Source organism: Vibrio sp. nBUS_14 (assembly GCF_051201655.1).
In the GTDB taxonomy this organism is placed as follows: Bacteria; Pseudomonadota; Gammaproteobacteria; order Enterobacterales; family Vibrionaceae; genus Vibrio.
On sequence record NZ_CP179206.1, the window covers coordinates 2,708,344 to 2,939,029 of the forward strand.

213 protein-coding genes, 1 tRNA gene and 8 pseudogenes (2 of these 222 running past the window's edge) are annotated in these 230,686 nt (G+C 44.1%); 86 read left to right on the forward strand and 136 right to left on the reverse strand.

The window, feature by feature from the left end; translation table 11 throughout:
- The 4 genes from ACMAZD_RS12710 to fabB all read right to left on the reverse strand — a co-directional run.
- On the reverse strand, positions 1–636 hold the 5' portion of the coding sequence (locus tag ACMAZD_RS12710; protein ID WP_435247502.1) for a FimV/HubP family polar landmark protein. The gene continues 4,221 nt to the left of window position 1, outside the view; only the first 636 of its 4,857 coding nucleotides appear in the window; the start codon lies at positions 634–636; the stop codon falls past the left edge of the window.
- Positions 637–843: 207 nt separating this feature from the next.
- Positions 844–1,857, reverse strand: coding sequence for an aspartate-semialdehyde dehydrogenase (locus tag ACMAZD_RS12715; protein WP_435247503.1), 1,014 nt, complete (start codon positions 1,855–1,857; stop codon positions 844–846).
- A 12-nt stretch (positions 1,858–1,869) separates the two neighbouring features.
- Positions 1,870–3,003 carry a 4-phosphoerythronate dehydrogenase gene (locus ACMAZD_RS12720; RefSeq protein WP_435247504.1) on the reverse strand — a complete coding sequence of 378 codons (1,134 nt, stop codon included), beginning with the start codon at positions 3,001–3,003 and terminating at the stop codon, positions 1,870–1,872.
- A 503-nt stretch (positions 3,004–3,506) separates the two neighbouring features.
- Positions 3,507–4,718, reverse strand: coding sequence for a beta-ketoacyl-ACP synthase I (gene fabB / locus ACMAZD_RS12725; RefSeq protein WP_010436883.1), 1,212 nt, complete (start codon positions 4,716–4,718; stop codon positions 3,507–3,509).
- Between the two features lie 56 nt (positions 4,719–4,774).
- Between fabB and mnmC the strand changes: the two genes are divergently transcribed.
- Positions 4,775–6,922, forward strand: coding sequence for a bifunctional tRNA (5-methylaminomethyl-2-thiouridine)(34)-methyltransferase MnmD/FAD-dependent 5-carboxymethylaminomethyl-2-thiouridine(34) oxidoreductase MnmC (gene mnmC / locus ACMAZD_RS12730; RefSeq protein WP_435247505.1), 2,148 nt, complete (start codon positions 4,775–4,777; stop codon positions 6,920–6,922).
- A 163-nt stretch (positions 6,923–7,085) separates the two neighbouring features.
- Here the strand turns inward: mnmC and ACMAZD_RS12735 are convergent, their stop codons facing one another.
- From ACMAZD_RS12735 to ACMAZD_RS12745, 3 genes are all read right to left on the reverse strand, one after another.
- The gene (locus ACMAZD_RS12735) at positions 7,086–7,607 is read right to left on the reverse strand and encodes an NADPH-dependent FMN reductase (protein ID WP_435247506.1); all 522 of its coding nucleotides are present in this window, start codon (positions 7,605–7,607) and stop codon (positions 7,086–7,088) included.
- Positions 7,608–7,944: 337 nt separating this feature from the next.
- Positions 7,945–8,208, reverse strand: coding sequence for a YfcL family protein (locus ACMAZD_RS12740; protein ID WP_004734185.1), 264 nt, complete (start codon positions 8,206–8,208; stop codon positions 7,945–7,947).
- 9 nt (positions 8,209–8,217) lie between these two features.
- Entirely contained in the window at positions 8,218–8,748 is a 531-nt protein-coding gene (locus ACMAZD_RS12745; protein ID WP_435249373.1) for an elongation factor P hydroxylase, read from the reverse strand.
- Between the two features lie 301 nt (positions 8,749–9,049).
- Here ACMAZD_RS12745 and ACMAZD_RS12750 point away from each other — a divergent pair, with 301 nt between their 5' ends.
- Positions 9,050–9,673, forward strand: coding sequence for a trimeric intracellular cation channel family protein (locus ACMAZD_RS12750; protein WP_435247507.1), 624 nt, complete (start codon positions 9,050–9,052; stop codon positions 9,671–9,673).
- A gap of 108 nt (positions 9,674–9,781) precedes the next feature.
- Here the strand turns inward: ACMAZD_RS12750 and aroC are convergent, their stop codons facing one another.
- A complete protein-coding gene (gene aroC, locus ACMAZD_RS12755) occupies positions 9,782–10,867 on the reverse strand; it encodes a chorismate synthase (RefSeq protein ID WP_004734182.1) in 1,086 nt (361 codons plus the stop codon).
- Positions 10,868–11,136: 269 nt separating this feature from the next.
- Positions 11,137–11,213, reverse strand: a tRNA-Arg gene (locus ACMAZD_RS12760).
- 211 nt (positions 11,214–11,424) lie between these two features.
- Here ACMAZD_RS12760 and folD point away from each other — a divergent pair.
- Positions 11,425–12,282, forward strand: coding sequence for a bifunctional methylenetetrahydrofolate dehydrogenase/methenyltetrahydrofolate cyclohydrolase FolD (gene folD, locus ACMAZD_RS12765; RefSeq protein ID WP_102267229.1), 858 nt, complete (start codon positions 11,425–11,427; stop codon positions 12,280–12,282).
- A gap of 156 nt (positions 12,283–12,438) precedes the next feature.
- Here folD and ACMAZD_RS12770 read toward each other — a convergent pair.
- The 5 genes and pseudogenes from ACMAZD_RS12770 to ACMAZD_RS12790 form a co-directional block, all read right to left on the reverse strand.
- Positions 12,439–14,253 (reverse strand): annotated as a pseudogene (locus ACMAZD_RS12770) (cation:proton antiporter).
- Positions 14,254–14,437: 184 nt separating this feature from the next.
- Entirely contained in the window at positions 14,438–15,637 is a 1,200-nt protein-coding gene (locus ACMAZD_RS12775) for a NupC/NupG family nucleoside CNT transporter (protein WP_017110312.1), read from the reverse strand.
- A gap of 205 nt (positions 15,638–15,842) precedes the next feature.
- On the reverse strand, positions 15,843–16,766 hold the full coding sequence (locus ACMAZD_RS12780; RefSeq protein WP_080585210.1) for a LysR family transcriptional regulator: 924 nt from the start codon (positions 16,764–16,766) through the stop codon (positions 15,843–15,845).
- A gap of 150 nt (positions 16,767–16,916) precedes the next feature.
- On the reverse strand, positions 16,917–17,915 hold the full coding sequence (locus ACMAZD_RS12785; RefSeq protein WP_017106145.1) for a lytic murein transglycosylase: 999 nt from the start codon (positions 17,913–17,915) through the stop codon (positions 16,917–16,919).
- A gap of 29 nt (positions 17,916–17,944) precedes the next feature.
- Entirely contained in the window at positions 17,945–18,235 is a 291-nt protein-coding gene (locus ACMAZD_RS12790; protein WP_017110315.1) for a YcgL domain-containing protein, read from the reverse strand.
- Between the two features lie 221 nt (positions 18,236–18,456).
- Between ACMAZD_RS12790 and minC the strand changes: the two genes are divergently transcribed.
- From minC to minE, 3 genes are read left to right on the forward strand one after another with little or no spacing between them, the layout of a single operon-like run.
- On the forward strand, positions 18,457–19,119 hold the full coding sequence (gene minC, locus ACMAZD_RS12795; RefSeq protein ID WP_004734174.1) for a septum site-determining protein MinC: 663 nt from the start codon (positions 18,457–18,459) through the stop codon (positions 19,117–19,119).
- Positions 19,120–19,140: 21 nt separating this feature from the next.
- Positions 19,141–19,953, forward strand: coding sequence for a septum site-determining protein MinD (gene minD / locus ACMAZD_RS12800; protein ID WP_009848498.1), 813 nt, complete (start codon positions 19,141–19,143; stop codon positions 19,951–19,953).
- 6 nt (positions 19,954–19,959) lie between these two features.
- Positions 19,960–20,223, forward strand: a complete 264-nt coding sequence (gene minE / locus ACMAZD_RS12805) for a cell division topological specificity factor MinE (RefSeq protein ID WP_010436847.1) — start codon at positions 19,960–19,962, stop codon at positions 20,221–20,223.
- A 113-nt stretch (positions 20,224–20,336) separates the two neighbouring features.
- Here minE and rnd read toward each other — a convergent pair whose 3' ends face one another.
- From rnd to ACMAZD_RS12845, 8 genes are all read right to left on the reverse strand, one after another.
- Entirely contained in the window at positions 20,337–21,455 is a 1,119-nt protein-coding gene (gene rnd, locus ACMAZD_RS12810; RefSeq protein ID WP_435247508.1) for a ribonuclease D, read from the reverse strand.
- A gap of 142 nt (positions 21,456–21,597) precedes the next feature.
- Positions 21,598–23,292 carry a long-chain-fatty-acid--CoA ligase FadD gene (fadD, locus tag ACMAZD_RS12815; RefSeq protein ID WP_435247509.1) on the reverse strand — a complete coding sequence of 565 codons (1,695 nt, stop codon included), beginning with the start codon at positions 23,290–23,292 and terminating at the stop codon, positions 21,598–21,600.
- A gap of 106 nt (positions 23,293–23,398) precedes the next feature.
- Positions 23,399–24,325, reverse strand: coding sequence for an alpha/beta fold hydrolase (locus ACMAZD_RS12820; protein ID WP_435247510.1), 927 nt, complete (start codon positions 24,323–24,325; stop codon positions 23,399–23,401).
- Positions 24,326–24,377: 52 nt separating this feature from the next.
- A complete protein-coding gene (locus ACMAZD_RS12825) occupies positions 24,378–24,938 on the reverse strand; it encodes a Slp family lipoprotein (protein ID WP_435247511.1) in 561 nt (186 codons plus the stop codon).
- Positions 24,939–24,977: 39 nt separating this feature from the next.
- Positions 24,978–25,283 (reverse strand): chromosome partitioning protein ParA, encoded by a 306-nt coding sequence (locus tag ACMAZD_RS12830; RefSeq protein WP_435247512.1) that lies wholly within the window; start codon positions 25,281–25,283, stop codon positions 24,978–24,980.
- 91 nt (positions 25,284–25,374) lie between these two features.
- The gene (gene tsaB, locus ACMAZD_RS12835) at positions 25,375–26,076 is read right to left on the reverse strand and encodes a tRNA (adenosine(37)-N6)-threonylcarbamoyltransferase complex dimerization subunit type 1 TsaB (protein ID WP_017074519.1); all 702 of its coding nucleotides are present in this window, start codon (positions 26,074–26,076) and stop codon (positions 25,375–25,377) included.
- Positions 26,077–26,135: 59 nt separating this feature from the next.
- A complete protein-coding gene (locus ACMAZD_RS12840; RefSeq protein ID WP_435247513.1) occupies positions 26,136–28,064 on the reverse strand; it encodes an ATP-dependent DNA helicase in 1,929 nt (642 codons plus the stop codon).
- Between the two features lie 160 nt (positions 28,065–28,224).
- A complete protein-coding gene (locus ACMAZD_RS12845) occupies positions 28,225–28,425 on the reverse strand; it encodes a hypothetical protein (protein WP_017079481.1) in 201 nt (66 codons plus the stop codon).
- A gap of 282 nt (positions 28,426–28,707) precedes the next feature.
- On the opposite strand from ACMAZD_RS12845, the gene purU reads away from it, so the two are divergent.
- Entirely contained in the window at positions 28,708–29,541 is an 834-nt protein-coding gene (purU, locus tag ACMAZD_RS12850) for a formyltetrahydrofolate deformylase (protein ID WP_026012229.1), read from the forward strand.
- A 363-nt stretch (positions 29,542–29,904) separates the two neighbouring features.
- On the opposite strand, the gene ACMAZD_RS12855 is transcribed toward purU, so the two are convergent.
- On the reverse strand, positions 29,905–30,501 hold the full coding sequence (locus ACMAZD_RS12855) for a VOC family protein (RefSeq protein ID WP_435247514.1): 597 nt from the start codon (positions 30,499–30,501) through the stop codon (positions 29,905–29,907).
- A 349-nt stretch (positions 30,502–30,850) separates the two neighbouring features.
- Here ACMAZD_RS12855 and argS point away from each other — a divergent pair, with 349 nt between their 5' ends.
- The 3 genes from argS (at position 30,851) to ACMAZD_RS12870 (ending at position 33,966) form a co-directional block, all read left to right on the forward strand.
- Complete coding sequence (argS, locus tag ACMAZD_RS12860; protein ID WP_435247515.1) at positions 30,851–32,584, forward strand: arginine--tRNA ligase; 1,734 nt, start codon at positions 30,851–30,853, stop codon at positions 32,582–32,584.
- Positions 32,585–32,870: 286 nt separating this feature from the next.
- Positions 32,871–33,299, forward strand: a complete 429-nt coding sequence (locus ACMAZD_RS12865; RefSeq protein ID WP_435247516.1) for an HIT family protein — start codon at positions 32,871–32,873, stop codon at positions 33,297–33,299.
- 139 nt (positions 33,300–33,438) lie between these two features.
- Complete coding sequence (locus ACMAZD_RS12870) at positions 33,439–33,966, forward strand: YqhA family protein (protein WP_435247517.1); 528 nt, start codon at positions 33,439–33,441, stop codon at positions 33,964–33,966.
- A 67-nt stretch (positions 33,967–34,033) separates the two neighbouring features.
- Here ACMAZD_RS12870 and ACMAZD_RS12875 read toward each other — a convergent pair whose 3' ends face one another.
- The 5 genes from ACMAZD_RS12875 to znuA all read right to left on the reverse strand — a co-directional run bounded on the left by ACMAZD_RS12875 (position 34,034) and on the right by znuA (position 41,891).
- Positions 34,034–34,264, reverse strand: a complete 231-nt coding sequence (locus ACMAZD_RS12875; RefSeq protein WP_435247518.1) for a FeoC-like transcriptional regulator — start codon at positions 34,262–34,264, stop codon at positions 34,034–34,036.
- The gene (feoB, locus tag ACMAZD_RS12880) at positions 34,261–36,534 is read right to left on the reverse strand and encodes a Fe(2+) transporter permease subunit FeoB (RefSeq protein ID WP_435247519.1); all 2,274 of its coding nucleotides are present in this window, start codon (positions 36,532–36,534) and stop codon (positions 34,261–34,263) included. Before feoB ends, ACMAZD_RS12875 begins: the two co-directional genes overlap by 4 nt.
- Complete coding sequence (locus tag ACMAZD_RS12885; RefSeq protein WP_008221191.1) at positions 36,535–36,756, reverse strand: FeoA family protein; 222 nt, start codon at positions 36,754–36,756, stop codon at positions 36,535–36,537. It abuts the gene before it with no gap.
- Positions 36,757–37,368: 612 nt separating this feature from the next.
- The gene (locus ACMAZD_RS12890; protein WP_435247520.1) at positions 37,369–40,719 is read right to left on the reverse strand and encodes a helix-turn-helix domain-containing protein; all 3,351 of its coding nucleotides are present in this window, start codon (positions 40,717–40,719) and stop codon (positions 37,369–37,371) included.
- Between the two features lie 281 nt (positions 40,720–41,000).
- A complete protein-coding gene (gene znuA, locus ACMAZD_RS12895; protein WP_435247521.1) occupies positions 41,001–41,891 on the reverse strand; it encodes a zinc ABC transporter substrate-binding protein ZnuA in 891 nt (296 codons plus the stop codon).
- 83 nt (positions 41,892–41,974) lie between these two features.
- On the opposite strand from znuA, the gene znuC reads away from it, so the two are divergent.
- Entirely contained in the window at positions 41,975–42,757 is a 783-nt protein-coding gene (gene znuC, locus ACMAZD_RS12900) for a zinc ABC transporter ATP-binding protein ZnuC (RefSeq protein WP_435247522.1), read from the forward strand.
- Positions 42,757–43,542, forward strand: coding sequence for a zinc ABC transporter permease subunit ZnuB (znuB, locus tag ACMAZD_RS12905; protein WP_435247523.1), 786 nt, complete (start codon positions 42,757–42,759; stop codon positions 43,540–43,542). Before znuC ends, znuB begins: the two co-directional genes overlap by 1 nt.
- A 159-nt stretch (positions 43,543–43,701) precedes the next feature.
- On the opposite strand, the gene sucD is transcribed toward znuB, so the two are convergent.
- The 8 genes from sucD to sdhC form a co-directional block, all read right to left on the reverse strand.
- A complete protein-coding gene (gene sucD / locus ACMAZD_RS12910; RefSeq protein ID WP_435247524.1) occupies positions 43,702–44,574 on the reverse strand; it encodes a succinate--CoA ligase subunit alpha in 873 nt (290 codons plus the stop codon).
- The gene (gene sucC / locus ACMAZD_RS12915; protein WP_004734210.1) at positions 44,574–45,740 is read right to left on the reverse strand and encodes an ADP-forming succinate--CoA ligase subunit beta; all 1,167 of its coding nucleotides are present in this window, start codon (positions 45,738–45,740) and stop codon (positions 44,574–44,576) included. The genes sucD and sucC overlap by 1 nt, the downstream gene beginning before the upstream one ends.
- A 206-nt stretch (positions 45,741–45,946) precedes the next feature.
- Positions 45,947–47,155 (reverse strand): 2-oxoglutarate dehydrogenase complex dihydrolipoyllysine-residue succinyltransferase, encoded by a 1,209-nt coding sequence (gene odhB / locus ACMAZD_RS12920; protein WP_435247525.1) that lies wholly within the window; start codon positions 47,153–47,155, stop codon positions 45,947–45,949.
- Between the two features lie 21 nt (positions 47,156–47,176).
- Positions 47,177–49,993, reverse strand: a complete 2,817-nt coding sequence (gene sucA / locus ACMAZD_RS12925) for a 2-oxoglutarate dehydrogenase E1 component (protein WP_435247526.1) — start codon at positions 49,991–49,993, stop codon at positions 47,177–47,179.
- 97 nt (positions 49,994–50,090) lie between these two features.
- Positions 50,091–50,804, reverse strand: coding sequence for a succinate dehydrogenase iron-sulfur subunit (locus ACMAZD_RS12930; protein WP_435247527.1), 714 nt, complete (start codon positions 50,802–50,804; stop codon positions 50,091–50,093).
- 12 nt (positions 50,805–50,816) lie between these two features.
- Positions 50,817–52,583, reverse strand: a complete 1,767-nt coding sequence (gene sdhA / locus ACMAZD_RS12935; protein ID WP_435247528.1) for a succinate dehydrogenase flavoprotein subunit — start codon at positions 52,581–52,583, stop codon at positions 50,817–50,819.
- On the reverse strand, positions 52,584–52,931 hold the full coding sequence (sdhD, locus tag ACMAZD_RS12940; protein ID WP_004734215.1) for a succinate dehydrogenase, hydrophobic membrane anchor protein: 348 nt from the start codon (positions 52,929–52,931) through the stop codon (positions 52,584–52,586). It lies immediately after the preceding gene.
- Positions 52,925–53,317: a succinate dehydrogenase cytochrome b556 subunit gene (sdhC, locus tag ACMAZD_RS12945; protein ID WP_012604532.1), complete on the reverse strand. Its 393-nt coding sequence runs from the start codon at positions 53,315–53,317 to the stop codon at positions 52,925–52,927. Before sdhC ends, sdhD begins: the two co-directional genes overlap by 7 nt.
- 414 nt (positions 53,318–53,731) lie before the next feature.
- Here sdhC and ACMAZD_RS12950 point away from each other — a divergent pair, with 414 nt between their 5' ends.
- Complete coding sequence (locus tag ACMAZD_RS12950) at positions 53,732–55,021, forward strand: citrate synthase (RefSeq protein ID WP_004734217.1); 1,290 nt, start codon at positions 53,732–53,734, stop codon at positions 55,019–55,021.
- A 334-nt stretch (positions 55,022–55,355) separates the two neighbouring features.
- Here the strand turns inward: ACMAZD_RS12950 and ACMAZD_RS12955 are convergent, their stop codons facing one another.
- Positions 55,356–56,114 carry a Nif3-like dinuclear metal center hexameric protein gene (locus tag ACMAZD_RS12955; protein ID WP_435247529.1) on the reverse strand — a complete coding sequence of 253 codons (759 nt, stop codon included), beginning with the start codon at positions 56,112–56,114 and terminating at the stop codon, positions 55,356–55,358.
- A 150-nt stretch (positions 56,115–56,264) separates the two neighbouring features.
- Here ACMAZD_RS12955 and ACMAZD_RS12960 point away from each other — a divergent pair, with 150 nt between their 5' ends.
- Positions 56,265–57,023: a DUF1853 family protein gene (locus ACMAZD_RS12960; protein WP_435249374.1), complete on the forward strand. Its 759-nt coding sequence runs from the start codon at positions 56,265–56,267 to the stop codon at positions 57,021–57,023.
- A 129-nt stretch (positions 57,024–57,152) separates the two neighbouring features.
- On the opposite strand, the gene pgm is transcribed toward ACMAZD_RS12960, so the two are convergent.
- Both pgm and seqA read right to left on the reverse strand, forming a co-directional pair.
- Complete coding sequence (gene pgm / locus ACMAZD_RS12965) at positions 57,153–58,799, reverse strand: phosphoglucomutase (alpha-D-glucose-1,6-bisphosphate-dependent) (RefSeq protein WP_435247530.1); 1,647 nt, start codon at positions 58,797–58,799, stop codon at positions 57,153–57,155.
- A gap of 90 nt (positions 58,800–58,889) precedes the next feature.
- Complete coding sequence (gene seqA / locus ACMAZD_RS12970; RefSeq protein WP_102340823.1) at positions 58,890–59,429, reverse strand: replication initiation negative regulator SeqA; 540 nt, start codon at positions 59,427–59,429, stop codon at positions 58,890–58,892.
- A 93-nt stretch (positions 59,430–59,522) separates the two neighbouring features.
- On the opposite strand from seqA, the gene ACMAZD_RS12975 reads away from it, so the two are divergent.
- The 3 genes from ACMAZD_RS12975 to fldA all read left to right on the forward strand — a co-directional run bounded on the left by ACMAZD_RS12975 (position 59,523) and on the right by fldA (position 61,202).
- On the forward strand, positions 59,523–60,284 hold the full coding sequence (locus tag ACMAZD_RS12975) for an alpha/beta fold hydrolase (protein WP_435249375.1): 762 nt from the start codon (positions 59,523–59,525) through the stop codon (positions 60,282–60,284).
- A 108-nt stretch (positions 60,285–60,392) separates the two neighbouring features.
- On the forward strand, positions 60,393–60,611 hold the full coding sequence (locus ACMAZD_RS12980; protein ID WP_435247531.1) for a DUF2788 domain-containing protein: 219 nt from the start codon (positions 60,393–60,395) through the stop codon (positions 60,609–60,611).
- A gap of 57 nt (positions 60,612–60,668) precedes the next feature.
- Positions 60,669–61,202, forward strand: coding sequence for a flavodoxin FldA (fldA, locus tag ACMAZD_RS12985; protein ID WP_017106122.1), 534 nt, complete (start codon positions 60,669–60,671; stop codon positions 61,200–61,202).
- A gap of 95 nt (positions 61,203–61,297) precedes the next feature.
- Here fldA and ACMAZD_RS12990 read toward each other — a convergent pair whose 3' ends face one another.
- Positions 61,298–61,807, reverse strand: a complete 510-nt coding sequence (locus tag ACMAZD_RS12990) for a DUF4442 domain-containing protein (protein ID WP_435247532.1) — start codon at positions 61,805–61,807, stop codon at positions 61,298–61,300.
- A 207-nt stretch (positions 61,808–62,014) separates the two neighbouring features.
- On the opposite strand from ACMAZD_RS12990, the gene fcrX reads away from it, so the two are divergent.
- Positions 62,015–62,464: a ferric iron uptake transcriptional regulator FcrX gene (gene fcrX / locus ACMAZD_RS12995; protein WP_372261077.1), complete on the forward strand. Its 450-nt coding sequence runs from the start codon at positions 62,015–62,017 to the stop codon at positions 62,462–62,464.
- 213 nt (positions 62,465–62,677) lie between these two features.
- Here fcrX and glnS read toward each other — a convergent pair whose 3' ends face one another.
- Both glnS and nagE read right to left on the reverse strand, forming a co-directional pair.
- A complete protein-coding gene (gene glnS / locus ACMAZD_RS13000; protein ID WP_435247533.1) occupies positions 62,678–64,345 on the reverse strand; it encodes a glutamine--tRNA ligase in 1,668 nt (555 codons plus the stop codon).
- Between the two features lie 302 nt (positions 64,346–64,647).
- A complete protein-coding gene (nagE, locus tag ACMAZD_RS13005) occupies positions 64,648–66,165 on the reverse strand; it encodes an N-acetylglucosamine-specific PTS transporter subunit IIBC (protein WP_435249376.1) in 1,518 nt (505 codons plus the stop codon).
- A gap of 516 nt (positions 66,166–66,681) precedes the next feature.
- On the opposite strand from nagE, the gene nagA reads away from it, so the two are divergent.
- The 4 genes from nagA (at position 66,682) to asnB (ending at position 72,604) form a co-directional block, all read left to right on the forward strand.
- The gene (gene nagA / locus ACMAZD_RS13010) at positions 66,682–67,818 is read left to right on the forward strand and encodes an N-acetylglucosamine-6-phosphate deacetylase (protein ID WP_435247534.1); all 1,137 of its coding nucleotides are present in this window, start codon (positions 66,682–66,684) and stop codon (positions 67,816–67,818) included.
- Positions 67,819–67,820: 2 nt separating this feature from the next.
- Positions 67,821–69,035: a DNA-binding transcriptional regulator NagC gene (nagC, locus tag ACMAZD_RS13015; RefSeq protein WP_017106117.1), complete on the forward strand. Its 1,215-nt coding sequence runs from the start codon at positions 67,821–67,823 to the stop codon at positions 69,033–69,035.
- A gap of 83 nt (positions 69,036–69,118) precedes the next feature.
- On the forward strand, positions 69,119–70,705 hold the full coding sequence (locus tag ACMAZD_RS13020) for a cation:proton antiporter domain-containing protein (protein ID WP_435247535.1): 1,587 nt from the start codon (positions 69,119–69,121) through the stop codon (positions 70,703–70,705).
- Between the two features lie 234 nt (positions 70,706–70,939).
- Positions 70,940–72,604, forward strand: a complete 1,665-nt coding sequence (gene asnB, locus ACMAZD_RS13025) for an asparagine synthase B (RefSeq protein ID WP_435247536.1) — start codon at positions 70,940–70,942, stop codon at positions 72,602–72,604.
- A gap of 66 nt (positions 72,605–72,670) precedes the next feature.
- Here asnB and rfaH read toward each other — a convergent pair whose 3' ends face one another.
- Complete coding sequence (rfaH, locus tag ACMAZD_RS13030; RefSeq protein WP_102267249.1) at positions 72,671–73,183, reverse strand: transcription/translation regulatory transformer protein RfaH; 513 nt, start codon at positions 73,181–73,183, stop codon at positions 72,671–72,673.
- Positions 73,184–73,686: 503 nt separating this feature from the next.
- Between rfaH and ACMAZD_RS13035 the strand changes: the two genes are divergently transcribed.
- A complete protein-coding gene (locus ACMAZD_RS13035; RefSeq protein WP_435247537.1) occupies positions 73,687–75,072 on the forward strand; it encodes a peptide MFS transporter in 1,386 nt (461 codons plus the stop codon).
- Positions 75,073–75,163: 91 nt separating this feature from the next.
- Here the strand turns inward: ACMAZD_RS13035 and hemH are convergent, their stop codons facing one another.
- The 3 genes from hemH to htpG all read right to left on the reverse strand — a co-directional run bounded on the left by hemH (position 75,164) and on the right by htpG (position 79,341).
- A complete protein-coding gene (gene hemH / locus ACMAZD_RS13040; protein WP_102281167.1) occupies positions 75,164–76,126 on the reverse strand; it encodes a ferrochelatase in 963 nt (320 codons plus the stop codon).
- Positions 76,127–76,403: 277 nt separating this feature from the next.
- Entirely contained in the window at positions 76,404–77,048 is a 645-nt protein-coding gene (gene adk, locus ACMAZD_RS13045; RefSeq protein WP_435247538.1) for an adenylate kinase, read from the reverse strand.
- Positions 77,049–77,436: 388 nt separating this feature from the next.
- The gene (gene htpG, locus ACMAZD_RS13050; RefSeq protein ID WP_435247539.1) at positions 77,437–79,341 is read right to left on the reverse strand and encodes a molecular chaperone HtpG; all 1,905 of its coding nucleotides are present in this window, start codon (positions 79,339–79,341) and stop codon (positions 77,437–77,439) included.
- A gap of 269 nt (positions 79,342–79,610) precedes the next feature.
- Here htpG and ACMAZD_RS13055 point away from each other — a divergent pair, with 269 nt between their 5' ends.
- From ACMAZD_RS13055 to ACMAZD_RS13065, 3 genes are all read left to right on the forward strand, one after another.
- Positions 79,611–80,516 (forward strand): winged helix-turn-helix domain-containing protein, encoded by a 906-nt coding sequence (locus ACMAZD_RS13055; RefSeq protein WP_435247540.1) that lies wholly within the window; start codon positions 79,611–79,613, stop codon positions 80,514–80,516.
- Between the two features lies 1 nt (position 80,517).
- Positions 80,518–81,033 (forward strand): regulatory protein ToxS, encoded by a 516-nt coding sequence (locus ACMAZD_RS13060; RefSeq protein ID WP_435247541.1) that lies wholly within the window; start codon positions 80,518–80,520, stop codon positions 81,031–81,033.
- A gap of 203 nt (positions 81,034–81,236) precedes the next feature.
- Positions 81,237–81,548: a SelT/SelW/SelH family protein gene (locus ACMAZD_RS13065; RefSeq protein ID WP_435247542.1), complete on the forward strand. Its 312-nt coding sequence runs from the start codon at positions 81,237–81,239 to the stop codon at positions 81,546–81,548.
- Positions 81,549–81,606: 58 nt separating this feature from the next.
- Here ACMAZD_RS13065 and yfcE read toward each other — a convergent pair whose 3' ends face one another.
- Together yfcE and ACMAZD_RS13075 are read right to left on the reverse strand one after the other, a co-directional pair.
- Entirely contained in the window at positions 81,607–82,152 is a 546-nt protein-coding gene (yfcE, locus tag ACMAZD_RS13070) for a phosphodiesterase (protein ID WP_435247543.1), read from the reverse strand.
- Positions 82,153–82,199: 47 nt separating this feature from the next.
- Positions 82,200–82,371 (reverse strand): annotated as a pseudogene (locus ACMAZD_RS13075) (CBS domain-containing protein); the annotation flags it as partial.
- A gap of 251 nt (positions 82,372–82,622) precedes the next feature.
- Between ACMAZD_RS13075 and ACMAZD_RS13080 the strand changes: the two are divergent.
- Both ACMAZD_RS13080 and ACMAZD_RS13085 read left to right on the forward strand, forming a co-directional pair.
- Entirely contained in the window at positions 82,623–83,531 is a 909-nt protein-coding gene (locus ACMAZD_RS13080) for a TIGR01777 family oxidoreductase (protein WP_435247544.1), read from the forward strand.
- Between the two features lie 49 nt (positions 83,532–83,580).
- A pseudogene (locus ACMAZD_RS13085) lies at positions 83,581–83,817 on the forward strand (SDR family NAD(P)-dependent oxidoreductase); the annotation flags it as partial.
- A 37-nt stretch (positions 83,818–83,854) separates the two neighbouring features.
- Here the strand turns inward: ACMAZD_RS13085 and tnpA (ACMAZD_RS13090) are convergent.
- Complete coding sequence (tnpA, locus tag ACMAZD_RS13090; protein WP_140150538.1) at positions 83,855–84,283, reverse strand: IS200/IS605 family transposase; 429 nt, start codon at positions 84,281–84,283, stop codon at positions 83,855–83,857.
- A gap of 66 nt (positions 84,284–84,349) precedes the next feature.
- Between tnpA (ACMAZD_RS13090) and ACMAZD_RS13095 the strand changes: the two are divergent.
- The 4 genes and pseudogenes from ACMAZD_RS13095 to ACMAZD_RS13110 form a co-directional block, all read left to right on the forward strand.
- Positions 84,350–84,940: pseudogene (locus tag ACMAZD_RS13095) on the forward strand (SDR family NAD(P)-dependent oxidoreductase); the annotation flags it as partial.
- A gap of 395 nt (positions 84,941–85,335) precedes the next feature.
- Positions 85,336–86,190 carry a co-chaperone YbbN gene (locus ACMAZD_RS13100; RefSeq protein WP_435247545.1) on the forward strand — a complete coding sequence of 285 codons (855 nt, stop codon included), beginning with the start codon at positions 85,336–85,338 and terminating at the stop codon, positions 86,188–86,190.
- Between the two features lie 211 nt (positions 86,191–86,401).
- Positions 86,402–87,331 (forward strand): SPFH domain-containing protein, encoded by a 930-nt coding sequence (locus ACMAZD_RS13105; RefSeq protein WP_435247546.1) that lies wholly within the window; start codon positions 86,402–86,404, stop codon positions 87,329–87,331.
- A 3-nt stretch (positions 87,332–87,334) separates the two neighbouring features.
- Positions 87,335–87,784: an NfeD family protein gene (locus ACMAZD_RS13110; RefSeq protein ID WP_435247547.1), complete on the forward strand. Its 450-nt coding sequence runs from the start codon at positions 87,335–87,337 to the stop codon at positions 87,782–87,784.
- A gap of 581 nt (positions 87,785–88,365) precedes the next feature.
- Here ACMAZD_RS13110 and cueR read toward each other — a convergent pair.
- The 7 genes and pseudogenes from cueR to zipA form a co-directional block, all read right to left on the reverse strand.
- The gene (gene cueR, locus ACMAZD_RS13115) at positions 88,366–88,758 is read right to left on the reverse strand and encodes a Cu(I)-responsive transcriptional regulator (RefSeq protein ID WP_435247548.1); all 393 of its coding nucleotides are present in this window, start codon (positions 88,756–88,758) and stop codon (positions 88,366–88,368) included.
- 122 nt (positions 88,759–88,880) lie between these two features.
- Positions 88,881–89,684, reverse strand: coding sequence for a DUF2057 domain-containing protein (locus ACMAZD_RS13120; RefSeq protein ID WP_435247549.1), 804 nt, complete (start codon positions 89,682–89,684; stop codon positions 88,881–88,883).
- 99 nt (positions 89,685–89,783) lie between these two features.
- Positions 89,784–90,883: pseudogene (locus tag ACMAZD_RS13125) on the reverse strand (porin).
- Positions 90,864–91,019 (reverse strand): DNA ligase, encoded by a 156-nt coding sequence (locus tag ACMAZD_RS13130; RefSeq protein WP_435247550.1) that lies wholly within the window; start codon positions 91,017–91,019, stop codon positions 90,864–90,866. The pseudogene ACMAZD_RS13125 and the gene ACMAZD_RS13130 overlap by 20 nt, the downstream one beginning before the upstream one ends.
- A 211-nt stretch (positions 91,020–91,230) precedes the next feature.
- Positions 91,231–91,659, reverse strand: a complete 429-nt coding sequence (gene tnpA / locus ACMAZD_RS13135; RefSeq protein ID WP_140150538.1) for an IS200/IS605 family transposase — start codon at positions 91,657–91,659, stop codon at positions 91,231–91,233.
- A gap of 279 nt (positions 91,660–91,938) precedes the next feature.
- Positions 91,939–93,951 (reverse strand): NAD-dependent DNA ligase LigA, encoded by a 2,013-nt coding sequence (ligA, locus tag ACMAZD_RS13140; protein WP_435247551.1) that lies wholly within the window; start codon positions 93,949–93,951, stop codon positions 91,939–91,941.
- 92 nt (positions 93,952–94,043) lie between these two features.
- On the reverse strand, positions 94,044–95,102 hold the full coding sequence (gene zipA / locus ACMAZD_RS13145) for a cell division protein ZipA (protein ID WP_435247552.1): 1,059 nt from the start codon (positions 95,100–95,102) through the stop codon (positions 94,044–94,046).
- A gap of 229 nt (positions 95,103–95,331) precedes the next feature.
- Here zipA and cysZ point away from each other — a divergent pair, with 229 nt between their 5' ends.
- The 5 genes from cysZ (at position 95,332) to crr (ending at position 100,337) form a co-directional block, all read left to right on the forward strand.
- Positions 95,332–96,090 (forward strand): sulfate transporter CysZ, encoded by a 759-nt coding sequence (gene cysZ, locus ACMAZD_RS13150; protein WP_435247553.1) that lies wholly within the window; start codon positions 95,332–95,334, stop codon positions 96,088–96,090.
- A gap of 223 nt (positions 96,091–96,313) precedes the next feature.
- A complete protein-coding gene (cysK, locus tag ACMAZD_RS13155) occupies positions 96,314–97,282 on the forward strand; it encodes a cysteine synthase A (protein WP_435247554.1) in 969 nt (322 codons plus the stop codon).
- Positions 97,283–97,584: 302 nt separating this feature from the next.
- On the forward strand, positions 97,585–97,842 hold the full coding sequence (locus tag ACMAZD_RS13160; RefSeq protein ID WP_004734263.1) for an HPr family phosphocarrier protein: 258 nt from the start codon (positions 97,585–97,587) through the stop codon (positions 97,840–97,842).
- Positions 97,843–97,996: 154 nt separating this feature from the next.
- Positions 97,997–99,721 (forward strand): phosphoenolpyruvate-protein phosphotransferase PtsI, encoded by a 1,725-nt coding sequence (gene ptsI / locus ACMAZD_RS13165; protein ID WP_435247555.1) that lies wholly within the window; start codon positions 97,997–97,999, stop codon positions 99,719–99,721.
- A gap of 106 nt (positions 99,722–99,827) precedes the next feature.
- Positions 99,828–100,337 (forward strand): PTS glucose transporter subunit IIA, encoded by a 510-nt coding sequence (gene crr, locus ACMAZD_RS13170; RefSeq protein WP_435247556.1) that lies wholly within the window; start codon positions 99,828–99,830, stop codon positions 100,335–100,337.
- 575 nt (positions 100,338–100,912) lie between these two features.
- On the opposite strand, the gene ACMAZD_RS13175 is transcribed toward crr, so the two are convergent.
- From ACMAZD_RS13175 to ACMAZD_RS13190, 4 genes are all read right to left on the reverse strand, one after another.
- Positions 100,913–102,046 carry a flagellin gene (locus ACMAZD_RS13175; RefSeq protein ID WP_435247557.1) on the reverse strand — a complete coding sequence of 378 codons (1,134 nt, stop codon included), beginning with the start codon at positions 102,044–102,046 and terminating at the stop codon, positions 100,913–100,915.
- Between the two features lie 297 nt (positions 102,047–102,343).
- Positions 102,344–103,477 (reverse strand): flagellin, encoded by a 1,134-nt coding sequence (locus tag ACMAZD_RS13180; protein WP_435247558.1) that lies wholly within the window; start codon positions 103,475–103,477, stop codon positions 102,344–102,346.
- 121 nt (positions 103,478–103,598) lie between these two features.
- On the reverse strand, positions 103,599–104,522 hold the full coding sequence (locus tag ACMAZD_RS13185) for a Dyp-type peroxidase (RefSeq protein ID WP_435247559.1): 924 nt from the start codon (positions 104,520–104,522) through the stop codon (positions 103,599–103,601).
- Positions 104,523–104,587: 65 nt separating this feature from the next.
- A complete protein-coding gene (locus tag ACMAZD_RS13190; RefSeq protein ID WP_435247560.1) occupies positions 104,588–105,049 on the reverse strand; it encodes a DUF2919 domain-containing protein in 462 nt (153 codons plus the stop codon).
- Between the two features lie 109 nt (positions 105,050–105,158).
- Here ACMAZD_RS13190 and ACMAZD_RS13195 point away from each other — a divergent pair, with 109 nt between their 5' ends.
- Positions 105,159–105,503 carry a DUF2956 domain-containing protein gene (locus ACMAZD_RS13195; RefSeq protein WP_435247561.1) on the forward strand — a complete coding sequence of 115 codons (345 nt, stop codon included), beginning with the start codon at positions 105,159–105,161 and terminating at the stop codon, positions 105,501–105,503.
- A gap of 39 nt (positions 105,504–105,542) precedes the next feature.
- A complete protein-coding gene (locus tag ACMAZD_RS13200; protein WP_435247562.1) occupies positions 105,543–105,857 on the forward strand; it encodes a DUF4156 domain-containing protein in 315 nt (104 codons plus the stop codon).
- A 67-nt stretch (positions 105,858–105,924) separates the two neighbouring features.
- Here ACMAZD_RS13200 and ACMAZD_RS13205 read toward each other — a convergent pair whose 3' ends face one another.
- Positions 105,925–106,212: a winged helix-turn-helix domain-containing protein gene (locus ACMAZD_RS13205; RefSeq protein WP_435247563.1), complete on the reverse strand. Its 288-nt coding sequence runs from the start codon at positions 106,210–106,212 to the stop codon at positions 105,925–105,927.
- A 205-nt stretch (positions 106,213–106,417) separates the two neighbouring features.
- On the opposite strand from ACMAZD_RS13205, the gene ACMAZD_RS13210 reads away from it, so the two are divergent.
- The 5 genes from ACMAZD_RS13210 to ACMAZD_RS13230 all read left to right on the forward strand — a co-directional run bounded on the left by ACMAZD_RS13210 (position 106,418) and on the right by ACMAZD_RS13230 (position 110,469).
- Entirely contained in the window at positions 106,418–106,765 is a 348-nt protein-coding gene (locus ACMAZD_RS13210; RefSeq protein ID WP_435247564.1) for an ArsC family reductase, read from the forward strand.
- A gap of 98 nt (positions 106,766–106,863) precedes the next feature.
- Entirely contained in the window at positions 106,864–108,000 is a 1,137-nt protein-coding gene (gene dapE / locus ACMAZD_RS13215; protein ID WP_017107224.1) for a succinyl-diaminopimelate desuccinylase, read from the forward strand.
- 46 nt (positions 108,001–108,046) lie between these two features.
- Positions 108,047–108,721, forward strand: coding sequence for a M15 family metallopeptidase (locus tag ACMAZD_RS13220; RefSeq protein WP_435247565.1), 675 nt, complete (start codon positions 108,047–108,049; stop codon positions 108,719–108,721).
- Positions 108,722–108,729: 8 nt separating this feature from the next.
- Positions 108,730–108,939 carry a DUF2897 family protein gene (locus tag ACMAZD_RS13225; protein WP_435247566.1) on the forward strand — a complete coding sequence of 70 codons (210 nt, stop codon included), beginning with the start codon at positions 108,730–108,732 and terminating at the stop codon, positions 108,937–108,939.
- Positions 108,940–109,161: 222 nt separating this feature from the next.
- Positions 109,162–110,469 (forward strand): IS4 family transposase, encoded by a 1,308-nt coding sequence (locus tag ACMAZD_RS13230; RefSeq protein WP_435247567.1) that lies wholly within the window; start codon positions 109,162–109,164, stop codon positions 110,467–110,469.
- A gap of 57 nt (positions 110,470–110,526) precedes the next feature.
- Here the strand turns inward: ACMAZD_RS13230 and bamC are convergent, their stop codons facing one another.
- Together bamC and dapA are read right to left on the reverse strand one after the other, a co-directional pair.
- Complete coding sequence (gene bamC / locus ACMAZD_RS13235) at positions 110,527–111,573, reverse strand: outer membrane protein assembly factor BamC (protein WP_435247568.1); 1,047 nt, start codon at positions 111,571–111,573, stop codon at positions 110,527–110,529.
- Between the two features lie 48 nt (positions 111,574–111,621).
- A complete protein-coding gene (dapA, locus tag ACMAZD_RS13240) occupies positions 111,622–112,500 on the reverse strand; it encodes a 4-hydroxy-tetrahydrodipicolinate synthase (protein ID WP_435247569.1) in 879 nt (292 codons plus the stop codon).
- 374 nt (positions 112,501–112,874) lie between these two features.
- On the opposite strand from dapA, the gene ACMAZD_RS13245 reads away from it, so the two are divergent.
- On the forward strand, positions 112,875–113,417 hold the full coding sequence (locus tag ACMAZD_RS13245; protein WP_435247570.1) for a glycine cleavage system protein R: 543 nt from the start codon (positions 112,875–112,877) through the stop codon (positions 113,415–113,417).
- 12 nt (positions 113,418–113,429) lie between these two features.
- Positions 113,430–113,900 carry a thioredoxin-dependent thiol peroxidase gene (gene bcp / locus ACMAZD_RS13250; RefSeq protein ID WP_435247571.1) on the forward strand — a complete coding sequence of 157 codons (471 nt, stop codon included), beginning with the start codon at positions 113,430–113,432 and terminating at the stop codon, positions 113,898–113,900.
- A gap of 194 nt (positions 113,901–114,094) precedes the next feature.
- Here bcp and ACMAZD_RS13255 read toward each other — a convergent pair whose 3' ends face one another.
- The 7 genes from ACMAZD_RS13255 to tnpA (ACMAZD_RS13285) all read right to left on the reverse strand — a co-directional run bounded on the left by ACMAZD_RS13255 (position 114,095) and on the right by tnpA (ACMAZD_RS13285) (position 120,990).
- On the reverse strand, positions 114,095–116,233 hold the full coding sequence (locus ACMAZD_RS13255; RefSeq protein WP_435247572.1) for a hypothetical protein: 2,139 nt from the start codon (positions 116,231–116,233) through the stop codon (positions 114,095–114,097).
- Positions 116,233–116,805 carry a hypothetical protein gene (locus tag ACMAZD_RS13260; protein WP_435247573.1) on the reverse strand — a complete coding sequence of 191 codons (573 nt, stop codon included), beginning with the start codon at positions 116,803–116,805 and terminating at the stop codon, positions 116,233–116,235. The genes ACMAZD_RS13255 and ACMAZD_RS13260 overlap by 1 nt, the downstream gene beginning before the upstream one ends.
- Before the next feature lie 54 nt (positions 116,806–116,859).
- Positions 116,860–117,621 carry an IS5 family transposase gene (locus ACMAZD_RS13265; RefSeq protein ID WP_435247574.1) on the reverse strand — a complete coding sequence of 254 codons (762 nt, stop codon included), beginning with the start codon at positions 117,619–117,621 and terminating at the stop codon, positions 116,860–116,862.
- Between the two features lie 78 nt (positions 117,622–117,699).
- A complete protein-coding gene (locus tag ACMAZD_RS13270) occupies positions 117,700–118,677 on the reverse strand; it encodes a hypothetical protein (protein ID WP_435247575.1) in 978 nt (325 codons plus the stop codon).
- Positions 118,678–118,742: 65 nt separating this feature from the next.
- Positions 118,743–120,269 (reverse strand): IS66 family transposase, encoded by a 1,527-nt coding sequence (gene tnpC / locus ACMAZD_RS13275; RefSeq protein ID WP_435247105.1) that lies wholly within the window; start codon positions 120,267–120,269, stop codon positions 118,743–118,745.
- A gap of 59 nt (positions 120,270–120,328) precedes the next feature.
- Positions 120,329–120,682, reverse strand: a complete 354-nt coding sequence (gene tnpB / locus ACMAZD_RS13280; protein WP_435247104.1) for an IS66 family insertion sequence element accessory protein TnpB — start codon at positions 120,680–120,682, stop codon at positions 120,329–120,331.
- On the reverse strand, positions 120,679–120,990 hold the full coding sequence (tnpA, locus tag ACMAZD_RS13285) for an IS66 family insertion sequence element accessory protein TnpA (protein ID WP_016767112.1): 312 nt from the start codon (positions 120,988–120,990) through the stop codon (positions 120,679–120,681). The genes tnpB and tnpA (ACMAZD_RS13285) overlap by 4 nt, the downstream gene beginning before the upstream one ends.
- Before the next feature lie 187 nt (positions 120,991–121,177).
- Here tnpA (ACMAZD_RS13285) and ACMAZD_RS13290 point away from each other — a divergent pair, with 187 nt between their 5' ends.
- Entirely contained in the window at positions 121,178–122,797 is a 1,620-nt protein-coding gene (locus ACMAZD_RS13290) for an IS1634 family transposase (protein ID WP_435247103.1), read from the forward strand.
- A gap of 433 nt (positions 122,798–123,230) precedes the next feature.
- A complete protein-coding gene (locus ACMAZD_RS13295) occupies positions 123,231–123,410 on the forward strand; it encodes a DDE-type integrase/transposase/recombinase (RefSeq protein ID WP_435247576.1) in 180 nt (59 codons plus the stop codon).
- A 278-nt stretch (positions 123,411–123,688) separates the two neighbouring features.
- Here ACMAZD_RS13295 and ACMAZD_RS13300 read toward each other — a convergent pair whose 3' ends face one another.
- Together ACMAZD_RS13300 and ACMAZD_RS13305 are read right to left on the reverse strand one after the other, a co-directional pair.
- Positions 123,689–124,375 carry a hypothetical protein gene (locus ACMAZD_RS13300; RefSeq protein WP_435247577.1) on the reverse strand — a complete coding sequence of 229 codons (687 nt, stop codon included), beginning with the start codon at positions 124,373–124,375 and terminating at the stop codon, positions 123,689–123,691.
- 108 nt (positions 124,376–124,483) lie between these two features.
- On the reverse strand, positions 124,484–124,747 hold the full coding sequence (locus ACMAZD_RS13305) for a hypothetical protein (RefSeq protein WP_435247578.1): 264 nt from the start codon (positions 124,745–124,747) through the stop codon (positions 124,484–124,486).
- 117 nt (positions 124,748–124,864) lie between these two features.
- Between ACMAZD_RS13305 and ACMAZD_RS13310 the strand changes: the two genes are divergently transcribed.
- On the forward strand, positions 124,865–125,968 hold the full coding sequence (locus ACMAZD_RS13310) for an ISAs1 family transposase (RefSeq protein ID WP_435247579.1): 1,104 nt from the start codon (positions 124,865–124,867) through the stop codon (positions 125,966–125,968).
- On the opposite strand, the gene ACMAZD_RS13315 is transcribed toward ACMAZD_RS13310, so the two are convergent.
- From ACMAZD_RS13315 to ACMAZD_RS13340, 6 genes are all read right to left on the reverse strand, one after another.
- Positions 125,960–126,469: a hypothetical protein gene (locus ACMAZD_RS13315; RefSeq protein WP_435247580.1), complete on the reverse strand. Its 510-nt coding sequence runs from the start codon at positions 126,467–126,469 to the stop codon at positions 125,960–125,962. The two genes, ACMAZD_RS13310 and ACMAZD_RS13315, sit on opposite strands and share 9 nt — an antisense overlap.
- Before the next feature lie 100 nt (positions 126,470–126,569).
- Positions 126,570–126,974 carry a hypothetical protein gene (locus tag ACMAZD_RS13320; RefSeq protein ID WP_435247581.1) on the reverse strand — a complete coding sequence of 135 codons (405 nt, stop codon included), beginning with the start codon at positions 126,972–126,974 and terminating at the stop codon, positions 126,570–126,572.
- A gap of 122 nt (positions 126,975–127,096) precedes the next feature.
- Complete coding sequence (locus ACMAZD_RS13325) at positions 127,097–127,762, reverse strand: hypothetical protein (protein ID WP_435247582.1); 666 nt, start codon at positions 127,760–127,762, stop codon at positions 127,097–127,099.
- 201 nt (positions 127,763–127,963) lie between these two features.
- Positions 127,964–129,256 carry a group II intron reverse transcriptase/maturase gene (gene ltrA / locus ACMAZD_RS13330; protein WP_435249317.1) on the reverse strand — a complete coding sequence of 431 codons (1,293 nt, stop codon included), beginning with the start codon at positions 129,254–129,256 and terminating at the stop codon, positions 127,964–127,966.
- A 612-nt stretch (positions 129,257–129,868) separates the two neighbouring features.
- Positions 129,869–130,945 carry an AI-2E family transporter gene (locus tag ACMAZD_RS13335; protein WP_435247583.1) on the reverse strand — a complete coding sequence of 359 codons (1,077 nt, stop codon included), beginning with the start codon at positions 130,943–130,945 and terminating at the stop codon, positions 129,869–129,871.
- Positions 130,938–131,177 (reverse strand): sulfurtransferase TusA family protein, encoded by a 240-nt coding sequence (locus ACMAZD_RS13340; RefSeq protein WP_004738640.1) that lies wholly within the window; start codon positions 131,175–131,177, stop codon positions 130,938–130,940. The genes ACMAZD_RS13335 and ACMAZD_RS13340 overlap by 8 nt, the downstream gene beginning before the upstream one ends.
- A gap of 178 nt (positions 131,178–131,355) precedes the next feature.
- Here ACMAZD_RS13340 and ACMAZD_RS13345 point away from each other — a divergent pair, with 178 nt between their 5' ends.
- The 4 genes from ACMAZD_RS13345 to ACMAZD_RS13360 all read left to right on the forward strand — a co-directional run bounded on the left by ACMAZD_RS13345 (position 131,356) and on the right by ACMAZD_RS13360 (position 134,303).
- Positions 131,356–132,810: a beta-barrel assembly-enhancing protease gene (locus ACMAZD_RS13345; protein ID WP_435247584.1), complete on the forward strand. Its 1,455-nt coding sequence runs from the start codon at positions 131,356–131,358 to the stop codon at positions 132,808–132,810.
- A gap of 108 nt (positions 132,811–132,918) precedes the next feature.
- On the forward strand, positions 132,919–133,269 hold the full coding sequence (arsC, locus tag ACMAZD_RS13350; RefSeq protein WP_435247585.1) for an arsenate reductase (glutaredoxin): 351 nt from the start codon (positions 132,919–132,921) through the stop codon (positions 133,267–133,269).
- Positions 133,270–133,275: 6 nt separating this feature from the next.
- Entirely contained in the window at positions 133,276–133,869 is a 594-nt protein-coding gene (gene wrbA, locus ACMAZD_RS13355) for an NAD(P)H:quinone oxidoreductase (RefSeq protein WP_435247586.1), read from the forward strand.
- Positions 133,866–134,303 (forward strand): DUF2069 domain-containing protein, encoded by a 438-nt coding sequence (locus ACMAZD_RS13360; protein ID WP_435247587.1) that lies wholly within the window; start codon positions 133,866–133,868, stop codon positions 134,301–134,303. The genes wrbA and ACMAZD_RS13360 overlap by 4 nt, the downstream gene beginning before the upstream one ends.
- 147 nt (positions 134,304–134,450) lie before the next feature.
- Here the strand turns inward: ACMAZD_RS13360 and ACMAZD_RS13365 are convergent, their stop codons facing one another.
- Positions 134,451–135,698 (reverse strand): DUF2066 domain-containing protein, encoded by a 1,248-nt coding sequence (locus tag ACMAZD_RS13365; protein WP_435247588.1) that lies wholly within the window; start codon positions 135,696–135,698, stop codon positions 134,451–134,453.
- Positions 135,699–135,976: 278 nt separating this feature from the next.
- Here ACMAZD_RS13365 and ACMAZD_RS13370 point away from each other — a divergent pair, with 278 nt between their 5' ends.
- Positions 135,977–137,215 (forward strand): uracil-xanthine permease family protein, encoded by a 1,239-nt coding sequence (locus tag ACMAZD_RS13370; protein WP_435247589.1) that lies wholly within the window; start codon positions 135,977–135,979, stop codon positions 137,213–137,215.
- Between the two features lie 158 nt (positions 137,216–137,373).
- Here the strand turns inward: ACMAZD_RS13370 and upp are convergent, their stop codons facing one another.
- A complete protein-coding gene (upp, locus tag ACMAZD_RS13375; protein ID WP_017060716.1) occupies positions 137,374–138,000 on the reverse strand; it encodes a uracil phosphoribosyltransferase in 627 nt (208 codons plus the stop codon).
- Positions 138,001–138,169: 169 nt separating this feature from the next.
- On the opposite strand from upp, the gene purM reads away from it, so the two are divergent.
- Both purM and purN read left to right on the forward strand, forming a co-directional pair.
- Positions 138,170–139,210, forward strand: a complete 1,041-nt coding sequence (gene purM / locus ACMAZD_RS13380) for a phosphoribosylformylglycinamidine cyclo-ligase (protein WP_435247590.1) — start codon at positions 138,170–138,172, stop codon at positions 139,208–139,210.
- 146 nt (positions 139,211–139,356) lie between these two features.
- A complete protein-coding gene (purN, locus tag ACMAZD_RS13385) occupies positions 139,357–140,013 on the forward strand; it encodes a phosphoribosylglycinamide formyltransferase (protein WP_435247591.1) in 657 nt (218 codons plus the stop codon).
- 109 nt (positions 140,014–140,122) lie between these two features.
- Here the strand turns inward: purN and ACMAZD_RS13390 are convergent, their stop codons facing one another.
- Together ACMAZD_RS13390 and lpcA are read right to left on the reverse strand one after the other, a co-directional pair.
- Positions 140,123–140,968, reverse strand: a complete 846-nt coding sequence (locus ACMAZD_RS13390) for a class II glutamine amidotransferase (protein WP_435247592.1) — start codon at positions 140,966–140,968, stop codon at positions 140,123–140,125.
- Between the two features lie 65 nt (positions 140,969–141,033).
- Positions 141,034–141,609, reverse strand: a complete 576-nt coding sequence (lpcA, locus tag ACMAZD_RS13395) for a D-sedoheptulose 7-phosphate isomerase (RefSeq protein ID WP_435247593.1) — start codon at positions 141,607–141,609, stop codon at positions 141,034–141,036.
- Between the two features lie 327 nt (positions 141,610–141,936).
- Between lpcA and fadE the strand changes: the two genes are divergently transcribed.
- On the forward strand, positions 141,937–144,402 hold the full coding sequence (gene fadE, locus ACMAZD_RS13400; RefSeq protein WP_435247594.1) for an acyl-CoA dehydrogenase FadE: 2,466 nt from the start codon (positions 141,937–141,939) through the stop codon (positions 144,400–144,402).
- A gap of 212 nt (positions 144,403–144,614) precedes the next feature.
- On the opposite strand, the gene ACMAZD_RS13405 is transcribed toward fadE, so the two are convergent.
- Positions 144,615–145,862 carry a TIGR03503 family protein gene (locus ACMAZD_RS13405; protein ID WP_435247595.1) on the reverse strand — a complete coding sequence of 416 codons (1,248 nt, stop codon included), beginning with the start codon at positions 145,860–145,862 and terminating at the stop codon, positions 144,615–144,617.
- 9 nt (positions 145,863–145,871) lie between these two features.
- Positions 145,872–146,660 carry a DNA polymerase III subunit epsilon gene (gene dnaQ, locus ACMAZD_RS13410; protein ID WP_435247596.1) on the reverse strand — a complete coding sequence of 263 codons (789 nt, stop codon included), beginning with the start codon at positions 146,658–146,660 and terminating at the stop codon, positions 145,872–145,874.
- A 56-nt stretch (positions 146,661–146,716) separates the two neighbouring features.
- Here dnaQ and rnhA point away from each other — a divergent pair, with 56 nt between their 5' ends.
- Positions 146,717–147,181 (forward strand): ribonuclease HI, encoded by a 465-nt coding sequence (gene rnhA / locus ACMAZD_RS13415; RefSeq protein ID WP_435247597.1) that lies wholly within the window; start codon positions 146,717–146,719, stop codon positions 147,179–147,181.
- A 42-nt stretch (positions 147,182–147,223) separates the two neighbouring features.
- On the opposite strand, the gene ACMAZD_RS13420 is transcribed toward rnhA, so the two are convergent.
- Positions 147,224–148,006: a class I SAM-dependent methyltransferase gene (locus tag ACMAZD_RS13420; RefSeq protein WP_435249377.1), complete on the reverse strand. Its 783-nt coding sequence runs from the start codon at positions 148,004–148,006 to the stop codon at positions 147,224–147,226.
- Positions 148,007–148,059: 53 nt separating this feature from the next.
- On the opposite strand from ACMAZD_RS13420, the gene gloB reads away from it, so the two are divergent.
- The 3 genes from gloB (at position 148,060) to ACMAZD_RS13435 (ending at position 151,143) form a co-directional block, all read left to right on the forward strand.
- On the forward strand, positions 148,060–148,818 hold the full coding sequence (gene gloB / locus ACMAZD_RS13425; protein ID WP_435247598.1) for a hydroxyacylglutathione hydrolase: 759 nt from the start codon (positions 148,060–148,062) through the stop codon (positions 148,816–148,818).
- A gap of 70 nt (positions 148,819–148,888) precedes the next feature.
- Positions 148,889–150,460 (forward strand): LysM peptidoglycan-binding domain-containing protein, encoded by a 1,572-nt coding sequence (locus tag ACMAZD_RS13430; RefSeq protein ID WP_435247599.1) that lies wholly within the window; start codon positions 148,889–148,891, stop codon positions 150,458–150,460.
- Positions 150,457–151,143 (forward strand): YIP1 family protein, encoded by a 687-nt coding sequence (locus ACMAZD_RS13435; RefSeq protein WP_435247600.1) that lies wholly within the window; start codon positions 150,457–150,459, stop codon positions 151,141–151,143. Before ACMAZD_RS13430 ends, ACMAZD_RS13435 begins: the two co-directional genes overlap by 4 nt.
- A gap of 121 nt (positions 151,144–151,264) precedes the next feature.
- Here the strand turns inward: ACMAZD_RS13435 and ACMAZD_RS13440 are convergent, their stop codons facing one another.
- From ACMAZD_RS13440 to rpsB, 21 genes are all read right to left on the reverse strand, one after another.
- Complete coding sequence (locus ACMAZD_RS13440) at positions 151,265–152,107, reverse strand: endonuclease/exonuclease/phosphatase family protein (RefSeq protein ID WP_435247601.1); 843 nt, start codon at positions 152,105–152,107, stop codon at positions 151,265–151,267.
- Positions 152,108–152,167: 60 nt separating this feature from the next.
- Positions 152,168–152,506 (reverse strand): nitrogen regulatory protein P-II, encoded by a 339-nt coding sequence (gene glnB, locus ACMAZD_RS13445; RefSeq protein WP_004738609.1) that lies wholly within the window; start codon positions 152,504–152,506, stop codon positions 152,168–152,170.
- 130 nt (positions 152,507–152,636) lie between these two features.
- The gene (locus ACMAZD_RS13450) at positions 152,637–152,960 is read right to left on the reverse strand and encodes a c-type cytochrome (protein ID WP_435247602.1); all 324 of its coding nucleotides are present in this window, start codon (positions 152,958–152,960) and stop codon (positions 152,637–152,639) included.
- 46 nt (positions 152,961–153,006) lie between these two features.
- On the reverse strand, positions 153,007–154,359 hold the full coding sequence (tilS, locus tag ACMAZD_RS13455) for a tRNA lysidine(34) synthetase TilS (protein ID WP_435247603.1): 1,353 nt from the start codon (positions 154,357–154,359) through the stop codon (positions 153,007–153,009).
- 123 nt (positions 154,360–154,482) lie between these two features.
- Positions 154,483–155,442 carry an acetyl-CoA carboxylase carboxyl transferase subunit alpha gene (accA, locus tag ACMAZD_RS13460; protein WP_435247604.1) on the reverse strand — a complete coding sequence of 320 codons (960 nt, stop codon included), beginning with the start codon at positions 155,440–155,442 and terminating at the stop codon, positions 154,483–154,485.
- A 45-nt stretch (positions 155,443–155,487) separates the two neighbouring features.
- Complete coding sequence (gene dnaE, locus ACMAZD_RS13465) at positions 155,488–158,967, reverse strand: DNA polymerase III subunit alpha (protein ID WP_435247605.1); 3,480 nt, start codon at positions 158,965–158,967, stop codon at positions 155,488–155,490.
- A gap of 158 nt (positions 158,968–159,125) precedes the next feature.
- Complete coding sequence (gene rnhB / locus ACMAZD_RS13470) at positions 159,126–159,746, reverse strand: ribonuclease HII (RefSeq protein WP_435249378.1); 621 nt, start codon at positions 159,744–159,746, stop codon at positions 159,126–159,128.
- A 33-nt stretch (positions 159,747–159,779) separates the two neighbouring features.
- Positions 159,780–160,976: a lipid-A-disaccharide synthase gene (gene lpxB / locus ACMAZD_RS13475; protein WP_435247606.1), complete on the reverse strand. Its 1,197-nt coding sequence runs from the start codon at positions 160,974–160,976 to the stop codon at positions 159,780–159,782.
- Positions 160,977–161,100: 124 nt separating this feature from the next.
- Positions 161,101–161,889 (reverse strand): acyl-ACP--UDP-N-acetylglucosamine O-acyltransferase, encoded by a 789-nt coding sequence (lpxA, locus tag ACMAZD_RS13480; protein WP_435247607.1) that lies wholly within the window; start codon positions 161,887–161,889, stop codon positions 161,101–161,103.
- 1 nt (position 161,890) lies between these two features.
- Entirely contained in the window at positions 161,891–162,343 is a 453-nt protein-coding gene (gene fabZ, locus ACMAZD_RS13485; protein ID WP_435247608.1) for a 3-hydroxyacyl-ACP dehydratase FabZ, read from the reverse strand.
- A gap of 93 nt (positions 162,344–162,436) precedes the next feature.
- Positions 162,437–163,468 (reverse strand): UDP-3-O-(3-hydroxymyristoyl)glucosamine N-acyltransferase, encoded by a 1,032-nt coding sequence (gene lpxD, locus ACMAZD_RS13490; protein WP_435247609.1) that lies wholly within the window; start codon positions 163,466–163,468, stop codon positions 162,437–162,439.
- A 5-nt stretch (positions 163,469–163,473) separates the two neighbouring features.
- Positions 163,474–163,974 carry an OmpH family outer membrane protein gene (locus ACMAZD_RS13495; RefSeq protein WP_435249379.1) on the reverse strand — a complete coding sequence of 167 codons (501 nt, stop codon included), beginning with the start codon at positions 163,972–163,974 and terminating at the stop codon, positions 163,474–163,476.
- Between the two features lie 27 nt (positions 163,975–164,001).
- Positions 164,002–166,407, reverse strand: a complete 2,406-nt coding sequence (gene bamA, locus ACMAZD_RS13500) for an outer membrane protein assembly factor BamA (RefSeq protein WP_435247610.1) — start codon at positions 166,405–166,407, stop codon at positions 164,002–164,004.
- A 48-nt stretch (positions 166,408–166,455) separates the two neighbouring features.
- A complete protein-coding gene (rseP, locus tag ACMAZD_RS13505) occupies positions 166,456–167,814 on the reverse strand; it encodes a sigma E protease regulator RseP (protein WP_435247611.1) in 1,359 nt (452 codons plus the stop codon).
- Entirely contained in the window at positions 167,811–169,019 is a 1,209-nt protein-coding gene (gene ispC, locus ACMAZD_RS13510; protein ID WP_435247612.1) for a 1-deoxy-D-xylulose-5-phosphate reductoisomerase, read from the reverse strand. Before ispC ends, rseP begins: the two co-directional genes overlap by 4 nt.
- A gap of 50 nt (positions 169,020–169,069) precedes the next feature.
- Entirely contained in the window at positions 169,070–169,912 is an 843-nt protein-coding gene (locus ACMAZD_RS13515; RefSeq protein WP_435247613.1) for a phosphatidate cytidylyltransferase, read from the reverse strand.
- A gap of 15 nt (positions 169,913–169,927) precedes the next feature.
- Entirely contained in the window at positions 169,928–170,680 is a 753-nt protein-coding gene (locus tag ACMAZD_RS13520; protein WP_435247614.1) for an isoprenyl transferase, read from the reverse strand.
- Between the two features lie 98 nt (positions 170,681–170,778).
- Positions 170,779–171,336, reverse strand: a complete 558-nt coding sequence (gene frr, locus ACMAZD_RS13525; RefSeq protein ID WP_029225913.1) for a ribosome recycling factor — start codon at positions 171,334–171,336, stop codon at positions 170,779–170,781.
- Positions 171,337–171,433: 97 nt separating this feature from the next.
- The gene (gene pyrH, locus ACMAZD_RS13530; protein ID WP_009847418.1) at positions 171,434–172,165 is read right to left on the reverse strand and encodes a UMP kinase; all 732 of its coding nucleotides are present in this window, start codon (positions 172,163–172,165) and stop codon (positions 171,434–171,436) included.
- Between the two features lie 156 nt (positions 172,166–172,321).
- Positions 172,322–173,167 carry a translation elongation factor Ts gene (gene tsf / locus ACMAZD_RS13535; protein WP_017107181.1) on the reverse strand — a complete coding sequence of 282 codons (846 nt, stop codon included), beginning with the start codon at positions 173,165–173,167 and terminating at the stop codon, positions 172,322–172,324.
- 138 nt (positions 173,168–173,305) lie between these two features.
- The gene (gene rpsB, locus ACMAZD_RS13540) at positions 173,306–174,037 is read right to left on the reverse strand and encodes a 30S ribosomal protein S2 (RefSeq protein ID WP_032500394.1); all 732 of its coding nucleotides are present in this window, start codon (positions 174,035–174,037) and stop codon (positions 173,306–173,308) included.
- A 458-nt stretch (positions 174,038–174,495) separates the two neighbouring features.
- Between rpsB and map the strand changes: the two genes are divergently transcribed.
- The 3 genes from map (at position 174,496) to ACMAZD_RS13555 (ending at position 178,683) form a co-directional block, all read left to right on the forward strand.
- A complete protein-coding gene (gene map / locus ACMAZD_RS13545; protein ID WP_435247615.1) occupies positions 174,496–175,374 on the forward strand; it encodes a type I methionyl aminopeptidase in 879 nt (292 codons plus the stop codon).
- 139 nt (positions 175,375–175,513) lie between these two features.
- Entirely contained in the window at positions 175,514–178,135 is a 2,622-nt protein-coding gene (glnD, locus tag ACMAZD_RS13550) for a bifunctional uridylyltransferase/uridylyl-removing protein GlnD (protein WP_435247616.1), read from the forward strand.
- Between the two features lie 164 nt (positions 178,136–178,299).
- Entirely contained in the window at positions 178,300–178,683 is a 384-nt protein-coding gene (locus ACMAZD_RS13555) for a DUF3461 family protein (protein ID WP_435247617.1), read from the forward strand.
- A gap of 90 nt (positions 178,684–178,773) precedes the next feature.
- Here ACMAZD_RS13555 and ltrA (ACMAZD_RS13560) read toward each other — a convergent pair whose 3' ends face one another.
- The 3 genes from ltrA (ACMAZD_RS13560) to ACMAZD_RS13570 form a co-directional block, all read right to left on the reverse strand.
- Complete coding sequence (ltrA, locus tag ACMAZD_RS13560; RefSeq protein ID WP_435249317.1) at positions 178,774–180,066, reverse strand: group II intron reverse transcriptase/maturase; 1,293 nt, start codon at positions 180,064–180,066, stop codon at positions 178,774–178,776.
- A 631-nt stretch (positions 180,067–180,697) separates the two neighbouring features.
- On the reverse strand, positions 180,698–181,447 hold the full coding sequence (truC, locus tag ACMAZD_RS13565; protein ID WP_435249380.1) for a tRNA pseudouridine(65) synthase TruC: 750 nt from the start codon (positions 181,445–181,447) through the stop codon (positions 180,698–180,700).
- Positions 181,447–181,761 (reverse strand): YqcC family protein, encoded by a 315-nt coding sequence (locus ACMAZD_RS13570; RefSeq protein WP_435247618.1) that lies wholly within the window; start codon positions 181,759–181,761, stop codon positions 181,447–181,449. Before ACMAZD_RS13570 ends, truC begins: the two co-directional genes overlap by 1 nt.
- Before the next feature lie 87 nt (positions 181,762–181,848).
- Here ACMAZD_RS13570 and ACMAZD_RS13575 point away from each other — a divergent pair, with 87 nt between their 5' ends.
- Both ACMAZD_RS13575 and ACMAZD_RS13580 read left to right on the forward strand, forming a co-directional pair.
- Positions 181,849–182,889, forward strand: a complete 1,041-nt coding sequence (locus tag ACMAZD_RS13575) for a DUF3549 family protein (protein WP_435247619.1) — start codon at positions 181,849–181,851, stop codon at positions 182,887–182,889.
- A gap of 98 nt (positions 182,890–182,987) precedes the next feature.
- Positions 182,988–183,296: a DUF3301 domain-containing protein gene (locus tag ACMAZD_RS13580; RefSeq protein WP_019821602.1), complete on the forward strand. Its 309-nt coding sequence runs from the start codon at positions 182,988–182,990 to the stop codon at positions 183,294–183,296.
- On the opposite strand, the gene ACMAZD_RS13585 is transcribed toward ACMAZD_RS13580, so the two are convergent.
- On the reverse strand, positions 183,262–183,780 hold the full coding sequence (locus ACMAZD_RS13585; protein ID WP_435247620.1) for a GNAT family N-acetyltransferase: 519 nt from the start codon (positions 183,778–183,780) through the stop codon (positions 183,262–183,264). The genes ACMAZD_RS13580 and ACMAZD_RS13585 overlap by 35 nt on opposite strands.
- A 769-nt stretch (positions 183,781–184,549) precedes the next feature.
- Between ACMAZD_RS13585 and ACMAZD_RS13590 the strand changes: the two genes are divergently transcribed.
- The 3 genes from ACMAZD_RS13590 (at position 184,550) to ACMAZD_RS13600 (ending at position 186,240) form a co-directional block, all read left to right on the forward strand.
- Positions 184,550–184,837, forward strand: coding sequence for a hypothetical protein (locus tag ACMAZD_RS13590; protein WP_435247621.1), 288 nt, complete (start codon positions 184,550–184,552; stop codon positions 184,835–184,837).
- A gap of 86 nt (positions 184,838–184,923) precedes the next feature.
- A complete protein-coding gene (locus ACMAZD_RS13595; protein WP_004734361.1) occupies positions 184,924–185,367 on the forward strand; it encodes a YaiI/YqxD family protein in 444 nt (147 codons plus the stop codon).
- Positions 185,368–185,484: 117 nt separating this feature from the next.
- Entirely contained in the window at positions 185,485–186,240 is a 756-nt protein-coding gene (locus tag ACMAZD_RS13600; RefSeq protein WP_435247622.1) for a MipA/OmpV family protein, read from the forward strand.
- A 153-nt stretch (positions 186,241–186,393) separates the two neighbouring features.
- Here the strand turns inward: ACMAZD_RS13600 and ACMAZD_RS13605 are convergent.
- The 5 genes and pseudogenes from ACMAZD_RS13605 to ACMAZD_RS13625 all read right to left on the reverse strand — a co-directional run.
- Positions 186,394–187,533, reverse strand: a pseudogene (locus ACMAZD_RS13605) (AbgT family transporter); the annotation flags it as partial.
- A 5-nt stretch (positions 187,534–187,538) separates the two neighbouring features.
- Positions 187,539–188,567 (reverse strand): IS630 family transposase, encoded by a 1,029-nt coding sequence (locus tag ACMAZD_RS13610; protein ID WP_435247188.1) that lies wholly within the window; start codon positions 188,565–188,567, stop codon positions 187,539–187,541.
- Positions 188,568–188,626: 59 nt separating this feature from the next.
- A pseudogene (locus tag ACMAZD_RS13615) lies at positions 188,627–189,076 on the reverse strand (AbgT family transporter); the annotation flags it as partial.
- Between the two features lie 388 nt (positions 189,077–189,464).
- Entirely contained in the window at positions 189,465–189,590 is a 126-nt protein-coding gene (gene ykgO, locus ACMAZD_RS13620) for a type B 50S ribosomal protein L36 (RefSeq protein WP_081008126.1), read from the reverse strand.
- A complete protein-coding gene (locus ACMAZD_RS13625; protein ID WP_004734366.1) occupies positions 189,590–189,850 on the reverse strand; it encodes a type B 50S ribosomal protein L31 in 261 nt (86 codons plus the stop codon). The genes ykgO and ACMAZD_RS13625 overlap by 1 nt, the downstream gene beginning before the upstream one ends.
- A 124-nt stretch (positions 189,851–189,974) precedes the next feature.
- Between ACMAZD_RS13625 and tsaA the strand changes: the two genes are divergently transcribed.
- From tsaA to ACMAZD_RS13650, 5 genes are all read left to right on the forward strand, one after another.
- Entirely contained in the window at positions 189,975–190,670 is a 696-nt protein-coding gene (tsaA, locus tag ACMAZD_RS13630; RefSeq protein ID WP_435247623.1) for a tRNA (N6-threonylcarbamoyladenosine(37)-N6)-methyltransferase TrmO, read from the forward strand.
- 101 nt (positions 190,671–190,771) lie between these two features.
- A complete protein-coding gene (locus ACMAZD_RS13635; protein WP_435247624.1) occupies positions 190,772–192,490 on the forward strand; it encodes a proline--tRNA ligase in 1,719 nt (572 codons plus the stop codon).
- Positions 192,491–192,675: 185 nt separating this feature from the next.
- Positions 192,676–193,371 (forward strand): tellurite resistance TerB family protein, encoded by a 696-nt coding sequence (locus ACMAZD_RS13640; RefSeq protein WP_435247625.1) that lies wholly within the window; start codon positions 192,676–192,678, stop codon positions 193,369–193,371.
- Positions 193,372–193,575: 204 nt separating this feature from the next.
- Entirely contained in the window at positions 193,576–193,779 is a 204-nt protein-coding gene (locus ACMAZD_RS13645; protein ID WP_435247626.1) for a YaeP family protein, read from the forward strand.
- 1 nt (position 193,780) lies between these two features.
- Positions 193,781–193,972: a DUF4250 domain-containing protein gene (locus ACMAZD_RS13650; protein ID WP_004738555.1), complete on the forward strand. Its 192-nt coding sequence runs from the start codon at positions 193,781–193,783 to the stop codon at positions 193,970–193,972.
- Positions 193,973–194,308: 336 nt separating this feature from the next.
- Here the strand turns inward: ACMAZD_RS13650 and glyA are convergent, their stop codons facing one another.
- Entirely contained in the window at positions 194,309–195,559 is a 1,251-nt protein-coding gene (gene glyA / locus ACMAZD_RS13655) for a serine hydroxymethyltransferase (RefSeq protein WP_435247627.1), read from the reverse strand.
- A 347-nt stretch (positions 195,560–195,906) separates the two neighbouring features.
- Between glyA and ACMAZD_RS13660 the strand changes: the two genes are divergently transcribed.
- Positions 195,907–196,509, forward strand: coding sequence for a YitT family protein (locus tag ACMAZD_RS13660; protein ID WP_435247628.1), 603 nt, complete (start codon positions 195,907–195,909; stop codon positions 196,507–196,509).
- 121 nt (positions 196,510–196,630) lie between these two features.
- Here the strand turns inward: ACMAZD_RS13660 and ltrA (ACMAZD_RS13665) are convergent, their stop codons facing one another.
- The 6 genes from ltrA (ACMAZD_RS13665) to gmhB all read right to left on the reverse strand — a co-directional run bounded on the left by ltrA (ACMAZD_RS13665) (position 196,631) and on the right by gmhB (position 204,015).
- The gene (gene ltrA, locus ACMAZD_RS13665; RefSeq protein ID WP_435249317.1) at positions 196,631–197,923 is read right to left on the reverse strand and encodes a group II intron reverse transcriptase/maturase; all 1,293 of its coding nucleotides are present in this window, start codon (positions 197,921–197,923) and stop codon (positions 196,631–196,633) included.
- A 654-nt stretch (positions 197,924–198,577) separates the two neighbouring features.
- Entirely contained in the window at positions 198,578–200,263 is a 1,686-nt protein-coding gene (gene treC / locus ACMAZD_RS13670; protein WP_435247629.1) for an alpha,alpha-phosphotrehalase, read from the reverse strand.
- Between the two features lie 119 nt (positions 200,264–200,382).
- A complete protein-coding gene (treB, locus tag ACMAZD_RS13675; protein WP_435247630.1) occupies positions 200,383–201,807 on the reverse strand; it encodes a PTS trehalose transporter subunit IIBC in 1,425 nt (474 codons plus the stop codon).
- 204 nt (positions 201,808–202,011) lie between these two features.
- Positions 202,012–202,956, reverse strand: coding sequence for a trehalose operon repressor TreR (gene treR, locus ACMAZD_RS13680; RefSeq protein WP_435247631.1), 945 nt, complete (start codon positions 202,954–202,956; stop codon positions 202,012–202,014).
- Positions 202,957–203,044: 88 nt separating this feature from the next.
- The gene (locus ACMAZD_RS13685) at positions 203,045–203,386 is read right to left on the reverse strand and encodes an MliC family protein (RefSeq protein WP_435247632.1); all 342 of its coding nucleotides are present in this window, start codon (positions 203,384–203,386) and stop codon (positions 203,045–203,047) included.
- A 77-nt stretch (positions 203,387–203,463) separates the two neighbouring features.
- Positions 203,464–204,015, reverse strand: a complete 552-nt coding sequence (gene gmhB, locus ACMAZD_RS13690; RefSeq protein WP_435247633.1) for a D-glycero-beta-D-manno-heptose 1,7-bisphosphate 7-phosphatase — start codon at positions 204,013–204,015, stop codon at positions 203,464–203,466.
- A 240-nt stretch (positions 204,016–204,255) separates the two neighbouring features.
- Here gmhB and metN point away from each other — a divergent pair, with 240 nt between their 5' ends.
- The 3 genes from metN (at position 204,256) to ACMAZD_RS13705 (ending at position 206,840) form a co-directional block, all read left to right on the forward strand.
- Positions 204,256–205,290 carry a methionine ABC transporter ATP-binding protein MetN gene (gene metN / locus ACMAZD_RS13695; protein WP_102435093.1) on the forward strand — a complete coding sequence of 345 codons (1,035 nt, stop codon included), beginning with the start codon at positions 204,256–204,258 and terminating at the stop codon, positions 205,288–205,290.
- A complete protein-coding gene (locus tag ACMAZD_RS13700) occupies positions 205,280–205,963 on the forward strand; it encodes a methionine ABC transporter permease (RefSeq protein ID WP_172379922.1) in 684 nt (227 codons plus the stop codon). The genes metN and ACMAZD_RS13700 overlap by 11 nt, the downstream gene beginning before the upstream one ends.
- A gap of 67 nt (positions 205,964–206,030) precedes the next feature.
- Positions 206,031–206,840 carry a MetQ/NlpA family lipoprotein gene (locus ACMAZD_RS13705; protein ID WP_435247634.1) on the forward strand — a complete coding sequence of 270 codons (810 nt, stop codon included), beginning with the start codon at positions 206,031–206,033 and terminating at the stop codon, positions 206,838–206,840.
- Between the two features lie 95 nt (positions 206,841–206,935).
- Here ACMAZD_RS13705 and ACMAZD_RS13710 read toward each other — a convergent pair.
- From ACMAZD_RS13710 to syd, 3 genes and pseudogenes are all read right to left on the reverse strand, one after another.
- A pseudogene (locus tag ACMAZD_RS13710) lies at positions 206,936–207,202 on the reverse strand (carbohydrate porin); the annotation flags it as partial.
- A 69-nt stretch (positions 207,203–207,271) separates the two neighbouring features.
- Positions 207,272–208,048 (reverse strand): Zn-ribbon-containing protein, encoded by a 777-nt coding sequence (locus tag ACMAZD_RS13715; protein WP_435247635.1) that lies wholly within the window; start codon positions 208,046–208,048, stop codon positions 207,272–207,274.
- A 4-nt stretch (positions 208,049–208,052) separates the two neighbouring features.
- On the reverse strand, positions 208,053–208,598 hold the full coding sequence (gene syd / locus ACMAZD_RS13720; protein ID WP_435247636.1) for a SecY-interacting protein: 546 nt from the start codon (positions 208,596–208,598) through the stop codon (positions 208,053–208,055).
- Positions 208,599–208,729: 131 nt separating this feature from the next.
- Here syd and queF point away from each other — a divergent pair, with 131 nt between their 5' ends.
- The 5 genes from queF to xni all read left to right on the forward strand — a co-directional run bounded on the left by queF (position 208,730) and on the right by xni (position 216,153).
- Positions 208,730–209,575: an NADPH-dependent 7-cyano-7-deazaguanine reductase QueF gene (gene queF / locus ACMAZD_RS13725; protein ID WP_435247637.1), complete on the forward strand. Its 846-nt coding sequence runs from the start codon at positions 208,730–208,732 to the stop codon at positions 209,573–209,575.
- Between the two features lie 58 nt (positions 209,576–209,633).
- Positions 209,634–211,892, forward strand: a complete 2,259-nt coding sequence (locus ACMAZD_RS13730; protein ID WP_435247638.1) for a tetratricopeptide repeat protein — start codon at positions 209,634–209,636, stop codon at positions 211,890–211,892.
- A gap of 118 nt (positions 211,893–212,010) precedes the next feature.
- Positions 212,011–213,576, forward strand: a complete 1,566-nt coding sequence (locus ACMAZD_RS13735; RefSeq protein WP_435247639.1) for a diguanylate cyclase domain-containing protein — start codon at positions 212,011–212,013, stop codon at positions 213,574–213,576.
- A 350-nt stretch (positions 213,577–213,926) separates the two neighbouring features.
- Positions 213,927–215,291 (forward strand): nucleotide 5'-monophosphate nucleosidase PpnN, encoded by a 1,365-nt coding sequence (ppnN, locus tag ACMAZD_RS13740; RefSeq protein WP_435247640.1) that lies wholly within the window; start codon positions 213,927–213,929, stop codon positions 215,289–215,291.
- An 88-nt stretch (positions 215,292–215,379) separates the two neighbouring features.
- Entirely contained in the window at positions 215,380–216,153 is a 774-nt protein-coding gene (gene xni, locus ACMAZD_RS13745) for a flap endonuclease Xni (protein WP_435247641.1), read from the forward strand.
- A gap of 199 nt (positions 216,154–216,352) precedes the next feature.
- On the opposite strand, the gene ACMAZD_RS13750 is transcribed toward xni, so the two are convergent.
- From ACMAZD_RS13750 to pomA, 8 genes are all read right to left on the reverse strand, one after another.
- Positions 216,353–218,383: a TonB-dependent receptor plug domain-containing protein gene (locus tag ACMAZD_RS13750; RefSeq protein ID WP_435247642.1), complete on the reverse strand. Its 2,031-nt coding sequence runs from the start codon at positions 218,381–218,383 to the stop codon at positions 216,353–216,355.
- Between the two features lie 384 nt (positions 218,384–218,767).
- Positions 218,768–219,859, reverse strand: a complete 1,092-nt coding sequence (gene rlmM / locus ACMAZD_RS13755) for a 23S rRNA (cytidine(2498)-2'-O)-methyltransferase RlmM (protein WP_435247643.1) — start codon at positions 219,857–219,859, stop codon at positions 218,768–218,770.
- Entirely contained in the window at positions 219,856–220,254 is a 399-nt protein-coding gene (locus tag ACMAZD_RS13760; RefSeq protein ID WP_065103071.1) for a DUF423 domain-containing protein, read from the reverse strand. Before ACMAZD_RS13760 ends, rlmM begins: the two co-directional genes overlap by 4 nt.
- A complete protein-coding gene (locus ACMAZD_RS13765) occupies positions 220,244–220,867 on the reverse strand; it encodes an alpha/beta family hydrolase (protein WP_435247644.1) in 624 nt (207 codons plus the stop codon). Before ACMAZD_RS13765 ends, ACMAZD_RS13760 begins: the two co-directional genes overlap by 11 nt.
- Positions 220,860–221,768, reverse strand: coding sequence for a transcriptional regulator GcvA (locus ACMAZD_RS13770; RefSeq protein WP_435247645.1), 909 nt, complete (start codon positions 221,766–221,768; stop codon positions 220,860–220,862). Before ACMAZD_RS13770 ends, ACMAZD_RS13765 begins: the two co-directional genes overlap by 8 nt.
- A gap of 671 nt (positions 221,769–222,439) precedes the next feature.
- The gene (gene thiI / locus ACMAZD_RS13775) at positions 222,440–223,888 is read right to left on the reverse strand and encodes a tRNA uracil 4-sulfurtransferase ThiI (RefSeq protein ID WP_435247646.1); all 1,449 of its coding nucleotides are present in this window, start codon (positions 223,886–223,888) and stop codon (positions 222,440–222,442) included.
- Positions 223,889–224,215: 327 nt separating this feature from the next.
- On the reverse strand, positions 224,216–225,163 hold the full coding sequence (locus tag ACMAZD_RS13780; protein WP_435249381.1) for a flagellar motor protein MotB: 948 nt from the start codon (positions 225,161–225,163) through the stop codon (positions 224,216–224,218).
- A gap of 15 nt (positions 225,164–225,178) precedes the next feature.
- The gene (gene pomA / locus ACMAZD_RS13785; protein ID WP_102437315.1) at positions 225,179–225,943 is read right to left on the reverse strand and encodes a flagellar motor protein PomA; all 765 of its coding nucleotides are present in this window, start codon (positions 225,941–225,943) and stop codon (positions 225,179–225,181) included.
- A gap of 297 nt (positions 225,944–226,240) precedes the next feature.
- On the opposite strand from pomA, the gene xseB reads away from it, so the two are divergent.
- The 3 genes from xseB to dxs are packed head-to-tail and all read left to right on the forward strand — an operon-like array spanning position 226,241 to position 229,293.
- Positions 226,241–226,483 carry an exodeoxyribonuclease VII small subunit gene (xseB, locus tag ACMAZD_RS13790; RefSeq protein WP_435247647.1) on the forward strand — a complete coding sequence of 81 codons (243 nt, stop codon included), beginning with the start codon at positions 226,241–226,243 and terminating at the stop codon, positions 226,481–226,483.
- Positions 226,484–226,503: 20 nt separating this feature from the next.
- Positions 226,504–227,388 (forward strand): (2E,6E)-farnesyl diphosphate synthase, encoded by an 885-nt coding sequence (gene ispA / locus ACMAZD_RS13795; protein ID WP_435247648.1) that lies wholly within the window; start codon positions 226,504–226,506, stop codon positions 227,386–227,388.
- 21 nt (positions 227,389–227,409) lie between these two features.
- Positions 227,410–229,293 carry a 1-deoxy-D-xylulose-5-phosphate synthase gene (dxs, locus tag ACMAZD_RS13800; RefSeq protein WP_435247649.1) on the forward strand — a complete coding sequence of 628 codons (1,884 nt, stop codon included), beginning with the start codon at positions 227,410–227,412 and terminating at the stop codon, positions 229,291–229,293.
- 136 nt (positions 229,294–229,429) lie between these two features.
- Here dxs and ACMAZD_RS13805 read toward each other — a convergent pair whose 3' ends face one another.
- The 3 genes in view from ACMAZD_RS13805 to thiL are tightly spaced (at most 50 nt apart) and all read right to left on the reverse strand, a layout consistent with a single transcriptional unit that may run on beyond the window.
- Positions 229,430–229,789, reverse strand: coding sequence for a putative quinol monooxygenase (locus tag ACMAZD_RS13805; protein ID WP_102437309.1), 360 nt, complete (start codon positions 229,787–229,789; stop codon positions 229,430–229,432).
- Positions 229,790–229,839: 50 nt separating this feature from the next.
- Positions 229,840–230,346 carry a phosphatidylglycerophosphatase A gene (gene pgpA / locus ACMAZD_RS13810; protein ID WP_435247650.1) on the reverse strand — a complete coding sequence of 169 codons (507 nt, stop codon included), beginning with the start codon at positions 230,344–230,346 and terminating at the stop codon, positions 229,840–229,842.
- Positions 230,346–230,686 carry the end of a thiamine-phosphate kinase gene (gene thiL, locus ACMAZD_RS13815; protein WP_435247651.1) on the reverse strand. It continues 634 nt past the right edge of the window, so the window shows 341 of its 975 coding nt (coding positions 635–975); the start codon falls outside the window, past its right edge; it ends in the stop codon at positions 230,346–230,348. The genes pgpA and thiL overlap by 1 nt, the downstream gene beginning before the upstream one ends.

Below are 230,686 nucleotides of genomic sequence, written 5' to 3' on the forward strand. Positions count from 1 at the left end.
AAGCTCTAGCTGCTTCTCAAGGTGGTTCATTTCCTTGGCACCCGTTAGCGGCTTATTACTAACGATCTCTTTATTACCAATTATCGACTTATCGACAACCTTAGGCTCGCTAACCTTGGCAGTGGATTGTGCATTCTTAAGCGTTACATCCGTTCGACTTGGTGCTTGAGTGCTTTTTGGTTTGGCGGCAACCGTTTTTGTTGTTGGCTTATCAAGCTTCGCGAGATGCGAGTTCATAATATTGATGGCTTGCTGCGTTGAACTTGCGCGAGTTTGTTCTAAAGAAGGCACACGTAAGTTGCTGGCAGGCAGCAGGCTATGGATATTCTGGTTTTCAAACGCTTGTGGATTTAAGCGATAAATTGCCAACAGGGTTTGTTGGACTGAAACGGAACTATCTGGGCGTAAATTTGAAGCAATAGACCATAGCGTTTCTGAGCTACGAGTTGGACCATAGAAACGAGAAGGCTCAGCGCTATTTGATTGCGCTCTTTGAAGAGGTTCTGAAAACGTAGGCGCTGATTGTATCCGGCCATTAGGCCCTACAACTCGAATGGAATCTGCACGAACAACGGAAATCTGAGTCGCAATGATAAAGGCAAAAGGCATTAACCACGGCTTGAAAATTTGAAACATAAAAGGCTCAGCTAGGTGCTTAAATTCGGAAAAGTGATCATCTATTAAATATATCGGATAAATGACGTAAAACTATAGAGATGAAAACAAAAAATGTGTTGCAGCAACAATATTCGCAGCAATTTCACACAATTTGACTAACAATAATTTCAATCGATTAAAAAAGCCCCACTAAAGAGTGAGGCTTGATAATCAAAGTAATGAAGCTTAGAAGTAATCGCGAATCAGAACTTCAGCGATTTGCACTGCGTTGGTTGCTGCGCCTTTACGTACGTTATCAGCGACTACCCACATGTTCACACCGCTGTGATGGCTGATGTCGTTACGAATACGACCAACCATTACGTGGTCTTTACCACCCGCATCACGAACCTGAGTTGGGAAGTCTAAAGCTTGGAAAACTTCAACGCCTTCCGTATTCTCTAGAATCTGAATAACTTGCTCTGCAGCGATTGGCGCGCGAGTTTCAACATGTAGAGATTCAGCGTGACCGTAGAACACAGGAACACGAACACAAGTTGGGTTCACCGTGATCGAAGAGTCAGCAAAGATCTTTTGAGTTTCCCAAACCATCTTCATTTCTTCACGTGTGTAGCCGTTCTCTGTAAATTCATCGATTTGAGGAATACAGTTGAACGCGATCTGCTGTGAGAATGCTGACTTGTCCGCTGGCATGCCGTTAAGAAGCTTAGCCGTTTGACCTGCTAGCTCATCGATACCCGGCTTACCTGCACCAGACACAGATTGGTAAGTTGAAACGTTAATACGCTCAAGACCCACTTCATCGTGAATTGGCTTAAGTGCTACTACCATCTGAATAGTAGAACAGTTAGGGTTCGCGATGATGTTGCGGTTGCGGAACTCAGCAATCGCTTCAGGGTTCACTTCTGGCACAACCAGAGGAACATCGTATTCATAGCGGAAACGTGATGTGTTATCGATAACAACCACACCTTCGTCAGCCGCGATTGGAGCCCAACGTTCTGAAAGCTCGCTACCGGCAGAGAAAAACGCAATATGTACTTGAGACCAATCGAAGTCTTCTACATTTTGTACTTGTATTGTTTTGCCGTTAAAACGGGAAGTTTTGCCTTCACTACGTTCACTTGCTAGTAAGTGCATTTCACCGACAGGGAATTTACGCTCTTTAAGTACTTCAAGAATGGTTTCACCAACCGCACCAGTCGCACCTAAAATAGCAATATTAAATTCTTGGCTCATTGTTTCTCTCTTTTATAAAGTTGGCTTTACCATAAAACCGAGTTTAGATAACGGCGTTAAATTACAAGATTCGTCGCCCGTTAACTCGACTGCACTGTACTCTCTGCGGTCCCAATATTCTTTACGCATCTTGTCAAAAGAACCCGGCGTAGAGATATTGCGACGGAATAAGGCGTCGTCTTTGCGCACATCATAGATCAACTGAGTCAAATTGTGCAGTGTTGCTTCATCCCAAGCTCTATCTAATTTCATTTGAGGAACAGGCGCAATAGGAAGTAAGTCACTCGCATAAGCACGTAACTCGTTGCCTAAAAACTCACAATAGCTGTTAAAGATCATGGTAGTACCACGCGCTTTACCTTCTAAACCGTAGCCAGCAACGTGTGGAGTTGCAAAGGCCAACAGTGGAAGCAATTCCATATCAACTTCTGGTTCAAATTCGAATACGTCTAACGCTGCAGTGAAACCATCGGCTTTTTGCAGACGAGCTTTCAACGCTTGGTTGTCGACAATCGGGCCACGCGCCGCATTAATTAGGATTTGATCTGCACGGAAGTTATTGAGCACTTTTTCGTTGATCATGTGGTGCGTTGGAAATTCGCCCGTCTTGGTGATAGGTGTATGCAAAGTAACTACGTCAGATTGTTCTAACAACGTTTCAAGGTCGGTGAACTCACGAGCATCACCCTCTTGTTGTTTTAGAGGATCGTTTAGCAGTACTTTGATACCAATACCTTCAAGGCATTTTGCTAAGTAACTACCCACTTGACCAGCACCAACAATACCTACGGTTTTGTCAAAAACAGAAAAGCCTTGTTGCTGAGCCAGCACCATCATCGCACTAAACGCATACTCAGCCACACCCACCTTGTTACAGCCAGGCGCTGCGGTGAAGAAAATGCCACGCTCTTTCATCAATTCTTGGTCAACGTGATCCATACCCGCCGTTGCGGTTCCAACAAACTTAAGCTTGTTCGCTTTGCTGATCAGCGCTTCATTGACCTTAGTCACCGAGCGAATCATCAGAGCATCTACGTCAACAAGATCGTCAGCGGTTAGCGTTCGACCGGACTTCATTGTCACTTCACCTAGCTGGCTAAAAAGCGCTTCAGCATAAGGCATATTTTCATCGATTAAGATTTTCATTGGGAAGGTACTTTCGTTGGGGTCTGTCGACCTTAAATGTGAATTGAAATGATTGTGCAAAATTCCACACACGGTGTCGAGTAGCAATTGGAATACATTATGAATAAAGGGCTAAATCACCTAACGTGCACAAGCAAGAACAGAATAAGAGTAGAGACCCAAAATCAAAAGGCTAAATCAGAAAGCCAAAACGAAAAATGCCCGATTGAATAAACAATCGGGCAAACATCCAGAACAAAAGGATCCTATCTCGCTCTCCAGGAGACAGAGTCTTGCGTCTGTTCAACCAGTACTAACCAAAGTTACTACTAGTCAAGCTCTGGAAACCTTTCAACTTTTAAAACTAAGCTTAAAAGCTATTTTTCTAAAGCGAAGCTTAAAAAAACTATGTTTAAAAAGCTGTGTTCTGATGGTCATGATTACTGGGTGATCTGTGCGTGTTGAATCTGCACTCACATCACCCATTAACGATTAACCTTTTATTAATTTAACCTTGGCTTCAATTAGCCTTGGTATTTTTTGATTACTAGCGTTGCGTTCGTACCACCGAAACCAAAGCTGTTAGACATAACCGTTGTTAGCTCTTGTTCACGAGCTTCCGTTACGATGTCTAGGCCTGCGCCTGCTTCGTCTAGGTTTGCAACGTTAATGCTTGGTGCGATAAAGCCGTTATCAAGCATTAGTGTTGAGTAAATTGCTTCGTGTACACCAGCTGCACCTAGAGCGTGACCTGTCATCGCTTTAGTTGCTGAGATTGCTGGGCTGTTGCCGCCAAAGACTTCTTGGATTGCGCCAAGTTCTTTAACGTCACCAACAGGAGTTGAAGTACCGTGAGTGTTCACGTAGTCAACACCGTCAACGTTTTGCATTGCCATCTTCATACAACGAACCGCGCCTTCACCAGAAGGAGCAACCATGTCGTAGCCATCTGAAGTTGCGCCGTAACCCACGATCTCGCCGTAGATTTTTGCGCCACGAGCAACAGCGTGCTCAAGTTCTTCGATAACTAGCATGCCGCCGCCACCAGAGATAACGAAACCGTCACGGTCTGCATCGTAAGTACGAGAAGCCAATTCTGGAGTGTCGTTGTACTTAGTAGAAAGTGCGCCCATTGCGTCGAACATCATAGTCAGAGACCAATCCAGTTCTTCACCGCCACCAGCGAAGACAACGTCTTGTTTACCCAGTTGGATAAGCTCCATTGCGTGACCAATACAGTGTGCAGATGTCGCACATGCAGAACTCATAGAGTAGTTCACGCCACGGATTTTGAATGGTGTAGCAAGACAAGCAGAAACCGTAGAAGCCATTGTACGTGGAACCATGTATGGACCAACGCGCTTAACGCCTTTTTCACGGATGATGTCTACAGCGTTAACTTGGTTTAGAGATGAAGCACCACCTGAACCCGCAACGATACCTGTGCGGTCATTAGATACTTGATCTTCAGTTAAGCCAGAGTCAGCAATTGCTTGCTCCATTGAAAGATATGCGAATGCCGCTGCATCACCCATAAAGCGCATTTTTTTGCGATCGATATGGTCAGCAGGGTTCATTTTCAGGTTACCCCAAACTTGAGAGCGCAAGCCATTTTCCTTGAACTGCTCTGAAGCGGTAATACCTGATTTACCCTCTTTCAGTGATGCTAAAACTTCTTCGACGTTGTTACCGATACTTGAAACAATACCCATACCGGTGATTACGACTCGTTTCATGTGACATTCCTATAATTCTAAATTCAGCTAGATGATAACTAAGAAGCCTAACAAAAGTGGTCAGCTTTCCTAGAAATTCGTACAATCCCTACCAACATATCGCTTCAAATCACAAAATGATAGATTTTATGACTTCAATTACTAATGCAGAACTGGAATGGAATGAGTCTGGCACGCCAGTTTCAGACCAATTTGACGACGTTTACTTCTCTAATGTTAACGGTTTAGAAGAAACTCGCTACGTCTTTTTAAAACAAAACCACCTTCCAGAGCGTTGGGTTGAACATCAACAACGCCGTTTTGTGATTGCTGAAACCGGTTTTGGTACCGGTTTAAACTTTCTCGCAGTCTGGCAATGGTTCGATGCTTTTCTTAAAGATAACCCACAAGCGATGACCAAAGAGTTACATTTCATCAGTTTTGAAAAATATCCTTTAGATAAAGATGATCTGATAAAAGCGCATCAATCTTGGCCAGAATTAGCCCAGTATGCGACGCAACTCCAAGAACACTATCCGATTGCCCTACCTGAATGTCACCGCATTGTGTTGGGCGATGGCGCGATCACACTCGATTTATGGTTTGGTGATATTAAAGATTGTATGCCAAACGTGCCTACCCCGCAGGAGGGTTTGGTTGACGCTTGGTTCTTAGATGGCTTTGCGCCAAGTAAGAACCCTGAAATGTGGAATCAGAACCTATTCAACGGCATGGCCAAACTGGCAAAACAAGATTGCAGCTGTGCAACGTTTACTGCTGCCGGTTTTGTTCGCCGCGGTTTAATCGAAGCTGGCTTTGCAATGAAAAAAGTTAAAGGCTTTGGTACTAAGCGGGAAATGATTGCTGGCCGACTCGATAAGAAGCACGCTCATACCAACATCAAACCTTGGTATGACTTGGCTCAACACAGCGATTCACAAGATATCGCCATTATCGGTGGTGGTGTTGCCAGTGCTGCGCTTGCCAAAACATTAAGCCGACGCGGTAAAGACATCACGCTTTATTGCGAACACCTACAAGCCGCTGGAAATGCCTCTGGTAACAACCAAGGTGCCATTTATCCGCTACTCAGCGAAGCGACATCTAATGTATCAAGAGTATTTGGCCCTGGCTTATTGTTTGCCCGCCAATTTATTAATCAAGCAGCACAATCGGTGAACTTTGATCACCGCTGGTGTGGCGTGAATATTTTGATGTGGGATGAAAGTTCAACCAAAAAGCTCAACCGTATGTTGGAAGGCAATTTCCACACAGATTTGATTCAGCGTTTAACGCCAGAGCAAGCGAACGAAAAGATTGGCTTACCGGTTGATAAAGAGAGTGTTTACTTCCCATTGGGTGGTTGGTTAAGCCCTCTTCAACTTACTCAAGGTTTGATTGGTGAGTTAGAAGAAACCAACCAAGTAAGCGCACATTATCAACACCAAGTGACGCAACTTGAGTGGTTAGAAGCAGAGCAACAATGGCTACTAATCATTGAGACACCTCAAGGTGAGATTCAAACTAAGCATGACCAAGTAGTTGTCGCGAATGGACACAAGTTCACTCAATTTGAACAAACTCGTCCCGTACCTCTGACGCCCGTTAAAGGGCAAGTGAGTCATATCCCGACCACAGAAAATCTCAGCCAGCTAAAAACGGTGTTGTGCTTTGATGGCTACCTAACGCAACAAAACCCAAATAACGGCCACCACTGTATTGGCGCTAATTACGATAAAACCAATATCGACCAAGAATTTGATATTGAGGTTCAGCAACATAATGGCGAGCGCTTACACGGGTCGCTACCAGAACAAGCGTGGACCAAAGATGTCGATACCAGTGGCAACTTAGCGCGCCAAGGTATCCGCAGCGTGAGTCGAGATCACCTACCTTTCGTCGGTAATGTGGGCGATTTTGAATCCATCAAAGAACAATATCAGAATCTGCACAACTTTAATCCGCAGCGTGATGCTATCGACAGTATCGAACCTGTTACCAGCTATCCGAACTTGTTCTGCTTTATCGGTTTAGGTTCGCGTGGTTTGAGCTCGACCCCTCTTTTAGCTGAAGTCTTAGCTTCACAAATTTGTGGCGATCCTCTACCTCTTCCAGTTGATGTGCTCGAAGCCATTCATCCAAGTCGAATGTGGATTAGAAGATTACGTAAAGGCAAAGCGTTAACAGAAGGTTGGGTTTCAACGAAACAAGTCAGTGCGGAATAGTCGATTCTAGACTGGTTCTAAATATTCATATAAGTGTTAGTACAACCCAAACAAAAAAGCCCGAGCATCTCTCAATGCTCGGGCTTTGTTTTTCTAATCTTGTTTACGTCGCTACTTCTTACTCTAAAGCATATTTTGCAGCTATACGCTTTACTTTCCGCTTTTACAGCTTAGCAATCGCGTCTTTAATTTGTGCGGCAATCTCTTCATTGCTGATTGAACCCGACTCAAAATCAAAATTATCGTAGAAGCTAGGTACTGACAACGATGCTTTAACATTACCACCAAAGTATGGCGCTGAACCTGTCGCTGCGCCAAGTACTGTTTGTGCGCCGCCTGGGCCTGGAGATGTCGCTAGGTAAACCGCAGGTTTCTCACCAAACACTGAACGTTCTATACGTGTCGCCCAGTCAAATAGGTTTTTGTACGCTGCTGGATAATGACCGTTGTGCTCAGAAAAAGAGATAACAAATGCGTCCGCTTCTGCTAAGTCACGCAAGAATGCTTGAGCGCCTTCCGCTTGGCCAATCTCTTTTTCAGTGTCTTCACTGAACATAGGAACGTTGTAATCGTTGATGTTTAAAACTTTGACTTCAGCACCTTCAATCAAGTTAGCTGCGTAAGTTGCTAGAGTTTTGTTGATAGAGGTAGAGCTGGTGCTTGCGCCGAATGCGATAACTTTCATGATGTGACCTTTTCTGTGATTCCGTTAAGTAGGATTAGAATAACGTAGTCAGAAAATGGAACCATCACGAGGATTGAACGGACTCATTCAAAAATTTCGAACGAGTCTTAAATAATACCAATCACAGTAAGTAAATGTTCAAAAATAGCGCAGGGAAAAGGCTTGAGAGCAAGGCGGAATTTTCGATAAGTAGTTATTCTACAATCAAAAATTCTAACGCCGTTATCGAGACTTTTAACCAGCTAGGTTGACCGGTTATTTACTGCGATTGGTATAAATATTCGCTCAGCAAAATGGAAAGGAAGAGACTGAGCGGCTAACGATAAATGACGAGCAGTTACGCTTGGTTTTGCAGCTCAACCCAAAGGTCATTAACGATCGTGCGATCGGCTGGCGTTAATTCAGAACGCGCATCTTCTAGGCTCTTCTCAATACGCAATTTCACTTCTGCAACGTCTTCAATGCCGTCTTCTTCACATGAAGCTACTGAAAGAGAAATATGACCACGTAAGTAACCACCAGCAAACAGTTCATCATCTGATGCGTTTTCAATGCGAGCATCAATTACTTCAAGTAGTTTTTCTTCAAATTCGATAATCATAATATTCTCTTATTTCACAATAAATTGGCTAGCACATAAAGGTTCTACATCGTAGAAGCTGCGCAATGCTTCAGAGAGCATTTTTACGCGAGGCGGAAGGCCAGCTTCAAAGATACCCATGACTTCGCTGTGTACTTTATTCATAAAGGCCAAACGATCTGGCTCAAAATCGCCGTGTAGATTGTCACAGCTGACATTAAAAGGAAAGCCTCCGCTCGTCGCAATGATCCATTCATACGCTTGCGGGCGAATTTCTACTTTTTCAAACTCAGCTTGAACCGACTCAGTGCGACCATCAGGCTCATACCAATAGCCAAAATCTTCCAGTAAACGACGCTCAGGGCCAGCAACACACCAGTGCGCTATTTCGTGCAGCGCAGAAGCGTAAAAGCCGCGTGCGAAGACAATTCTGTGGTGTGGGATATCATCATCGGCAGGTAAGTAAATAGGCTCGTCAGCGCCTAGCTCCAATTTAGTATTAAAGCTGCTATAAAAAGTCTGATTAAAAATATCGATAATGTCGGAATATTGGTGCGTCATAAAGCTTGCTTGAAATGAAATAAACACGCGTATTTTGCTTTGTTTTGTCGGCTTGGTAAAGCCCCTATCAGGCGTAATGTTAACGGTACCAGAGCTCTCCACCAGCACAAAGCCACCTACCTCTGCGATAGATAACCCCAAGTTACTCCAATTAATTACTTCAGCTAATCTGAAACCTCGATTCACGGTACAAATATTCATTCGTCAAAGCCCGTTTTTACTACTACACTCGCGCTTCATTTTTATATCCCCAAGGCCTATAACTCTCAAATTTATAGACCTAAATAATAGAGCTACAGCAATGCTACTAAGTGTTTTGTATATCATTGGCATCACGGCAGAAGCCATGACCGGCGCTCTCAGCGCTGGCAAACAAAAAATGGATTGGTTTGGTGTAATGCTGGTTGCGAGTGCAACAGCAATCGGCGGCGGTACAGTACGAGATATCCTACTTGGCCATTACCCTCTAGGTTGGGTTGAAAACCCAGAGTACCTTGCGATCACCTGTGTGGCAGGTGTCATCACGACCGGACTCGCTAAATGGGTAATCAAGCTAAAAGGGTTATTCATTCGTTTGGATGCGCTGGGGCTTATCGTATTCAGTATTATTGGTACTAAAGTAGCTATGAACATGGGTCTGCACCCTATGATTTGTATGGTGTCTGCATTGGTCACTGGCGTGTTTGGTGGCCTGCTGCGCGATCTTATCTGTCGTCAAACGCCATTGGTTCTGCATGAAGAGTTGTACGCATCTGTCGCCCTTGTCGCTTCAGGTTTATATCTCGGCTTGCTTGAGATTGGCATTAACGACGTAACAGCAACGATTGTTACGCTTGTGGCTGGCTACTTGCTACGTATGGCTGCCGTGAGATTCAAATGGCGCTTGCCTTCGTTCCAGCTTGATCCGGAAAGCTCTGTGCATTAGATATTCTCACTGACGCAGAATATAAAAAGGGTTGCTTCATTACGAAGCAACCCTTTTTTGTTTCTATTAAATCAGTTTCAATTCTGTTCTGAATAAAACGAAGCTGAACTAGATTTTTGGCGTTTCCGTTGTCACACCAAAGTTTTGACCACGGTGACGTAGCAAGTGATCAAGCAAAACAATCGCCAGCATCGCTTCTGCGATAGGCACTGCACGAATACCAACACATGGATCGTGACGACCTTTAGTGATTAGCTGCGTTGCCTCACCATCTTTAGTGATGGTGTCACCAGGAACAGTAATGCTTGATGTTGGCTTAAGTGCAATACTTGCCACAATATCTTGGCCAGTAGAAATACCGCCTAAGATACCGCCAGCGTGATTGCTGCTGAAGCCTTCTGGAGTTAATGGATCACGGTGTTCACTACCGCGCTGATTAACTACGTCGAAGCCATCACCAATCTCAACACCTTTCACCGCATTGATGCTCATTAGAGCGTGCGCGATGTCTGCATCTAGGCGATCAAAGATTGGCTCGCCAAGGCCTACAGGCACTTTAGTCGCAACCACTTGAATCTTCGCACCGATCGAGTTGCCTTCTTTTAGCAAGTCACGAATCAGTTGGTCAAATTCCGGTACTTTGTCGGCATCAGGACAGAAGAAAGCGTTGTTTTCGATCTCATTCCAGTCCACTTTATCAATTGAGATATCACCCATTTGAGAAAGATAAGCTTGGATTTCAACACCAAATTCTTGTTTCAGGTATTTCTTCGCAATCGCACCTGCCGCAACACGCATTGCAGTTTCACGAGCCGAAGAGCGACCACCACCTCGGTAATCACGCACACCGTACTTTTGATGGTAGGTATAATCAGCGTGGCCTGGGCGGAACTTGTCTTTAATTTCGGAATAGTCTTTAGAGCGTTGGTCTGTGTTTTCAATCAATAGACCAATAGAAGTACCCGTAGTTTGGCCTTCAAATACACCTGATAAGATTTTCACTTCATCCGCTTCACGGCGAGCCGTTGTATAACGAGAAGTACCTGGGCGACGACGATCCAAATCTCTTTGAAGGTCTGCTTCGGTAATTTCTAATCCTGGTGGGCACCCATCTACGATACATCCTAGTGCGATACCGTGACTTTCTCCGAACGTGGTCACGCGGAAATGTTGTCCGATACTGTTTCCTGCCATTACTTCCTCTAAATCAGCCATCAGCAGAAGGTTTGATTCCTAAACCCGCCGGTGAACAGCTTTACTTGTCTATTCTTCGTAATTTCATAGTGGCTTTATTACCAAATGATGTAAACCCCAAAAAAGGAACAATTTTAACTTTCTATTACATAAGCCGAATGAAATGAATAACGAAGGAAAATGAGTAGCGCTTTAAGAGAAGTACTTTTAGTATCATAGAAAAGCAAAAAACCCGACAACTCAGAGAGTTATCGGGTTTCTTTAAATAGTGGTACGCCCTGAAGGATTCGAACCTTCGACCACCTCCTTAGAAGGGAGGTGCTCTATCCAGCTGAGCTAAGGGCGCGCTACAGGAAAAGATTATACGAATTCGAATCAGTAAAGCAACGGCTTTATGTAACATTCTGATCCAAGTGAGTAAAAAAAGGGCAATGAGATTATAAGTGTTGGAAAATAGACCAAAGCAAACGTTTGCTTGATGGTAATCAAAAAGATTTTCTGGAATAATGCTCCCAAAACATCAGCCACTAACTTGAATATCAATACTAAGGAAATTCATGACTGCTCAAAATATTGATGGAAAGCTAATTTCTCAAACCGTTCGCTCTGAAGTTGCGGCACGTGTAAAAGCTCGAACTCAAGCTGGATTACGCGCTCCGGGCCTAGCGGTAGTTTTAGTGGGTGAAGACCCTGCCTCTCAGGTTTATGTTGGAAGTAAGCGTAAAGCGTGTCAAGAAGTAGGCTTTGTTTCAAAGTCTTTTGATTTACCAGCGACGGCGACAGAAAATGATCTGCTAACGCTCGTCGACCAATTAAATGAAGACCCTGAGATTGATGGCATCTTAGTTCAACTACCTTTGCCTGCTGGTATTGATACCACTCACGTTCTTGAGCGCATCACGCCAGAGAAAGACGTTGATGGCTTCCACCCATACAACGTAGGCCGTTTGGCTCAACGTATGCCTAAGCTACGATCTTGTACGCCTAAAGGCATCATCACACTGCTTGACCGTTACAACATCGACTTACGTGGTAAGCACGCAGTTGTTGTTGGCGCATCAAACATCGTAGGTCGCCCAATGACCCTAGAGCTTCTTCTAGCAGGTTGCACGACAACGACATGTCACCGCTTCACCAAAGACCTTGAAGGTCATGTACGTCAAGCCGATGTTGTGGTGGTAGCCGTTGGTAAGCCTAACTTCATTCCTGGCGCTTGGATTAAGAAAGGTGCTGTTGTGGTCGATGTAGGCATCAACCGTTTGGAATCTGGCAAACTCGTTGGCGACGTTGAATACGATGTCGCGAAAGAGAGCGCAAGCTTCATCACACCGGTTCCAGGTGGTGTTGGTCCAATGACAGTAGCGAGCCTAATCGAGAACACCATGATCGCTTGTGAGCAATTTCACTCGAAGTAATTTGCGAACGACAGTCTCGGTAACAATACCGTTGGCATGGATTGCCTAAACCAAAAGTAGAATTAGAAAGACGCAGCGTTAAAACGTTGCGGCTTTTTTGATACTGCACTATTCGTTTTTGATACAAAGTGGCTCGCTTTTGATAGAGAGCACCCGCTATTTATCTGGAGTACAAACTCTTTCCGTTGGATCCGAAGGCGGCAATAAACTAATGATCGCGCACTCAGTTGATATAAGTTTTTCCAAATCAGAACCTTGTGTCACTAAACGGAAGTCACCGCCAATAATCACACCCAGTAGAATCGCTTTAGGATACAGCGCATTAAACTCATTAAGGTTAAATGCTTCAGTCAAGCCCGTGCTCTTAATTTGGCTACCTTGAGCCATAAAGGAGTTAAGCTAGGAATAGGTAATTCCTTCCGAAAACAGACTTCTGTTGCCATCTCGGCTCACTGAATGCCTTTCGTGTTTAGTTTCTGTCGATTCAAGCTCAAACACCTTATTTTCACCGAACTCATCTTGATAATGCATGCTGACTAATGGGTTGATTTGACGATAAGGCGAGACTATCATGGCGCGCCCTATTCCATCCAGCTCCAGATTATTTTCCGCGTGACTTGAGGCTGGGTTACCAAAATAGACATTCAAGTTATCCATACGCGCCAAACGAATGCTTTCCCAGTTGGTATCAGCAAGCACACTGTTGATGTTGTGTGTCGCCAGCACCTTGGCAAACTGTCTTGCAAAATGAGTCGCGCCAAAGAAGAGCACCCCTTGCGCTTTATCTTGCGTCACACCCAACCTTCTTGCCCACCAACTTGCGGTAAGGCTCTGAATAACAACCGTACCGATGATGACCAAGAACACCATTGGCACCAGTAGATCAGCCCCTTCAATCAATTGCTTCTCTTGAAGCTTGATAGCAAATAGAGAAGAAACCGCAGCCGCGACGATCCCGCGAGGTGCCATCCAACTCAAAAACCATTTATCTGCTGGGGTAAGATCCGTGCCGATCCCGCTGATCCACACACTCAGAGGACGAGCCACCAGCATAACGACCGCTAATAAGCCAATACCGCCCCAACCTATCGAGAGGAAAGTCCCAGAATCGAGTCGACTCGCCAATAAGATAAACAAAGCGGAAATGAGTAACACGGTTAAGGTCTCTTTGAACTCAATAATATCTTCAAGATCCAAGCATTTCACGTTGGCGAGCCAGATACCCATGATGGTCACGGTTAATAGGCCAGACTCTTCACTCAGATCATTAGAAAAAGAGAACGCCGCCAACATCAACGTTAGGACTGCCACATTACGCAAATAGTGCGGAACCCAATGTCCTTGAAGCATCTTGGCAATCAAATAGCCACCGATGATCCCTAAGCCTAAACCGATGGCTAGAGTCAGCCCCAAGGCCGACAGTACATGGCTGGTAGGATCGGCTGAAGAGACAATGTATTCGTAAACGAGAACGGCAAACAGAGCGCCAATCGGGTCAATCACTATCCCTTCCCAGCGCAAGATACTGCCTAACGAAGATTTGGGTTGAATGCTGCGCAGCATGGGAACAATAACGGTTGGCCCCGTGACCACCACTAAGGCGGCAAACAACGCGGCTAATGGCCAGCTGAAATCCACAAAATAATAAGCACCAACGACAATGCACGCCCAAGTAATCAGCATGCCAAAACTCACGAGGTGCGTCACCATGCGACCATGACCTCTTATTTCCTTGAAATTCAGGGTCAATGCACCTTCAAACAGAATAATAGCGACACCTAATGAAATCAGCGGAAATAGCACATCCCCAAAAATGGCGTCGGGATTAAGGATGTTGAGACCGGGACCTAAAAGTAAGCCGACAATAAGAAGAGGAAGAATAGCAGGAAGACGCAAGCGCCAACCTAACAATTGACACGTTAAAGACAGCAGTCCAATTAACGCCAAGGATGAAGTAATCGACAAATCCATTTGTGCCCCTAAAAAATTCGTACCACACCTTGAGATACAAACCTATTTGCTGAAACAAGAAAGCCTATGTAATTAAACTATAGGCTCTCTTTTTCATGCTAACCGAATATTAGTATGATTAATCAGTAACTTTACTATGGGGAAATAAAGTGACTGATTCATCCACTCTGTACTTATCATCTAGTTACAGAGAAAGCACCACGCCAGCAATCGCTGCGCTCATTAAGTTAGCAAGCACACCCGCACAAATCGCTTTAAAGCCGTATTGTGAGATGAAAGAGCGACGCTCTGGAACTAAGCTACCCAAACCACCAATCAGAATGGCCATCGTTGAGATGTTGGCAAAACCACATAGTGCAAAAGTAACGATCGCTTTTGAGTGCTCACTCAGTGCATCTTTCACGTCCATTAACTGGATGAAAGCCACAAATTCATTCACAACGATTTTATTACCGATCAGCGAGCCTGCAACCACAGCCTCAGACCACGGCACACCGATCAGCCATGCAACGGGTGCGAACACATAACCTAGGATAAGTTCGAAGCTTAGGTTTACGCCAAACCAACCACCAACAATACCTAATAAGCCATTCAGCATCGCAATCACACTGATAAAGGCCAGAAGTGTCGCACCCACTGCAACGGCAATACGAAGTCCAGACATAGCCCCATCAGCCATTGCCTCGACGACGTTTGTTGCTCGTGGAATTTCAACGTCAGACTCAATATTTTCTTGAGCCTCATCTGCATTACCTGGTACCAAAATCTTGGCCATCAATAGACCTGCAGGCGCAGACATGAATGCCGCTGCAATCAGGTAGTTCAAATCAACACCAAGCGATGCATAACCCACTAACGTACCACCAGCTACAGAAGCCAAACCACACACCATTACGGCAAACAGTTGTGAATCCGTCATATGCTTCAAGTAAGGCTTAACCACCAATGGCGCTTCGATCATGCCAACAAAGATGTTTGCCGTTGCAGACAGTGACTCCGCACGACCTGTACCTAAGAACTTTTGCAAAGCACCGCCGATAAGGTTGATCACCTTTGGCATAAAGCCGATGTGGTACAAGCCTGAAATCAGTGCAGAGAAAAAGATAATGATGCCGAGAACGTTAATAGCGAAAACAAATCCGTTATTCGTGAGGCCACCAAATAGGAAGTTAATCCCCTCTTGACCGTAGTTGATCAAGCTAGACACCGCACCAGTAGCTGCATTCAGCGCTTCTTTACCCATCGGCACATAAAGAACCAATAGCGCGAATGAGATTTGCAGTAAGAAAGCCAAAGAGACGGTTCTTAGCGGAATATTTTTTCTGTCCGTAGATAGTAACCAAGCAGCTACTAAAATAGTGATAATTCCAAGTAGGGAAGCCATATGCGTCAACCTAAAAGTTGTAGGTAGGAAAGGCGACGCATTGTATAGAGGAAATCGTTTGCGGCAAGGTGCGGTTGTTAATGTGATGTTGGGATTATCACTGCCTCACCTATGATTATATTAAAGCATTGAATTTTAATGACTTAACTTGCTTAAAAAGCATACTTTTTCCATATGGAAATTATATTTATAGATTAGGAAACAGTTAACGGTGCAGCTCAACGCAGGTTTTAAGGTTTTCATCCCAATAAGTAGTTGGCGACCCGATATGATCTTTGATGAACTCAATCACTGCTGAAAGCTTCTTCGGCATGTTCTTTCTACTCGGATACACAGCGTAAAATGGCATCAGCTGACTCGCTCGCCATTCTGGTAATACTTGGATGAGCTTGCCCATTCTAAACTCTTCTTTGACTAAGTAAGTCGCCAGATAAGCAACGCCCCAACCCGATACTGCCGCATCTCGTACCGCCTCAGCCAAATCCACCGAATAGTCTCCCGCCACTTTCACACTGAGGTTTTCTTGGCCGTTATCAAATGCCCACGATGTGTAGTCCCGTTCACGGCTACGATAGATAAGGCAGTTATGGTCAATCAGATCAGATGGCACATGAGGAGTCCCTGCCTTAATCAGATAATCCGGTGAAGCCGCCACTACAAACTGACTGTCGGCTAAGCGCTGCGCAATATAACCTTCCGGTAAATCTTCATTGTTGGTGATCCAGAGATCCAGTCGCTCTTCAATCATATCCACTTTGTAGTCGAACAAATGCACTTCGATTCTCAGCTGAGGATAAAGCTGTCTGAGCTGATCAATTGCAGGAATGATATGCAGTGTGCCAAATGACTGAGACAAGCCTATGCGGAATATCCCAGAGATATCATCACGCTGGCTGTCCATATCCATTTGAGCCGCTTTCACCGTATTGAAGAGCTGCTCACAATGCTGATAAAACACTTCCCCTGCTTCAGTTAGTGTCAGGCTGCGTGTGGTTCTTTGCACTAGCTTGATACCTATCGAGTCTTCGAGAAAAGCAACTTGCTTACTGATGTGAGACACCGACACATTCAAACTTTTTGCTGCACTGGTAAAGCCTTCATGCTTGATTAACGCATGGAATATCACCATCTGTGCGGCTCTATCTGTTAGCACAAGACCACCTTAAAAATCTCTGAAATATAAAAGACAAAGGACTCCGAAGAGTCCTTTAGTTCGTTCTGCCTATAGTAGGCCAAATGCTATCAAAGCGACCTAGGGCTATTAACCAAATTAAGTCTGTTAATCAAACTTAATTCTGTCTGCTAGGTGGCTGACCGCCAAAGCAAAGTAGTAAGAACGATTCCACTTCATTAACACATTGTAGTTGTTGTAAATGAGGTACGAACGACCGGTTTCATCGTCTGGCATAATTAGCCAAGCTTTAATATCTTCATCAAGCGTTGGTAGTGGGCGATCGTCAAAGCGTTTAATACCGAGTTCAGACCACTCTTTTAAGTATTTCGCTTTGTCTTCACCTCGGCCTTGCATCTCGATAAACACGGTTGCCGGAACGTGAACCTGACGGCCCCACGTATATTTGTCATCCCAACCTGATTGGCTGAGATAATTAGCCGCCGAAGCAAATACATCTTCTTCAGTGCCCCAAATATCTTTCTTACCGTCGCCGTTACCGTCAGCGGCATAAGCTAAGAATGAGCTTGGCATAAACTGAGGCTGCCCCATCGCGCCAGCCCAAGAGCCTTTCATCTCTTTGGGTGCGATATGGCCTTGGTCAAGAATCGTTAACGCAGCCATCGCTTCGCTACGGAACAACGCTTCTCTGCGTCCTTCGTAAGCCATGGTGGTTAAAGCATCGATAACACTGTAATTACCCGTGAACTTGCCAAAATTACTTTCTACGCCCCATAGAGCGACAATGAACCTTGGTTGAACACCGTACTCGTCACCAATACGCTTTAACGCTGTGTAGTGTTTTTTGTAGAGCGATCTTGCCTGTTTCACTTTCCAATCTGGAACCGCACGTGGAATGTATTCATCCAGAGTCAGTTTCTTCTCAGGTTGGTTTTTATCGGCTTTGACTGCTCTCGGCTTAAACGTCACACCATCAAAGGCTTCTTCAATGATCGCTTCAGAAATGCCTTGTTCACGGCCTTGCTGCTTTAGTTTTTCTACATATTGTTCAAAGCTAAGCTCTTCAGCCTGTACTGAACCGATAGTCAGGCTATTACCCAATAGCAATGCTGACACGGCTAATAGGGTTTTAGAAAATTTACTCAACGATCATTCCTCCTTGAATTAGGTGGCTATCACTCTTCGTCTTGAACATTCTGCTGAGCTTTACGCTCTTTATGCAGTTCAAGTTCGTTAACCGGCGGAGGCGGAACCTGCAAAAAGAAACCATCGTTTTTTAGTGACTCTTTCACTTTTTCGATGCTGACTTGGGCAAGCGTGCGGCCTTCCATTTTAATTACCATTACAAAGCTAGGTTTACCAAACATTTGCATCAGTGCGTCAGGGACTTGTGAGAAATCATCCTTTTTCGGGATATAAAGGTATGTTCCTTCTTTTTTTGAGCTTTTATATATAGAACACAGCATGACAAACCTTTTTTAAATGTTTATGGCTACAAAACTCTCACTTGTGAGTTCAATAGTTTATGTTGATGAAATATTGGGGACAAAACGTTTATTTGACAACAAGATTACTTGCTGTGCTTGATTTGGGAATATAACATGATAAACCTAGTTTCAGGCAATGCCCTTTATCTTTAAGATGAAAGAAATTGTACCTATCCGCAATTGAGGTCCTGTAGTTTTCGATGTCTAGTAACCCAGATCTAAAAGGTAGCAGTTTCACGCTATCTGTTTTGCACTTATCCGATGATCAAGTCGAAAATGCAGTGTCTTTTCTTCAAGAGAAGGTAGACCAAGCACCCACTTTTTTTGCGGCTGCACCTGTTGTTATCAATATCAGCAAAGTCGCTGGCGATATTGATTTCGTACAGCTCAAAAATGGTATATCTCAAGCGGGCATGATCCCGGTTGGTGTAGCTGGTTGCTCAGATAAGCGCATGCAAAACTTAGCCAGGGACGCAGGTTTTGCCGTTATGACAGCGAGCAAGTCTCCCTCTCAAGCGCCGGCAAAAATGGCTCCGATTAAGGTGGTGAGAACCCCGATTCGTTCTGGTCAGCAAGTGTATGCCAAAGACGGTGACTTGCTGATTCTTAGCCACGTAAGTGCAGGCGCAGAAGTGATTGCCGATGGCAGCATCCATATTCATGGCACGCTACGCGGTCGTGCAATTGCAGGTGCAAGTGGTCAAACTGAAGCAAAAATAATTTGTAATGATTTACAAGCCGAGCTGGTTTCCATTGCAGGAAATTACTGGCTCAGCGATCAAATTGATAGCGAGTACTGGCAAAAGAAAACCATGTTCAGTATGGCAAACGATGTATTACACGTTGATGTCCTCGCAATATAAGAGAAATAAAAGGAAAAAAGAATGGCACGCATTATCGTTGTAACGTCAGGTAAAGGCGGGGTGGGCAAAACGACCTCCAGTGCAGCTATTGCCTCTGGCTTAGCTCTGAAAGGGAAGAAAACAGCGGTTATCGATTTTGATATCGGTCTGCGTAACCTAGATTTAATCATGGGTTGTGAGCGTCGTGTTGTGTACGACTTCGTTAACGTGATCAATGGTGAAGCGACGCTGAACCAAGCCATGATCAAAGACAAGCGCACAGAGAACCTATTCATTCTTCCTGCTTCTCAAACTCGTGATAAAGACGCATTGACGAAAGATGGCGTTCGTCGTGTATTTGATGAACTGGATGAAATGGGCTTTGATTTCATCATCTGTGATTCTCCTGCGGGTATCGAGCAAGGCGCTCTAATGGCGCTTTACTTTGCTGATGAAGCGATTGTAACCACCAACCCTGAAGTCTCTTCTGTACGAGATTCCGACCGTATTCTAGGTATTCTTGATTCTAAGTCTCGTCGTTCAGAAGACGGATTAGAGCCAGTGAAAACACACCTTCTATTGACTCGCTACAACCCAGCACGTGTAACTCAAGGTGAGATGCTCAGTGTTGAAGACGTTGAAGAAATCCTGCACATCTCTCTACTGGGTGTGATTCCAGAGAGCCAAGCAGTACTGAACGCGTCAAACAAGGGTGTGCCAGTTATCTTTGACGAAGCAACCGACGCAGGTATGGCTTACAATGATACTGTAGAGCGACTACTGGGTAGCCAAGTGGACTTCCGTTTCTTAACGGAACAGAAGAAAGGCATCTTCAAAAGACTGTTCGGGGGCTAATACGCAATGTCATTACTAGAGTTTTTCAGACCACAAAAAAAGACAACCGCAAACCTAGCCAAAGAACGTTTGCAGATCATTGTTGCAGAGCGACGCAGCCATGACGACCCAGCGCCGTCTTACCTGCCGCAACTAAAAGAAGACATCTTGAAGTGTATTGCGAAGTATGTTGAAGTCGATCCATCAATGGTTGATCTGACTTTCGAACACAAAGATGACGACATCTCAGTATTAGAGTTGAACGTTAAGCTTCCAGAAGAAGACCGATAAGTAAAGCCTAAGCTGTGCTTATCAATATTCAATAAAAAAGAGAGCCTAGGCTCTCTTTTTTATGTCTGAAACTTTTATCTCTGCAGCATTCGTTGCTAACTGAAGATATAAGGTTATTTAATTGCTTTATTTAGCTTCTCGCCAACGACATCTAGACGCCAACCTTGCATTACATCAGGTAGCTTCTCTGGGTTACGATCGTACTTCCAAATCCAGCTTAACACTTGGTTAAGTTGCTTCTTCGATGCCAAAAACTCAGTCGCTAAACCACTGTGCTGTGATGCTGTTTTCACTTCATCTTTCAACACTTTGAAGAGTTGCTTGTAACCTGGGTAGTCCATTAGACGTTCTACTGGCGCTGGGTACTCGTCTTCTGGTGTATGCTCAGCCAATTTCACGATTGAGCTGATCTTCGCACCATGGCGACGTACAGAGCGGTAATCAAAACCTTCCTGCTCCATATGCTTAGGGTCTTTCATTGCGAATCGAGCTACTGCCCATAGGTCTTGTTCTTTAAAGACAAAGTTCAACGCTAAATCACGCTTAATCGCTTCTTTTAAACGCCAAGTTGCTAGTGGTCTTAAAATGGCTAGCTGTTGAGGTTTTAGCTGCCACGCGCCTTTAATATCAAGGTAAGCGTTGTCTGGGTTTACTTTACGGATGCGCTTAGCCACTTGTAAATCAGACTCTTGTTGCGCCGCTTCCCACCAGCCCGCTTCCATCACTTTTTCGAGAAGCTTGTTGTACATTGGCATCAAGTAGTGAACGTCTGCCGCAGCATAGTCGAGTTGCTTTTGAGAAAGCGGACGCGCTAGCCAGTCGGTGCGAGATTCACTCTTATCTAGGTCAACGCCTACAAACTCAGAAACTAGCGCAGCAAAGCCAGTTGAAAGACCATGACCTAAGAAGGCTGCCATGATCTGCGTATCCACCATTGGTGTTGGCGTACAACCAAATGCGTTCTGGAAAACTTCCAGATCTTCGCCACACGCATGTAACACTTTCAGTACTGAAGTGTCTTTCAACAGCCCAACAAACGGGGTCATTTCATCAAGAGCAATAGGATCAATCAGTGACAGCGTTTCACCATCAAATAACTGAATTAAGCCTAATTGAGGATAATAGGTTCTTGTACGAACGAACTCTGTATCAAGCATAACAACATCGGCTTCACGTGCTTGTTGGCAAACTCGCTCAAGGTCTTTCACTTGGGTAATGATTTGATAATCCACAAAAACTCTCACTGATTTTACTTTGATCGCCGGATACAAAAATGCCGACATTAACTGTCGGCATTCTAACACCATTTTTCAGCGCTCGCTTAGATTAAGCGCCTGAATGGTTCCGGGTGCTAATTTCTCGCGAACCCGAGCATTACTCGCTTGCGCGTTTGGCAAGCTCTGCGTCGTTTTCTTCACGAAGCACTCGGCGCAAGATTTTGCCTACATTGGTTTTTGGTAGTTCTTCACGGAACTCAATCAATTTAGGGATCTTGTAGCCAGTTAAGTGTTCACGACAGTGCGTGATAATGTCTTCTTTGGTTAGGCTAGGGTCACGTTTCACAACGTAAATCTTAACCAGCTCACCAGACACCTCATGAGGTTGGCCGATAGCCGCAACTTCTAACACTTTCCCATGTAGAGCCACAACATCTTCAATCTCGTTCGGGTAAACGTTGAAGCCCGACACTAGAATCATGTCTTTCTTACGGTCTACGATGTACAACAAGCCTTCGTCATCAAACTTAACGATATCACCCGTCGATAACCAACCGTCTTGGTCGATCACTTCTTTGGTCGCTTCTGGACGCTGCCAGTAGCCTTGCATCACTTGAGGACCACGAACCTGCAATTCACCGACTTGGTCATTGCCAACCACTTTACCTTCATCATCAACAATACGAACTTCTGTCGATGGTACTGGTAGGCCGATTGCACCTGTGTAGTCTTTCAGATCGTATGGGTTACCTGTTACCAAAGGAGCACATTCGGTTAAACCATAGCCTTCAAGTAGGTGGACACCTGTCGCTTTCTTCCATTGCTCAGCAACAGCGCGTTGAACCGCCATACCGCCGCCAACAGATAAACGCATGTTACTGAAATCCAACTCGTAGAAATCTTCGTTATTCACGAGCGCATTGAACAAGGTGTTTACGCCAGTAATCGCGGTAAACGGAACCTTTTGTAGCTCTTTAATAAAGCCTGGAATGTCACGAGGGTTAGTAATCAGAAGGTTACGACCACCCATCTCAACAAACAGTAAGCAGTTCACAGTCAGTGCGAACACGTGGTAAAGCGGCAATGCGGTTACCACCAATTCTCGGCCTTCTTGCAGAACAGGGCTGTATGCCCCTTTCGCTTGAAGTACGTTCGCAATCATATTGCGGTGCGTTAGGATTGCGCCCTTCGCTACGCCCGTTGTACCACCGGTGTACTGTAGGAATGCGATGTCATCGCCAGCCATAAATGGCTTCACGTACTGTAGGCGACGGCCTTTATGCAATGCTTTCCTGAATGAGATAGCACCCGGCAGATCGTACTTAGGCACCATGCCTTTTACGTATTTCACTACGAAGTCGACAATCGTACCTTTTGCTCGTGGCAGCATTTGCCCCAAGCTGGTTAGCACAACGTGTTTAACCGGAGTTTTATCAACGACTTTTTCTAGCGTGCTCGCAAAGTTAGAAACGATAACAATCGCCTTTGCGCCAGAGTCATTCAGTTGGTGTTCAAGTTCACGAGGCGTGTACAGTGGATTGACGTTCACTGCAATCATACCGGCACGCAGTACACCAAAGAGTGCAATTGGGTATTGCAGCAGGTTTGGCATCATCAGCGCGACACGATCGCCTTTCTTCAGTTTTAGATCATTCTGTAAGTAAGCTGCAAAAGCACGACTGCGCTCTTCAAGCTTACGGAATGTCATGATAGACCCCATGTTCTCGAATGCTGGTTGGTCTGCGTACTTTTGTACCGACTGTTCGAACATTTCAATAAGAGATGGGTACTGATCTGGGTTGATCGTCTCTGGTACGTCACTTGGATAACGTGAAAGCCAAGGTTTGTCCACTATGTTACTCCTCGTTTATCAGCTGACGACTGCTTCGCCGCTTTTTATCATTGCGGTATTACAGCACAGCTTTAGTGCATGAGCACTAAAAGGCTCAAACACTTGTTTAAATTTTGTTAACTACACCAAGAATTAGCTCTGAGACTAGCTCTGGGCTCTCTAAATGGCAATGATGTCCGCCAGGAACAGTCTCTATATTCAGAGAACTATGAGCTGATTTGTAGCGATTATGCTGCAAATGTCGGAATCCATCATTTCCTAAAACTATTAATTGAGGGCATTCAATAGCCGCCATGATCGCTTCAGCATGCGCTTGTGACATTCGATATAACGAGTCACATTTTAGGTTAGGGTCGCATCGCCATCGCCAAAAGTTATCGAACTCGGCAATACCTTGATCATCAGTCGCTTGACTAAGAGCAACTTGAGCAGCAACAGCTCGATCAACAGTACTTAGCTTAACGATTCCTCGTTCAACAATAGGGGCAATAAGTTCTGCTTTGATTTGGTTGGCGTGAGCTCTCAGCTTAATAGCATCCTCAAGACTTGCTAGAGGACGTGAAGGCTTTCTTCGCTGTCGAAGACGACTGAGTACCCCATCCCTCAAGCGAGAGACTGTTTCGTGGGGAGCTTCTGAAAGAGGTCCATGACCTTCAATTTGAATTAATCCTGACACCTTTTCAGGAAAGGCAGCACTATAGCAACTTGCGATCAATGCACCAAGTGAATGTCCTACTAGTACCAGTCTTTTTGGTGATAATTTAGCCACAAACTGATGCAAATCATCAATATAGTCGTGAAACGGATAGTAACTGCCCGACTTATGCGATGAGAAGCCATGACCAAAGAGATCTATCGCAACTAGATGAGAGTTTGGTGAAAGTACTTCTAGATTCGAGATAACAGAAGAGAAACTCGCGGAGTTATCTAACCACCCATGAATAAAAACGACCGTCGTAGCGGTCGTTTCTGGGTTACCAATCTGTTGTGTTGCAAGCGTCCCGCTCGCAAGGGAATATGACTTTTCAATCATCGAGAGTTTGTCGCCCTTAAATTGTTCTATTCATCGAGTTCACATAACTCGACTATTCCACGTCTTGAATCACACGTCCGTGCTTAGGCATTGTCTGAAAACTACGACAGTGCAAGCTTCGGCAAGAGTAATACGTTGGAGCGAAGTCGTTGATGACGACTCTTTCCGTGATTTGCCATAAGCGTTGATTGTAAACGTTCATCACTGGGAAGGTGTAAGGATAATCACCAATGGTACCATCTTCAGTGCCATTCGATTTACCCACTAAGGTCACTAAACGGCCTTCAGAAAAACTTAATGGTTCAACATACCCGTTAATGTAAGCGACAAAGCGCCCTTTTGGCTCGGCATCAATATCTGGCTTACCGTTACTTGAGATAGGCAAGTTAACCACTTCAACACGAGTCTTATCTTGCATGTTCGTAACTTTAGCAATCACACCACCTAAGCGAACATCGCCAGCGTCTGGCACTGTGTTTACCCACTCTTGGTAGTCAGTCACGACTTGTTCAGAGTTTGCATTAAGTTCTTTAGGCAAAGAGGAGCAGCCCATTACCATCGAAGAGAAAGCGACAAGGAAAAGTAAGCGAGATTTAGAAATGAGAGAAAACATAATGCTGGTCCTTAGAACAGGATAAATAAAAGCACAAAGCTAGATATAAATATCGACCCCAATAAGCTTAGCAAGTTCCTCTTTTTTAGCTTGATTCATCACATCCATATACTCTTCCATCGCACGGCGTCCACGTCCTTCTGGAAGATCATATTGAACCTGAGCTTTGTGAATCTCAAATTCTTTGACTTGGCGAATGGAATGCGAGACAGCATTCGCGACCTTAGTTGGCTGACCAACTGAGGTTTTTGCATCGCCTTTTTTTACCTCGTTCTTTTTATTGGTTCGATTGGTTTTGGATGTGTTGCCTATCGAAGAAGGAGGTAAGCCGTTTATTGAAACCATGCTTAAGGAATTTTGTACCTAATTTTAATGATTTTGTATCTGTTGTAATTTTGGATCTGCAAAGTGAATACAGAGCCAAAATAATACGTATTTACTCGCGACCTGGCAGTTTCTTCCACGTCACTTTATCACGTAGGTAAACTGGCTCAGATTCTTCAGCTGCAACCGCTTTACCTTCTGCATAAGCAAATTGAGCAAGGAACGCCATATCTTGAGCTTCTGGGAACAGAACCTCACACGCTTTAGTGTTGATCGCTAGTGTATCCATGTGCTCGGCGTATGCTTCCCAACCAGTGCCTACTTTTGCCCATGTCTCAGAATCCACTTCAAGCTGCGCAGCCAATTCGCTTGGAGGTGTGACACATTCAGCATCAACTGCAGTCCAACGACCATCTTGTTCACGGCTGTAACGAGCCCAGTACACTTCACTCATACGCGCATCAATCGCTGTTGCTACATGAGTTTCACCAAATTTACGGTAGCTACCCTGCGCCATCGCTGCCAGTGTTGACACACCGATCATCGGTAAATCAGCACCAAAAGCTAAGCCTTGAGCAATACCAATACCAATGCGTACACCCGTGAAGCTGCCTGGGCCTTGGCCAAACGCGATTGCGTCGATATCGGTTAAAGCGATGTTCGCTTCTTTCAGGACTTCATCAACCATAGGTAGAATTTTTTTCGTATGGTCTCGAGGAGCCTCTTCGCTACGTGCGAACACCTGGTCACCCATTACTAGTGCAACTGAACAGTTTTCAGTTGCGGTATCTACTGCAAGAATTTTCGCGCTCATTCGTGTCTCAAATATTCGTTATCTAATCTAAAAATAATGGCTAAACTCAACAATGCCAATTACTCAGCAGCGGTTGAATGGAATTTAGCTAAGAATTCTTTAATGATCCCTAAGTCACGGGTACGTGGGATAGGCGGTAAACTCGCCAAAAACACACCACCGTAATCACGGGTCACCAAACGGTTATCGCAAATAATCAAAGCGCCATTATCACGCTTATCACGTATTAATCGGCCAACACCTTGTTTCAAGGTAATCACTGCGTCTGGCAACTGCACTTGTGCAAAAGGATCACCCCCTTTTAGCTTACAGTCCTCGATTCGAGCCTTAAGTAACGGGTCGTCTGGGGCGGTAAAGGGCAATTTATCGATGATAACACAGCTTAATGCGTCGCCCCTAACATCGATCCCCTCCCAGAATGCCCCCGTGGCCACCAGCAATGCGTTACCTAATTCCATGAATTCCGCTAAGGTTTTTTGCTTACTGGTCTCACCTTGCAATAGAACGGGTACACTAAGCGTTTCACGGAAGCGCTCGCCTAACTCTTTCATCATGCTGTGTGAGGTACACAAGAAGAAACAACGACCTTGGTTTTGCTCAATCACAGGAGCCAGCATTCTGACTAATTTATCAGCCAAGCCCGGGCTATTTGGCTCTGGAAGGTAGCGAGGCACACACAAGCGTGCCTGATTCGGATAATCAAATGGGCTCGGCAGTGAAAACTGTGCTGACGGCTTTAATCCAAGTCGAGAGGTGAAGTGATCGAAATCATCCGACACCGCTAGCGTTGCTGAAGTAAACACCCAAGCACCCGGTTTAAGCTCGATTTGTTCGTGGAATTTATCGGCAACCGAAAGAGGCGTGATGTGCAAAGCAAATTGTCGTGGCGTTGTGTCATACCAATAGGAATAACCGGTAATCGACACATCACACACACGTTCGATACGCGACTTAATCATAGTTGCACGCTCGAAAGCCGTGTCTAACAACTGGCTTCGACCCAATGCTAATTTCAATACATCCACAGCCAGTTGCAACGCATCTTGTAAACGTACTAGCTCTCTCGCAATCGACTCTGACTTCAACGCCTCACGCCAGTTACCACGAAATCCTGTGTCGCCGAGCACAATACGTAGGTCAGCAGCTGATTGAATGAGCCTCTCGCCAACCTTTTGCAACTGACGCATGTCTTTGGCTTCAGTTCGATAAGCAATTTCAATGTCTTTAGCTAGTTCTTGGATTTGTCGACTGGATACTGATTGTCCGAAATACTGACTGGCAATATCAGGAAGTTGATGTGCTTCATCGAAGATAAACACATCGGCTTCAGGTATCAGCTCACCAAACCCAGTTTCTTTAATCGCTAAATCCGCGAGGAACAAGTGGTGGTTTACCACGACAACATCCGAATCCATCGCTTTTTTACGCGCTTTCAGCACAAAGCAATCGGTGTAGCTTGGGCATTCTTTACCTAAGCAGTTGTCGTTAGTTGAAGTGATAGTTGGGATAACTGGGCTATCTTCAGCAATGTCATCACAATCGCCTAAGTCACCCGTTTGTGTCGCCGACGACCAGCTGCGCACTTTCACCAACTGCGCTAACAATGTTGGATCGGTATGAGTGCCATGACTTTCGATCATCTGGCGGCTCAAACGGTCTAAACACAAATAGTTTGAACGGCCTTTCAGCAGAGCAACCTGACCATAAAAGCCAAGCGCATCGACCATCAATGGCAAATCGCGATGGAACAACTGCTCTTGAAGATTTTTAGACCCCGTACTGATAATAGTTTTCTTGCCACTTAGCAGCGCTGGCACGAGGTAAGCAAACGTCTTACCGGTACCTGTCCCCGCCTCAACAACCAATTGGCTTTGTTGCTCAATGGCTTGTGAGACCGCTTCAGCCATATCCAACTGAGCTTGTCGTGGTTGAAATCCAGGGATCGCTTTACCCAGGGCACCATCAGCAGAAAACGTTTTAGATATCATAGAGTACGTGGTTTAGAAAAATAGAAGGAGAATTATGGCAGGTTTAGTGACCCGGTGCGAATCAGAAATGACTGCGCACCGGAGGTGTCTATCGAATAGAACATGGCAGGCTAAGTGCTTCTTATCAACCTAGCCCAAAACAAATGAAAGGGTTGTTTAACTACTTACGATTCAAATAACGAGACAACCAAGGCGCACCAGTAAAGTCGGTATCACTTGATTGCATGGCTTTAGCAGCATCAGTCGGAGAGGCCTTGCTTTCCCACATTTCATCAAGAACGTTGCCGTCCACCTGAACATCACCAACTAATGAATTTACACGCTTACAATATAACTTTTTCGCTAGTAACTCTTTATCCATAAATGATCACCTATGCATGGCTGAAAATGTTGGCTCGCTCTAGTGGGACTTGACCGAGAATGTCGGTTAAAACCGTCAGAAATCTAACCTCACCTGAATTTATTAAGCCTCTCAATTTATTAATCCCCTAATGAACGGTAGATTTTGTTGAAACCAAATTGATAATAGATTAATTATAACGGTGATATTGCGGCTCAGTTCACCGTTCGACGGCCTGCATTAAATTTTGAAAAATCCCGATTTCATATAATAAGTGCAACATTTCATGGAAGTAAGATGCAAATGGAAAGAAAAACTTTATTAACACATTGTACTGACGCCCCGGGCCTCATCTCAAAGATCACCAACATTTGTTACAAGCACCAACTCAACATTATTCACAACAATGAGTTCGTTGATAATACTAGTGGCCACTTCTTTATGCGTACCGAGTTAGAGGGTTACTTCAATGACGAAACCTTACTTGCCGATTTAGATCAAGCGCTACCAGAAAAGACAAAACGTAAACTTGTTGATTCATCTCGTAAGCGTGTCGTGATACTCGTGACTAAAGAAGCGCATTGCCTTGGCGATATTCTGATGAAGAACTTCGATGGCAGTTTGGATGTAGAAATTGCCGCTGTAGTTGGCAACTACGATACTCTGCAAAGCTTAACCGAGCGTTTTGATATTCCTTATCATCATGTTTCTCACGAGGGGTTAAACCGTGAAGAACATGAGAAGAAGATGCTTGAAGTGATTGACCAGTATGAGGCGGACTATCTGGTTCTTGCTAAATACATGCGAGTGCTGACTCCGGGCTTTGTTGAGAAGTACAACCACAAGATCATCAACATTCACCACAGTTTCTTGCCAGCATTCATTGGTGCTAAACCATACCAGCAAGCTTATGAGCGCGGCGTAAAAATTATTGGCGCTACAGCACACTTCGTGACAAACGATCTCGATGAAGGTCCAATCATCAAGCAAGACGTGATCCCAGTGGATCACAACTTTAGCGCGAAAGACATGGCTCAAGCGGGTCGTGACGTCGAGAAAAACGTATTGAGTAAGGCTCTAAACAAAGTGATCAATGATCATGTGTTTGTTTACGGCAACAAGACTGTAATTCTGTAATTCTGTAATTCTGTAATTCTGTAATTCTGTAATTCTGTAATTCTGTAATTCTGAGCTTAAAAGCGATTTACAGTAAGACTTCCAGTTAGAACCCAATAAAAAACGCGCAACAGGGTTAACCCATTGCGCGTTTTTTGTATCTGGTTATTAGCCTAGCTTTTAGAGATTCCCGATTACGCTCCTTCGTCGCTATCGGGAATGACGAATTCAGCCATGAATCTTCTAACTGTAGACTCTGACATACGCCCTCGAACGCTCAGTCAGCACCTAAAGATAGACTTTGGCAAAGACTATCAAGCACCCCGTCATTTCGACGAGCCTAGGCAAAATCAGGAATCTATTACCAACAACTCTATACTTAAATTAAGCTTGTTCAGATTCAACAATCTTCTTCAAAGAGTGTGGATGCAGTTTGATGCAAATTCCTTGATGCTTGAATGCAACCGTTGGGTTATTCAAACGTTCACCCTCTCCTTTCGGACTAGAGAGTTTTGTCTTAACGCCTTGGTCAGCCAAAGTTTCAAACTTAGCGGCAAACTGTGGGTAGGTTTCTTTAAGATCCGCTAGATACTCATCGGTCGTTTGCGCGTGAGAAGGTATCACGAACTCAACATGCTCCCAGTCCTGAGATGGGTAAACTTTACCTTTTGCAGGGTACGGAAGCTCTAAGCACTCAATCTTCCAGCCAAGGCTTTGCAATGGTTCATCGAAAGCCAACACCACAATTGGACGACCGTTAATCATCGCTTCTGAAATCGTAGAGCCGTATTCAGACCATGCTTGATGTGCTGATTTCGCAAGCTCAGGTTCATTGATTCTTAATGCAATATGATCCGCTTGAGCAAAGCTTAAATCCAAACCCAATGTATTCCCTAGGTTCTCAATTTTCGCCATAAACGTATCAAGGCGCGCAATCATTTGTTGTGGTTCTAGTTCGGCTTGCTTCAGGCTCATCGTCATTGTCTTTGTTCTCCAAATAATGGCTGCATGGTATCAGTTTTACTTTCAGCAACAAGCGTTGCTTTTGCAAAAAACACTCAATTAACGCCCTATCTCAACAACCTAAATAGACAAACTCAGCTTCTCAAAAGTTGTTTGTCAAAAACCCCTCAGGAAATGTGAATTTTCTATCAATCCGGCCTATAAGAAAGCTCTCAAAATTGGTATGATTACCGCCATTTTTGTGAACTTAAACAGAGTCTGTTGTTCATTTCAGCATTAAATCGTTAACTAGACGCATAATTAGCCAAATTTAATGCCCACGAAATAACGGCCACTCTTATTCATCCTTGAATTGAAGGAAACGCGTGTGAATATCCAAGCACTGATTAATGACAAAGTATCTCAGGCTCTAGAAGCCGCTGGCGCACCTGCAGGCTTTCCTGCGGCTGTTCGCCAATCTGCAAAAACACAATTTGGTGACTACCAAGCAAACGGCGTTATGGGTGTTGCTAAACGACTAGGCACTAACCCTCGAGAATTTGCTCAAAAAGTATTGGACGTTCTAAACCTAGACGGTATCGCTTCTAAAGTTGAAATCGCAGGTCCAGGTTTCCTAAACATATTCCTAGATGAAGCATTCCTAGCACAACAAGCAGACGCTGCACTGGCTGACTCTCGCCTTGGTGTTGCAGCAGCTAAAGCACAAACGATTGTTGCTGACTACTCTGCACCAAACGTTGCAAAAGAAATGCACGTTGGTCACCTACGTTCAACGATCATCGGTGATGCTGTTGTTCGTACACTTGAGTTCTTAGGTCATCAAGTTATCCGTGCTAACCACATTGGTGACTGGGGCACTCAATTCGGTATGCTTATCGCAAACCTTGAGCGTATCCAAGCTGAAACTGGCGAAGTTTCAATGGAACTTTCAGATCTTGAGCAGTTCTACCGTGAATCTAAAAAGCTTTACGACGAAGACGAAGAATTCGCAGTGAAAGCACGTGGCTACGTAGTAAAACTGCAAAGCGGCGACGCATACTGCGCTGAAATGTGGAAAAAGCTGGTTGACGTAACCATGGTTCAAAACCAACGTAACTACGATCGCCTAAACGTATCACTGACACGTGATGATGTAATGGGTGAAAGTATGTACAACCACATGCTTTCAAACATCGTTTCTGATCTACAAGCACAAGGCCTAGCAAAAGAGTCTAACGGCGCACAAGTTGTATTCCTAGACGAATACAAAAACAAAGACGGCGACCCGATGGGCGTTATCGTGCAAAAACGTGACGGTGGCTTCCTATACACCACCACCGATATTGCATGTGCTAAATACCGTTTTGAAGAACTGGGCGCAGACCGCGTACTTTACTTCATTGACTCTCGTCAGCACCAACACCTAATGCAAGCTTGGACTATCGTTCGTAAAGCGGGTTATGTTCCTGAGTCTGTATCTCTTGAGCACCACGCATTTGGCATGATGCTAGGTAAAGATGGTAAGCCATTTAAAACTCGTGCAGGCGGTACAGTGCGTCTTGCTGATCTTCTGGACGAAGCCGAAGTACGTGCAACTCAGCTGATTGAATCTAAAAACCCTGAGCTAGCAGAAGACGAGAAGAAAACCATCGCGAATACAGTAGCAATGGCGGCTGTTAAATACGCAGACCTTTCTAAGCACCGTACCACTGATTACGTGTTCGACTGGGAAAACATGCTGGCATTTGAAGGCAACACAGCACCGTACATGCAGTACGCATATACTCGTGTCGCTTCGATCTTTGCTAAAGCAGGCATTTCTATGGACTCTCTTGAAGGTGAAATCAAAATCACGGAAGAGAAAGAGAAAGCACTTATCGCGAAACTTCTACAATTTGAAGAAGCGGTACAGTCTGTTGCTCGTGAAGGTCAACCACACATCATGTGTAGCTACCTCTTCGAACTTGCTGGTCAATTCTCTAGCTTCTACGAAGCGTGTCCAATCCTTGTGGCTAAAGACGAAACCGTTAAACAGAGCCGCCTGAAGCTTGCTGCACTGACAGCTAAGACTATCAAGCAAGGCCTGTCGCTTCTAGGTATTGAAACTCTAGAGCGCATGTAGCTTGACCGTATGTAATCCTCTTCTCGGATTGCAATGAATACATACAAAGGTTGATGTGAGAGCATCAACCTTTTGTTTTATCTAACGTATACTGATACCAATCGTAGTAAATAACTAATCATCCTAGCTGGTTAAAACACTCGATAACTGCGTTAAAGTTTTTGATTACGGAATAACTACTTATCAAAAAAATCTGCCTGGTTCTCAAACCTTTTTCCTGCGCTATTTCTGATCATTGACTTACTGTGATTGATATGTCTTCAATAAATCGAAATGGATAATAATAATGAGCTTTGAACTTCACCCACAGTTAGCAAAAGACACCACGCTTATCGGCGAATTCCCACTAAGCTTGGCTCTGCTAAGCAAAGACAGCGCCGTGCCTTGGGTTATCTTGGTACCAAAACGTGCCAACCTAAAAGAACTGCACCATCTACCAATGAAAGAACAACAGCAGTTCTTACTTGAATCTCAAGCGGTAAGCCAAGCATTAGAAGCGACATTCCAACCAGACAAGCTAAACCTAGGTGCACTGGGTAACATGGTACCTCAACTGCACATCCACCATATTGCACGCTTCAAAGATGACATCGCATGGCCAGGACCAGTATGGGGTAACACCAAAGGCGAGCAGCGCAGTGAAGAAGAACAAGCAGTGATCCATGCTCGCATCCAGAATGTTCTGTCATTGAGCTCTATCTTCAAGAAAGCTTAAGCACCCTTGAAGTCGGTAATGCCTAGTCATTAGGCATTACCATTATTACCAGTGCGTAATAATAATTCACAAGAACACACCATTATCACAATAAGTGTTACAACGTATACTCTCTCGCACACAACATAGAGAGAGCATCATGAAACAAACCTTCAACCTATTTCGTCACATCAGCTGGATCGCCATCGTATGCTCTATGCTTGCTGCGCTACTTTTGTTTTTCATGGGGGCGACTAAGACCTACTCTGCTTTTGCGATCTTCATGCTCAATCAGGTGCCACCAGAATCACTGGCGCATTTAGACACAACAGATATCGCTATCTCATACTTAATTAAGTCTTTGGATACATTCCTAATTGCTTTTGTACTCTTCATTTTTTCTCACGGTGTGTTCACTTTATTCATCTCAGACAAAAGTCACACAATGAATAGCAACCAACAGGTCAACAAGAACAAAGTACTTAGCTGGATAAAAACACCCAACATTGGACATCTAAAAAACATTTTGGCTGAAGTGATTATCATCATTCTATTCGTGAAGTTTTTGGAGCTTGTACTCCTCAATTTCGACAGTATCGAATGGGACATACTCGTTTTGCCAGTATCCATACTCTTACTGAGCATCGGACTTAAAGTTCTCGGGTTAGGTGAAACCAAAGAGTCCTAATTACACAAGCACAAACAAAAAACCGCAGCTCATAGGCTGCGGTTTTTTATTATATATTCCCCCCAAACTACATCATCACATTAAGTGACAGACCATCTTGTTTGCTGATGGTGTAACGAATACGTGTTGTATGCCCATGTTTGTTGGTATCGACCAAGCGGGAAACTTTCCCTTTCTTGACCCAAACACTCAGCATCGCATCGACACCGTCTTCGCTCATACCAAACTTAGACGCAAGTTCATTGCGAGCTGCAACGCCCTCGTTATCAATGTACTGATGAAGTTCAGTTAAGATCATGCTACTTGCACCTCTAGTGCTTTCTGCTTACTGCCGACTTTCTTAAAGACTCTATAGGTCAGTACAAAACCACTAGCAATCGCAACCATCCATACCGCACTGCTAATTGGGTGAGCAGCGAAGTTTGCCGCTTGGTAATAGAAAGTCGCACCAAAGTAGCCAAGTGCCATTGTCCAAACTGCGATGAAACGCGCAAACATCTGACCAAATTCACGAACATAAGCCCCCATCGCTGCTACACAAGGTGTGTAAAGCAAGATTAGGATTAAGTAAGCAAATGCCGCATGCCCTGATACAAACTTGTCTTTCAGGTTACCAAAGATAGACGAATCAACTTCTTGGTCTGCAGCAACAGAGCCAGAATCCGATAAGTCACCCACTTCAATACCTAACGGATCTGAATAGCTCAAACCAGATAGATTTTCAGGGATAGTCATGACTGCTTCTTGCAAGCTTGCAGCTAGATCAAATTCAGCAGCTCCCTCGTCTGAAGGAGTGGTGTACAAGCTGTTTAATGTACCGACAACCGCTTCTTTCGCAAAGATACCTGTGATGATACCAACCGTTGCAGGCCAGTTCTCTTCAGTAATACCAATAGGTTGGAACACCGGCGTTACAACTTGCGCGGCTTTAGACAACACTGAATTTTCGCTGTCTTCGTTACCAAAGCTTCCGTCCATACCTAGAGAATTCAAGAAGCTCAGGATTGCCACAACCATTACGATGGTTTTACCTGCACCAAACACGAAACGTTTCAATTTCTGCCACATTTTGAGCATCACGTTCTGCACGGTTGGCAATTCGTAATCTGGCATTTCCATGACCAAGCTATCGCTGCTGCCAGGATAGATTGTACTTTTAAGGAATAGACCTGTGAACACAGAAGCAACAATGCCCATGATGTACAAAGCGAAGACTACGTTTTGCCCAGCACCCGGGAAGAAAGCTGCTGCAAACAGTGCGTACACAGGTAGACGAGCACCACATGACATAAACGGTGCCATTGATGCAGCCAGTTTACGTTCACGCTCTTGGTCAAGAGTACGTGTTGCCATGATAGAAGGAACGTTACAGCCAAAACCGAGAACCAGAGGGACAAAAGCCTTACCCGGCAAGCCGATTTTCTGCATCACTTTATCAAGTACAAAGGCAGCACGCGCCATGTAGCCTGAACTTTCTAGTACCGCTAAGAATAGGTAAAGAGCAGCGATTACCGGAATAAAGGTTGCAACCGTTTGAATACCACCACCGATACCATCGGCAAGGATAGTCACGAACCAAACAGGTAAATGTCCGTCTAATAAGTAATGGCCACCATCAACCAATAACGCACCTACGCCAATATCAAAGAAATCGATAAACGCACTGCCGATATTGATAGAGAACATGAACATCAGGTACATAATGACGAAGAAGAAAGGAATACCAACCCACTTGTTCAAAATGAATTGATCTGCTTTTTCTGTGAAGTTTCGGCTTAGCTTACCTTCACTGCGGCGGACACGCTTACAAAGGTCATGTAGAAAAGTGTATTTTGCATCGGCAACCGCTAGGTCAATATCAAAGTCAGCACTCAGGCGCACGCTATCAATTTGAGTGCGTGGCTGAGGAGCAAGGCCATTTAGAACCAAGTAATCATTTTCTAAAGCACGAATCGCTAGTGCTCTATGCGATACATCAGTATCATCAAATTGTGATTCAACAGAAGGAATTAGTGCTTCTAATGCTGCGTCGTAATCGATAGAGATCGGGTCAAGGCTCACACCTTGAACAAGTAACTTATGAAGTCGTTCTTTAAAGCGAACCACTTGGCCTTTGTCGTTTGCAGACAAGCTCAGAACCGGACAGCCTAACTCTTTTTCTAGAGCCTTAAGGTTAATAACCTGACGTTCACGCTTTAATACATCCATTTTGTTCAATACAACGATCATTGGACGACCCAATTCTCGCAATTGTAATGTCATGTATAAGCTTCTTTCCAAACAGCTCGCATCAACAACATTGATGATCACATCTGCTGGGTGAGTAAGCACAGCGCGAGATGCAATAGACTCATCGATGCTGTTCGCGTCATTACCACTGTCTAGCGCGTAGATACCAGGTAAATCGGTAAGCTGAAATTTATCACCAGCGTGAGAATAGACACCCGTCTTCTTTTCTACAGTTACACCGACCCAGTTACCAACATGTTGCTTGGCGCCGGTCAATGCATTAAATAATGTTGTCTTACCACTATTCGGGTTACCAACGGTTAGAACTTGATAATCCATTTAGATAACCTCGATTTGTTCTGCGATGCTTTCACGAATGGCGATTGAAACCCCTCTCACTTCAACTTGAAGCGGATCACCCATAGGTGCACGGCGAATCAACGTCACCTCGGTTTTTGGCAACATGCCCATGACCATAAGTTTTTTTCTAACTTCTGGTGTTAAACCTGTTAATGCAACAATAGAAGCCGCTTTGCCTTGCTCTAGTTGTGAGAGTTTCATAAATATCCAATTCGTGACTGATAATGAGAAAGATTGTTATTACCAGAATAATACACATATATGACCACAATTATACTGTGTGAAATCAATGTTTTCGAAAATACATACTCGTAAATTTCGTTAAAAACGCTTACGTTAAAAACGTTAATTTCAACAAGAAACGAGAACTACCTCACTAGTACAAACCAATAAAAAAAACCATAAATCACTACTTATCAGTGGCTTAAAATAATGTCGGTTTTATCATGGTCATCTGTCGTTAATTTTATAAGTAAAATAAGTGGGCAGACGTATAGTTACTACGTCGAAGAGGAACTACTTCTCTTTAATTTTATTCCAGAGGTGATGTGGCTTGCCATATCACTCCAGCAGCAAGCGAAGGTGTCCTTGACACCCGTGGTATAGTCCCCCCGGCTATGCCACGATATTTTTTTCTTCCTCGTTATATCCCTAGCAAATTTACTGTAACCCTAACCCTAACTCTCTATCTCTATCTCTATCTCTATCTCTATCTCTATCTCTATCTCGTATGAGCATAAAAAAAGCCCCAACACGAATGTCGAGGCTTAGAGTATCTTTATCTATGTGGAAACAGAGTGAATCCGCAGATCACTACTCTTCGTTGTTTTCCGCAAACTTAGAGGGAGACATACCAAAGTGATACTTAAACCTTTGGCTAAAGTAAGATGGATCATTGAATCCAGAATCAAAGGCTACGTCTGACACTTTTTCTCCCGCGAGTAAGCGCTCACAAGCATGCTCAAGGCGAACTTCATTCAAGTGTTCCTTGAATGTCTTGTGATAGGCTAATTTAAATCGTCGTTGTAAGCTTCTCTCAGACATAAACAAATACTTCGCAGCCATTGCTGTACCAAACTCAGCATCAGCGTAGTGCTCACTCACAAGCTGTGAAACTTTGTTTTTCCACTCTTGTTCCGCACTCACTTTCTGTTGTTCTGAGCTTGATATAGCGTACTTAATCGTCTCGATTTGCTCTATGGTGCTCGTCTCAAGGTTCTTCAATACTTGATATTCAATTGGCCAAGACAGTTGAACTTTATTTTGAGAATCCGAGATGAAGGCATTAAGTACTCCGCCACTCTGATTCATCAACAAAGGCAGCTTTTCAATATTAAGATCGGTTGATTTCCCGCTACTGTCATTAATCGCTGAAGCCAATTTAGGGAAAGGCATGCCATGATCTCTTATCGTAACGACGAGATGGTCTTTAACCTCTTCAACCAATATCACCATACTCTGCGATTTAAAATTTCGCTTGATGATACTGGCGACCAAGCTATTAAAGATAATATCGAGATTAAAATACAACAGCGACACATGTCGATGCTTGGTTTCAACGCAGATATCCAGCTCTATCCCCGCTTTGGTTAAATCACCTTTCCAAGCTTTGAGTACCGACTCCAAGATCAAAATCACGTCGTAGCAAACCGTCCCCTCTCCCTCTTGGCTATTACTCAACTGAGCTAAGCCATTTTTTAACGCTAGGATCGGAGATTTTTCTTGGTCATCATTCCAGTTGGGTAACATGACACCAATTTGGTTTACTTCAGCGGACAATTCTTCCGCCGTATGAGAAACAAGTGCATTCTTAACAGACAGTTGCTTTTTGAGCTGTTGATTGGTCGTTAATAGTATACGACTTTGATGCCTTAGCTGATCGGTCTTTAAAGCGACTTGCGCTTTTAAATGCCTATTGGCAAAAGTCACATAGCGTGAACGCCAGAACACCAGCATAGTGACCACACAAATAAGGAGTATCAGGAAACTCGCGGCTGCCCAATTACTGAGATACCAGGGCTCAGCTATCGAGAAGCTTTGATTGGTGGAAACAAAACGATAATGCGAGTCCTTCACCGGCTTCACTTCAAGCGTGTAGTCACCTGGAAGCAAATGGTCTAGCGTTAGCAAGCCCCCCTCAAATTCTCTCCAGGGTTCATTGTCATTGAGCCTATACTCCATCGCAGGAGCAAACATCGCGGGTAAAATACCAAGCTTGAAACCAATGGAAGATCCATAAGGTATCTCTTTTAAATCAACCGTTCTTCCGCCAAGTGATACCGTTTCTTGATTAACACTGATCTTACTTAGCAAGGCTCGGCTATGAGGCGTCGTCGATACCAATAACTCATTGGACAATGCGCTGACTACACCATACTTAGAACCTAAAACGAGCCTCGAGGATTGACTTTCTTCAGTGTAAAACAGTGCACAAGCGCCGGCCGTTAATTCATTGGTGATCAAACCAAATGGTGAGCCAATGTGTTTATGCAACTGACCATCGAGACCGTAATAACTGATACCTTTCGATGAACCCAACCACACACCATTGTTATCGCTGATTAAACAATTGGGACTAATATTATCTTCGACAAGAGCGATCTCTTCGATTATATAGCTATCGTAGGGGATTCGATAAACGCCATAACTGCCAGCAAACCACTGAGAACCATCTTTTGCTTGCTCAATATCGACAACTTTGCCAAATCTCTCACTAGAACGGCTGAAACTGATTCTCTTATCTATAAAGGAGTAGAAGCCGTGGTCCGTGCCGATATAAACACTGCCTTGCAAGCCGATATTTAGATCTGTGATTTTGGCGGGGAGAAACTTATCAACCAGCCAATCAGTGCCGTAAGACGCTAACTGCATGGTCTGGATCGATAAAGAATATAGGTCTTGCCCAGACGTCATCCACAAAACTTGGTTAGCTTGAAGAGCGAAGTTCTCAACATGAATGCCCTGAATCGCTCTCGGCAGCTCAAGTGGTTCAGGATCCAACGTCTGGCTATTAAAACTGAGAATGCCTTCTTCGGTGGCTATCCAGATTGAAGAACCTAAGACCTCAAAATCTTGAACGGATTTTGTATAGACACGAATAGGAAGAGCTTCACTTTGCGAATCGACCAGATATAGGCCCATTGATGACGCGACCCAAGACAAATGTGCATCAACGGGCAGCACTTTGTTGATTACAACGCTACTCGAGTGCATCCCCATTCCGTTAAGTGGCGTTCGAGAGAAAGTCTTACTAAACAATGAGAAATAGCGAATACCATTGTTGGTCGCGACCCACATACCACCAGCATGATCATTAATAAGCGAGTATATTTTCTCACCCGGTAACGAAAAATCTTGATTGGTCGCACGCTTGAAGTGGGTCGTTTGTCCCGTGATAAAATTGTAACTCACTAACCCATGCTCTGTACCAATCCAATATTGGTCTGAGGTTTCAGCGAGAGATAGCACATGTGATCCACGAACATACGTCACTTGATCTGGGTTCGAGAAGTCGATAATGACCGCGCCATTTAAGGTGCCGATGACTAACTCACGCCTAGAGTTCGAAAAATAGATAGTCTCTATGTGATTCTTTTCTGATGCTGAGACATGAGTAAACTCTTGATTTTCTGAAATATAAACACCCGCACTGGTCGCCAAAACCCACTTTGACAACATCCACTCAGCATCATTAATCGCAATATCGCTGCTGTTATTATATCGATACAGCTTTAGTAACGAATAGGTATTAAACTCTAGAGTTTGGGTGTTATACGTATAGAAATTAGCCCCATCCGTTACCCATATAAAATCACCAGATGCACCGATATTCGCGATTTCAGCCCCTGGCCTTAAACTGAAAGCGAGCTCATTGCCAATGCCTGGATTGTGTCGGTAGACCTCGTTGTCGAAAAACGTCCAAAACTCATCGTTAAGAAAAGCAACGCTTTCCGATGCAAACTGAAGAAGACTTCCCTTACGCGGAAGTAAGGTTCGACCATCGTAAAATAACACTTTTCCATGTACATCATGGATCCACAATCCGCCTCCAGCCCCTAGATAGAGATTTTTGGCCGCTAGGAAATTCCCTTGCGCCTGAACAGGCAAAGGGTAAAACACAGAGAGTGAGGTATTTACCGCTAAAACGCTAAATGAAATGCTCATTAACATGAACATTCTTAAGATAATTTGAGACAACTTTTAATCCTGAACAGCAACAACACATGAAATTTCATTAGCCGCAACGTCTTATCATTGCTTCAACAGAAACTAAGTTTTTTTGTGCTTATTATTATCTTTCTATTTTAGCGGAAATTATCGAAGGAAGAAGAGGGTTTCTTTTTTTGTTGGAAGGTTTTATCTTAGCGGTCACGAAAATGCCGCAAAAAGCGGCATGATTCATAAATTATCGAGAGTAAAGTAGAATAAAAAATACTCGCTATTGATTACTTTGCACTTAAGCAGCTTGTGTAGCTGTCTGTAAGTTGTTGAAGAAAATCGAAGTAACTTCCATTCTTCACCTCAACACTTGAGCCGATCGGGTCAAGTTGACCTTGTTTAGCGTTACTGCCACGCGTCACTGATTCGATTACAGCAGGTGTAAATTGGGGCTCAGAGAACACGCACTGAACATTTTCACGTACCAGCGTTTTCTTAATAGCAATTAGGCTTTTTGCACCCGGTTTACGTTCAGGGCTTACCGTGAAGTGACCTAGGTTATTCAGCTCAAACTCTTGCTCGAAATAGCCATACGCATCATGGAACACGTAGTAACCTTCGTCTTTGACTGGTGCAAGTTGCTCACGAATAGACTCTTGCTTCTCTTTCAATGCAATCAAGAATGAGTCTAGGTTCTCTTGATACACCATTGCGTTGTCAGGGTCAGTTTCAATCAACTTAGCTGAGATGTATTTTGATGCTACTGCAACTTGGTCGATACCTAACCAAAAATGAGGGTCGTGGCTGCCGTGATGGTGCCCTTCATGAGCATCGTGATCATGCTCTTCATGTCCGAACTCTCTCAAGTTAATACCAGGAATCTCACTGATCTGGATAACGTTCTCTTTGGAGCCAATCACCTTCGTCAAGAAAGCTTCTAGGTCAGGACCGAACCAAACGACCATATCCGCACTATGAACTTTTTTCACATCAGATGGTTTAAGCGCATAATCGTGCGGCGAAGCGTTGCTGTTCATCAACACACCCGGTTCACTAACGCCTTGCGTTAATTCCGTCACAATCATTTGAATTGGTTTAAAACTTGTTAAAATAGTATTGGCACTTGCAACACTTGGCGCTAAAAGCAAAGTAGCAAGAATAAAAGATGAACGTGACATAATTCCTCGATAATAGAAAAGTAGCTTAGGCTTGAGGTAAATGTTACATTATAACATTAGCGAATTGCAAATGAGTTCTATTCATGGATAACTTAATCCAACTAGATTCTGTGAACGTCGAATTTGACGGTCGAAAAGTTTTAGACAACATCTCTCTAAATTTAGAGCGTGGCAGAATCACTACCCTAATTGGGCCAAATGGCGCAGGAAAATCAACCTTAGTTAAGGTACTACTAGGGCTCCAGCACAAATATTCAGGAAAGATCACCAAATCAAAAAAATTAAAAATTGGTTACGTTCCTCAAAAGCTAAAGCTGAACGACTCTCTGCCTCTCAATGTAGAGCGTTTCCTTAAGCTCACCGGAAAGTTCAGCAAACAAGAAATTCTAGAATCTTTGATGCTAGTAGGTGCTGAGCACCTAATGAAAAGTAACATGCACCAACTGTCTGGTGGCGAAAACCAACGCGTGCTGATCGCTCGCTCTCTTTTGAAAAGACCCGACCTACTCGTTCTTGATGAACCCGCACAAGGTGTTGATGTTCAGGGACAAATTGATCTCTACGACCTGATAGATTCCATTCGTCACCGTTTTGGTTGCGCTGTCTTTATGGTTTCACACGACTTGCATTTAGTGATGGCAAAAACAGACGATGTGATCTGTTTGCATCACCACATCTGTTGCTCGGGTGCACCGGCTGATATCAAACACCACCCTTCTTATATCGCCTTGTTCGGTACTGCGGTTCAAGAAAGTTTGGCTTTCTATCACCACCAACATGATCACCATCACCATGATTTGGCAGGCCAGCCAGTTTCTGGGGATGTGCACGACTGCTCCAACTATGAACACGGACACCACCACTAATGCTTGAGTTTCTTTTACCTTCTATTCTTGCAGGCTTAGGCATTGCTCTTATTGCTGGTCCACTGGGTTCGTTCGTGGTATGGCGCAAAATGGCTTACTTTGGTGACACGCTTGCTCACGCTTCTTTGATGGGCTTAGCACTTGGCTTTCTGTTCAACATTAACTTATATTTCGCGCTACTGATTTGTTGTTTGATACTAGCAGTGTTGCTGGTTACCTTACAAAAGCAAAAGCTGGTCGCGACCGATACCCTACTCGGTATTTTGGCGCACAGCGCTCTGTCTTTGGGTCTTGTCGCCGTGAGTTTCTTAGATAACGTTCGTGTTGACCTAATGAGCTACCTATTTGGTGACTTGCTGGCAGTATCTCCTACTGATTTAGTGTTCATCTATGCGGGTGCTGCTGTGATCGGATTGGTGCTTGCTATCTTTTGGCAACCACTATTATCAACAACGGTAAATGAAGATCTCGCGGCGGTTGATGGCATCAACATTGACTTAATGCGCCTAATCCTGATGTTACTGGTTGGTATTGTAATTGCGGTCGGTATGAAGTTTGTTGGCGCGTTAATCATGACATCGCTGCTGATCATACCTGCAGCTACAGCAAGAAAATTCGCGAATACACCCGAGCAAATGGCCTTCCTCGCGTCTGTAATAGGTTCTATCGCTGTGTTCGGAGGGTTGAGCTTGTCTTGGTTCTATGACACGCCAGCCGGCCCTTCTGTTGTTATCAGTGCTGCGGCAATGTTTATGCTATCTCAAATGTACAGAACCCGCACCTAAAGTGAAAAATCGGATTCATTCTGGCTTTTAACAACACAACTGTTGATGCGGCAGTCGTTTATAAAAAAATCGGTCCAAAAAGAAAAAGGCTTGGTCAATGACCAAGCCTTTCTTATATCGTTCAGTTAGCTTCTATCTCATTCGATAAAAGACAGCTGATTACCAACCTGTGATTTCACGTAGACCTTTACCGATGTCAGCAAGAGACTTAACAGTCTTAACGCCTGCTGCTTCTAGTGCCGCGAATTTATCTTCAGCAGTACCTTTACCGCCAGAGATGATTGCGCCAGCGTGGCCCATACGTTTACCCGGAGGAGCAGTAACACCAGCGATGTAAGATACAACTGGCTTAGTTACGTTTGCTTTGATGAACTCAGCAGCTTCTTCTTCCGCAGTGCCACCGATCTCACCAATCATTACGATTGCTTCAGTCTCTGGGTCTTCTTGGAAAAGTTGTAGGATATCAATGAAGTTTGAACCTGGGATAGGGTCACCACCGATACCAACACATGTAGACTGACCAAAGCCTTCATCTGTTGTTTGCTTAACAGCTTCGTACGTCAGAGTACCTGAACGAGATACGATACCTACTTTACCCTTCTTATGGATATGACCAGGCATGATACCAATCTTACACTCGTCTGGAGTGATAAGACCTGGACAGTTAGGACCGATCATGCGAACGCCAGTTTCTTCTAGCTTCACTTTAACGTCAATCATATCTGTTGTAGGGATACCTTCAGTGATCGTTACGATCAGTTCGATACCTGCATCAATAGCTTCTAGGATTGCATCTTTACAGAAAGGAGCTGGTACGTAGATAACTGTTGCAGTTGCGCCAGTTACTTCTACTGCTTCACGTACTGTGTTAAATACTGGAAGGCCTAGGTGAGTTTGACCACCTTTACCAGGTGAAACACCACCAACCATTTGCGTACCGTATGCGATAGCTTGGTCTGAGTGGAATGTACCTTGACCGCCAGTGAAACCCTGACAGATTACTTTAGTGTCTTTGTTAATTAATACAGACATTATTTAGCCTCCGCAGCAGCAACAACTTTCTGAGCTGCATCTGTTAGAGATACAGCAGCAATGATATCAACATCAGAATTAGCAAGTACTTCACGACCTAGGTCTGCGTTTGTACCTTCTAGACGAACAACGACAGGAACTGTTACGCCAACTTCTTTAACTGCACCAATAATACCTTCAGCGATCATGTCACAACGAACGATGCCACCGAAGATGTTTACGAGTACTGCTTTAACATTGTCATCAGAAAGGATGATCTTGAATGCTTCAGCTACACGCTCTTTTGTTGCGCCGCCGCCTACATCAAGGAAGTTTGCTGGCTTGCCGCCGTGTAGGTTTACGATATCCATCGTACCCATAGCAAGGCCTGCACCGTTAACCATACAGCCAACGTTGCCATCAAGTGCTACGTAGTTCAGTTCCCACTGAGCTGCGTGCGCTTCGCGCTCGTCTTCTTGTGAAGGATCGTGCATTTCACGAAGCTTTGGCTGACGGTACATTGCATTTGAGTCAATGTTGATCTTGCCGTCTAGACAAAGAAGATTACCTTCATTTGTAATAACAAGCGGGTTAATCTCTAGTAGAGCTAGGTCGTACTGAGCGAACATTTCACCAAGACCCATGAAGATCTTAACGAACTGTTTAATTTGATCGCCAGCTAGGCCAAGTTTGAATGCCAGTTCACGGCCTTGGTAAGCTTGAGGACCAACTAGAGGATCGATCGCAGATTGGTGAATCAACTCTGGAGTTTCTTCAGCGATTTTCTCAATGTCCACACCGCCTTCAGTTGACGCCATGAATACAATTTTGCGAGTTGCACGGTCAACAACAGCACCTAGGTAAAGCTCGTTCGCAATGTTTGATGCTTCTTCAACTAGGATCTTTGTTACAGGTTGACCATTAGCGTCTGTTTGGTAAGTCACTAGGTTTTTACCTAGCCACTTTTGTGCAAACTCTTTAACGCCTTCTTTGGTGTCATGCAGCTCTACGCCGCCCGCTTTACCGCGACCACCAGCGTGTACTTGACACTTAACGACTTTCTTGGCTGTACTGATACGGCCTGCAGCTTCGAAAGCTTCTTGTGCTGTATCACATGCGAAACCTTCTGGTACAGGCAAACCGAATTCTGCAAACAGCTGTTTGGCTTGGTATTCATGCAAATTCATTTTGATATTCCGTTTATTTTCCCTTGAGGGATTATTATTTCCATAACGACACAGTTTCCTGTGGTACGTCTGTAGGGTCTTCTCAAATCAACTGCTTTCCATTTTCTAATGGCTTTACAGTTCAAGTGAAGGCCAGACGTTGAGCAGCCTAGCCTTTGAAAATTTTTACGTCTAGCTCACTGAGTTAACTAGACGTTTTAGAGATACTAAACATCTAATAGCAGACGTGCAGGATCTTCTAGAAGCTCTTTGATTGTCACTAGGAAGCCAACTGATTCACGGCCATCGATTAGACGGTGATCGTAAGAAAGCGCTAGGTACATCATTGGTAAGATCTCAACCTTGCCATCAACAGCCATTGGACGATCTTGGATTTTGTGCATACCCAAAATTGCCGCTTGAGGTGGGTTGATGATTGGCGTTGACATTAGAGAGCCAAAAACACCACCGTTCGTGATAGTGAAGTTACCGCCCATAAGCTCATCAACAGTTAGCTTGCCGTCACGGCCTTTGATTGCTAGTTCTTTGATGCCTTTTTCGATGTCAGCAAAACCTAGTGTGTCACAGTCTTTCAGTACTGGAGTCACTAGACCACGTGGCGTTGATACTGCCATGCTGATGTCGAAGTAGTTGTGGTAAACGATATCTGTACCATCAATAGAAGCGTTAACTTCTGGGAAACGTTTCAGTGCTTCTGTTACTGCTTTCACGTAGAAAGACATGAAACCAAGACGCGTATCGTGACGCTTCTCGAATTGGTCTTTGTACTGCTTACGAAGGTCCATGATTGGCTTCATATTCACTTCATTGAAAGTAGTCAGCATCGCTGTGCTGTTCTTCGCTTCTAGAAGACGGTTTGCAACTGTCTTACGTAGGCGAGTCATTGGTACGCGTTTTTGGCTGCGAGCTGCTGCTGGCGCTTCAACTGCTGGTGCAGATGCTGCTACCGGAGCCACTTTCGCTGCTGCTAGGTGTGCGTCGATGTCTTCACGAGTAATACGACCACCAACACCAGTACCTTTAACGTCAGCTGGTTGTAGGTTGTGTTCAGCAAGAAGACGACGAACAGCAGGGCTTAGTGCGTCGTTGCTTTCTTCTGTAAGTGCCGCTTTGTGGCGCTTATCAGGAGAAGCTTCTGTATCTTCAGTCGTGTCTTTCGTTGGTTCACCAGCGACAGCACCAGGTTTGATTTTCGCAAGAAGCTGCTTAGAAAGTACCGTAGCACCCTCTTCTTCAATGATAGCTTCTAGAACACCCGCTTCAGGAGCCGGTACTTCTAGAACTACTTTATCTGTTTCGATGTCTACAATGACTTCATCACGAGCAACGGCTTCGCCTGGTTTTTTGTGCCAAGTCGCTACTGTTGCATCAGCCACAGATTCAGGTAAATCTGGAACCAGAATTTCAATTGTCATGTCTGTATTTTCCTTTTACTTCTAGTTCTTAAGCAGGGTCAAAGCGTCGTCTACTAACGCTTTTTGTTGTTTCAAGTGTACCGACATATAGCCAACAGCTGGTGACGCTGATGCAGGACGACCTGCGTATTGAATATCAGCACCCACTGGGATAGCAGCTCGGAAATTATGTTGGCTACTGTACCAAGCACCTTGGTTTTGTGGCTCTTCTTGACACCAAACGTAATCGACTACATTTGTGTATTGAGCGATTGCAGCTCTCACGTCCTCGTAAGGGAACGGGTAAAGTTGCTCAATACGTACAATAGCGACATCGTCTTGCTCGTTCTTGCGTCTTTGGTCAAGCAGGTCAAAGTAAACCTTACCTGAACAGAACACGACGCGTTTTACGTTCTCAGGAGCCAGATCATCAATTTCTGCGATAGCTGGTTGGAACGTACCGTCTGCAAGATCTTCAAGAGAAGACGTACACAGAGGATGACGAAGCAATGACTTCGGTGACATTACAATCAGTGGACGACGCATTGGTCTAACGACCTGACGACGAATCATGTGGTAAACCTGAGCTGGCGTTGAAGGAACAACAACCTGCATGTTTTGTTCAGCACATAACTGAAGGTAACGTTCAAGACGAGCAGAAGAGTGCTCAGGGCCTTGACCTTCATAACCGTGAGGAAGCAGCATTGTTAGGCCACATAGACGCGCCCACTTTTGCTCACCTGACGAGATAAATTGGTCAATAACAACTTGTGCACCGTTTGCGAAGTCACCAAATTGTGCTTCCCAAAGAGTTAGGCCGCTTGGCTCTGCGGTTGCATAGCCGTACTCAAATGCCAACACAGCTTCTTCTGACAATACCGAGTCAAACACTTGGAATGGCCCTTGCTTGTCATGAATGTTCGCAAGAGGAACATACGTGCTTGCGTCAGTTTGGTTATGAAGTACAGAGTGGCGGTGGAAGAACGTGCCACGACCGGAATCTTGGCCAGATATACGAATACGCTTTCCGTCATCAACAAGCGTTGCATACGCTAATGTCTCCGCCATACCCCAATCGACTTGTTTCTCGCCATTAATCATGGCGGTACGATCGTTGTACAGTTTATTTACACGGCTTTGAAGCTTGTGACTATCAGGGTACTGACAAATTTTTGAACCCAGCTCTTTCAGACGCTCGATATCAATTTTGTTGTCCCACTCGATGTTCCAGTCATGACCTAGGTATGGAGACCAGTCAACAGAGTGCATGGCCATTGGGCGCCACTCTTTAACTACAACTTCACCGTGATCAAGAGCATCGCGGTATTCGTTGACGAGTTGAGTTGCCGTATCAATACCAAATTCTCCGCGCTCCATCAGCACATCAGCGTATAGCTTACGTGGTGTTGGGTGCTTCTTAATTTTTTGGTACATCAAAGGCTGAGTTGCATTCGGCTCATCGGCTTCGTTGTGACCGTGGCGACGGTAACAAACCAAGTCAATAACAACATCACGTTTAAATGTATTACGGTAATCCAGCGCTAGACGAGCAACAAAAGCAACCGCTTCTGGATCATCTGCATTTACGTGGAAAATCGGTGCCTGAACCATCTTAGCGATGTCAGTACAGTACATTGTAGAACGAGTATCGCGAGGGTTAGAGGTTGTGAAGCCAACTTGGTTATTCACAACGATACGAACCGTACCACCAACACAGAAACCACGAGCAAGTGACATGTTAAATGTCTCTTGTACAACCCCTTGGCCTGCAATTGCAGAATCGCCATGGATAGTAATCGGTAGTACTCGGCTGCCATCATTATCGTCTAAGCGATCTTGACGAGCACGAACCGAACCAATAACTACAGGGTTTACGATTTCTAGGTGTGAAGGGTTAAATGCCAATACTAAGTGAACATTCCCACGTGGCGTTGCGAAGTCAGCAGAAAAACCTTGGTGGTATTTCACATCACCGGTTCCCCATGTGTCATCGTGCTTACCCGCAAATTCGTCAAATAGGTCTTGTGGCTTTTTACCAAGCACGTTAACCAACATATTTAGACGACCACGGTGAGCCATACCAACAACAACTTCACGCATGCCTTGACCACCAGCATGACGAATAATTTCCTTCGTCATTGGGATCAACGCATCACCACCTTCCAATGAGAAGCGTTTTGCGCCAGGGAATTTAGCACCAAGATAGCGCTCAAGACCTTCAGCAGCAGTTAACTCTTCTAGGAAAGCTTGCTTTTCTTCTTTATCGAAAGAGGGTTGACCAGAAACAGACTCTAAACGTTGTTGAATCCAACGCTTTTGCTCTGTGTTAGTCATGTGCATGTATTCAGCACCAATCGAACCACAATAAGTTTGCTTTAAAGATTTGTACAAATCTCGAAGCACCATCGTCTCTTGGCCAATAGCGTAAGAGCCGACGTTAAATGTCTCATTGAGGTCATCTTCGGTAAGAGTGTGGAAAGAAGGGTCCAATTCAGCGACTGTATCTCTTTCCCATAAACCTAGGGGGTCTAGGTTTGCTGCTTGATGCCCTCGGAATCGATAGGCATTAATCAGTTGCAGAACCTTTACTTGTTTCGCATCGACATCAGGATCACTAACTTGGACACTGTAATGCTTTGTTTCTTGAGCGAGTCGACGGAAGTATTCACGAACGCGAGAGTGTGGTTGTTCCACCGTTTCTGAAGCTTGCACAGGCAATTCTTCAAATACGCTTCTCCATTCGTCACTTACCGAGTCGGGGTCGCTTAGATACAGTTCGTAGAGTTCTTCTACGTACGTTGCATTGGCGCCAGCCAAGTGTGAAGACTCGAGCCATGCCTTCATCACGCCGTTGTGCATATTTTCCCTTAACCAGTAGTTTTCACGTTTGCTGCGGTCTATGCCGAGCTATTAAAAGGCCGCCCCAAAACTTCTGTGGCGGCAATTTTTATATAACTTAAACCGAACGATTCACTAGCATGGTCTTGATATGACCAATCGCTTTCGTCGGATTTAATCCCTTAGGGCAAACACTTACACAATTCATAATGCCATGGCAACGAAAAACGCTAAATGCATCATCAAGATCGGACAGTCGTTCGTCTGTCGCCGTATCTCGGCTATCAATTAGCCAGCGATACGCTGCAAGCAAGCCTGCTGGTCCGATGAATTTATCAGGGTTCCACCAAAACGATGGGCATGACGTTGTACAACATGCACACATGATGCATTCGTACAACCCATCTAAATGAGCTCGCTCATCAGGGCTTTGCAAGTTTTCACGAGCCGGTGGTGTATTGCCATCTGACACTAGGAATGGTTTCACTTTTTCGTAGTTATCGTAAAACTGAGTCATATCAACAATCAGGTCGCGTACAACCGGTAAGCCCGGTAGAGGACGGACTACAATTTTTTTGTGGATTCCAAGCGTGGACAATGGCGTTATACATGCAAGACCATTTTTACCATTCATGTTCATACCGTCCGAGCCACATACACCCTCACGGCATGAACGACGGAATGAAATGGTTGGATCTTGCTCTTTCAAAAGAATAAGCGCGTCTAACAGCATCATGTCAGAGCCTTCTTCCACCTCTAGGGTGTACTCTTTCATGTAAGGCTTCTGGTCCACGTCTGGGTTGTAACGGTATAAAGAGAAATTCAGTTTCATAGTCCTATCTCCTTAGTACGTACGAGCTTTAGGTGGAAAGGCTTCACGATGAATAGGTTCCATGTTCACACCGCGCTTAGACATACTCTCTGAATCAGGGTTATAAAGAGAATGGCATAGCCATTGCTCATCATCACGGTCAGGGAAATCGAAACGAGCATGGGCGCCGCGGCTCTCTGTCCGATAATTGGCGGCAAATGCTGTTGCGTATGCCGTTTCCATCAAGTTATCAAGCTCTAGACACTCGATACGTTGAGTATTGAACTCTGTAGACTTATCAGACAAGTGTGCATTATTCAGACGCTCACGAATCGATTTAAGCTCTTCTAGGCCTTCAGCCATTGCTTTGCCTTCACGGAATACTGAGAAATTATTCTGCATACATTGCTGAAGATCTTTACGAATTTGCGCTGGATCTTCCCCATTCGTGCTGTTTTCCCAACGGTTGTAACGCTCTAATGAACGCTCAATGTCAGCTTCTGTAGCAGGCTTAGCTTCATCTTGCTTTTTCAGTGTCTCACCTAGGTGTAGACCTGTCGCACGACCAAATACCACCAAATCAAGCAGTGAGTTACCACCTAAACGGTTGGCACCATGTACTGACACTGATGCAATTTCGCCACAAGCAAATAGACCTTGGATATCAACATCAATGCCGTCTTCTGTTTGCTTGATAGCTTGACCAGAAACTTGTGTTGGAACCCCCCCCATCATGTAATGACATGTAGGAATTACTGGGATTGGCTCTTTCACTGGATCGACGTGAGCGAAGGTACGAGAAAGTTCACATACACCAGGCAGCCGAGACTCAAGCGTCTCTTTACCTAGGTGGTCAAGTTTCAGCTTGATGTGTGGACCCCATGGGCCATCGCAACCACGACCTTCACGAATCTCAACCATCATCGAACGAGCTACAACATCACGGCCTGCTAAATCTTTAGCATTCGGAGCATAACGTTCCATGAAGCGCTCGCCGTCTTTATTGAGAAGGTAACCGCCTTCACCACGACAACCCTCAGTTACAAGTGTACCCGCACCTGCAATTCCTGTTGGGTGGAACTGCCACATTTCTATATCTTGCATTGGAACGCCAGCACGAATTGCCATGCCAACACCATCACCAGTATTGATATGCGCGTTGGTTGTAGAAGCGTAAATACGACCAGCACCACCAGTAGCAAGGATCGTAGCCTTAGCTTTGAAGTAGCATACTTCGCCTGTTTCCATGCAAAGTGCCGTGGTACCTAAGATGGCACCATCTTCGTTTTTAACAAGATCCAGTGCATACCACTCAGAGAACACCGTCGTTTTATGCTTGATGTTTTGCTGGTACAGCGTGTGTAGCAGTGCGTGACCAGTACGGTCAGCTGCCGCCGCAGTACGAGCAGCTTGCTCACCACCAAAATTCTTAGATTGCCCACCAAACGGACGTTGGTAAATACTGCCGTTATCAAAACGAGAAAATGGAAGACCCATTTTTTCTAATTCGATAACCGACTCTGGACCATTTTTACACATATATTCGATAGCATCTTGGTCGCCGATGTAATCGGAACCTTTAACCGTATCGTACATGTGTTGTTCCCAGTGATCTTCGTGCGCATTACCAAGAGCAACGGTGATACCACCTTGCGCAGATACAGTATGAGAACGAGTTGGGAAAACTTTAGAAAGCAACGCACAAGATAGGCCTTGCTCAGAAATTTGTAGCGCGGCGCGCATACCAGCACCACCAGCACCAATTACTACAGCATCAAACTCACGAACAGGAATAGTCACTTACGCACCCCACAAAATAAACAGACCAGAGAAAAAATATCCTAGAAGAACCGCAACAACACCGACTTGAAGACCAACGCGCAATTTTGCACATTTGATGTAGTCAGTTAGTACTTGCCACAATCCGATCCACGCGTGAACCAAAATTGAAGTAAGTGCTAACATGGTGAAGACTTTAGTGAAGGTACCACCAAAGAATTGCGTCCAAGATGCGTAAGAAATATCACCTGAGAAAGCACAGAAGCTCACTAAGTAGATAGTATAAAGCGTCATAATGATGGCTGTTGCACGAATCAATAGATAATCATGCACACCATTACGACCAAAAGTAGAAACGTTGTTTACCATACTAAGATCCCCGCTAGTAGAGACAATACCGCTGTTGCTGCGAATGCAACCTTGGCGCTCTTAGCGCCAGATTCCAGCTCTTCAAAGTGACCAAGGTCCATAAGAAGGTGACGAATACCACCAGCAATGTGGTAAGCCAAAGCGGTTAAAATTCCCCACAGAATAAACTTCACGAAGAAACCGTCGACAATGTCGCTAGCTTCCATAAAGCCTACAGGGGAAGAGAGGGAAATGGATAGTAACCAAAGCAGAATTCCGATCGCAACAAAAGTAATCACCCCAGACACACGGTGTAGGATGGAAGCAATTGCTGTGATAGGAAAGTGGATGGTCTGTAAATCTAAATTAACAGGTCTTGTCTTTCTTTCTTTCACGGGCTCGCTCACTCAGCTCCATTGAGCATGATGGTCATTAAATAACCTTATGTATTGTTATGGACAAAATTTGGTTGCAAACCTTTAAAATTTAACATTAACTTAACAAATAACGTAGGTTGGGCTTTAGATAATTGTAAAATAGTTGTTAATCGCAAGGTTTCTGAAGACACCTCACATTTCTTCTTAGCCTTGCATTTATAAGGTTTTAACCAAACTTTTCAGCGCCACTATACGGCTGGCAACATTCTAATACAATTGATGCAACAAATAATGCTACACAGACCAGATTTTTTACGAATTTAATGTAAAAAACACTAACAAGTGCACACAAAGCTGCAGAAAAATTGACTTTCCCACGTAAGACCAGTAAAAAAACGGCACATAAACATCCTGGACGGATTAATAATAACAAAGGAGATTGTTATGGCAGATAAGAAAGCTACCCTTCATATTGAAGGTCAAGCACCGATCGAATTGCCGATTACAGAAGGTGTACTTGGTACACCAGTGATTGACGTTCGTACACTAGGTTCCAATGGTTTTTTCACTTTTGATCCTGGTTTTCTTGCCACTGCATCTTGTGAATCGCAAATAACTTATATTGACGGTGGAAAAGGTATTCTTCTACACCGTGGTTATCCAATTGATCAATTGGCCAATAACGCTGATTATTTAGAAGTTTGTTACATTCTTTTATACGGCGAAGCTCCTTCTCGAGCTCAATACGAAGAGTTCAAGACGACGGTCACGCGTCACACCATGGTTCATGAGCAAATTGCTAGCTTCTTCCACGGCTTCCGCCGTGACGCTCATCCAATGGCTGTTATGTGTGGTGTGGTAGGTGCGCTTGCTGCGTTCTACCATGATTCATTAGATGTTAACAACGACACACACCGTGAAATTGCGGCATACCGCCTAATTTCAAAAATGCCAACACTGGCTGCAATGTGTTACAAATATTCAATCGGTCAACCGTTTATCTACCCGCGCAATGACCTAGGCTACGCAGAAAACTTCCTACACATGATGTATGCAAACCCATGTGAAGAATATGAAGTAAACCCTGTTGTTGCTCGCGCAATGGACAAAATCTTTACACTACATGCTGATCACGAACAAAACGCTTCAACGTCAACGGTTCGTTTAGCAGGTTCTTCGGGTGCAAACCCATTTGCTTGTATTGCTGCTGGTATCGCTTCTTTGTGGGGCCCTGCTCACGGTGGTGCTAACGAAGCTTGTCTAATGATGCTTGAAGAGATCGGCAGCGTAGACAACATTGAAGAATACGTAGCAAAAGCAAAAGACAAAGATGACCCATTCCGCCTAATGGGCTTTGGTCACCGTGTCTACAAGAACTACGATCCGCGTGCAACGGTAATGCGTGAAGCGTGTCACGAAGTACTTAAAGAGCTGAACATTCAAGATCCATTACTTGACGTAGCAATGGAACTCGAACGCATCGCTCTTTCTGATGAGTACTTTGTATCGAAGAAACTATACCCGAACGTAGATTTCTACTCAGGTATCATTCTGAAAGCGATCGGCATTCCTGTATCAATGTTTACAGTAATCTTCGCGATGTCTCGTACTATCGGTTGGATTGCACACTGGAACGAAATGCACAGCGATCCGACAAACCGTATCGGTCGTCCTCGTCAGTTGTACACTGGTGAAGAACAGCGTGATTTCCAAGCTCTACACGAGCGCGAATAGTAAAGCTTCGACTTTTCTAACCGATTGAAATCAATAAGGGTTGATGTATTAACATCAACCCTTTTCTTTTTTATGCTCTCAACTCCGTCCTCACTCAAGAGTAAGGGACTAGAGAATTGGGGAACTCATTAATTGTATCGACAAGCTTTTAGAGATTCCCTACTCCTTCGTCAGTCTAGGGAATGATGCATTACTTATAAATTATCTAAGTAGAGTCCATTAGAGTTCTAATTAGTCCGCTTCATCAAAGGATACAAATTTATAGTTACTCGTCCCCCTCCAGGGCCGGAAGCGAGTGAATTAGAGAACTCTTATCCCTCATCTCATCACTGGTTTACACAGGATTATCAATATCGATAAATTCTACGTCTAAACCATGCTCTTTCGCTAGCCACTCACCTAATGCCTTCACGCCATAACGTTCTGTTGCATGGTGGCCTGCCGCAAAGTAATGAATATCTTGCTCACGTGCTGAGTAAGTTGTGCGCTCTGAGATCTCACCGGAGATAAACGCATCAATGCCTTGAGAAGCCGCTAAGTCAATGTAATCTTGACCACCACCGGTGCACCAACCGACAGTAGTAATCATTTTGTCTTGGATTTCTGGAGCGATATGCAGTGGTTTACGATTTAGAACTTGGTCAATTTTTGCGGCCAACTCTGCACCCGTCATTGGCGCACTCAACTTGCCAAACATCGCAACAGATTGTGGGTGCCCTTCTAAACCGCCTTCGACTTCGATATCAAGCAACTCTGCAAGCTTGGCGTTGTTACCAAGCTCAGGGTGGATATCAAGTGGTAAATGGTACCCCAAAAGGTTGATGTCGTTTTTAATCAGAGTTCGAATGCGCTTACCCTTCATGCCACGAATCGCTTCTGATTCACCTTTCCAGAAAAAGCCATGATGCACGAGTAAAGCGTCTGCATTCAATTCTACCGCTTTATCTATCAGCGCTTGGGAGGCCGTAACACCAGTAACGATACGATTTACTTCTGACGCACCTTCAACCTGTAAACCGTTAGGACAGTAATCCTTAACCTGCTGTGGCTGCAGTTTTTCGTTAAGTAGCTTTTCTAATTGTAAGTTATTCATTTTTCTTTCCAGCTTACCTTTATAATAACGTCGTTATATCAATTTACGGGTAGAATGTCGAAAGCCCCAGGGCTATGTTTATATAGAGCTACGTTTATGAAAAACGGATCTGTTGATGAAGAACAGATGATTAAAGTTTATGAGGAACAGATGACAGCACTGCAACGTTTTTACCAATGGATTATCGACTCGCCACCGTTACTGGAAATCAGACCACCCGTTTCTGATCTCAGAGCCTTCTCAAGCCCTCATAGCATCGATGCATCACATACATACAATGGTAATCCTAGGTTAGGCTTCCTCTACCAGCACCTATGTGAACAAGTCATCGGTGCTTCGGATAATTATTCAATCAAATATGATGAGATTCAGATTAATGTTGAAGGTAAAACACTCGGTGCTATCGACTTTATGCTTGAAGAAGAGAGCAGCCACAAACTGCAACATTGGGAAGTGGCGATTAAGTTTTACCTACTCCATGAACAGACATGGTTTGGTCCTAACTCTCACGACCAATTAGATAAGAAGCTCGATCGTATGTTGAGCCACCAGCTGGGTATGTCGTCTTCAACGGCCTTTGTTCAGCAATATCCAGAGATTGATGTAGACTCAAAACATCTCCTCATGCAGGGTCGTCTATATACCAACCCCTTCTTAGATCAAAAAGTACCTACTGAATGTTTGGGCTACGACATCAATTCAAGTCAAGTAAACGGCTTTTGGTGCTATCAAAACCAAGCTCATCTAATCACTGAAGCGCTCTACCCTCTCACCAAAGAACAATGGGCAGCTGGCACTGATAACTTCACCTGTGAACCTATCACCGATTTCGGTGACCGCTTCGTTCATGGACAAACCAAATCAGGACAGTTTTGGTTTTTGATGCCACAAAGTTGGCCACACGGATAATTAACTAAATTTCCTGGTAATTCAAACACTAGCATTAGTATTTTTAGCCACAGACTGACAAAAAAGGGCTGATGCTTTCACATCAACCCTTTCACTATTTACTTGGTGACTCTACTGATCTGTATTCTATTATAGGCCAGCGGCTGCAAATACTTGATTAACCATCTCTTGAGCTTCTGTTTCGATTGCTTTTAGGTGCTCTTCACCTTTAAAGCTTTCACAGTAGATCTTGTAGATGTCTTCAGTGCCTGATGGACGAGCAGCGAACCAACCGTTCTCTGTCGTCACTTTTAGGCCGCCAATCGCCGCGCCATTACCTGGAGCATGCGTTAGGCGTGCAGTAATTGCATCACCAGCAAGCGTCTCAGCTGAAACCATCTCTGGAGATAGCTTCTTAAGCACGTCTTTTTGTGCACCATTAGCGACGGCTTGAATACGGTTGTACTTAGATTCACCGTGTTTAGCAGCGAGTTCTTCGTAGTATTCTTGTGGGTTCTTACCAGTAACAGCTGTGATTTCAGCCGCAAGTAAGCAAAGAATCAGGCCATCTTTATCTGTTGACCAAGGCGTACCGTCTTTACGTAAGAAAGATGCACCTGCACTCTCTTCACCACCGAAACCAAACTGACCGTTATAGAGGCCATCAACGAACCATTTGAAACCAACTGGCACTTCGCAAAGCTCGCGACCTAAGTCAGCAACAACGCGGTCAATCAGAGCACTTGATACCAGTGTCTTACCAACAGCAACATCTTTGCCCCAACCTTCGCGGTTGCGGTATAAATAGTCAATACACACTGCTAGGAAGTGGTTTGGATTCATTAGCCCTTTTGGCGTAACAATACCGTGGCGATCATAATCTGGGTCGTTACCAAACGCTAGTTGATAGTCGTCTTTAAGAGCCAGTAAACCTGCCATCGCGTATGGAGAAGAGCAGTCCATACGAACCACACCGTCTTTGTCTAGAGACATAAACTGGAACGAAGGGTCAACCGCTTCACTTACAAGAGTAAGGTCTAGGTTGTACGCTTTACCAATTTGACGCCAGTAATCAATACCGCTGCCACCCAGTGGATCAACACCAATTTTGAGGTTTGCTTTCTGGATCGCTTCCATATCAACCACATTAACCAAGTCAGCAACGTATGGTGCAACCAGATCCACTTCTTTTACTAACTCAGACTGTTTAGCCTTTGCAATAGCAGTGCGCTTAACGCCTTGCATTTGCTTAGCAATTATCACGTTTGCACGGTCTTCAATTGCTTGAGTCAATCTAGCTTCAGCTGGACCACCGTGAGTCGGGTTGTATTTAATGCCGCCATCTTGTGGTGGGTTATGCGACGGTGTGATAACAATACCGTCCGCTTTTTTATCATTCACTAGGTTGTGCGTAAGAATCGCGTGCGAGATACCTGGTGTTGGAGTAAAGCCATTTTTTTCTTGAATAATAACTTCAACGCCGTTGGCTACAAGCACTTCGATAACAGTAGAAAACGCAGGCTCAGAGAGAGCGTGAGTATCTTTACCTAAGAAGAGTGGGCCTGTTGTACCCTGCTCAGCACGAACCTCAGCAACCGCTTGTGCGATCGCGAGAATGTGGTTTTCGTTAAATGTTGATTTGTCTGCTGTACCGCGATGACCTGAAGTACCGAACAATACTTTGTGATCAGGGTTAGTAGCATCCGGCTGCTGTAAGAAATAGTTAGCCACTAAAGCCGGAATATTATGAAGATCTTCCTGCTGAGCTTTCTGCCCGGCACGAGGGTGCATAGCCATTTTTCGACATCCTTATATAAAATTTAAAAACAAAAAAACCTCATAATATCTTCTTATCCATGGATATTATGAGGTTTAAATCAGATTTCGTTAAATTGAACCTGTTACTTTTTCTATCAATTCTGCTTGGAAACTCATGCGGCTCATAAGCTGCTCAACCATCTGTCTTTTACGGCTTGTATTGTTATTAGTAATAACCCAAAAAGGACTTTGTGGAATGGCTTTAGGCTTAGTGGTATTGCCGTTTGCAAGTAATGTCTCTTCATTATCTGCAAAATAAACACGCTTACGGCCTTTTACTTGAGTTGCTTCAGAAAAGCTTTCAGCGTCAATTTTATGAAGTGTCGATAACACTAGCATGAAACGATCAATGGCTTTCTTTAATGATGCAAACTCATCTGATATTAGTAATGAGCGCATTTCTTTAACGCCATCGAACTTCTCTGGAGTAAAGCCTACCTCTTTGCTAACAACGATACCTTTTGGCTCAACGCTCTCTTTGAACGGAACCATGCCTGGGCGATCTACTTGTAACAAGCGGCGCAGAATATCTGAAGCGCTTTCGCCAATACGTTCTGTCTGACCCGCGATATAACGGTATAGGTCTTCATCAACCTCAATTGTTTTCATTCGCTTTTCACAATCTCAATGTTTAAACTCAGGGGGATTATAGCGAGATCCGCGCGGATACTCTACGTCAAACCCACCATGAATAAGATAAAAATGTCAGTACAGCTCAACTATAAAATAGAAGGTGCGGGTCACACCATTGTTTTGATCCATGGATTATTTGGTAATCTGGACAACCTTGGCTTGCTGGCTAGGGATCTAAAAGCCGATCATAAAGTGCTCAGCATTGATCTTCGTAACCACGGTCAGTCCTTTCATAGCGATACTCACGACTATAAAGCAATGGCGCAAGACGTTGCTCAGCTGTTGAATGATCTCGAACTAAAAGATGTCACGGTGATTGGTCACTCTATGGGCGGAAAAGTCGCAATGGCGCTTACCCAGCATTTTGAATTAACTAAGTTGGTTGTGTTGGATATGGCCCCGGTCGCCTACACTCAAAGTCGTCACGACAACGTATTCGCAGGTCTACAAGACGTGATCGAAGAAAAACCGACATCACGGTCAGACGCGCTTAAGATCCTCGCAAAACATATCGAAATTGATGGGGTTCGCCAGTTCTTGACCAAATCTTTGTTCAAAACGGAACAAGGCATCATGGAATGGCGCTTCAACGTTGCTTCGTTATTGAGCAACTATCCACAAATTATTGGTTGGGAACCGATCGACAAAACTTCGGTCAAAACCTTGTTAATAAAAGGTGGGGATTCTGATTACCTCACAGCTGAGCATCAAACCGCCGTTCAACAGCAGTTTTTCAACGCAAAGGCCCATGTTATCGCTAACACGGGACACTGGTTACACGCGGAAAAGCCAGCTGAAGTACTCCGTGCAATAAGAAAATTCATCGCTTAGATAGGTTGATTAGTCGATATAAATGAGAGCTGTGTAATCACAGCAGATTAACTTTATCTCACAACAGTGATATAGTGCGCCCAAGCAAATTTGGTATATAAGGTTCCCATGCTTTACGACTACATGAACATCATTGAATCTGTTGGTTTAGATCTTCTGTTTGCCGCAATTTTCTTTCTAATCGGAATGGCAATTAAAGACGTTCTAAAGGAAGGAAATGTTCCTGCATTTGGTCGTCGCATCGTATGGTTAGTACTTTTCCTTGGCTGCGCTGGTTTTATCGCAAAAGGGATAATCCAATTAAGCTGGGAAGGAGCTGGAATCTAACGATTTCCTCTGAACTTTATTACACCGACAACAGACAAAATTAAAGGTAATGATTCTATGGCAAGTGTAGGTCTCTTCTTTGGTAGCGATACAGGTAACACTGAAGCTGTTGCTAAGATGATTCAAAAGCAATTGGGCAAGCAGCTCGTTCAAGTTCAAGACATTGCAAAAAGCAGCAAAGAAGATATCGATAACTTCGATCTACTGCTGCTTGGTATCCCTACGTGGTACTACGGCGAAGCACAATGTGATTGGGATGACTTTTTCCCTGAGCTAGAAGCTATTGATTTCTCAACGAAGCTTGTTGCTATCTTTGGTTGTGGCGACCAAGAAGATTACGCAGAATACTTCTGTGATGCTATGGGTACTATCCGTGACATCGTTGAAGCAAAAGGCGGTACTATCCTAGGTTACACATCAACTGAAAGCTACGAATTCGAAGCATCGAAAGGTTTAGTTGAAGGCGATGACAGCCAATTTGTTGGTCTATGTATTGACGAAGATCGTCAACCAGAACTGACTGACGAGCGCGTAACTAACTGGGTTAAACAAATCCATGAAGAGATGTGCCTAGCAGAGCTAGAAGACTAATTCTCTCGTCGTTGTTAATTGTTACAATTAATAACAACATTATAGATAAGAAAAAACCTCCATCTTGGAGGTTTTTTGCTATTTAGGCTTACAGATTAACATTCCGCTTCGATTGCTTCGTCGTCATCTTCTCTGAATTGAGGCTTCTTTCTCACATAGAGGGTTCGTTGTATTTCTGATACCACATTCCCCTTGTTATCTTTTACGTAGATAATAAACTCAGGAAAGCACTTCTCCCCTAACTGAGTTTGACGATAAATATCATCAAGTTGACCTTGGCTTATCTCGAAATCTGCATACAAGTCGGATTGACCCGGCTTGATAAAGTTAATACTCGCCTCTTTATCCCAAACATAATATCGCTCACCTAAAATTCCCATTAACATCAGAGAGTAAACTGGATCGGTAAGAGAAAAGATACTGCCGCCATATTGAGTACGATTGGCGTTCTTATTCCACCAGCGCAGCTTCAGTATCGTCTTAACAACCCTAAAGTTAGGGCTAATGTGAGCGATTCGAATTCCCGCCCCCCAAAAAGGAGGCCAAATATTGAGAGCAAATTTTACAATGTTGGGTTTATATATTTTTGCGAGCTGCTTATCCATAACAACATTCCATGTTCATATTAGAAACACCGTCAGCTTGACTGGTCGTACCTCCACTATAAGTGAGATACTTCGAATTTACAAAACAGATTGTGATGTCAGTAAGTAACCCTTTGAAGTTCGTGGTTTATTGTTATGCCTGACTAAACTATAATGGTATTAATATTGAATTCTGTTAATTGCTGCAGATCATCAACAGGAAAGTATATGTCAGACAATAATCAAGCGCTAAAAGATGCTGGTCTTAAAGTGACCCTCCCACGGCTCAAAATTTTAGAAGTATTACAACAACCAGACTGCCAACATATTAGTGCTGAAGATTTATATAAAAAGCTGATCGACTTAGGTGAAGAGATCGGTCTTGCGACCGTTTATCGCGTACTGAACCAATTCGATGATGCTGGCATTGTAACTCGCCACCACTTCGAAGGCGGCAAGTCTGTATTTGAACTTTCAACACAGCATCACCACGATCACCTAGTATGTTTAGACTGCGGTGAAGTTATCGAATTCTCTGATGATCTTATCGAAGAAAGACAAAAAGAAATCGCTCAACGCTACAACGTACAGTTAACTAACCATAGTTTATATCTGTATGGTAAAAGTATCACTGGGGATTGCAAAGGCAAACCAGACGCACACAAAGCGAAGAAATAACTCAGAACGCTGGCTTAGGCCGGCGTTTTTTATCTGGGCCGATACCGTATTAAGAATCACAGTAACTTGGCCCACAATTTGGTTATTTCCCAGACACAAAAAAACCGGCTCTAAGCCGGTTTTTTATTAAGTATATCTTGAGAAACTAAGCTTTAGGACACTGAGCTTTAGGGCTCTATGCTTTAGAAAACTGAGCTATAGAAAACTAAGCCATTAAGCTTCCGTTTTACCCCAAGTGTCACGCAGGCCAACCGTACGGTTGAATACTAACGCGTCTGCTTTAGAGTCTTTCGAATCTACACAGAAGTAGCCTGTACGTTCAAACTGGTACGCTTGCTCCGCCACGCCTTCTGCTAGGTTAGGTTCAACAAAACCGTTTAGCATAACAAGTGATTCAGGGTTAAGCGTCGCGGCAAAATCATCAGCAGCGGCTGGGTTTGCCACTGTGAATAGACGATCGTACAAACGAATCTCAGCAGGTAGCGCTTTATCAGCTGATACCCAGTGGATAACGCCTTTTACTTTGCGGCCATCTGCTGGGTTCTTACCGAGTGTTTCGTTATCGTAAGAACAGAAGATAGTCATAATGTTGCCTTCTGCATCTTTTTCGATACGTTCAGCTTTGATCACGTAAGCACCACGTAGACGAACTTCTTTGCCAAGAACCAAACGCTTGTATTTCTTGTTTGCTTCTTCACGGAAGTCGTCACGCTCAATCCAAACTTCGCGTGTAAATGGAACTTCACGAGTACCCATTTCTGGCTTGTTCGGGTGATTTGCCAATGTCAGTGTTTCTACTGTATCAGCGTCGTAGTTTTCAATCACGACCTTGATAGGGTCAAGAACGGCCATTGCACGAGGTGCATTTTCGTTCAGATCATCACGGATACAAGATTCAAGTGAACCGAACTCAATCATGTTCTCTTGCTTAGTCACACCAATACGTTTACAGAATTCGCGAATCGAGCTTGAAGTGAAGCCACGACGACGCAAACCAGAGATTGTTGGCATACGTGGATCGTCCCAACCTTCAACTAGGTTTTCAACCACAAGTTGGTTCAGCTTACGCTTCGACATTACCGTGTATTCAAGATTCAGACGGCTAAACTCGTACTGACGAGGTTGGCAATCAATCGTGATGTTGTCTAGAACCCAATCATACAAACGACGGTTGTCTTGGAATTCAAGCGTACAGATAGAGTGCGTAATGCCCTCTAGCGCATCAGAGACACAGTGAGTGAAGTCGTACATTGGGTAAATGCACCACTTGTCAGCAGTCTGATGGTGGTAAGCAAAACGAACACGGTAGATAACTGGATCGCGCATAACCATGAATGAAGAGCTCATGTCGATCTTAGCACGTAGACATGCTTTGCCTTCTTCGAAGCCACCGTCACGCATTTTTTCAAACAACGCTAGGTTTTCTTCAGGGCTACGATCGCGGTATGGGCTCGCTTTACCTGGCTCTTTTAACGTGCCACGGTATTCACGGATCTGCTCAGGACTTAGCTCGTCAACATACGCTAAGCCTTTATTAATTAATTCCACAGCATAAGCGTAAAGCGTATCGAAGTAGTTTGATGAGTAACAAATATCACCAGACCATTCAAAACCTAACCAACTTACATCATTCTTAATCGACTCAACGTATTCAACGTCTTCTTTTTCAGGGTTTGTATCATCGAAACGAAGATTACATTGTCCCTGGTAGTCCTGAGCAATACCAAAGTTCAAGCAAATAGATTTAGCGTGACCAATGTGCAGGTAGCCATTTGGCTCCGGCGGGAAACGAGTATGCACGCTACTGTGTGTACCATCCGCTAAATCTTTATCGATAATTTGGCGAATGAAATTCGATGGACGAGCCTCAGCTTCACTCATCTATAGCACCTCTATGTATTTAGTATTGTCAGGGAAAGTTATCTTCCATACCCAAAAAAAGGCGGCTCTTGCTGCCTATCAAAGATAGAAAGATCATTGTTGCTAATCATCCACAATTCTTCGCCTTTACACAATAAGAACCGTCCGTTAATTGTGATAATTTCTGCTATTCGATGAAGAATAGAACGAACCTCGTTCACTGGCCTTAAATGACAGGCACAAAAAAGCCTCCCGTTTGGGAGGCTTTCAATTTGTAAACTTAATTAAGAGCTGTTGTTACGTCTTAATAAGTACTTCCTTTACTATGGAAGTTTTACATCAGATAGGTCTTCACCTGCACCGATAGCTTTCATTTCGCCAGCGACGATTTCAGCTAGTGGGCCTAGGATAACCTGTAGGTTGTTCTCACCTAGCTTAACCACACCTTTGGCACCAAGTTTCTTAAGAACAACTTCATCAGCGATAGAGCGGTCTTTAAGAGTTAGACGTAGACGAGTGATACAAGCATCGATTGAAGTCAGGTTTTCGTGACCACCTAGAGCTTTCAGGTATTGACGAGCAACGTCACCTTTTGGTGCTTCACCAGCAGGAGCTGCTGCAGCTTCGTCGTCATCTTCACGACCTGGCGATTTCAAGTTGAAAGCGCGGATTGCAAAAGAGAAAGTGAAGAAGTATAGAGCACCGAATGCTAAGCCAATCAATAGTAGAGTGAATGGTTTAGTTGCTAGACCCCAGTTCAATACGAAGTCGATTAGACCAGCAGAGAAACCGAAACCGTGCAGAGTACCAAACATGTTTGCCACTACTAGCGACAGACCTGTAAATACAGCGTGCATTGCGTATAGAGCAGGAGCTAGGAATACGAACATGAATTCTAGCGGCTCTGTGATACCTGTTAGGAATGAACAGAATGCAACTGAGAACAGTGCGCCACCGACTTGGCTACGTTTTTCAGCAGGAGCAGCCAGGTACATTGCAAGTGCAGCACCAGGTAGACCGAACATCATTACAGGGAAGAAACCGTTCATGAATACGCCAGCGCCTTTATCGCCACCGAAGAAACGGTGTAGGTCGCCAGATTTAACTATATCAGTCACTTCTTTAACAACAGTCGTAATCTCTGGAGTCACTGAGTTAGCGAATGTGAATGTATGCTCTTGGCCAACAACTAGAGTTTTCGCTAGTGAAGGGTCAACGCAAAGTTGAGTGATGTTAGCGAATGCGCCTTGACCAGCAACAACGATTTCTTGACATGTACCCATACCGAACCAGAAGTACGAGTTCAATACGTGGTGTAGACCTACAGGGATTAGTGCACGGTTAAGAGTACCGTAAATGAATTGGCCAACAGCACCAGATGTCGATACCGCATGAGCTAGTGCATCTAGACCAGATTGAATACCAGGCCAAACCACACCAGACACAGCACCAGCAACAAGTGCAAATAGACCAGCCATTATAGGCACTAAACGTTTACCCGAGAAGAAAGCCAGCCACTCAGGAAGGCGTGTTGCATGGAAAGCATTGTAAGAGTGACCCGCGATGATACCTGCGAAGATACCGCCGAAGAATGACATGTTAACGTCAGCATTGATTGTCTTTGCTGTCGCTGTTAGTACGAAGTAAGCAACTGCCCCGGCAAGACCCGCTGCACCGTTACCGTCTTTAGAAAGACCAATCGCGATACCTAGACCAAATAGCAGTGGTAGGTTACTGAAGATAGCACCACCAGCTTGCGCCATGAATGGAATATCAAGTAGATCGCCTTGACCTAAACGTAATAGAAGCGCCGCAATCGGAAGCGTTGCGATAGGTAGCATTAACGCCTTACCCAGCTTCTGTGCATATCCTAGAATATTCACCAGTTGTTTCCCCCTATAGGATTTTTTAGAATTCGTTTGAGAAACTTATTTTAGCCGCTCAATTTAGTCCTTTTTAGTGTATTCAATTAATTTTGCTCCGCAAATTAAAACCTTACCATTTGTGATCCTAATCACTAGTTTTTACCAAATAAAGAGGTTTTTGCTAGCGAGATCATAAAACTTATTTTATCATTCAAAAAAATGGACATTCATAGACAACATCTAAGCCTAATCATTAGGTAAAAAGATGGTATATCTCAGCTTACACTGCCGTATGAATAATCATTAACAATAAACCTGAATGTATAAAAACGATCAATTTTTCATATATTTTCAACAACTTAAATAATCTCACATTTTGAAGCTGTTTGCCCATAAAAGATAAATCGTTACGTAAATGATGCTCGCAAACTAAGTCCACATTTAGGTAACGAACAAATTTAAAAGATCTCAAGAAATAAGGATTAGCTGACTATGTACGCGCTAAGTAACTGTAAAATTTACACTGGTAGTGATGTTCTGACCGATCATGCTGTTGTAATCGAAGACGAACTGATCAAAAAAGTCTGTCCTATCTCTGAATTACCAGAAGGCATTGATATTCGCGACCTAAATGGTGCCAACCTAAGCCCGGGTTTCATTGACCTTCAATTGAACGGTTGTGGCGGTGTAATGCTGAACGATGAGATCACTGCTGACACAATGCAGATCATGCACAAAGCAAACCTGCAATCCGGTTGTACTAGCTTCCTTCCAACACTGATCACTTCATCAGATGAAGATATGCGTGCGGTTATCACTGCAGCTCGCGAGTACCACAATCAATACCAGAACCAATCTTTAGGCCTACACCTTGAAGGTCCATACCTAAACGTTGCGAAAAAAGGCATCCACAGCGTCGATCACATCCGCAAATCTGATAGCGAAATGATTAAGCTGATTTGTGAGAACAGTGACCTTGTTGCGAAAGTAACACTGGCTCCTGAGCTTAACGACCCAGAGCACATCGAGCGTCTGCGTAAAGCTGGCGTCGTTGTTTCTATTGGGCACACCAACGCAACGTACGCAGAAGCGCGTCAAGGCTTTGAGTCAGGCATTACATTTGCAACTCACCTATTCAACGCGATGACCCCTATGGTTGGCCGTGAACCAGGCGTTGTTGGTGCGATTTACGATACTCCTGAAGTTTATGCGGGCATCATCGCTGACGGCTTCCACGTTGATTACGCAAACATTCGAATTGCGCACAAAATCAAGGGAGAAAAGCTTGTATTAGTGACGGACGCCACAGCTCCTGCAGGTGCTGACATGGAATACTTTATTTTTGTCGGTAAGAAAGTATATTACCGTGATGGTAAGTGTGTTGATGAAAACGGCACACTAGGCGGCTCGGCTCTGACTATGATTGAAGCAGTTCAGAATACAGTTGAGCACGCTGGTATCGCTTTAGACGAAGCTCTTCGCATGGCTACGCTATACCCAGCTACGGCTATCGGTGTAGAAAGCAAGCTAGGTCGAATTAAAAAAGGCATGGTTGCAAACCTTGCTGTATTTGACCGAGATTTTAACGTTAAAGCGACTGTTGTTAACGGACAATACGAGCACAATTAAGTATGAATGGCGGACAAATAGGTAACGTAGATTTAGTTAAACAACTAAACAGTGCGGCGGTATACAGACTGATAGACCAACAAGGGCCTATCAGTCGTATACAAGTGGCTGATGTAAGCCAACTCGCACCGGCAAGTGTTACAAAAATTACCCGCCAACTTTTAGAGCGCGGCCTAATTAAAGAGGTTGCGCAGCAAGCGTCTACTGGCGGTAGACGCGCTATCTCCCTAACCACAGAAGTTGAACCTTTTCATTCTGTTGCTGTGCGATTAGGTCGAGACTACATTCAAATAAGCCTTCATGACCTTGGTGGCCGTGAGTTGGCTTTCTTACAGCAAGACCTTAATTATTCAGATCAGTCAGACCTTACCCAAGGCTTGGTGAATAACTTGAAGGCTTTCATTGCTGAACACCAACCAAAGATCGATCAGTTGATCGCGATTGGCGTGACTCTCCCTGGCTTGGTAAACCCGACAACTGGTGTTGTTGAGTACATGCCAAACACAGATATCGACAACTTGGCTTTGAGCGACATTATTCGTGACACATTCCATGTCGCTTGTTTTGTTGGAAACGACGTTCGAGGAATGGCGTTAGCTGAGCATTACTTCGGTGCAAGTAAAGACAGCCAAGACTCTATTCTTGTCAGTGTTCACCGTGGTACAGGCGCAGGCATCATTGTTAATGGTCAGGTTTTCTTAGGCCATAACCGTAACGTGGGTGAAATTGGTCACATCCAAATCGACCCACTCGGTGAGCAATGCCAATGTGGTAACTTCGGTTGCCTTGAAACCGTAGCGGCCAACCCTGCCATTGTTGAACGAGTTCAAAAACTCATTAAACAAGGTTACGAGTCTTCGCTAACAGAGCTTGAACACATCACTATCCAAGACGTTTGTGACCATGCTATCAATGGTGATGAACTTGCTAAGCAAAGCTTGGTTCGAGTGGGCAATCAGTTAGGGAAAGCCATCGCAATGACGATTAACCTGTTTAATCCTCAGAAAGTCATCATTGCGGGTGATATTACCAAGGCACAAGAGATTGTTTTCCCTGCAATTAAGCGCAATGTAGAGAATCAGTCGTTAACGACTTTCCATAGCGGCCTGCCTATTGTAGCATCACAGATCGATAAGCATCCTACGATGGGAGCTTTTGCAATGATTAAGCGTGCCATGCTCAACGGCGTGCTACTTCAAAAGCTACTCGAAGACTAAAGAAAACCATTCTGATTTTCCACGGGCCGTGTTTGTATAAACACGGCCCGTTTTTTTAAGCTAGGGAACTACAACAACAAGTTATGGAACTTATATTAATATCCACTGCGTTTATTGCAGGATTTATTGCTTTAAAGTGTCATCTTCCCCCATTGGTCGGCTTTTTGGTCGCAGGCTTTGGGCTTTTTGCTCTGGGCTTTGAAACCAATGACACCATCATTACTTTGGCTGATCTAGGTGTTACCCTACTCCTCTTTACTATTGGCTTGAAACTCGATATTAAAACCCTGCTCTCTAAAGAGATCTGGGCTGGCGCGACAATCCACAACCTTTTATCCACTCTGTTTTTTGTGGTCGCCCTGTTTGGTTTTAAGTTACTCGGTATTTCCTCGCTGGCAGCCATGTCAATGGAACAGATCGTCCTTCTCGGTTTTGCCCTTTCATTCTCTAGTACTGTATTCGCGGTTAAGTCTCTGCAAGAGAAAGGAGAAATGAATGCGACCTATGGCACACTAGCGATCGGCATTTTGGTTATGCAGGATATCTTTGCCGTGCTCTTCTTAACGGCCTCGACAGGCAAGATTCCAGAATGGTATGCCATCGCACTGTTCGCTTTGCCGTTCTGTCGTCCATTATTCTACAAAGTCCTCGATTGGGTTGGTCACGGCGAAATGCTGGTGCTGTTCGGTATCTTCTTCGCATTAGTGGTCGGTGCAGGCTTGTTCCAATTTGTAGGCGTAAAACCAGATCTAGGCGCCCTTATCTTAGGTATGTTGCTAGCTGGTCATCCAAAAGCTTCAGAGCTTTCGAAATCGCTGTTTAATCTAAAAGAACTTTTCCTAGTCTGCTTCTTCTTGAATATTGGCTTATCTGAGCAGCCTACTATTCAGGGCTTTATGCTCGCTGTCTTGTTCTTATTGTTACTGCCAATTAAAGGCATTCTGTATTTCTTGGTACTTAACCGTTTCAAGTTCCGTGTTCGAACTTCTCTACTCGCCTCTCTGTCACTGTTTAACTACAGTGAGTTTGGCCTCATTGTTGGTGGCCTTGCCTTTAAGATGGGTTGGATGTCTGGTGATATCTTGGTTGCCGTGGCGATTGCAGTATCACTCTCGTTCCTAATCGCAGCGCCTTTAAACAAAGCGGGCCACAAACTTTATCAACAATCGGGAAAGTGGCTAAAAGAACACGCTGCTGAGAAGCTTCACCAACGTGATAAACGCATTGACCCAGGTCGTGCTCAGGTGCTTATTCTTGGTATGGGACGCATTGGTACTGGTGCCTACGACGAGCTACGTTCACGCTACGGTAAAGTGAGCTTAGGGGTCGAGGTTCGTGAAGAAGCGGCACATAACCACAGAAGCCATGGAAGAAACGTAATTTCTGGTGATGCGACTGACCCTGATTTCTGGGAACGCATCCTAGATACAGCAAACGTAAAGCTGGTGATCTTAGCAATGCCTCATCACCAAGGCAATCAAACCGCTTTAGAGCAATTGAAGTCGCGTAACTTTAAAGGCCAAATTGCCGCGATTGCTGAATACCCAGATCAACTCGAAACATTAAAAGAAAACGGTGTCGATGCAGCGTTCAACATTTATAGAGAAGCAGGTAGCGGTTTTGCTCGCCACGTTTGTGAGCAGTTAAACCCTAACATAAGTAAAATCTAGTCCTAAACATTGTCTCGTTAACCTCTCAAAATTGCTGTTCTTTTGCATTTTTGAGAGGTTTTTGTTTAAAAAACCAACCGCAATTAGACACCAGTCACTAAAACCACCTTAAAATTAGATAAATTCTAACATAAACCCCTTTATATTATTTTTTTGCTCACATTCGGTTGCTTTTTTTAACCAGAATGGCAAATTGAATACAGTTGATTTAGAAATTATTTAAAAGGAAGTTCTATGTGTTCAGTATTTGGCATTCTCGACATTAAAAGTGATGCCGCAGCACTTCGCCCTATTGCTTTAGAAATGTCTAAAAAGCTTCGCCACCGCGGGCCAGACTGGTCTGGTATCTATGCCGGTGAAAAAGCTATTCTTGCTCACGAGCGTTTAGCTATCGTCGGCCTAAACAGTGGTGCTCAACCACTATATAGCCAAGACAAGAAACACATTCTTGCAGTTAATGGTGAAATCTATAACCACAAAGAACTTCGCGCACGCTATGAAGATAAGTACCAGTTCCAGACTGACTCTGATTGTGAAGTCATTCTTGCACTTTACCAAGAAATGGGTGCCGACCTTTTAGAAGAACTTAACGGTATTTTTGCTTTCGTTTTATACGACGAAGAAAAAGATGAATACCTAGTTGGCCGTGACCACATCGGTATCATCCCGCTTTACCAAGGCTACGATGAGCACGGTAACTATTACGTAGCTTCAGAAATGAAAGCACTCGTTCCTGTATGTAAGACGATCAGTGAGTTCCCTCCTGGTAGCTTCTACTCTTCAAAAGATGCAGAGCCTCAACGCTACTACATCCGCGATTGGAACGAATACGCTGCCGCTCAAGGTAACAGCACAAGTAAAGAAGAACTGACTGAAGCACTAGAAGCTGCGGTTAAGCGTCAACTAATGACTGACGTGCCTTACGGTGTACTTCTTTCTGGTGGTCTTGATTCATCAATCACATCTGCTGTCGCTAAACGTTTTGCGGCAATGCGTATTGAAGATGATGAGCAATCTGAAGCTTGGTGGCCGCAACTGCACTCATTTGCTGTTGGTCTAGAAAACGCGCCTGATCTGATCGCGGCTCGTGAAGTTGCAGATAAGATTGGTACCGTACACCACGAGATGACTTACACCATTCAGGAAGGCTTGGATGCAATCCGTGATGTTATCTACCACATTGAAACTTATGATGTAACGACTATCCGTGCTTCAACGCCGATGTACTTACTTGCTCGTAAGATTAAAGCAATGGGTATCAAGATGGTACTTTCAGGTGAGGGGGCTGATGAAATCTTCGGTGGTTACCTGTACTTCCACAAAGCACCAAACGCGAAAGAGTTCCACGAAGAGACTGTGCGTAAACTTCTTGCTTTAAGCATGTTTGATTGTGCTCGTGCGAACAAATCGTTGGCAGCATGGGGTGTAGAAGGCCGAGTACCATTCTTAGACAAAGAGTTTATCGACGTTGCTATGCGTCTGAACCCTGAAGACAAGATGTGTGGTAACGGTAAGATGGAGAAACACATCCTACGTGAGTGTTTTGAAGACTACCTACCAGATTCAATCGCATGGCGTCAAAAAGAGCAGTTCTCTGACGGCGTAGGCTACGATTGGATTGATACGTTGAAAGCAACCGCTGAAGACAAAGTAACGGACAAACAGATGGAAACGGCTCAATTCCGCTTCCCTTACAACACGCCAACGACCAAAGAAGGCTACGCTTACCGTGAAATCTTTGAGGAGTTATTCCCTCTAGAATCAGCGGCAGAGTGTGTTCCTGGTGGTCCTTCTGTTGCATGTTCATCAGCAAAAGCCATTGAATGGGATGAGTCATTCAAAAACTGTGTTGACCCATCTGGTCGTGCGGTACAAGCTGTTCACAACGACTCTTACTAGGTCTAGACCTAGGTACCAGTCAAAAACAAAAAAGGCGCATGATGCGCCTTTTTTAAAGCCTGTTTTTTATTGCTGTGCTTGAGCTTGTAGTGCTTCGTTCTCTATGCTGATCGGCACAACTTGGCTGATCATCTTAACGAGCATAATAGAGCGTGCTTCGCCATCTTTTTGATGGAAAATAGCCTCTACCCCAGCAAACTGACCACTATTGATTTTGACCACTTGCCCTGATTCAAACTCAACACAGCACTCTTCAGGTTCATCTTCGCAACACTTCTCAAACTCTTTCAGTTCATACACTAAGTCACCTTGGACTTCGTGTGGCCTTGCGCCAAACTTAATAAAGTCGACGACACCACGCGTTGAACGAACAGTGGTAAAACTTGGACCTTGTTCGTAATCAAAGCGTACAAAGATGTAAGATGGGAATAGCGGTTCTTTGACCTGCTTCTCTTTCCCTCTAACGACCTTCTTAACATCTATTTGAGGATAAAAGCACTCTACCCCTTGATTCTCTAAGTGTTGTTGAGCACGCTTCTGATCACCGCGCTTACAATAAAGTAAATACCAACGTTTCATTTTACTAGCCATTTTCTATTTTGGGACATATTACCACAAGCCTAAAACGGTTAATCAGCGTTAATAAAATGAATCCTGATAAGCAATTAATAATGCGTAACAGACCAACTTATCAACAAAAAGCCATAGGGACAAAATGTGGTTAAGTATTGTACAGGGAACATTTACAGATAAAAAGTCGCATTATTATAAGGCTATGTATGCTACACACACAAAGAGTGTCACTCCATTTATTTTCAAGAAACATCCAACAAACCAATAAATTCAACCATTATCATTCGATAATTCTTTTAAAAAAAAACATTATGCGCTCAATTCAAAACTGGAAAATTAGTTTGCAGTACGCATTATCTAGGTAACATTATCAATAAAACTCATTATTTTCATGATCTTATGAAAAATTAGTTATCGTAACCATAAAAGATGCCTATTGCAGATGGTTATTCCACTCTGTATACATAAGGAACTATAAAATCTTTTAATACCTAAAATTAGTAAAACTTATGCCAAGCAATCACAACATATTTGGCCACCCTAGAGGCCTATTTCTACTCTTTAGCACCGAGCTATGGGAACGTTTCTCCTACTATGCAATGCGTGCAATTCTTGTTTTATTTCTTACAGACACCACGATCAATGGTGGCCTTGGTTGGTCAACAAAAGATGCCCTCGATCTTTATGGTATCTACACCGGTTTAGTCTATATCACACCATTAATCGGCGGCTGGCTTGCCGATAACTACTTAGGACAACGTAAATCGATCCTAGTGGGTGGTGTATTAATGGCACTCGGCCAATTTACACTCGCTCTTCCTAACGGCGCCATTGGCTTAGACCAAGTAAATGCTCTTTATCTAGGTTTAGCACTGCTTATCAGTGGTAACGGTATGTTTAAACCAAACATCTCGACCATGGTTGGTGACCTATACCAAGAAAGCGATAACCGACGTGACGGCGCTTTCACCATTTTCTACATGGGCATCAACTTAGGCGCGCTACTGGGTGGCTTAATTTCAGGTGTTGCAGTTGACTCGTTCGGCTGGAAAGCTGGCTTCCTAGCCGCTGGTATCGGTATGGTTATCAGCTTAGTTATGCAGTTGACGATGGCTCAATCATGGTTAGGCAACATTGGTTCAGTACCTGCAGCTGCGCGAGCGAAAGCGCTGAACAAATCAAAAGAGAAAACACCACTTACCAAAGAAGAGTTCGACAGACTAAAAGTTATTCTGATTATGGGTCTGTTCGTAATTGTTTTCTGGGCTGGCTTTGAACAAGCTGGCGGCCTGATGAACATCTATACACAGCAATATACTGACCGTATGATTGGTGGTTTTGAAGTTCCAGCTGCATGGTTCCAATCTCTAAACCCATTCTTCATCATCACCCTCGCACCTATCATTGCGGCGTTTTGGGTCAAGCTTGGTAAGCGTGAACCAAACTCTCCAGTGAAATTTGCGATGGCTTTGTTCTTCCTAGCTCTAGGCTTTGTGTGCATGATGGGCGCAGTAATGGAGCAAGGCGGCGACCTAACAGTGAAAACATCAATGCTGTGGCTAGTCGGTGCTTTCTTCTTCCATACCCTTGGTGAGCTTTGTCTATCTCCTATTGGCCTGTCGTTGGTCACTAAGTTAGCTCCGCTTCGTCTAGCATCGTTAATGATGGGGGCATGGTTTGGTTTCAATGCTGTCGCAAACTACGTAGCTGGCCTTGTGGGTTCTCACGTTGGTGAGCTTGGCGCAATGTCTATCTTCGGTGGTATCGCAATTACAGCGACAATAAGTGGCGTCTTACTGCTTCTTTGTGCTGGTAAACTTGTATCATGGATGCATGGTGTAGAAACCAACATGACGCTTGAAGCAGAACCAAAAGTAGAAACTTCGGTTGCTTAATAGCTAGATCTATTTCAAAAAGAAAAATCAAGATCAAAAAGGGCTGCTCAATGAGCAGCCCTTTTTATTATCTATTCAATCGACATATCAGTTAGCGATGAAGCGCCACTAGTTCAGCCATCATATCGATGTGTGAGTCTCTGTCGTTGAGACACATAATGTAGCTAAAGTCAGAACCACCAGCATCAATAAACGTCTCTTTACACTGGTCTGAAATCTCTTCTAACGTTTCTAAACAATCCACAGAGAACGCAGGCGCCATAATATCGATCTTCTTGATACCTTTACTTGGAAGCGTTTCAAGCGTTTCGTCGGTATAAGGCTTCAACCACTCCTCGCGGCCAAATCGAGACTGGTATGTCATGGTGATGTCTTCCGTGGATAACCCTAACTCTGCAGCAAGTAATTTGGTCGTCGCTTCACAATGTTGAGGGTAAATATCGCCTTCGTCGGCTAACCTTTTAGGGATGCCGTGGAATGAACACACCAAGTGATCACCTCTGCCATTTTCTTCCCAATGGCTACGAACACTTTCAGCCAATGCTTTCGCATAACTAGGGTGAGAGTAATAATCTCGAATAAAACGATAGCTCGGGATAACAGGCATTTGTTTGAAGGCTTTGGTTAAACCATCAGAAACGGCCGCTGTCGTTGTACCTGAATACTGAGGGTATAAAGGCAATACGATGATGTCTTCAACGCCCTGCTCCATTAATTGCTCAACGCCCGTCTTAAGGCTTGGATTACCATAGGTCATCCCCAAAGCAACAGGCATCTGCAGTTTGGTTTGTAGCTTTTCAGCTTGTCTCTGCGAATAAACAAGCAGGGGTGAGCCTTCATCCATCCAAACAGACTGATAAAGCTTAGCCACTTTAGGTGCTCGGATCGGTAGAATCACCCCATGTAAAATCGGACACCAAAGCCAGCGTGTTAAGTTTACCACTCGTTTATCGTGTAAGAATTCACTTAAAAATCGGCGAACGCCAGCCGGAGTCGCAGTATCTGGTGTTCCTAGGTTAACCAGTAAAACGCCCTGCTTTTTATTATTTTCCATAGCTACCTGAGACCAATGTGTGATTTTCTGGAACGTAATATACTAATCTGCATAAGTTTAAGATCATTGTTACGCAACTAAATTTTAAAATAGTCGTTCTTAAACTGAGTTATCGCAACATCACCTTGATCGTTAGCCGTGCGAATCTAAGCCGTAACGTAGAAATTATGCACAATCGATTTTATCTAGATTAGTATACGACTAAAAATTGAAACAAAAAAAGCGACCTTAGGGGTCGCTTCCAATATATCAAATTCTAAAACTGTCTGTTAGCCAATTATGCTAGTGCTTTCTCAAGTTCTGCACTAACTTCAGCAACTTGCTTAGTACCATCGAACTTAAGGTACTTAGTGTTGCCTGATTCAGCTTCTTTACCGTAGTAAGAGATAAGCGGAGCTGTTTGATCGTGGTATACGCCTAGACGTGCACGAACTGTTTCTTCTTTGTCGTCATCACGAACCACCAGCTCTTCGCCAGTGATGTCATCTTTACCTTCTTCTTTAGGCGGATTGTACACATTGTGGTATGTACGGCCAGAAGGAAGATGAGCACGACGACCAGCCATACGCTCAACGATCACATCGTCAGCTACGTCGAATTCAATAACATAATCTACTGCGATACCCATTTCTTTTAGGCCATCAGCTTGAGGGATTGTGCGTGGGAAACCGTCTAGAAGGAAACCTTTCTCACAGTCATCTTGAGCAATACGCTCTTTGATAAGACCAAGGATAATTTCATCAGAAACTAGCTGACCCGCGTCGATTACTGATTTAGCTTGCTTACCAAGCTCAGTACCCGCTTTAATAGCAGCACGTAGCATGTCACCAGTTGAAATTTGAGGGATACCAAATTTGTTCATGATGAAGTTAGCTTGAGTACCTTTACCCGCGCCAGGAGCACCTAGAAGAATGATGCGCATGTTTAATCCTCTTATAAAAATTATGATTTATACCGAAGCTCACTATCACGCCTTTCTGGTTTAATTTAGGTCAAACAAGAGAGGTTAGGTAACAACTGAGGCTAAGCACAACTGTGAACAGAAGCAAAACGGTAAGTTTCGGTATAACGTTTAAAAATCATACAACTGGAGATGATAGGCTCATAGTCCCAGCTGATTAGGTCGAGCATTCTATCACATTAATATTCAATTTGGCTGAAATTAAGACTAAAGAATGTATCGACAGCGTTTGCTTTCGTCTTGTTAGCGAATTTAGCTACATTTCGATGAATTTAAGCGACGTTCATAAAAAAAGCCCGCATTAGCGAGCTTTTAATTATAATTATAAGCTTAGCCCAAAGTCGAAAGACTAACGTTTTGTCAGTAGTTCGTTGATTGCACCTAAGAATTGTGACGGATCTTCCATTGAGCCCTTTTCAGCGAGCATAGCCTGACCAAGTAGCAGCTCAACCCAGCGACCAAACGCCTGTTCGTCCGCTTCATTAGCCATCTGCTTAACGAGCGCATGCTCAGGGTTAATCTCAAAGATGTACTTAACTTCAGGAGCAGCTTGACCAGCAGCTTCTAGAAGTTTAGCCATTTGAGTTCCCATCTCGAAATCATCGGTAACAACAACTGCAGGCGTAGTTGCTAGCTTGAATGTCGTGCGAACCTCTTTAACACGATCCCCAAGGTAGGCTTGAGTGCGATCAACAACAGACTTGAATTCTTCTTCCGTCTCTTTTTGCTTCTCTTTCTCTTCTTCACCTTCAAACTTGCTTAGATCTAAGCCCGCTTTTGTGATCGATTGGAACTGCTTACCGTCGAAGTCAGTAAGGTAATTCATCACATACTCATCAATACGATCGTACATGAGGACGACTTCGATGCCTTTCGCTTTGAACTGCTCTAAGTGAGGGCTGTTCTTAGCTGCAGCATAGCTGTCTGCCGTTAGGTAATAGATCTTGTCTTGACCTTCTTTCATGCGTTCAACGTAAGAAGCTAGGCTGATGGTTTGCTCAACAGAATCACGTTCCGTTGACGAGAAGCGAAGGAGACCAGCGATTTTTTCTTTGTTCGCCATGTCTTCTGCTGGGCCTTCTTTCAATACTAGGCCGAACTCTTTCCAAAACTCCAAGTACTTGTCGTTGTCATTCTTCGCCATGCGCTCAAGCATCGTCAGCACACGCTTGGTACATGCACCACGAAGAGACTGAGTCACTTTATTGTCTTGAAGGATTTCACGCGATACGTTGAGCGGCAGATCATTTGAGTCAATTAAACCGCGAACGAAGCGCATGTAAGATGGCATAAACTGCTCTGCGTCATCCATGATGAATACACGCTGTACATAAAGCTTTAAGCCGCTCTTGTGGTCACGGTTCATCATATCCCAAGGTGCTTTAGCTGGGATGTAAAGCAAGCTAGTGTAATCGTTCTTACCTTCAACTTTGTTATGGCTCCACGTTAGTGGATCTGCGAAGTCATGAGAAACGTGCTTGTAAAACTCTTGGTACTCTTCTTTCTCGATATCAGATTTGTTACGAGTCCAAAGCGCTTGAGCTTTGTTGATCTGTTCCCAGTGCTTCTCTTCGGTGTCTTTACCTTCGTCATCTTTAACCGCAGTTAAGATAGAAACCGGAATGCCGATGTGATCAGAGTATTTACCAATCACTTCACGTAAACGCCACTCGTTCAAGAACTCTTTGCCGTCTTCACGCATATGAAGAATGATGTCAGTACCACGAGATTCTTTAGTGATGTCTTCAATGGTGTAGTCGCCTTCACCCGCTGAATGCCACTGCACAGCTTCATCGCTTGCCAGGCCCGCAGCGCGAGTTCGAACCGTTACTGCGTCTGCAACGATAAATGCAGAATAGAAACCAACACCAAATTGACCAATAAGTTGAGAGTCTTTACTTTGATCATCAGACAGCTTTGAGAAAAAGTCCGCCGTACCTGATTTAGCAATCGTGCCCAAATGCACAATAACATTGTCGCGGCTCATGCCAATACCATTATCAGAAATGGTCAGAGTGTTGGATTCTGCATTGAATGACAACTTCACACCTAGATCTGCGTCGCCTTGGTAAAGGTCGCCATTAGAAAGTGCTTGAAAACGAAGTTTGTCAGCTGCATCAGATGCGTTAGAGATCAATTCACGTAGGAAAATTTCTTTGTTTGAATACAGTGAGTGGATCATTAGATGAAGTAGTTGTTTTACTTCAGATTGAAAGCCACGAGTCTCTTTATTTTGCGTTGCTGTTTCGCTCATTTTTACTCCAAAACATCTATACTTTATGTTGAATACTGAAAGAGGCGTTACACAGGATACTACTCTTGTTTCATTAACATGAGGATGACAAATGTAAATTCAAGGTCAAAAATCATAAAAACACTGTTTTTTTGATCTGTTTTTATTATCCTTGAGGGTGATAAATATAAAAGAACATAAAAGAAGCCATGATTTGGTGAAGAATGAACGGAACTTCACCTGAGATTTGTCTATTTCGCACCCAAAATCATCCAAAATAGAAGAATTCAATGAGCAATATCGGCACAAAGTTTATTCTCGCACAGCGGTTCGTATTCGACCCAAACAGCAATTCACTTGTTGATCAGGCCAGCGACGGTGAAGTCGTACGCCTTGGTAGCAATGAAAGCCGCATTCTCCTGATGCTGTCAGAAAGGCCCAATGAAGTTATCACTCGTAACGAATTACACGAATATGTTTGGCGGGACCAAGGCTTTGAGGTGGACGACTCCAGCTTAACGCAAGCGGTATCGACACTCAGAAAAATGCTCAAAGACTCAACCAAGTCTCCAGAATTCGTAAAGACTGTGCCAAAGCGCGGCTACCAGTTTATCGCTTCTGTTGAACGTTCTGCGCCACTTTCTTCAAGCGAACAGCCTGTCATGGCTGAAATCGTAGAAAGTGAGATGGAACCAACGTTAGCGTTTACTACAACAGCAGAAGAAGTGGTCACAGAGATGACCGAGTCAGAACCTGTGGCTAAGGTTCAAGAGGCTAACGCTGAAGTAGAACCAAAAACTACGACCAACGTTGCCGCGAACAAAAGCAGCAATAAGTGGACAAGCTTTAGCGCTCTGCTTGCTGCGCTCATCATGCCAATTCTGGTATTAACGTTTACTAATCCAGCTGAATCAGAATTCCTGACTCTGGCTGAAGTGGACGGTGTGAAGGTTCAAACTCCGATTAACCACCCAGATTTAAGCAGTTGGCTACCTGCAATAAAGAAGTGTGTTGTGCATTACAATAATAACCACACTGGTATGTTGAAGCCGACAGAGGTCATCGCGACAGGCGGACATACCAATAATCTTGCTCTTAACTATATACACCCACAAGAATATTCGAGTGAGAATATTACCCTTAGAATTTACGCCAACCAGTCAGATTTGAATGACATTTGTAAAGGTGATCAGTAACATGAAATTAAAAGTCTCTATTATTTTACTGGTTCTTTCTGCATTCCTAAGTGGTTGGTTGTATTGGGGTAGCGATGCCAAAGTAGAACGCTTACTGACCTCGCGTGAGTGGCAATCAAAAATGGTGACCCTAATTACCGACAGCAAGCAATCTGATTCAATTGGCCCGCTTCGTAAAGTAGAATTGTCATCGAACGCTAAATATCTACCCAACGGCACTTACCTGAGAATGTCAGTAGTTAAACTATACGGCACCCAAACTGCACCCGCGAATGTGATCAACATTTCAGAGACAGGCCAATGGGATATTAATGACAACTACCTACTGGTTTCACCGACGGAGTTTAAAGACGTGACTTCAGCTCAGCGCCAAGATTTTTCAGAAGAGCAGCTCGAACTGATCACTCAGGTTATCAAAATGGATGCCGAACAGAGCCGGCGCATTGATATCGTTAACCCGAAAGCACTATTACTGACTAGCTTGAACCACGGTTCTACTGTGTTGTTTTCAAACTAACTCTCGAGTAATAAATAAAGGGGCATTACACCCCTTTTTTGTATCTAATTTCTAACATAAGATCTATCAATTGGATTAATTCACTTCCCCTACTGTCGGGCTCCTAGCCAACTTTTCAAGTAACTAGCTCGTCAAATGGCATTTGAAATATTACCATTTTCCGCTGGCATCAAACTATTGTTTTAGAATTTTCAGGGATATCTATGAGTACAGAATCAAACTCAGCAATTAGCTCAATCACCAAGGCCACAATCGCAATACACTATTGCCGTCAATGTAACTGGATGCTTCGATCTAGCTGGTTATGCCAAGAGCTGCTGCATACCTTCAGTGAAGAAATTGAACAGGTGAGCTTGCAGCCAGATACAGGAGGTCGATTTGAGATCTTTTGTAATGGAGTGCAGATCTGGGAAAGAAAAGCGGATGGCGGTTTTCCTGAGGCGAAAGTGCTGAAGCAAAGAGTGCGAAACATCATAGCTCCAGACAGAGATCTTGGCCACGTAGACTCGAAGTAAGCCTTAACCGAGGCTTTACTTGTTTAGCTTCAGTCTGCCGACGTGGTGTTGAATGGGCTTACAGCTGACCACTCACAAGCAACTCGCCTTCAAGGCTAACTACTTTAAACGTACCGCTTTCGTATAACCCATAGCTTGCAGCATGATCATTTCTTGGGAATGTCGCCGAGCTTGGGTTGAATATGAAGATACCATCCTGATATTCAGCGACAGGAATATGAGTATGCCCATGGGCAATCACATCACCCGCTTGTAACGCTGGGCGCTTACTTGAGTTATAAAGGTGACCATGGGTTAAGAAGATACGCTGGCCGGACTCTAATAACACCCATGAGTAATCAACCATCATAGGGAAAGACAGCAGCATTTGATCCACTTCACTATCGCAATTACCACGAACCGCGATGATCTCTTGAGAAAACTCATTCAGTTTTTCAGCAACCGCTGGCGGGTTATACCCTTCAGGAATCGGATTTCTCGGACCATGATTCAGGATATCACCAAGCAAAACTAAATATTGAGCACCAGACGCTTGGTATAACGCTAATACCTTTTCTGTTGCTGGCAGTGAACCATGTAAATCTGAAGCAAAAAATAATTTCACACGTATTTCTCCATAAAAAATATGAGGCTATTGTACGTATCGAAAAGCTAAACGTCACCTATCGCCATACCGTTGATCACGATATTATTGTAACAACCATCACGACTATCTTATTGTCACAGACCACGGAGCGCGACTCATACCAAAACGTTCAAACAAGCACGCACAATATTTCACATTCATATCAGCGGACACAGTCAAAACAGGCTTGGTCATAATGATGGAAAGTCCTTATCAAAGCTTATGTGACAAAGATTACGCAGTTGGCAACATATCCGAGTAAAATCTATAAGTGTGATGGCGGTATACATCCTAACTTGATGAATTTAATTTCATTCTTTCGTAAATTGATACGGCGTAATTTAGGTATCACACGATTGAAACCAACTGATCGTTATAGTGATTTTTTCGTATTGATTGGCGTTCAAAAACAAGCCATGTCTATAATTATGTTTAATAGGGAGATTAGTATGAAGATATTGTTAACTGGTGGTACGGGATTTATTGGTTCTGAATTGGTCAAAAGTTGGAACACTGACGACGTGACATTGTTGACGCGGAGCCCCGAAAAAGCGAAGCAAAACCTAAATCACCTGAACCAGAATAACCTTCATTACATTCAATCTCTTGATGAACTCAGCGATCTCAATAACTTCGATGTCGTGGTCAATCTTGCTGGCGAACCGATCGCTGACAAGCGTTGGAGTGCGGAGCAAAAAGAGAGGATCTGCAATAGCCGCTGGCACATTACCGAAAAACTGGTCGAGTTAATTCATGCCAGTAGCAACCCACCGGAGGCTTTCATTAGCGGTTCCGCTGTAGGTTACTATGGCGATCAACAGCAACACCCATTTGATGAATCACTTCAAGTAGAAGACGAAAGTTTTCCTCACAAAGTCTGTGCGCACTGGGAAGAGATAGCCAAGAGAGCCCAATCCGATAACACGCGTGTGATACTACTAAGAACAGGGATTGTGTTGGGCGAAAATGGCGGCGCACTAAAGAAGATGCTCATGCCCTACAAACTCGGTGTAGGTGGGCCTCTAGGTTCAGGCAAGCAGTACATGCCATGGATTCACATGCTAGATATGGTGAGAGCCATCAACCACTTGTTGTCTGCCCCTCACGCTCAAGGAGAGTTTAATATGTGTGCTCCGCACCCTGTCACAAACAAACTGTTCAGCAGCACGTTAGCCAAACAATTGGGCCGACCTCATTTCTTGTTCACACCGAAATGGGCAATGTCGCTTCTAATGGGTGAATCATCATGCTTGTTATTCGACAGCATTCGCTCTAAACCAAAGAAACTCACCGAAATGGGATTCATCTTTAGTTACTCAAGAATCGAACCGGCACTAAAAAACTTGTTACAACATTAAGACTAATTCTTTACCCTAGAGTTATAGAAACTCTAATAAAGGATTAAGCGTGAACAAGTCGATTCTGATCACCGGTTGCTCAACGGGTATTGGCTATACATGTGCGCATGCACTACAGAAGCGTGGCTTTCACGTCATTGCATCGTGCCGTCACCCGCAAGATGTACAGCGTCTGCAAGATGAGGGACTGACCTGCATACAGCTCAACCTTTCTAACCAAGAAAGCATTGAACAAGCTGCACAACTTGCTATTGAGCTAGCCCCCAACGGATTATATGGCTTATTCAAGTAGATACCCCCGTGCATGCACGGGGTACTTACTGTTACAACTCCATGCGGAGTTGACCAGAATCCTTTTCGCCCTGGTGTCTAACGTAATTCGCTATAACTTGTTCATTCACGCCTACGCTACTGACAAAGTAACCTGGCGACCACACAATGTTCTCTTTCCAGTAAACCTTACTTAGCCAACTGAACGTTTTTCGCATGTGGTGCGACGATTGGCTTTTTAGTTTACCCATGACGTCTGAAATACTGTATTTCGGTGGGATAAGCATCATCATATGCAGATGATCTTCATCAAAGCCTATCGTCTCAATCTCAACGCCAGGTAAACTTCGCAGTAACTTTGGCATAACCTTCCGTAGGTAGCTGCACATACCAGGATTCAGGATTTTCCGACGGTACTTAGTTACCCAAACTACGTGATACTTCGTGTAGTAGACACTATGGGATGAGGTGTAATATTGCATTTATCCATCGTACCGTCTCCAAAGGCATTCATCCACGGGTAAACCCGTGGTTTTCTGTATCCACAGAATAACGGCGCTTATGGTCAAGCTGGCGCGCTAGAAGACTTACCGACCCAAGGTCTCAGAGAGCAATTCGAAACCAACTTCTTTGGTTGGCATCATCTTGTTTGTCAGATCCTTCCACACATGCGCGAACGCGGTGAAGGCCGAATCGTACAAAACAGTTCCGTATTAGGCTTTGCGGCCATGAAATATCGTGGCGCTTACAACGCTTCAAAATTCGCACTAGAAGGCTGGACAGATACCTTACGTTTAGAACTGCATAATAGTGGTATTCATATCTCGTTATTGCAGCCAGGTCCAATAGAAACCCAATTTAGAAATAATGCCCTGAAAGCCTTCAATAAATGGATCACCATTACTGGCAGCGTTCATCAAAAAGCTTATCAACAACAAAAAGACCGACTCGAAAAGGAGTCATCGAATAACGCTTTTGTTCTTCCGCCTGAAAGTTGTGTTGAGCCAGTTTATCACGCACTCACCGCAGAGAAACCAAAGCTAAGATATCGAGTGACCACACCTACTAAGGTGTTCGCGGCACTGAAAAGAATTCTACCGAGTCGCTTGCTAGACCCTATTTTGAGAAAAGCAGCATAAACTGCTAACTTTGAATGTAGAGTCGCAAACTTTAATGTAACGATGTAATTTTTCCGTAACAATAAGATGTCATGATTTACCCTATCTCATCGATTATCCCCAATTGATGAATCGACTTCTGGATATTTCATGACTTTAAACCGCCTGAATTGGGTTGGTGTGAGTCTGGCTATTACGTTGTTTATTCTGTTTTGAATATCTCACGCAACGCCTCACTAACCACCTCAAAGATCACGCTATGCCTTTCGTGTTGATACGACAACTCTATCAACACTGAAGCATAGCGTTTTTTAATTTGTCTCTTTTATCCGAGATAATTAAGTTAGATCTTGAAGTTACCAGGATCTCCCCCCATATTTGCAGCGTACCCACAAAACACATCTCAAGGAACGTAAATGCAATCTCCGCACATTGTTGAACTTAATGAGCAGAACTTTCGTCAAGTATTAGAAACCTCAATGCAGACGCCTGTACTCATCCACTTTTGGGCACCAATGAGCCAAGAAAGTGCTCAGGTGATCCCTGAACTGCAAACATTAACTCAGCAATACAACGGTGCTTTTACTTTAGCTCTGTTGAATTGTGAACAAGAACAGGCAATTGCCAGCCAATTTGGCGTGCAAGCTCTACCTACTATTGCATTGTTTGTTAATGGTCAGCCCGTTGATGGTTTGGGTGGTCCACAAAGCATCGAAGCAATTGTTGAGATGTTAAGTAAACACCTTCCTAATCAAGATGAACTCGCACTGCGTCAGGCTCTCGAGCAAATGCAAGCAGGCGAGCACACACTGGCATTAGCAGCAATGCAGCAACTTCCAGCAGAGCTAACGAATAAAGGCGAGGTAAAACTGGCGATCGCAGAATGTTTACTAGAAACGCAACAGTTTGATCTAGCTGAAACTCAACTGTCGACTATCCCTCTAGAATATCAAGACAACTACTACAAAGGCTTAGTCGCTAAACTCGAACTGCACAAACAAGCCGCAGACAGCCCTGAAATTCAAGCGCTAGAAACAACGCTACAGCAAGATCCAAGTGATGCTAAAACGGCCTCTGACCTAGCACTTCAATACCACCAAGTGAATCGCAGCGAAGAAGCAATGGATCTTCTATGGTCATTCTTGGCAAAAGACCTCAATACCCTCGATGGTGATATGAAAAAAGAATTCATGGATATCTTAAGCGCACTTGGACAAGGTAATGCAGTTGCGGGCAAATACCGCCGCCAATTGTACTCCCTGCTTTACTAACTCGAACGCTAACAAGTTGATAAGTACTGAGGAAAAAACACCCCGATAAATAATAGAAATCTCAGCAATCTTATCGCATAACACAAAGTAAAATGGGTCATAAAATCAAGGTTTTATGGCCCATTTCTCGTTTATAAATTTGCTCGAATTTTAAATATGAGCCAGTATGAGTAAAGAACTATCAAAAACTCACACTTGCAAAGGATTCCGTATGCCTATTGATACATTGATTACTATTAGCATCTTTACTGCCGTCGCACTGCTCTTTATTTTCGCTAGTGTCAAAACCGTTCCACAGGGTAATAACTGGACTGTCGAACGTTTCGGTCGCTACACACACACCCTCCAACCAGGCTTGAACCTGATCATTCCATTCATTGACAAAGTTGGTCAGAAAATCAGCATGATGGAACGTGTGCTGGATATTCCAGCTCAGGAAGTCATTTCAAAGGACAACGCTAATGTCATGATTGATGCTGTCTGTTTTGTTCAGGTTATTGATGCGCCCAAAGCAACTTACGAGGTCAACGACCTTGAACACGCGATTCGTAATTTAACCCTCACTAACATCCGTACCGTATTAGGTTCTATGGAATTGGATGAAATGCTCAGCCAACGTGACATGATCAATACTAAGCTGCTCAATATCGTCGATGAAGCAACAAACCCTTGGGGTGTCAAAGTTACGCGCATCGAGATCAAAGACGTGCAGCCACCAGCGGATCTAACCGCGGCGATGAACGCTCAAATGAAAGCCGAACGTAACAAGCGTGCTGATATTTTAGAGGCTGAGGGTGTAAGACAAGCTGAGATCCTAAAAGCCGAAGGTCATAAACAATCAGAAATCTTAAAAGCGGAAGGCCAAAAGCAAGCAGCAATCCTGCAAGCCGAAGCCCGTGAACGTGCAGCAGAAGCAGAAGCTAAAGCGACAGAGATGGTATCAAACGCGATTGCTCAAGGCGACATGCAAGCCGTCAACTACTTCATCGCACAAGGCTATACTGATGCTCTGAAATCGATTGGACAAGCAGAAAACGGCAAGATCATTATGTTACCGTTAGAGGCTACAGGGCTAATGGGCTCAGTCGCAGGCATCGCCGAGATGTTTGCACAAAGCAATGACAAAGGTAGTAAGGACTAACTTATGGTCGAATTACTAGAACAAGTAAACCACTGGCATTGGTTGGCGTTTGGTCTAGCACTATTGGCTCTTGAGCTTATCGGAACAGCTGGCTACTTTCTTTGGATTGGTATATCAGCCATGCTCGTCGGGGCTCTTTTGGGTACATTACCGCTGGGTTGGCAGATGCAATGGCTATCATTCGCCAGCTTCTCATTAATCACTACTTGGTTATGGTGGAGAAGACAGCTATCCAATGACAAGCACTCTGATGCTGGTCGGGAACTGAATCAGAGAGAAAAGCAGTTGCTGGGACAAACCGTACTATTAACTGAAGATATTAAAAGAGGTAACTGCCGAATTAAGGTAGGAGATTCTTCTTGGTCAGCAAGAGCTAGTCAAGATATCCCATCAGGCACAGAAATTAAGATTGTGGCGTTAGACGGAATAATTCTAATAATTCAGCCTTTATAGCCAATTGACATATAAAGCCTATATTATCGATAAATGTAGGCTTTAATCACTTTGGAGAGCAAAGAACATTCGAATTATCATTATGATAGATTGAATAGCAAAAAAAATAAGTTCTTATTTCATAAAGCTAAAAATTTTGATTGAGCTAAAAGATATAAGAAAGTCTGATTTATTAACCAATATATATATAAATAGTGAGCCACGCTCTCGCTTAATTATAATTATTAAAAATGTTAAGTCCGTCCAATTTTTGAAATTTTCCTTTCCTTGTCCATACTTTCACTTATCTCAACAAGAGATAAAAATAACGGAGTCAGTATGAGACATTTTCTAATAATTTTAACAGCGATATTCAGCCTGTCATTCGGCAACGCTCTGGCGAGCAGTCAGTCTCCAGGTAACGGAAATATGGGACCTATTGTGAAGTGTTCAAATGGAAATGCAGTCACTCATGTGCCATTGCTGATCTGTAAACACTATGGCGGAAAGGTGCTTTGATAGGCAACGAACGTCAGGCTAGTAATGTTCTTTGCTGCCTGACACACTGTTCGATTGCCAGATAAGTTTTAAAGAAAGATAAGTTATTTTCGGCCTGACAAATTATTCAAAATTGGACATTCGTTTGAGGTATCTCCAGGGCAATCATGTACCCAAGATTGTAACTGAGCCTTCATCTTATTGAGTTCAGCAAGCTTAAACTCTATTTCATCTAATTTCTGCGTTGCTTTCTTTTTTACTTCGTAGCTTTCTCTGTTGGGATTCATCGCCAGCTCAACAAGCGCCTTGCACTCATCAAGCGTAAATCCAACCATTTTAGCTCTCAGTACAAACTCTAACTGTTCGATGTGAATCTCGCCATATTGCCTATAACCATTATCGGAACGATGCAGAGGGCTCATCATGCCTTTACTTTCGTAAAAACGAATGGATTTCGCTGTTGTGCCAACACGTTTAGCTACTTCACCAATATTCACTCTATTACCTATAATTCAAACGTTACCTAAAACAAAGAGCGCGGTCTAAAACGAAAAGCCGCAGTACTGCTGTTATACAATACTGCGGTTGAAAATCATAGCTAGAGACTTACGTTAGAGGCTTACTCTTGCTCTAACAGCCAAATCATAGTTTGAGATTTTTCTTCACTGTCTAGCTTATTGAACCAATATGAAACCATCTCGATTTCTTTTGAACCTTCAATTGATGCTGGGGAAGCGTTCTTACGATTTTTGAACGCCCAATCTGTCACTGCAGACTGCTCTTCTTTTGTTGCTTGTCCATACCAGTAGTTAACCATCTCTTGAGCTTGAGAAGCTTTCGGTTCTTCAGCAACAACCGCCGCTACAGGTACCGCGACTGGGGCAACTGCGATCGCAGTATGATTATTTACGCCGCTGTAGATCGTGTCGATATACGCTTTCGGCACAATGAAAGTTGTACTCATTACTGAGTTTTGTCCATCAAGTGTAAACTCTAAGTTCTTTTCTCTTGCTTGCTGAATATCAGCTTCGCTTAATGGAAATTTAATATATTGAGTCTTAGTGCAGTGTTCGCTACAACTTTCTCTTGGAAGTTGTCTATCTTCGAGTTCAAAAGTCTTACCAAAAAAGCTAACGGTTTCGTATTCTTTATAGCTCTGGAAATAGCTTACATCCATAGTTATTGAAGATTCTGGCGCTGAATTCTGTGTTACTTCTTTATAGTACGTAAAATAGAGTGACGATTTCAGAATGTCTGCTCCTACATTCGCTTTACTCTCCGCAACGTAAGATTGTCCAGTCACTTGAATGTAACCACCTTTCGGCTGTACATCTGCTACTGAATCTGCAAAATTACTTTTTGAATCAAGTGAACTACAAGCTCCCAAAAATAATGATAATACAACTACACTAACTTTATTCATTATGACTAATTCCTTATGTTCACTATGGAAAAACGCTGGCAAAATAATTTACCAGCGTTCTGATTTTTATCTAACTATTTTTAAGCTGATAACTTTAGCTTAGAAACCGTACTCAAGACCAACGCGAGTTACGATATCTGTATCAGCGTCACCAACAGTACGACCCGCTACACGTAGGTAAGGTACGAAGCCGTTATGAACAGCCATTAACTGACCAGAGATAGTGTTGCTGTCAGAGTTTGCATCTTTAGAGCCGTCTGTCTCAGATTCAAGGTTAGCTGCGTAACCTAGTTTGAAACCGATTGGACCATTCCAGTATTGACCAATGATTGAGTAAGAATCTTGAGTAACTTTACGATATTGACTGTCTAACTCTTCTCCTTTATATGCTGCAGCGATACCGAAACCAGCAGGTAGGCTAGCTTCAAAACCAACGATGTATGCGAAAGTATCGTCATCATAACCAGGTTCTACTGGAGCTTTTACTGGTTGACCATTTTCATCAAGAGACCAGTCGCCGCCTTTTGCATCAACTACACGTGTACCAGATTCAACTGCACCCATAAATGTGATTTTTCGAAGCTGTACTTCGCACTTGCACCAACGAAGTTAGCATCACGAGTCGCTGCACCACCACCGTTGTCGTTATCATCACGACCAACAGAAGCTGCAAAAGAGAAACCACCAAATTTAGCTGAATCGTAACGTACTTGGTTAGATTGACGATCGTAGTGACCGTTGATACCACCCCAATCGAATACAGAACCTAGACCAGGGTTAGAGAATGGCCAGTCGACGATTTCGTATAGTGGCGTAAGAACACGCCCCACACGAAGGTTACCCCAAGAGCCAGAAGCACCAACGAACGTATCACGAAAACCTAGAACACCGCCGGAAACACCACCGTGACCCCAATCTGTGCTATCTACGTAGCCAGATTCGATCTGCATAGTGATTAATACGTCATCAAACATCTCTTTATGAGCACGGAAACCGATGCGAGATTCATTCTCTACAGCATAACCTGAGCTAGAGTCATTGTTGTCAGTTGTGTTGTAGTTTACTAGAGAGATAGCCGCAACACCGTATACGTCAACGTTGAAGTCAGAGTTGATACCAACTTCTTTCGCCATTACGCCTGTCGATAAAAGTGCAACCGTTGCACCTAGTAGAGTACGTTTAAAAAATTTGTTTTCCATGGAATAAAACTCCTAAAAATGGATATAGCTGTTTGAATATTTCCCACCTAAAGTTGGCCGCCGTAGAGAGAAATACCTTTTCTTTTTTGAGAACCCTAAGCTCTGAGTTCTCTATTTCCTTTCTGGTTATGCACATCGTGTGCATCCATGGCACTAAGACTAACTTCGCCCTCAAAAAGATCAATGAGAACTTAATTTTCATCTAAAAAAATATGAGTTGGTGCAAATTTACCATGTACTTAGTGATCCAGATCGATAAATTTGAAAGGTCACGCGAAAAACACCTAAAAACCATATAAAACAATAATTTAAGTAGATACCCCCGTGCATGCACGGGGTACTTACTGTTACAACTCCATGCGGAGTTGACCAGAATCCTTTTCGCCCTGGTGTCTAACGTAATTCGCTATAACTTGTTCATTCACGCCTACGCTACTGACAAAGTAACCTGGCGACCACACAATGTTCTCTTTCCAGTAAACCTTACTTAGCCAACTGAACGTTTTTCGCATGTGGTGCGACGATTGGCTTTTTAGTTTACCCATGACGTCTGAAATACTGTATTTCGGTGGGATAAGCATCATCATATGCAGATGATCTTCATCAAAGCCTATCGTCTCAATCTCAACGCCAGGTAAACTTCGCAGTAACTTTGGCATAACCTTCCGTAGGTAGCTGCACATACCAGGATTCAGGATTTTCCGACGGTACTTAGTTACCCAAACTACGTGATACTTCGTGTAGTAGACACTATGGGATGAGGTGTAATATTGCATTTATCCATCGTACCGTCTCCAAAGGCATTCATCCACGGGTAAACCCGTGGTTTTCTGTATCCACAGAATAAAAACATCTTATCTAAAAATAGATATGACTCGCATTTTTGATACAACTAGAACGCTATTTCATTAATGTTGAGCACCGTCACTGTCCTGATTTTATAGTTCGTATAGGAACAAAATTCTCAACAATTAAAAAGCCACCATTGTTATAGCAGATACAAAAAAGGCACTTCCTGAAAAGGAGTGCCTTTGAGCTTTTTTGCCTTGGTTTACTTAAGAAAGAAGAGCAATTAGATCTTCTTCGGTTCTTATTTCGACACCTAAATCTTGTGCTTTGGTTAATTTAGAACCTGCGGCTTCTCCGGCAAATAGGATATCGGTTTTCTTAGATACACTACCAGTCACTTTTGCACCTAAAGCCTGCAAAGCGGCTTTCGCTTCACTGCGTCCTAATTTAGACAATGAGCCCGTCAACACAACTACTTTACCGTCTAACGGTAGCTCTTGGTCATCCGCAACAGCTTCGATTGCAGGCCAGTTAACACCAAGGTCGAGTAATTGCTCGACTACGGCTCTATTTTTCTCCTGCGAGAAGAAGCACGTGAGGTGACTTGCGACGATGTCACCAATATCTGACACTTCAATCAACTGTTCATGGGTTGCTGCTTGAACGAGCTCTAATGTCTTGAAATGCTGTGCTAAGTTCATAGCAGTCGCTTCACCGACTTCACGAATACCGAGTGAATAAAGGAAACGCGCTAACGTCGTATCTTTCGCTTTATTCAACGCGCTCACCACGTTCTGAGCCGATTTAGGCCCCATACGGTCAAGCACCGTAATCACACCTGCACTGAGTTTAAATAGATCCGCTGGTGTTTCGACCATTTCACGGTCGACAAGCTGCTCTATCACTTTTACACCAAGGCCATCAACATCCAACGCCTTTCTCGACACAAAGTGCTTAAGCGCTTCTTTACGCTGTGCCTGACACACTAAACCGCCAGTACAACGCGCTACCGCCTCGCCTTCGACACGCTCAACGGCAGAATTACAGACTGGGCAAGCATCAGGGAATACAATATCTTTTGCCGACTCAGGACGACGGTCGAGCACCACAGCCACAATTTGAGGGATAACTTCACCGGCACGACGGATAATCACGCTATCGCCTACCTTCACACCTAAACGAGCGATCTCATCGGCATTGTGCAGCGTGGCATTACTCACCGTAACACCACCGACAAAGATAGGCTCAAGTTTAGCAACGGGCGTAATAGCGCCTGTACGGCCAACTTGAAACTCAACATCGTTAAGCAGAGTGATCTCTTCTTGAGCTGGGAACTTGTAAGCAATTGCCCAGCGAGGTGCTCGTGCAACAAAACCAAGAGTTTCTTGTGCGGCAATGTCGTCAACCTTAATCACCACCCCATCAATTTCATAAGCAAGAGCATCACGACGAGTCATGATATCTTGGTAGTACGCCTTTACATCCTCAAGCGAGCTTAGCTGCTTAGTTTCAGGACACATAGGCAAACCCCAACCTTTCAACTGCAGAAAGCGTTGGTAGTGGCTGTTTGAAAGCTCAGCGCCCTCTACAACACCTACACTGTATGCGTAGAAAGCCAAGGGACGTTTAGCTGTAATACGAGAATCTAGCTGACGTAGGCTACCTGCGGCAGCATTACGTGGGTTCACAAAGACCTTCTCGCCTTTCTTCAATGCCAGCTCATTCAATTTGTCGAAGCCCGCTTTTGGCATAAACACTTCGCCACGTACTTCGATACGTTCTGGCCAACCTTCACCTTGTAACTTAAGCGGAATAGAGCTGATCGTACGCACGTTTTCAGTAATATTTTCGCCCGTCGCACCATCACCACGCGTCGCTGCCTGTACTAAGGTGCCATTTACATAGAGTAGGCTCACAGCTAAACCATCAAGCTTAGGCTCACAACAGAAGGTCTTTAGGTTTGCAGTTGGCGCTCGATCAGACATACGCTTATTAAACGCATCCAAATCTTCATCAGAGAATGCATTGTCCAGAGAAAGCATCGGGATCTCATGAGTCACTTGAGTGAAGCCATCGAGAGGCTGACCACCGACACGTTGGCTCGGAGAATCCACCGTCACAAGCTCTGGATTCTCTTCTTCGATCTTTAGCAACTGTTGCATTAATCGATCGTACTCAACATCAGGAACCTCGGGGCTATCTTCTACGTAATAACGAACGGCATGATAGTGCAGAGTTTCTCTTAACTGCTCTAAGGTAACTTGAATCGATTCTTTCATATCATTCTCTGTCGTGATTGAAATATCAAAAAGGGCTCCCTTAGGAGCCCTTTTCTATAAATATAGATTATTTATAAGGCTAAACAAGACGTCTAGGCATTGGCTGCCGTCATAAAGTCTCTGATTTGTTTACGATAGTCAGACAAACGATTAGGTGTCATTAAGTTACGTGACTCGTCCAAAACGTTTCCGCCCATATCATCAGCAATTTTCTGAGCTGCACTCAGCATTACATTGAAGTTCTGATCAGCTTGACCGTAGCAAGGCAGCGTCATGAAGAACGAAATACCTTTCGTTGTAAAATCAGCAGGATCATCATGTTCTAACGTTCCCGGCTGCATCATGTTCGCAATACTAAAAATAACTTTCGGCTCATCACTAGATTGTGCAAAGCAGTGATAGATAGACATCTCACCATAAGTTAAGCCGTTATTCTCCATGCTACGGAAAAGTTCAGTACCTACGAATGGGATTTCTCCAGCGCAGTGAACATTGAGAACAATAACTTCTAGGCCAAGCTCTTCATCTGGCTTAGCTTCTTCTATAGGCGCTGCGTTTTGTGGAGCAACGACTTCTTTAGCAACGTCTATTTTAGCAACAAGCGATTCACTTGGCGTCAGTGCTTTGTTGGGAGCTAGCGGCTCAGTAACGGTATCCGTAGTTTCTTCAAACGAACCGTATTGCTCTTTAAAGCCGGCATGGTTTTCTTTTTGTTCGTCAGTCAATTCAAAGTTTGGAACCTCAGGCTCGACAACTTCTTCGATCTCTTCTGGCTCACTTTCGATCTGAACTGGCTCTTCTTTAATACTGAAAGAAGGAAGATCATTCAATTCGATATCGTCTTCGATAACTTCTTTCGTTTGTGGTGCTGTTAGTGGGTCAGAGTCAATCAGCGGATCCGTAGCAGCCGGTGAAACCGCAAAGTCCGGCTCTTTACGCTCTTTTCTGATTATCTCAAAATCATCTTCTGGGGCGAATGAACGGTTTGGGATCGTTTCAGACTCATCTAAGCTATCGTTATCAAGCTTACCAAGTGGCTTATCTCCAAACTTTGCTTTCCCTTCTTTTTTACTCGTCCATAGACCATGGAACAATAATGCGGCGATAGCTAACGCGCCAACAATAATGAGTACAAATCGCAATTCCTGCATTTTTCGCTCTCAGCTTTCTTAGTCAACTAGCTATAAAGATGCTGTCACTAAGTTGGGTTAATTTGACCAATCTCACTACTCTATCAAAAGTAGCCACTGTTTTAGAACAACTTAATACAATTAGTTCCTTACATGGTGTGATTTTCGCCACGCTTTTTTTCTTAATTTCGGTCGAGTACACTAGGGATGTTTGCTATTTAACCAAATTCACATGTGACCTAATTTAAATATGACTATTGAATCTAATCCACGCTCAGGCTTTGGCTATTTTATTTTCGGAATAAAAATCGCTTTGTCACCGAGTATTCGTAAGTTTGTTTTACTTCCACTCATCGCTAACGTGTTACTCGTTGGTGGTGCTTTGTTTTATATCTTCTCCAACCTCAACACTTGGATTGAAGGATGGATTGGTGCATTGCCAAGCTTCTTGTCGTGGTTATCATACATTTTATGGCCGCTACTTGTCATAACCGTCTTGGCCACGTTTTCGTATTTCTTTAGCACTCTCGCTAACTTCATTGCTGCGCCGTTCAATGGATTACTCGCAGAAAAAGTGGAAGAGCTGCTGAGTGGCAAAAAAGTAAATGACGATGGTTTACTTGATGTCCTCAAAGATACGCCACGTATATTAGCGAGAGAATGGCGCAAGCTTGTCTACGTTCTGCCAAAAGCGATCGGTTTATTCCTACTTTTGTTAATTCCAGCACTAGGACAAACCGCTGCACCATTTTTATGGTTCATCTTCACCGCATGGATGCTCGCTATCCAGTACGCTGATTACCCATTTGATAACCATAAAATTAAATTCGATGATATGAGAAACATTCTGAAACAAAAACAAGGTAAGACATACAGCTTCGGCGCGCTTGTTTCTGTATTTACGACAATCCCAATTTTAAACCTGATCGTGGTGCCGGTTGCGGTTTGTGGTGCCACAGCCATGTGGGTTGTTGAATTCAAAGAACAAGCATTACACTCTCGTCGATAAACGAGCCAACTTACCTTTCCGCGCCTATCTTTTGAGAATTCACTTACCAATAAAGATAGGCGTGAACTCTGCTACATATCTATATGATATAACTTTTTAATCCTTTTACCTTTTTTTCAAGTTGTTTAATCTAAATTCAAGCTGAACAAACACCAAAAGACACTAGACGGTAAAGTGATTGATATACTACGTTTAGCTCTGTCATTAAATAAAGGAATATCGCATGAGCAAGATCTACGAAGACAACACCCTAACGATTGGTAACACACCGCTAGTTCGCCTTAACAAAGTAAGCAAAGGTAACGTCCTAGCTAAGATCGAAGCTCGTAACCCAAGCTTCAGTGTTAAGTGTCGTATCGGTTCAAACATGATCTGGGAAGCAGAAAAAGCAGGTACTCTTAAACCAGGTATCGAGCTTGTTGAACCTACCAGTGGTAACACCGGTGTTGCTCTTGCATTCGTTGCTGCGGCGCGCGGTTACAAGCTAACGCTGACTATGCCTGAATCAATGAGCCTAGAACGTCGTAAGCTGCTTAAAGCGCTTGGCGCAAACCTAGTACTTACAGAAGCACCAAAAGGCATGAACGGTGCGATTGCGAAAGCAGAAGAGATTGTTGCATCAGACCCAGACAAGTACCTACTACTACAACAGTTCAACAACCCAGCGAACCCACAAATTCACGAGCAGACAACTGGTCCTGAAATTTGGGAAGCAACAGACGGCGAGATCGACGTGTTTGTAGCGGGTGTTGGTACGGGCGGTACTATCACTGGTACAAGTCGTTACATTAAAGGTGAAAAAGGCAAAGCCATCACTTCAGTAGCGGTTGAACCAGCAGAGTCTCCAGTTATCGCACAAGCGCTTGCAGGCGAAGAAATCAAACCCGCTCCGCACAAAATCCAAGGTATTGGCGCAGGTTTCATCCCTGGAAACCTAGATTTAGAGATTATTGACCGAGTTGAATCGGTAAGTTCTGAAGAAGCGATAGAGATGGCTCAACGCCTAATGAAAGAAGAAGGTATCCTTGCTGGCATCTCATCTGGCGCAGCTGTTGTTGCAGCAAACAGAATTGCAGAACTACCTGAATTTGCAGGAAAAACTATCGTTACCGTACTACCAAGCTCTGGTGAACGTTACCTAAGTACAGCCTTGTTTGCAGGCATCTTTACGGAAAAAGAGAACCAACAGTAATATGTGGTCAAATCAATTTTTCGTCCAAAAAAGCCCCGTTTAGGGGCTTTTTTGTTGATCCCTGCCCCACCTTTGGTAATATCAGCTCTGTTTTATTTTTCGCTTCAAAATAAAAGAAGCAATAAACAGATTCTGAAAGTCATGAGTACTCAACAAAAGACGACCATGGCTGGATAAAAATTTATAATCAGTCTAAGTTCTAACACGAACATAGCGTACTAGCCTCTAGCGGATTTACGTTAAAGCAGTTAAGCTGAATTGGTTACAAACTTACAAAAAATAAATTAATTGGGGTATATCAAATGTACGAGAAACAAGTAGAAATCACAGCAGAAAACGGCCTTCACACACGTCCAGCTGCACAGTTCGTTAAAGAAGCAAAATCTTTCGACGCTGACATCACAGTGACTTCTAACGGCAAAAGCGCTAGCGCGAAAAGCCTGTTCAAGCTACAAACTTTAGGCCTAGTGAAAGGTACTAACGTTACTATTTCAGCTGAAGGCCCTCAAGCTCAGCAAGCAGTAGACCACCTAGTTGCTCTTATGGATCAACTACACTAATACGGTCTCCTTCTTTTAAAGCCATTTTGCACAGCAAAGTGGCTTTGTTCGAAATAGATAGCAATTCGAAATAGATAGCGATAAGCGCGACATTTAGTCGACGACTTAAAGTCACACATTCTCCCGTTTACAGTTGAACAACTAAGGTAAGGCTATGATTTCAGGCATCCTAGCATCTCCTGGTATTGCTTTCGGTAAAGCACTACTACTTCAAGAAGATGAAATTGTCCTAAACACTCAATCTATCTCAGACGATCAAGTTGAAGCAGAAGTTCAGCGTTTTTTTGACGCTCGTAACAAATCTTCTCAACAACTTGAAGTTGTAAAGCAAAAAGCACTTGAAACTTTTGGCGAAGAAAAAGAAGCAATCTTTGAAGGCCATATCATGCTGCTTGAAGATGAAGAGCTAGAAGAAGAGATTTTAGCACTCATCAAGAAAGACAAAATGCACGCAGACAACGCGATCTACACAGTGATCGAAGAGCAAGCTGTTGCACTTGAGTCGCTTGATGATGAGTACCTAAAAGAACGTGCAACTGATATCCGTGATATCGGTACTCGCTTCGTTAAAAATGCACTAGGCATCAACATTGTATCTCTAGCAGATATCAATGAACAAGTTATCCTAGTTGCTTACGACCTAACGCCATCTGAAACTGCACAAATCAACCTAGACTACGTTCTTGGTTTCGCTTGTGACATCGGCGGTCGTACATCTCATACTTCAATCATGGCACGTTCACTTGAGCTTCCAGCTATCGTTGGTACTAACGAGATCACTAAGCAAGTTAAGAACGGCGACATGCTTGTGCTAGACGCGATGAACAACAAGATCATCATCAACCCTTCTGACGCTGAATTAGCAGAAGCTAAGAAAATCAAAACTGATTTTGAAGCAGAAGCGGCTGAACTAGCAAAACTTAAAGACCTACCAGCTATCACGCTTGATAACCATCAAGTAGAAGTTTGCGGCAACATCGGTACAGTTAAAGACTGTGACGGTATCCTGCGCAACGGTGGCGAAGGTGTTGGTCTGTACCGTACTGAATTCCTATTCATGGACCGTACTGCACTTCCAACTGAAGAAGAGCAATACGTTGCTTACAAAGAAGTAGCGGAAGCAATGCACGGTGAGTCAGTGATTATCCGTACAATGGATATCGGTGGCGATAAAGATCTTCCATACATGGATCTTCCACAAGAAATGAACCCGTTCCTAGGCTGGCGTGCAGTACGTATCAGCTTGGATCGTCGTGAAATCTTACGTGACCAACTACGCGGCATTCTTCGTGCATCTGCACACGGTAAGCTACGTATCATGTTCCCAATGATCATTTCTATTGAAGAGATCCGTGAACTGAAAAAAGCAATCGAAGAGTACAAAGTTGAACTTCGTACTGAAGGTCACGCATTCGATGAAGACATCGAAATTGGCGTAATGGTTGAGACTCCAGCAGCAGCTGCAATCGCACACCACCTTGCTAAAGAAGTGGCTTTCTTCTCTATCGGAACTAACGATCTAACGCAATATACTCTTGCAGTTGACCGTGGTAACGAGATGATTTCTCATCTTTACAACCCACTATCTCCAGCGGTTCTTCTTGTAATCAAGCAAGTAATCGATGCTTCTCATAAAGAAGGCAAATGGACAGGTATGTGTGGCGAGCTAGCAGGCGATGAGCGTGCAACTCTACTTCTTCTTGGTATGGGGCTAGATGAGTTCTCTATGAGCGGTATCTCTATCCCTAAAGTTAAGAAAGTAATCCGTAACTCTAACTTCGCAGAAGTTAAAGCTATGGCTGACGAAGCACTATCTCTACCTACAGCTGCAGAAATTGAAGCTTGTGTAGAAAAGTTCATCGCTGAGAAAACTCAGTAATCACCAATAGCTTAATAAAGTTAGACGGCTAAAAATAGTCGTCTAACTTGTTAGATTGGTATAGTATATTCTACAGAATAAAACTAAACGTTAGGAGCATGACACAATGGGTCTGTTTGACAAACTGAAAAAGCTAGTATCTGACGACAGCGCTGACGCTGGTGCAATCGAAATCATCGCACCTCTATCTGGCGAAATCGTAAATATTGAAGATGTGCCAGATGTTGTTTTCGCTGAAAAAATCGTTGGTGACGGCATCGCGATCAAACCAGCTGGCGACAAAATGGTTGCTCCAGTTAACGGTACTATCGGTAAGATTTTCGAAACTAACCACGCATTCTCTATCGAGTCTGACGACGGTGTTGAGCTTTTCGTTCACTTCGGTATCGATACTGTCGAACTAAAAGGCGAAGGCTTCACTCGTGTAGCTGAAGAAGGTCAATCTGTTAAAGCTGGTGACACTATCATCACTTTCGACCTAGCACTTCTAGAAGAGAAAGCGAAATCTACGCTTACTCCAGTTGTTATCTCTAACATGGACGAAATCAAGGAGCTGAACAAGCTTGCTGGTTCTGTAACTGTTGGCGAAACTCCAGTTCTTAAAGTAACTAAGTAATTTCGATTACTTAACTGCTTTAATTAAAACGCTACCAATGGGTGGCGTTTTTTGTGCCTGCTATATTTATCGAGTTCCTTAAACAACAGTACTGACTACTCCTCACCTCGTTGTAAACATCCCCTCAAAGAGCCACAGCAATACCAATCCTTAAATGACAACTAACCGCCCTACTTTGTTATTAAACCGCGTTAAACGCCATTCTAGGCGCAGATCCCACACGTTAAATCACACGGTATGAATTCAGTCAGACAACAGACCTCTGATATCTCGCTCTACTCGATTCTGAGATGACGACCAACGACTTCGGTTCAGGTAGGCAATGAGTCAAAGACCTCTCTATCCCCGTCATTCCCAGCAGTGAGGAACGAGCGTGATAGGGAATCTCGCTTTTGCTCCTTTCGGTACTTCGGTATTTTCTCCAACGCCCACCTTAGCCAAACAACAGGTAATAAAAAACCCAGCCGAAGCTGGGTCTATTTAACGCTCATCTCTCACCACGAGCTAATTTGTGGAAGCCTAACGTTAACGCTTATGATCAACAAAGCTTATAGTCAACGTGGCCTTTCAATCGATTAACCTAGTAGGCTAAGTGCCGAATTCGGTGCTTGCTTCGCTTGAGCAAGAATCGAGCTTGAAGCTTGAGAAAGGATCTGAGACTTAGTCATCTGAGTCGTTTCTTTCGCGAAATCAGTATCTTTAATACGGCTCTTAGATGCGTTAACGTTCTCGTTAATGTTGTCTAAGTTGCTGATAGCGTGGTCGAAACGGTTTTGGAAAGCACCCAGTTCAGCACGGTGGCTATCTACGTACTTAAGTGCCGCATCGATGATTGCTACAGACTCTTGTGCGCCACCAACAGACGTTACGTCGATAGTATCAACCGTTACATCTTTGCCAGGTTGCATGCCTAGTTCACCAGCAAGGCTGCCAGAGAATGCCACTTCGCCTTCAACTTTGTTGTTACCAGTAAACATTTGTAGCTTACCGTCTTCAGTTACAGACGCTTTAACAGAATCTTGTTGACCGTTTATGTACGTTGCTAGCTCTTCGATGTCGTCGCCCGCTTTCGCAGACACATCAATTTCTTGCGCTTGACCGAAGTTATCAGTGAACGACATTTTTAGGTCGTTGGCGCCAGCTTGAACGTTCCAGTCTTTGTCTTTTGCGTTCTCAGTTTGGTAGCTCTTACCACCCATCTGAGCGTTATCAGAGCGCATATCTTTCAGTTGAAGCATTACCGCTTCACCGTTATCCGCACCGATTTGGAATGATTTAGTACCGTGAGTACCGTTAAGCAGTTTGTTACCACCAAAAGACGTGGTTTCCGCGATACGGTTCAACTCGTCGTTCAATGCTGTTACTTCTTCTTGAATCGCTACACGCTCAGATTTTGAGTTTGAGCCGTTTGAAGATTGTAGAGACAAATCACGCATACGTTGCAGGATGTTGGTTGTCTCGTTCATTGCACCTTCAGCAGTTTGTGCAATTGAGATACCGTCGTTCGCGTTACGAACAGCAACATCAAGACCACGACTCTGAACGTTCAAACGGTTCGAGATTTGTAGGCCCGCAGCGTCATCTTTCGCGCTGTTGATTTTAGAGCCAGAAGATAGACGCTCCATTGATGTTTGTTGTGCGCTGTTTGCGTTGTTTAGGTAACGTTGTGCTGTCATCGCTGAAACGTTGGTATTTACATTCACTGCCATGGTGACTTCTCCAATTGATTTTCCGGTATAGCGGTTTCCGACGTCTCGGAAAACCAAGTAGTTATCTTTAAGTTACTATTAATAACGGCGTGGATACTGAAACCTTTAGGAAAAAAACAATAAAATTAAAGAAATAGCGCGAAAGGGGAAGAAAGCGTGACTAGCCGTGAAATTATCAAAAAAAGATGAGAAAAACGCTAAAGTTGTCGAGATATCAGTCGGGCGGAAAGTTGTATTTTTATTAACCAAAGGGCTCTAGTTAAGCTGAATTACCTTTATAAGATTCGAGGTGATTTATTAACCAAGCAAAGTTAAAGCAAGATTCGGCGCTTGCTTTGCTTGAGCCAATATTGTGGTACTCACTTGCTGCAGTATTTGCTGCTTGAGCATTTGAGTGGTTTCTTTGGCATAGTCGGTATCTTTGATTCGGCTGTTGGATGTAGCCAAGTTCTCATGGACGTTTTCGAGATTGTTTATTGCATGGTCAAAGCGGTTTTGCATCGCGCCGAGTTCAGAGCGGTGACTATCCACGTACTTCATCGCGGTATCTAAAATAGAAACAGCACGCTGCGCACCACCCATATCCGTCACATTGATGTCATTCACCGACTCATAGTAACCCGCTGAAATCGACAGTTCACTCGCGAGTGAACCAGAGAAAGAGATAGTGCCAGAGGTATCTTCACCAGACATGTAGATTTGAAGCTGCCCATCATCATTAACCGAAGCTGAGACCAGATCCGTTTGACCATTGATGTAGGTCGCCAACTCTTTAATGTCATCGCCGACTTTCGCATTAATGGTGATCTCTTGAGGCTGGCCAAAACGATCGGTAAACGACATCGTCATATCATTCTGATTTGATTTCACTGCCCACGAGTCATTGGCCATGCCATTAGCGACATAACTAAAACCACCCATGTTGATGTCATCGGTACGCATACTTTTGAGGCCGATTTGTACCGCCTCGCCAGAGCTACCACCAATCTGAAATGACGTACTACCAAAATTACCATTGAGAAGTTTTTTGCCACCAAACGAAGTAGTTTCAGCAATTCGATTCAACTCATCATTCAAGGCAGTCACTTCTTCTTGAATCGCAGTCCTTTCAGACTGGCTATTCGAACCATTACTCGCTTGTAGTGACAAATCTCGCATGCGTTGCATGATATTAGTGGTTTCATTCATCGCTCCCTCTGCAGTCTGCATAATGGAGATCCCGTCGTTAGCGTTTCGAACCGCGACATCAATACCGCTCATCTGCGCTTCTAATCGATTCGAAATTTGTAAGCCAGCCGCATCGTCTTTTGCACTATTAATACGACTCCCTGAAGCTAAGCGCTCCAAAGATTGGTTCAGCATGTTGTTGGCATTCGACAGATTCCTCTGAGCCACCAGCGCTGAGACATTTGTATTAACAGTTATAGCCATAGACCTTCACTTACAAAAAGATGTATAAAACTCACGATTGCTCTTATATCGCCCCGTTCATCTAAAGCTTTAATAAAAAGGAGCCCTGAGGCTCCATTTGTTTATTCTATTTTGAGACGATTTACTTAACCGTTAATGCACTCAACACGTCAGTTGAAGGAGCAAAGTAGTAAGCGCCTGTCACCGCTTTAGTAAAACGAAGCAGTTGGTCTGTTTTACCATCTGTCACGCCGTACATGCTCTCTAGCATTGCATCAAAGTTATGACGGACATTACAGTAAGCAATAAACAATAGGCCGTGATCGCCCGTTGCTGTACCGTAAGGCAAGCTGTGACGAACAATTTTAAGGCCCTTGCCTTCTTCTTTGATATCCACACGACCAACGTGAGACGCCGCAGGAACATCTTCTAGCTCGATTGAATCGGGCTTAGTACGACCAACGACTTTCTCTTGTGCCGATACATTTAATCGGTTCCAAGCAGGTAGGTTATGCACAAAACGTTGTACCATCACATAGCTACCACCAGCAAATTCACCTTCAGGCACAATCGCTACTTCAGCGCGCTGAGCGTCTTTGGGGTTTTCAGTGCCATCAACGAAGTCGGTCATATCACGTGAATCTAGGAAGCGGTAACCGTAGGTTTCATCAACTACTTCAACGTCTACAGCAACTTCAGATAGCAATTTACGTAGGATGAAGAAGTGCAGGTCGTGTCGATTTGAATGACAGTGAATCAGAACATCAGACAATGTGCTCGGTGCAGTGACATCACCTTCACCAAGCGCAGGAAAATCAATAAGGTCAGACGGAGCAGCTTGCTCAAACTTATCCCAAAAAGCCTTTGAAAACGCAACTGACGCCGTTAAGTTCGCATCTGGTTGAGTTTGGTTGAGCTCTTCGATTAGCGCAGGAATCTTTTGAATTTCCGCTAATACGTTAGCAGCGTTAGCATTCACTTTTAGTTGAACGTAAAGAGCGAAAGGCCCAGCTTCTGGCAAGATAGCACTTTGAACGTTAGGGTGCTCATTTGAGACATTAAGCATAGATTATTCCTTCCAGTTTTAGCTTCTAAGTATAAATGTGAATGGGACAAATGTTTTGATGAGAATCAGTCTTCGAGCTCAACCACTTTAAAGCAATCCCTCGCGGCATGACTATTGGTTAGAAAAAGCGCTAACCATAGGAGCAACAACAGGGTGATGCCATTTGACCAACGGAACCATCCATTATCCAAATAGATTAAATAAATGGTATGAGACCCCTGAGCCAAGATAGCCATGATGGTGACCCAACGCCCCCAAGATACGACTTTATTGAGACGCTTTCTCTCTGGTGTTCTGAGCCCAAATAACCACATCAGTAGCAAGCTAGGGACACTCAAAGCAATTCCGACATAAAACATCTGGTGGTCAGGATAGATGATCTCGAGGATATCCGTTCCTGACTCTCGGCTTGCGCCCGCAACAATGAAAACGACCAAAGCTTTCGCAAGAAACAGCCAACCTAACCATAATAAGATTGGGGCTTTCAAAAAGCCGTGTTTGTCGTATTGTTCTATGGAGTACCGCACAAATCTCACTTTCACTTATTTTCAAACCAACACTTTAACGCAAATCATTCATACTTAACTAGGTTTGCGTTATCTTATTGGTTAATCCGTTTTAATTATTGAACTCAGTATGAAAAAGAAAACTAATACACCGTCTGTTGAATCTCAACAAGAAGCACTGAAGATAGCCAAAGCGACGCAAAAACCAGCTCAAACCAAAGAACAAACGAAGTTGATTGCTCAAGGTATCGAGAAAGGCATCGCACTTTACAAGAAACAGCAAAAAGAACGCAGTCGCCAAGCTGATAAAGCAAAAAAACGCGTACAGAAAGAGAAGCAGACTCAACAAGCTAGTCTAGACGAAGAGAACAATGTAGACGCGAGTGTTGAAACAACATCAAATCACGCCAGTAGATTGCCGTGGTTACTATTGATCGCAAGTTGGGTAGGTTTCGCGATGTATTTGATGAAATAGCAGGGTAAACGTATGAAAAAGGAATGAGTCGCTTTAGCTATGACTGGCATGTTATTAGGGTGCACGATACCGACGACAGTCCCAGATAGCGAAGCTGACCAAGTACAAATGGATTATCACGGACTGCTTGATATCAACAAGTGCAAGTACGAAGGGGAAGTCACAGGCAGCGAAGGCCACTGGTACAACTATCTATTCTTCCCAAATGACACTCTGATTCAAAACGCAATGAACGAATTAAAATCCAACGTCATTGAATTAGGCTCAGACATCATCATATTTACCCTTCCCCAAGACTTTAGTGCTTCCGTCACTATGCTTGGTACAGCCTATCTGTGTAAGAAAGAAAGTTAATCAGTAAATCGGCTGCTCTTTATGCTTTGATTTTACTGCGCCCAAAAGAAAGCCAGCTTTCGCTGGCTTATGCACTAAACCCAAGGCTTGTTGCTATATCGCTTTTACGTTCGATAACCCATTGACTATCAAATGGCCCCCAGTCGGATAACTGGTAATAACCATCATTATGTCGTCGCCCATCTTGAACAAACATAAGTTCGATACCGATCCCCGGTAACGCCTTGAGTACATCTTGAATAGTACGTCGAGGCCAACCCGTTTTTTCGATGAGTTTAGGCACATTTGGCCTATCAAGGCTTTCCACTAACAATGCTAAATATAGCCGCCTTGCAAAAACAGGACTCAACTCCATTGACACCTCCTATATATGTGCAACTCAATTATTTCTTTTTTCGCTGACAACATGTTGAGGCTGATCAATAAGTCTCCAATAGTGACATGTCCTTACTGCTTTTTTTCACTCTATGAAATATTCCTCACTCTATTTTGTCTGAATTGCAGCTTCCTGATAGGATTCAACTCATAACAACGAAATAAAATCACCCAAAGGAAGAATAATGACTATCACTATGTTTGGCATTCCGAACTGCGACACCATCAAAAAAGCAAAAAAATGGCTAGAAGCTGAAGGTATCGAGTTCGAATTTCACGATTATCGTAAACAAGGCATCACTGAAGGGTTAGTAACAAGCTTCTGTTCAGAGCTTGGTTGGGAGTTGGTGCTAAACAAACGTGGGACGACTTATCGCCAACTGACTCAAGAACAAAAAGACACGCTAACGGAAGAAAAAGCCGTGGCTCTGCTTGTTGAACAACCAGCAATGATTAAGCGCCCAATATTGAAAGTTGATGGCAAGCTTCACATCGGCTTCAAAGCTGATCAATATGCCGCTATTTTTGCTTAGTAGCCGCATAAAATTAAACAAAAAAAAGCGTTGAACCTCCCCTATTCAGCGCTCCACAATTAATGACTAGACGCTTTATTTAAATAAGGAATTCAAGGATGACAGATAGCCCAACTTTGGCTCTGGCAAAAGATCTCATTAGCCGTCAATCGGTAACCCCTGAAGATGCAGGTTGCCAAGACCTGATGATCGAACGCTTAAAAGCATTAGGCTTTGAAATCGAAGTGATGGTATTTGAAGATACGACAAACTTTTGGGCTCGCCGTGGTACAGAGGCTCCTCTCTTTGCCTTTGCTGGCCACACTGATGTTGTACCTGCTGGCCCAATTGAGCAGTGGAACACTAAGCCATTCGAACCGACTATCGTAGATGGTTTCCTACACGGTCGCGGCGCGGCAGATATGAAAGGTTCTCTGGCTTCAATGATCGTTGCGGTAGAACAGTTCATTGCTAAACATCCTGACCACACCGGCTCAATCGGTTTCCTTATCACATCAGATGAAGAAGGTCCTTTCATCAACGGTACGGTACGTGTTGTTGAAGCGCTAATGGCTCGTGGCGAGAACATCGACATGTGTATTGTGGGTGAACCATCAAGTACTGAATACGTCGGTGATGTCGTGAAGAATGGCCGTCGTGGTTCTATCACTGGCGATCTAACGGTTAAAGGCACACAAGGTCATGTAGCCTACCCTCACCTAGCGAATAACCCTGTACACAGCTCTCTGCTTGCGATCAATGAACTGGCTACGACCGAGTGGGACAAAGGTAATGATTACTTCCCACCAACCAGCTTCCAGATCCCAAATGTAAGTGCGGGCACTGGCGCGTCAAACGTTATTCCTGGTGAATTTAATGTTCAGTTTAACCTTCGCTTTAGCACAGAGTTAAACAACGACATCATCGTTGAAAGAATCACAAATACACTCGACAAGTACGATTTCGAATACGATTTGAAATGGACATTCAATGGCGACCCGTTCTTAACCGACGCAGGCTCACTGCTTGATGCTATTGTTGATGCCGTTGGCCACGTTAATGACGTAAAACCGGCACTGCTTACCACAGGTGGTACATCTGACGGCCGCTTTATTGCGCGCATGAAAGGGCAAGTGGTGGAACTAGGCCCGGTGAATGCAACCATTCACAAGGTTAACGAATGCGTGAAAGTGGCTGACTTGGAGAAGCTAACCGACATGTACGAAAGAACACTAGTGAACCTGTTCGCTAAATAGTTCTTTGATCAGCGATTGATAGCATCTAATTATTGAGAGACGCGTTATGACACCAGAGCAGCTTACCGGACAATCAGATTCTCATCTGGAACCTAGCCTGATTGGCACCAAGACCTTCTTGGTCCACAGTGATGTCAAAGATGATCTGAACAATTTGATTGAAGCTACTCAACTCGCTGGCTTTAAAATGGAGATTGCCAGTGGCTTTCGCGACTATGAAAGGCAATCTCTGATTTGGAATCGTAAGTTTTCTGGTCAAGCACCGATATTAGACTCCGAAAGCCAACCACTTGATGCTTCAACACTCAGTGAACATCAAAAGTTGTCGGCGATCCTGAGGTGGTCTGCGCTTCCCGGAGCGAGTCGTCACCATTGGGGTTGTGACTTTGATGTCTTCGCTCGTAATCACTTACCTGAAGGCACACAGCTCCAACTGGAACCATGGGAATACCTTACTGGCCACCAGCAAGCGTTTTACCAATGGCTTATTGCCAATGCATCTCAATATGGGTTCTTCTTTCCGTACAGCCAAGATCTCGGCGGTGTGGCGATAGAACCTTGGCACATTAGCCACCGTAAAGTTTCACAGTTGTGTTTATCACAGTTATCTCCCACTTTACTTGGCAAGCGACTCCAATCTAAGCCAATATTAGGGTATGAGATAATTATGGAGCAGCTAGACGAGATCTATGCGCGCTTCGTGGCGAATATCAGTCATTAGGAGCGCTTATGTTGGAGTGGCTTACAAACCCTTGGGTTATCATCATCATCGTGGTTAGCGTTGTGGTGGGTAATATTGCTGCGCTCAAACAGACCGCCAATATGGATCTGACAGGTCGTAACAAAACAGAGAAAGACTTAGACAAGCTCAATCAATTGGATAAACAGAACAAAGAGAAAGCTCAAGAAGATAAGTCCACAGAGAACAAAGACACTTAACTTAATGCCTTTGATACGTTAGCTCCAACAAGTCAGTAGCGTTGTTATATCTGGTTTAAAATTGATAACACAGATAGATAACAGGTACATAAAGCGCTGACAAGCAGACATAAAAAGAGGACACAGTCTGTTAATGCCGATCAGTTAAAGCCAAAGTGATCGGTTGAACGATCCTCCAGAACTGTCAAAATCCAAGTGTATTTAATGCACTTGGATTTTTTTATGGATGTTTCCCAAGCTCTAAACATAATTAATGATTGGAAACCTAGCAACGTTGAAACTTTGTCTGACTTGCTTCCAATTGACCTCATCGATGAAGCTTATTCTCTTACTGATACTGTCACTATGAGAAAGAGGAAATTAACTCTAGAATCCATGGTTTGGTTACTTGTTGGAATGGCTATCTACAACAATAAATCCATGAAAAACTTAGTTAACCAGCTCGATATTGTCGACCGTACAGGTAAAGCTTTTGTCGCACCGAGCGCGTTGACTCAACGACGAAAGACGTTGGGTGAAGACGCAATTAAAGCGGTCTTTGAGCGAATGACAACCTCATGGTTAAAAAGTGCAAAGTTACCCCAGTGGAATGGATTAACGCTGCTTGGCGTCGATGGAGTTGTTTGGCGAACGCCCGATAATCCACAAAATGAAAATGCATTTTCTCGACAAAAAGGGACACAATATCCGCAAGTGAGAATGGTCTGCCAAATGGAACTAAGCAGTCACATAATCACGGCCAGTGCCTTTGATAATTACAATACAAACGAAATGGTATTAGCTGAAAAACTGATAGAAAAAACACCGAATCATAGTGTGACAATGTTCGATAAGGGTTTCTATTCTTTAGGTTTATTACATAAATGGCAAGACTCTGGCTCAGAGCGCCATTGGCTTATCCCCCTCAAGAAAAATACACAATATGATATTGTTCAATCTTTAGGGCGAAATGACAAACTGGTTCAACTACATAGTAATCCAAGAGCGAGAAAGCTATGGCCTGATTTACCAAAGTCGATAACCGCTCGACTTGTCACTCGTAAAATTAAAGGAAAAGACTACCAAGTATTAACTTCCATGACGGACTCTCTGCGTTACCCATCAAAAGATATTGTAGGCCTCTATGAGCATCGTTGGGAAATAGAGTTAGGTTACCGAGAACAAAAACAATACATGCTTGGAAACCGTCTTACGCTGCGAAGTCGTTTACCGGAGCTGGTAAAGCAGGAGTTATGGGGCATCTTGCTTACTTACAATTTAATCCGATATCAGATGGTCGAGCTTTGCTTCAATTTAAAGGGAAATTATCTTCCCTATCAACTGAGTTTTAACGGCACATTGGCTCATGTATCAGCGTTACTTGTAGGCTTACCTTACTCAACACCAGGCGCAATACCTCGGCAGTTAAAGGGGTTCCACAACATGGCTGAAAGCTTAATACTTGAAGGGCGAAGGGAAAGAACATTCCCTAGAAAAGTTAAACCTAGACCACAACGATATGCTAAGAACAAAAATGCCGTTCACTCTTAAGTGAACGGCATTAGACACAGTCTGTCCTCTTTTTATTTATCAAAATCAGCTCAGGGCTTATTCAGCTTTTGCTTCTTTCTTATCTTTGGTTTGATCAGCAACGTGTGCCAATATCGGAACCATTGACTTCAGTAGCTCTTCTTCTACTGGCTTACCTGATGCATCCGTTACGTTGATCGACGTACGGTTACCAAGATCACCAAACAAGAAGGTGTAAGTACCTGACGCTAGATCAATAGGTTGTAGGCCAATTGTTTCCCAGAACTCATCATCAGGCGCTGCGTATTTCGCTTTTATGGTACCTTGAGACTGATTACGCTCTTCAAGCTCGAAGCCCATTTGAGGTAGCAGTTCAGGCAAGCGTTGCCACAATACGTTGTAAGGCGTACGCGCGATAATCACAGGGAAACCACTGCGGTCAGCACCCATTGAAATAGGGATACGCTTCACTAACTCTTGCGCTTTCAGTGCAGCTTCAGCACGAAGGTTTTCATCGTACTTAGCCATCACAAGGTTCGTTAGGAACGCGTTGTAACGCTCTTTATTAGTTGCCGATACAGGTTTCTCTTCAGAACCTTCACGCCAATCAATCAGGTTAATCTTGAATCCATGACGATTGTTCGCTTGGGAACGAGAGATAGAATAGCGGCTGCCAATCTCTACTTCTTCGTCTTCAGAAACCCAAGTTACCCAATCGGTCTCAATGTCGTTCTCTGATTGCTCACGAATGCCAATGCCACGCTGAGCTAGCATGTCTACCGCCGTTTGCCACACTCGGCCTGCTTCTTCAGCACGAAGAAGCCATAGTGTCACTTCACCGTTTTGACGCTCAGCACGAGCACCTGGGATCAGTTCAAGAACCTGTTGAGGCGGACGAATATCCACTTGACGACCTGTACCACCACTGAATTCACCGCTTGGGATATCAAAATTTGGGTAGAACTGAGGTTGAGCATCTTCAGGCAGTTGCCATTGTGAAAACTCAGGTGTTTCTAAGTATTCGAAATCATCTTTGGCTTGGCGACGTTGAGTCGGGCTACCAGAACATGCTGTAAGAACGAAAACAGCCAGTGACCCAATCACTAGCTGGTGAGAATACTTCATTTATACTCCTAAATGCCGAAGTTTTGCTTCGGCATCATTTCATACGTTTTAGTAAATGCACGCTTCAGTCATTGCTTGAGCAACAACAGGTTGAGCTGGCTTTGACAATTCAGTCAGCGGTAGACGTAAGCCACCTTCAGCAATCAGACCCAATTTGTGAACCGCCCATTTTACGGGAATAGGGTTAGATTCAACGAACAAGTTTTTGTGAAGAGGCATCAAACGCTCATTGATCGCTTCTGCTTCTTCAAACTTACCTTCTTCCGCTAGTTTGAACATGGTTGCCATATCAGCAGCTGCAACATTATTGGTTACAGAGATAACACCATCACCACCACGCTTAACAAATTCTAGGCCTGTTAAGTCATCACCACTTAGTAAGATAAAGTCTTCGCCACAAAGTTCACGGTGAATTGCAATTCTGTCGAGATCACCCGTCGCATCTTTAAGTGCAACGATGTTTTCGATCTCAGCAAGGCGAGCAACCGTTTCTGGTAGCAAGTCAACGGCAGTACGACCCGGAACATTATATAGGATTTGTGGAACGTCACTCACTTCAGCAATCGCTTTGTAGTGTTGGTACAAACCTTCTTGAGTCGGTTTGTTGTAATAAGGCGTTACGCTCAGGCAACCAGCAATTCCAGAACCGTTCAACAAACGGCTAAATAACACTGACTCGTGAGTGGCATTTGCGCCTGTACCTGCAATAACAGGGATACGACCATCGGCAAATTCAACGATCTTATTGACGACTTTGACATGCTCTTCAATAGTGAGCGTAGAAGACTCACCTGTTGTGCCAACCGCAACCAGACCATCACTACCTGCAGCAACATGGTACTCAACCAACTTTTTAAGGCTGTCGAAATCCACTTCACCATCTGTATTAAATGGCGTCACTAGCGCAACGATACTTCCTGAAAACATGTCTATCTCCCTTAATTTATTCTTTTTGCATGTTACTGTAAGCCGATCAATAAACACAAGACATTAAAGTGGCTTACTGGCAACAACTGCATTAAATATTGTCGTATGTTTGAGGTAAAACGACTTCTAACGCCGTTCTATCTGAAATTTAGGTCATCTACGCTCAATCTAACGGATAGGGCTAAACTAGATGTCAGTAACAGGTAAGCTGTAGCAGCGCAGCGTTATCTTGTTTTTTTAGCCTCCTCGATATTCCTGACATTTGTTGCGCACCGGAAGGCAAACGCCTGATAAAAGCTCCGCTCACACACTTATTCCTCTTGTTAACTGTGCTAACATGCATGCATCAATGGAATATATAGAGACGTGATTTTATGACTCAACATCTAGTAATCACAGCTGTGGGCACTGATCGCCCAGGTGTATGTAACCAAGTGGTTCATTTGGTCACCCAATCAGGCTGTAACATTATTGATAGCCGTATCGCCCTATTCGGCGAAGAATTTACGCTTATCATGCTACTGTCTGGAAAGGCAAATAACATCACTCGTGTTGAAACCACTCTGCCTTTGCTTGGTCAAGAGCACGACTTGATTACGATAATGAAGCGCACCTCAACTCATGATGTGATTGAGAACTCTTATACCGTAGAGGTCTTCGTTGAGTCAGAAGATAAAATCGGCTTGACCGAGCAGTTCACTCAGTTCTTTGCTGACCGTAACATCGGACTCAACTCGCTGAGCGCCCGAACCATCAATAAGTCGAAGGTTCAGCTCGACAACGACCAATTCCATATCTCTATTACCGCTTCTGTGCAATCAGAATGTAATTTGATGCAGCTACAAGAAGAATTCGACGCGCTGTGTCTGAGCCTATCCGTACAAGGCTCGCTCAACTTTATTAAAAACAGTCTTTAAAAAGGAAATATCATGAATACGCTAACGGCTGGTGTTCCAGCACCTGCTTTTTCTCTTCCGGATCAAGATGGCAATATCGTATCTCTTGGTGACTTCAAAGGTAAAAAGATCCTTTTCTACTTCTACCCAAAAGCAATGACTCCAGGTTGTATCGTGCAAGCAGAAGGCCTGCGTGACATCAAAGCACAGCTGGATGACCTAAACGTGGTTGTTCTGGGTGTCAGCATCGACCCAGTGAAACGCCTACCTAACTTCATTGACAAGAAATCTCTCAACTTCACACTCCTATCTGACGAAGACCACAACGTTGCTGAGCAATTCGGTGTGTGGGGTGAGAAGAAGTTTATGGGCAAGGTTTACGATGGCCTGCACCGTATTAGCTTCCTAATTGACGAAGAAGGTCAGATTGAGCATGTCTTCAATAAATTCAAGACAAAGACTCACCACGAAGTGGTGCTAGAGTATTTCAACCAAGAAGCTTAATACATGCCAGTTTGCGAGCCCTCGTTATAACGACAACGGGCCAACCTCAGCGAATGCAACCGTTAAAAAGGCCGAATCTCGATGATTCGGCCTTTTGATAACGCATAATTATGGTTGGCGATGCTCTAGGGAGTTCGGCTTAAAGCTGCTTCCCTAAAGCTGTGGACTGAAAAGACCTTGTGTTTTAAGTCAGCCTAGTCTTGATCTGCTAGTGCAAGTATCTCCGCTATCTGACGCACATAATCAGACAGAATAATACGGATCACGGGCCGCCACCTCACTTCAGGAGTTTCCGCTATCTGAGCCAGCCTATGGTTAAAGCGCGACCAAAATAGTCCTTCGGTTTCTGACGAGATAATCGCAGTCATCTCCATACCATCTTCCATGTGCAAAACTTCATCAAACAAAAATGGCGTCTGGTGGTATTGATAAAAGGGTAGGCGCATTGACCAAGGATTAACGGTAAAATACATGTGCGGCTTATTTAGATAAGCATTAAACAATACACCCTCCTCGATCGGTTGAGAAGCGAATACATCCCTTTGCCACATAGTTGGCAACATATTGTCGGTATGCTGCTGACGAAGTCTATAGAGCGCAGAGAAGATAAAGTCACCAAATTTATCCCAACTTTTTTCGAAAGCGCCTTGGCTCAGTTCGTAGTCCAATTGTTGAGATAAGTACTCCACGGCTTGAGCTGGTGTGCTCTCAGGGTTGATCCTACTCAATACTTCTATCAAAGCAGGATATTTTGCACTGATGACATCCAGCGAGGGGTTACCTTTATAAAAGTAGTGTCTTTGCTCTGTGAGACGTGCTTGCCATTGATGCCACAGTTGCTCAAGTGGATACTTCAACTCCTGCTCAGTCCAGCCATGTTGAATTCTTCGTTGGACATATTGCTGAATATCAAGATCAAATAAGGGAGTGTCTTGCATATAACGTAAAACAGGGTCGCGGCGCTCATCAAATTGAATTAACTTCCCAGGGTAATCTTGGCAGTACGTTCCACCGCAAATATAACCCGCGTCAACACGAAATGAGCCACTTTCTATTTCTTCTTCGGTCAACGGATATGGGTGCTGATAAACAACCGAAGCAAATCGCTCCAATGCCACTAACCGAGCTTTTTCATATAAGGCATCCGCATAGTCCTTATAGCTCTGCTGCGCTCGCATAAAACGCGCATTTGTCGTGGATGTTTCAATACTCTTATTTATATAAATGGTTCGCCAATCAAGAATAAGATTGGAAATTTCTTGTCCAGCTGCACGTTCACTGCGCAGAAGTAAGCTTCTCAAACCATTGGTCATCGCATCATCATTAAACGCTACCAGAGTGCCAAGATGGCCGGGCAAATTGCTCGCTAGACACTGATATAAGGACTGATTGATCGTGGCTTTATCCCCTTCCCCTGTTGCAAAATAGGCCTGAGCATTTTGCCGTTCAATACCGCATAGAGATTGTCCAATCACAGAAAGCTGTGCTGGTCTAATGCCGTTCAAACGTGTGAGCTGGGTAGCGAAAAACTCATAGTCCATATGCGAAAGAATCACATCGAGCTTATTCTGCTTCTCCAAAACTTGCTCGATATAAAGTGCATCGAAATGAAGAATATTATTATCGATAATACGTTTAAGATTTTCTGTTGCATGAGAGCGCAACGTTTCAAAATCATGCTTTAACGTATTCTGACTATTACTCAACGAGGCTTTATCGGGTGTTGATACCGAATAACGATAGTAATCTTGTTGGTTCATTTGCCGAATTATTGTATCAGTAGTCGCTCGGTGAGATTGATAATCTACCCAGCTTACGGCTTCATTAATGGCTGGCACGATACTAAAAAAATTCTGCGCTCGATCGAGATCGGTTTGATGATCGTCATACACAGAGCGGGTTACACTCTCCCACCAAGGCCCAAGAATACCAATATCAGCGATAAACATGGCTGTTTTGAAAGATTCTTTAAATACCTGCTTTACGACTTTGGTTTTAATATTGGTCATTCCAAGACGACTAACAGCCTCAGCTTCTTCTATCTCCATCATGTCTTGGGCATCAATACCAATCGACAGTATCTGATCCGTGTTTGACATCCATGAAGAGGAAGTCCCGCCAATCGCTGCGTTACTAAAATCTATTCCAGGGATGGCCTCTAACGCCATCGCCTCATCACTAAAGCTAGCGATATCGTCAGAAAACTCACTATCGAGACTTTCCATCCACTCAAATTCACTTTTTACCTTTATATCAGCGAGGTTACATATCGTCGCATGGGCAACACCACTCATCATTAGCCATACAATAAACAGCCTAATCAAAATCATCATTACATTGCCTCCGGAAGACAAATACTTGAAGCAGAGCTTAACTGTGAAGACATAAATTCTGTTTGGCCATAACGTTTCATCAAGGCTTGCCATTCTTGTGCGCGCTCAAAGCTCAACTTAGGGTTAAGCGTTAGCTCATTAGAGGCTCGACTGATCATAAGTTTGGGGTTAAACGATGCTTTCAATGATTGAGCGATAGGAAATAAGTGCTCCGATTGCCCCATCCCAAATAAAACGACATGACTGCGATTGCTAAGCTGCACCAAATCCTGAGCGATGATGCCCTCTGATGAGAAGGTCAACGTGTTGATGGGCTGTACTTCAAAGCTCGCGTAAGCCTCAAGTAAATTTTGTCTTGCCGAGATAGCCATTTGCAGGTTATCACTCTCCAACGGTGAGAGATTTTCAGGGACCGCCACATAAATGGGGTATTGGTATTTTGCAGCCATACGAAACACCTCTGCATCGAGCATAGAGATGCTTTTTAGATCCGCATGAGTAAGGTAATCATGGTTTAAAACCAGCGCAGGTTTTGCCCCCGAGGTCATAAAACGTTTAACTCTCTTAAACATCTTATAGTTGTTTCCTTGACTAGGGCGTGTTGATCTTTGCTGTACATTCCGTGTTCAACAATACATCGGTAGCCACATTAACATGAATGCCAGTGATAACATGCTGGCATAATTCCTTTCTAGCTTGTCATATCTACTTGAAATAGCTCGATAATGCTTAATTCTCCCAAAGGCATTTTCGACCAAGTGACGATACTTGTATAGACACCAATCCATACTGTCTTTGTCTATATCTTGTCCGTAATTGCGTTTAGCAATTACTGTTTCTCCGCCACGTTCCTTAACAAAAGTACCGAAAAGTTCGCTGTCATATCCTTTATCACAAACGATGGTATTAACTTCATCGAGTTGCTCAACTAAGCTTTCGGCATGCACTATATCGTGGCGTTGTCCCTCTGATAAATCAAAGCAAATCGGCTGGCCACCACTATCTACAGCTAAGTGAATTTTGGTTGAGTTGCCCCCGCGACTTTTTCCTATTTGCTCTGAACTTTCAGTAGCTGCACCTGTACTATGCTGATGCGCTCTAACTATAGAGCCATCAAGAAATACCCATTCAAAGTCAGCCATGCTAGATAAGCTTTTGAAAAGATTATCTAAAATCCCTTTCTTTGACCAAAGATTAAATCGTCTGTAAACGGTACTCCACTCTCCGAACTCAGAGGGTAGATCTCGCCAAGGAATACCTGTTCTCATTCGATAAAGTATTCCTTCAAATGTCATTCGATGTTCAGTTTTATCGTAAATACGACCTGTACTTTTCATAACTTGGAGTAGCAGTTCCCAGCGAATATCAGTTAGCATTGTTCTTGGCATGGTATTGGTTATGGTTTTACTTTTGGCGAAGCAAATTATAACTCTTTACCATGCTGTTCAAAAAACACTCACGAAAGATCAACACGCCCTAGAGACTGTGCTCTTTAATTCACTACCTAATATTGGTACATGCGCATCAAGCGCAACCATCTGATAGTCAAACATCTCTTTAGGCCAAACCATGTCTCTTACCGGGGCTCCGCGCTCTATTGCCAAGTGAAACTCACTCACCGCCAATTCACGATTCATTGCATTGAGAGACTCCATCGTATCGACAAACTGTTGGCTATCAACACTCGAATGAGAAAGACGCGACGCCTCTACCCACTGCTGTCGATAAGCCATGCGTTGATTCACACCGCTTAATCGCTCTTGGGTAATAATGTGCTTTTCGATCGGATTTAGCGGATCGCTATAGGCAAGACCAGCCGCTGATATCTCGGAGCCACTCAGTTCAACCCTTCTTTCCTGTCCCTCCAAAGAGCGAATAAGAGTCGTTGCTGCCTCAATGAATGACCCCGTCAAGTAGTCCCGGCCATGCAGCATTTGGTGACCGGTATCAACAACGGTATCTGCGATATCAAAACTATCGGGTATGTAATAGGAGCTTCTTGGAGCCAGATAAATCACAGCCGGTACTCCCAAACCATTGGAAGCATTCGCGAGAAAGCCAGGATCGAACAAAAGTGGACGAGTCCTTGACCAGCCAGACAAAGATAACCGAAACACCAAATGAATCTGCTTAGCAACTTCACTAGGCGCGTCTATCGCATAAGCAGGTTGCTCTCCTGGTCGTGCTATCGGTGCATAATCATTAATCTGACGGATAATTTCTCGTCCAGAAGGGGTACTGTTAAGGGCGTTTAGGTGGGCTTGAACGGTTTGAATAAATGAGTTGTCGGTAGTCTGCACATAAATATGCCGATCCACTTGATATAAGTGCCCCTCTTCAGATGACGTCGCGATGACTCGCCTCCCATCAGGGGGAGTATGAATAGAAATGGACGCATGTGCGTTGAAGCAGGCGAGTGCAAAAAGGATGAATTTGATTTTCATCCGTCATTCCGCAGCCAATTCTAGATTTTAATGTAAACGCCCCATGAACCCACGAGGCGATGTTGTTAATGTTTGAAGTTCCAAGGTAGGAGCGCATCGATATCAGGCTCAGCTTTCGCTAGCTCTTTCATGCACTTGACCATGTAGTCGTAGAGGATAAGGCCGTTGGCTTTCGCCGTCTCGACGATGCTGTAAAGCATCGCGCTCGCATCAGCACCATTTGGTGTGTTCGAGAAGAGCCAATTTTTTCTGCCAATGACCAGCGGTTTAATGGCGCGTTCAGCACGATTATTATCGATAGATAAATGACCGTCATCGATATAGCGGATAAGTTTCGGCCATTGGCCGAGCGTGTATTTTATCGCCTTGCCCAGCGAGCTAGACGCTAGCACTTGTTGAGTCGTCATCCACTCGTACAGCTCATCCAGTATCGGCTTGGCATGCAGTTGACGTTCTGCTTTTCGTGTTTCGACAGTCGCACCTCTTAAGCGCGATTCTATCCCATAGAGCTTCTGGATTTTGGCTAGCGCTTTATCTGCTTTGCCTGACTTACCTTTACCTTGAAGCTTCTTAGCATCCATGAACTTACGCCGTGCATGTGCCAAGCAACCAACATTGGTTACGTGATGAAGACCATCATAGGCACCATAGCCATCGGTTTGCAGATAACCACTGTAATCCCCCAAGAAGGCAACAGGGCATGCCCTCGCGCGACTGTTTTGATAGTCGTACAAGGCGATATTCTTTACATTCGGCAGTGCAGCGTCGGGCGAGTCTGCGCCCGAGCAGTAGAGCCACATATAACACTGTTTATCTTCTTTGAGGACATTGAGCGGCGTTTCATCTGCCTGAACCACCACTTGTTGGAGTAGATGCTCTTTCAAGGCCGCATACAGCGGTGTGAACTTCTCACTGACTTGGATAACCCACCTTGCCATCGTGGTTCGTGATAGCTCGATACCCGACTGGGTAAACAGCGACTCTTGGCGGTACAGTGGCATTGCGTATTGATATTTGCCAAGGATGATGTTGGCTAGCAAGCTTTCTGTCGCGAAGCTTTTAGGGATGATGCTCTGGGGCGCTGGCTTTTGAACGATGTGGCTTTTGTCTTCAGTTTGCTCGCACTGACGACAAGCATACTTAGGACGAACATATTCCAGCACTTTGAGCACGGCTGGTGAGAACTCAAGTTTCTCACTGCGGTCTTCACCGATTTTATGCAGACTATGTTGGCAGCATGCACACTGTTTTTCATGGTCGTCTAAATCGAGTTCGATAACCTCACGAGGCAAAGTCTTTGGAAGTGGCTTGCGTTTACCACGCTTCTTCGTTGTGGTCGTTGTTACCTCAACCACCTCTCCCTTAGCGGCTTCACATTCCACTTCGTTGAAGAGGTCACCTTGAGATTCATCGTAAGGCTTTAACGCCTCCGAGCGTTTTGCGAACTGGCGGTCGAAAGCAAGTTTGAGTTGCTCAAGCAGAGATTGACGCTCTTGTTTCCATTGGTTTTCTGACGCCATCAGCGCTTTCACCATCGCTTGTAGCTTGGCAATATCTTGGCTTTCTGGGTTGATATCTGGCGTCTTTTTCATGGCATTTATTATACTAAAATCATGCTGTTAACGCTTGGCAGATAAGGCTTTATTATCGATTAAGTCATTGTAACATCGTTTATTTGAACGGGTTTATGGCCGATAATCGTGAAGCCAGAAAGCAGTCTATCAAGCTCGAATTGAGTCAGGGTAAACACTTCATTTTTCTCTTTTGTAGGCCATTTATACTTGGCTTTTTCAAGGCGTTTATACCAAAGCGCAAAGCCAGTTTTATCCCAGTACAGCACTTTGATTTTGTCGCGCTGTTTATTGGTGAACAGGAACAGTGCGCCGCTTCCCAAGGGTAAATCGGTGTCACTTTCGATAATCGCCGCGAGGCCATTGATGGACTTTCTAAAATCGACACTCTCACGATACAGATAAATCTCTGGTGCGCTGAGCATATGTTTCATGACAAGGCTCCAATGAGTTCTGCCAGGTAGGTAGCGGGCGTGCCTTGAGGAATGCTCAACTCCACATCATTGATGAGAAGTGTCATGTTAGCGGTGGCTATTTGAGCTTGATATTTCGTTGTCTTTTCGACGATCTCTGCCCGTACAAAGCCTTGAGAGACATCTGCTTTTTTGAGTTGCTGGCGCTTAGCGTAAAACGTCGAGGGGTTGAGTTCATTTAGCTTACAAAATGCAAGCGTTGACAATGAACTCGATTCAGATTGCTCGATGAGCGTTTGCCATTCTTGATTAGTGTGTCGTTTTCCCATTTCAAATCTCCTTATGGTTGGAGACTTGATCTTATTCTTCGCGCTAGGCGATTAGAATGCGGGGTTTATGACGCGCTTACATTTTAATTAGTGTGATCCCACGATCATTTATCAATAATGATTGCAGTTGAGACTTGACGCAGATCCCCCGTTTTGATCTATTACTTTTATTTGCCGGTAACTTGCGATGTCTGCTCCTCAACCTGTCATAAAACGCTTAGATCATCTTGGATTAATCGCTGCATTCTGTCATGAGATTGATTTACCCGGGCTTATCGACCGCATAATTCCTAAGTATTCAGAGCATAATGTCTCACACGGTGATGCCGTTCTAGCCATGATTTTGAACGGTTTGGGCTTCCATAGTCGAACATTGCATATGTTTTCTGACTTTTTCGAGACAAAGCCAATATCAAAGCTGCTTGCTAAAAACATAGAAGCGCACCACTTAACTGATGATGTTCTTGGGCGCACATTAGATGCTTTATTTGAAGCTGATGTATCTATTTTATATCAAGTTATTGCAGAGCATACCGTTGAAAAATTGGGCCTCAAGACAGAGTCTGTCCACCTTGATATAACGAGTTTCCATGTTGATGGTGAATATGCTCAATCAGCAGAGGATGACATTAATTCTATTCAACTCGTCAAAGGTTATAGTCGAGATCACCGACCTGAATTGAATCAGGTTGTCCTTGAATTAATTTGTGAAAATCAAGCAGGGCTCCCTGTTTATATGCAGGCTCTCAGTGGAAACACGAACGATGCAAAAGCATTTGCAGAGGTCACTAAGCGCCATATTCACTGTCTTAAAGCCGCGCAAAATAGTCGTTACTTTATTGCTGATGCAGCTTTATACACGTCAGACAGTATTTGCTCACTTGATGAACAAAAGCAGAAGTTCATTACACGCGTCCCAATGACCATTAAAATGGCCAAACAAGCTCTACTGGCATTATCGCCAGCGCAATTAGAGCCTATCGGTAATGGTTATTCGGGGCACTGGATTGAATCTGATTATGGCAACGTGAAGCAGCGATGGTTGTTAGTGAACAGCGAGCAAGCGACAAAGCGAGAAGAAGCCACTTTTTATAAAAATTTGGATAAAAATCTGACCAAAGAGCTTAAATCTCTAGCTCAATTAGCTAAGAAACAATTTGCCTGTGCGACTGATGCACAAAAGGCTATGAGTGAATTTCAGAGTCAATGCCAACTGTTGAGTTTCGAGCAAAGTGAGATACGGCAAGTGCCCGAGTTTGCTGGCCGAGGGCGCCCTAAAAAAGATGAGGTTCCAACTGGATACCACTACAAAATTGAAGCAAATCCGTTCACTGATTTAGAAAAAGTAAAACTCGCGAAGCTTAAAGTTGGTATGTTCATTCTTGCGACCAATGATACTGAAAGTACCGATCTCGATATGGCTGCGTTACTGGAACACTACAAGTCACAACAGAAAGTCGAGCGAGGTTTTCGCTTCCTTAAAAGCCCTGAGTTTTTAACATCATCTATCTTCTTAAAAAAACCACAACGCATCGAAGCTTTACTCATGATAATGACCTTAAGCCTAATGGTTTATGCTGGACTCGAGCATAAGATACGTGAAGAGTTGGCTGTTACTGAAGAATTTTTTCCAAGCATGGTTAAGAACAAAACCACATCTAAGCCAACTGCTCGCTGGGTGTTTTTAAAATTTGAAGGGGTCGATACACTTGAGTTCGGCGAACAATGGTTTATCACCGGCATTCAAGACCATCAGAGGAGATTGCTTCAATTGCTAGGTAAGCTATATGAAGCAATTTATTCCTAAATGAGGTGCGGAATGTCGGTTTCATGGTACAGCTCTGTTGGGTGGAAGAGCTTTATTCGATAAGAGAGACAGGGCCGCATTCACTATGCTTACCTAAAGAACAAAGGATTAATGCAAAGTGGCTGCACATGCGGTGGCATATTGAACCATTATGAAGATATGTAAACCCATTCAGAACTCAAATAACAAAAACCAAGTTTAATCCAATGGGTTTGTTGCAAAAACCTCGCTCCCCGCCCAGCTTTCGCTATGATTCATCCTTGAGTTAGCTTTATGGGAAACTCAGAATTCCAATTCCGTTACCTCTAGCAAGCTATCGGGAAAACTCTGGATTTTGCTTCCCTGATTAACCCAATAACCAACCGGCTTATGGAACGTCATTGCCAGTCTCAAGCGTAAAGGCCGTTTATGGCAAGATATAGAATACCGGTAAATGAAATATCTTAACAATGGTATTGAGTCTAACCATTCCCCTACTAAAAACCTCATAGAAACCACAGGCGGCTTCAACATGCGAGAGCAGGCTTGGTCAACGATTCAAGATTTTGTAGGAATACGGGTGTTGAATAAAAGCCAGATTGATCGTTGGTTACGTGTGATGAGCCGTAACTAAAAGAACAGGAGAGATCCACCTTCGTTAACGAACTCTTCTATATTTTTGGTATTTATGCTTGATATGAGGAGCTCAAATAGGCACCTCAAAAATATTTTAGTTTTTGCAACAAACCCAGCAGTATAACAGTATGAAGTGCACCAGTAGTTTCAACCTTAATGGTTGGCTTATATCCTGTAACTGAAAACATCACACCTAATACCAAAATTAAGCCATCCAACTATTTACAGAGCGAAGATAAGGTATTCTCACGTTCTTATTTTTATATCATCAAAATATCAATCAACATCATCCAGAATTTTTGTTGAGTAACCTTGATACTTTTCATAACTGTCCATATCCTCTTTATTACCTTTACTAGCTAGGTACTCGAGCAGCTTTCCAGCTTCAATAAAATCGTCCTTTGCGCCATATTTAAGCATAATAAAAGCTAAAGCTCTTGTTGATGATTCCTCCCCCATTAAGTGAGATTTGTAAAAACTCTGCTTTGCAAGGATATATAGTTCATTTTTTTTATTATTTTTATCATTTGAGTTTAATATATACAAATAAATCTTACCTAGAAGCCCATACGCAGCTGCACTATACTTCCCTTCTGGAACCTTTTTAAGTAAAGCCACCGCTTTATTAACATCCCTATCAACATGAAACCCTAAATAATATATAGAAGCTTCTAGGATCAAAGCATTAAAATTCCTTTTATATGTCATTTCACTTAGATTCAATAGAATTTCATTGTAATCATAAAGCTTATGAAGCTTTTCATAATTATTTAAATAAACAACAATGGCACCTAGTCGATCTTTATCACTTTTAGATTCAATATTTTCCGTAAAACAGTGATGTATATCCTTATAATTATTGCATAATCTCACCTCTGTCTCATTCTCCATAGCAAAAAGCTCCTTTGAAAAAGAACTCGTTGAGTATATAAAAAAAAGAAAAAAAACTGCCATTAATTTCATTCACTATCCTTTATCACATCACATCACATCACATCACATCACATCACATCACATCACATCACATCACATCACATCACATCACATCACATCACATGTTAAACTTGATATTTATTTATAATAAAATTTATTTCTAATAGCATTGTTAATTTTAGCACCAATATCACTAATATTGTCTATGACACTCTTCATGCTTGCCTCAACATTACCCTTAATGGTTGTATTACCAACACTACCTGCGGCTTCCATTCCAACAACCCCTGTTGTGTCAGTATATACCCCTCCCTTCACAGAGCCTACAGGAGTATTTAATTTGGGACCGAGACTCAATTTACCGACAGTTTTCTGCGTATTCAAATCGTGAGAAACAGACACCTCAACAGAAGGGCGGGATCGAACTTTAGTTATTGAAAATAAATAACTTTATTTTCAATTGGAACTTTTCCTGATAGTCACGATCAGATCATGAAATAAAAAATATGAGAAACTCGCATGATTATCATTGAACAGCTAAAAAAAGTGAAAGATACCCGTTCGCACATCAACCAAGTCTACCCTGTTATAGAAGTCGCTTTTGTTGTCATAACAGCCATGCTTTGTGGTCAAAACAAGTGGACGGATATCAAGGATTTTGGTGAAGGAAATATCGACTGGTTACGTGAGTATTTCCCCTACGAAAATGGCCTTCCTACTCGTCATAATATTGCAGCAATTATGAGGACTATTGTTCCTGAAACACTCTTAGAAGCTATGGTGGGCTGGGTTAATTTGCATAGAGAGAGGCATGCTCAACCTATCATCAGTGTTGACGGGAAGGTACTAAAAGGTGCTAAAGCAAACAAACAAGATAACCCCCTTTATATGGTCTCGGCATTCGATGTTGATGAAGGTTTGACCCTCACACATCAACCCTGTAAAGGCAAAGGGACGGAGCTAACAGCGATAAGAAACCTGTTAGATACTTTAGATATAAAAGGATGTCTATTAACGGCTGATGCCCTGCATTGTCAGGTTGAAACTCTGAATAAAGTGGTTGATAAAGGTGGCGATTTCTTAGTGCAAGTCAAACTGAATCAGCCCAGTTTGCTTGCAGAAGTGGATGCACAATTCCAAGACTATTGGTCTTTGCCTGAAGATAAACAAGAGTCATACATCACCGAAGATAAAGGGCATGGCAGAAAAGAGGTTCGTGAGGTTTACGTTCTCCCAGCAGCCTTCAGTGAAGCACTCAGAGAAAAGTGGTCTGTCGTTAAAAGTGTTGTTGCAGTGGTGAGAGATAGAAGTGTCAAAGGGAAAGGAAGTTATGAAACATCGTATTATATTTGCACAGATCACTTGTCGTTAGAGTTAGCCTCACAAGCGACCAGAAAACACTGGCACATCGAGAACCAGCAGCACTGGGCGTTGGACGTTATTTTCAAAGAAGATGAACAATGTATTTATGCTGGAGATTCAGCACTAAATATGGCTTGTTGCAGACGTTTTGTTCAGAACTTGTTTAGAAAATCCGAAGGGAACTTGTCAGTACCCAGGAAGATGAATAAAGCGGTATGGGACAAAGATTACAGAGCTTCGGTTTTGTTTACATCAAATTAACAAAGTACATTCGTGCCCTTCCTCAACAGGACCTAAGTCAATGACTCCACCAACTGTTGCCGATTCCCCATCAGTCTCAACACCAAATGGACCTTTAGAGTAATCAACCGAATACTTTGCGTCCAAAACATCATCCATAGGGGTGTTGTTAAAGATATCATTCAATGCTTGAGTACTAAGAAGGGATACATAACTCTCATTCAGTACATTCAGATCATCAATATTTGAAAGCATCACTTCATTAACACTTCCAGCCTCTTGAGGTAACTCATCCAATAATCCTGCTGCTGACCCCGAAGAGCTTCCATCTGTGCTGTTATTACCAGCTTCATTAGATTCATTAGATTCATCAGGCTCATTAGGCTTTAGGTTAGCGCGACTTTCTGTACGTCGGCCTCTATTATTGTTTGACGAGTTGTTACAACCATTATCTGAAACATCTGTGCCTGTTGAACTACTGCTACCAGAACTTACGCTGCATTCTCCTCCTGCGAACTGCAATTGTTCTTGGAATATTTCCCAGGTTCATCACTGGAAAAATTCACACACCTTTCATTAAATAAATTTAATACTATATTTAGGTGGTAAACTAAAACCAAGATTAGCCTTCTAAAAACAAAACATTGTTCTCTAACCAAGAAACATCAGAAGTTACCCCTGCCAGTATCCATACTGCAGAATTTAGACAGAATAAAATGGCACCGTGTTCAAATGCATTCAATGACTCACCATGTAAATAACTCGGTTTGAGAGGGTAATGAGCGACGTAAGAACATTCAGAACCTAATGAAATTTGCTTATAACTCTGCACCCAACTTGTAAGAGCGGCTTTACTCTCACTTTGAATCGTTTGGCTATTATCACTTATGTAGCAATCTTCATTTTTATTTATACAAGATTCATTATTTTCTGGATCATTCTTAATTTTATTTATTGCATGACGAATATCCTGTGCTTTCATCTCATGCTTATTTTTAAAAATAACTGGCTTAATATAGTTTCCCACATCAATATCGCGCAGGTAATCGATATGAGGCCTCGCATTCACCGGGTATATTGACACATCTGATTTTACGGAATTGAAAAATAGAGAACTTATAACATCATGAGTTGAAACCCATTCATCTTCTAATATTTCATTTGTATCTTTTTTATTTTTTCTATTATCTCTAGATTCAATTTTTTAACAAATTTATGTTTTTTATTTTCCTTCATTGTTTTCAATGAAAAGTGATTTTTGTCAAAACACAATCGAGTGAAATTTAATTTACGTTTAAAATTAAAAGGAATGATATCCTCATCGAAACTTAACGAATTTAAAAGATTATAATAACTCGTTCCATCAGAAATGATATGATTCATCGAAAATATTATTGCAAATTCTTTTTTATCTTTATCTTCTATTAGACAGAACTTTATCAGTTGAGCATCGGTATCTATGCAGTCTTCTGTAGGAAGAACATAAAGCTTGTCCATTAACTCTCTATCTTCTCCAAGAGAGATCATTTCAACAAGATTATCGATACTCTTATCAGCCTTTAATAAGTCATTGATATCATAAAATTCAAACCATGGTGAAATATCATTAATGACATTTTCATATTGACAAAAAAGTTCGTTATCTCCTTGAGTTTTTAGCGTTGAGGTAATCCAAGGGTTAACTTTGAGAATACTTTTAAACCGACGTGTTAGCTCATTAACAGGAGCTCTTCCTCTGAACCTTGAAATGGTTGAGATGATCCCATCATAACGAGCACTGTTACTTTCTGAGTCTAAAAGTGGAATGGTTTTCATATGCTTTTTCTCTTTGGTTTCGATTATCGATATATTAATAAAAGCGAAAAAAAAACCTGACCGATATTGCTGTTTTCTTCCACAGAAGAAAACAATTGAACCCAATGAGATATCGTCGACAAGGCATTGCTTTTACAATAATGGGGTAACCTGAAATAATGTAAGAATCGAGTAGGAGGAGGCCTCGCAGCCTCCGTCCTCTCACACCACCGTACAAGCGTGGGTCGCATACGGCGGTTCCGAATATACTTTCAGTGACTCGTACCCATCTCTTAATGAGTACAGCCCCAACCCCTCGAACCATTTTATTGGCATGGCGTGATTAACCTGTGGCGTTAAAGCTAGATGCCACCAACCCTTATCTGACATCGCTAGCTTCCACGCATTACGCTCCGTTACACCTTGTCGCTGTAACCATGTCGCTATGCTGTGTCTGCGTTTGCGCTGCTTTAGTCGGTAGCACCTTAGTCTACGCCGTATCCATTCATCTAAGCGCTGCATTGCACTTTTACGAACAGTAAGCTTGAAGTAGTGTTGCCATCCTCTTAGATATTGAGTTAACTCCGTGATTATCACCTGTAACTCTCGTCCTCGATTTCGCTTCGTTATCTGACGTACTCGCTTCTTCATTTGAGCTTGTGCCGTCTTCGATATCCCGATTGTTCCGTCTATCTGGAAGCGATGGCTTAGGTAAGTTCGCTTTGTCACTCTCGTTGCTGCACTTTTCTTACGGTTTACCGTCAGCTTTAGTTTCTGCTCCAAGAACTCCGTTATCGACTCTTTGACTCGATGAGCGGCTTCCTCACTACGCACGTAGATTTGGCAGTCATCTGCATATCGACAGAACTTATGCCCTCTACGCTCTAACTCTTTATCCAGTTCATCTAATACAATATTTGATAGTAGCGGAGATAATGGCCCACCCTGGGGTGTGCCTCGTTGTCTCTGCTCAACTAGTCCATGTCGCATTATGCCTACCTGTAGGTATGACCTAATTAGCTTTAACACGCGTTTATCAGCAATATCTTGTGACAGCCTGTGCATTAGCCTATCGTGATTCACTGTATCGAAGTATTTTGCTAGGTCTATATCTACTACATAACCTCGACCCTCTCGGATGTAGCGACTGGCGGCCGCCAATGCATGGTGCGCACTGCGGTTGGGTCTAAACCCGTAACTATTGTCGGAGAACTTCGGCTCATAGATACATGACAGCACTGATGTGATTGCCTGTTGGACTACCCTATCAAGGACTGTTGGGATACCTAATTGCCTTACGCCACCACTAGCTTTGGGGATTTCTACACCAAGAACAGATTGAGGTTGATAGCTTCCATCCAGAAGAATCTGGCGAAGCTCTTGCCCGTTTGATGCCTGTCGAAGTCTTGAGATAGTGGCGTTGATGTCGAGCTTGTCGACTCCTGCACACCCTTTGTTCTTCTTCACGCGTCTAAGAGCTTGATTCAAATTGGTTGAAGAGCAAATTTGCTCCATCAACGAAGTTGAGGTCACCAAGACTCGCCCTCCTGTCTATGCCGACCATGCTTGTCATTCTTCGTATCCATGAGCTTTACTTGCGGTATTGCCCTTTGGGACGTAGAGATGAGTTTCATCTTGCTATGACTCCACATGATTGAGTGTCTAGTGACTGCTTCTTGATATATTCAGTTCAGGCCTTCCTTTGAGTTGTACATTCTCAAAGTACTATGCCTTCTGCTGACTTCTTATTGTCCATCACACAACATCACTGCTGTATTAGTCTCTATTGAGACAAACAATAAGATCTCCCGAGGTAAGGCGTTGTTCTTTCCCTTGGCTGTGCCTGATTTACCACTACACACTTCCCGTCGAGGCATTGGACTATTCTATCTATGGCTAGGTTGCCCAAGTTGTAATGGCCTACTATCAGATTTCTGTTCGTCACAACCAAGTTTTGCCATTTGCTTCCTTCAGATTTCACCTCACGGTGAACACCCTTGCATAGGCTAACGGTTCTCGCTCGACTGAGCCCGTAGAGGACTTTCACCTCCTAGATCAACGCCATGCTCGGCGCACCAACAAAAAGGCGACTATCATCGATAGTCGCCTTTTTTGTCACTCATTCCGTTACGGATGATGCACCGGGTCATCGTCTAATGCATGACTCGGTAAGGCATTCCAAACAGCCTTCACTAGGGTTGCCAGTGGAATCGCGAAAAACACGCCCCAGAACCCCCACAATCCACCAAACACTAAGACCGCAACAATAATCGCTACAGGATGTAAATTCACCGCCTCAGAGAACAGAACAGGTACTAGCACGTTGCCATCTAGCGCTTGGATGATGCCGTACGAAAGTAGCAGCCAGTAGAATTGAGGCTCTAGTCCCCATTGGAACAAACCGACAATCGCTACAGGTACCGTTACCGCTGCCGCACCGATATAGGGAATCAATACCGAGAAACCGACAGCAACCGCGAGCAACACAGAGTAACGAAGATCTAAAATCGCAAAGGTGACGTAGCTGACGCTACCCACGATTAAAATCTCTAGCACCTTACCTCGGATGTAATTCGAGATTTGTTCATTCATCTCTTCCCATACTTTAGTCGCCAAACGACGGTTTCGAGGAAGCATGCCACTTGCCATCGTGATCATTTCTTCTTTATCTTTAAGCAAGAAGAAAATAAGTAGCGGTACTAAGATGAGATAAACACCTAGCGTAGCTAAACTAACCAAAGAAGCAAGCGAGCCTTTAACCACACTCTCTCCCATACCTAGCGCTTTGTTCTTCGCGTTAGACATCAAAGACTCAACGATCTGTAAATGGGCCAGTTCTGGGTAACGCTCTGGAATCGTTGCAATGAACTTCTGCAAACTTCCGTACATACTAGGGATATCATTGATCAGGTTACTCACTTGCTCCCAAATGGTTGGCACTAATCCGAATATCGCCAAAAGCATTAAGCTAAAGAACATCAAGATCACCAACATCACCGAGGGCGTTCTTGGAATACCAAGTCGCTGAAGTTGAGTCACTGGCCACTCGAGCAAATAAGCCAACACAATCGCCACCAACAGCGGTGCGATCAGGTGACCAAAGAAGTAGATAGTAATAAAGCCGAATAGAATGATGGCAACCAAACTGACAGCGTGTGGATCAGAGAAACGTCGTTTATACCAACGACTGACCATTTCAAGCATCTGACTGCGATTCCTTTTTAGTGACGAGGAGATGGTGATAATTAGAGCAAACCTCTGTCATGACAACATAAGCTTGCTTAGACAAAAAAGTAACAATATCTTTCATCGAACTGTTATCTGATACATAAATTGACAAAGATTGCCCTACTTCTAACTTTACACTATGACGCTTGGCTAATAATAACGCCATTGGGCAGCGCTCTTGGCGTAAATCTAGAATATTAGGTGTCATTCTTGGGCTCGATGCTTATTATAAGGGGCATATTGTAATCTGTTTTTGAAAACGTGCCATCATTGATTCATCTTCCTTTAGGATAGCGCACGCACTTAACAAAGGTTAAATCAGATAAAGAACCAATTTGCATTGCCCTTGTCTTACTGTCAGAAGAAACGGAGTAATACTGACTAATATGTTTAAACGCGCTCGTTCAATTGCTTGCTTATGCATCGCAGCCACATTAAGCACCCCAACGTTGGCTAACACCAACAGCTTGGATTTACCGGACATCGGCACGGCGGCTGGCGGCACGCTCACTATCGATCAAGAACTCATCTATGGTGATGCCTACATGCGCATCATCAGAAGCAGCCAGCCTGTTATCAACGATCCAGTTCTAAACCTTTATATCGACACACTAGGTCATCGCCTTGTCGCGAATGCCAATGACGTAAAGACACCTTTTCAGTTCTTTATGATCCGTGACCGCAACATCAACGCTTTCGCTTTCTTTGGCGGTTATGTTGCGCTGCACTCAGGTCTGTTCTTGCATGCACAGTCGGAAAGTGAACTTGCATCTGTGTTAGCGCACGAAATCGCACACGTTACTCAGCGTCACTTAGCGCGTAGTATGGAAGATCAAGCGCGTCGCTCTCCTGCGACTATTGCTGCGCTTGCCGGCTCCATATTACTCGCGATTGCCGCACCCGAAGCGGGTATTGCGGCCTTAACCGCAACGACCGCGGGTAACATGCAGAGTCAAATCAACTACACTCGTAGTAATGAGAAAGAAGCCGATCGCTTCGGTATCAACACACTCGCAAAGGCTGGATTTGACGTGAACGCAATGCCACGCTTCTTCGGCCGTTTGGCTGATGAATACCGTTATGCCAGCACACCACCACCGATGCTGTTGACTCACCCATTACCAGAAGACCGTATTACGGACTCTCGTGCTCGCGCTCGCAGCTATCCACCGCTGAAGCTTGCCCCATCCCTAGATTACCACTTGGCAAGATCCCGAATCGTAGCTCGCTATGCCGGTATCAATAGTGAGGCTTCACTGGACTGGTTCTCACGCCAGTTGAAAAAAGCACCAACAGAGGTCATCCCTTCGTTAGAGTATGGACAAGCATTGGTTTACCTCGACTCTAAAAAATTAGATAAAGCTGAACCTATACTGACCAAGCTGATTACCAGTGATCCGACTAACCTATTCTATTTGGATGCGATTTCCGACCTTCACATTGAACAGGAAAAACCTGAGCTTGCCATTAAGGAATTAAAGTCTGCTTTGGTCCGTCAGCCAAACAACCCAGTTCTTACAATCAACTACGCAAACGCCTTGATTGAAAAAAAAGACTTTGCAGAGGCCGTCCGCGTATTACAACGTTATACACATGACAATCCGAATGACGCCAATGGCTGGTATCTGCTTTCAAAAGCGAACACTCGCCTTGGGAACAGTGATGAAGACCTTGCCGCTCGCGCTGAAATTTTGGCATTGCAAGCCAACTGGAATAAAGCGATTCAGTACTACACGCAAGCAAGTCAAATCGCAGAACTCGGCAGTTTGAAGCAAGCCCGCTACGATGCTCGAATTGATCAATTGATGATTCAGCGCGAGCGCTTCTTAGCACTGCAATAAGTCGTTCACTAAGCGGTGAGCGACCCGAAAAGCTCACCGTATATAATGAAGAGACCAAGAATAGGCCTCTCCTGAAAATTTAATAAAAAATAATAATGAGGAAGAACCATGTCTGTCGTGATTTATCATAACCCACGCTGCTCAAAGAGCCGTCAAACGCTTGAACTACTTGAAAAAAACGGTGTACAACCTGAAGTGATTAAGTACCTAGACACGCCTTTAACTGTTGATCAGCTAAAAGTCCTATTCACTCAGCTTGGTTTTAGCAGCGTTCGCGAAATGATGCGCACCAAAGAGGCAGACTACAAAGAAGCGAATCTTGGTGATTCTTCTGTATCTAATGAAGACCTATTTTCAGCAATGGCTGCTAATCCAAAACTGTTTGAACGCCCAGTGGTTGTTGCGAATAACAAAGCAAAGATTGGTCGTCCACCTGAGCAAGTAATAGAGATTCTGTAAGCGACTATGAGCATCAACATTCTTGTTCTCTACTACAGTCGTCACGGTAACACACAAGCTCTCGCAAGACAGATTGCACGAGGGGTTGAATCTATCCCGAACTGCGAAGCCATGCTGAGAACGGTGAACGACGTGTATACGGTAGAAGAGCAGCCTGATTCGCGTTATCAACCGACAGATCCTATTGCGACTTTACAAGATCTCCGTTCTTGCGATGGTTTAGCACTAGGCAGTCCGGTTTGGTTCGGCAACATGGCAGGGCCGATGAAGCACTTTTGGGATAGCACTACTTCATTGTGGATCAATGGCGATCTTATCGATAAGCCAGCTTGTGTCTTTACTTCTTCTTCATCACTGCATGGTGGTCAAGAGACGACACAACAAAGCATGATGTTACCTCTTCTTCACCATGGCATGTTAGTGGTAGGCATCCCCTACTCAGAGCCTGCATTGCATACCACTCAAACCGGTGGCACACCTTACGGTGCCAGCAGTACTGGAGAGAGCGCTTCATTAAGCAAAGAAGAAATTGAGTTGGCGCAAAACCTAGGCAAACGGTTAGCGCGCATCGCTATCAACCAGAAGGGAATCTCTCAATGATGTATATGCCAGAAACGGCTATGTCTCCCAAAACCAAGCTCTTCCGCTACCTAGCGTTAGCAAGTAACTTGCTGCTTTTATTTTGGGTAGTGGCTTGGCAGATGACGCTTTCGCCGCACCCGCATCTAAGCAATGTCACACTTGCGATTGCTTGGGCTGTTCCGCTGTTACTACCATTACCGGGCATTCTAGCAGGTAAGCCTTATACGCACGCTTGGGCGAATTTCGTCTTAATGCTCTACTTCCTACACGCGTTAACTATTATGTATGTAGACGGTGGAGAGCGTTTGTTAGCGGCTGTAGAGCTAATCCTGACTAGCCTAGGCTTCGCAGGCAATATCTTATTTACCCGTTTTAGAGCTAAAGAGTTAGGTATTAAGCTTAAGCGCCTTTCTGAAGTAGAAAAGAAAGAGAAAGCAAAGTTTGAGCAATAAGATTAGCTTCAACCCATCCGATCAGCTAGTTAGCCCAAGCAACTAGCGAACAAAAAAAAGCCCTGCGCGATTTCTCTAGCAGGGCTTTCTTTTTATTTCTCTTTGTCTACTTTAATTTTCGTATTGACGATGAATGTCAGCAATTGCCTAACTGCGGTTCCACTCATACACCAAACTTGGTTTCGCATGCGGAGTAGCTTCTTCCAGCACCTCGCTACTCGTCACTTCTAGGTTAGCATCTGAACCAACTAGCGAATAATCACCAACAACTTCATTACCTTTGATCACTTGAGCGTCAGTTGCTGTTGCTTCAGTATCAACGGCAGCTGTTGAATCATCGCCTACAGACATGGAGTTGCCTTGCGTTTCAAATTCAGGGCTCACTTCAGGTTCAATGTAAGACTCTTCAACCTTGGCGACTTGGCGAATACTTTCAACTTCTTGCTCAAACTCTTGTTGAGTCGACAATAAGTGAATTCGGAAGGTCACTTCATTGTTCTGAATCTTAAGGATATCGAGGCTTCCCACTGAGTTTAAACGCTTAAGAGCGCTCTCCAGTTGGAAGAAGTCTTGCGCGTTATTCAGGCTAATAAATTGCGTTAAAATTGATTCCGAAGATTCACTCGCAACCGTTACCGCACTCTTACTCGCGTAGTAGTTACTGATTTGGTCGACAAGCTTCTTGGAAGTCGTCGCGCTGTTACCCGATACTGAACCGCTGACTGGCGATTTTGGTGCGCTCGTCAGTTGGTTTGGTTTTTGATCATACAGAGCCCAGCGTAATCCAGAAGATTGAGCCTTAATCACCAACACAGCATCAACCGGGTAACGCTGACTCGCTTTGCTGATTGGCGAGACAAAGCTGCCCCATAGATCAGAGGTCGCGATACCCGTAATATCGTCAAAGTCACCGACTGGCAACGTCAGGGGTAAGCCGCGCTCTTTTGCGTTAGCTTGTAAACCCGCAGCCAATTGTGAATTGGAGTGTTCCCACACAATATTCTTGTCGTAATTCTGTTCTTCCACCAGCCAAACAAGGATGTTTGAACGCGTGTCAGGCCAGTACGGCAACTGTGCTTGCGTCAATAGAGAACGGATTTGAGCGCCGTTAAAACGCATACGCAATGTTGATTGGTCATTGCTTTCGCCAAAACTCATTTGAGACATATACTGCGAGCTTTTACGCATCGCCTTTTGAATCGTCTCATTCGAAGCGACATCGGTTTGGCCAGTCGCACGTATTAATACCTGCTCCATACCTGTATTTCTAGCCACTTGTTCTGGCTGTTTGTTTTCAGCGTTAATCGCAACTTCAGCGCTAAAAATATCTACTTGAGTTAAGGCATAACTCGGAGAGGCTAATAGTCCTATCAACAACAATGCTATGTAGCGCATACTGATCCTAATAATCAAATCTTGTGCCTAGATGATAAGCAACTATGGATTGAGGGGCAAGGTCGATAGCGCCCACTGTGTTTAATAACCTTAAAATATCACCTGGCCATGATAAATCGCTCACTTATAAACTGAGTTTTTCGGGCAACGATGGATATAAAACATCACGAAGATAAATAAATTTGATCTATTTGGTGTGGCAATCGATTGCTAAGTGATAGAATCCCGCGAATTTTATTTTTCGCTTTTCATATAACGACCATTTTTAAGGACATAACATGAAAAATGCTCTGCAAGGTGCACAAATGCTGTTTGTAGCGTTTGGTGCGCTTGTACTGGTGCCGCTACTAACAGGACTTGATCCCAACGTTGCACTCTTTGGCGCAGGTATCGGTACCCTTTTATTCCAACTTATTACACGCCGTACAGTACCAATCTTCTTAGCATCTTCTTTTGCATTCATCGCCCCTATCATGTTTGGTATTCAAACTTGGGGTGTAGGTGCAACCATGGGCGGCCTAATGGCAGCCGGTTTTGTGTACGTCCTAATGGGGGCGTTGATCAAAGTGAGAGGCGTAGCATTCATCCATAAGCTGCTTCCACCCGTCGTGGTTGGCCCAGTGATCATGGTAATCGGTTTAGGTCTTGCTCCTGTTGCGGTAAACATGGCGCTAGGTAAAACAGGCGATGGTGCTGTTCAGCTTATCGATGCAGACGCAGCATTGTGGATTTCATCTATTTCATTACTAGTGACGATTGTCATCAGTGTGTTCTCGAAAGGCTTCCTTAAGCTACTACCAATCTTTGGTGGCATTGTCGCGGGTTACATCACAAGCTTGATTTACGGTGTCGTTGATTTCACGCCAGTTGCTCAAGCTGCTTGGTTAGCTCTACCTAACTTCACAGCGCCAGAATTCAACATCAACGCTATCTTCTTTATGGTGTTCGTTGCGATTGCACCGGCCGTTGAACACGTTGGCGACATGCTTGCTATCTCTAACGTAACCGGCAAAGACTACCTTAAGAAGCCAGGTCTACACCGCACGATCACAGGTGACGGTGTGGCGACGATCGCAGCTTCTATGCTGGGCGCGCCACCAAATACAACCTACAGCGAAGTAACCGGTGCGGTAATGCTGACGAAAGCATTTAACCCAGTGATCATGACTTGGGCAGCAGTAACAGCGATTGTCCTAGCATTGGTTGGTAAGTTAGGTGCTCTACTTCAAACGATTCCAGTTCCTGTAATGGGCGGCATCATGATTCTACTGTTTGGTTCAATCGCAACAGTAGGCCTGAACACCCTAATTCAGAACAAAGTTGACCTACACAAATCACGTAACCTTGTTATTGTCGGTATTACTTTAGTATTCGGTATTGGTGGTATGGCATTTGGCATCGGTGACTTTAGCCTTCAAGGCGTAAGCTTATGCGGTATCGTAGCGATTCTACTGAACCTGGTCCTTCCAGAAGAGCTAGGCGACAACACCGTTGTAGATAAAGCGCAAATAGACTAACTAGGTCGACAAACTGATAGAGGCTTGCGGTCCTCAATAAAGAGCATCACAAGCTCGAAAGATCAAAAAGGGAGAGCATCGAATGCTCTCCCTTTTTATTAATACTTCTAATTCAGCAAGTTAAGAAACGTTTTAGAGTAACTTACGCTAAAACCGAATTACTTAGTACCGAAGATCTTATCACCAGCATCGCCAAGACCAGGAACAATGTAGCCCTTGTCGTTTAGCTTCTCATCGATTGCAGCCGTGTAAAGCTCAACGTCTGGGTGCGCTTTTTCTAGAGCTGCGATACCTTCAGGAGCCGCTACAAGCACAAGAATCTTAAAGTGCTTACAACCTTTCTCTTTCATCAGGTCGATCGTGGCGATCATAGAACCACCTGTCGCAAGCATTGGATCTACCACTAAAGCAATACGCTCGTCGATGTTAGATGCAAGCTTGTTGAAGTATGGTACTGGCTCAAGTGTTTCTTCGTCACGGTAGATACCAACAACGCTGATACGTGCACTTGGGATATGCTCAAGAACGCCGTCCATCATGCCTAAACCAGCACGTAGGATTGGCACTACAGTTACTTTTTTACCTTTAATTTGGTCAACCTCAACTGGACCGTTCCAACCATTAATAGTTACACGCTCAGTTTCAAAGTCTGATGTCGCTTCGTATGTTAGAAGGCTACCCACTTCTGTTGCTAGCTCACGAAAACGCTTAGTGCTAATCTCACCTTCACGCATCAGGCCAATTTTATGTTTTACTAGCGGGTGTTTCACTTCAACAACTTTCATTTCCAACTCCGGCAATATTTAAACAAACCTGTAGATTATACACGAAATCTAAGGTTATTTCAGAATCTTTATTCTAATAAAAAAAACCGCGCAAACGTTTGCTCTTGGTAATCAAGCCCTGTTAGAATAGCGCCGTTTTCACATCCAACTTAAGTTCGAGGACTATCCCGTGAGTGGTAATACTTCTTCTCTAAGCTACAAAGACGCTGGTGTTGATATCGACGCAGGTAATGCACTAGTAGACCGTATTAAAGGTGCCGTTAAACGCACTCGTCGCCCTGAAGTCATGGGCGGTATTGGTGGCTTTGGCGCCCTATGTGAACTTCCAACGAAATACAAAGAGCCAGTGCTTGTTTCAGGTACTGATGGTGTTGGTACTAAACTTCGCCTTGCTTTGGATATGAAAAAACACGACACCATTGGTATCGACCTAGTGGCAATGTGTGTGAACGATCTAATCGTTCAAGGTGGTGAACCGCTATTCTTCCTAGACTACTACGCAACAGGTAAACTAGATGTAGATACAGCAGCAGACGTTGTTTCAGGTATTGCTGAAGGTTGTGTTCAAGCAGGTTGTGCACTAATCGGTGGTGAAACGGCTGAAATGCCAGGCATGTACGAAGGCGACGACTACGACGTTGCTGGCTTCTGTGTTGGTGTTGTAGAAAAAGCTGACATCATTGATGGCACTAAAGTAGCAGCAGGCGACGCACTTATCGCGGTTGGCTCAAGTGGTCCACACTCAAACGGTTACTCTTTGATTCGTAAAGTTCTAGAAGTTTCTGGTGCTGATAAGAATGAAGAACTAGAAGGTCGCACTATCGGTGAGCACCTACTAGAACCGACTAAGATTTACATCAAATCGGCACTTAAGATGATTGCAGAGCATGACATTCATGCTATTTCGCACATCACAGGTGGTGGTTTCTGGGAAAACATCCCACGCGTACTTCCTGAAGGCACTAAAGCAGTGATTGATGACAAGAGCTGGGAATGGCCTGCTATTTTCAGCTGGCTACAAGAGAAAGGAAACGTGGAGACATTTGAAATGTACCGCACTTTCAACTGTGGCGTAGGCCTAATTGTTGCTCTACCTAAAGATCAAGCAGACGCTGCTGTTGAACTACTGAAATCTGAAGGCGAAATCGCTTGGGTTATCGGTGAGATCGCAAACGCTGAAGCTGGCGAAGAGCAAGTTGAAATTAAGTAAGTGATACGTTTACTTAGTTAATAAATGAGGACCTATTGGTCCTCATTTTGCTATTTAGCCCGCAGAAAACCTTAATTTATGTAGGTTAATTGTAAATACTTTAATTAATCAATTGCATTATCCAGTCTATGAAGAACAGCCATTCTATGAATAACAGTCACTCTAAGAAAAACATCGTCGTTTTAGTCTCAGGAAGCGGCAGCAACTTGCAAGCCATTTTGGATGCCTGTGATAACCACACGATTGACGCCTCTGTTAAGGCCGTTTTCTCAAATAAAGCGGATGCTTTTGGTCTAGAGCGAGCTAAATCAGCGGGTGTTGACGCCCACTCGGTGAATCCAAAAGAATTTAACTCGCGTGAAGAGTTTGATCATGAATTGATGGTTCAGATCGATGCTTACCAACCCGACCTGATTGTACTCGCTGGCTACATGCGTATTCTGAGCTCAGAGTTTGTTCGTCACTACGCGGGTAAAATGATCAATATCCACCCTTCTCTATTACCCAAGTATCCTGGGCTGTACACCCACCAACGTGCTATTGATGCTCAGGACAAAGAGCATGGCACCAGCGTCCACTTTGTTACCGAAGAGCTCGACGGTGGCCCTGTAATCTTACAAGCTAAGGTGCCTGTATTTGAACAGGATGATGCCGACATGCTAGCAAGCCGAGTACTCACCCAAGAACACTGCATTTACCCTATGGTCTGCAAGTGGTTCGCGGAAGATCGTTTATCAATGGCAAACGGACAAGCTATCTTAGACGGTAAGACATTAGGCAAACACGGTTACGCAGAAGAGTAATTCGTCAGAAACTAAACCAAATCAGAAAAAGGCCGCTTACTGATTCATTAGTTCAGTAAGCGGCCTTTCGTTTATAAGGTTAAAAATAATACTATTCGGAATACTTAGCTTAGCTCAAAGGCTCAGTTGGCGCTTGGCTTGCAACTTTTTTAGGTGCGTAAGCAACATCTTCCAACGCCTTATGGTTATTGCCAATCAGCTCACCAAAATGAAACAGGGCGTATTCGCCTGGCTTCATTCGAAACCACTCTTCATTGCATGTAAGAGGCTGCGTTGCGACGACCGTAACCACATCATTTGGCGTAGTCTCTTCTTGGAAGTTTATCTCAACATCTTCATCAATCAGGCTCGCATTACCAAAAGGCGCACGTCTTGTTATCCAGTATAAGTGATTCGTACAGTAGGTCATGACGTACTCACCATCACTGAGTAGCATGTTAAAGACACCTTTCTCACGTAGCTGGTCACAACACTCCGCAACAAAGCGAAACATACCTTCCATGTCTTGTGGTGGTTCAGGAAAACGCTCTTCTAATTGTTTCACTAACCAACAGAAAGAAAGCTCACTGTCCGTCTCACCGACAGGTCTGAAACGACCACTCACTAGATCATCGTAATCCGTTAACTGGCCATTATGAGCGAAGGTCCAGTATCGTCCCCAAAGCTCACGAGTAAATGGGTGAGTGTTTTCTAGATTAACGCCACCACGATTGGCTTGACGGATATGACTGACAACAGCTTGGCTTTTAATGGGGTAGTTTTGAACTAAATCAGCAATCTTTGATTCACAGCTAGGGTTAGGATCTTTGAACGTTCGAAAGCCCTTCCCTTCATAAAAGGTAATACCCCAACCATCACGATGTGGACCGGTATTACCTCCACGCTGCATCAGGCCGGTGAAACTAAAACAAATATCAGTTGGCACATTCGCGCTCATACCGAGCAATTCACACATGGTTTAATCTACTCCCTTTTAAAACCAATGGAGCCTAAGCTGGGCTCCAAATGTCTGTAAAACTATTATTCCATTTCTTTTTCGACAAGCTGAATCACAATGTGAATGATCTTAATGTGAATCTCTTGGATGCGGTCAGCGTAACCAAAATGCGGAACTCGGATTTCGATATCAGCACAACCTGCCATTTTACCGCCATCTTTACCGGTTAGCACGATGGTTTTCATGCCTTTAGCTTGAGCGGCTTCAATCGCTTTCAAAATGTTGGCAGAGTTACCGGAAGTCGACAAACCAAACAACACGTCGCCTCTACGCCCCACGGCTTCTACATAACGAGAAAAGACATGGTCGTAACCGAAATCGTTACTTACACAAGATAAGTGGCTAGGATCTGAAATCGCAATACCAGCATAGCCTGGGCGATTTTCACGGTAACGGCCAGTTAGCTCTTCCGCAAAGTGCATCGCATCACAGTGTGAACCACCGTTACCACAAGAAAGCACTTTACCTTCTTGTTTAAATGAGTCAGCAATCAATTTTGCCGCAGCTTCGATCTGAGCGATATTGTGGTCATCACTCAAAAACTTGTTAAGAACGTCAGCAGCTTCGTTCAATTCACTTTTGATTAGGTCTTGGTACATAAGGCTTATCTCTTATATTTTTTTACGCAACTTAAAGTACGTGAAATGAGAACTGAGGGTTTTCCCCTCTTTATTACTGAGTTTACCCACAAACATGAAATAGTGTCGATACTTAAGCCAAAAGATTGCTACCAAAATTAATATCTCACTGCAGAACCGTCCAATTATTCACCACCAACCTCTCACAATTAGAATTTTACCCCTATTAATATCACTTTTTACCCAATTTAGAGTTTTACAAATATTTAATGTTTTGTTTACACTTAACTGGTTAGACCTCTTACCTAAAATCATAACGATAAGTGATCTCTGAAAAGGAAATCGATCATGAACATATTGCTCTCCCTACTTGCCATGACAACTATCTTTGGTGTCTGCCTTTACCATAGAGTTAGTCTGGTACGTGCTTTAATCGTATTAACCGGTTCAATGGTTGTACTGACATTGTTTGGCGGCGTAGCTGTCACTGGCTGGCTTTGTTACCTCTTGGCCGTTGCAATGCTTGCTGTACCTGCAATTCGTCAAACTATCATCAGTCAAAAAGCGCTTTCTTTGTTTAAGAAAGTACTCCCAGAAATGTCTCAGACAGAAAAAGAAGCATTGGAAGCGGGTACTGTATGGTGGGAAGCTGAGCTGTTCAAAGGCAAACCAGAATGGAAGAAACTTCAGGAAATTGCAGACCCTAAATTATCTGAAGCTGAACAAGCCTTTTTAGACGGGCCTGTAAATCAGGTTTGTGAAATGGTGAACGATTACCAGGTGACACATGAGTTAGCGGATTTACCACCAGAAGTATGGCAATTCCTAAAAGACCACAAGTTCTTTGCCATGATCATCAAGAAGAAATACGGCGGTTTAGAATTCTCAGCTTACGCTCAGTCTTTGGTTCTACAGAAGCTAACGGGTGTTTCGAGCGTATTATCATCGACAGTTGGCGTACCTAATTCACTAGGCCCTGGCGAGCTATTGCAACACTACGGCACAGAAGATCAAAGAAACCATTACCTGCCGCGCTTAGCTGAAGGTAAAGAGATCCCTTGTTTCGCACTAACCAGCCCAGAAGCAGGCTCAGACGCTGGCTCTATCCCAGATTACGGTGTGGTATGTAAGGGTGAATGGGAAGGTGAAGAAGTATTAGGCATGCGCCTCACTTGGAACAAGCGCTACATCACCCTAGCTCCTGTCGCGACGGTATTAGGCTTGGCCTTTAAACTGCGTGACCCAGATGGCCTGCTTGGTGATCAAAAAGATCTTGGTATCACCTGTGCGCTTATCCCAACTGATTTAAAAGGTGTTGAGATTGGTAATCGCCATTTCCCACTCAATGTTCCATTCCAAAATGGTCCAACTCAGGGCGACGACCTCTTCGTACCGATCGATTTCATCATTGGTGGTCAGAAAATGGCAGGCCAAGGCTGGCGCATGCTGGTTGAGTGTCTGTCGGTTGGTCGTGGTATCACGCTGCCTTCAAACTCAACAGGAGGTATCAAGTCTGCAGCACTGGCAACTGGTGCTTATGCTCGTATTCGCCGTCAATTCAAACAACCAATCGGTCGTATGGAAGGGGTTGAAGAACCACTAGCACGCCTAGCGGGTAATGCTTACGTGATGGACGCTGCGAGTAACTTGACCGTTGCAGGTATCGACCTTGGCGAAAAGCCTTCGGTTATCTCTGCTATCGTTAAATACCACTGTACTCACCGTGGTCAACGCAGCATCATCGATGCGATGGATATCGTCGGTGGTAAAGGCATTTGTTTAGGTCCATCAAACTTCTTAGCGCGTGGCTACCAAGGTTCGCCAATCGCGATTACCGTTGAAGGTGCAAACATTCTGACTCGTTCAATGATCATCTACGGTCAAGGCGCGATTCGTTGTCACCCTTATGTTCTAAGCGAAATGGAAGCAGCTTATTCTGAAAGCAGTGATGCATTGGATAAGTTTGATTCTGCGTTAGCTGGGCACGTTAGCTTTACGCTCAGTAACCTCGTTCGCAGTTTGTGGTTTGGTTTAACCGATGGCCGCGGTTCTGATACGCCAACACCAGCTAATAAAACCGACAAACAAACACAACGCTACTACCAACAATTGAACCGCTACAGCGCTAACCTAGCGCTACTGTCTGATATTTCAATGGCAGTACTAGGTGGTTCTTTGAAACGTAGAGAGCGTCTATCAGCAAGACTGGGCGACATCCTGAGTCAACTTTACTTAGGATCTGCAACACTTAAGCGTTTTGAAAGTGAAGGCAGCCACGCTGAGGATCTACCGCTAGTACATTGGGGTATGCAAGATAGCTTACGCCAAACTGAAGTCGCGATTGATGAGTTCCTAGCAAACTTCCCTAACCCGGTAATTGGACGTCTACTTCGTGTTGTACTGATGCCATTTGGCCGCATTCGCCGTGCACCTAATGACAAACTTGACAGCCAAGTAGCGCACATCCTGCAAACACCAAGCGAAACACGTTCACGCATTGGCCGCGGTCAATACTTAGAAGCAACGGAATACAACCCTGTTGGTAAGATCGAGAAAGCACTAGAAGTGATTCTACAAGCCGAGCCTCTATTCGATAAAGTGTGTAAGGAAACGCATCAAAAGCGCGCTTTCTTAAGGCTCGATCTTGTTGCTCAATTAGGACTTGAGAAAGGTATTCTAAATGAACAAGAAGCCGCGTTGCTTGTTAGCGCAGAAGAACATCGACTGTACACGATTAACGTTGACGACTTCGCACCAGAGGAACTCGCTGCAAAGTCACAATACCCTGGTCAATCGATTGATAACGTGGCCTAGCCACAGCATCAGTTGTAATGGTATGTAATTAAGCAACTCAGTTACACGAGATAGACCAAAAGTAAAACGGGACTCATAGAGTCCCGTTTTTTATATCACAATCAAGTAGTCGTAATGTTACATCCATGAGCAGCTTATATCGATAAGCGACTTACATGAAGAGCTAAAGCTAAAGCGAACGCTGAATGACCTCATCAGCGACGACTCCTATTTTATTTAGGCGCTCTTAGCTGCATCTCAGGCTGAGCTTGTTTCTTTGCCGTCACTTTACGAATCACAAACCAGATCAACAAACCCAATAGAATCGCGACAACATTACCGATGGCAATAATGATCATACTGCGTTGTCTATCATCTTCTCGTTTCTGAAGAATCATCAACTCTGTCGCAATACGTTTTTGCTCGGCTAGCGCTTCTTCTTGAAGGCGTCTTGACTCCGCTAAATCGATATCTTCAACAACGCTGTATGATTGCTCTGTAATTGGAAAGATCAGCGGACGTTGACTTGAAGCGTCGGTGGCGTAAACCATTCCAGACCAACTATAAATCCCCAAATCACCATTGTAGGGCACCTCTAAAGGCACTTTCATCGCATCGACTTCAGCTTGGCCTTGCTTATACGTTACATACTCATCAGGGGCTTTATGCTCAACATGAACGGCTAATGAGCTTGGGGCTATCATGCCCGGCTCTCCTGATACGACAATAGTATGAGGCAGCCCTTCTTTACGAGACTGAATAAACGTCGTGGTGAGCGGTGTTGGGTAGACCAAGACCTCTTGTTCTTGTGCTCGAAGGAACACACCGTTACCAGAAGTAATACGCGCTCGGTATTTACCCGGCTCAATATCAATCGGCAACGAAACAGTAAAAACGCCATCTCCGGCTTGTTCATCCCGACCACTGCCATCGTCGGAAAATTCGCCCATCACAACTGGAACGGGACGTGCCTCTCTCACTAAAGACTCTTCATTTTCAACGAACTTAGTAAAAGTAACCTTAAGCTTTACGCGATCTAAAAAATCACGCAGCACAAGAGGCTTACCGTCAGAGGTCAAACGAGCCGTAAATTTAATGTGTTCGGTTTGGTACAGTTTGTCAGGGAAGTCATTGGCATCTAAAACAAGGTGAGACAATAGCTTGATATTGTTCTTAGATGAGACCTTACCAACCGCTTGCCAAGGGCCTGGCATCGGATTGTCGATAGAAATGATGTCCATTGACGACTCTTCGTACCAACGGACATTATCGGCATTGCGCCAAGCGTAGTATTTCTTGCCGTCAGGGCGAACCAAAACGACAGGTTTAGAGTTATCGGCTCGATAAATCACAAAGGTGACTTGTTCAATACTGGGATCAACGCGAAAACGGTTGTCCAATAAACTCATTACGGATTCTGTTGCCGCATGCAAGCTAAAGCTTAACAGCAATAAGTAACCGGTAGCCAATACCCTTAACATACTTTCTCCCTACTGACGCCAGAGGCAGCTTCCGCCTTTCTCGACGAGGTCTAAACGACTTTGATGCGCTTCTACTTCATCGGCCGTAGCTCGTAAAACCTTTAGAGATTTTCTACTACTTTCTGCTCTTCGGATACTTTCTGCACCGCCATCTTGTTGGCCAGCGTTAAATTGCAGCGAAGTTTGTCCACCTGTCATCAATAAGTAGACGTCAGCTAGAATTTCCGCATCGAGTAAAGCGCCGTGGAGAGTACGGTGTGAGTTATCAATACCATAACGGTCACATAAGATATCTAGGTTGTTTCTTTTACCTGGAAATATCTTTTTCGCCATAGCCAAGGTATCGGTAACTTTACAGTAGTCATCCGTTTTACCAATCGCAGGGTTAAGCTTCTCAAACTCATAGTCCATAAATCCCGTATCGAAGGGCGCATTGTGAGCCACCAGCTCAGCACCTTTGATAAAGTCGAGAAACTCTTTGTGTATATCTTGATACTCAGGCTTATCTACCAAGAACTCATCAGTAATACCGTGAACGCCAATCGCCTCTTCTTGAATGGCACGATCGGGCTTAATGTAGACGTGGAAATGACGTCCGGTCAATCTACGGTTGATGATTTCGACGGCACCGATCTCTACGATCCGATGGCCCATGTAGTGAGGGCCACCTTCCGTATTCATACCGGTTGTTTCGGTATCAAGTACAATGATGCGCTTGTTTTCTGCGTTCGCCCCATTTTCTGATTTGGAGTTCGCTGCTGCGTCAACGCTTTGTTCTGGAGTGCTACTGGTATTCATAAGGATATCTGTGTCAGACTATGCCGATAATGTGCTTGAGGTAATAGTATCAAATCATGACGAAACAAGTTGAAATTTTCACTGATGGTTCTTGTTTAGGCAATCCAGGTCCTGGTGGCTATGGTATCGTACTTCGCTATAAAAAAGTCGAAAAGACACTAGCAGAAGGCTTCACACTGACGACCAACAATCGAATGGAAATGCTCGCCGCAGTCATTGCGCTTCAAGCACTCAAAGAACCCTGCTCTGTGATTCTAACAACAGATAGTCAATACGTACGTCAAGGCATCACCCAGTGGATCCATAACTGGAAAAAACGTGACTGGAAAACAGCCGATAAGAAGCCAGTTAAAAACGCCGATCTTTGGCAAAGGCTAGATAAAGAGACCGCGCGTCATAGCGTTGATTGGCGTTGGGTAAAAGGACACACAGGACACAGAGAGAACGAAATGTGTGATGACCTAGCGAGAACCGCTGCTGAGAACCCAACTCAAGAAGATACGGGCTACCAACCAAGCTAATTGATAATTCCTTAATCTAATTAATAGATGAAAAGCCAACTTCTAGTCGGCTTTTTCTGTTTTTAACGGATATGAAGCCTTGTTCGAATGCTGCGTGCGACGACTATTGGTTCTAAAGCTTGCTCCAACCGGAGAAAAGCGTCGCTTAAGATGCCAATGAGGCTTGATCGGTTTGAGCGGGTAAGTACGCTTACGAGCAACTATAAAGTATTGGCTGCCAGCAAAAGAAGCACAACCACCTAAAGCGTTCTCCAACCACGTCCACATCGCTTGATATTTACTCATCGGAAACAACGCGTAGGTATCGCAGTGAATCACTTCATAGTTCAATACACCTAACCAGTCTTTAATTCGGTTTGGCGAATACATGCGTCCACTCCAAGGCAAGCTGTTCTTACGCCAAGGTAATAAACTCGCAAGTCCGGTAATACTGAACGGATTGAAGCCAGTAATGATGATATAACCATCGTCCATCATCACTCGATCGACCTCTCTCAATAATCGGTGAGGGTCGTTGCTATAATCTAATTGATGACTGAGCACCACAACATCAAAGCTCTTCTCTAAAAAGGGTAAATTATAGCCATCCGCTATCACATTATGTAATGGGTTCTGGATATCTAGGTTTACTTGATGTTGAATGTTGCATGTGCAGCTAGAAATCTCACTACTGAGGCCGCCGAGCTTGAGCATATGGTAACCAAATAGCTTTGGGCACCACTCATCGAGTCGAGTTTGAATAGATTCTCTCAACCAGTCCCCATTGTGCAACTGTGCCCAAGTGTAAGGACACTCAAACTTTTTCCTGCTACGCGCTGGCTTTATCAATAATCTGTCTCACTTATTCTGTCTCACTAAAAGTGACTGGAGAACCAATAATGTTACATATCAAAAGCATACCTGCATTTAACGACAATTACATCTGGCTGATTGAAAATAGCGATCGCCGTTGTGCTGTCGTCGACCCTGGTGATGCAGCTCCAGTATTAGAGTACTTAGCAGACCATGAGCTAACTTTAGATGCAATCTTGATTACACACCACCACCATGATCACATTGGCGGCGTTCCAGAATTAGTCAGACAGTTCCCAAGCGTAGACGTCGTTGGCCCTAGAAATGAGCCAATTCCAACCCTGACTCACCCAATCGATGACGGTGAACAGTTGGAACTGTTTGGTGAAGTGTTCCTCGTGCTTGGACTTAGTGGCCATACTGCTGGACATATTGGTTATGTGGGTGATGCCAAGCTATTTTGTGGTGATGTTTTGTTTTCAGCAGGTTGCGGCCGAATTATGGGAGGTACTCCACAACAGATGTTTGATGCACTGAACAAGATCACGGCGCTACCTCAAGAAACCGAAGTCTATTGTGCACACGAATACACAGCCGCCAATATCGCTTTCGCACTGGCTGTTGAGCCTGATAACCAACATTTGCAGCAATATCGCGACCAAGTGAACCGACTGCGCGCACAAAATAAGTCGACCATCCCCACAAATTTGAGACAAGAGAAGTTCGTGAACCCTTTCTTACGTTACACCGAGCCAAGTGTAATCAAATCAGTCTCTAACCGCACCGAAAACACCGATCCTCTGTCAGTGTTCACCGCTTTACGTACGTGGAAGAACGAATTTTAACAAATCCAGACTTGTCACTCATAGGGGGTGGCAAGTATTATCATCGGCCGTTTATTAAAAAGGCTGTAACATGCGAGTTAAGTACAGCTGGGCTTTGGTACTACTACTTTCTGGTTGCCAATTAACTCAGTCAGAGAATCCAGACCAAGCTTCCGAGCAAACCAACACATCTCCTACTAAAGAAGTTTACCAAACGAACGTTTCATCAGAAGCGACCAAAGAAGAACCAAAAGTTGAAGCACCTGTCGTTACTCCACAAACACAACAAGATGTTTGGAAACGTATTGCGATGCAACTTGAAATGGAAGTACCAGACCAAAAGAAGGTAGATTACTACCGAACTTGGTATCTAAAGCACCCTAGTCATCTAAAAACCGTCTCACAACGTGCTGAACCCTTCCTTTATCTGATCACAACTAAGATTGAAGAAAAAGGCTTACCACTAGAATTGGCATTGTTGCCGATTGTAGAAAGTTCTTTCGATGCGTTCGCCTACTCTCATGGCAGCGCTGCAGGTCTATGGCAATTTATTTCTGGCACAGGCAAAGATTACGGACTAGAACAGAACTTCTGGTACGACGGTCGTCGTGATGTCGCCGCTTCTACCGACGCTGCATTGGATTTCCTATCAGACCTTAACAGACGTTTCGATGGCGATTGGAATCATGCCATTGCTGCCTATAACAGTGGCGGTGGTCGTGTAAGCAGTGCTATCCGCAAAAACAAGAAGCTGGGTAAACCAATCGACTTCTTCTCTTTGGATTTACCAAAAGAGACCAGCAGCTACGTGCCCAAGCTACTTGCACTTGCTGACGTAATTGTCAACCAAGAGAAGTATGGTATCGACATTCCTGCAATCCCTAACGAGCCGGTATTGACTCTGGTTAACCCAGACGAACAACTTGATCTGGCGATTGCGGCAAACTACGCAGGCATTCCGGTAAAAGAGCTACAAGGCTACAATCCAGCTTATAACCAGTGGGCGACGGCACCAGAAAAGCATCAGCAATTATTGCTTCCTCTAAGCTCTGTTGAGACGTTCAACAAAGAAGTGGCGGCCAATAAAGGCAAAGGCATGAAATTGGTACGTTATAAAGTGCAATCTGGCGATAGCATCAGCGTACTGGCGAGTAAATACAACACCACCAGCAAAGTGATTCGTTCTGCAAACGGGATGAGTAACAACAATATCCGTATTGGTCAGCACCTACTTATCCCAACCTCAACCAAAGACGACAAAACTTACGCACTAAGCGCTTCAAACCGCCTAGCAAGCACACAGTCGAAGAGTCGTGGCCAATATAAGCTAAGCCATACGGTAAGAAGCGGTGACAGCCTGTGGACGATTGCACGCGCAAATAAGGTATCTCACCAATCACTGGCTAAATGGAATGGTATGGGACCACGCGACACACTGCGTATTGGTCAAGAACTGGTCATTTGGAAGAATGGTTCAGACGGTGCCATCATCCGCACTATCTTTTATAACGTAAGATCGGGTGACACAGTCAGCGGTATTGCATCAAAGTTCAAAGTAAAAAGTGCAGATGTTGTAAAATGGAACACTTTGCAGAACAAAAAATACCTACAGCCAGGACAAAAACTGAAGCTATATGTTGATGTAACTAAGGTAAGTGTATGAACCCGTCAAATAACCCACTCGTCATGCTGTTGGATATCTTCCGAGCACCAACAGCTTGTTTCTTAGCGCTTTATCAGCGAAGTGCTTGGGGATGGCAACCCTACGTCGTATTAATACTCAGTCCATTTTTATTTTGGGGTGCCTATTTTTCGAATGTAGATTTTGCGTGGTTGAGCGCAGAGCTCTCACAGCAACTTGCTCAAACTAATCCGGATCAATTGGCGTTACTTGACAGCAATACCCTACTCGCGAGTGAAATCATCAGCGATGTTTTTGGCCGAACATTAGCCATCGCTCTGTTGGCGTTCTGGTTTAACCTAGCAACCAAACCAAGCCAACATCAGCACAGTTACTGGAGATGGTTTGCAGCTTCGTCTGTTGTAATGTTCCCAGCGGTTTTAGGGGATGTGGCGAGCTATGCAAGCCTTATACTCAAGCACGGGCATGTCATGAACTACGCTGCTGACTTGAACAGCTTAAACGGCTTAATCAAGTTACCGCTCACCAGTGACTGGTCACAGTTTGCTAGCTCATTACCACTGCTTCTGCCATGGTACATCGTGCTGGGCTATGCCGCGGTATTGACATGGACTGAGTTTGAACGCGGGCAAGCGCTTGTGATTTCAGGCTTACCATGGGTTGGCTACTATCTAATCTGGGCGCTCTACATTTTAATCTTTTAAGTTGAAGAGATAAGACTAGCGAAAACTCTCTAACCTATTTATTCCATAAAACTACCCAACGTAACCACAGTGCGAATGACAAATAGCTAAGCTCCTATGACTAATAGCCAATAGCTTCTTACTATTTAGCCTTAAAGGTCACTCGCATAGGGTTATGATCAGAAGCGTCCGTGATGGGCGCTTTTGCTTTTTCTACTTCTAAGCCACGATAAAACACATGGTCTAGCACCAACCCCGTAATAAATTGGGTGCGGTTATCGGGTTCAAAAGCGACCTCTTTCAAGCCTACCTTTTCCAGTTCAGTTTTTAATACAGAAAAGCGCGCCTCACTCCAGCTGTTAAAGTCCCCAGCAAAAACAACAGGTCCACGATACTGCTGAAGGTTATCAGTCAGGCTCTCGAGCTGAGCTTCGTAGTCTTCAGTACCGAACGTAAAGTTTACCGCGTGGATATTAATGACCGCTAACTCTTCACCATTACTCAATTGATAACGAGACCAAAGCGCCGATTTAGGCAGTTGAAGCCAAGGCTCTTCGTGAGTATAAGCACAAGCTTCGATCGGCAAATGTGTCGCTAGGTTGAGTACACCGGCACTTTGCTCAAAGGCTTCGAACGCATTAACTCGAGTACTTCCCCACTGGCCACTGGTCACCCATCGGCGAAGCCCTTCTGTCATACTCGCTTCTTGCAATAAAACCAAATCGCTTCCTGCCGAAAGTTTATTTAACTCACTCTGCCAGTTACTGCGGTTTTGCTTATAAATATTCCACACGGTCAGGCTCAATCCATCAGACACATCAATCGCCTTCGGTGTCGAGTTTTGATAGCAGCTATAGATATCGTTGCTGGTGTTTTGAGAGGAAGTGATCAGATTCGGTTTATTCGGGATCACGAAGATAATATGAAAACTAGCACCAGCAAGTGTTATCAAGACAGCGATAACAATGATGGTTTTCTTAAACATACAGCACCCTACCAGTAATGAAAAAGGAGCGATAAATGCTCCTTTTAGGGTAATCGTTTTTTATACGGCGTCTTCGTCTTCTTCGCCAGTACGAATACGTACCACACGTTCAACGTCAGTAATGAAGATCTTACCATCGCCAATTTTTCCTGTTTGCGCCGTCTCGATAATGGTATCAACACATTGGTCAGCCACTTCGTCGGTCACAACAATTTCCAATTTCACTTTAGGTAAAAAGTCGACCATGTACTCTGCACCGCGGTATAGCTCAGTATGACCTTTTTGACGTCCAAAGCCTTTAACTTCAGATACTGTCATACCCGTAATGCCCACTTCTGCAAGTGCTTCACGTACATCATCAAGTTTGAATGGCTTGATAATGGCTTCAATCTTTTTCATGTTCATCCCTTAAACTGTGCGAATGGCTCATTATCGATTAGCTATAGTAAACATTCAATGAAAAAAGCCAGAACTTTAAAGCTCTGGCTAGAAATTTATCGTCTTGTTTAATCAGCGCGTTAAGAAGGTTTTACTTAAGACTTGCGTAGTAAGCGGCTAGATTAGCAATATCTTCATCACTCAGCATGGAAGCTTGAGCCTGCATTACAGCGGCCAAACCACCGGTGCGCTGGCCGTTCTTATAAGCGTTAATTGATGAAGCGATGTATTGCTCGTTTTGACCTTTAAGGTTTGGGTAACCTGGAATCACTGCGATACCGTTTGCACCATGACACGCTGCACAGATTGCTGCTTTAGCTTGACCCGCAGCAACATCACCCGCCAGAGCGCTACCACTCAATAGTCCAAATCCAAGAACTAATCCTAGTGTAATTTTCTTCATTGCATATTCCATTAAGTATTTTTATTAAAGTGACGTCGAATTGTGACACAAACATTTTCTACTTGCTCCAAAGCGCTTCACAATCTTGACCTTCGCAGTTTTTATCTACGAATAAGCCCATAACAGCGATCACTCGATCGCCATCCATTAATATTGGGGTTCTGCGTCTCAACCAACTCGGTACTTGGTATTCCTGAAAGAGCTTTTTGAGCTTTCTGCTATGTCCACGCCCAATAGGATGAGCCGAGAGTCCCTCAGGATTAAAGATGACTCGTAGTGCTTCGCTTTTATTAGACAAACTAAAATTTTGCACATCACGCTTGTTAGATATGTTATCACTCCGCGCTGAATTTAAGTGTAGCTCCCCTAAACCATCGGGTAACATCAAACTATCACCTATTGAAAGGTGGCTTTGCCAATCGGATAAGTCTTTAGTCTGTCTCACTAAATAGAGCTGATGATTAAAGCGTCGAACTTCGGCATCATTCAACACCAGTTTAGGGTTGGCGTCCGCCTGAGCGCATGCGACTTCATCCCAAATAAGCTTGAGCTGTTTTTGACTCGGCATCGATTGCTTACAGTGGCTAAGCCACATTCTTATCAGTCGTGCTCGTAGTAAATCAGAATGCTTAGATAATGCCCCGATGCTTAAGCTCTGGCTCTGGATCTGGCTCTGGTAGCCACCTAAAGCGTGTTGTAAGTGAGAACCAAGCAGTTCATCGAGCAGTAATTCTTGCTCTGCGCAAAGCTGAGCACTGCGACTGACCGATTCCCGAAAGCTTGGCCAGCGCTCTGTTAATGTTGGCGCGACTTGATGACGAATGAAATTCCGATCAAAGCGCAGATCCTGATTACTCTCATCTTCGACCCAAGTTAAGCCCATATCGCGCGCAGATTTTTCAATATCCGATCGAGTCACCGACAGCATAGGTCTCACAATAAACGCTTCTCCAAACGGCATCACTTGAGCCATTGAAGAGAGTCCTTTCGGGCCACTGCCACGTTTTAACGCCAACAAGAAAGTCTCAAGTTGGTCGTCAATGTGTTGGCCTGTAACAAGCACATCACCCTGTCTGATGTGCTGCTGAAAAGCTTGGTATCGAGCATCTCGAGCAAGCTTTTCAACACTCTCGCTACTGTTGATATCTAGCGAGACCTTTTCTACGACTAACGAAACAGACAAAGCATCACACCACACTTGGCATTGATTCGCCCAGCAATCGGCATTGTCGCTTAGGCCATGGTGAACATGTACCGCACGACACTCAATGCTATGCGTTTGCGCGAACTGCGCCGCTAACTCTAACAATATTCGCGAATCAACACCGCCACTGAAAGCCACGATCAACCGACTAGGCTTGAGTGCACTTTGATGAAGTACCGATGTGAAGGTTTCGATTAAGTGAGTCATGCGCGGAGAACCATGAGAGTAGGTTTGAATAGGGAATGTTCTAATAATAAAAAAGGGGTGGCACTGAGTCCAACCCTTTCGTCATCTTGTTACTTGAAGCTGCCTCATTTCAAGGCACGCTTATCAGCAGTAACCGTAGCTCATTAGGCGTTGGTAACGACGCTCAAGTAGTGCTTCGTTATCAAACTGCTCTAGCTCTTCTAGCTGTTTAACTAGCATGTCTTTCATGTTCTGAGCCGTTTGTACTGGATCACGGTGCGCGCCACCTAGAGGCTCAGGAATGATTTCGTCGATAAGCTCAAGATCTTTCAGACGAGGAGCAACTAGGCCCATCGCTTCAGCAGCTTGTGGTGCTTTATCTGAATCACGCCACAAGATTGAAGCACAACCTTCAGGAGAGATTACTGAGTACGTAGAGTACTGAAGCATATTCACGTAGTCGCCAACACCAATCGCTAGTGCACCACCTGAACCGCCTTCACCAACAACGTTACAAATAACTGGTACAGATAGGCCAGCCATAACTTTAAGGTTCTTTGCGATAGCTTCAGATTGACCACGTTCTTCAGCACCAACACCTGGGTATGCACCCGCTGTGTCGATGAAAGTAATGATTGGCATGTTGAAACGCTCAGCTGTTTCCATTAGGCGAAGAGCCTTACGGTAACCTTCCGGCTTTGGCATACCAAAGTTACGAATCACTTTTTCTTTAGTCTCACGACCTTTCTGGTGACCAATAACCATAACAGGACGACCATTTAGACGAGCCATACCACCCACAATTGCTTTGTCGTCAGCGAAAGCACGATCGCCCGCCAACTCTTCAAATTCTGTGAAGGCATGCTCCAGGTAATCTTTGGTGTACGGGCGTTGAGGGTGACGAGCAAGTTGAGCTACTTGCCATGCACCTAAGTCACTAAAGATTTTCTGTTTAAGCTCTAAGCTTTTTTTCTCTAGTTGTTCAATTTCTTTGTCTAGATCTACCGCTGTGTCACCACCGTGACGTGAAACGTCACGTAGCGCTTCGATTTTTGCTTCAAGTTCAGCGATAGGCTTTTCAAATTCTAGAAAGTTCAGGCTCATCTATGAATCCTTGTTGATTCAGCTCCACAATCATGGAGCTAAATTTTAGTTAAATTCGAGTTCTACTTGGCTATTTCCAAGCAGCTGTTTTAATTCATCTAGCAATGTATCACTTGGCGTCACACGCCATTCTGTGCCCAATGTTAACCGCGCTCTAGCGTCGGCACGCTGGTAGTATACATTGACTGGGACCGTTCCGGCTCTATAAGGTTCTAAGATTTGACTAAAGCGTTCAAAAAATTGACCATTAATTTGGGATTGGTCGATAGATATCGACACCCCACGAGCATATTTCTCACGGGCGCTTCCTAAGTCCATGACCTCGCGCGCGGACATTTTAAGCCCACCATTGAAATCATCAAAGCTGACCTGTCCAGAAACGACCACTATTTTATCTTTTTCGAGCAATTCAGCGTAGCGATCGAGCGCATCCGAGAACAACATCACCTCCATTCGCCCCGATCGGTCATCGAGGGTCATCAAACCAATTCGAGTTCCGCGCTTCGTGGTCATTACCCTAGCAGCAATGACCAAACCTGCAATCGTTAAAGACTGGTCACGACGAGTTGGCGTGGCATCTTTTAAGCGACAGCTGGTGTATTTCGCAAGTTCTTTAATGTAAGCGTTAACTGGGTGACCTGTTAAATACAAGCCCAGAGTTTCACGTTCACCTTCAAGCCAAACCTTCTCAGGCCACTTCGGAACTTGGGTGTACTTGTGCTCCACCTCTTCCGGAGCATCGGTCAACACGCCAAACATATCCGATTGACCAAAAGACTCAGCGTGGTGATGTTGGCTTGCCGCCTTAACCGCATCTTTCAAGGAGGCCATCATCGCTGCTCGGTGAGGACCTAATCTGTCTAAGGCGCCTGACAGAATCAACTTTTCGATAACACGCTTGTTCACTTTTTTCAGATCAAGTCGTGCACAGAAATCGAACAAGTCTTTAAAGTAACCACCCTTGTTACGCGCTTCGATAATGGCTTCAATTGGGCCTTCACCCACCCCTTTAATAGCACCGATGCCATAAACAATCGCGCCATCTTCATCCACATTAAAGCGGTATAAACCTGAGTTAATATCGGGTGGAAGAAGCTTGAGCTTCATACGGAAACACTCATCGACAAGGCCAATAACCTTCTCGGTGTTATCCATATCTGCGGTCATTACCGCTGCCATGAATTCCGCGGGGTAATGCGTTTTAAGCCATAGCGTTTGATAAGAAACCAGTGCGTATGCAGCCGAGTGAGACTTGTTAAAGCCGTAGCCCGCAAACTTCTCTACCAAGTCAAAGATCTTCATGGACAGTTCGCCATCAATACCATTAGCTTCAGCACCTTCTTTGAAGGTACCGCGCTGTTTTGCCATCTCTTCAGGCTTTTTCTTACCCATCGCACGACGTAGCATATCGGCTCCGCCAAGCGTATAACCCGCCAGGATCTGAGCGATTTGCATTACCTGTTCTTGATACAGAATGATGCCGTAAGTCGGTTCTAATGTTTCTTTTAACGATTCGTGTTGCCACGTTTCATCAGGGTAAGATACCGCCTCTCGTCCGTGTTTACGGTCGATAAAGTTATCTACCATGCCTGATTGCAGAGGGCCTGGACGGAACAAAGCCACCAATGCGATGATATCTTCAAAACAGTCGGGCTGTAGACGCTTGATCAGGTCTTTCATACCGCGAGATTCCAGCTGGAATACCGCCGTTGTTTCAGAGTTTTGTAATAAATTAAATGACGCTTGATCATCCAAAGGAATCGATTCAATACGAACCGGAGCCTTACCCTCTTTAGCCAAACGCGGGTTCACTAGGCCTAACGCCCAGTCGATGATTGTTAGTGTACGTAGACCCAAGAAGTCGAACTTAACCAAGCCTGCGGTTTCTACGTCATTCTTATCGAATTGCGTTACCGGGAAGTTACCTTCCGCATCGGCATAGATAGGTGCAAAGTCGGTAATCGTGGTAGGTGAGATTACAACACCACCCGCATGTTTACCTGCGTTTCGCGTACAACCTTCTAGGATGCGACACTTATCAATCAGCTCACGAACTTCTTCATCACCATCATAGAGTTCAGGTAATGCGGGTTCAGCGAGGAAGGCTTTCTCTAGCGTCATACCCGGATCAGGCGGAACCAGCTTAGAAATGCGGTCAACGAAGCCAAATGGGTGACCTAACACACGACCCACATCTCGAATTACCGCTTTCGCCGCCATGGTACCGAAGGTGATGATCTGAGAAACCGCATCACGACCGTACATCTCGGCTACGTGGTCAATAACTTGGTCACGTTTATCCATACAGAAATCGATATCGAAATCGGGCATGGATACACGTTCTGGGTTCAAGAAACGTTCGAACAGCAAGTCGTATTCAAGTGGGTCAAGATCGGTGATATCCAATGCGTAAGCCACCAAAGAACCGGCACCAGAACCACGACCAGGACCTACTGGCACGTCGTTATCTTTTGACCACTGGATGAACTCCATTACGATCAAAAAGTAACCTGGGAAACCCATGTTGTTGACAACTTCGAGCTCTATTTTTAGGCGATCATCGTATTCAGGCCTGCGTTCAGCTCTGACTTTTTCATCAGGGAATAGAAACGCCAAACGTCGCTCAAGGCCTTCTTCTGACTTTTTAATCAGGAAGTCTTCAATCGCCAAACCTTCCGTCGGGAAGTTAGGCAGGAAGTATTCGCCCAATCGAACGGTGACATTACAACGCTTAGCGATCTCAACGCTGTTTTCCAAGGCTTCAGGGATGTCTGAGAACAGCTCACACATCTCTTCTTCGCTACGTAGGTACTGTTGTGGGCTGTAGTTTTTCGGTCGACGTGGATCAACCATGGTAAAGCCATCGTGAATCGCCACACGAATTTCATGGGCGTCAAACAAGTCTTCAGAAATGAATACCACTTCGTTGGTCGCGACAACTGGTAGGTTTTCTTGCTCAGCCAGTTCCAGCGCAAAGTGTAGATAGGACTCTTCATCCGGGCGACCAGTACGGATCAGCTCCAGATAAAATCGGTCTGCGAAGTGTGTTTTGTAAAACTCGACACTACTTGCAACCAACTCACGGTTGCCTTTTAGTAACGCCTTACCAATTTCACCTTCTTTCGCACCCGATAAAAGAATCAGGCCTTCGGCATGTTCAATCAGCCACTCTTTATCAATCACTGGTTGATGCTGTACATGGCCGCGAAGGTAAGCTTTTGAAATCAACAACGTTAGGTTGTTGTAACCTTTGTTACTCGTTGCAATAACGGTGAGTTTAGTCAATTCGTCGCCAAACTCTGGAGATAGCATCAGGAAGTCAGCACCAATAATTGGCTTAACCCCACACCCATGGGCTGTACCGTAGAATTTCACCAAACCACATAGGTTAGTAAAGTCGGTCAGTGCTAGAGCAGGCATACCCATCTCAGCAACTTTCTTAACCAGTGGCGGTACCTTTGATAGGCCATCCACCATAGAAAAGTCACTGTGTACGCGAAGGTGAACAAATTTTGGATCTGACATTATTTTTCCTGAGTTCTAGGCTTGAGCCTAGGATTACAACTGTGTGTATTCTATTTTTTTCTACTGCAAGTAGGCAACCTTATTCGATAGCCCCCCCAATCAATAGGAAGCCACTATCAATAGGAAGCCAGAGCAATATAAAGTTTAATCAATGCGTTCTAATCAATGCCAAGAACACGTTTTACTGGCTTAAAGCTTTTGCGGTAATGCTCAGTTACACCATGTTTTTCAATCGCTTCGAAATGCGCTTTGGTCGGGTAACCTTTATGTTGAGCAAAACCAAACTCCGGATGGAGTTTATCTAACTCTTCCATCTCTTGATCACGAACCACCTTAGCGATGATAGACGCTGCGCTGATTTCAGCAACTCGCAAGTCCCCTTTCACAATCGCCAAACCATCCATAGGTAATTCTGGAACACGGTTACCATCGATCAGAGCCATGTCTGGCTGAATGCTAAGCCCTGCAATGGCGCGCTGCATCGCTACCATGGTTGCTTGTAGAATATTTAACTCATCAATTTCTTGTGGAGAGCAGCGACCAACCGACCATGCCAGCGCTTTCTCTTTTATCTCAGGTAGCAACGCAAGGCGTTTCTTCTCAGACAATTTTTTTGAGTCGTTTAAGCCATCGATAGGGTTATTAGGGTCGAGGATAACGGCCGCAGTCACGACATCACCGACTAATGGACCACGACCCACTTCATCCACACCAGCAAACAACTGGTAACCTTGAGGGTATTCAAACGGAGGAAGCTCTTTTTTCTCTTTTACTGCCATCATTCTTCTCTTAATGTCCTGTAAACAAGCGCTTTATGACTCAAAAAATGGTCGGTTAATCAGTTTCAATACCTCATTAGCCGCCTGTTTATCTGCATCTTTACGAATCCAGTGATGCATTTCAGTAAAGCGTTCAATAAGTGGTGCGTTGTCCGCAGAAAGCATCGTATCGACCGATGGGAAAAGGTGATCTGGGTGACACTCTTCAAGAATGTGCTCTTTTACGATTTCTTCACCCGCTAGGATATTCGGTAACGAGACAAATTCTGTTATCGACAATTTCTTTACGATATAGCCGGTCAGCTTGTTGACCTTATAGCCTACGACCATCGGACGCTTAAGCAACATACATTCAAGCGCAACGGTACCAGAAGCCAATAGAACTGAGTCGGAAGCCGTAATCACGTTTCTCGCAGTATCTTCCACTAGCGTGAATTCCAACTCAGGCGCCGTCGCTTGCCAGATCTCAATAAACTGGTTCTTACGCGGCTCATTAACCAACGCAACAACAAAATTAATATCAGGGTACTTCTGCTTAATACGCTGGCAGGTCTCGATAAATGGTTGAGCAATCAAGCTCATTTCACCGCCACGGCTACCCGGTAATACCGCTAGCCACTGCTTATCTTGATCTAAGCCCAACAGTGCTCGAGCGTCTCGTTGACTCGGCTCCAAAGGAATCGCATCCGCCAACGTGTGGCCTACGAATTCACAGGCAACGTTATATTTATCATAAAACGCTTTTTCGAATGGCAGGAAAGCCAAGACTAAGTCTGTTGCCCTATCGATTTTAAAGATACGCTTTGGACGCCAAGCCCAAACTGAAGGGCTAACGTAATGAACCGTTTTAATACCAACGTTCTTAAGATCTAACTCAAGTCTTAGGTTGAAGTCAGGCGCATCAATACCAACAAACACATCAGGTGGATTTTGAGTGAAATACTTCACCAATTCCGCTTTCACTTTGAGTAAACGAGGCAAACGTCCAAGTACTTCAACCAACCCCATTACAGCAAGCTCTTCCATTTCGAAAAGAGACTCACAACTAAGAGCCTTCATTTTGGGGCCGCCAATACCGACGAACTCGGCATTTGGGTATTGCAATTTAATCGCTTTGATAAAGCCTTCACCCAATGTGTCGCCAGAAAGCTCCCCAACAACGATGCCCACACGCAGTGGCTCGTTCGAAACAAAGTTCGAGGTGTAAGTTTGTGTATCTTGCTGTGCCATAGTTTTCCCTTCTCGCCTAAAGCAAAAAAGACCGCTTAATGAGTAGCGATCTTTTTTGTTATACCAATCTGATTAAGTAATTATTGTCATACTTGCGCTGATTGGTACACAATCACATCAAGTATTAACGAATAATACCGCGCTCAGAGTTCTCTAGCATTTCTAGCATAGGAGTAATCGAAGTAAACTCTTTTGCCATTTCAACTAAAGCCGCTTTCGCTTCTTCAAGTGTTTTACCTGAACGGTATAACTCTTTGTACGCTTTCTGTAGTGCACGAATCTCTGGTTTCTCAAACCCGTTACGTTTCAAGCCAACAAGATTCAAACCAAACGGAGCTGCGTGATTACCTTGAGCAAGTACGTAAGGGAGTACATCTTGAACAACCGCAGAACAACCGCCAATGTACGCATAAGCGCCAATTGAACAGAACGGATGAATCGCAGACAGTGCCATTACACCGGCGTAATCGCCAACCGTCACGTGACCGCCAAGGATAGCGTTGTTACCAATGTGAGTGTGGTTACCAACAATTACATCATGCGCTACGTGAGCGTTTACACAAAGTAAGTTGTCGTTACCAATCACTGTGGTTGCTTTGTCTTGAATCGTACCACGGTGGATCTGAACGGCTTCACGAATCACGTTACGATCACCGATCACTACCGTTGTATCTTCGCCGCCATACTTCTTGTCTTGGTTTTCTTCACCAATCACAGCGTGTGGGAAGATACGGTTTTCTTTACCAATGGTTGTATGACCTTTAATCACAACGTGCGACATAATCTCAGTGTCGTCACCAATAGTCACAGTACCAGCAATGTAAGTGAAAGGCCCAACCGTCACATTAGCACCGATAGTTATATCACCTTCGATTACTGCTGCCGGGTGAATTTTCGCTGTTTCATGAATCATATTAAAACTCTCTACGAGCACATTTAAGTTCAGCTGAACACACTACAGCGCCGTCAACTTTAGCCACACAGTTAAATGATGCAATGCCACGACGTTCTTTTAGGAACTCAACTTCGATAACCATTTGGTCACCAGGTACCACTGGCTTACGGAATTTTGCTTTATCAACACTTGCGAAGTAGTAAAGTTCGTTGCCAGAAGGGGCACCAAAAGATTTAAATGCAAGAAGACCTGTAGCTTGAGCCATTGCTTCCAAGATCAACACGCCTGGGAATACAGGAAGCTGTGGGAAGTGGCCTGTGAACTGAGGTTCGTTAACAGAAACATTCTTAATCGCGGTCAGTGTTTTTTCTTTTTCAAAGCTAGTCACACGATCAACCATTAAGAATGGGTAGCGATGAGGTAATAGTTCCTGAATTTCAGTAATGTTCATCGTTGTCTGTTCAGTAGTCAAAGTCGTATTCCTATGTATATTCTTTATTTAATTAGAAGGATTATAAACGAAAAAGACTCGCTGTACGCGAGCCTTTTATTAGAAATGCTGGAATTATGATTCCGCGCTCTTCTCGATAAGTTTTTCAACGGTTTTCAAACGCTTGTTCATTTCATCAATACGATGGACTCGCGTCGCTGTTTTACGCCAGTCTTTGTTTGGCTGTAAAGGAATACCAGATGAATACATACCTTTCTCAGTGATGCTGCGCATTACCATCCCCATACCGGTGATTGTAACGCCGTCAACGATTTCAATGTGACCATTAATCACACAACCGCCACCAATAATACAGTACTTACCTACCGTAGTGCTGCCAGCAACAATTGTACCACCAGCAATTGCCGAACCATATCCGATGTGAACATTGTGAGCAATTTGAAGTTGGTTATCTAAGATAACGTTATCTTCAATCACTGTATCGTCTAACGCGCCACGGTCGATGGTAGTACACGCGCCAATTTCTACGCGATTACCAACGCGAACCGAGCCGACTTGAGGGATCTTAACCCACTCGCCTTTCTCGTTCGCATAACCAAAACCATCAGAACCAATCACTGTGCTTGATTGTATCAAACACGCAGTGCCAATGATTACTTCATGATAAATACTTACATTAGCCCACAGCTTAGTACCAGCGCCAATTTGAGCATTCTTACCAATAAAACAACCGGCACCAATGATCACGTCATCACCAAGGACAACACCAGATTCAATCACAGCATTTGCACCAATAGACACATTTTGTCCAATGATTGCATCACCGGAAATTGAAGCTGAATCAGCGATAGCCGCAGCCGGTGCAGGAGTAATGTCCAGCGCTTGAGCAACTTTAGCAAAAGCAACATAAGGGTCATTAACCACAATTACATTGGTTTTACACAGTTCGCGTTCACTCTCTTTAACCATAATAGCGGATGCTTTACAGTCACCTAGGTGTTTGCTGTACTTCACGTTAGAAAGGAACGTAATGTTTCCTTCTAGCGCTTTATCCATAGGAGCAACCGCTGAAACAGTAATAGTACCGTCTCCGTGTAGCTCTCCCCCGGTAATCGTTGCCAATTCGGCTAAAGTCAGATTCTTCATAAAACTTATTTCAGTGCTTTAATTACTTTCTCAGAGATGTTGTATTCTGGCTTGCCATATTGCAGAGCTTGAATATCAACAATCATGTCGTAGCCTTCTTTCTCTGCAACTTTTGTTACAGCATCTTGAATCACTTTGAATAGCTTCTGCTTCTCTTGTGCTTCACGACGTTGGCTTGCTTTTTCTAGTGCTTGAGCTTTGATTTTGTACTTGCTATCCAATTGACCAACTTCGATACGAAGTTTTTCAATTTCATCAGGACCTAGCAATTCGCCATCACGCTTAAGTTTTTCGATCTTAGTTTTAGCTTCAGCTTGGATGCTTTGAAGCTCAGCCGCTTTGTCTTTGAACTCTTCCTGCATTTTTTGAAGAACAACTTCACGCTGAGGTAGAGCCTGGAATACTTGTGCAGTGTTTACAAAACCCACTTTTTGCGCAGCTTCTGCAGCTGTTGCAAAGAAAGAAGAGCTAAGAACTACAAGGCCTAAACCTGCTGCTTTAATCATATTTTTCAAAATATTGTCCTTTAAATATTAGAAAGTTCTACCAATGGTAAATGTGAAGAATTCCTCATCATCACCTTCGTAAATTTTAACTGGTTTCGCTAGAGAGAAAACCAGTGGGCCCATCGGAGACATCCACTGAAGGGCTGCACCATAAGATGAACGGTAATTGCTTGGATCTGAGTAATCGTAGTAGTACTGGCGGCCACTGTTAGGTGCGCCACGGTCTACGAACTCGGTATCCCATACACTTGCCATGTCGAAGAAGACACTGGTTCGAATCTGGCTGCGCGCTTCATCAGAGGCAAAAGGCGTCGGTACAATTAACTCTAAACTCGCCAAAGCAACCGCATTGCCACCAACCGAATCATCGGTAGCAGAATCGTATGTAGGGTTGTTACCCGTGCTGTTTCCGTAAACGGCTTTTGGACCAGCAGAGTTAGAACCAAAGCCACGCAGCGTTGTAAACCCTCCCGCATAGTAGTTCTCGTAGAATGGGAACAAGTTATCATTACCATCCGTTTGACCATAACCATTACCATAGCCTAATCGACCGCGCATCAATAGTGTGAACTCATGCTTTTTGGTCAGCGGGATGTAATGTTTTACATCGTACTGCGCTTTAAAATACTTAGCATCAGAGCCCGGTACGGTCATTTTTGCAAAAGCACGTTGGTGGTTACCTTCTGTAGGGAAGAAACCACGGTTAAGATTGTTACGAGTCCAAGAGATATTGATATCGAAGTCATCGGTTAGGATGTGTTCGTCACCATATTGGTCAATACTTCTAGTGAACTGTTCAACTTGGACATAAGTCGGAACGTTACCGATCTTGTTGTGCGTGTAGCCTACGCCAAATTCGATACGGTTAAGCTCATCCATAGGGAAACCCCATGTTAGGCTCGTACCATAACTTTGGTTGGTATAGTCGACGATACCCGCTTCAGATGCTTCAAACTCGTTGTAGAAGATCTTACCGCCCAAACTCACACCATCAAGGTTCCAGTATGGGTCACGGTAGTCCAAGCTCACGTTCTTTTGATAATCGTTCATCATGGCACTTACGCCAACACGGTTACCAGAACCAGCAAAGTTGTCTTGTTGTAGGCCAACTTGGAAGCTCACACCCGATTCAGTACCGTAGCCGACACCAAAGTTAATGCTACCTGAGTTTGCTTCTTTTACGTTGTAAACCAAATCGACTTGATCGTCACTACCAGGAACACGTACTGTTTGTACGTCAACCGTTTCGAAGAAACCTAAACGGTTAAGTCGGCTCTTACCAGTATCAATCGATCGAGAGTTAAGCCAGCTGCCTTCCATTTGACGCATTTCGCGACGTAGAACTTCATCTTTAGTCGAGTTGTTACCCGTAAAGCGAATATCACGAACGTAAATACGGCTGCCCGCTTCTACATTGATAACAAGCGACACCTCTTTGGTCTCATCATCGAATTCAGGAATAGTACGAACTTGTGGGTAGGCATAACCTGATTCACCAAGAATTCGCTTAACGCCTTCTTCTAGAGAAGTTACAGAAGAACCGTTGTACGTATCGCCATCTTCAAATGGGACTAATGCATCAAAGTCAGCCTCACGACCAATTAGCTCACCACGAAACGCGACATCTTTAACAGTGTATGCTTCGCCTTCATCAATACCCAACGTGATGTAAACGCCTTTCTTGTCTGGAGAGATCGCAACTTGTGTCGAATCCAACTTAAATTTAAGGTAACCACGATCAAGATAGTAAGATTTCAGAGCTTCGATATCACCCGCTAAAACTTGCTTTTGGTATTTTTCATCCGCCAGAAAATTCCACCACGCAACATCTACGTTTAGGTTAAAACGGCTAAGAAGTTCAGCATCAGAATAGACTTCGTTTCCGATAAAGTTAATTTGCTGAATCTTCGCAGATACGCCTTCAGTAAACACAAACTTAAGGTCAGAACGGTTACGTGGCAATGGAGTCACAACCGCTTTTACTGTCGCGTTGTATTTACCTACGCTGTAGTAAAAATCTTCTAGACCTTTCTCGATGTTACTCAGCGTTGTACGATCAAGCGCTTCACCTTCACGAACACCAGATGCATCTAGGTTCTGTTGAAGTTGCTCTTCTTTAATCGCTTTGTTACCCGAGAATGAAATGCTTGCGATGGTTGGTCGTTCTTTTACTTGAACAATCAATACACCTTCATCACGCAGTACTTTAACGTCCTCAAAGTTACCTGAAGCATATAATGCACGAATGATCTCAGATACATCGCCTTCTTCTACTTGATCGCCAATACGCACCGGCATTTTCAGTAGAGCAGCACCAAGTGCAACACGCTGTAAACCTTCGATCTTAATATCTTGAACTACAAAGTTTTGTGCTCCGTTCGCAGCCACACTAGTGGCCAATAGACTTGCGAACAGAATTTGCTTAATCGCCATACTTATTCTAATTATTCCTTGCTACTAACAATGTCTGTAAGAAACCATTTACAGACGAGTAAAATCGTTAAATATTGCCAGAGCCATCAAAGAGAAGATAATTGCACTTCCCAGTCGATACCCTATTTCCTGAACTTTCTCAGGGACGGGCTTACGAGTAATGGCTTCAATAGCGAAAAAGAGCAAATGTCCGCCATCAAGCATAGGCAGCGGAACCAAATTAATGATACCTAAGTTAACACTGATCAGAGCCAAAAAGCCCAAGAAGTAAACCAGACCATAATCGGCGGTTGTACCTGCACCTTTAGCAATCGAAATAGGGCCACTTAGGTTATTTAAACCAACATCACCAACGATGAGCTTTTTAAGCATTGTCAGCGTCAAACCAATGATCTGACCTGTTTTATCAAATGCTTTTCCTACAGACTCAATTACACCAAATTGTAACTCAAAGCGATAATCTTCTGGCCATTCTGCGACTTCTGGAGCAATACCCGCATAGCCGATTGTGGAACCATCAGAAAGCTCTCGACTTTTTGGAGTAAGAACCAATTGCTGCTTCACACCATTTCGCAACACGTTGACGTTTATCGAGGTTTCCGGACTCGCTCGAATTAGCTCAACTACCGATTGCCACTGTTCAATAGGTTGCTCATTAATTTCGACAATTTTATCACCCGCTTCGAATCCTGCAGAGTACGCAGCACCGTCTTCAATAATTTGAGCAAGCGTTGTCGATATTTCTGGCGAATACGGTCTAAAACCAAGCGTTGTCATTGCAGATTCAGTTTCTGGGTTAAACGACCAGTCTGAAATGTCCAATGTCATTTGTTGCTCAAAGCCAATATCATCTGGAGAAGAAACCGTTACTGTCATGGATTGATCACCTATATGTGATATCAAACCCATGTTTACTGATTCCCAATCTGCGGTTTTGATTCCTGAAATAGATTTAAGTTCCATTCCACTTTCAATTCCGGCTTGTGCCACGATAGATTGAGGAGTGACTTCTCCAATTACCGGTTTAACCGCTGGTACGCCGATCAAAAATACTAACCAATATGCGAACACCGCAAAGATAAAGTTAAATGCAGGACCTGCACCCACTATCGCTGTTCGTTTCCATAACGGCTTCTTATCAAAAGCGTATTGCTGCTCTTCGTCAGAAAGGTCGTCAACACGACCATCAAGCATTTTAACGTAGCCGCCCAATGGAATCACTGACAAGCTGTATTCCGTGCCATCGCGGCCAACTTTGCTCCAGATTGATTTACCAAAACCAATCGAAAATTTTTCGACTTTTACACCACAACGACGAGCAACCCAGAAGTGTCCAAACTCATGAACAGCGACTAGAATGCCAAGCGCTACAATAAAAGATGCGAAGTTCCACAGAATTCCACTCATGCTAGCTGCTCTTTAATAAATTGAATGGCTATTTGACGAGACATATTATCGAGCTCAAGAAGGCTTTCCAAGCTATCTAAGCCCTCAGAGTTATATTGTTCACATACTTTGCTCATAACATGCTCATTAATGATAGCAATATCGGTAAACTTAACTTGATTGTTCAAGAAAGCATCGACTGCAATTTCGTTTGCCGCATTAATTGCTGTTGTTGCATGCTGACCTAAGTAGCACGCTTCAATCGCTAATCTCAAACATGGGTAACGAGTTAAATCAGGCTCTAAGAATGTCAATTCACCAATCTTAGTGAAGTCCAACGGCTTAACACCCGCTTCAGTGCGATCAGGGTAAGACAGGGTCAGGGCGATGGGTGTCGCCATATCTGGTTCGCCCATTTGAGCCAGTACCGAGCCATCTTTGTACTGAACCATAGAGTGAATCACAGACTGAGGATGGATAATGACTTTGAGTTGCTCTTGAGAGGCATTAAATAGCCATTTAGCCTCAATGTACTCTAAGCCTTTATTCATCATAGTTGCTGAATCAACAGAGATCTTAGGTCCCATTGACCAGTTAGGGTGTGCAATAGCACGCTCTGGAGTAACAGATTCAAGCTCTGCAACATCGGTATAGCGGAAAGGACCGCCAGAACCCGTCAAGAGAATATGGTTGATAGCGTTCTCTTCCAGATTACAACGACCTAGATTGGTTTGTACGTTTTGCGGTAGGCATTGAAAGATAGCATTGTGCTCACTATCAACAGGAAGTATTTCAGCGCCATATTTTTCTACTGCGTCGATGAACAGCTGTCCTGACATCACTAAGGCTTCTTTATTAGCCAGTAAAATACGTTTGCCAGCTTTAACTGCCGACATAGTAGGAAGCAGACCCGCCGCCCCAACAATCGCAGCCATCACAGTATCTACTTCTTTTAAAGAAGCGACCTGACACATCCCTTCAGGGCCAGAGAGCACCTCTGTTTTAGGATGGCTGGCAGACAGAGTTTCAGCTAATCGAGACGCTGCATCTGGGCACGCCATAGCTACGTAGCTAGGGTTCCACTTTTCAACTAACGCCAACATCTTATCGACATTCGAACCTGCTGCTAGTGCCACAACTGAATAAAGCGTCGGGTTTTTCTCGACCACTTTCAGTGTACTTTCACCGATAGAGCCTGTAGCACCAAGGATAGTTAGATTTCGCATCGCATATGACCATAGAAATGTAATAAAGGGCAGAATCACTGCCCTTTTTATTAGAATGCTAAATAAAGCAGAGCAAAGACAGGGAATGCAGCCGTTAAGCTATCTATTCTATCAAGTATACCACCATGACCAGGAATCAGATTACTGCTGTCCTTGACCCCGGAAACACGCTTAAACATGCTTTCAACAAGATCACCAAGAACAGAGATAACAACCGTCACGAGGGTGATAACAATCATGTGAAGAGGACTGGTAAACTGGATATCAAACAAATCAGCAAAGATCCAAGCCACGATCACCGCAGTAACAATACCGCCAATAAGACCTTCAATCGTCTTATTAGGGCTTACCGCTGGCGCCATTTTACGCTTACCAAAACTCTTACCTGAGAAGTATGCGCCGCTATCTGCAGCCCACACGAGCAAGCAAACAAACATCACTAGCTTTGCACCATGGTAAGGATCTGCATCGATACCGCTAGCACGCAGAATCACCACACTCCAAAAGAATGGCAGCAGAGTAAGTAATCCAAAGCCGTGTCTAAGAATAGAAGAATCTTTCCATGCTGGCATAGACTTAGGATAAGTCACCGCCATACCACTCGCTATCACCCACCAAATAGAACCAATACTAAGAATGGCGTAGTGAGCACTAGAAAGGTTGTTAAGGCTAAATGCATCAAAAGGGATAAAAGCAAAACTAGCAGCACTAACCACAACCGTTGGAATCAACGCTAAATAACGCGATTTGCTTTCAACAAACTGAGTCCACTCCCAAAAGCCCAATAGCGTAATTACCGCTAATGAAAGTATAAATGTGGGAAGTGATAACTCGAAAATACCTAGAATAACTAGGGGAGCCAAAATCAACGCCGTAATAATTCGTTGTTTCAAACCAAAAAATCCTTATTAACTGTCCATCAGAGCTTTAATCTGCTCACCCGTGCATCCAAAACGACGCTCACGGTTTACAAACCAAGTCACAGCTTCTACCAAGCTGTCTTCATTAAAGTCTGGCCAGAATTGTTCAGTGAAATACATTTCAGCGTAAGCCAATTGCCAAAGCATAAAGTTACTAATGCGACATTCACCACTGGTGCGAATCAACAGATCAACCTCAGGAATATCAGACATTGTTAGGTTCTGTGTAATCATAGCTTCATCAATGTCTTCTACATTAATATCACCAGACTTTACCTGCTGAGCAATAGAGGTCATTGCTTGCTGAATATCCCATTTACCGCCGTAGTTAGCAGCAATATTGATAACCATACCAGTATTGGCGCTAGTCAAAGCCTCAGCTTCTTCTATCTTCTTTTGTAGTCGATCGTTGAAACGACTTTTATCACCAATAACACGAAGTTGTAGATTATTTTTATGAAGTTTTTTTACTTCACTAGAAAGGACTGAGATAAACAGTTCCATCAAAATACCGACTTCTTCTTCTGGTCGACGCCAGTTCTCGCTGCTAAATGCAAAAAGTGTAACAGCTTTGATGCCAAGTCTGGCAGCAGAAGAGATGGTTTTTCGAACGGCTTGAACACCGTTTTTATGGCCAAAAACGCGAGGCTTGCCCTGAGCTTTTGCCCAGCGGCCATTACCATCCATAATGATAGCAATGTGTTTAGGAAGAGAGTCTGTGAACGCTTGAGAATTATGCATAAAAGAGTGAATCAAATTCTAATAGTCGAACAGAGTAGCATAAAAAAACGCTGAACAGTGAGTGCAGCGTTTTTCCAGTAAGTAAAGAATATGGGAAATTAAACTTCCATCAACTCTTTTTCTTTCGTCGCTAGAACTTCATCTACGTTCTTAACAGCAACGTCAGTTAGCTTTTGAATTTCGTCTTGTGCTTTACGATCTTCATCTTCAGAAATTTCTTTGTCTTTCAGAAGTGCTTTAAGGTCGCCATTCGCGTCACGACGGATGTTACGGATAGCAACACGGCCACCTTCAGCTTCTCCACGAACGATTTTAACTAGGTCTTTACGACGCTCTTCCGTTAGCGGTGGAAGTGGTACACGGATAACTGTACCAGCAGACATAGGGTTTAGGCCTAGGTCAGATGACATGATTGCTTTTTCAACAAGAGGCGTCAGTGTTTTATCAAATACAGTGATCGCTAGAGTACGTGCGTCTTCAGCAATAACGTTAGCAACTTGGGTCAAAGGCGTTGGTGCACCGTAATACTCAACAGTCAGACCAGAAAGTAGGCTCGGGTGTGCACGACCTGTACGAATCTTTTGCAGGCTGTTTTTTAGTGCATCAACACTTTTTACCATGCGCTCTTGAGCGTCTTTTTTGATTTCGTTAATCACAATTTCACCTTGATTATGTTCTTTCTTCAAGAAAGCTTTTTATTTGGAGTGATAAGGATAAGTTTACCAAAGTGTAAACCTCAGTAAGCCCGAAAAATTAATCAGCATCGCTGATTAATGTACCTTCAGTTTCACCCATAACCACGCGGCGTAGTGCGCCTGGTTTATTCATGTTAAATACACGGATTGGCATTTTGTGATCACGTGCTAGCGTAAATGCAGCCAAATCCATTACTTTCAATTCTTTCTCAAGAATCGTGTTGTAAGACAAAGTATCATACAGCTCTGCGTCTGGGTTTGCTACTGGGTCAGCAGTAAATACACCATCTACTTTCGTCGCTTTTAGAACTACGTCAGCTTCGATTTCGATACCACGTAGACACGCAGCAGAATCTGTAGTGAAGAATGGGTTACCAGTACCTGCAGAGAAGATCACAACGCGACCTTGACGTAGTTGGCTGATTGCATCTGCCCAGTTGTAATCGTCACACACACCTTTAAGAGGGATAGCAGACATTACACGTGCGTTTACGTAAGCACGGTGTAGAGCGTCACGCATTGCAAGGCCGTTCATTACCGTTGCAAGCATACCCATGTGGTCACCAACAACGCGGTTCATACCTGCTTCAGCAAGGCCTGCACCACGGAAAAGGTTACCGCCACCGATAACAACACCTACTTGAACACCTAGTTCAACCAATTCTTTTACTTCTTGAGCCATACGATCAAGGATCGTCGGGTCAATACCAAAACCTTCTTCGCCTTGTAGTGCTTCACCGCTAAGTTTTAACAGAATACGTTGATACGCCGGTTTAGGGTTCGTAGTCATGGAGTTTACCTTCCAAAGAGTTGATGATTAACAGTCATGGATAAAAACTGATTAGCTCAGTTCGCATTCATAACAGCTAAAAGCCAAAAATAATTCACTATTCATAAAAAGACCGCAGCATTTGCCACGGTCTTTTTTCAATCAATACGCTAAGGATTAACCTTGTTGTACTGCTGCAACTTCGTCTGCGAAGCTCATTTCAGCAGCTTTCTCGATACCTTCACCAACTTCTAAACGAACGAAGGTAGTAACTGATGCGCCTTTCTCTTTAAGAATGTCAGCAACAGTTTTCTTAGGTTCCATGATGAAAGCTTGACCAGTAAGAGATACTTCGCCCGTGAATTTCTTCATACGGCCGATAACCATTTTCTCAGCGATCTCTTGTGGTTTGCCTTCGTTCATAGCGATTTCTACTTGAACAGCTTTTTCTTTTTCTACTACGTCAGCAGGTACGTCAGATGGGTTAACGTACTCAGGCTTAGAAGCAGCAACGTGCATAGCGATGTGCTTAAGCGTTTCAGCTTCGCCTTCACCAGCAACAACAACACCGATTTTCTCGCCGTGACGGTAAGAAGCTAGTGCAACACCTTCAACAAGCTCAACACGACGGATGCTGATGTTCTCACCGATCTTAGTTACTAGAGCGATACGTGCGTCTTCAAATTTAGCTTGAAGAGCAGTGATATCTAGACGTTCAGCTAGAGCCGCTTCAGCAACTTCGTTAGCGAATGCAAGGAAACCTGCATCTTTAGCTACGAAATCAGTTTGGCAGTTCACTTCAAGAAGAGCAGCAACGCCAGCTTCTTCTTTAATGATGATTGTACCTTCTGCAGCAACGTTACCAGCTTTTTTAGCTGCTTTCGCTGCGCCAGATTTACGCATGTTTTCAATTGCTAGCTCGATGTCGCCTTCAGCAGCAACAAGCGCTTTTTTACATTCCATCATGCCCGCTGCTGTGCGTTCACGAAGTTCTTTAACTAGAGCTGCAGTTACAGTTGCCATTCTCTATTCCTTAGTAAATTCTAAAAAAGATAAAAAACAGGGGCCTAATTAATTGGCCCCTGATATTGACTGTATTCAATCCGTTAAGCCATCGATTATGACCGCTTAATATGAACTAAATATGGCTCAGAGCCGCTATTATTCAGCTTCTACAAAACCGTCTTTTTCAGCAGCTACAGCAGCAACATCTTTGTTACGACCTTCTTTAACCGCGTCTGCAGCAGCGTTTAGGTAAAGCTGTACTGCACGGATTGCATCATCGTTACCTGGGATAACGAAGTCAACACCGTCTGGGTTAGAGTTAGTATCAACTACAGCGTAAACTGGGATACCTAGGTTGTTTGCTTCTTTAACTGCGATGTGTTCGTGATCAGCATCGATAACGAATAGAGCGTCTGGAAGACCGCCCATGTTCTTGATACCACCAAGAGATTTCTCTAGCTTCTCCATTTCACGAGTACGCATTAGAGCTTCTTTCTTAGTAAGCTTGTCGAAAGTACCGTCTTGAGCTTGCGCTTCAAGTTCTTTCAGACGCTTGATAGACTGACGAACAGTTTTGTAGTTCGTTAGCATACCGCCTAACCAGCGGTTGTTAACGTAGAACTGGTTGCTGTTGATAGCAGCTTCTTTAACAGCTTCAGATGCAGCGCGCTTAGTACCAACAAAAAGAACTTTACCTTTCTTCTCGCCAACTTTAGCAATTTCAGCTAGAGCTTCGTTGAACATTGGTACAGTTTTTTCTAGGTTGATGATATGAACTTTGCTACGAGCGCCAAAGATGAATGGCTTCATTTTTGGGTTCCAGTAACGAGTTTGGTGACCGAAGTGAACACCAGCTTTAAGCATATCGCGCATTGATACAGTTGCCATTTTAAAATCCTCTATGGGGTTAGGCCTCCACACTCCCCATGAATCCGACCCCTAACAACTAACCACTTTTTCAGCCGTTATCTGTGTTGTTGAGGCACCCCGGAACATGTGTCGGAATGTGTGTGATTTAAAGATATAAGTTAGTGAACACGAAGCTTGTTTCGCCAATTGGAGAAAACAGTCCTGATGTCCGGCGCGCTTTATACCATATTTTGTTCATCTATGGCTAGAAAAAAATATAAAAATGGCGGTTGCTATACTGATCTTTGACGGTGTATTTCTCTTATAAATAGTATCAATATCGCAAGAGGCAATCGGCTTAAAATTGAACACTATTCAATCACGCTCAGTAGTATCCAACAGCATTATATGGGTATCAGAATGTTGCGCTAAAATGCTGCACTGCTAGAATAGCCCCAATATGCACACTTAGGTGCTACCAAATTAAGAGATATGCAATGGCTGTAAAAATTAAAACTGCTGAAGAAATTCAAAAAATGCGCGTTGCCGGTAAGCTGGCTTCTGAAATTCTAGAGATGATTGAGCCTCATATTCAAGTAGGTACCACGACAGAAGAACTGAATAAAATCTGTCATGAGTACGCTCTAGAAAGAGGCGCGTACTCAGCACCACTTGATTACCACGGTTTCCCTAAGTCAATCTGTACGTCTATCAACCACATCGTATGTCACGGTATTCCAGCATCACAAGATGAGACTGGTAGCACTGGTCAATTCAAACCTGCTGTATTGAAAGATGGCGATATTCTAAACGTTGATATCACTGTGATTGTTCCTGATGACGAAAATACTGACCTAAGCAATCGTCCGCAAGGTTACCACGGTGACACATCTAAGATGTTCCTTGTGGGTGAAGTTTCTCCAGCAAACAAGCGTCTATGTATGGTTGCTCAAGAAGCACTTTATGAAGGGATGCGCCATGTGAAACCAGGTGTTCAGCTTGGTCAAATTGGTACGGCTATCGAGAAGTACATCAAAACTAACAATAAGAACAACCCACGCGCTAAGTTCTCTATTGTGAAAGATTACTGTGGACACGGCATCGGTTCTGAGTTCCACGAAGATCCACAGGTGGTTCACTACAAAAACAGTGACCGTACCGTACTGAAAGCTGGCATGTGTTTCACAATCGAGCCAATGATCAATGCTGGTAAGTTTGGTTGCCGTCTTGATGACGAAGATAGCTGGACAGTGTACACAGCAGACAGCAAGAACTCTGCACAGTGGGAACACACGCTGGTTGTAACTGATACAGGTTGTGAAGTACTGACACTACGCAGCGACGATACAATTCCACGTATCATGAAGAACGCTTAATTCAACAAGCTGAATATCTGAGACTTTTAAAAATATCCTTGCATTGTCGAGGATATTTTTTTATCTACGTAATTTCGATTTTCCATCAGCTTCTGTTAAATTGTTTACTATTCTCATTTGCTTGCACGGATAGCAGACTATGCCTTATCAATGTCCCCTTACGTTTAATGACGAACAAATTGCAATCTGCGAATTAAAAAATCAACTCGAAATCTTCACGCAGTATCAGAAAGATGAATTTCTCAATCATCACCCTGTGACAGACCTAGTATTGCTGCGCTCTGAATATATGGATTTGCTTCTCAACCGATTATGGGATCATTTTGAATTTAGCAAACTGCCTCATATTGCGTTGGTCGCTGTGGGTGGTTATGGTCGCGGCGAACTGCACCCGTTATCCGACATTGATATCTTAATCGTATCGCAAAAGACGCTGCCTCCAGCACTTGGTGAAAAAGTCAGTCAGTTCATCACGCTACTTTGGGATTTGAGACTCGAAGTTGGCCATGCGGTGCGCACCATTGCCGAATGTATTGAGATTGGTAGTGACGATTTAACCGTTGCGACTAACCTGCAAGAGTCGCGCTTACTGTGTGGCAGTGAAGACACCTTCCAAGAACTGAAACTAAAGGTTCATTCCGATTCATTTTGGCCAAGTGAGACGTTTTACAAAGCCAAGATTCAAGAACAAAGAGAACGTCATGCTCGCTACCACGACACCACCTACAATCTAGAACCGGATATCAAATCAACACCCGGTGGATTAAGAGACATCCACACTCTGAGTTGGGTAGCGCGTAGACACTTTGGTGCCACATCTCTATTAGAGATGAGCAAATACGGATTCCTAACCGATGCTGAGTATCGCGAGCTCGTCGAGTGCCAAGATTTCTTATGGCGCGTTCGTTTTGCCTTGCATATCGAACTACGTCGTTACGACAACCGTCTTACCTTCGCGCATCAGGTTCAAGTAGCTGAACACCTTGGCTATACTGGTGAAGGCAATCGTGGCGTAGAAATGATGATGAAGGAGTTCTATCGAACACTTCGTCGTGTAGCAGAACTCAACAAGATGCTGCTTAAACTGTTTGACCAAGCGATCATTAACGGCGGTCAAACACAAGAAGCGGAGATTATCGACAACGACTTCCAACGTCGAGGCTCACTGATCGAAGCGCGTAAGCCTGCCCTATTCCAAGCTCGTCCGGAAACGATTCTCGATATGTTTATCCATATCGCAAATGACTCTTCCATCGAAGGGGTCAGCCCGCCAACCTTGCGACAGCTGCGTACGGCACGTCGCCGATTAAACCGCTTCCTGCATACCATTCCTGAAGCCCGTGACAAGTTCATGGACTTGGTTCGTCACCCAAATGCATTGCACAAAGCTTTTAGCCTGATGCATAAACTGGGCGTGCTATCGGCCTACTTACCGCAGTGGAGCCAAATTGTTGGTCAAATGCAGTTTGATTTGTTCCACGTTTACACCGTTGATGAACACAGTATTCGTCTGCTCAAGCACATCAACCGTTTTAACCAAATTGAAAACCACGATAAGCATCCTATTTGTTGTGAAGTTTATCCGCGAGTTCAGAAAAAAGAGCTGCTGATCCTCGCCGCTATATTCCACGATATCGGTAAAGGCCGCGGTGGTGATCACTCGGAGATCGGCGCCGTTGAGGCTTACTCGTTCTGTATCGAGCATGGATTGTCAAAACCAGAAGCAAAGCAAGTCGCGTGGCTCGTTCAGAATCACCTATTGATGTCTGTCACCGCTCAACGCCGTGATATCTACGATCCTGATGTCATCACAGAGTTTGCTAAAAAAGTCCGCGACGAAGAATCATTAGAGCTACTGGTGTGCTTAACCGTCGCCGATATCTGTGCGACTAACCCTGAATTATGGAACAGCTGGAAACGTACCCTGCTAGCCGAGCTATTTCACTCAACACAGCGAGCGCTACGTCGTGGCTTAGAAAACCCTGTCGATGTCAGAGACCGTATTCGTCACAATCAGCAGATGGCATCAGCTCTGTTACGTAAAGAGGGGTTCACTGCTCGTGAGATTGAAGTGCTTTGGCAACGTTTCAAAGCCGACTACTTCTTACGTCATACACACAAGCAAATCGCTTGGCACTGTGAGCACTTACTTCGTCTGGAAGACCCAAGCCAACCGTTAGTTTTGATCAGCAAGAAAGCGACACGTGGTGGCACTGAGGTGTTTGTTTACTGTAAAGACCAAGCTGCACTTTTTGCGACCGTAGTGGCTGAATTGGATAGACGTAACTTCAACGTTCATGATGCGCAGGTCATGGTCAGCAAAGATGGCCATGTTTTGGATACCTTTATCGTACTTGATCAGCACGGTGAAGCGATTGATGAAGCGAGACACAAAGCCGTGGCTAAACATTTAACTCATGTGTTGGCTGATGGTCGACCAACTAAAATTAGAACACGCAGAACGCCACGTAACTTGCAGCACTTCAAGGTAAAAACTCTGGTCGAATTCCTACCGACCAAGAGTAAGAAACGCACCTTGATGGAACTCAGAGCCCTGGACACACCGGGATTACTGGCTCAAGTTGGTGCAACCTTTGCTGAGTTAGACATCAATTTGCACGGCGCTAAAATTACCACCATCGGCGAACGTGCAGAAGATTTGTTTATTCTGACCAGTGAAACGGGAGGAAGGTTGTCTGAAGAGCAGGAACAAGCTCTGAGAGAAAGATTAACTGAGCATGTTTCGGAACTCGCGCCCTAAAAAGAGAATCGAATCATCAGATAAGGGTGGGTAAAGATAGAGAGCGATCTTGCCCACAACTTACAATCAATTCCCATATATCAACTATCTAGCTCGTCGTTAGGCTGCTACATTGATCAAGTCAATTATATAAAAGTATTATATTCATAAACTAGAGGTCGCTTATGTATCCAAACCTCACTGGCTTAGGTATCCACGAACCTAAACAGATTGAACGTTACTCCCTTCGCCAAGAAGCTCACAAAGATATTCTTAAGATTTACTTCCGTAAACAGAAAGGCGAACTGTTCGCGAAAAGCGTTAAGTTTAAGTATCCACGACAAGTGAAAAGTGTGCTTGTTAGCGGTGGCAACAATCAATACAAAGAAGTGACCGAGATTAACCGTAATCTCACACTTGTAATTGATGAGCTCAATAAGATCACCAAGCCGGTTCCAACCGCAGAAGTTGATGTGAAACAAAAAATTCTCACTGACTTACGCCACCTAGAAAAAGTGGTATCGAGTAAGATCGCAGAGATCGAAGCGGATCTAGAAAAGTTAAAATGATCCCGAGAATAAACAACTAACAACCACATTAGTTGTTCCACTCAAATCACACAGAATCGAGTAGGAGGAGGCCTCGCAGCCTCCGTCCTCTCACACCACCGTACAAGCGTGGGTCGCATACGGCGGTTCCGAATATACTTTCAGTGACTCGTACCCATCTCTTAATGAGTACAGCCCCAACCCCTCGAACCATTTTATTGGCATGGCGTGATTAACCTGTGGCGTTAAAGCTAGATGCCACCAACCCTTATCTGACATCGCTAGCTTCCACGCATTACGCTCCGTTACACCTTGTCGCTGTAACCATGTCGCTATGCTGTGTCTGCGTTTGCGCTGCTTTAGTCGGTAGCACCTTAGTCTACGCCGTATCCATTCATCTAAGCGCTGCATTGCACTTTTACGAACAGTAAGCTTGAAGTAGTGTTGCCATCCTCTTAGATATTGAGTTAACTCCGTGATTATCACCTGTAACTCTCGTCCTCGATTTCGCTTCGTTATCTGACGTACTCGCTTCTTCATTTGAGCTTGTGCCGTCTTCGATATCCCGATTGTTCCGTCTATCTGGAAGCGATGGCTTAGGTAAGTTCGCTTTGTCACTCTCGTTGCTGCACTTTTCTTACGGTTTACCGTCAGCTTTAGTTTCTGCTCCAAGAACTCCGTTATCGACTCTTTGACTCGATGAGCGGCTTCCTCACTACGCACGTAGATTTGGCAGTCATCTGCATATCGACAGAACTTATGCCCTCTACGCTCTAACTCTTTATCCAGTTCATCTAATACAATATTTGATAGTAGCGGAGATAATGGCCCACCCTGGGGTGTGCCTCGTTGTCTCTGCTCAACTAGTCCATGTCGCATTATGCCTACCTGTAGGTATGACCTAATTAGCTTTAACACGCGTTTATCAGCAATATCTTGTGACAGCCTGTGCATTAGCCTATCGTGATTCACTGTATCGAAGTATTTTGCTAGGTCTATATCTACTACATAACCTCGACCCTCTCGGATGTAGCGACTGGCGGCCGCCAATGCATGGTGCGCACTGCGGTTGGGTCTAAACCCGTAACTATTGTCGGAGAACTTCGGCTCATAGATACATGACAGCACTGATGTGATTGCCTGTTGGACTACCCTATCAAGGACTGTTGGGATACCTAATTGCCTTACGCCACCACTAGCTTTGGGGATTTCTACACCAAGAACAGATTGAGGTTGATAGCTTCCATCCAGAAGAATCTGGCGAAGCTCTTGCCCGTTTGATGCCTGTCGAAGTCTTGAGATAGTGGCGTTGATGTCGAGCTTGTCGACTCCTGCACACCCTTTGTTCTTCTTCACGCGTCTAAGAGCTTGATTCAAATTGGTTGAAGAGCAAATTTGCTCCATCAACGAAGTTGAGGTCACCAAGACTCGCCCTCCTGTCTATGCCGACCATGCTTGTCATTCTTCGTATCCATGAGCTTTACTTGCGGTATTGCCCTTTGGGACGTAGAGATGAGTTTCATCTTGCTATGACTCCACATGATTGAGTGTCTAGTGACTGCTTCTTGATATATTCAGTTCAGGCCTTCCTTTGAGTTGTACATTCTCAAAGTACTATGCCTTCTGCTGACTTCTTATTGTCCATCACACAACATCACTGCTGTATTAGTCTCTATTGAGACAAACAATAAGATCTCCCGAGGTAAGGCGTTGTTCTTTCCCTTGGCTGTGCCTGATTTACCACTACACACTTCCCGTCGAGGCATTGGACTATTCTATCTATGGCTAGGTTGCCCAAGTTGTAATGGCCTACTATCAGATTTCTGTTCGTCACAACCAAGTTTTGCCATTTGCTTCCTTCAGATTTCACCTCACGGTGAACACCCTTGCATAGGCTAACGGTTCTCGCTCGACTGAGCCCGTAGAGGACTTTCACCTCCTAGATCAACGCCATGCTCGGCGCACCATTAAAAAGGGCTGATATCACTATCAGCCCTTTGTTTTTCTACTGCCTACGTTGACTAGACGCGTGTGTTTACTTAGACAAACGCGCTTCAGCATCCACTAAGTTGGTATCCCATTCAAAGGTTTCAAACAACCTTAACCACGTTTCATCTAGATTGGCCTTCATAACCAACTTTTCTTTAGTGAAAGGGTGAATGAAATGCAACTCAGAAGCATGCAGCAACAGACGGTGTGAATCTAAATCATCACGAAACAGTCGGTTATGCTTACCATCACCATGCGAAGTATCGCCAACGATTGGGTGTCTTAGATGAGCCATGTGACGACGCAGCTGATGTTTACGCCCTGTCTTTGGCATCATCTCAACTAAGCAGTAACGACTGGTAGGAAAACGGCCTGTTGAATACGGCACTTCGACTTTCGCTAACGGCTCGTAAACGGTGACGGCTTCTTGTGGTTCTTTATCTTCTTTCGCGAACTTGTCTGCGATCTTATCCAACTCGACCTTGAGTGCATAGTCGAGCGTATCGCCCTCTTCTATCCAACCACGAACAATCGCATGATAAGTCTTTTGCATCTCATGGTTGGCGAACATCGGCATCACCTGTGAAGCCACCTCACTCGACAGTGCAAACACCAACACACCAGAAGTAGGTCTGTCTAAACGATGCAGAGGAAAAACATGCTGACCAATTTGGTCACGCAGTGTCTGCATAACAAATTGAGTCTCGTGTTTATCCAACCATGAGCGATGCACTAGCATACCCGCCGGCTTATTCACCGCGACAAAATACTCATCTTGATAAATGATCTCTAACATTACGCGCATACCTCATCAATGCTCAGAATCGTCACTAGCAGTTCAGCTTTGTCTATCTCGCTTTTCCACACTTCACCAAAATAAGGATGAATCGCAAAGCCTTTCGGTAGGCTCATTTGGGCATCCATCATTGCGTTAATCTTTACGATAAAGATCCACTGTAACCACTCTTCCGGTTGTAGCGAGTCAATCGCGAAAGGTTCAACGCTTGCAAGCGCCTCATCCGAGGGAGGAAGCGAGCTCCACAGAGAACATTGGCGCATTTGTTGTTCTAATTGTTGAAGTAAAAGAGGTAACTTTGTGGCTGCTGTCATTTTTCACCAAGTTATTTATCTAGTGACCTTGAAATTGGGGCATAGAGTACCATCTATTTAGGAAAGAAAGTTAGGAGCTTTATTACTATGGAAACCATTCACACGCTCACTCAGTTGCTAAAGAATAGCGGTTGCCAATACGACATCTACGACCTAGGTCGTCGTATCCAGAAAATCGACAACACCCTATTCTCTGATGTTGAGCAGGGGAAACAGCCATACCCGTTTCCACTTCAGAAACAAGCTCACTTAGCCATTAGCTACTGGAACGAACACAAACAGCCATGGATTTGGTTTCTAAAATTCAAACTGGACGAAAGAGGCTTACTGCATCAAGGAGATGTGGGTAATTTTCTTAAGTTTGTTATTGAAGCAATGGGCACGCGTTTGAACGGCGATATCAGCGAAGAGCAACAACAAAAGCTGTCAAACAACCCTTATACTTTCAAGCCTTCTGAAGACAAAATGGCCGTATTCCATAGCCAAGTAAGAGCAGGTTTAGACCTCGCGACGAGCCAATATTACGAACACGCTCAACATTACTTTACTGGTGAGCTTGGTTGGGACAACTGGAAAACGGTTGGTCTACAAGGTATCACAGATATGTGCGCGCGTTTAGGCAGCCAACAAAACGGTGTCTCGATTCGCAAAGCCATCAATAAACTGCCATCAGAACCGCTATACGCGACGTTAGGTGCGCTGGAGCATACACAAATCAATGACAAACTCGCTCAACGCTTACAAGAGCTTGCAGAAAATGAGATCGCAAGTAATGAGCCTGATTTGTTCTTACTTTCAGCCTTGGTTCGTGCCCTTTCCGGTGCAGAACAAGGGATCGCGATTAACATCATTAACCAAGTTCTCGCTAGTCCACGCTTGAGCCACCAAGAAGTGTTGATTGGTTTAGCGGGTCGCAGCTGGCATGCGCTACAAGACCCTGCGATTGCTGAGCAATTCTTGTTACGTCTCGCACAAACGGGCAATCAAAACCTGTTCAATCAGTTATTTGCAGATTTAGTGATGATTCCGACACTAAGAATGGTATTTTTACCCTTGTTGAATTCGAACCCATCACCTGAGCTCGCAAAAGCATTGATTGAGTTACAACAAGCGGCTAAGTCTCAATAACGGACTGACGACTAATTCAAGAGCGGGGTTGCTCTATAGCTCGTTGAAATACGCTGTAATGACAATTGGAATAGAGATAAAAAGGAAGTATGGATTAAATGATAGATAACTTATTGGCTATTTTGTTTCTGTGCTTCTTTTGCTTTTTATTTTGGCAGCAGCGCAGGCAATCCGAGCTTGCGAAAGCTGCCATTGCGAGAAAGTGTAAAGAGCTAGACCTACAATTATTAAGTGTCGCCTTCAGTGGTCATAAACTTAAGATGCGCCATGAACTAACTACCATTTGGCGCTGGCATACCGTGTACCAATTTGAGTTTTCGGCATTAGGTGATGATCTGTACCAAGGAAAACTGACGATGGTCGGCTTCCGCTCTATGCGGTTTGAGCTGCAGCCTCATAGAATGTAACGTCGCAATACGTGGTATAACTATATTCATGAAAAGGGCCAAACTGATCTTGTTTGGTCTCTTTAAATGCAAAGCCTAACTTTTCGAGTAACTTAATCGATGGGTTATGACCAACATTAACGGTCGCAACCACATTCGTTAGGTGCTCTTCAAAGCACACCAAACTAAAGAAAGGTTTTAGCACTTCGCTAGCAAGGCCTTGATTCCAGAACTCCTTGTCTAGAATAAATCCCAGTTCATGCTTCCCTTCTTCAGACGAAACAAACAAATGTCCAAGATATTCACGTGTTTGGTTGTGGATAATTGCGCGGCAAAAGCCCACGTTATCATTCAGTATTTCTTGAAATAGGTGTTTTGCAGAGGCGATAGAATGCGGCCCGTTCATTTCAGCACGATTAATGGGGCAGCAATTCAACTTGATAAAGTCATGTTCTAACTGCTCTGTATAAGGTACCAACAGCGTTCTTGAGGTTGCTATCGTCATAAAACACTCCTTGTGTTGACCATTAGCAGAAAAGCAGATGTCTCGCGCTTAGGTAAAAAGCTTCTGAATTAAAGAGAGCCCCTAGATAGAAAAAAGCCTTAGGAAAAGAAAAGCCCCGACACCGAAGTGTCAGGGCTAGGGTCTTACTCGCAGCAGTCCGGCTACTAATTAATGCTCCATGCATCATCCATAATAGTGGCTGTAATCCTTCAGCTCTTTCCTTTACTTCGCCGTCCTAGCGGTGTCCAATCATCCTGAAAGCTAACAATCCTAGTTAGCGCACATCACTTGTTCCGTGAGCGGTGTCCTTTACATCGTCCTGATGCTAATCCAACCCTTTAAATCCTAAAGGTGTCCATTGTCATTCCGTTGCAGCTAACTTCCTGTTAACTGACTGTATCCCTTCAATGTCCTTACGCTCCATGCTTGACTACTCAATCCTAAGTAACCAAATCTTCATCCTGAAGATAACCAAATCCTTGGTGCTTTCCTGTTCCGTGTCAGAATCCTTCCGACAAGGTTTAATTTACGCGATTTAAGATTTCGGACAATAGATTTGCATCACATTTTGAATTCAATAAAGTTGTTAATTATATAAAACAATTAAAATTCAATAACTTAAATATATGTACATCAATCTCTCTAGAGAACTATTTGTGTTATCTCACAGCCTTTGTAAGAGATCTCTCACACGCGATGGGCTGCTTTATGATTCGCTATCATTCACTGGAGCGAGTAAAATGACCAAATACTGAAAATGGAGGTCAACATGCTGACAAAAGATGTGTCTGAAGAGTTGAAATCAGTGCTTGAAGGACTGCAAGTACAAGGGAAAGAGCCAACCGTTGCTTTAGTGAAAGCTCGTATGAGTACATCCGTTCCAATGCCTGCTTTGATTACAACCATCAAGAGCTGGAAAAGTGCGAATCGCGTACCTAAAGTGGAAGTCGCGACACAAGGAGAGCCAGCACTTGATCGTGTTAGCCAACTAGAAAAGAAAATCCTTGAACTTACCGCTCGCGTTGCCACGCTAGAAGCTAAGTTAACGGAACAATAAGTTAACTGAACAATAAGCTAACTGGTCAGTAAAGCAACTGAGCAATAAGTTGACCGATAAATAAGCTAACAGAGAAATAGAACACTATGAAGATATGGGTTGATGCGGACGCTTGTCCCAAGGTTATCCGAGAAACAATCGTACGCGCAGCTGAACGCACAGGGGTCGAATGTACCTTTGTCGCGAACCATTTGGTTCCCGTTCCCAAGCGTAACAACATTCACTCAATTCAAGTCCCAAGCGGATTTGATATTGCAGATGATGAAATCGTAAAACGCACTGAACCCGGCGATCTAGTGATTACCTCTGACATTCCTCTGGCTGACGAAGTGATCACCAAAGGTGCGCTTGCTTTAAGCTCTCGCGGCGAGCTTTACACCAAAGAAACCATCAAAGCGCGTCTCAACATTCGTGACTTTATGGATACCATGCGTTCAAGTGGTATTCAAACTGGCGGACCAAGCACCCTTTCTCAGACCGACCGTCGTGAGTTCGCAAACCACCTCGATCGCCTGCTAGCTAAACGCTAATCGTAGCCTTTCTAATGACGACAACTTTAGAAGTCGTCACTTAGTCGATACAGCCCGATGAAATTTTAATCGACATACTCCGTTCTTGATATTTATTACAATAACGGAGTATTGCTTATGATTCGTCGAATCGCCCTCTCGCTATCCATTGTTTTTGGCAGCACCCAACTTTCTTTTGCTGATGAAGACTTTGCCGATGAACACTTTGCTGATCAAGAGTACGGAATCATCGGAGGCAGCATCACCTATGGTGAAAGTGTTTTCTCGACTAAAAGTGCCCCTCAATTTGGCGCGACACCCAACCTATTCTATTCAGGTCCAAAAGGCTTTATCGATGGTAGCCTAGCCAATTGGCAACTGCTGCCTTACGTCGGACTATCTGGAAATTGGCGCTTTGCTGAAGTGTCAGACACCTTCGTTGACTTACCTAACGGCATTCAAGATAGAGATGGTAATGGAGAACTGGGGATAACCTTAGGATCGGTAGGCGCACGCCTCACCTACTTACATGATGTAACTTCAGAACATAGCGGCTACGAAGTTCAACTTCACTTAGGCAGAACGTTGGAAACCTGGATGCAGCCATTCACGATTACGCCCTACCTAGAAGTCGATTATCGAGACAAGAAACTGTCTAATCACCTGTATGGTATTTCTAACACCGAATCTTCAGCTTCGGGACTAAACCAGTTTGATGCGGGATCAACCTTTGTCTATCAAGCCGGGTTAATCGGGCTTTATGAGTTCACGCCAACTTGGATTGGTATCGCTCGAGCAGACCTAATTCATCATGACAGCGACAGCGCGTTGATACAACGAGACGTGGGCTGGTCATTCGAACTAGGCGTCACCTATCGGTTTGCGGGATTGTAAGTTTGTAGATTCCAATAATTTGTAGGCTCCAATAAAAAGACCCCCAATAATTGGTGTCCAACTATTGGGGGTCAGTTCACAATGCAGGCTCTTGGGTATATCGTCTTTTATTCAGTTAATAAGCGAATCGAAATGTTCGCTTATCACAGTTCACTAAGGCGTGTAGTACGTTGCAGCGCCTGGACCTACTGGTAGACCGAATACGAAGACCCATAGGTAGAACAAGATGCTCCAACCGAACATGAATACCATTGAGTAAGGCAACATTGTCGCGATCAGTGTACCAATACCTAGATTCTTCATGTAGCGAGTTGCTACAGCAAGGATAAGACCGAAGTAGCTCATCATTGGTGTAATGATGTTGGTTGTTGAATCACCGATACGGTAAGCCGCTTGAATCGTTTCAGGTGCGTAGCCTACTAGCATTAGCATTGGAACGAAGATTGGCGCCGTTACTGCCCACTGTGCAGAAGCTGAACCGATCATCAGGTTAATGAAGCCACACATTAGAATGAATGCAAAGAACAACATTGGACCCGTTAGGCCGATATCCTGAAGGAATGTTGCGCCGCCTACAGCGACCACTTGACCAAAGTTAGTCCACTTAAAGAAAGCAACAAACTGTGCAGCAAAGAATACAAGAACAATGTACATGCCCATTGAAGACATAGACGTTGCCATTGCATTAATCACATCACGGTCATTCTTCATTGAACCAGTAACTTTACCGTAAACAAAACCAGGAATAGCAAAGAATACAAAGATAAACGCGACGATACTTTTCAGGAATGGAGAACCTGAAATCGTACCGGCCTCTGAACGCAGAACACCGTCAGCAGGAACCACAGTCCAAGCTAAAAGTGCACTAACGATTAATACAGCAACACCCGCTAGCTTGAGGCCTTTCTTCTCAATAGCAGTAAGTTTACCCATCGAGTCATTTGAAAGATCTTCAGACGCGTCTTCATCGTTGTATTTGCCTAACTTAGGTTCAACAATCTTCTCTGTTACCAATGCACCGGCAATCGAGATAAAGAAGGTCGAAACAAACATGAAGTACCAGTTTGATTCAGGGCCAACAGAATAAGATGGATCAAGCATTTGTGCTGCTGTTTCTGTGATACCAGAAAGCAGTGGATCAACCGTACCAATAAGTAGGTTTGCAGAATAACCACCAGATACACCAGCAAATGCTGCCGCTAGACCTGCTAATGGGTGACGACCCAATGAGTGGAAAAGCATTGCTGCAAGAGGGATAAGTACTACGTAACCCAGCTCTGAAGCCGTGTTATACCCTTTCAACTTGAAGATGCAGGTATCAGTACCTGAAAATTATCTGTAATTCTGGATACAAGTGAGCCTGCAACTTCTGGTAACGTCACATCGAAAAACTTTTTGATAGCAGAGGTGAATGCTGTTTTGGAGGGAAAATAGACATTGTTCCTCACATGCTCATTCATTACTTTCCAAAGCCGCTCTATTGGATTTAAGTTTGGGCTGTATGGGGGTAAGTAATGAAGCTCTATATTGAGTACTTTTGCCGCATTCCTAACCATTTCTGACCGATGGTAGGCTGCACCATCAAGCACAATATGCACGGTTTGCTCTAGTGGATAATGCTCTTTCTTGAGTTTCCAAAAGAAGCGAACAATACTCTCGCTATCTATCGTTTCATAAGTATCTGTGATCGTTGCGCTGATGTTTTTCAATGACAGAGCACCGATTAGATTCACTCGAGTGCGGCTACCTGTCGTTTCAATTAGCTTATCCTGTCCCTTACGGATCCAGCCACAGCTAAGTTTTGTTGATTGAGTTGGATGAACGGCGTCCATGAAAAGTACAGGCGCATCCTTGGGCTTAAGTACCTCGTTGTAATACTCGATAAATGCTTGCTGCTCTTCAGGCTTTAGTTTATGTGGTACACCTTTGGGCTTTTTGTATGCAAAACCGTGGTGATGTAACCACTTATTAATCCCAGAAACGGTGTAGCTCACACCGAATTCAGCTTCGACGTAAGTAACGATTTGACGCGTATGAAAATAGGTTTTCTCAGTCAAATGCTCGATGAGCTGCATCGTCTGAGTATCAGAAAGTAGACTCTGGCTCCCGCCATTCTCAGGTTTAAGTTTTTCAGATAGAGCATAATCACTAAGATGACGAGCAACTGTAGATTCATGGATACGAAGGGCTTGAGAGATCATAGGCGGGCTCCAACTTTCGGAAGCTAGCAAGACCGCTTTTATACGGTCGCATACTCGACGATCACGCTCAGTATTGTGCATCTGTTCGAGTTGTTGTTTTTGCTCAGGAGTTAGTACCATTTTCATGGTGAGTAGCATGATCCTGATTTCATTGAAAATCAAGCATCTTCAATGATCACGGGTATAGAGATAATACCGGCAAATACCACGGTTACAGTAACCATGCGTTGAGATGCGCCTATTACCATGCCGCGCATTGCCGCAGATAATAGACCTGAGTGTTCAGCAATCGCAACACCTAGCATTGCAACAAGCACGGTACCAAGTGGCGCGAAGCCAACAAAGTTCTTAACTAGATTCGTTACGATGAGTTGTAAGCCCTCAGCATTAAGTAAGCTTACAACGTGGATCATGCCATCAGCAGCACGACCGCTAGCACCTTCTGGGCGAGGATCCATTACAGATACTTCGAAGTAACCAGCAATTCCTGAAGAAACTAGGATTGCGGCACAGAAGATTGCGAAAAGAGTGATTGGGTGGGGTAAAAGGTTCCCCAAATATTCAACGCCATCGAGAAAGCGGGTAAAAATAGGTTTCTTTGGCGAGTTGTTTTTTATTGAAGCTGATGAACTCATCAGTTCCCTCCTTGTAGTGATTCCTGTGCAATTGTGACAAAAATGTTCAAATTGCCAGCGAAGGGTACGCGACAAAATTATCAATTAGAAATTCAAAATGTTACAAAATATGTAACTAACGACGACTTTTAACTCTATTTGAACAATTAACCAGCAAATAAATCTACATTAAAAACGAAAATTAGATTTATAATTCACAACCATGCATCTACAGAAAACATAACTCACAATATAACCCATTGATTCACTTGAAAATAAAACACACCGTACGCTAAGGGCGTCACTCGATATCCGGTCAGTTTCCTTTCGAAGGAAAAGAAAAACAGACAAATGAATGAAGTTTGACTTCCCCCTCGTTTTTAAACTCGTGTCACATCAAATTTACTGGCTATTTCTGAACCGCTTTGAATCTTGGATTGGATTTACAGATGACATAATGACGCCCTCTACGCTTAACGATTTGGCAATCGGGGTGACGGCTTTTCGCACTTTTAAGTGATTTAATAACTTTCATTATTTAGCTCCCTTGCCTAATTGACCAAAGCGACGAGTAAAGTTAGCAACACGTCCTTCTTTATGTAGCACTCTCTGTTTGCCCGTGTAGAAAGGATGCGATTTTGCAGACACTTCAATCGTGAAATAAGGGTAAGTATTACCATCTTCCCATTCAATAGTACGCTCTGTTTTCAAGGTTGAGCCAATCAAGAAGTATTCATCAACACTGGTGTCGTGGAACACCACTGTGCGGTAGTCCGGGTGGATATTCGGTTTCATTGTATTTCCCTAAATGATTAAATTGATATGTTATAACATGACAAATGATAATCATTATCAAAAGAAAAACAAGTGATTTTGTGATATTTTTCCGCCATATATCGTAATTAGAGAACGTCCACTCATGTACTCCATTGAACCTATTGGCTTTATAGAATCTCCCTATAAAGAGAAGTTCGCGGTACCAAGGCAGCCTAGATTGGTGCCTACATCCACCTCCAGAGTCAGACTGGTTGACGCAGCAAACTGCCTTGAGTCTGTTCGGCATATTGAGCAATTTAGCCATGTGTGGTTGTTGTTTTTGTTCGATAAGAACCTTGAGACGGGCTGGAAACCAACAGTGAGGCCACCTCGACTTGGCGGTAATGAACGCATTGGTGTCTTCGCATCACGTGCCACCTTTAGGCCGAATGGAATAGGCATGTCTGCAGTTGAACTCAAAGGTGTATATCAGGAAAAGGGGCAAACTTGGTTGGACTTGGGCAGTGTTGATCTCGTTGATGGCACGCCTATCATCGACATCAAACCTTATATCCCCTACTCGGATTCGATTCCCGATGCACTAGGAGGGTTTGCCGCCGATGAACCTGAGGTGTTAGATGTGAACTTCTCGCAGCAAGCTCAAAGTAAGCTGTCTGGTCACCCACAGGCGCGCCATATCATTCAGGTGATCAAAGAAGTGCTAGGCCAAGATCCACGCCCCGCCTATAAGAAAGGCAAACCAGACAGTAAAGAATATGCGGTAAATTTGTTCGATCTTAACGTGAAATTCGTTGTTGAAACGCTTTTCATCAATGTAACCGACATTGAACGCTTTTGAGATCCCAAATAGGCTGATATTATATGCGGCTATATCAGATTTGCTGTCGTCACTAACTGCAGCAAATTTTCTTTTATCAATGATGAAACGGATACCATAGAATGCGTACCAGTAACTACCTTCTTTCTACTCTGAAAGAGACTCCAAACGACGCAGAAGTTATCAGCCACCAGCTGATGCTACGTGCAGGTATGATCCGTAAGCTAGCTTCAGGTTTATATACTTGGCTACCTACTGGTCTACGTGTACTGCGTAAAGTCGAAAATATCGTTCGCCAAGAGATCGATAATGCAGGTGCCGTTGAAATCTTGATGCCCGTAGTTCAACCGTTTGAGCTTTGGGAAGAGACTGGCCGTTCTGAAAAGATGGGCCCTGAGCTACTTCGTTTCACAGACCGTCACTCTCGTCCGTTCGTTCTTAGCCCAACAGCTGAAGAAGTTGTGACGAGCCTAGTACGTAACGAAATTAGCTCTTACAAACAGCTTCCTCTAAACCTGTACCAAATCCAGACTAAATTCCGTGATGAACGCCGCCCTCGTTTTGGCGTAATGCGTGCACGTGAATTCTCTATGATGGATGCGTACAGCTTTGATATCGATAAAGAAGGCTTAGAAAAGTCTTACCAAGCGATGCACGATGCTTACTGTAAAGCATTCGACCGCATGGGCCTTGAGTACCGTCCAGTATTGGCAGACTCTGGGGCAATCGGCGGCAGCGGCTCTCAAGAGTTCCACGTTCTTGCCGAAAGCGGTGAAGACCTAATCGCATTCTCTTCTGAATCTGATTACGCAGCGAACATCGAGAAAGCAGAAGCACTAGCTCCTACTGAAGAAGTTGCAGCGCCAACTCAAGAGATGGAACTGGTTGATACACCAAACGCAAAAACAATTGCGGAGCTTGTAGAGCAACACGGTCTAGCAATCGAGAAGACAGTTAAGACTCTATTCGTTAAAGCATCTGATGACGTTGAAGCAGGCATCATCGCACTGATCATCCGTGGTGATCACGAGCTAAACGAAGTGAAAGCAGAAAATCTTCCACAAGTTGCTTCTCCTCTAGAGATGGCTTCTGAAGAAGAAATCCGTGCACTTGTTGGTGCTGGTCCTGGTTCACTAGGTCCTGTTGGCCTAGAACTACCATTCATCGTTGACCGCTCTGTTGCTGTAATGAGTGACTTCGGCGCTGGCGCAAACGTAGACGGTAAGCACTACTTCGGTATTAACTGGGGTCGTGACGTTGAGCTTGCTCAAGTTGAAGACCTACGTAACGTTGTTGAAGGCGACCTAAGCCCATGTGGTCAAGGTACTATCCAACTTAAGCGCGGTATCGAAGTTGGTCACATCTTCCAACTGGGTAATACTTACTCTAAAGCAATGAACTGTAACGTGCTTGGTCCTGATGGTAAGAGCGTAATCCTAGAAATGGGTTGTTACGGTATCGGTGTTTCACGTGTTGTTGCATCTGCTATCGAGCAAAACCACGATAAATTCGGTATCACTTGGCCAGACGCACTAGCGCCGTTCCAAGTTGCTATCGTACCTATGAACATGCACAAATCTGAGCGTGTTAAAGAAGCCGCTGAGAAGCTATACGCTGAATTAACAGCTATGGGTATCGAAGTACTATTTGATGACCGTAAAGAGCGTCCAGGTGTTATGTTTAAAGATATCGAGCTTGTGGGTATCCCTCACACTATCGTTATCGGTGATCGCAGCATGGACGAAGGTAACTTCGAATACAAAAACCGTCGTACTGGTGATAAAGAAGTTATCGCAATAGACACGGTTATTGAGCACCTTAAGTCTCAACTAGCTAAGTAATCCGATTATTTACTAAATAAACATTGAAAGGCTGCCATTAGGTGGCCTTTTTTGTGCCTGTCGTTTCTCTTCAAACTCCCTTCTATTTATCACTAGAGTAAATAACGTAAGTTAATCCTCTGTTCATCTTTAAATCCGTATATTGGCTTCAACTACTCTTTGACACATTTACATTGGAGGTATCGATGGATATCAAAAGCTTACTTAACCAAGCACTTAAATCAGATCTCGTTAAGCAAGGTACTCAGAAGCTTTCCCAAAGATCTTCGAGTTTAAGTAGCCTTTCTAAAAGCAGTAACAGCAATGGCAAAAGTAGCAGCAAGAGCACACTTGGCGTCTTCGGGGCAGGCGCAGTTGGCGCCGGACTTTTAGGTGCGTTAATGGGCTCTAAAAAGACCAAGAAGATGGGTAAAAAAGCGGCTGGCATTGGCGGCGCAGCTGCACTGGGCGCTTTGGCTTATAAGGTCTACAACGATTACCAATCTAAACAAGGTCAGACACCCAATGTCGAACAAGCTCAATTTGATGAGAACGATTCAAACCATAACGTACTGATTCTAAGATCGATGATTGCAGCGTCCAAAGCCGACGGGCATGTTGATGAAGAAGAGATGGCTAAGATAGAACAAGCCGTCGAGAACATGGGCGCAGATTATCAGCTGACTAAATTGGTATCTGAAGAATTGCACAAGCCACTCGATCCAAGCGAGATCGCTCAGCTAGCAACCTCCCCTCAACAAGCAAGTGAGATCTACTTAACTTCTTTAATTGTGGCTGACGAGCAGAACTTTATGGAAAAGGCGTATCTCAAAGAGTTGGCAAAGCAGCTCAACTTAGCTGATGGAGTCACTTATCAGCTTGAACAGCAAATATCCGGCTAATCAGCAGATACTAAGCTACTCAATAAATACCAGCGAATCGTAAAGATCGACCTAAATGACAAGCTAACCAAGTGATATATCGAGCATAAACAAAATAGGATATTGAGCAAGGACAAAATAACTCTGAACTTAATCAGATCCACTTTGTTTTTGCTTATCTCTATGTGTATATTGAGATCAGTTACCATTTGGTTAGGTATAAAAATGAAAGTATACGATTGTTGTAATTTGGTGCGTGAACTGTATTCTCAAATTGGCAGTGGCGACCAAGGCTACATCCCTAAAGCGATCACCTGCGCTGTAAAAACATTGAATGACCTTGCTGCGGATGAGTCTCTTCCTAAAGAAGCGAGAGATAGCGCTGCATTTGCCGCAGCTAACCTACTGATCTCAGATTTCGAGGACTAATATGAACCTCGCTAACTTTGAAAAGATGGATCCTGTAATGTTGATGAGCATCGTCAACATGAAGCTGCGTGACGACTTCGGTGGTGATTTGGATCGAGTAGTCAACTTCTACGAAATCGACAAAGCAGCATTGATTGCAAAACTTGCGTCTGCTGGTTTTGAGTACCTTCCAGAAGCCAAACAGTTTCGATAATGATTTAAAAACAAGCTTCCTATTAAAAGACCAACCTCTGTGTTGGTTTTTTTTGTTGGTGATACGTAATAAGCAGTCAGGCACCTCGCTCAGCATCAAAAAGTAGAACAGACATAAGCGAACGACAAGGGTTAATGTGAAAGCATTAGCCCTTTTTAGCACTCGCTCTTTATTACTTAGATAAATAACCTTCAAACGTAAAAAAAGGCTCCTATACAGGAGCCTTTCAAATCGTATTTTTCAATCAAATAGCTTTAGTTCAAGGAAAAGACGCGGAGTTTACGAATGTAAATGAGCACCTTTGACACAGAAATTAAGCTATTTGAGCCAGAAAAATTAAGCGTAAACAGGTAGACGCTTACAAATTTCTAGAACTTTTGCTTTCGTTGCTTCGATAACAGACTCATCACCCATGTTATCAAGGATGTCACATATCCAGCCAGCCAGAGCTTTCGCGTCTGCTTCTGAGAAACCACGACGAGTAATAGAAGGAGAACCGATACGGATACCAGACGTAACGAACGGGCTACGTGGATCGTTTGGTACTGAGTTCTTGTTAACTGTGATATTAGCTGAACCTAGTGCTGCATCTGCTTCTTTACCCGTGATGTCTTTGTCGATTAGGTCAACTAGGAACAGGTGGTTTTCTGTAGAACCTGAAACGATGTTGTAACCGCGTGCTAGGAATTCAGCCACCATTGCTTTTGCGTTAGCAACTACGCGAGCTTGGTATTCTTTGAACTCTGGCTCTAGAGCTTCCTTGAACGCTACTGCTTTGCCAGCGATAACGTGCATTAGAGGGCCACCTTGGCCGCCTGGGAATACGGCTGAGTTTAGCTTCTTGTAAAGAGCTTCACCTTCGTTAGAAAGGATAAGACCACCACGAGGACCAGCAAGCGTTTTGTGCGTTGTAGTCGTTACAACGTGAGCATGTGGAACTGGGTTCGGGTAAACACCTGCAGCGATTAGACCAGCAACGTGAGCCATGTCTACGAAGAAGTAAGCACCTACTTTGTCAGCGATTTCACGCATGCGCTTCCAATCACAAACTTGAGAGTAAGCAGAGAAACCACCGATGATCATCTTAGGTTTGTGCTCAATAGCTAACGCTTCCATCTCTTCGTAATCGATTTGGCCCGCTTCATCGATACCGTAAGGAATGATGTTGTAAAGCTTACCAGAGAAGTTTACTGGAGAACCATGAGTTAGGTGGCCACCGTGCGCAAGGCTCATGCCAAGAACTGTATCGCCAGCGTTTAGTAGCGCCATGTACACAGCGTTGTTCGCTTGAGAACCTGAGTGAGGCTGTACGTTCGCGTATTGCGCGCCAAATAATTCACATGCACGTTCGATTGCTAGAGTTTCAACTTTATCTACGAACTCACAACCACCGTAGTAACGCTTACCAGGGTAACCTTCAGCGTATTTGTTTGTAAGTTGAGAACCTTGAGCTTCCATTACACGTGGGCTTGTGTAGTTTTCTGAAGCGATAAGTTCGATGTGCTCTTCCTGACGAAGAGTTTCTTCTTGGATAGCTGCGAATAGATCCGCATCGTAATCAGCAATGTTCATGTCACGCTTAAGCATCTGTATCTCCTGACTCAGATTGTACTGAAAGTTTCAAAAAAACCACACAACGACCGAAAGCAAACGTTTCCGTCACCGCTTTGATGTGACGCATTCTACATAATTTGATCTAGGTCATAAAGAGCTAATTGCAATTTTATCATGCAGTTTTTTCATAATCACATATAAGATTCATCATGGTTATTAAGCATATCCAACCAAAGATGACGCTTACTGTCAATTTTACGATTTACACTCTGTAAAACGCAGATTACATAGGTTTACCTTAATTTTGCCCCTCTAGCTACCGAAAGCTAAGGTTTTTCTCTACTATGCTCGCCTTTATTGGATAGGTAATTATAAAAACGATGGAAAAACACACACGTAAAGAAGATTGGGTAGCAATCCTCACTGGCACGTTTTTAGTGGCGTTAGGCGTCTTCTTTTTACAGTCAGCAAACCTGCTTACTGGTGGCACGACTGGCTTAGCTCTGCTTTTGAGTCAATTTACGCCAGTAACCTTTGGTATTCTGTACTTTATTGCTAACTGTCCATTCTATCTATTGGCATGGAAACGATTTGGCCGTCACTTCGCAATAAGCAGTGCTATCTCTGGTGCTTTAGTGTCTATATTTGCTGATCATTTATACTTGGTGATTTCGTTAGACGTTCATAATGAGATTTATTGTGCAGTCGCTGGCGGCTTATTAATGGGCTTAGGTATGCTGATCTTATTCCGTCATCGCTCAAGCTTAGGTGGCTTCAACGTATTGTGTTTGTTCATTCAAGATCGCTACGGCATCTCGGTAGGTAAAACCCAAATGGCCATTGATGCGTGTATTCTGTTTGCTTCATTCTTCTTTGTATCGCCTTGGGTGATTGCTGTTTCTGTATTGGGCACCGCAGTACTGAACATTGTATTAGCAATGAATCACAAGCCAACTCGTTATTCGGTCAACTACGCGTCTTAGCGCTTACTAGCTGCCCTATGTTGTTAGTATCTGGTGCTTTAGCTTCCTGCTATGCAGGAAGAAATATTATGACCAATACATCACTAATCGAGTAGGAGGAGGCCTCGCAGCCTCCGTCCTCTCACACCACCGTACAAGCGTGGGTCGCATACGGCGGTTCCGAATATACTTTCAGTGACTCGTACCCATCTCTTAATGAGTACAGCCCCAACCCCTCGAACCATTTTATTGGCATGGCGTGATTAACCTGTGGCGTTAAAGCTAGATGCCACCAACCCTTATCTGACATCGCTAGCTTCCACGCATTACGCTCCGTTACACCTTGTCGCTGTAACCATGTCGCTATGCTGTGTCTGCGTTTGCGCTGCTTTAGTCGGTAGCACCTTAGCCTACGCCGTATCCATTCATCTAAGCGCTGCATTGCACTTTTACGAACAGTAAGCTTGAAGTAGTGTTGCCATCCTCTTAGATATTGAGTTAACTCCGTGATTATCACCTGTAACTCTCGTCCTCGATTTCGCTTCGTTATCTGACGTACTCGCTTCTTCATTTGAGCTTGTGCCGTCTTCGATATCCCGATTGTTCCGTCTATCTGGAAGCGATGGCTTAGGTAAGTTCGCTTTGTCACTCTCGTTGCTGCACTTTTCTTACGGTTTACCGTCAGCTTTAGTTTCTGCTCCAAGAACTCCGTTATCGACTCTTTGACTCGATGAGCGGCTTCCTCACTACGCACGTAGATTTGACAGTCATCTGCATATCGACAGAACTTATGCCCTCTACGCTCTAACTCTTTATCCAGTTCATCTAATACAATATTTGATAGTAGCGGAGATAATGGCCCACCCTGGGGTGTGCCTCGTTGTCTCTGCTCAACTAGTCCATGTCGCATTATGCCTACCTGTAGGTATGACCTAATTAGCTTTAACACGCGTTTATCAGCAATATCTTGTGACAGCCTGTGCATTAGCCTATCGTGATTCACTGTATCGAAGTATTTTGCTAGGTCTATATCTACTACATAACCTCGACCCTCTCGGATGTAGCGACTGGCGGCCGCCAATGCATGGTGCGCACTGCGGTTGGGTCTAAACCCGTAACTATTGTCGGAGAACTTCGGCTCATAGATACATGACAGCACTGATGTGATTGCCTGTTGGACTACCCTATCAAGGACTGTTGGGATACCTAATTGCCTTACGCCACCACTAGCTTTGGGGATTTCTACACCAAGAACAGATTGAGGTTGATAGCTTCCATCCAGAAGAATCTGGCGAAGCTCTTGCCCGTTTGATGCCTGTCGAAGTCTTGAGATAGTGGCGTTGATGTCGAGCTTGTCGACTCCTGCACACCCTTTGTTCTTCTTCACGCGTCTAAGAGCTTGATTCAAATTGGTTGAAGAGCAAATTTGCTCCATCAACGAAGTTGAGGTCACCAAGACTCGCCCTCCTGTCTATGCCGACCATGCTTGTCATTCTTCGTATCCATGAGCTTTACTTGCGGTATTGCCCTTTGGGACGTAGAGATGAGTTTCATCTTGCTATGACTCCACATGATTGAGTGTCTAGTGACTGCTTCTTGATATATTCAGTTCAGGCCTTCCTTTGAGTTGTACATTCTCAAAGTACTATGCCTTCTGCTGACTTCTTATTGTCCATCACACAACATCACTGCTGTATTAGTCTCTATTGAGACAAACAATAAGATCTCCCGAGGTAAGGCGTTGTTCTTTCCCTTGGCTGTGCCTGATTTACCACTACACACTTCCCGTCGAGGCATTGGACTATTCTATCTATGGCTAGGTTGCCCAAGTTGTAATGGCCTACTATCAGATTTCTGTTCGTCACAACCAAGTTTTGCCATTTGCTTCCTTCAGATTTCACCTCACGGTGAACACCCTTGCATAGGCTAACGGTTCTCGCTCGACTGAGCCCGTAGAGGACTTTCACCTCCTAGATCAACGCCATGCTCGGCGCACAAACAAAAAGGCTTTGGGGAGCACTCCAAAGCCTTTGTAGAAGCCTAATCCTTTAAGGCGGATAAGAATTAGGCTTATTGAAATGAAACAAGGTTACCCTTCAATCAAGAGAATGCGAGTCTCGTAAGGTCGCAAAACTTGGTGATGAGACTTAACTGATCTCTCCCTCACATGATAATTAGACAACAGGCTCTTAGCCTTCATCATCTCAAAACGCTCAGGTAAAACGCACTCAGCCTCTTCACCGTAGTAGTTATTAATACAAATCAAAGTCTGGCTTTCACTCTCGCGAGAATACGCAAATACCGACGGGTGCTCAGGCAATAGATCTTGATAGTTGCCATGAGTAATCACGGGCACTTCTTTACGCAACTCAATCAAGCTCTTGTAGAAGTAAAATACAGAGTCTTTATCTTCCAATGCTTGTTCGGCGTTGATCTTAGTGTAGTTATTCGCAACATCAAGCCATGGCTGTGATTGTGAAAAGCCTGCGTAAGTTTCATTGTTCCATTGCATTGGCGTACGAGAGTTATCACGAGATTTCTGCGCTAAAATAGCCATCATATCCTGACGAGCCACGCCATCACGGTTAACCATGATGTCGTACATATTGGTGCTCTCTACATCACGATATTGGCTGATGTCGGTATAACCCGGGTTAGTCATTCCAATCTCTTCACCTTGATAGATATAAGGTGTGCCTTGCATCATATGCACCGAAGCAGCCAACATTTTAGCCGACTCAACACGATATTGTTGATCGTTGCCCAAGCGGCTCACGACTCGTGGTTGGTCATGGTTACACCAAAACAGTGCACCCCACCCCTTACCGTTCAAACCTGTTTGCCAGTGATTGAAGATCGACTTGAGCTGTAAGAAATCAAACGGCGCATTAGTCCACTTCTCACCATTGGTGTAATCAACCTTAAGGTGGTGGAAGTTAAACACCATCGACAACTCACTGTTATCAATGTTTGAGTATTGCTGACAATGTTCCAACGTAGTTGAAGACATCTCGCCTACGGTCACGCTGCCGTATTTCTGGAATACCGCTCCGCTGATCTCTTTTAGATATTCATGCACACGCGGGCCGTCTGTGTAAAAACGGCGACCATCACCGATATCATCATTAGGGAAATCTTGCTGCTTTGAAATCAAGTTAATCACGTCCAAGCGGAACCCGTCGACGCCCTTCTCAGCCCAGAAGCTGATAACGTCTTTCACTTCTTCACGTACGACCGGATTCTCCCAATTGAGGTCGGCCTGCTCCTTGGCAAACAGGTGAAGGTAATATTGACCAGTCGCTTCGTCTAACGCCCATGCATTACCGCCAAACTTGGATTGCCAGTTAGTTGGTGCTTCGCCGTTTACAGGATCTTTCCAAATGTAGTAATCACGATAAGGGCTGTTTTTATCACCCAATGCGGATTGGAACCATGCATGCTCAGTGGAGGTATGGTTAACCACAATATCCATCACGATACGAATACCACTCTGATGCGCTTCAGCCAGCAACACGTCGAAATCTTCCATGGTGCCAAATTGAGGGTTAATCGCGTAGTAATCTGAAATATCGTAGCCGTTATCGATCATTGGTGATGCGTATACTGGAGTTAACCAAATCGCATCAACACTCAAGTGTTTTAGGTAGTCCAGTTTCGAAATGATCCCTTTGATATCACCAGTACCTTTACTGCCGCCGTCACAAAAGCTCTTTGGGTAGATTTGATAGATGGTTGCGGTTTTCCACCAGCTTTCATCATGTTCAGTCATCGCCATCTCTAACACTCACTTACCAAAAAATAATAAATAAAAATCACCATGTTCACATGGTCGATAGAAGTCGTTTCTAAGGAAAAAAGCGATGACTGGATTGAAGTCACCGCTGATATGATGCGCTACGCGTTTGCCGTTTCGAGCTCACCTTTTGACTGTGCACGCTTATAGAAGAACAGCGTTAAGGTCACTGGCAATACAATCGCCACCAACATCGCCACTAAATAAACAGACCAATATTGCGGTTGAATCGACAAGATACCCGGCAAGCCGCCCACACCGATGCCGTTCGCCATCACGCCTGCGCTACCACAAATAGCGGCTGCTACGGCACTACCAATCATTGCGCTCAGCATTGGGAATTTGTATTTAAGGTTGATGCCGTACATCGCAGGCTCTGTCACACCTAAGTAGGCAGAGATTGCAGCTGGAACCGAGATGTCTCGTTCACCTTCGCGTTTACTCAAGATAATGATGCCAACAACCGCTGAAGCTTGTGCAATGTTAGATAGCGCAATCAGAGGCCAAATTGGTGTGCCGCCTAAGTCTTGCATCAACTGCAAATCGACTGCGTTAGTCGTATGATGAATACCCGTGATAACCAAAGGTGCGTAAAGGAAGCCAAATACCACTGAACCAAGAATCGCGAAGTCACCGGTCATGGCTGCTTTCGCTGCGAATGCGACGCCATCACCTAGCATACGGCCGAATGGACCAATAAAGGCGTGAGCCAGAATCACAGACAAAATGATCGACACAAATGGCACAACTACAAGGTACAAGTAAGCTGGCACGATGCGCTTAAGGTTGGTTTCAATGAAGGCTAATGCCACACCCGCGAGCATCGCAGGGATCACCTGTGCTTGGTACCCAACTTTCTCAATCACAAAAAAGCCAAAGTCCCACACTTCAGGAACGGCTTTACCTATCATGTAAGCGTTCATCAGCTGCGGCGACACTAAGGTCACACCGAGCGTGATGCCCAAAATAGGGGTTCCGCCGAGCTTCTTAACCGTCGCCCAACACACACCAACCGGTAGGAAGAAGAAAATCGCTTCGCCAATCAGCCATAAGAAAGAGTGAACGGTTGCCCAGAATTGGCTGATTTCAACTAAGGTTTTGCCGTCGAACATGCGAATGTCGCCAATCACATTACGGAAACCAAGAATCAAACCACCAGTAATAATGGCAGGCAGCAGTGGCACAAAAATTTCGGCTAAATGGGAGATACCACGCTCAAGGAAGTTCATGTTCTGACGAGCAGCCAATTTCGCTTCATCTTTTGATGAGGCCTCTTTGCCCGTTTGCTCAATCAGCAGTGCATACACTTCGTCAACTTCGGTGCCAATCACCACTTGAAATTGGCCTGCGTTAGTAAAGCAGCCTTTTACTAGCTTGAGCTTTTCGAGTTCTGCTTTATTTGCCTGATCTGTCTCATTCAATACGAAACGTAGTCGAGTTAGACAATGGCTGACACTCGCAATATTCTCTTTACCACCAACTAACTCGATAAGACGCGCAATGTCTTGCTTCGCTATCTTACTCATACTACCCCACCCTGGTTTTATTCAATGACTCATCTAAATCATTGAGTAATAACCACTCAGATTTAGATTTCTGGGAACATTCCCAAAACTAGTTATTATAGTGCCTAGCTGAATGAAAAATTAAAATGGGAACAGTCCCATTAATTGAAAGGGATCACAATCTAATTTTAATCTAAGCGGTTCAATTTCGCTTGATTGAGTGGATTATAGAATCGGAGATTGAGTGTGATGAGAGATCTCTGAATTGCCTAAAAGCTGAGAGATCAATAGATTAGCGGCCAATTTACCTGCAGATTGATACCCAGGATCAATACTAAATACTCGCGGGAACAAGAAAGAGAGAAGATCATTGCCACCGACACCGGTAACCACCACATCTTCACGTTGTAGCTCTTGTAGACGTTTGATGACGCCAAGAGCCAATGTGTCACTGGCACACACAATCGCTTGAGTCGCAGGAGTAAGCACCTCATCCACCAACTGATAAGCACTTTCATGATGAAGTTGGCCAGTACGATAGTTGGCGATCGAGCCTGTGACTTCACACCAATCTAGGTAGGCCTTAAGACGAAGCTCACCAGTTGATTTATCGCTAGGATCAACGCCAATGAAGCCAACATCAGAGATTCCCTGCTCCGATAGATGCGTTAACGCACTATTGATCACCTGTTGGTTATCATAGTTAATCGACGTCACGTTCTCGGTATCCAGAGCAATCACTACGGCTTTGTGTTCCCACGCTTCGATTGCAGGAATATCGCAGTCAGTAAAGCCAAACACAATAATGCCATCTACATTGCGGCGCTTAAGAACCTGAAGATGCTCGTTGGCTTTTTCTCTATCTAACTGACTTTCCATGATCACGACATCGTAATCCGCTCGATACAACTCAGCCAGCATGGTACTAACCGCTTTGTTTTCAGAGGGAGAGTCCAAACGAGAAATGATTACACCGATGACTTTTTGACTGCCACCACGCATCGACTGCGCAGACTTTGAAGGCGTATACCCAGATTCTTGAATTACTCTTTCCACCCTTTCACGGGTTTCAGGTTTCACTTTTGGATCATTGGTCAGAACGCGTGATACGGTTGACTTACCAACACCGGACAGCTTAGCAATATCGAGAATAGTGAGTTTTTTGCTCATAAAAAGTCTAACGTTAAAGGGGAGAGAAGAAAAAGTGAGGGCATAATCCCTCACTTAACTGTTTGTAAATCCTAGCAGTTACTATGACTTACTTTTGACAATTTCGATAGACGACACGGCCAAGTTCTAGACGTGCATTGTCACCTTTAGTACGTAAAGTGACGCTGTTAATCAGTTCAGAAGTTCCATTATCTAAGATGTATTTCGTTCCTGAACCTGCTGGAACTTGAGTCAGACGGTATTCATTCTCAGGGAGACGTAATACCGCTTTTTCATTATCAAGGTAAGCCACTTCAAACGAAACGTCAGACTCACATTGATAAGTCACGAATTGATTATCTGATGTTGCGCTCTCAGTCTCAGGAGCTGCTGATTTAGAGCACCCGACTAATGCAACTGAACATAGAGATGCTACTAACATACTTTTCATACTTCGTTCCTCATATTTATAGAGTGGGTAAATATAGTGAACAACACTCATTTGCATACTGAGCGATAGGTCTGTGTTTAGCCTTTCAAATATGCTGGTACATCTTCAATACTATCCAGCACGACACTGGCAAGTGCCTCACCCTTTTCAGTCACGGGTTTACCGGTTCTCACCAATACTCGAGTACCAACACCAGCAGCTTCTGCTGCCATCATGTCTTCGGCTTTATCGCCGATCATGACAGAGTTCGCCATATCAATTTTCAGAAAGTCACGAGCAGAAATGAACATGCCTGGTTTAGGCTTGCGACATTCACAATCTTGTTTGTAGTCGCCAATGCCGTGTTCAGGATGATGAGGACAGTAATAGATACCATCTAACTCAACGCCATTATCGACAAAGTTCCAATCCATCCACTGTGTCAAAGAAAGAAAACGATCTTCGCTAAACTTGCCACGAGCAATACCAGATTGGTTGGTCACTAGTACCAATAAATAGCCCATATCTTTAAACGCTTTCGCCGCTTCAAATACACCATCGATGTATTCAAAGTCATGCTCATCATGTACGTAGCCGTGATCAACGTTAATCACACCATCACGATCTAAAAAAACAGCCGGTTTAGACAAAATTCAGTTCTCTATCAACTCTCTATTAATCATTAATTATTACACGCTTTATTTGCTTCATCACTATCTATTTAGTTTAGCGTTCGTTAACGATTTGTTTCTACCTTAGCAACACAATCAACGTTTAGCCGTCTAGACGTAAAAATATCTATTGACTTAGATCATAGAACACCATAGCATCGTCTGTAAATCGAACGAGCTATCGATATATTATTCTGTTTTACCTGCACGAGTTTCCCTATGATTAAAGTGAATCAAGTCAACAAGGTTTTCTATCAAGGCACTAAAGAAATCAATGCCTTAATAGATATCAACCTCCACATTCCTCAAGGTCAAATCTTTGGAGTCATTGGCTCTTCAGGTGCAGGTAAAAGTACCCTAATCCGCTGTGTAAACATGTTGGAAGCCCCAACCTCAGGTGAAGTGATTGTTGACGGTATTGACCTAACAAAACTCAGCAAATCAGAACTCAGCGAAGCGCGTCGTAACATCGGCATGATCTTCCAACACTTTAACCTACTGTCTTCTCGTACTGTATTTAACAATGTAGCACTGCCTTTAGAGCTTGCGGGTAAAGATAAAGCGGTTATTGAGGCGAAAGTCAGTGAGCTACTTGACCTTGTAGGCCTATCAGACAAACGTGATACCTATCCTGCTAACCTAAGCGGCGGTCAAAAGCAGCGTGTTGCGATTGCTCGCGCACTGGCGTCTGACCCGAAAGTATTGTTGTGTGATGAAGCGACCAGTGCACTGGACCCTGCAACGACTCAATCTATTCTTGAGCTGCTGCGTGAAATCAACCGCAAGCTGAACATCACTATCCTACTTATTACTCATGAAATGGATGTAGTGAAAAGCATTTGTCACGAAGTGGCGATCATTGGCGGTGGTGAATTAGTAGAGAAAGGCACCGTCGGTGACATCTTTGCACACCCTAAGACAGAGCTGGCGCATCAATTTATTCGCTCAACCTTGGATCTGACCATTCCTGAAGATTACCAAGCACGCTTGCAAGAAACTCGCGTAAACAGTAGTTACCCGTTGGTACGTCTTGAGTTTACTGGCGCAACCGTTGATGCACCGCTAATGACGCAAATTGCACGTAAATTTAATATCGATGTCAGCATCTTAAGCTCAGATCTAGATTACGCAGGCGGTGTTAAGTTCGGCATGATGGTCGCAGAACTGTTCGGTAATGAAGCCGATGATAATGCTGCTATTCAATTCCTACGCGACAACAATGTAAAAGTAGAGGTGCTTGGTTATGTCCTTTAGTTTCAACGAGATTGCTGACTGGATCAGCCTTAACGGTAACCTTCTATTAGGCGCAACAGGCGAGACGCTTTACATGGTTGCCGTTGCGGGCATTGTTGGCTTTGCTGTCGGTATTCCATTAGGCGTGATTCTACACACGACTAAAAAAGGTGGTCTGTTAGAGAACACCAAGCTAAACAAAATTCTCGGTGCGATTGTCAACGTGGGTCGTTCAGTGCCTTTCTTAGTACTGATGGTTGCGATTATCCCACTAACTAAGATGCTGATTGGTACCTTCATTGGTACAACAGCAGCGATCGTGCCACTAACGATTGGCGCTATCCCATTCGTGGCTCGACTTATCGAAAGTGCGCTACTAGAAGTACCAACAGGTCTAGTAGAAGCGGCTCAATCAATGGGCGCGACACCAACACAAATTATCAATAAGGTTCTGCTTCCTGAAGCACTACCGACTATCATCAACTCAGTAACGATTACATTAGTAACGCTGGTGAGCTACTCAGCAATGGCAGGTACCGTAGGTGGTGGCGGCCTAGGTGATGTCGCTATTCGTTACGGATTCCACCGTTATGATGTGACTATCATGGCTGTGACGGTCGTGATGTTGATTGTGCTGGTACAAATTATTCAATCAATCGGTGATTCATTAGTTCGCCGCGTTGACCACAGATAAAAACTGACAGCGTTATGCATTAATAGCGAGCTATTGATCAATAAAGAGTTATTAAAAGGAGATTATTATGAAATTTAACCTTAAAGGTTTACTTACTATCGCAGCCGCGGCATCAGCGCTAGTACTAGCAGGTTGTGGTGACAAAGAAGTTGATACTTCTAAAGTAAAAGTTGGCGTAATGGCAGGTGCTGAAGCACAGGTTGCTGAAGTTGCAGCTAAAGTAGCAAAAGAGCAGTACGGCCTAGATGTTGAGCTAGTAACTTTCACAGATTACGTAACACCAAACGCGGCACTGGATGACGGTTCTATCGACATCAACGCATTCCAACACGCACCGTACCTAGATCAGCAAGTAGCTGACCGTGGCTACAAGCTAACTATTGTTGGTAACACGTTTGTTTACCCAATCGCGGGTTACTCTAAAGAAGTTAAATCTGTAGACGAAATCCAAGACGGCGCGCGCATTGCTGTACCAAACGATCCAACTAATCTAGGTCGCTCTCTGCTTCTTCTTGAGCAACAAGGTCTGCTTGAGCTTCATGAAGGTGCTGGTCTTCTAGCAACCGTTCGTGACATCGTAGGCAACCCTAAGAACCTAACCATTGTTGAACTAGACGCTGCGCAACTTCCTCGCTCTCTAGATGACGTAGCACTGTCTATCATCAACACTACTTACGCGAGCTCTATCAACCTGACTCCGCAAAAAGACGGTATCTTCGTTGAAGACAAAGATTCTCCATACGTAAACCTAATCGTTTCTCGTGAAGACAACCTAAACGCTGAAAACGTACAGAACTTCGTTAAAGCTTACCAAACTGAAGAAGTGTACAACGCAGCTTCTGATATCTTCCACGGTGGCGTAGTTAAAGGTTGGTAATCAACTAAACTACAGCATCGTACAAATGCCCGAAGGGGCTGACTCAACGTCAGCCCCTTTTTTATTGATTGCCGCTGGCTAAAAGGGTCGACTTACTACCAAGCTCCCACTTGTATGCCGACACTCATTTCGCTGTTTACCTTCAGCGAAAGCATTGTCGTTTTCAGCATCATTTAAATAAGTCGCAAAGATACGAAATTCAGGACGCGACCAAAAGCCCACTTGCGGCACCCCAGCCTGAGCCACCGTAAACTTGCCACCCGCCCCATCTTGGTTATTAATGGTTCCAACAAACCCACCATTTCAAGGATGGTACGCATGCGCTTGTCCCACTTGTAAAGCGGACGAATGCAGGGAGAAAAGCAGAGGAACAAGTATCGAAGTATTGGCTCATACTTCGATACCCTGAATCTAGAATAAAGTTAAGTGGATTACTTAATATGATCCCAAGAGATGTTCGACACCAAGCGGCAGTCGTCACACTTAAAATAGAAAATGTCGTGGATCGGCGCATCTAGCAGCCATTCACCACCACATTGCGGGCATTTGCGCTCTTTTTCAGCTTTTAGGCTAATGCCACCCACACGGTATAAGTAGTAATACGTTGGGATCTTAGTGAGATATTCAATACGTCCTCTTAAACCCCAACCGCGTTTGAACAATACGCTTTTGGTATCACTGATCTCAGTTAGAGTTGCGTGTTCAGCACGACACCCCCCCCCCATTTGGACTTCATCACAGGCCTGCCATTCAGTCTGCCATTTCAACACAGCTTTATGGTCGCCATTAAAAGTCGGTGGATTGCGGTATAAAGGGATCGGCAATAAACTGTCGCCACTGCGCAACGGTGAACAGGTATGAACAAACGTCGTGTACAGCACCTGCCAGCTCGGTTCTTCGTCTTCAGCCACTTCTTCAGAATTAAGATCTCGGCCAAGCAAACGCATTTTAGGAGCAAGAAGACTCGCGTTAGACAAACGATCAAAACAGACTTTTACGAAATCTGAATGGTTACGTGGGTGCAAGCTTTCTTGCTCTGGGCAGACAACACGAACGTAAAACTCGCCGTCACCCATCACGATAGGAAACTCACGGCCTAGCACTTGTCCGTTATAACGTAGTGCATCCATTAAGCCATTCACCGCCTTGTCGACAGCGCTTACGGTTGTGTTATCAAAACACTCAAATTGAAGTTCTAGTACGTACATCTATCTATACCGCTGGTTGTAACTTTTCTAAAAACTCAGCCAATGTCTCAGCGAGTACATCACGATTTTTGGTGCCTAAGCGCTCTAAAATCACGTTGCCAGTTAAGTTACAGATAGAGATAACATCCAGCTCTGCATCAGTCGCTGCGATGAAAACCGTCGGTTTCAGCTTTAGACGACGCTGCGTTACCAAGTGACCTAGAATGTTTTCTTGCAGGCATTCGAAGTCTTCATCACTCCAAATTTGTAAAAGAGTCAGCTCATTGCCGTCAAAAGTCGCATTCATATCTGCGCTGTATTGAGCACCATAGAAGGTTTTGATGTCTTCATGCAGCGTTAGCTCTATGCCTGTTTCTACGTTGGTAAAATCAGCGAATTGCTCACGTGGGTAGTGTTTCCATAACACGGCATCGCCGCTCTTTTCTTCTACGCAAGGCGACACAATATCTACCAACTCCTCATTGCGAGGTAAACTTTGGTGTTGCAGTTGCCACGCGTCAACGTATCGCTGACTAAAAGAAAGTAGTGCGTCTTGAGCACGTTGAGTCATGAAAATCTCCTAAACACAAAATAATAAATAGAATCAGGGACCTTTCCGTGCCGATTAAGCGATGACTTAATGACAGGGTAATGGGGATTCAGTAAAATCGACCCCATTCTAATCGAATTTGAAACGAAAGTATGAGCAAATATTCTGACGCAAAAGAGCTAGCGGGTTTAACCCTAGGCCAAAAAACTGAGTACTCTAACCAATACGATGCAAGTTTATTGCAGCCAGTACCTCGTAGCCTGAATCGTAATGACCTTGCGCTAAACGGTGACCTACCTTTTATTGGCCATGATATTTGGACGATGTACGAACTTTCGTGGCTAAACACTAACGGCCTACCACAAGTGGCAGTGGGTGAAGTTTTCATCCCAGCAACCAGCCCAAATTTAATTGAATCAAAATCTTTCAAGCTTTACTTGAACAGCTACAACCAGACTCAATTTGAAAATTGGAACCAAGTCACTGAGCGTCTTACTCAAGATTTGTCGGCATGTGCGGGCGAAACGGTGATTGTGAACATAAACTCAGTAACCGATTACACCAACCAGCCTATCGTAACGATGGAAGGCGACTGTATCGACAACCAAGACATCCAAATCACTAGTTACGATTTTGAAGCGTCACTGCTTGAAGGCGCTGCTGGCGAGCAAGATGTTGAAGAAACACTGCACAGCCACCTGTTAAAGTCGAACTGTTTGATCACCAACCAACCGGATTGGGGCAGCGTTGAGATCGCATATTCAGGTAAGCAAATTGACCGTGAAGCTTTGCTACGCTATTTAGTTTCTTTCCGTGAACACAATGAATTCCACGAACAATGCGTTGAACGTATCTTCACTGATATCATGAAATACTGTGGCCCATCGAAGCTAACTGTGTTCGCACGTTACACGCGTCGTGGTGGTCTGGATATCAACCCATACCGTTCAACAGAGCAAGATAGACCAAGCCACAATAAGCGTATGGCTCGCCAATAATCAGGCGGAAAGCAGTTACTCTTATTTGAACCTATCCAATCTTTAAAGGGACATTGAAATGCGTTGGTTATACGTTGTTAGTCTATTTATTTTAAGCTTCAGTACATCGGTCAATGCGTCGGTCTACTCGTCGGCGTTACTCAATGAGGCTAACAACCTTGTAGAGATTGAGCCGAGCCAAGCAAAACAAATGGCCAACAGTTACCTAACGCTGCGTGTCCTTTCTGATCAACGCGAGAAAAGCCCATCAGCGATTTCTCGCGAAGAGACTGACTCTTCCATTCGGACGCCGAACAGCAGTATCGATGCCTACAAAATCTTAGCGAAGGCTGAGTACAACCTTGGCCATACTCACACTGCGATTCAGCACATCGAAGAAGCCTCAGCGCTTGCGAAGACTTATAAACTTGAATACCTGAAGCTTGATCTGCAAATACTGAAAGTTAGATTGCTTTGGCTCAGTGATAAAAAGTCGACAAAAGCAAAAACTGAACTCGCCAGTATTGAAGCGAGCCTAGAATCCGTCAACAAAACGCTGCGTCTTACGGAAGGCATCACCTATCGATTGATCATGTTGAAGGCGGAGATCGCCTCTTATGAAAACAAAATCGACGAAGCCGAAAAGTACTACCAAGAAGCAAAAACGTTCCTAGATCAGCGCTACACTGAAAAAGTCACCATCGATTACCATATCTCTGTTGGTGAATTTTACCTGACCCACAAAGAATATAACCACGCGCTCTCTGAATTGTTATACGGCTACTGGAAATCAGTAGAAGGCAACCTGAGCTCGCGCTTGGCTAAAGTAAACCGCCTGCTTGCACAACTTTTCTTCGAGCGACAAGTCCTAGATAAAGCACTGGAACACCTTTCTCAAGCCGCTGATTTTTATGATAACTTCGAAAATTCCCCCATCTTAGCGCAAGTGCTTAAGAAAATGGGTGATGTGTACTTCTTCCAAGGCAAATATAACCTTGCCCTCGTGCATTTCTTCAACGTCCTTGATCATGAGAGTACTGACCGAGATATCCATCAAGTTATTGATATTCGACTCAGTTTATCGGCAACCTATCTGCGTCTTTATAACTACCCATTGGCAGAGCAATACCTAACACGCGCCCTTGAACTGCTTGAATATACAGATATTCCGAAGCTAGAAGGTCGTGCCGCATTGCTCTCAGCAGGGCTCGCTTATCACCTTCAGCAGAGTGAAGATGTAATCAAACATGCCACTCGCGCACTGGAGATCTCGCGTCAGGTTGAGAACATGCGCCTTTCGCAGCGTTCGTACTACTTACTCTCTTTGGGTTATGAGCAGGCAGGAAAACCGCAACAGGCTTTAGACAACCTTAAGCAATACAATAACTTGATCTCTCTAGAACAACAAAAGCTGAACCGCGTTGGTGAAGATGCTTTCCGCCAACAGAAAGAGTTCGCTGAGCAAACTCTGCATTATGCTGGACAAGCCCAAGAGCTAGAAAAGTACAAACTGGAACATCGTAAGTTCCAGAAAATATCGTTCGCCCTATTCCTGTTCAGCATCATCTTGTTCTTCTTTGTGCTGCGCCGTGGTTACCTCATTCAAACCTTGGCCAAAGAAGTCGACTCACTGCAAACAGACTTGTTTACACACTCACGCTCTAAGCTGTCTAATCTCAGAATGCTGAATGCGAAACTGTCCAACTCACTAGAACAAACCAGCCAGACCTTCGAACAGTGGCAACTTGGCGAACTGATTCATGAACCATTGAATGACCGTCTGCGCTTCGTGATGATTGACTTACCTTTCCTACGTAATATGTATACGCAGAACGGTTATAAAGCGGGTCTAGAGTTAGAAGACGCTTTCGGTGAATTCCTAAAATCAAAGCTTGAAGGCCCAGCTCGTGTCTATCATTTCTCAGACGCGAACCTGCTTTACATCGAACCTAACTCAGACCGAGATTCGTCACCCGAGGCGATGTTTAAAAAGATTCAATCTTGGATTACCAACTTTGAACCGAAGCGCAATATCAACCGAACAATTCGTATGGGCATCGCTGACTACCCATTCTTACCTAGAGCTTACACCGCGATTAACGACCAAGAGTTGTTAGATGTATTGTTAATGTCGACGAACCTAGCGCGTGAAATCAGTCTTAAAGAGCGAAGCAGTCAATGGGTGTATCTCAAAGCCATTGATAATGCGCCCGCAGCAAGCCTTGCAACAGGTAATATAAGAGAAGCTTGTAAACATGCGATTAATCAAGGGTTAATAAAAATACAATCGTCCTACCAGAATGAGGACAACATCAAAAAAATGCTAAAAGATGACTGATTTTCGAGCGGTTGAGACCTGCAACTCGTGACCTTATTTTCAGTTTTGTTATTATCGATACAATGGAATTTCATCTAAATGATCGTGATCGGTCTACTCGGCGCTAATTAATACATCTATGGGCATTCTCGAACCAGACATTCACGCGCAACTCCACCAGCTGAAAGCTCAGTTGGAACAAGTTCGTTTGACACAGAGAGACACCTCGTTCAAGTTTATTAGAGAGCAGAAAGTTCTAAAACGTATTGTCACATCATTAAGTGACGCGTGTGTTGGAAGTAACGAACACTTAGATGAAAACCTTGTTGCCCTGCGGGAAGAGCTAGAAAAGCAAAAAGACATCAGCTCAATGATCCCAAAGTTGGCAGTCTTAGAAAGGATGCTCAAGCAGAAAACGTTGGCTATGGATAAACAGAACGGATATCTGGACGATAGCATTAAGCACAGTGGTGAAACGCTACAACGCATAACTGGTCTTCCAGCGCAGTTGAAACGCGACCTACGAAACTTACTTAGCTTCTCAGAATGCAATGGCAGTCAGAAAGTTGACCACGCCATAAAGCTTCTCAGTATTTATGAGCGTGCCATAAAGATTATGGCGAACAACTCTCGCACTCATTTTGGCGATACGGCTCAATCTCCTGAGCAAGAATTACTTTCGGACCTTTCCACAGAATTACAGCACTTGATCACTGAACTCGACTTCGAGGGTGAATCAGGTGACTTACTTATCGATATTCGAGCAAAGCTACTACTAGGTGTTTCAACAAAAAATCTACTTGAGTTGTCACTTCAGATTCTCAAACTGGTGATTGAAGGCACTAATTTAGAGCGTAAGAAATCCGAACAGTTTATCGACCAGCTCAATGCTTCACTCTCTTCCAGTATCAAGACTGCAGACCAAAATACCGATCAAAGCCAAAGCTATTTTGAACACCGCCAAGGCCTTAACTCAGAGTTAAGCGACCTTGTCGTCAAAAGCCAAAGCTCGGTTGATAAAGCCACTGATATTACCGTCTTGAAACAGTCGATCAATCCGCTACTTAGCGAGATAGCTTCGCTGTCAGAGCGACTCAATCATGCAGAGCAGAAAGAACAAGCTTTGATCGAACGAATGAGTTACGGAAAAACTCAATTAGACTCTCTCTACGAAGTGACCCAAGACTACAGAAAGCGTCTTGAGGATCAGGCTCAGCGTATGCTGCTTGACCCACTTACTAAGGTCTATAATCGCACCGCTTTTACCGATCGCTTGGAGCTTGAATACCGTCGTTGGATTCGCGCGCAACACTCGCTACGAGTCGTGCTATTAGACATCGATAATTTTAAAGCCATTAACGATAGCTTTGGTTATACCGCGGGTGATAAAGCCCTTAAAATCATCGCAAGAACCATCACCAAAGAAGTCGGTATTACTGATACTGTGGCTCGTTTTTCTGGTGAAGAGTTCGTCTTGTTACTTCCAGAACAAACGGATGAATATTGCCATCAGATGATTCAGAACATTCAGGCTCAAGTTAGCCGCTTACCTTTTAAATTCCGCGACCAACAGATCACCATAACTCTTTGTGCGGCAAGCACTCAGTTTAAAGAATCTGATACGCCGGAAGAAGTTCTAGAGCGATTAAATAAGACGCTGAATAAAGCAAAACAACGTGGTACCAACCAACTCATTTGGCACTAAGCCAGCCCAGCATTTAATTTATTATATTTTTTCAAATACTTATCACATACCAATTCCCTCATGTTTGCTAAGCTAATGATTAACATTCGCTTAACAAGCATTTTTGACAAGCAGTGCGTATATAAGCTTTTAAGTCCCTGTATATGAACTTAAGAAAACGTGTATACGTACTTAAGCATCTGTATATTGGCTTTTAAGCCATTCTAACTAAGTCACTAAGCAACGCTGTCGTAACCGTTTCGTCTGGTTAACTCTCTCACCTTTAACCAAACACTTTCAACGTTCGCTTCTCACTCTCGAGCCAGAGGGTCACTTTAACGTCCCCCTGCTCTTTTCAACAAGGAGGCACTATGATCACTCATATCAGCCCTGCCGGTAGCATGGATTTACTCTCTCAACTTGAAGTTGAGCGTCTTAAGAAAACCGCGTCTAGTGATCTGTACCAACTGTATCGTAACTGTACGTTAGCGGTACTCAACTCTGGTAGCCACACTGACAACTCCAAAGAGTTGCTCGACAAGTATCAATCGTTTGATGTAGAGGTCGTGCGCCGTGAGCGTGGTATAAAGCTCGAACTGAGCAACCCGCCAGAGCATGCCTTTGTCGATGGTGAAATCATCAAGGGTATTCAAGAACACCTATTTTCAGTGCTGCGTGACATTGTTTACGTCAACATGCATTTAGCCGATAACCAAAGGCTGAACCTGACCAATGCTACTCACATCACCAACCTCGTGTTTGGTATATTGAGAAACGCTGGAGCACTCACACCTGGCATTGAGCCGAACCTGGTCGTATGTTGGGGTGGCCATTCAATTAACGCCAGCGAATACCAATACACTCGCGAAGTGGGTCATGAATTAGGCCTACGTGAACTGAACATCTGTACCGGTTGTGGACCGGGTGCAATGGAAGGCCCGATGAAAGGCGCAGCTATTGGTCACGCTAAACAGCGTTATACAGACCATCGTTACTTGGGGCTAACTGAACCATCAATCATTGCCGCTGAGCCACCCAACCCAATCGTCAACGAACTGGTGATCATGCCAGATATCGAGAAGCGTCTTGAAGCATTCGTTCGTATGGCACATGGCATCATTATTTTCCCGGGTGGTCCCGGCACTGCCGAAGAGCTGCTGTATATATTAGGGATCATGATGCACCCGAATAATGTCGACCAACCCATGCCGATTGTTTTAACTGGCTCAAAAGAGAGTGAGGTGTACTTCCGTTCGATTGATAAGTTCATCGGCGAAACCTTGGGTGAAGAAGCACAAAAACATTACGAGATCGTCATTGATGACCCAGCGCGCGCTGCGAAAATCATGAAGCAAGCAATGCCAGATGTGCGCTCTCACCGTAAAGAGACTGGCGATGCTTATAGCTACAACTGGTCGCTGCATATTGAGCCTGAGTTCCAATTGCCATTCGACCCTACCCATGAGTCTATGGCAGCACTCGATCTGCATATGGATCAGAAAACAGAAAGCCTTGCCGCGAATTTACGTAAAGCGTTCTCAGGTATTGTGGCGGGTAACGTCAAAGCTGAAGGCATTCTTGAAATCGAGAAACATGGTCCATTCCTGATTGATGGCGACAAAGAGCTGATGACCAAAATGGATCGACTATTGAATGACTTTGTTGAACAGCATCGAATGAAACTGCCGGGCGGTACGGATTACGTTCCTTGCTATAAGATCGCACCGAGTAACTGATCGACCTAGTAACGTTTCAACTCACCAAGTGATAAGTTACTATAAGGGGCTAGCAGCCCCTTTTTTATCGCCTATTTAGTGGAAACTTATGTCTATCCATCTTGTTATTATCGATGCCTTAAACCTCATCCGACGCGTGCACTCTGTTCAGCCGGATCCAACCGATATTGCAAGAACCATCACCACAACAGCGCGCACGCTCAACCGAATCCTAAACGAATCACAACCCACGCACATCATCGCGGTATTTGATCATCACCTACAAGATCGAGGCTGGCGAGCTGAGGTACTGCCTGCCTATAAGCAAAACCGCAAGCCAATGCCAGAGCCTTTAATGAAAGGGCTCGATGCGATTCAACAAGCATGGTGGGAACTCGGTATTGATTCATTGCTTTCAGACGGCGATGAGGCAGACGATCTAGTAGCCACACTCGCGAAGAAAGTGGCTGACCACGGTGAAAAGGTCACGATCATTTCTACTGATAAAGGCTACTGCCAACTACTATCACCAACGCTACAGATCCGTGATTACTTCCAACATCGTTGGTTAGATAAGCCTTTCATTGAAGCGGAATTTGGCGTTAAACCTGAACAACTTGCTGATTACTGGGGATTAACTGGCGTAAGCTCAAGCCAAGTTCCGGGCATTCCAGGAGTTGGACCAAAAGCGGCAAAGGAGATCCTAACCACGTACCCAGATATTGAAGCGGCATTCTTAGCTGAAGACCTACCGCAAAAGTATCGTAAGAAGTTCGATGAGCATATCGATTCGGCTCGCGTATGTAAGCTCGTTTCTGCACTCAAAACAGACATCGATTTGGGTTTTAATCTGCAAGATATCCGCTACGAAGCGGTGTCTTAATTCGACGTTACTATCTTAATCGCTAAAAAGCTAACCGTTAGAAATAGATCGATTATAAATCAAACTGTTAGAAACGCAGTCATTCGAAAGTAGAAAAGCCTTAGTCTGAACTAAGGCTTTTTTGGTTTCAGTTAAGGCGAAACATGTCGCTTATACTGGTTAACTTCTATTTCTAAAATGACTTGCAGTAAAGAGTGGATTAGAAGCTATAAGCGATTGAGGCTTTGAAATTACGACCTGCTTCGTAGCTGGTGTACTTATCTGAACCCCAAGAGATACCAAAGCCAGTGTGCTCTGCGTATTTCTTATCGAATAAGTTATCAACACCAAGGTTCATCTCTAGATCCTTAGCAAATGTTGGCGTGTAAGCAGCCCAAATATTGTGTGTGCCGAAGCCTGCACGTTTGATCTGTTCACCATCTTCGTTCGTGTAATCATTACCAGGAACAAAGCGAGAATCCCAACCAAACACAAACTCACTGTTTAGGCTGTAGTTAAAACCTGCCTTGAAGTTATGAATACCGGTTTTATTCATGTGGCTTGTCTTGCCATTTTTCAGGCTCTTTTGCTCGCCATCTGAGTATGAATGGTTAGCGTAAACACTTAACGCATCTAGCTGGTAGCTTAATACCGTTTCAACACCCCAAACTTCAACATCATACTGGTTAGCTAATGTTGAGTTGTTCTTGGTTGGGTGCATTTGATTATCAAGGTTGTAGGTATAAGCCGTGAAACCTAGAATAGCGTAATCCGCCGCAAGTAAGCTTGTCAGTTCGTAATCAAAGCCCGCTTCGTAGTTGTTACCGGTCATCGCCTTCGTATCTGACTGATCAACATCAGGTGCAGCTTTCATCGTTAGCGTTTCTGGCAGTGATGCACCTTTAAACAGACGACCATAACCAACGCAAAGTTTTAGGTTATCCGTGGTTTGGTATTCACCCTTGAACTTTGGAGACAACTGGTCAAAATCACCAGAGTAAACGCCGCCTAGCTTATGAACGTCGTAACGCAGACCCGTGGTTAAGCGGAAATCGCTGAACTCATACATATCTTGCACGTAAAGGCCGTACGCAGTAACCGTGCCACCATCCATACCGTACTTCTTGGTTTCGCCTTGCTTTGAACCACTTTGATAAACGCCATCTCCAGCATCAATCCATTGCTCAGCTTTGTAACCATCAAGGCCGTAAGTAAGCTCATGCTCGCCAACCCAAGAAATGTTACGAATGTCCCCACCGATGGTTGTCACGTTGTATTCACGATCAGGAATAGCAATTGTACCGTCTTTAATCCAATCGCCGTTCGCGTCTTTGTCCCAAGCAGTGTCAACAAGCGCTTCACGATCCATGTACTGACGGTTATAGTAGACGTTAGTTTTCAGATGAACCAAATCACTGCCTGCATCGTATTCGTGCTGAAGAGTCACAGTATCGCGGTTTAGTGAGTGGTAGTTGTGCTCGTCGTCAGCATACAGTGCACCGGCCTTCTCACCAGAAAGCTGACGCTTACCACCATCGCTGTATCGGTTGAACGTCAGTTTAAATTCGTTGGCGTCATTGGGGATGAAAACAACCTTAGCTAAGCCTGACTTCAGCTCACCCTGCTTTGAGGTTACCGCTTTCTGATCGGGAATATGCAGGTCACCATCTTCTGAGTAATTAGCAATACCCATGAACTGCAGTTTGTCGTTCACTTTTGCGTATACAGCTACGTTGGTTGCGAAGCGCTCATAAGCCGTTTGGTAACTTGTTTTTACTCGAGCGCCAATGCTTTCACCTGGCTTAAGAAGGTCGCTCGGATCTTTCGTCTCGTAGCTAAACGAACCGTTGATCGCACCTGATCCAGATAGTGCAGAGTTACCACCGAGTTCAATTTCAGCGCGTTTAAGCATTGCAGGGTCTATCGCTTGGTCGCCTGAGTGGTGGAATAGCTGACCTTCTTGACGAGCACCATTAATGGTCACTACGGAAAATTTATCTTCCATACCACGTACAAATACTTTTCGAGAGTAGCGTGCGTTTCCGTCTACCGTTACGCTAGGCATGGTGTTCAGAACGTCTTTGATGTCCGATGCTTGTTTCTTTTCAAGGATATCTGAATTGATTTCTGTCTGAACAAGTTGATCAAGAGCGGAACCGATAACGACAACGGTTTCTGTTTCGTCTGCAGCAAGGGCAGTAAATGAAGTCAAGGCAACCGCAACGGCCACTGATAATGCTTTAAGTTTCATATTGTGTTTTTATAGTTTATAGAATCAAGGGAGGAGACGTGAATATTACACACTTTGAATGATAATTCTTATCATTTACATTCTTTACTTACATTCACTTACTTTTAATAAAATCACTTTTAGCTAAGATGTTCTGGTTGTAAAACTTACTTAGTTTTGCCGCTGAATTATTAATTAAATCCTTCTTCGTCTCACCCCTGAATTAGGTAGCCGTAAGTCTCGATCTCTTACGGCTTTTTTAACTGACGATCGTAGAGGTTAAACCAAAAATCAGCGACGATAACCAAACGATAGATACAAAAAATGCCCCATAAAAGAGCATTTTATTGGCCACTGATCAACCGATTAATGACTGATATCAGTCACTCTTCACTGCGCTAACAATTAGTACGGTGAGATATTCGAAAGCGACTGAATATGAACCGTGATCTCTTCGCGATCATGATATAGGTGCTTCGCCTGCATTTTGAATTTAACTTTGTTATCGATAAGGAACTGTTTTAGGTTCTCGATATCTTGCAGCACTTCATCGTAGCGACCTTTCATTGGCAGCTTAAGGTTGAACAAGGCTTCTTTCGCCCAGCCTTTGATTATCCACTCACCCATTAAGTGAGCAACACGAGCAGGCTTCTCAACCATGTCACAGATAATCCACGTCACGTTCTTACGGTCAGGTTCGAACTTAAAGCCGTCCACCATGTGGTGCTTAATTTGACCCGTTTCCATTAGGCTACCTGCCATCATGCCGTTATCGACACAGTGAACAAACATAGAACGCTTAACTAATTGGTAAGTCCAACCACCTGGACAGGCACCTAAATCTACACCCCACATACCCGGAGCCAAACGCTCGTCCCACTCATCACGAGGGATGAATACGTGGAATGCTTCTTCTAGCTTCAATGTAGAACGGCTTGGCGCATCTGATGGGAATTTCAAACGAGGAATACCCATGAAGAACTGTGAGTTGTTAGTTGGGTAAGAGTAACCAACAAAGCAGTGACCCGGTGCGATAAAGCATAAATGAAGCACTGGCTTCTTAGTGTTATCTTTCGCAGTCATCAGGCCTTTACCACGCATTGCTTGACGCATCGGCACGGTAAACTTACGACAGAACTTCAAAAGCTCTTTCGCTTCATTGGTATCTGGCGTTTCAATACGGATATCACCACAACGTGGGAAACCTTCTTTCTCAGAAAGCGCCTCAAGAATAGGAGAGATACGATCTTCTGATGGAAGATCTTTGATTTCAACAGCAACCGCTAACATTTGACGAGCAAAAATCAGTGATTGGAAATCAACTTCTTTGATCAGCTTATCGGCTTCGCCAGCTTGATAACATTCAAACAATACAAAGCCTGTATTGCTCTTTAAGCGAGGAAAACCAAACACTTCCAGTTGTGTTGCCTTGTCTTGAATTTCGCCAGCACATTCTTTTTCAAAACCAGAGCGACAATAAAGTAGTACGTGTTTCACTGAGTTACCTCTTTTATATTCAAAGCAGCGAAGGAGAAGACTCCCCAACCAATGATAAATAGTAGACCACCAAACGGTGTTATAGGGCCAAACCATTTTATTCCTGTCAGTGCTAGCCCATAAAGGCTGCCACTAAAACAAAGGATGCCGATGATAAAGCAAATTGCCGCAATGAAAAAATATTTTTGTGATTTAGCGCCAAGTTTCATCTGCAGCAGAGCACCACACGCCAATATCGCGAGCGTATGGATAAATTGGTATTGAACACCTGTCTCAAACACACCCAAAAGGTACTCAGGCAAGATAGCTTTCAAACCGTGCGCGGCAAATGCCCCAAGCATTACGGCAATCGCACCAGAAATGCCCGCGATAGTGAGTAAATACTTACTTCTCATTGAGCACCTCTTTGATAAACGCAGATAGCTTCTCGACGGCTAAGGCTATGTTCTGTTGCTCTGTATAACCAGAGCTCTTGCGTGGCTTAAAACTGTGATCGCCATCGGGAATAAACTCAACACGAATTGAATCCGACAAATCGAAATCAGCGAACTCTTCACGCTTACCAAAGGTATCGCGTTCGCCTTGTAGAATAAGACACGGCTTTGCTAACTCAGCAAGATGCTCACCTTTGTATTTCTCTGGTTTGCCTGGAGGATGAAAGGGAAAACCCAAACACGCCATCGCAGCCACCTTATCCAGTTCAGATAAGTGACTCGCCATACGTCCTCCCATCGACTTTCCGCCAATAACAAGCTTGTCGGCATCAACCTGATCGATAATCTCTTGGTAAGCTTCAAGCAGCTTAGGGGCTCTGTCAGGTGGACGACGCTTGCCATCTTCAGCTCGCTTAATCATGTAAGGGAAATTGAAACGAATAACTCGTATTCCTTTAAGCGCCAACCCTTTTGCAACCCACTGCATGAACTCATGCTCCATGCCGGCACCTGCGCCGTGCGCGAAGGCAAAAGTTACTGGATTGTCTTCACCATCAATAATTAGGTTACTCATCGAGTAAGTCCTCTTGTTCGCTTTGTGCTTTCGCTAGCATCCAATCACGGAAGGTCGCAATACGTCCCATGTCGGCCTGTTTCTCATGACACACCACATAGAAGGCATTCTTACTAACCAACACTTCATCAAATGGAGCCAACAAGCGACCGGCCTCGATTTCAGGCTGCGCCAACACGTTGTTCCCCAGAGCAATACCCTGCCCATGGGCAGCGGCTTGCAATACCATGGTCGAGTGGCTAAAGATAGGACCGTGGTTAACGTTAACGCCATCGATGCCATTTTGCTTGGCAAACTGTTTCCAATCTTTTCGAGAGGTATCGTGCAATAACGTATGAGACGCTAAATCACTTAGAGATTCTAATGATTTCGTTCCGAGCAACACCGACGGTGAGCACAGAGGAATCAAGTATTCTTGGTAAAGCTTATCGGCTCTAAGCCCCGACCAATTGCCTCGCCCATAGTAAATCGCCACGTCTACGTCATCAGTCAGGGAACTTTCATCCATATCCACGGCTTTGATTCGCACATCGATATCCGGCTCTTGCTGATTAAAGTCAGCCAGTCTTGGTACTAACCATTGAATAGCAAAACTTGGCGGTAAACTGATGGTCAATGCGCCCTTCTCGCTTCGCTCAAGCACCTTGTCTGTCGCCTCAGCCAAAGAAGTGAAGATATCTTTAATATCTAAGAAATAGCTTTGTCCCTCTTCAGTCAACAGCAAAGAGCGGTTTCTTCGGCGAAAAAGCTTTAAGGACAAGAATTCTTCAAGTGCTTTGATCTGGTGGCTAACCGCAGCTTGAGTCACAAATAACTCTTCTGCGGCACGCGTAAAACTCAAGTGTCGAGCCGCGGCTTCAAACACTCTTAAGGAGTTTAATGGGGGTAATCGACGAGACATAATTACTCTCTAAATAGGCATTAGTTTTTTTTATCTGAAACATTATAATTTGTCCATTGCCTAGCGGCCAGAGAAATTCTATATTTCATCCCGCAGCAGCTAGCCTGAACGGCTTGATTCTCTCCAGAATCAATTGGTTTAGCTCCTGCGATGTTGTGTTTGCAAACTCGTACTTTTCGAGTTGGGTAGAGTTCTACCAAATGTTTTGTTGCAGTTCATTACTGAAACGAGGCATATTCTTCCTGTATTTATTTTGACCTGTCTGTCAAATTGGTTTACACCGCCTTTAAGGCGGTGTTTTTTTATGCCCAAGGTAAATAACAATAAGTTTATCAATAGCTGTGCTAATTAATCTTTATTATTTTCTTTGCTAATCACAGAATCAGACACCCACTCAAATAATCAACTGAACACATACAAATAGAACCATTGAGTTGCACTGAAAAGTAACAGAGTGCTTCAAAATACTCACACTTCTTCAGTCAAGTACAAACCCGTTTAGAACTCACTATTTCTATCAATCAAAAATTTCAGATCTGAGCACGACGATAGCACGCCAAAAATCACGCCTCTGTCTGACTACTGTAAGTCATTCACAATAGAAAATAAAAAAGCCGCTTACTTTTCAGTAAGCGGCTTTGCTAAATTATTAACGGTTAGTCGACACACCACTATGGGCGGTAAACCTTAACGTTGTGGAAGCCTTGTTCTTGCAAGTAAAGCGCTTGCAGACGGCTCATGACACCACGGTCACAGTACAACAAGTACTCTTTCGATTGGTCTAGGTCACCAAACTGAGTAGAAAGCTTGAAGAACGGAATGTGTTTAATTTCAACACCATCGATCTCTAGTGGGCTTTCGTCTTCTTCGTCCGGGCTACGGATATCTAGAACAACAGCGTGCTCAGCAATAGCTTGAACTTGCTCCACTTCTGGTGCTTGTTCTTGGCTCTCTTTCTCGATATCACGAATATCCATAATACGAGCGTTCTCGATCACTTGATTCAGCACTTCGAAGTTAAACTTAGCTTCTTCCGATTCTAGTTTGCCTTTCTTCGCTTTCACTGTTGGCTTCTTAGAGATAACGCCACAGTACTCAGGCATTACTTTAGCGAAGTCTTCAGTACCAACCTTACGAGACAGGTTGATGATGTCTTCTTTATCCCAGTTGATAAGAGGGCGAAGGATCAAAGTGTCCGTCACGTTGTCGATATGACGCAAGTTAGTTAGCGTTTGGCTAGAAACCTGACCAAGAGCTTCACCCGTTACTAGTGCTTCGATACCGAGACGCTCTGCAACCATACCACCAGCACGCATGAACATACGCTTAAGAACAACGCCCATTTGGCCGTCTTCAACGTTCTCAAGGATCTCTGCGACTACAGGTTCAAAATCGATAGAGATAAACTTCACCTTTGCAGATGAACCGTATTTGTTCCATAGGTAATGAGAAACTTGCTTAACGCCAATCTCGTGAGCTGGACCACCAAGATTGAAGAAACAGTAATGAACCTTAGAACCACGTTTGATATGCAGGTAGCTCGAAACGCCAGAATCGAAACCGCCAGAGATCAAACTCAGTAGATCTTCTTGAGTACCTAGAGGGAATCCGCCTAGGCCTTTATGACGTTCAATCACTTGGTTTAACTTGTCGTTCTCGACTTCAACCTTAACGGTAATATCTGGTTTTTTCAGTTTTACTTTTGCTGAGTCAACCGCCTGGTTTAAACCACCACCTACGTAGCGCTCTAGCTCGATAGAGGTAAAGTCATGTTTACCACGACGCTTAGCTCGCACAGAGAAAGTCTTACCTTCAATAAGACCACGGCTACGCTCAAGAACTTGCTCGTAGATATCGTGCAGGTCTTTAAATTCTGATTGCTGAACCTCAAGGGAGTGATGAATACCCGGAGTTTGCGTCAATACTTCGAGTGTCTCTCTAAAATATTTATCGCTCTCAGACGTCACTTCGATGTAGTCACGACGGTTGAAGACAGCCACAGACTCAGTACGACGCTGAAGAATAGTACGAATATTACGCTCTAGAATCTTTGTGAAGCGCTTACGCACCGATTCACTTTTTACAAAAATTTCCGGGTGGGGCTTAACAATAAATTTCATAGTACTTTCACGCCAATAAGGTTCACAATTTTAGTAGGTTCATCACCACGTAAAAGGTCATTTCACATGGTTATTGAAGCAATAATAGATCAATATTAAATCTAAGGGCGCGAATTATACATGAGAAAGTTAAACAAGGAAAAGAGTGCGTGCTTTGGCACCATCAATAAACTCACCTTAGCAGCATGCTACCGTCTCGATTTCATCCAAGCTCATATCTTCCATTTCTTCTCTTCTCAGCTTGGTACAAACACCTTTGGGTATCAAACAAAGAAAAAGCCCAACCTATTAAAGATTGGGCTTTGGGATACATATTCTTGATAAAGGCTATTCAGCGATTGCTGGGACTTCTTCGCTATAGAGCGGTTTACCTTGCATGATACTGATCTCTACGCGGCGATTGAGGCTACGTTGCCATTCCGTATCATTAGATTCGACAGGCTCAGTATCAGCCATACCACGTACTATCAAACGCTGATGAGAGAAACCGCGCACCTTTTCCATTTCTTGAGCAACAGACACCGCACGTTGCGATGATAAGTCCCAATTAGAACGGTAAAGTTCAGAATCGAGTCGCTGGTTATCGGTGTGTCCTGAGATTCGAACAATACCGGGCACATCTTTAACAAGCTCAGCAACCTGTCGAACCAATGGTCTGAACTTAGGTTGTAAGAAAGCAGAACCCGATGGGAATGCACCCTTCTCGCGAATTCGAATCACAATCTGCTGGCCAAGGTTTTCAACTTCAATCGCACCTTGGTCGATCTCTCGCTCCAATGCCTTCTTGATGCTTTCCATCAAGGTTTCCATCTCTTGCGATTGAGCCTCAGATTGCTGCTGTTGTTGGTCTGACTCAGAATTTTGATTGTCGTGAGTCGACACCTCTGGAGACTTACCTCCGGTCATTTTTCCTTGGTCACGCATCGTGCCGCCAGCGCGCTCAGATTCACCTTCATGAAACTCTAGTGTTTGCTGAGTAATATCAATGGTCTGCTGCATAATCACGTCAATCGGTGTCGGCTCAGGGCGACCTGGACGAAACTCCTGCGCAATGATGCTGGTCCCTTTCGGAATGTCTTTAACTTCCAAGCGGTTCTGAACACCAAATGCAAACTTCATCGACCCGGCAATCTGCTTGAACTTCAGTACGTCCATCTCAGAAAATGAGAGTAACAGTACGAAGAAACACATCAGCAGTGACATTAAGTCAGCAAATGTTCCCATCCATTGAGGTAAACCGGGAGGAGGACATTTACATGGATTTTCTTCATCCACCTTCATTCTTCCCCCTTAATCAGTTTCACCATCGAGAGTACGCTTACCTTCGTTCAGGTAACTCTTCAGGTAACCGTCAATTACTCGTGGGTTTTGGCCATCTTGAATGGCTAACACACCATCCATTACCAAGCGACGGTTGAGCGTCTCTTGGTCACGACGTAATGCAAGCTTGTCTGCGATTGGGAAGAACACCATATTCGAAAGAATCGCACCATACAGAGTCGTTAAAAGTGCTACCGCCATCGCAGGACCGATCGCTTTAGGATCATCCATGTTCGAAAGCATCGCAACCAGACCAACCAAGGTACCGATCATCCCCATCGCAGGGGCAACATCACCAAATGCAGAAAATACTTTCGCACCCTGCTCGTGACGTTCTGTGGTTAACGCAATGTCTTTTTGCAATGCCGCACGCACCACATCACCATCATGGCCATCGACCAATAGATCGATACCCTTTTGCATGAAACTGTTACTGATTTCCATCTCTTCGAGTGCTAAGAAACCACCTTTACGTGCTGCATCAGCCATCTCTACAACTTTAGCGATAAGATCTTCAGGCTCGTCAGCTTTAAACATAAATGCTTTGCCAGCGATTTTGGTTGCGCCAAAGAATTGCCCCATGGTGAACTTCATCAGAACAACAAACGTTGAACCACCAACCACGATCAAAATGGATGTGGTGTCATAGAACATCCCGAGGCTTCCACCTAGGATCATTGCCATGATTACAAAGGCAAATCCACCAATCAAACCTATTAGGGTTGCTAAATCCACTGAGCACTCCTCATGCTTTTTTGTAGTTCTACGTCGACGATAATCTTCTTATCGGCCAGACTATAAGATCTTTGAGTAAATTCTTGGCCTAAGTATCACACTTTTAGTTTTTTGATCACAACTATTATCCGCTTTGCTCTTATCAGCCAGTCATAAACTCGATAAAGGTAGGGTTATTAGATAAAAGTAGCTTGAAGCCTCTTAAAAACGAACTTTCTGGCAAAATTTATTGGTTACATTTGACCATATCAACGGCCTAAGGTAACGTTCGTTCATCTTTACAAACGCAGATTTATTATGGCTACTAAGAAACCTGAAAATATGAGCTTTGAAGCGGCTATCGAAGAGCTTGATGGCTTGGTTGATCAACTCGAAAATGGTGATCTAGCTTTAGATGATGCGCTGAAAAAATTCGAACGAGGCATCTCCCTCGCTCGTGCTGGTCAAAGTAAACTAAACGACGCTGAACAGCGTGTTAGTATCCTAATGCAAAATGATGAAAATGCAGAACTGAGTGACTTTAACCCACAACCTGAATAACGAATTGTATGAGACCCCCTATGATCGAGACGTTATTGTCTTATCAAGCACGTAATAACGAGCAACTGAACCTTTGGCTTGGTCGCCTGCCGCACCAAAACCAAAACCTAATCAACGCGATGCGTTATGGGTTACTTTTAGGCGGCAAACGCGCACGTCCATTTCTTGTCTACATTACAGGGGAAATGCTCGGTTGCACCGCTGAAGAACTCGACACTCCAGCTTCAGCAATCGAATGTATTCATGCCTATTCTCTGATTCACGACGACCTTCCAGCAATGGATGACGACGAACTGCGTCGTGGCCATCAGACTTGTCACATCAAATACGATGAAGCAACGGCAATTTTAACTGGCGATGCACTACAAACTCTCGCGTTTACTATACTTGCGGAAGGCACATTAAGTGCTGACGGGGAAAGCAATCGCGTTCGAATGATTCAACGCCTAGCAGAAGCCTCTGGTGCACAAGGTATGTGTATTGGACAAGCGCTTGATATTGAAGCTGAAAACCGCTCTGTCACGCTAGAAGAGTTAGAAGAAGTTCACCGTAATAAGACTGGTGCTATAATGAAGAGTGCGATTCGTTTAGGTGCTCTGGCTGCTGGCGAAAAAGCGTTTGAAGTGATGCCTCAATTAGACAAGTACGCCGATGCAATCGGGTTAGCCTTCCAAGTTCAAGATGATATTTTAGATATCATTAGCGATACCGAAACTTTGGGCAAACCACAGGGCTCTGACCAAGATTTGAACAAAAGTACCTACCCTTCTTTGTTAGGTTTAGAGGGCGCTCAAGAAAAAGCGCAAACTCTGCTACAGGAAGCGCTTCAAGCTTTGGCTGCAATCCCATACAATACCCAGTTACTCGAAGAGTTCGCCCGATACGTCATCGAGCGCAAGAACTAAGACAATAAGCGCGCATTACCTATGACTCTTGATATATCAAAGTACCCAACTCTTGCTTTGGCTGATAAGCCAGAGGATTTGCGTCTACTTCCAAAAGAGACGCTTAAACAGCTTTGTGATGAATTACGCACCTATCTTCTTAACTCAGTGAGCCAGTCAAGTGGTCACTTAGCGTCAGGCTTAGGTACGGTAGAGCTAACAGTGGCTTTACACTATGTGTACAACACACCTTTTGACCAGTTGGTTTGGGATGTTGGCCACCAAGCATACCCACATAAGATTCTTACTGGCCGCCGTGACCGCTTATCGACTATCCGTCAAAAAGATGGACTGCACCCATTTCCATGGCGTAAAGAGAGCGAGTACGACACGCTTTCTGTTGGTCACTCTTCAACATCGATCAGTGCCGGACTTGGTATGGCGATCAGTGCGAAGAAAGAAGGCAAGAATCGTAAAGTCGTCAGTGTGATTGGTGATGGTGCGATTACCGCAGGTATGGCCTTCGAAGCGATGAACCACGCGGGTGATATTCACAATGACATGCTGGTTATCCTGAACGATAACGAGATGTCTATCTCTGAAAATGTAGGTGCGCTAAACAACCACTTAGCTCAAGTTCTTTCTGGCAGTCTTTACACGTCAATTCGTGAGGGCGGCAAGAAAGTACTTTCAGGCGTTCCGCCGATTAAAGAGCTGGTTCGTCGTACAGAAGAACATCTAAAAGGCATGGTTGTCCCTGGCACCATGTTTGAAGAGTTAGGCTTTAATTACATTGGTCCAATTGATGGTCACGATGTGAATGAGCTAATCAAGACGCTGAAGAATATGAGAGACCTTAAAGGCCCTCAGTTCCTGCATATCATGACTAAGAAAGGCAAAGGCTACGAGCCAGCTGAAAAAGATCCTATTGGCTACCACGGTGTACCTAAATTCGATCCTGCACATTCAAGTCTGCCTAAGAGCACTAGCTCTAAACCAACTTTCTCTAAGATTTTTGGCGACTTCCTGTGTGATATGGCCGCGCAAGATCCTAAGCTAATGGCGATCACGCCAGCAATGCGTGAAGGTTCTGGCATGGTACGTTTTTCTAAAGAGTACCCAGAACAGTACTTCGATGTAGCAATTGCTGAGCAACACGCTGTGACACTAGCAACTGGTATGGCGATTGCGGGTGATAAGCCGATTGTGGCTATCTACTCGACTTTCCTACAACGTGGCTACGATCAACTGATCCACGATGTTGCCATCATGGATCTACCGGTTATGTTCGCGATTGACCGTGCGGGTCTTGTCGGTGCAGATGGTCAAACACACCAAGGTGCATTCGACTTAAGCTTTATGCGCTGCATTCCAAACATGGTGATCATGGCACCAAGCGACGAAAACGAATGTCGTCAAATGCTATACACTGGCCACCAGCACACAGGTCCAAGTGCCGTTCGTTACCCTCGCGGTAATGGCATGGGTACAGAGATTCAAAGTGAATTTACTGCGCTTGAGATTGGTAAAGGTCGTATCGTTCGCGAAAGCGAAAAAGCAAAAGATGGCTCGAAAGTCGCTATTCTGAGCTTTGGTACTTTCCTTGAAAGTGCACTTCAAATGGCTGACGCTATCGATGCGACAGTGGCTGATATGCGTTTTGTGAAACCCCTCGATGAAGCGCTGATCAAACAACTTGCTGCTGAGCACGATGTACTTGTGACAATCGAAGAAAACGCAATTGCAGGTGGTGCTGGCGCGGGTGTGATTGAATTCTTGATGCAAGAAAAGCTACTGATGCCAGTATTGAATCTTGGTCTACCAGACAGGTTTATTGCTCAAGGTACTCAAGGCGAGCTGCATGAAGAGCTTGGCTTAGATGCGAAAGGTATTGAGAAGTCTATCTCTGACTACCTTGCTAAATAGCTTTCACCAGCAAACAGCATAAGCTACAAAACAAAAAAGGTTGGCTCTAAGGTCAACCTTTTTAGTATCTGCTTACTCGTTAGCTAAACCTTATTCGCTCAACTAACTTTCGCTTATCCAACCTTATAGCCCAAGCTTAGCAACAAGGCTTAAGTACTGGTGCGTCATAGTTCTCTGGTTCATCAGAGTAGATAGCAACATTGAAGTTCTCAACCAAGCCAGTCTCTTCAACACACTGCTCTTGGAAGAACTGTTGAATCTCACGACGTTGGCAGTGCGCTTCAAACGCTTCGTTGTCCGCCCAGATCTCATTGAAAGCAATCGGGAAGCTCTGGCCTTCAGCAAACGGGCTCTGGATGTGACGAGTCACTGTGTATTGAATACAACCATCTTCACGCAGAGTGTTTGGCTCTAGTGATTTTAAAACCTCAAACAGTTCGTTCAGTTTGCCTTCTTTTGGCTGAAATTGAGCGATACAGTAAACCTTTTTAGACATTGTAATTCCTTGTTTTTCTCTATTATTGTTCGTTCTCTGGGTATTGATTCTTAAACGAGCCAGCCTGAAAAATATGCCACGGCATACAGCGAAATCGCCGCCATAATACCCGCCACAATATCATCAATCATGATACCTAAACCGCCGTGAACTCGCTTGTCTAACCAACCAATTGGCCATGGCTTTACCATATCGAAAAAACGAAATAGAACAAAGCCAGCGAATAGCCATTTCCAGTCATTAACAGGAATACCCAACAACGGCACTAGGCCCATGGTGATCCAAAAGCCTGCAAACTCATCCCATACAATAGAGCCGTGATCGTGCACGCCCATGTCATCAGAGGTCACTTGGCATATTTTAATACCAATAATGCAGCTCACAACCACAAGAATGGCATAAATAGGAAAAGGTAACTGAACCAGAAATAAATAAAATGGGATTGACGCAAGCGTGCCCATGGTGCCGGGAATAATAGGCGATAAGCCACTGCCAAACCCTGTTGCCAATAAATGCCAAGGATTTTTAAGAGAGATTGCAGAAAGTGGATTTGTCATCAATTAACCTTAAAGTGATCGTAACCAGTTAAGTTCCAGCTTAGTGGCTCACCATTATTGTGTAGTTCGAAATATTCTACAGGTCTTATCTGGCCAATGCAGGTGACTTTTGTTCCAGTGTGTGACAAAGCACTTTCCAGGGAACCTTTATTTTCTTCCGGCACGGTAAAGCAGAGTTCGTACTCTTCACCACTGGTGAGCGCATACTGCTGCGCAGAAGCGATATCGGAAGAGAATTGACGTAATTCAGCAGAGATTGGCAATGCACTCACATCAATGCTTGCGCCGACCTGAGAGCACTTAAGGATGTGTTTCAAATCAGCAATAACACCATCAGAGA

Bases quoted from the DNA above. Each gene is read 5' to 3' on its own strand.
- lpxD (WP_435247609.1), bottom strand. From the start codon at position 163,468: ATGAAGAATCTGACTTTAGCCGAATTGGCAACGATTACCGGGGGAGAG.
- glyA (WP_435247627.1), bottom strand. From the start codon at position 195,559: ATGCTTAAGCGTGACATGAACATTGCTGATTACGATGCGGATCTATTC.
- ACMAZD_RS13580 (WP_019821602.1), top strand. From the start codon at position 182,988: ATGATAGATAACTTATTGGCTATTTTGTTTCTGTGCTTCTTTTGCTTT.
- ACMAZD_RS13200 (WP_435247562.1), top strand. From the start codon at position 105,543: ATGACTGGCATGTTATTAGGGTGCACGATACCGACGACAGTCCCAGAT.
- ACMAZD_RS13055 (WP_435247540.1), top strand. From the start codon at position 79,611: ATGAGCAATATCGGCACAAAGTTTATTCTCGCACAGCGGTTCGTATTC.
- ACMAZD_RS13230 (WP_435247567.1), top strand. From the start codon at position 109,162: ATGGATGTTTCCCAAGCTCTAAACATAATTAATGATTGGAAACCTAGC.
- ACMAZD_RS12960 (WP_435249374.1), top strand. From the start codon at position 56,265: ATGACAGCACTGCAACGTTTTTACCAATGGATTATCGACTCGCCACCG.
- ACMAZD_RS13270 (WP_435247575.1), bottom strand. From the start codon at position 118,677: ATGAAAATCAAATTCATCCTTTTTGCACTCGCCTGCTTCAACGCACAT.
- dnaE (WP_435247605.1), bottom strand. From the start codon at position 158,967: ATGTCAGATCCAAAATTTGTTCACCTTCGCGTACACAGTGACTTTTCT.
- treC (WP_435247629.1), bottom strand. From the start codon at position 200,263: ATGGCGATGACTGAACATGATGAAAGCTGGTGGAAAACCGCAACCATC.
- ACMAZD_RS13105 (WP_435247546.1), top strand. From the start codon at position 86,402: ATGCCTATTGATACATTGATTACTATTAGCATCTTTACTGCCGTCGCA.
- glnD (WP_435247616.1), top strand. From the start codon at position 175,514: ATGCCTTATCAATGTCCCCTTACGTTTAATGACGAACAAATTGCAATC.
- pgpA (WP_435247650.1), bottom strand. From the start codon at position 230,346: ATGACAAATCCACTTTCTGCAATCTCTCTTAAAAATCCTTGGCATTTA.
- dapE (WP_017107224.1), top strand. From the start codon at position 106,864: ATGACAGATAGCCCAACTTTGGCTCTGGCAAAAGATCTCATTAGCCGT.
- ACMAZD_RS13590 (WP_435247621.1), top strand. From the start codon at position 184,550: ATGCTGACAAAAGATGTGTCTGAAGAGTTGAAATCAGTGCTTGAAGGA.
- map (WP_435247615.1), top strand. From the start codon at position 174,496: ATGGCTGTAAAAATTAAAACTGCTGAAGAAATTCAAAAAATGCGCGTT.
- ACMAZD_RS13405 (WP_435247595.1), bottom strand. From the start codon at position 145,862: ATGTTAAGGGTATTGGCTACCGGTTACTTATTGCTGTTAAGCTTTAGC.
- ACMAZD_RS13220 (WP_435247565.1), top strand. From the start codon at position 108,047: ATGACACCAGAGCAGCTTACCGGACAATCAGATTCTCATCTGGAACCT.
- tsf (WP_017107181.1), bottom strand. From the start codon at position 173,167: ATGGCAACTGTAACTGCAGCTCTAGTTAAAGAACTTCGTGAACGCACA.
- htpG (WP_435247539.1), bottom strand. From the start codon at position 79,341: ATGAGCGAAACAGCAACGCAAAATAAAGAGACTCGTGGCTTTCAATCT.
- bamC (WP_435247568.1), bottom strand. From the start codon at position 111,573: ATGAAGTATTCTCACCAGCTAGTGATTGGGTCACTGGCTGTTTTCGTT.
- ACMAZD_RS13760 (WP_065103071.1), bottom strand. From the start codon at position 220,254: ATGAGAAGTAAGTATTTACTCACTATCGCGGGCATTTCTGGTGCGATT.
- ptsI (WP_435247555.1), top strand. From the start codon at position 97,997: ATGATTTCAGGCATCCTAGCATCTCCTGGTATTGCTTTCGGTAAAGCA.
- ACMAZD_RS13600 (WP_435247622.1), top strand. From the start codon at position 185,485: ATGATTCGTCGAATCGCCCTCTCGCTATCCATTGTTTTTGGCAGCACC.
- znuC (WP_435247522.1), top strand. From the start codon at position 41,975: ATGGATAACTTAATCCAACTAGATTCTGTGAACGTCGAATTTGACGGT.
- ACMAZD_RS13520 (WP_435247614.1), bottom strand. From the start codon at position 170,680: ATGCATAATTCTCAAGCGTTCACAGACTCTCTTCCTAAACACATTGCT.
- ACMAZD_RS13700 (WP_172379922.1), top strand. From the start codon at position 205,280: ATGTCCTTTAGTTTCAACGAGATTGCTGACTGGATCAGCCTTAACGGT.
- ACMAZD_RS13570 (WP_435247618.1), bottom strand. From the start codon at position 181,761: ATGACAGCAGCCACAAAGTTACCTCTTTTACTTCAACAATTAGAACAA.
- ACMAZD_RS12980 (WP_435247531.1), top strand. From the start codon at position 60,393: ATGCTTTACGACTACATGAACATCATTGAATCTGTTGGTTTAGATCTT.
- znuA (WP_435247521.1), bottom strand. From the start codon at position 41,891: ATGTCACGTTCATCTTTTATTCTTGCTACTTTGCTTTTAGCGCCAAGT.
- purU (WP_026012229.1), top strand. From the start codon at position 28,708: ATGGAAAGAAAAACTTTATTAACACATTGTACTGACGCCCCGGGCCTC.
- ppnN (WP_435247640.1), top strand. From the start codon at position 213,927: ATGATCACTCATATCAGCCCTGCCGGTAGCATGGATTTACTCTCTCAA.
- odhB (WP_435247525.1), bottom strand. From the start codon at position 47,155: ATGACAATTGAAATTCTGGTTCCAGATTTACCTGAATCTGTGGCTGAT.
- ACMAZD_RS12855 (WP_435247514.1), bottom strand. From the start codon at position 30,501: ATGACGATGAGCCTGAAGCAAGCCGAACTAGAACCACAACAAATGATT.
- glnS (WP_435247533.1), bottom strand. From the start codon at position 64,345: ATGAGTGAAGCTGAGGCTCGTCCATCGAATTTCATTCGCCAAATTATC.
- ACMAZD_RS13730 (WP_435247638.1), top strand. From the start codon at position 209,634: ATGCGTTGGTTATACGTTGTTAGTCTATTTATTTTAAGCTTCAGTACA.
- lpxA (WP_435247607.1), bottom strand. From the start codon at position 161,889: ATGATTCATGAAACAGCGAAAATTCACCCGGCAGCAGTAATCGAAGGT.
- asnB (WP_435247536.1), top strand. From the start codon at position 70,940: ATGTGTTCAGTATTTGGCATTCTCGACATTAAAAGTGATGCCGCAGCA.
- ACMAZD_RS12990 (WP_435247532.1), bottom strand. From the start codon at position 61,807: ATGGATAAGCAGCTCGCAAAAATATATAAACCCAACATTGTAAAATTT.
- ACMAZD_RS13345 (WP_435247584.1), top strand. From the start codon at position 131,356: ATGTTTAAACGCGCTCGTTCAATTGCTTGCTTATGCATCGCAGCCACA.
- tsaA (WP_435247623.1), top strand. From the start codon at position 189,975: ATGTACTCCATTGAACCTATTGGCTTTATAGAATCTCCCTATAAAGAG.
- ltrA (WP_435249317.1), bottom strand. From the start codon at position 197,923: ATGGAGCAAATTTGCTCTTCAACCAATTTGAATCAAGCTCTTAGACGC.
- ACMAZD_RS12780 (WP_080585210.1), bottom strand. From the start codon at position 16,766: ATGGTGATATTCCATGCGTTAATCAAGCATGAAGGCTTTACCAGTGCA.
- ACMAZD_RS13685 (WP_435247632.1), bottom strand. From the start codon at position 203,386: ATGAAAAGTATGTTAGTAGCATCTCTATGTTCAGTTGCATTAGTCGGG.
- ACMAZD_RS13065 (WP_435247542.1), top strand. From the start codon at position 81,237: ATGAGTACAGAATCAAACTCAGCAATTAGCTCAATCACCAAGGCCACA.
- bcp (WP_435247571.1), top strand. From the start codon at position 113,430: ATGAATACGCTAACGGCTGGTGTTCCAGCACCTGCTTTTTCTCTTCCG.
- ACMAZD_RS13705 (WP_435247634.1), top strand. From the start codon at position 206,031: ATGAAATTTAACCTTAAAGGTTTACTTACTATCGCAGCCGCGGCATCA.
- feoB (WP_435247519.1), bottom strand. From the start codon at position 36,534: ATGGATTATCAAGTTCTAACCGTTGGTAACCCGAATAGTGGTAAGACA.
- nagA (WP_435247534.1), top strand. From the start codon at position 66,682: ATGTACGCGCTAAGTAACTGTAAAATTTACACTGGTAGTGATGTTCTG.
- dapA (WP_435247569.1), bottom strand. From the start codon at position 112,500: ATGTTTTCAGGAAGTATCGTTGCGCTAGTGACGCCATTTAATACAGAT.
- cysZ (WP_435247553.1), top strand. From the start codon at position 95,332: ATGACTATTGAATCTAATCCACGCTCAGGCTTTGGCTATTTTATTTTC.
- rpsB (WP_032500394.1), bottom strand. From the start codon at position 174,037: ATGGCAACTGTATCAATGCGCGATATGCTTAAAGCTGGTGTTCACTTC.
- ACMAZD_RS12885 (WP_008221191.1), bottom strand. From the start codon at position 36,756: ATGAAACTCTCACAACTAGAGCAAGGCAAAGCGGCTTCTATTGTTGCA.
- tnpC (WP_435247105.1), bottom strand. From the start codon at position 120,269: ATGAAAAAGACGCCAGATATCAACCCAGAAAGCCAAGATATTGCCAAG.
- ACMAZD_RS13625 (WP_004734366.1), bottom strand. From the start codon at position 189,850: ATGAAACCGAATATCCACCCGGACTACCGCACAGTGGTGTTCCACGAC.
- ACMAZD_RS13715 (WP_435247635.1), bottom strand. From the start codon at position 208,048: ATGTACGTACTAGAACTTCAATTTGAGTGTTTTGATAACACAACCGTA.
- ACMAZD_RS12820 (WP_435247510.1), bottom strand. From the start codon at position 24,325: ATGATTGAAAAGTCATATTCCCTTGCGAGCGGGACGCTTGCAACACAA.
- ACMAZD_RS13110 (WP_435247547.1), top strand. From the start codon at position 87,335: ATGGTCGAATTACTAGAACAAGTAAACCACTGGCATTGGTTGGCGTTT.
- ACMAZD_RS13430 (WP_435247599.1), top strand. From the start codon at position 148,889: ATGCGAGTTAAGTACAGCTGGGCTTTGGTACTACTACTTTCTGGTTGC.
- purN (WP_435247591.1), top strand. From the start codon at position 139,357: ATGAATAACAGTCACTCTAAGAAAAACATCGTCGTTTTAGTCTCAGGA.
- ACMAZD_RS13390 (WP_435247592.1), bottom strand. From the start codon at position 140,968: ATGTGTGAATTGCTCGGTATGAGCGCGAATGTGCCAACTGATATTTGT.
- ACMAZD_RS13585 (WP_435247620.1), bottom strand. From the start codon at position 183,780: ATGACGATAGCAACCTCAAGAACGCTGTTGGTACCTTATACAGAGCAG.
- fadE (WP_435247594.1), top strand. From the start codon at position 141,937: ATGAACATATTGCTCTCCCTACTTGCCATGACAACTATCTTTGGTGTC.
- ACMAZD_RS13340 (WP_004738640.1), bottom strand. From the start codon at position 131,177: ATGACACCTAATATTCTAGATTTACGCCAAGAGCGCTGCCCAATGGCG.
- zipA (WP_435247552.1), bottom strand. From the start codon at position 95,102: ATGCAGGAATTGCGATTTGTACTCATTATTGTTGGCGCGTTAGCTATC.
- seqA (WP_102340823.1), bottom strand. From the start codon at position 59,429: ATGAAAACAATTGAGGTTGATGAAGACCTATACCGTTATATCGCGGGT.
- treB (WP_435247630.1), bottom strand. From the start codon at position 201,807: ATGAGTAAGATAGCGAAGCAAGACATTGCGCGTCTTATCGAGTTAGTT.
- ACMAZD_RS12720 (WP_435247504.1), bottom strand. From the start codon at position 3,003: ATGAAAATCTTAATCGATGAAAATATGCCTTATGCTGAAGCGCTTTTT.
- ACMAZD_RS12775 (WP_017110312.1), bottom strand. From the start codon at position 15,637: ATGGCTTCCCTACTTGGAATTATCACTATTTTAGTAGCTGCTTGGTTA.
- ACMAZD_RS13635 (WP_435247624.1), top strand. From the start codon at position 190,772: ATGCGTACCAGTAACTACCTTCTTTCTACTCTGAAAGAGACTCCAAAC.
- ACMAZD_RS13265 (WP_435247574.1), bottom strand. From the start codon at position 117,621: ATGCCAAGAACAATGCTAACTGATATTCGCTGGGAACTGCTACTCCAA.
- rnhB (WP_435249378.1), bottom strand. From the start codon at position 159,746: ATGGCAGTAAAAGAGAAAAAAGAGCTTCCTCCGTTTGAATACCCTCAA.
- ACMAZD_RS13300 (WP_435247577.1), bottom strand. From the start codon at position 124,375: ATGAAATTAATGGCAGTTTTTTTTCTTTTTTTTATATACTCAACGAGT.
- ACMAZD_RS13035 (WP_435247537.1), top strand. From the start codon at position 73,687: ATGCCAAGCAATCACAACATATTTGGCCACCCTAGAGGCCTATTTCTA.
- ACMAZD_RS12930 (WP_435247527.1), bottom strand. From the start codon at position 50,804: ATGAAACTGAATTTCTCTTTATACCGTTACAACCCAGACGTGGACCAG.
- aroC (WP_004734182.1), bottom strand. From the start codon at position 10,867: ATGGCAGGAAACAGTATCGGACAACATTTCCGCGTGACCACGTTCGGA.
- nagC (WP_017106117.1), top strand. From the start codon at position 67,821: ATGAATGGCGGACAAATAGGTAACGTAGATTTAGTTAAACAACTAAAC.
- znuB (WP_435247523.1), top strand. From the start codon at position 42,757: ATGCTTGAGTTTCTTTTACCTTCTATTCTTGCAGGCTTAGGCATTGCT.
- ACMAZD_RS13205 (WP_435247563.1), bottom strand. From the start codon at position 106,212: ATGGAGTTGAGTCCTGTTTTTGCAAGGCGGCTATATTTAGCATTGTTA.
- ACMAZD_RS13060 (WP_435247541.1), top strand. From the start codon at position 80,518: ATGAAATTAAAAGTCTCTATTATTTTACTGGTTCTTTCTGCATTCCTA.
- ACMAZD_RS13640 (WP_435247625.1), top strand. From the start codon at position 192,676: ATGGATATCAAAAGCTTACTTAACCAAGCACTTAAATCAGATCTCGTT.
- ACMAZD_RS12830 (WP_435247512.1), bottom strand. From the start codon at position 25,283: ATGGTTTCAATAAACGGCTTACCTCCTTCTTCGATAGGCAACACATCC.
- ACMAZD_RS13555 (WP_435247617.1), top strand. From the start codon at position 178,300: ATGTATCCAAACCTCACTGGCTTAGGTATCCACGAACCTAAACAGATT.
- dxs (WP_435247649.1), top strand. From the start codon at position 227,410: ATGACTCTTGATATATCAAAGTACCCAACTCTTGCTTTGGCTGATAAG.
- ACMAZD_RS13290 (WP_435247103.1), top strand. From the start codon at position 121,178: ATGTCTGCTCCTCAACCTGTCATAAAACGCTTAGATCATCTTGGATTA.
- ACMAZD_RS13120 (WP_435247549.1), bottom strand. From the start codon at position 89,684: ATGAATAAAGTTAGTGTAGTTGTATTATCATTATTTTTGGGAGCTTGT.
- ACMAZD_RS13185 (WP_435247559.1), bottom strand. From the start codon at position 104,522: ATGCTTAATGTCTCAAATGAGCACCCTAACGTTCAAAGTGCTATCTTG.
- ACMAZD_RS12865 (WP_435247516.1), top strand. From the start codon at position 32,871: ATGAGCTTTGAACTTCACCCACAGTTAGCAAAAGACACCACGCTTATC.
- tnpA (WP_140150538.1), bottom strand. From the start codon at position 91,659: ATGCAATATTACACCTCATCCCATAGTGTCTACTACACGAAGTATCAC.
- tnpB (WP_435247104.1), bottom strand. From the start codon at position 120,682: ATGAAACATATGCTCAGCGCACCAGAGATTTATCTGTATCGTGAGAGT.
- accA (WP_435247604.1), bottom strand. From the start codon at position 155,442: ATGAGCCTGAACTTTCTAGAATTTGAAAAGCCTATCGCTGAACTTGAA.
- sucD (WP_435247524.1), bottom strand. From the start codon at position 44,574: ATGTCTGTATTAATTAACAAAGACACTAAAGTAATCTGTCAGGGTTTC.
- ACMAZD_RS13805 (WP_102437309.1), bottom strand. From the start codon at position 229,789: ATGTCTAAAAAGGTTTACTGTATCGCTCAATTTCAGCCAAAAGAAGGC.
- ACMAZD_RS13080 (WP_435247544.1), top strand. From the start codon at position 82,623: ATGAAGATATTGTTAACTGGTGGTACGGGATTTATTGGTTCTGAATTG.
- ACMAZD_RS12870 (WP_435247517.1), top strand. From the start codon at position 33,439: ATGAAACAAACCTTCAACCTATTTCGTCACATCAGCTGGATCGCCATC.
- arsC (WP_435247585.1), top strand. From the start codon at position 132,919: ATGTCTGTCGTGATTTATCATAACCCACGCTGCTCAAAGAGCCGTCAA.
- ACMAZD_RS13210 (WP_435247564.1), top strand. From the start codon at position 106,418: ATGACTATCACTATGTTTGGCATTCCGAACTGCGACACCATCAAAAAA.
- ACMAZD_RS12735 (WP_435247506.1), bottom strand. From the start codon at position 7,607: ATGAAAGTTATCGCATTCGGCGCAAGCACCAGCTCTACCTCTATCAAC.
- tsaB (WP_017074519.1), bottom strand. From the start codon at position 26,076: ATGAGCGCGAAAATTCTTGCAGTAGATACCGCAACTGAAAACTGTTCA.
- ACMAZD_RS13310 (WP_435247579.1), top strand. From the start codon at position 124,865: ATGATTATCATTGAACAGCTAAAAAAAGTGAAAGATACCCGTTCGCAC.
- ispC (WP_435247612.1), bottom strand. From the start codon at position 169,019: ATGCGAAATCTAACTATCCTTGGTGCTACAGGCTCTATCGGTGAAAGT.
- queF (WP_435247637.1), top strand. From the start codon at position 208,730: ATGAGCAAATATTCTGACGCAAAAGAGCTAGCGGGTTTAACCCTAGGC.
- ACMAZD_RS13175 (WP_435247557.1), bottom strand. From the start codon at position 102,046: ATGGCAGTGAATGTAAATACCAACGTTTCAGCGATGACAGCACAACGT.
- crr (WP_435247556.1), top strand. From the start codon at position 99,828: ATGGGTCTGTTTGACAAACTGAAAAAGCTAGTATCTGACGACAGCGCT.
- ACMAZD_RS13750 (WP_435247642.1), bottom strand. From the start codon at position 218,383: ATGAAACTTAAAGCATTATCAGTGGCCGTTGCGGTTGCCTTGACTTCA.
- minC (WP_004734174.1), top strand. From the start codon at position 18,457: ATGTCTAGTAACCCAGATCTAAAAGGTAGCAGTTTCACGCTATCTGTT.
- rnhA (WP_435247597.1), top strand. From the start codon at position 146,717: ATGACGAAACAAGTTGAAATTTTCACTGATGGTTCTTGTTTAGGCAAT.
- pgm (WP_435247530.1), bottom strand. From the start codon at position 58,799: ATGGCTATGCACCCTCGTGCCGGGCAGAAAGCTCAGCAGGAAGATCTT.
- ltrA (WP_435249317.1), bottom strand. From the start codon at position 180,066: ATGGAGCAAATTTGCTCTTCAACCAATTTGAATCAAGCTCTTAGACGC.
- bamA (WP_435247610.1), bottom strand. From the start codon at position 166,407: ATGGCGATTAAGCAAATTCTGTTCGCAAGTCTATTGGCCACTAGTGTG.
- ACMAZD_RS13495 (WP_435249379.1), bottom strand. From the start codon at position 163,974: ATGATTAAAGCAGCAGGTTTAGGCCTTGTAGTTCTTAGCTCTTCTTTC.
- sdhD (WP_004734215.1), bottom strand. From the start codon at position 52,931: ATGGTAAACAACGTTTCTACTTTTGGTCGTAATGGTGTGCATGATTAT.
- ACMAZD_RS12890 (WP_435247520.1), bottom strand. From the start codon at position 40,719: ATGAGCATTTCATTTAGCGTTTTAGCGGTAAATACCTCACTCTCTGTG.
- ACMAZD_RS13370 (WP_435247589.1), top strand. From the start codon at position 135,977: ATGAAAAATGCTCTGCAAGGTGCACAAATGCTGTTTGTAGCGTTTGGT.
- glnB (WP_004738609.1), bottom strand. From the start codon at position 152,506: ATGAAAAAGATTGAAGCCATTATCAAGCCATTCAAACTTGATGATGTA.
- wrbA (WP_435247586.1), top strand. From the start codon at position 133,276: ATGAGCATCAACATTCTTGTTCTCTACTACAGTCGTCACGGTAACACA.
- ACMAZD_RS13610 (WP_435247188.1), bottom strand. From the start codon at position 188,567: ATGAAAATGGTACTAACTCCTGAGCAAAAACAACAACTCGAACAGATG.
- ACMAZD_RS13365 (WP_435247588.1), bottom strand. From the start codon at position 135,698: ATGCGCTACATAGCATTGTTGTTGATAGGACTATTAGCCTCTCCGAGT.
- cysK (WP_435247554.1), top strand. From the start codon at position 96,314: ATGAGCAAGATCTACGAAGACAACACCCTAACGATTGGTAACACACCG.
- ACMAZD_RS13180 (WP_435247558.1), bottom strand. From the start codon at position 103,477: ATGGCTATAACTGTTAATACAAATGTCTCAGCGCTGGTGGCTCAGAGG.
- rfaH (WP_102267249.1), bottom strand. From the start codon at position 73,183: ATGAAACGTTGGTATTTACTTTATTGTAAGCGCGGTGATCAGAAGCGT.
- ACMAZD_RS13650 (WP_004738555.1), top strand. From the start codon at position 193,781: ATGAACCTCGCTAACTTTGAAAAGATGGATCCTGTAATGTTGATGAGC.
- ACMAZD_RS12840 (WP_435247513.1), bottom strand. From the start codon at position 28,064: ATGATATCTAAAACGTTTTCTGCTGATGGTGCCCTGGGTAAAGCGATC.
- fcrX (WP_372261077.1), top strand. From the start codon at position 62,015: ATGTCAGACAATAATCAAGCGCTAAAAGATGCTGGTCTTAAAGTGACC.
- ACMAZD_RS12750 (WP_435247507.1), top strand. From the start codon at position 9,050: ATGCTACTAAGTGTTTTGTATATCATTGGCATCACGGCAGAAGCCATG.
- ACMAZD_RS13195 (WP_435247561.1), top strand. From the start codon at position 105,159: ATGAAAAAGAAAACTAATACACCGTCTGTTGAATCTCAACAAGAAGCA.
- sucC (WP_004734210.1), bottom strand. From the start codon at position 45,740: ATGAATTTGCATGAATACCAAGCCAAACAGCTGTTTGCAGAATTCGGT.
- ACMAZD_RS12950 (WP_004734217.1), top strand. From the start codon at position 53,732: ATGGCAGATAAGAAAGCTACCCTTCATATTGAAGGTCAAGCACCGATC.
- nagE (WP_435249376.1), bottom strand. From the start codon at position 66,165: ATGCTACCTATCGCAACGCTTCCGATTGCGGCGCTTCTATTACGTTTA.
- ACMAZD_RS12715 (WP_435247503.1), bottom strand. From the start codon at position 1,857: ATGAGCCAAGAATTTAATATTGCTATTTTAGGTGCGACTGGTGCGGTT.
- ACMAZD_RS13360 (WP_435247587.1), top strand. From the start codon at position 133,866: ATGATGTATATGCCAGAAACGGCTATGTCTCCCAAAACCAAGCTCTTC.
- ACMAZD_RS13335 (WP_435247583.1), bottom strand. From the start codon at position 130,945: ATGCTTGAAATGGTCAGTCGTTGGTATAAACGACGTTTCTCTGATCCA.
- upp (WP_017060716.1), bottom strand. From the start codon at position 138,000: ATGAAAGTTGTTGAAGTGAAACACCCGCTAGTAAAACATAAAATTGGC.
- ACMAZD_RS12825 (WP_435247511.1), bottom strand. From the start codon at position 24,938: ATGTTTTCTCTCATTTCTAAATCTCGCTTACTTTTCCTTGTCGCTTTC.
- xseB (WP_435247647.1), top strand. From the start codon at position 226,241: ATGGCTACTAAGAAACCTGAAAATATGAGCTTTGAAGCGGCTATCGAA.
- ACMAZD_RS13450 (WP_435247602.1), bottom strand. From the start codon at position 152,960: ATGGAATATGCAATGAAGAAAATTACACTAGGATTAGTTCTTGGATTT.
- ACMAZD_RS13295 (WP_435247576.1), top strand. From the start codon at position 123,231: ATGAAATATCTTAACAATGGTATTGAGTCTAACCATTCCCCTACTAAA.
- ACMAZD_RS13645 (WP_435247626.1), top strand. From the start codon at position 193,576: ATGAAAGTATACGATTGTTGTAATTTGGTGCGTGAACTGTATTCTCAA.
- ACMAZD_RS13770 (WP_435247645.1), bottom strand. From the start codon at position 221,768: ATGTCTCGTCGATTACCCCCATTAAACTCCTTAAGAGTGTTTGAAGCC.
- tnpA (WP_016767112.1), bottom strand. From the start codon at position 120,990: ATGGGAAAACGACACACTAATCAAGAATGGCAAACGCTCATCGAGCAA.
- xni (WP_435247641.1), top strand. From the start codon at position 215,380: ATGTCTATCCATCTTGTTATTATCGATGCCTTAAACCTCATCCGACGC.
- treR (WP_435247631.1), bottom strand. From the start codon at position 202,956: ATGAGCAAAAAACTCACTATTCTCGATATTGCTAAGCTGTCCGGTGTT.
- ACMAZD_RS13100 (WP_435247545.1), top strand. From the start codon at position 85,336: ATGCAATCTCCGCACATTGTTGAACTTAATGAGCAGAACTTTCGTCAA.
- adk (WP_435247538.1), bottom strand. From the start codon at position 77,048: ATGCGCATCATTCTTCTAGGTGCTCCTGGCGCGGGTAAAGGTACTCAA.
- ACMAZD_RS13575 (WP_435247619.1), top strand. From the start codon at position 181,849: ATGGAAACCATTCACACGCTCACTCAGTTGCTAAAGAATAGCGGTTGC.
- ACMAZD_RS13765 (WP_435247644.1), bottom strand. From the start codon at position 220,867: ATGAGTAACCTAATTATTGATGGTGAAGACAATCCAGTAACTTTTGCC.
- ltrA (WP_435249317.1), bottom strand. From the start codon at position 129,256: ATGGAGCAAATTTGCTCTTCAACCAATTTGAATCAAGCTCTTAGACGC.
- syd (WP_435247636.1), bottom strand. From the start codon at position 208,598: ATGACTCAACGTGCTCAAGACGCACTACTTTCTTTTAGTCAGCGATAC.
- ACMAZD_RS13440 (WP_435247601.1), bottom strand. From the start codon at position 152,107: ATGTTTAAGAAAACCATCATTGTTATCGCTGTCTTGATAACACTTGCT.
- ACMAZD_RS12845 (WP_017079481.1), bottom strand. From the start codon at position 28,425: ATGGATAAAGAGTTACTAGCGAAAAAGTTATATTGTAAGCGTGTAAAT.
- dnaQ (WP_435247596.1), bottom strand. From the start codon at position 146,660: ATGAATACCAGTAGCACTCCAGAACAAAGCGTTGACGCAGCAGCGAAC.
- ACMAZD_RS13660 (WP_435247628.1), top strand. From the start codon at position 195,907: ATGGAAAAACACACACGTAAAGAAGATTGGGTAGCAATCCTCACTGGC.
- ACMAZD_RS13130 (WP_435247550.1), bottom strand. From the start codon at position 91,019: ATGTGCATAACCAGAAAGGAAATAGAGAACTCAGAGCTTAGGGTTCTC.
- ACMAZD_RS13225 (WP_435247566.1), top strand. From the start codon at position 108,730: ATGTTGGAGTGGCTTACAAACCCTTGGGTTATCATCATCATCGTGGTT.
- ACMAZD_RS13735 (WP_435247639.1), top strand. From the start codon at position 212,011: ATGGGCATTCTCGAACCAGACATTCACGCGCAACTCCACCAGCTGAAA.
- minD (WP_009848498.1), top strand. From the start codon at position 19,141: ATGGCACGCATTATCGTTGTAACGTCAGGTAAAGGCGGGGTGGGCAAA.
- ACMAZD_RS13160 (WP_004734263.1), top strand. From the start codon at position 97,585: ATGTACGAGAAACAAGTAGAAATCACAGCAGAAAACGGCCTTCACACA.
- fabB (WP_010436883.1), bottom strand. From the start codon at position 4,718: ATGAAACGAGTCGTAATCACCGGTATGGGTATTGTTTCAAGTATCGGT.
- ACMAZD_RS12745 (WP_435249373.1), bottom strand. From the start codon at position 8,748: ATGACGCACCAATATTCCGACATTATCGATATTTTTAATCAGACTTTT.
- tnpA (WP_140150538.1), bottom strand. From the start codon at position 84,283: ATGCAATATTACACCTCATCCCATAGTGTCTACTACACGAAGTATCAC.
- ispA (WP_435247648.1), top strand. From the start codon at position 226,504: ATGATCGAGACGTTATTGTCTTATCAAGCACGTAATAACGAGCAACTG.
- truC (WP_435249380.1), bottom strand. From the start codon at position 181,447: ATGTTAGAGATCATTTATCAAGATGAGTATTTTGTCGCGGTGAATAAG.
- ligA (WP_435247551.1), bottom strand. From the start codon at position 93,951: ATGAAAGAATCGATTCAAGTTACCTTAGAGCAGTTAAGAGAAACTCTG.
- folD (WP_102267229.1), top strand. From the start codon at position 11,425: ATGACTGCTCAAAATATTGATGGAAAGCTAATTTCTCAAACCGTTCGC.
- thiI (WP_435247646.1), bottom strand. From the start codon at position 223,888: ATGAAATTTATTGTTAAGCCCCACCCGGAAATTTTTGTAAAAAGTGAA.
- rseP (WP_435247611.1), bottom strand. From the start codon at position 167,814: ATGAGTGGAATTCTGTGGAACTTCGCATCTTTTATTGTAGCGCTTGGC.
- ACMAZD_RS13435 (WP_435247600.1), top strand. From the start codon at position 150,457: ATGAACCCGTCAAATAACCCACTCGTCATGCTGTTGGATATCTTCCGA.
- hemH (WP_102281167.1), bottom strand. From the start codon at position 76,126: ATGGAAAATAATAAAAAGCAGGGCGTTTTACTGGTTAACCTAGGAACA.
- ACMAZD_RS13255 (WP_435247572.1), bottom strand. From the start codon at position 116,233: ATGATGATTTTGATTAGGCTGTTTATTGTATGGCTAATGATGAGTGGT.
- gloB (WP_435247598.1), top strand. From the start codon at position 148,060: ATGTTACATATCAAAAGCATACCTGCATTTAACGACAATTACATCTGG.
- fldA (WP_017106122.1), top strand. From the start codon at position 60,669: ATGGCAAGTGTAGGTCTCTTCTTTGGTAGCGATACAGGTAACACTGAA.
- ACMAZD_RS12955 (WP_435247529.1), bottom strand. From the start codon at position 56,114: ATGAATAACTTACAATTAGAAAAGCTACTTAACGAAAAACTGCAGCCA.
- sucA (WP_435247526.1), bottom strand. From the start codon at position 49,993: ATGCACAACGGCGTGATGAAGGCATGGCTCGAGTCTTCACACTTGGCT.
- tilS (WP_435247603.1), bottom strand. From the start codon at position 154,359: ATGACTCACTTAATCGAAACCTTCACATCGGTACTTCATCAAAGTGCA.
- ACMAZD_RS12875 (WP_435247518.1), bottom strand. From the start codon at position 34,264: ATGATCTTAACTGAACTTCATCAGTACATTGATAACGAGGGCGTTGCA.
- ACMAZD_RS12975 (WP_435249375.1), top strand. From the start codon at position 59,523: ATGTCAGTACAGCTCAACTATAAAATAGAAGGTGCGGGTCACACCATT.
- ACMAZD_RS13245 (WP_435247570.1), top strand. From the start codon at position 112,875: ATGACTCAACATCTAGTAATCACAGCTGTGGGCACTGATCGCCCAGGT.
- minE (WP_010436847.1), top strand. From the start codon at position 19,960: ATGTCATTACTAGAGTTTTTCAGACCACAAAAAAAGACAACCGCAAAC.
- ykgO (WP_081008126.1), bottom strand. From the start codon at position 189,590: ATGAAAGTTATTAAATCACTTAAAAGTGCGAAAAGCCGTCACCCCGAT.
- metN (WP_102435093.1), top strand. From the start codon at position 204,256: ATGATTAAAGTGAATCAAGTCAACAAGGTTTTCTATCAAGGCACTAAA.
- ACMAZD_RS12740 (WP_004734185.1), bottom strand. From the start codon at position 8,208: ATGATTATCGAATTTGAAGAAAAACTACTTGAAGTAATTGATGCTCGC.
- ACMAZD_RS13260 (WP_435247573.1), bottom strand. From the start codon at position 116,805: ATGTTTAAGAGAGTTAAACGTTTTATGACCTCGGGGGCAAAACCTGCG.
- ACMAZD_RS13325 (WP_435247582.1), bottom strand. From the start codon at position 127,762: ATGAAAACCATTCCACTTTTAGACTCAGAAAGTAACAGTGCTCGTTAT.
- lpcA (WP_435247593.1), bottom strand. From the start codon at position 141,609: ATGTACCAAGACCTAATCAAAAGTGAATTGAACGAAGCTGCTGACGTT.
- ACMAZD_RS13020 (WP_435247535.1), top strand. From the start codon at position 69,119: ATGGAACTTATATTAATATCCACTGCGTTTATTGCAGGATTTATTGCT.
- pyrH (WP_009847418.1), bottom strand. From the start codon at position 172,165: ATGACTACGAACCCTAAACCGGCGTATCAACGTATTCTGTTAAAACTT.
- ACMAZD_RS13595 (WP_004734361.1), top strand. From the start codon at position 184,924: ATGAAGATATGGGTTGATGCGGACGCTTGTCCCAAGGTTATCCGAGAA.
- ACMAZD_RS12790 (WP_017110315.1), bottom strand. From the start codon at position 18,235: ATGCTGTGTTCTATATATAAAAGCTCAAAAAAAGAAGGAACATACCTT.
- lpxB (WP_435247606.1), bottom strand. From the start codon at position 160,976: ATGGCACAGCAAGATACACAAACTTACACCTCGAACTTTGTTTCGAAC.